At 72.8% G+C, this 227,361-nt stretch carries 199 protein-coding genes and 2 pseudogenes (1 of these 201 only partly in view); 116 read left to right on the top strand and 85 right to left on the bottom strand.

What is annotated here, in order from left to right; all coding sequences use genetic code 11:
* Positions 1-98: 98 nt before the first annotated feature.
* Entirely contained in the window at positions 99-248 is a 150-nt protein-coding gene (locus tag ACFFXY_RS21645) for a hypothetical protein (RefSeq protein ID WP_382355592.1), read from the bottom strand.
* Between the two features lie 101 nt (positions 249-349).
* Here ACFFXY_RS21645 and ACFFXY_RS21650 point away from each other — a divergent pair, with 101 nt between their 5' ends.
* Complete coding sequence (locus tag ACFFXY_RS21650) at positions 350-874, top strand: carboxymuconolactone decarboxylase family protein (protein ID WP_382355595.1); 525 nt, start codon at positions 350-352, stop codon at positions 872-874.
* Positions 875-999: 125 nt separating this feature from the next.
* A complete protein-coding gene (locus ACFFXY_RS21655) occupies positions 1,000-2,445 on the top strand; it encodes a sugar porter family MFS transporter (protein ID WP_382355598.1) in 1,446 nt (481 codons plus the stop codon).
* Between the two features lie 71 nt (positions 2,446-2,516).
* Here ACFFXY_RS21655 and ACFFXY_RS21660 read toward each other — a convergent pair whose 3' ends face one another.
* The 7 genes from ACFFXY_RS21660 to ACFFXY_RS21690 all read right to left on the bottom strand — a co-directional run bounded on the left by ACFFXY_RS21660 (position 2,517) and on the right by ACFFXY_RS21690 (position 12,474).
* Positions 2,517-5,063, bottom strand: a complete 2,547-nt coding sequence (locus ACFFXY_RS21660) for an ABC transporter permease (RefSeq protein WP_382355601.1) — start codon at positions 5,061-5,063, stop codon at positions 2,517-2,519.
* Positions 5,064-5,067: 4 nt separating this feature from the next.
* Positions 5,068-5,853, bottom strand: a complete 786-nt coding sequence (locus ACFFXY_RS21665) for an ABC transporter ATP-binding protein (protein WP_382356698.1) — start codon at positions 5,851-5,853, stop codon at positions 5,068-5,070.
* A gap of 214 nt (positions 5,854-6,067) precedes the next feature.
* A complete protein-coding gene (locus tag ACFFXY_RS21670; RefSeq protein WP_382355604.1) occupies positions 6,068-8,605 on the bottom strand; it encodes an ABC transporter permease in 2,538 nt (845 codons plus the stop codon).
* Positions 8,606-8,607: 2 nt separating this feature from the next.
* Entirely contained in the window at positions 8,608-9,384 is a 777-nt protein-coding gene (locus ACFFXY_RS21675; RefSeq protein ID WP_382355607.1) for an ABC transporter ATP-binding protein, read from the bottom strand.
* Between the two features lie 284 nt (positions 9,385-9,668).
* Positions 9,669-10,346: a response regulator gene (locus ACFFXY_RS21680; RefSeq protein WP_359955083.1), complete on the bottom strand. Its 678-nt coding sequence runs from the start codon at positions 10,344-10,346 to the stop codon at positions 9,669-9,671.
* Complete coding sequence (locus ACFFXY_RS21685) at positions 10,343-11,578, bottom strand: sensor histidine kinase (RefSeq protein WP_382355611.1); 1,236 nt, start codon at positions 11,576-11,578, stop codon at positions 10,343-10,345. Before ACFFXY_RS21685 ends, ACFFXY_RS21680 begins: the two co-directional genes overlap by 4 nt.
* Before the next feature lie 65 nt (positions 11,579-11,643).
* Complete coding sequence (locus ACFFXY_RS21690) at positions 11,644-12,474, bottom strand: RecB family exonuclease (RefSeq protein ID WP_382355614.1); 831 nt, start codon at positions 12,472-12,474, stop codon at positions 11,644-11,646.
* 77 nt (positions 12,475-12,551) lie between these two features.
* On the opposite strand from ACFFXY_RS21690, the gene ACFFXY_RS21695 reads away from it, so the two are divergent.
* The 3 genes from ACFFXY_RS21695 to ACFFXY_RS21705 all read left to right on the top strand — a co-directional run bounded on the left by ACFFXY_RS21695 (position 12,552) and on the right by ACFFXY_RS21705 (position 15,418).
* Positions 12,552-13,295, top strand: coding sequence for a class I SAM-dependent methyltransferase (locus tag ACFFXY_RS21695; RefSeq protein WP_382355617.1), 744 nt, complete (start codon positions 12,552-12,554; stop codon positions 13,293-13,295).
* 63 nt (positions 13,296-13,358) lie between these two features.
* On the top strand, positions 13,359-14,462 hold the full coding sequence (locus ACFFXY_RS21700; RefSeq protein WP_382355620.1) for a M50 family metallopeptidase: 1,104 nt from the start codon (positions 13,359-13,361) through the stop codon (positions 14,460-14,462).
* A gap of 38 nt (positions 14,463-14,500) precedes the next feature.
* Complete coding sequence (locus tag ACFFXY_RS21705) at positions 14,501-15,418, top strand: tRNA (adenine-N1)-methyltransferase (RefSeq protein WP_382355622.1); 918 nt, start codon at positions 14,501-14,503, stop codon at positions 15,416-15,418.
* Positions 15,419-15,516: 98 nt separating this feature from the next.
* Here ACFFXY_RS21705 and ACFFXY_RS21710 read toward each other — a convergent pair whose 3' ends face one another.
* Complete coding sequence (locus tag ACFFXY_RS21710) at positions 15,517-15,804, bottom strand: ferredoxin (RefSeq protein WP_382355624.1); 288 nt, start codon at positions 15,802-15,804, stop codon at positions 15,517-15,519.
* Positions 15,805-15,920: 116 nt separating this feature from the next.
* On the opposite strand from ACFFXY_RS21710, the gene arc reads away from it, so the two are divergent.
* The 7 genes from arc (at position 15,921) to ACFFXY_RS21745 (ending at position 23,329) form a co-directional block, all read left to right on the top strand.
* Positions 15,921-17,702: a proteasome ATPase gene (gene arc, locus ACFFXY_RS21715; protein WP_382355627.1), complete on the top strand. Its 1,782-nt coding sequence runs from the start codon at positions 15,921-15,923 to the stop codon at positions 17,700-17,702.
* Positions 17,703-17,937: 235 nt separating this feature from the next.
* Positions 17,938-19,443 (top strand): depupylase/deamidase Dop, encoded by a 1,506-nt coding sequence (dop, locus tag ACFFXY_RS21720; RefSeq protein WP_382355630.1) that lies wholly within the window; start codon positions 17,938-17,940, stop codon positions 19,441-19,443.
* 111 nt (positions 19,444-19,554) lie between these two features.
* Positions 19,555-19,770 (top strand): ubiquitin-like protein Pup, encoded by a 216-nt coding sequence (locus tag ACFFXY_RS21725; protein WP_091028433.1) that lies wholly within the window; start codon positions 19,555-19,557, stop codon positions 19,768-19,770.
* Positions 19,771-19,929: 159 nt separating this feature from the next.
* Positions 19,930-20,724, top strand: coding sequence for a proteasome subunit beta (prcB, locus tag ACFFXY_RS21730; RefSeq protein ID WP_382355634.1), 795 nt, complete (start codon positions 19,930-19,932; stop codon positions 20,722-20,724).
* Between the two features lie 15 nt (positions 20,725-20,739).
* Positions 20,740-21,543 carry a proteasome subunit alpha gene (prcA, locus tag ACFFXY_RS21735; RefSeq protein WP_382355637.1) on the top strand — a complete coding sequence of 268 codons (804 nt, stop codon included), beginning with the start codon at positions 20,740-20,742 and terminating at the stop codon, positions 21,541-21,543.
* 172 nt (positions 21,544-21,715) lie between these two features.
* Complete coding sequence (gene pafA / locus ACFFXY_RS21740) at positions 21,716-23,074, top strand: Pup--protein ligase (RefSeq protein WP_359955050.1); 1,359 nt, start codon at positions 21,716-21,718, stop codon at positions 23,072-23,074.
* 9 nt (positions 23,075-23,083) lie between these two features.
* On the top strand, positions 23,084-23,329 hold the full coding sequence (locus ACFFXY_RS21745) for a hypothetical protein (protein WP_382356744.1): 246 nt from the start codon (positions 23,084-23,086) through the stop codon (positions 23,327-23,329).
* Between the two features lie 171 nt (positions 23,330-23,500).
* Here the strand turns inward: ACFFXY_RS21745 and ACFFXY_RS21750 are convergent, their stop codons facing one another.
* Positions 23,501-24,592 (bottom strand): DUF3866 family protein, encoded by a 1,092-nt coding sequence (locus ACFFXY_RS21750; RefSeq protein ID WP_382355640.1) that lies wholly within the window; start codon positions 24,590-24,592, stop codon positions 23,501-23,503.
* 107 nt (positions 24,593-24,699) lie between these two features.
* Here ACFFXY_RS21750 and ACFFXY_RS21755 point away from each other — a divergent pair, with 107 nt between their 5' ends.
* From ACFFXY_RS21755 to tatC, 5 genes are all read left to right on the top strand, one after another.
* Positions 24,700-25,677 (top strand): helix-turn-helix transcriptional regulator, encoded by a 978-nt coding sequence (locus tag ACFFXY_RS21755; protein ID WP_382355642.1) that lies wholly within the window; start codon positions 24,700-24,702, stop codon positions 25,675-25,677.
* Positions 25,677-26,612 (top strand): helix-turn-helix transcriptional regulator, encoded by a 936-nt coding sequence (locus tag ACFFXY_RS21760; RefSeq protein ID WP_382355645.1) that lies wholly within the window; start codon positions 25,677-25,679, stop codon positions 26,610-26,612. The genes ACFFXY_RS21755 and ACFFXY_RS21760 overlap by 1 nt, the downstream gene beginning before the upstream one ends.
* 30 nt (positions 26,613-26,642) lie before the next feature.
* Positions 26,643-26,852, top strand: coding sequence for a hypothetical protein (locus ACFFXY_RS21765; protein ID WP_382355647.1), 210 nt, complete (start codon positions 26,643-26,645; stop codon positions 26,850-26,852).
* Positions 26,853-27,080: 228 nt separating this feature from the next.
* Positions 27,081-27,359, top strand: coding sequence for a Sec-independent protein translocase subunit TatA (tatA, locus tag ACFFXY_RS21770; protein ID WP_344486720.1), 279 nt, complete (start codon positions 27,081-27,083; stop codon positions 27,357-27,359).
* A gap of 22 nt (positions 27,360-27,381) precedes the next feature.
* On the top strand, positions 27,382-28,359 hold the full coding sequence (tatC, locus tag ACFFXY_RS21775; RefSeq protein ID WP_382355651.1) for a twin-arginine translocase subunit TatC: 978 nt from the start codon (positions 27,382-27,384) through the stop codon (positions 28,357-28,359).
* 83 nt (positions 28,360-28,442) lie between these two features.
* On the opposite strand, the gene ACFFXY_RS21780 is transcribed toward tatC, so the two are convergent.
* A complete protein-coding gene (locus ACFFXY_RS21780) occupies positions 28,443-29,282 on the bottom strand; it encodes an HAD family hydrolase (RefSeq protein WP_382355654.1) in 840 nt (279 codons plus the stop codon).
* Here ACFFXY_RS21780 and ACFFXY_RS21785 point away from each other — a divergent pair.
* Positions 29,281-32,007 (top strand): DEAD/DEAH box helicase, encoded by a 2,727-nt coding sequence (locus tag ACFFXY_RS21785; RefSeq protein WP_382355656.1) that lies wholly within the window; start codon positions 29,281-29,283, stop codon positions 32,005-32,007. The genes ACFFXY_RS21780 and ACFFXY_RS21785 overlap by 2 nt on opposite strands.
* Positions 32,008-32,266: 259 nt before the next feature.
* Here the strand turns inward: ACFFXY_RS21785 and ACFFXY_RS21790 are convergent, their stop codons facing one another.
* Positions 32,267-33,172, bottom strand: coding sequence for a 5'-3' exonuclease (locus ACFFXY_RS21790; RefSeq protein WP_382355659.1), 906 nt, complete (start codon positions 33,170-33,172; stop codon positions 32,267-32,269).
* 185 nt (positions 33,173-33,357) lie between these two features.
* On the opposite strand from ACFFXY_RS21790, the gene ACFFXY_RS21795 reads away from it, so the two are divergent.
* The 7 genes from ACFFXY_RS21795 to ACFFXY_RS21825 all read left to right on the top strand — a co-directional run bounded on the left by ACFFXY_RS21795 (position 33,358) and on the right by ACFFXY_RS21825 (position 40,810).
* Entirely contained in the window at positions 33,358-34,143 is a 786-nt protein-coding gene (locus ACFFXY_RS21795; RefSeq protein WP_359955018.1) for a transporter substrate-binding domain-containing protein, read from the top strand.
* On the top strand, positions 34,143-34,967 hold the full coding sequence (locus tag ACFFXY_RS21800; RefSeq protein ID WP_382355662.1) for an amino acid ABC transporter permease: 825 nt from the start codon (positions 34,143-34,145) through the stop codon (positions 34,965-34,967). The genes ACFFXY_RS21795 and ACFFXY_RS21800 overlap by 1 nt, the downstream gene beginning before the upstream one ends.
* Positions 34,964-35,710 (top strand): amino acid ABC transporter ATP-binding protein, encoded by a 747-nt coding sequence (locus ACFFXY_RS21805; RefSeq protein WP_382355665.1) that lies wholly within the window; start codon positions 34,964-34,966, stop codon positions 35,708-35,710. The genes ACFFXY_RS21800 and ACFFXY_RS21805 overlap by 4 nt, the downstream gene beginning before the upstream one ends.
* Positions 35,711-35,723: 13 nt before the next feature.
* Positions 35,724-37,283 carry an amidohydrolase gene (locus ACFFXY_RS21810; RefSeq protein ID WP_382355668.1) on the top strand — a complete coding sequence of 520 codons (1,560 nt, stop codon included), beginning with the start codon at positions 35,724-35,726 and terminating at the stop codon, positions 37,281-37,283.
* A 540-nt stretch (positions 37,284-37,823) separates the two neighbouring features.
* A complete protein-coding gene (gene lnt / locus ACFFXY_RS21815) occupies positions 37,824-39,482 on the top strand; it encodes an apolipoprotein N-acyltransferase (RefSeq protein ID WP_382356700.1) in 1,659 nt (552 codons plus the stop codon).
* A 12-nt stretch (positions 39,483-39,494) separates the two neighbouring features.
* Positions 39,495-40,286: a polyprenol monophosphomannose synthase gene (locus ACFFXY_RS21820; RefSeq protein ID WP_382355671.1), complete on the top strand. Its 792-nt coding sequence runs from the start codon at positions 39,495-39,497 to the stop codon at positions 40,284-40,286.
* Positions 40,283-40,810 (top strand): FxsA family protein, encoded by a 528-nt coding sequence (locus ACFFXY_RS21825; RefSeq protein WP_382355674.1) that lies wholly within the window; start codon positions 40,283-40,285, stop codon positions 40,808-40,810. Before ACFFXY_RS21820 ends, ACFFXY_RS21825 begins: the two co-directional genes overlap by 4 nt.
* A gap of 11 nt (positions 40,811-40,821) precedes the next feature.
* Here ACFFXY_RS21825 and ACFFXY_RS21830 read toward each other — a convergent pair whose 3' ends face one another.
* Positions 40,822-41,163, bottom strand: coding sequence for an RNA polymerase-binding protein RbpA (locus ACFFXY_RS21830; protein ID WP_091028371.1), 342 nt, complete (start codon positions 41,161-41,163; stop codon positions 40,822-40,824).
* A 400-nt stretch (positions 41,164-41,563) separates the two neighbouring features.
* Here ACFFXY_RS21830 and ACFFXY_RS21835 point away from each other — a divergent pair, with 400 nt between their 5' ends.
* Positions 41,564-42,928 carry an Hsp70 family protein gene (locus ACFFXY_RS21835; protein WP_382355677.1) on the top strand — a complete coding sequence of 455 codons (1,365 nt, stop codon included), beginning with the start codon at positions 41,564-41,566 and terminating at the stop codon, positions 42,926-42,928.
* On the opposite strand, the gene ACFFXY_RS21840 is transcribed toward ACFFXY_RS21835, so the two are convergent.
* Genes ACFFXY_RS21840 through ACFFXY_RS21850 form a run of 3 tightly spaced genes read right to left on the bottom strand, consistent with a single transcriptional unit; the run spans position 42,894 to position 45,103 of the window.
* Positions 42,894-44,072 carry an aminotransferase class I/II-fold pyridoxal phosphate-dependent enzyme gene (locus tag ACFFXY_RS21840; RefSeq protein WP_382355680.1) on the bottom strand — a complete coding sequence of 393 codons (1,179 nt, stop codon included), beginning with the start codon at positions 44,070-44,072 and terminating at the stop codon, positions 42,894-42,896. The genes ACFFXY_RS21835 and ACFFXY_RS21840 overlap by 35 nt on opposite strands.
* 36 nt (positions 44,073-44,108) lie before the next feature.
* The gene (locus ACFFXY_RS21845; protein WP_382355683.1) at positions 44,109-44,711 is read right to left on the bottom strand and encodes a YdeI/OmpD-associated family protein; all 603 of its coding nucleotides are present in this window, start codon (positions 44,709-44,711) and stop codon (positions 44,109-44,111) included.
* The gene (locus ACFFXY_RS21850) at positions 44,708-45,103 is read right to left on the bottom strand and encodes a VOC family protein (protein ID WP_382355686.1); all 396 of its coding nucleotides are present in this window, start codon (positions 45,101-45,103) and stop codon (positions 44,708-44,710) included. Before ACFFXY_RS21850 ends, ACFFXY_RS21845 begins: the two co-directional genes overlap by 4 nt.
* A gap of 83 nt (positions 45,104-45,186) precedes the next feature.
* On the opposite strand from ACFFXY_RS21850, the gene ACFFXY_RS21855 reads away from it, so the two are divergent.
* Positions 45,187-46,131, top strand: a complete 945-nt coding sequence (locus tag ACFFXY_RS21855) for a helix-turn-helix transcriptional regulator (protein ID WP_382355689.1) — start codon at positions 45,187-45,189, stop codon at positions 46,129-46,131.
* 207 nt (positions 46,132-46,338) lie between these two features.
* On the opposite strand, the gene ACFFXY_RS21860 is transcribed toward ACFFXY_RS21855, so the two are convergent.
* Positions 46,339-46,836, bottom strand: coding sequence for a MarR family winged helix-turn-helix transcriptional regulator (locus ACFFXY_RS21860; RefSeq protein ID WP_382355692.1), 498 nt, complete (start codon positions 46,834-46,836; stop codon positions 46,339-46,341).
* 31 nt (positions 46,837-46,867) lie between these two features.
* Here ACFFXY_RS21860 and ACFFXY_RS21865 point away from each other — a divergent pair, with 31 nt between their 5' ends.
* The gene (locus tag ACFFXY_RS21865; RefSeq protein ID WP_382355694.1) at positions 46,868-48,130 is read left to right on the top strand and encodes an MFS transporter; all 1,263 of its coding nucleotides are present in this window, start codon (positions 46,868-46,870) and stop codon (positions 48,128-48,130) included.
* A gap of 47 nt (positions 48,131-48,177) precedes the next feature.
* On the top strand, positions 48,178-50,604 hold the full coding sequence (locus ACFFXY_RS21870; RefSeq protein ID WP_382355697.1) for a S8 family serine peptidase: 2,427 nt from the start codon (positions 48,178-48,180) through the stop codon (positions 50,602-50,604).
* Here ACFFXY_RS21870 and ACFFXY_RS21875 read toward each other — a convergent pair.
* A complete protein-coding gene (locus ACFFXY_RS21875) occupies positions 50,591-50,920 on the bottom strand; it encodes a hypothetical protein (protein ID WP_382355700.1) in 330 nt (109 codons plus the stop codon). The genes ACFFXY_RS21870 and ACFFXY_RS21875 overlap by 14 nt on opposite strands.
* Positions 50,921-51,036: 116 nt before the next feature.
* On the opposite strand from ACFFXY_RS21875, the gene ACFFXY_RS21880 reads away from it, so the two are divergent.
* Positions 51,037-51,903, top strand: a complete 867-nt coding sequence (locus ACFFXY_RS21880; protein WP_382355703.1) for a serine hydrolase — start codon at positions 51,037-51,039, stop codon at positions 51,901-51,903.
* On the opposite strand, the gene ACFFXY_RS21885 is transcribed toward ACFFXY_RS21880, so the two are convergent.
* Positions 51,897-52,196: a LysR family transcriptional regulator gene (locus tag ACFFXY_RS21885; RefSeq protein ID WP_382356702.1), complete on the bottom strand. Its 300-nt coding sequence runs from the start codon at positions 52,194-52,196 to the stop codon at positions 51,897-51,899. The two genes, ACFFXY_RS21880 and ACFFXY_RS21885, sit on opposite strands and share 7 nt — an antisense overlap.
* 91 nt (positions 52,197-52,287) lie before the next feature.
* Between ACFFXY_RS21885 and ACFFXY_RS21890 the strand changes: the two genes are divergently transcribed.
* Both ACFFXY_RS21890 and ACFFXY_RS21895 read left to right on the top strand, forming a co-directional pair.
* On the top strand, positions 52,288-53,232 hold the full coding sequence (locus tag ACFFXY_RS21890; RefSeq protein WP_382355706.1) for an MBL fold metallo-hydrolase: 945 nt from the start codon (positions 52,288-52,290) through the stop codon (positions 53,230-53,232).
* Positions 53,222-54,055, top strand: coding sequence for an MBL fold metallo-hydrolase (locus tag ACFFXY_RS21895; RefSeq protein ID WP_382355709.1), 834 nt, complete (start codon positions 53,222-53,224; stop codon positions 54,053-54,055). The genes ACFFXY_RS21890 and ACFFXY_RS21895 overlap by 11 nt, the downstream gene beginning before the upstream one ends.
* On the opposite strand, the gene ACFFXY_RS21900 is transcribed toward ACFFXY_RS21895, so the two are convergent.
* A complete protein-coding gene (locus ACFFXY_RS21900) occupies positions 54,052-55,245 on the bottom strand; it encodes a sensor histidine kinase (RefSeq protein ID WP_382355712.1) in 1,194 nt (397 codons plus the stop codon). The genes ACFFXY_RS21895 and ACFFXY_RS21900 overlap by 4 nt on opposite strands.
* 471 nt (positions 55,246-55,716) lie before the next feature.
* Between ACFFXY_RS21900 and ACFFXY_RS21905 the strand changes: the two genes are divergently transcribed.
* Positions 55,717-63,384, top strand: coding sequence for a SpvB/TcaC N-terminal domain-containing protein (locus tag ACFFXY_RS21905; RefSeq protein WP_382355714.1), 7,668 nt, complete (start codon positions 55,717-55,719; stop codon positions 63,382-63,384).
* A gap of 78 nt (positions 63,385-63,462) precedes the next feature.
* Positions 63,463-73,038 carry a Tc toxin subunit A-related protein gene (locus ACFFXY_RS21910; protein WP_382355717.1) on the top strand — a complete coding sequence of 3,192 codons (9,576 nt, stop codon included), beginning with the start codon at positions 63,463-63,465 and terminating at the stop codon, positions 73,036-73,038.
* A 282-nt stretch (positions 73,039-73,320) separates the two neighbouring features.
* Here ACFFXY_RS21910 and ACFFXY_RS21915 read toward each other — a convergent pair whose 3' ends face one another.
* Complete coding sequence (locus tag ACFFXY_RS21915) at positions 73,321-73,599, bottom strand: cellulose binding domain-containing protein (RefSeq protein ID WP_382356704.1); 279 nt, start codon at positions 73,597-73,599, stop codon at positions 73,321-73,323.
* An 84-nt stretch (positions 73,600-73,683) separates the two neighbouring features.
* Positions 73,684-74,628 (bottom strand): annotated as a pseudogene (locus ACFFXY_RS21920) (glycoside hydrolase family 62 protein); the annotation flags it as partial.
* A 331-nt stretch (positions 74,629-74,959) separates the two neighbouring features.
* Here ACFFXY_RS21920 and ACFFXY_RS21925 point away from each other — a divergent pair.
* On the top strand, positions 74,960-75,499 hold the full coding sequence (locus ACFFXY_RS21925) for a DinB family protein (protein WP_382355720.1): 540 nt from the start codon (positions 74,960-74,962) through the stop codon (positions 75,497-75,499).
* Between the two features lie 59 nt (positions 75,500-75,558).
* On the opposite strand, the gene ACFFXY_RS21930 is transcribed toward ACFFXY_RS21925, so the two are convergent.
* Positions 75,559-76,635, bottom strand: coding sequence for a winged helix DNA-binding domain-containing protein (locus tag ACFFXY_RS21930; RefSeq protein WP_382355723.1), 1,077 nt, complete (start codon positions 76,633-76,635; stop codon positions 75,559-75,561).
* A gap of 124 nt (positions 76,636-76,759) precedes the next feature.
* On the opposite strand from ACFFXY_RS21930, the gene ACFFXY_RS21935 reads away from it, so the two are divergent.
* Entirely contained in the window at positions 76,760-77,191 is a 432-nt protein-coding gene (locus ACFFXY_RS21935; RefSeq protein ID WP_382355726.1) for a DoxX family protein, read from the top strand.
* A gap of 112 nt (positions 77,192-77,303) precedes the next feature.
* On the opposite strand, the gene ACFFXY_RS21940 is transcribed toward ACFFXY_RS21935, so the two are convergent.
* On the bottom strand, positions 77,304-78,662 hold the full coding sequence (locus ACFFXY_RS21940) for an HtaA domain-containing protein (RefSeq protein ID WP_382355729.1): 1,359 nt from the start codon (positions 78,660-78,662) through the stop codon (positions 77,304-77,306).
* 3 nt (positions 78,663-78,665) lie between these two features.
* Positions 78,666-80,021: an HtaA domain-containing protein gene (locus ACFFXY_RS21945; protein WP_382355732.1), complete on the bottom strand. Its 1,356-nt coding sequence runs from the start codon at positions 80,019-80,021 to the stop codon at positions 78,666-78,668.
* Between the two features lie 139 nt (positions 80,022-80,160).
* Here ACFFXY_RS21945 and ACFFXY_RS21950 point away from each other — a divergent pair, with 139 nt between their 5' ends.
* The 5 genes from ACFFXY_RS21950 to leuE all read left to right on the top strand — a co-directional run bounded on the left by ACFFXY_RS21950 (position 80,161) and on the right by leuE (position 84,953).
* Complete coding sequence (locus tag ACFFXY_RS21950) at positions 80,161-81,168, top strand: heme/hemin ABC transporter substrate-binding protein (protein WP_382355735.1); 1,008 nt, start codon at positions 80,161-80,163, stop codon at positions 81,166-81,168.
* Positions 81,165-82,247 (top strand): FecCD family ABC transporter permease, encoded by a 1,083-nt coding sequence (locus ACFFXY_RS21955; protein ID WP_382355738.1) that lies wholly within the window; start codon positions 81,165-81,167, stop codon positions 82,245-82,247. The genes ACFFXY_RS21950 and ACFFXY_RS21955 overlap by 4 nt, the downstream gene beginning before the upstream one ends.
* On the top strand, positions 82,247-83,080 hold the full coding sequence (locus ACFFXY_RS21960) for a heme ABC transporter ATP-binding protein (protein WP_382355741.1): 834 nt from the start codon (positions 82,247-82,249) through the stop codon (positions 83,078-83,080). Before ACFFXY_RS21955 ends, ACFFXY_RS21960 begins: the two co-directional genes overlap by 1 nt.
* A gap of 9 nt (positions 83,081-83,089) precedes the next feature.
* The gene (locus tag ACFFXY_RS21965) at positions 83,090-84,148 is read left to right on the top strand and encodes an AI-2E family transporter (protein WP_382355744.1); all 1,059 of its coding nucleotides are present in this window, start codon (positions 83,090-83,092) and stop codon (positions 84,146-84,148) included.
* 154 nt (positions 84,149-84,302) lie between these two features.
* Positions 84,303-84,953, top strand: a complete 651-nt coding sequence (leuE, locus tag ACFFXY_RS21970) for a leucine efflux protein LeuE (protein WP_382355747.1) — start codon at positions 84,303-84,305, stop codon at positions 84,951-84,953.
* On the opposite strand, the gene ACFFXY_RS21975 is transcribed toward leuE, so the two are convergent.
* Positions 84,950-85,609: a TetR/AcrR family transcriptional regulator gene (locus ACFFXY_RS21975; RefSeq protein WP_382355750.1), complete on the bottom strand. Its 660-nt coding sequence runs from the start codon at positions 85,607-85,609 to the stop codon at positions 84,950-84,952. The genes leuE and ACFFXY_RS21975 overlap by 4 nt on opposite strands.
* Positions 85,610-85,730: 121 nt before the next feature.
* Between ACFFXY_RS21975 and ACFFXY_RS21980 the strand changes: the two genes are divergently transcribed.
* Positions 85,731-86,102, top strand: coding sequence for a DoxX family protein (locus tag ACFFXY_RS21980; RefSeq protein WP_382355753.1), 372 nt, complete (start codon positions 85,731-85,733; stop codon positions 86,100-86,102).
* Here the strand turns inward: ACFFXY_RS21980 and ACFFXY_RS21985 are convergent.
* From ACFFXY_RS21985 to ACFFXY_RS21995, 3 genes are all read right to left on the bottom strand, one after another.
* On the bottom strand, positions 86,099-87,235 hold the full coding sequence (locus tag ACFFXY_RS21985; RefSeq protein ID WP_382355756.1) for a glycoside hydrolase family 53 protein: 1,137 nt from the start codon (positions 87,233-87,235) through the stop codon (positions 86,099-86,101). The genes ACFFXY_RS21980 and ACFFXY_RS21985 overlap by 4 nt on opposite strands.
* Before the next feature lie 90 nt (positions 87,236-87,325).
* Positions 87,326-88,435: a glycoside hydrolase family 53 protein gene (locus ACFFXY_RS21990; RefSeq protein ID WP_382355758.1), complete on the bottom strand. Its 1,110-nt coding sequence runs from the start codon at positions 88,433-88,435 to the stop codon at positions 87,326-87,328.
* Positions 88,436-88,501: 66 nt separating this feature from the next.
* Positions 88,502-90,505 carry a beta-galactosidase gene (locus ACFFXY_RS21995; RefSeq protein ID WP_382355761.1) on the bottom strand — a complete coding sequence of 668 codons (2,004 nt, stop codon included), beginning with the start codon at positions 90,503-90,505 and terminating at the stop codon, positions 88,502-88,504.
* A gap of 274 nt (positions 90,506-90,779) precedes the next feature.
* On the opposite strand from ACFFXY_RS21995, the gene ACFFXY_RS22000 reads away from it, so the two are divergent.
* The 6 genes from ACFFXY_RS22000 (at position 90,780) to ACFFXY_RS22025 (ending at position 97,482) form a co-directional block, all read left to right on the top strand.
* Positions 90,780-92,135 carry an extracellular solute-binding protein gene (locus ACFFXY_RS22000; RefSeq protein ID WP_382355764.1) on the top strand — a complete coding sequence of 452 codons (1,356 nt, stop codon included), beginning with the start codon at positions 90,780-90,782 and terminating at the stop codon, positions 92,133-92,135.
* Positions 92,136-92,149: 14 nt separating this feature from the next.
* Positions 92,150-93,514, top strand: a complete 1,365-nt coding sequence (locus tag ACFFXY_RS22005) for a carbohydrate ABC transporter permease (RefSeq protein WP_382355767.1) — start codon at positions 92,150-92,152, stop codon at positions 93,512-93,514.
* A 4-nt stretch (positions 93,515-93,518) separates the two neighbouring features.
* Complete coding sequence (locus tag ACFFXY_RS22010) at positions 93,519-94,388, top strand: sugar ABC transporter permease (RefSeq protein WP_382355770.1); 870 nt, start codon at positions 93,519-93,521, stop codon at positions 94,386-94,388.
* A 3-nt stretch (positions 94,389-94,391) separates the two neighbouring features.
* Positions 94,392-95,522: a glycoside hydrolase family 53 protein gene (locus ACFFXY_RS22015; protein WP_382355773.1), complete on the top strand. Its 1,131-nt coding sequence runs from the start codon at positions 94,392-94,394 to the stop codon at positions 95,520-95,522.
* A 107-nt stretch (positions 95,523-95,629) separates the two neighbouring features.
* Positions 95,630-96,643, top strand: coding sequence for a LacI family DNA-binding transcriptional regulator (locus ACFFXY_RS22020; protein ID WP_382356706.1), 1,014 nt, complete (start codon positions 95,630-95,632; stop codon positions 96,641-96,643).
* Between the two features lie 221 nt (positions 96,644-96,864).
* Positions 96,865-97,482, top strand: a complete 618-nt coding sequence (locus tag ACFFXY_RS22025; protein ID WP_382355776.1) for a hypothetical protein — start codon at positions 96,865-96,867, stop codon at positions 97,480-97,482.
* 7 nt (positions 97,483-97,489) lie between these two features.
* Here ACFFXY_RS22025 and ACFFXY_RS22030 read toward each other — a convergent pair whose 3' ends face one another.
* Together ACFFXY_RS22030 and ACFFXY_RS22035 are read right to left on the bottom strand one after the other, a co-directional pair.
* Positions 97,490-97,999 (bottom strand): mycothiol transferase, encoded by a 510-nt coding sequence (locus ACFFXY_RS22030; protein ID WP_382355779.1) that lies wholly within the window; start codon positions 97,997-97,999, stop codon positions 97,490-97,492.
* A 47-nt stretch (positions 98,000-98,046) separates the two neighbouring features.
* Positions 98,047-98,991 (bottom strand): SDR family NAD(P)-dependent oxidoreductase, encoded by a 945-nt coding sequence (locus tag ACFFXY_RS22035; RefSeq protein ID WP_382355782.1) that lies wholly within the window; start codon positions 98,989-98,991, stop codon positions 98,047-98,049.
* An 87-nt stretch (positions 98,992-99,078) separates the two neighbouring features.
* Between ACFFXY_RS22035 and ACFFXY_RS22040 the strand changes: the two genes are divergently transcribed.
* Entirely contained in the window at positions 99,079-99,936 is an 858-nt protein-coding gene (locus ACFFXY_RS22040) for an SHOCT domain-containing protein (RefSeq protein WP_382355785.1), read from the top strand.
* 47 nt (positions 99,937-99,983) lie between these two features.
* Here the strand turns inward: ACFFXY_RS22040 and ACFFXY_RS22045 are convergent, their stop codons facing one another.
* From ACFFXY_RS22045 to macS, 6 genes are all read right to left on the bottom strand, one after another.
* Positions 99,984-100,448, bottom strand: a complete 465-nt coding sequence (locus tag ACFFXY_RS22045; protein ID WP_382355788.1) for a hypothetical protein — start codon at positions 100,446-100,448, stop codon at positions 99,984-99,986.
* Between the two features lie 138 nt (positions 100,449-100,586).
* Complete coding sequence (locus ACFFXY_RS22050; RefSeq protein ID WP_382355791.1) at positions 100,587-101,180, bottom strand: 3'-5' exonuclease; 594 nt, start codon at positions 101,178-101,180, stop codon at positions 100,587-100,589.
* 39 nt (positions 101,181-101,219) lie between these two features.
* Positions 101,220-102,029, bottom strand: a complete 810-nt coding sequence (locus ACFFXY_RS22055) for a DUF6999 family protein (protein ID WP_382355794.1) — start codon at positions 102,027-102,029, stop codon at positions 101,220-101,222.
* Positions 102,022-103,869 carry a 3-oxoacyl-[acyl-carrier-protein] synthase III C-terminal domain-containing protein gene (locus ACFFXY_RS22060; protein WP_382355797.1) on the bottom strand — a complete coding sequence of 616 codons (1,848 nt, stop codon included), beginning with the start codon at positions 103,867-103,869 and terminating at the stop codon, positions 102,022-102,024. The genes ACFFXY_RS22055 and ACFFXY_RS22060 overlap by 8 nt, the downstream gene beginning before the upstream one ends.
* 71 nt (positions 103,870-103,940) lie before the next feature.
* Positions 103,941-104,579 (bottom strand): response regulator, encoded by a 639-nt coding sequence (locus ACFFXY_RS22065; protein ID WP_382355800.1) that lies wholly within the window; start codon positions 104,577-104,579, stop codon positions 103,941-103,943.
* Entirely contained in the window at positions 104,554-105,681 is a 1,128-nt protein-coding gene (macS, locus tag ACFFXY_RS22070; protein ID WP_382355803.1) for a MacS family sensor histidine kinase, read from the bottom strand. Before macS ends, ACFFXY_RS22065 begins: the two co-directional genes overlap by 26 nt.
* 80 nt (positions 105,682-105,761) lie before the next feature.
* Between macS and ACFFXY_RS22075 the strand changes: the two genes are divergently transcribed.
* Positions 105,762-108,281, top strand: coding sequence for an Hsp70 family protein (locus ACFFXY_RS22075; RefSeq protein WP_382355806.1), 2,520 nt, complete (start codon positions 105,762-105,764; stop codon positions 108,279-108,281).
* 45 nt (positions 108,282-108,326) lie between these two features.
* Here the strand turns inward: ACFFXY_RS22075 and ACFFXY_RS22080 are convergent, their stop codons facing one another.
* Positions 108,327-109,970, bottom strand: coding sequence for a glycoside hydrolase family 13 protein (locus ACFFXY_RS22080; RefSeq protein ID WP_382355810.1), 1,644 nt, complete (start codon positions 109,968-109,970; stop codon positions 108,327-108,329).
* 131 nt (positions 109,971-110,101) lie between these two features.
* On the opposite strand from ACFFXY_RS22080, the gene ACFFXY_RS22085 reads away from it, so the two are divergent.
* Positions 110,102-111,325, top strand: coding sequence for an ROK family protein (locus ACFFXY_RS22085; RefSeq protein ID WP_382355813.1), 1,224 nt, complete (start codon positions 110,102-110,104; stop codon positions 111,323-111,325).
* Here the strand turns inward: ACFFXY_RS22085 and ACFFXY_RS22090 are convergent.
* Together ACFFXY_RS22090 and ACFFXY_RS22095 are read right to left on the bottom strand one after the other, a co-directional pair.
* Positions 111,322-112,458, bottom strand: coding sequence for a sulfotransferase family protein (locus ACFFXY_RS22090; protein WP_382355816.1), 1,137 nt, complete (start codon positions 112,456-112,458; stop codon positions 111,322-111,324). The two genes, ACFFXY_RS22085 and ACFFXY_RS22090, sit on opposite strands and share 4 nt — an antisense overlap.
* Positions 112,459-112,606: 148 nt before the next feature.
* Positions 112,607-113,533 carry a DUF4349 domain-containing protein gene (locus ACFFXY_RS22095; RefSeq protein ID WP_382355819.1) on the bottom strand — a complete coding sequence of 309 codons (927 nt, stop codon included), beginning with the start codon at positions 113,531-113,533 and terminating at the stop codon, positions 112,607-112,609.
* Positions 113,534-113,738: 205 nt separating this feature from the next.
* Between ACFFXY_RS22095 and def the strand changes: the two genes are divergently transcribed.
* From def to ACFFXY_RS22115, 4 genes are all read left to right on the top strand, one after another.
* Positions 113,739-114,287, top strand: coding sequence for a peptide deformylase (def, locus tag ACFFXY_RS22100; RefSeq protein WP_382355822.1), 549 nt, complete (start codon positions 113,739-113,741; stop codon positions 114,285-114,287).
* Between the two features lie 32 nt (positions 114,288-114,319).
* Positions 114,320-114,937 (top strand): methyltransferase domain-containing protein, encoded by a 618-nt coding sequence (locus tag ACFFXY_RS22105; protein WP_382355825.1) that lies wholly within the window; start codon positions 114,320-114,322, stop codon positions 114,935-114,937.
* A 105-nt stretch (positions 114,938-115,042) separates the two neighbouring features.
* Positions 115,043-115,579 carry a tetratricopeptide repeat protein gene (locus tag ACFFXY_RS22110; RefSeq protein WP_382355828.1) on the top strand — a complete coding sequence of 179 codons (537 nt, stop codon included), beginning with the start codon at positions 115,043-115,045 and terminating at the stop codon, positions 115,577-115,579.
* 30 nt (positions 115,580-115,609) lie between these two features.
* A complete protein-coding gene (locus ACFFXY_RS22115; RefSeq protein WP_382355831.1) occupies positions 115,610-116,776 on the top strand; it encodes an NUDIX hydrolase in 1,167 nt (388 codons plus the stop codon).
* 16 nt (positions 116,777-116,792) lie between these two features.
* Here ACFFXY_RS22115 and ACFFXY_RS22120 read toward each other — a convergent pair whose 3' ends face one another.
* The 3 genes from ACFFXY_RS22120 to ACFFXY_RS22130 form a co-directional block, all read right to left on the bottom strand.
* Positions 116,793-117,356, bottom strand: a complete 564-nt coding sequence (locus ACFFXY_RS22120; RefSeq protein WP_382355834.1) for a hypothetical protein — start codon at positions 117,354-117,356, stop codon at positions 116,793-116,795.
* Between the two features lie 206 nt (positions 117,357-117,562).
* Complete coding sequence (locus ACFFXY_RS22125) at positions 117,563-118,351, bottom strand: oxidoreductase (protein WP_382355837.1); 789 nt, start codon at positions 118,349-118,351, stop codon at positions 117,563-117,565.
* An 87-nt stretch (positions 118,352-118,438) separates the two neighbouring features.
* The gene (locus ACFFXY_RS22130; protein ID WP_382355840.1) at positions 118,439-119,014 is read right to left on the bottom strand and encodes a TetR/AcrR family transcriptional regulator; all 576 of its coding nucleotides are present in this window, start codon (positions 119,012-119,014) and stop codon (positions 118,439-118,441) included.
* Positions 119,015-119,183: 169 nt separating this feature from the next.
* On the opposite strand from ACFFXY_RS22130, the gene ACFFXY_RS22135 reads away from it, so the two are divergent.
* The 5 genes from ACFFXY_RS22135 (at position 119,184) to ACFFXY_RS22155 (ending at position 123,655) form a co-directional block, all read left to right on the top strand.
* Positions 119,184-120,002 carry an HAD family hydrolase gene (locus ACFFXY_RS22135; RefSeq protein WP_382355843.1) on the top strand — a complete coding sequence of 273 codons (819 nt, stop codon included), beginning with the start codon at positions 119,184-119,186 and terminating at the stop codon, positions 120,000-120,002.
* 155 nt (positions 120,003-120,157) lie between these two features.
* Positions 120,158-121,492: a M14 family zinc carboxypeptidase gene (locus ACFFXY_RS22140; protein ID WP_382355846.1), complete on the top strand. Its 1,335-nt coding sequence runs from the start codon at positions 120,158-120,160 to the stop codon at positions 121,490-121,492.
* 116 nt (positions 121,493-121,608) lie between these two features.
* Complete coding sequence (locus ACFFXY_RS22145; RefSeq protein WP_382355849.1) at positions 121,609-121,842, top strand: DUF1049 domain-containing protein; 234 nt, start codon at positions 121,609-121,611, stop codon at positions 121,840-121,842.
* A gap of 129 nt (positions 121,843-121,971) precedes the next feature.
* Positions 121,972-122,646: an SDR family oxidoreductase gene (locus ACFFXY_RS22150; protein ID WP_382355852.1), complete on the top strand. Its 675-nt coding sequence runs from the start codon at positions 121,972-121,974 to the stop codon at positions 122,644-122,646.
* A gap of 94 nt (positions 122,647-122,740) precedes the next feature.
* Positions 122,741-123,655 carry an aminoglycoside phosphotransferase family protein gene (locus ACFFXY_RS22155; protein ID WP_382355855.1) on the top strand — a complete coding sequence of 305 codons (915 nt, stop codon included), beginning with the start codon at positions 122,741-122,743 and terminating at the stop codon, positions 123,653-123,655.
* Between the two features lie 137 nt (positions 123,656-123,792).
* Here ACFFXY_RS22155 and ACFFXY_RS22160 read toward each other — a convergent pair whose 3' ends face one another.
* The gene (locus ACFFXY_RS22160; RefSeq protein WP_382355858.1) at positions 123,793-124,041 is read right to left on the bottom strand and encodes an SCO4848 family membrane protein; all 249 of its coding nucleotides are present in this window, start codon (positions 124,039-124,041) and stop codon (positions 123,793-123,795) included.
* A gap of 230 nt (positions 124,042-124,271) precedes the next feature.
* On the opposite strand from ACFFXY_RS22160, the gene ACFFXY_RS22165 reads away from it, so the two are divergent.
* Positions 124,272-124,571: a hypothetical protein gene (locus tag ACFFXY_RS22165; RefSeq protein WP_382355861.1), complete on the top strand. Its 300-nt coding sequence runs from the start codon at positions 124,272-124,274 to the stop codon at positions 124,569-124,571.
* A gap of 15 nt (positions 124,572-124,586) precedes the next feature.
* On the opposite strand, the gene ACFFXY_RS22170 is transcribed toward ACFFXY_RS22165, so the two are convergent.
* Positions 124,587-125,030, bottom strand: coding sequence for a MarR family winged helix-turn-helix transcriptional regulator (locus ACFFXY_RS22170; protein WP_382355864.1), 444 nt, complete (start codon positions 125,028-125,030; stop codon positions 124,587-124,589).
* 178 nt (positions 125,031-125,208) lie between these two features.
* Between ACFFXY_RS22170 and ACFFXY_RS22175 the strand changes: the two genes are divergently transcribed.
* The 5 genes from ACFFXY_RS22175 (at position 125,209) to ACFFXY_RS22195 (ending at position 130,699) form a co-directional block, all read left to right on the top strand.
* The gene (locus ACFFXY_RS22175; protein WP_382355867.1) at positions 125,209-126,084 is read left to right on the top strand and encodes an NAD(P)-dependent oxidoreductase; all 876 of its coding nucleotides are present in this window, start codon (positions 125,209-125,211) and stop codon (positions 126,082-126,084) included.
* 30 nt (positions 126,085-126,114) lie between these two features.
* Entirely contained in the window at positions 126,115-126,810 is a 696-nt protein-coding gene (locus tag ACFFXY_RS22180) for a type 1 glutamine amidotransferase domain-containing protein (RefSeq protein ID WP_382355870.1), read from the top strand.
* A 67-nt stretch (positions 126,811-126,877) separates the two neighbouring features.
* On the top strand, positions 126,878-127,957 hold the full coding sequence (locus ACFFXY_RS22185) for an NADH:flavin oxidoreductase/NADH oxidase (RefSeq protein WP_382355872.1): 1,080 nt from the start codon (positions 126,878-126,880) through the stop codon (positions 127,955-127,957).
* Between the two features lie 226 nt (positions 127,958-128,183).
* Entirely contained in the window at positions 128,184-130,046 is a 1,863-nt protein-coding gene (locus tag ACFFXY_RS22190) for a glycoside hydrolase family 15 protein (protein WP_382355875.1), read from the top strand.
* Entirely contained in the window at positions 130,043-130,699 is a 657-nt protein-coding gene (locus ACFFXY_RS22195; RefSeq protein ID WP_382355878.1) for an HAD family hydrolase, read from the top strand. Before ACFFXY_RS22190 ends, ACFFXY_RS22195 begins: the two co-directional genes overlap by 4 nt.
* Positions 130,700-130,833: 134 nt before the next feature.
* Here ACFFXY_RS22195 and ACFFXY_RS22200 read toward each other — a convergent pair whose 3' ends face one another.
* Positions 130,834-131,556 (bottom strand): TioE family transcriptional regulator, encoded by a 723-nt coding sequence (locus tag ACFFXY_RS22200; RefSeq protein WP_382355881.1) that lies wholly within the window; start codon positions 131,554-131,556, stop codon positions 130,834-130,836.
* 80 nt (positions 131,557-131,636) lie between these two features.
* On the opposite strand from ACFFXY_RS22200, the gene ACFFXY_RS22205 reads away from it, so the two are divergent.
* Together ACFFXY_RS22205 and ACFFXY_RS22210 are read left to right on the top strand one after the other, a co-directional pair.
* Positions 131,637-132,545 (top strand): erythromycin esterase family protein, encoded by a 909-nt coding sequence (locus ACFFXY_RS22205; protein ID WP_382355884.1) that lies wholly within the window; start codon positions 131,637-131,639, stop codon positions 132,543-132,545.
* A gap of 86 nt (positions 132,546-132,631) precedes the next feature.
* Complete coding sequence (locus ACFFXY_RS22210; RefSeq protein WP_382355887.1) at positions 132,632-134,656, top strand: hypothetical protein; 2,025 nt, start codon at positions 132,632-132,634, stop codon at positions 134,654-134,656.
* 52 nt (positions 134,657-134,708) lie between these two features.
* Here the strand turns inward: ACFFXY_RS22210 and ACFFXY_RS22215 are convergent, their stop codons facing one another.
* Complete coding sequence (locus ACFFXY_RS22215) at positions 134,709-136,775, bottom strand: MDR family MFS transporter (RefSeq protein WP_382355890.1); 2,067 nt, start codon at positions 136,773-136,775, stop codon at positions 134,709-134,711.
* Positions 136,776-136,872: 97 nt separating this feature from the next.
* Here ACFFXY_RS22215 and ACFFXY_RS22220 point away from each other — a divergent pair, with 97 nt between their 5' ends.
* Positions 136,873-138,459, top strand: coding sequence for a cation:proton antiporter (locus ACFFXY_RS22220; RefSeq protein WP_382355893.1), 1,587 nt, complete (start codon positions 136,873-136,875; stop codon positions 138,457-138,459).
* Between the two features lie 92 nt (positions 138,460-138,551).
* The gene (locus ACFFXY_RS22225; RefSeq protein WP_382355896.1) at positions 138,552-139,277 is read left to right on the top strand and encodes a hypothetical protein; all 726 of its coding nucleotides are present in this window, start codon (positions 138,552-138,554) and stop codon (positions 139,275-139,277) included.
* 57 nt (positions 139,278-139,334) lie between these two features.
* Here the strand turns inward: ACFFXY_RS22225 and ACFFXY_RS22230 are convergent, their stop codons facing one another.
* Positions 139,335-140,507 carry a PP2C family protein-serine/threonine phosphatase gene (locus ACFFXY_RS22230; protein ID WP_382355898.1) on the bottom strand — a complete coding sequence of 391 codons (1,173 nt, stop codon included), beginning with the start codon at positions 140,505-140,507 and terminating at the stop codon, positions 139,335-139,337.
* Positions 140,508-140,607: 100 nt separating this feature from the next.
* A complete protein-coding gene (locus ACFFXY_RS22235; RefSeq protein WP_106365980.1) occupies positions 140,608-141,111 on the bottom strand; it encodes a DUF1269 domain-containing protein in 504 nt (167 codons plus the stop codon).
* Positions 141,112-141,371: 260 nt separating this feature from the next.
* On the opposite strand from ACFFXY_RS22235, the gene ACFFXY_RS22240 reads away from it, so the two are divergent.
* From ACFFXY_RS22240 to ACFFXY_RS22255, 4 genes are all read left to right on the top strand, one after another.
* Complete coding sequence (locus ACFFXY_RS22240; RefSeq protein ID WP_382355901.1) at positions 141,372-142,325, top strand: sulfite exporter TauE/SafE family protein; 954 nt, start codon at positions 141,372-141,374, stop codon at positions 142,323-142,325.
* A 144-nt stretch (positions 142,326-142,469) separates the two neighbouring features.
* Positions 142,470-144,446 (top strand): hypothetical protein, encoded by a 1,977-nt coding sequence (locus ACFFXY_RS22245; protein WP_382355904.1) that lies wholly within the window; start codon positions 142,470-142,472, stop codon positions 144,444-144,446.
* 62 nt (positions 144,447-144,508) lie between these two features.
* The gene (locus ACFFXY_RS22250; RefSeq protein ID WP_360058211.1) at positions 144,509-144,697 is read left to right on the top strand and encodes a hypothetical protein; all 189 of its coding nucleotides are present in this window, start codon (positions 144,509-144,511) and stop codon (positions 144,695-144,697) included.
* Positions 144,698-144,699: 2 nt separating this feature from the next.
* A complete protein-coding gene (locus ACFFXY_RS22255; protein ID WP_382355907.1) occupies positions 144,700-145,338 on the top strand; it encodes a class I SAM-dependent methyltransferase in 639 nt (212 codons plus the stop codon).
* A gap of 56 nt (positions 145,339-145,394) precedes the next feature.
* Here ACFFXY_RS22255 and ACFFXY_RS22260 read toward each other — a convergent pair whose 3' ends face one another.
* Positions 145,395-146,270, bottom strand: coding sequence for a hypothetical protein (locus ACFFXY_RS22260; protein ID WP_382355910.1), 876 nt, complete (start codon positions 146,268-146,270; stop codon positions 145,395-145,397).
* Between the two features lie 56 nt (positions 146,271-146,326).
* Complete coding sequence (locus tag ACFFXY_RS22265) at positions 146,327-146,833, bottom strand: O-acetyl-ADP-ribose deacetylase (protein ID WP_382355913.1); 507 nt, start codon at positions 146,831-146,833, stop codon at positions 146,327-146,329.
* Between the two features lie 69 nt (positions 146,834-146,902).
* On the opposite strand from ACFFXY_RS22265, the gene pfkB reads away from it, so the two are divergent.
* Genes pfkB through ACFFXY_RS22280 form a run of 3 tightly spaced genes read left to right on the top strand, consistent with a single transcriptional unit; the run spans position 146,903 to position 149,036 of the window.
* Positions 146,903-147,877, top strand: a complete 975-nt coding sequence (gene pfkB / locus ACFFXY_RS22270; RefSeq protein ID WP_382355921.1) for a 1-phosphofructokinase — start codon at positions 146,903-146,905, stop codon at positions 147,875-147,877.
* A gap of 13 nt (positions 147,878-147,890) precedes the next feature.
* Positions 147,891-148,757, top strand: coding sequence for a GNAT family N-acetyltransferase (locus ACFFXY_RS22275; protein ID WP_382355924.1), 867 nt, complete (start codon positions 147,891-147,893; stop codon positions 148,755-148,757).
* 33 nt (positions 148,758-148,790) lie between these two features.
* Entirely contained in the window at positions 148,791-149,036 is a 246-nt protein-coding gene (locus ACFFXY_RS22280; protein ID WP_382355927.1) for a ribosomal protein L7/L12, read from the top strand.
* Between the two features lie 6 nt (positions 149,037-149,042).
* Here the strand turns inward: ACFFXY_RS22280 and ACFFXY_RS22285 are convergent, their stop codons facing one another.
* Entirely contained in the window at positions 149,043-150,020 is a 978-nt protein-coding gene (locus ACFFXY_RS22285) for an aldo/keto reductase (RefSeq protein ID WP_382355930.1), read from the bottom strand.
* A 61-nt stretch (positions 150,021-150,081) separates the two neighbouring features.
* Here ACFFXY_RS22285 and ACFFXY_RS22290 point away from each other — a divergent pair, with 61 nt between their 5' ends.
* From ACFFXY_RS22290 to ACFFXY_RS22310, 5 genes are all read left to right on the top strand, one after another.
* Entirely contained in the window at positions 150,082-151,287 is a 1,206-nt protein-coding gene (locus tag ACFFXY_RS22290; RefSeq protein WP_382355933.1) for an ROK family transcriptional regulator, read from the top strand.
* Positions 151,288-151,502: 215 nt separating this feature from the next.
* Complete coding sequence (locus tag ACFFXY_RS22295; protein WP_382355935.1) at positions 151,503-152,801, top strand: ABC transporter substrate-binding protein; 1,299 nt, start codon at positions 151,503-151,505, stop codon at positions 152,799-152,801.
* Positions 152,802-152,812: 11 nt separating this feature from the next.
* Entirely contained in the window at positions 152,813-153,784 is a 972-nt protein-coding gene (locus ACFFXY_RS22300) for a carbohydrate ABC transporter permease (protein ID WP_382355938.1), read from the top strand.
* Between the two features lie 2 nt (positions 153,785-153,786).
* Positions 153,787-154,662, top strand: a complete 876-nt coding sequence (locus tag ACFFXY_RS22305) for a carbohydrate ABC transporter permease (RefSeq protein ID WP_382355941.1) — start codon at positions 153,787-153,789, stop codon at positions 154,660-154,662.
* Between the two features lie 69 nt (positions 154,663-154,731).
* The gene (locus tag ACFFXY_RS22310; protein ID WP_382355944.1) at positions 154,732-155,247 is read left to right on the top strand and encodes an adenine phosphoribosyltransferase; all 516 of its coding nucleotides are present in this window, start codon (positions 154,732-154,734) and stop codon (positions 155,245-155,247) included.
* On the opposite strand, the gene ACFFXY_RS22315 is transcribed toward ACFFXY_RS22310, so the two are convergent.
* Both ACFFXY_RS22315 and ACFFXY_RS22320 read right to left on the bottom strand, forming a co-directional pair.
* On the bottom strand, positions 155,244-155,843 hold the full coding sequence (locus tag ACFFXY_RS22315; protein WP_382355947.1) for a bifunctional 4-hydroxy-2-oxoglutarate aldolase/2-dehydro-3-deoxy-phosphogluconate aldolase: 600 nt from the start codon (positions 155,841-155,843) through the stop codon (positions 155,244-155,246). The two genes, ACFFXY_RS22310 and ACFFXY_RS22315, sit on opposite strands and share 4 nt — an antisense overlap.
* Positions 155,840-156,754 carry a sugar kinase gene (locus ACFFXY_RS22320; RefSeq protein WP_382355950.1) on the bottom strand — a complete coding sequence of 305 codons (915 nt, stop codon included), beginning with the start codon at positions 156,752-156,754 and terminating at the stop codon, positions 155,840-155,842. The genes ACFFXY_RS22315 and ACFFXY_RS22320 overlap by 4 nt, the downstream gene beginning before the upstream one ends.
* Before the next feature lie 124 nt (positions 156,755-156,878).
* On the opposite strand from ACFFXY_RS22320, the gene ACFFXY_RS22325 reads away from it, so the two are divergent.
* From ACFFXY_RS22325 to ACFFXY_RS22335, 3 genes are all read left to right on the top strand, one after another.
* The gene (locus ACFFXY_RS22325) at positions 156,879-157,277 is read left to right on the top strand and encodes a hypothetical protein (RefSeq protein WP_382355953.1); all 399 of its coding nucleotides are present in this window, start codon (positions 156,879-156,881) and stop codon (positions 157,275-157,277) included.
* A gap of 348 nt (positions 157,278-157,625) precedes the next feature.
* Positions 157,626-159,530, top strand: coding sequence for a DEAD/DEAH box helicase (locus ACFFXY_RS22330; RefSeq protein WP_382355956.1), 1,905 nt, complete (start codon positions 157,626-157,628; stop codon positions 159,528-159,530).
* Positions 159,527-160,102, top strand: coding sequence for an SWIM zinc finger family protein (locus tag ACFFXY_RS22335; RefSeq protein WP_382355959.1), 576 nt, complete (start codon positions 159,527-159,529; stop codon positions 160,100-160,102). Before ACFFXY_RS22330 ends, ACFFXY_RS22335 begins: the two co-directional genes overlap by 4 nt.
* A gap of 69 nt (positions 160,103-160,171) precedes the next feature.
* Here ACFFXY_RS22335 and ACFFXY_RS22340 read toward each other — a convergent pair whose 3' ends face one another.
* Positions 160,172-160,822: an HAD-IA family hydrolase gene (locus ACFFXY_RS22340; RefSeq protein WP_382355962.1), complete on the bottom strand. Its 651-nt coding sequence runs from the start codon at positions 160,820-160,822 to the stop codon at positions 160,172-160,174.
* A 143-nt stretch (positions 160,823-160,965) separates the two neighbouring features.
* Here ACFFXY_RS22340 and ACFFXY_RS22345 point away from each other — a divergent pair, with 143 nt between their 5' ends.
* Complete coding sequence (locus tag ACFFXY_RS22345) at positions 160,966-161,505, top strand: GNAT family N-acetyltransferase (RefSeq protein WP_382355965.1); 540 nt, start codon at positions 160,966-160,968, stop codon at positions 161,503-161,505.
* On the top strand, positions 161,502-162,269 hold the full coding sequence (locus ACFFXY_RS22350) for a class I SAM-dependent methyltransferase (protein ID WP_382355968.1): 768 nt from the start codon (positions 161,502-161,504) through the stop codon (positions 162,267-162,269). The genes ACFFXY_RS22345 and ACFFXY_RS22350 overlap by 4 nt, the downstream gene beginning before the upstream one ends.
* Before the next feature lies 1 nt (position 162,270).
* On the opposite strand, the gene ACFFXY_RS22355 is transcribed toward ACFFXY_RS22350, so the two are convergent.
* From ACFFXY_RS22355 to ACFFXY_RS22375, 5 genes are all read right to left on the bottom strand, one after another.
* On the bottom strand, positions 162,271-162,942 hold the full coding sequence (locus ACFFXY_RS22355) for a response regulator (RefSeq protein ID WP_382355971.1): 672 nt from the start codon (positions 162,940-162,942) through the stop codon (positions 162,271-162,273).
* Complete coding sequence (locus ACFFXY_RS22360) at positions 162,939-164,141, bottom strand: sensor histidine kinase (RefSeq protein WP_382355974.1); 1,203 nt, start codon at positions 164,139-164,141, stop codon at positions 162,939-162,941. Before ACFFXY_RS22360 ends, ACFFXY_RS22355 begins: the two co-directional genes overlap by 4 nt.
* A 10-nt stretch (positions 164,142-164,151) precedes the next feature.
* Entirely contained in the window at positions 164,152-164,970 is an 819-nt protein-coding gene (locus ACFFXY_RS22365) for an ABC transporter permease (protein ID WP_382355977.1), read from the bottom strand.
* The gene (locus ACFFXY_RS22370; protein ID WP_382355980.1) at positions 164,970-165,887 is read right to left on the bottom strand and encodes an ABC transporter ATP-binding protein; all 918 of its coding nucleotides are present in this window, start codon (positions 165,885-165,887) and stop codon (positions 164,970-164,972) included. Before ACFFXY_RS22370 ends, ACFFXY_RS22365 begins: the two co-directional genes overlap by 1 nt.
* Positions 165,888-166,036: 149 nt before the next feature.
* Positions 166,037-167,632 (bottom strand): bifunctional 3'-5' exonuclease/DNA polymerase, encoded by a 1,596-nt coding sequence (locus ACFFXY_RS22375; protein ID WP_382355983.1) that lies wholly within the window; start codon positions 167,630-167,632, stop codon positions 166,037-166,039.
* Between the two features lie 89 nt (positions 167,633-167,721).
* On the opposite strand from ACFFXY_RS22375, the gene ACFFXY_RS22380 reads away from it, so the two are divergent.
* Positions 167,722-167,865, top strand: a complete 144-nt coding sequence (locus ACFFXY_RS22380) for a GPGG-motif small membrane protein (RefSeq protein ID WP_382355986.1) — start codon at positions 167,722-167,724, stop codon at positions 167,863-167,865.
* A gap of 14 nt (positions 167,866-167,879) precedes the next feature.
* Here ACFFXY_RS22380 and ACFFXY_RS22385 read toward each other — a convergent pair whose 3' ends face one another.
* From ACFFXY_RS22385 to ACFFXY_RS22410, 6 genes are all read right to left on the bottom strand, one after another.
* A complete protein-coding gene (locus tag ACFFXY_RS22385) occupies positions 167,880-168,911 on the bottom strand; it encodes a LacI family DNA-binding transcriptional regulator (RefSeq protein ID WP_382355989.1) in 1,032 nt (343 codons plus the stop codon).
* A 21-nt stretch (positions 168,912-168,932) separates the two neighbouring features.
* Entirely contained in the window at positions 168,933-169,871 is a 939-nt protein-coding gene (locus tag ACFFXY_RS22390; protein ID WP_382355992.1) for a carbohydrate ABC transporter permease, read from the bottom strand.
* Positions 169,868-170,821, bottom strand: coding sequence for a carbohydrate ABC transporter permease (locus tag ACFFXY_RS22395; RefSeq protein ID WP_382355995.1), 954 nt, complete (start codon positions 170,819-170,821; stop codon positions 169,868-169,870). Before ACFFXY_RS22395 ends, ACFFXY_RS22390 begins: the two co-directional genes overlap by 4 nt.
* Before the next feature lie 64 nt (positions 170,822-170,885).
* Positions 170,886-172,145 carry an ABC transporter substrate-binding protein gene (locus tag ACFFXY_RS22400; RefSeq protein WP_382355998.1) on the bottom strand — a complete coding sequence of 420 codons (1,260 nt, stop codon included), beginning with the start codon at positions 172,143-172,145 and terminating at the stop codon, positions 170,886-170,888.
* A gap of 73 nt (positions 172,146-172,218) precedes the next feature.
* Positions 172,219-173,634: a carbohydrate-binding protein gene (locus tag ACFFXY_RS22405; protein ID WP_382356000.1), complete on the bottom strand. Its 1,416-nt coding sequence runs from the start codon at positions 173,632-173,634 to the stop codon at positions 172,219-172,221.
* A gap of 212 nt (positions 173,635-173,846) precedes the next feature.
* Complete coding sequence (locus ACFFXY_RS22410; protein ID WP_382356002.1) at positions 173,847-174,302, bottom strand: hypothetical protein; 456 nt, start codon at positions 174,300-174,302, stop codon at positions 173,847-173,849.
* A 104-nt stretch (positions 174,303-174,406) separates the two neighbouring features.
* Between ACFFXY_RS22410 and ACFFXY_RS22415 the strand changes: the two genes are divergently transcribed.
* The gene (locus ACFFXY_RS22415) at positions 174,407-175,132 is read left to right on the top strand and encodes a M50 family metallopeptidase (RefSeq protein WP_382356004.1); all 726 of its coding nucleotides are present in this window, start codon (positions 174,407-174,409) and stop codon (positions 175,130-175,132) included.
* On the opposite strand, the gene hrpB is transcribed toward ACFFXY_RS22415, so the two are convergent.
* From hrpB to msrB, 3 genes are all read right to left on the bottom strand, one after another.
* The gene (gene hrpB / locus ACFFXY_RS22420) at positions 175,129-177,600 is read right to left on the bottom strand and encodes an ATP-dependent helicase HrpB (RefSeq protein ID WP_382356006.1); all 2,472 of its coding nucleotides are present in this window, start codon (positions 177,598-177,600) and stop codon (positions 175,129-175,131) included. The genes ACFFXY_RS22415 and hrpB overlap by 4 nt on opposite strands.
* 184 nt (positions 177,601-177,784) lie before the next feature.
* The gene (locus ACFFXY_RS22425; protein WP_382356008.1) at positions 177,785-179,344 is read right to left on the bottom strand and encodes a serine/threonine-protein kinase; all 1,560 of its coding nucleotides are present in this window, start codon (positions 179,342-179,344) and stop codon (positions 177,785-177,787) included.
* A gap of 133 nt (positions 179,345-179,477) precedes the next feature.
* Positions 179,478-179,882: a peptide-methionine (R)-S-oxide reductase MsrB gene (gene msrB, locus ACFFXY_RS22430; protein ID WP_382356010.1), complete on the bottom strand. Its 405-nt coding sequence runs from the start codon at positions 179,880-179,882 to the stop codon at positions 179,478-179,480.
* A gap of 101 nt (positions 179,883-179,983) precedes the next feature.
* On the opposite strand from msrB, the gene ACFFXY_RS22435 reads away from it, so the two are divergent.
* The 4 genes from ACFFXY_RS22435 to ACFFXY_RS22450 all read left to right on the top strand — a co-directional run bounded on the left by ACFFXY_RS22435 (position 179,984) and on the right by ACFFXY_RS22450 (position 184,896).
* Positions 179,984-181,012, top strand: a complete 1,029-nt coding sequence (locus tag ACFFXY_RS22435; protein ID WP_382356012.1) for a lactonase family protein — start codon at positions 179,984-179,986, stop codon at positions 181,010-181,012.
* Between the two features lie 71 nt (positions 181,013-181,083).
* On the top strand, positions 181,084-181,701 hold the full coding sequence (locus ACFFXY_RS22440) for an acyl-CoA-like ligand-binding transcription factor (RefSeq protein WP_382356014.1): 618 nt from the start codon (positions 181,084-181,086) through the stop codon (positions 181,699-181,701).
* Positions 181,702-181,879: 178 nt separating this feature from the next.
* Positions 181,880-184,120 carry an MMPL family transporter gene (locus ACFFXY_RS22445; RefSeq protein ID WP_382356016.1) on the top strand — a complete coding sequence of 747 codons (2,241 nt, stop codon included), beginning with the start codon at positions 181,880-181,882 and terminating at the stop codon, positions 184,118-184,120.
* Positions 184,121-184,191: 71 nt separating this feature from the next.
* Positions 184,192-184,896, top strand: coding sequence for a DedA family protein (locus tag ACFFXY_RS22450; RefSeq protein WP_382356018.1), 705 nt, complete (start codon positions 184,192-184,194; stop codon positions 184,894-184,896).
* A gap of 46 nt (positions 184,897-184,942) precedes the next feature.
* Here the strand turns inward: ACFFXY_RS22450 and ACFFXY_RS22455 are convergent, their stop codons facing one another.
* On the bottom strand, positions 184,943-185,962 hold the full coding sequence (locus ACFFXY_RS22455; protein ID WP_382356020.1) for a pirin family protein: 1,020 nt from the start codon (positions 185,960-185,962) through the stop codon (positions 184,943-184,945).
* 69 nt (positions 185,963-186,031) lie between these two features.
* Here ACFFXY_RS22455 and ACFFXY_RS22460 point away from each other — a divergent pair, with 69 nt between their 5' ends.
* Positions 186,032-186,520 carry a MarR family winged helix-turn-helix transcriptional regulator gene (locus ACFFXY_RS22460; RefSeq protein ID WP_382356022.1) on the top strand — a complete coding sequence of 163 codons (489 nt, stop codon included), beginning with the start codon at positions 186,032-186,034 and terminating at the stop codon, positions 186,518-186,520.
* 45 nt (positions 186,521-186,565) lie between these two features.
* Positions 186,566-188,257, top strand: coding sequence for a DUF2264 domain-containing protein (locus ACFFXY_RS22465; protein ID WP_382356024.1), 1,692 nt, complete (start codon positions 186,566-186,568; stop codon positions 188,255-188,257).
* On the opposite strand, the gene ACFFXY_RS22470 is transcribed toward ACFFXY_RS22465, so the two are convergent.
* Both ACFFXY_RS22470 and ACFFXY_RS22475 read right to left on the bottom strand, forming a co-directional pair.
* Complete coding sequence (locus ACFFXY_RS22470; protein WP_382356026.1) at positions 188,239-189,459, bottom strand: ROK family transcriptional regulator; 1,221 nt, start codon at positions 189,457-189,459, stop codon at positions 188,239-188,241. The two genes, ACFFXY_RS22465 and ACFFXY_RS22470, sit on opposite strands and share 19 nt — an antisense overlap.
* A 39-nt stretch (positions 189,460-189,498) precedes the next feature.
* Complete coding sequence (locus ACFFXY_RS22475) at positions 189,499-190,707, bottom strand: ROK family transcriptional regulator (RefSeq protein WP_382356028.1); 1,209 nt, start codon at positions 190,705-190,707, stop codon at positions 189,499-189,501.
* A gap of 170 nt (positions 190,708-190,877) precedes the next feature.
* On the opposite strand from ACFFXY_RS22475, the gene ACFFXY_RS22480 reads away from it, so the two are divergent.
* From ACFFXY_RS22480 to ACFFXY_RS22520, 9 genes are all read left to right on the top strand, one after another.
* Positions 190,878-192,554 carry an ABC transporter substrate-binding protein gene (locus ACFFXY_RS22480; protein WP_382356030.1) on the top strand — a complete coding sequence of 559 codons (1,677 nt, stop codon included), beginning with the start codon at positions 190,878-190,880 and terminating at the stop codon, positions 192,552-192,554.
* A gap of 34 nt (positions 192,555-192,588) precedes the next feature.
* Positions 192,589-193,578, top strand: a complete 990-nt coding sequence (locus tag ACFFXY_RS22485) for an ABC transporter permease (protein ID WP_382356032.1) — start codon at positions 192,589-192,591, stop codon at positions 193,576-193,578.
* 12 nt (positions 193,579-193,590) lie between these two features.
* A complete protein-coding gene (locus ACFFXY_RS22490) occupies positions 193,591-194,598 on the top strand; it encodes an ABC transporter permease (protein ID WP_382356034.1) in 1,008 nt (335 codons plus the stop codon).
* Positions 194,595-195,470: an ABC transporter ATP-binding protein gene (locus tag ACFFXY_RS22495; protein WP_382356036.1), complete on the top strand. Its 876-nt coding sequence runs from the start codon at positions 194,595-194,597 to the stop codon at positions 195,468-195,470. The genes ACFFXY_RS22490 and ACFFXY_RS22495 overlap by 4 nt, the downstream gene beginning before the upstream one ends.
* Entirely contained in the window at positions 195,467-196,378 is a 912-nt protein-coding gene (locus ACFFXY_RS22500) for an ABC transporter ATP-binding protein (protein WP_382356038.1), read from the top strand. The genes ACFFXY_RS22495 and ACFFXY_RS22500 overlap by 4 nt, the downstream gene beginning before the upstream one ends.
* A gap of 60 nt (positions 196,379-196,438) precedes the next feature.
* Positions 196,439-198,967: a glycoside hydrolase family 2 protein gene (locus ACFFXY_RS22505; protein WP_382356040.1), complete on the top strand. Its 2,529-nt coding sequence runs from the start codon at positions 196,439-196,441 to the stop codon at positions 198,965-198,967.
* 57 nt (positions 198,968-199,024) lie between these two features.
* A complete protein-coding gene (locus ACFFXY_RS22510) occupies positions 199,025-201,115 on the top strand; it encodes a glycoside hydrolase family 36 protein (protein ID WP_382356042.1) in 2,091 nt (696 codons plus the stop codon).
* 114 nt (positions 201,116-201,229) lie between these two features.
* On the top strand, positions 201,230-202,126 hold the full coding sequence (gene sigJ / locus ACFFXY_RS22515; protein ID WP_382356044.1) for an RNA polymerase sigma factor SigJ: 897 nt from the start codon (positions 201,230-201,232) through the stop codon (positions 202,124-202,126).
* A 12-nt stretch (positions 202,127-202,138) separates the two neighbouring features.
* Positions 202,139-202,492 (top strand): DoxX family protein, encoded by a 354-nt coding sequence (locus ACFFXY_RS22520; protein WP_382356046.1) that lies wholly within the window; start codon positions 202,139-202,141, stop codon positions 202,490-202,492.
* On the opposite strand, the gene ACFFXY_RS22525 is transcribed toward ACFFXY_RS22520, so the two are convergent.
* Positions 202,489-203,238 (bottom strand): TetR/AcrR family transcriptional regulator C-terminal domain-containing protein, encoded by a 750-nt coding sequence (locus tag ACFFXY_RS22525; RefSeq protein WP_382356048.1) that lies wholly within the window; start codon positions 203,236-203,238, stop codon positions 202,489-202,491. The genes ACFFXY_RS22520 and ACFFXY_RS22525 overlap by 4 nt on opposite strands.
* A gap of 81 nt (positions 203,239-203,319) precedes the next feature.
* Between ACFFXY_RS22525 and ACFFXY_RS22530 the strand changes: the two genes are divergently transcribed.
* Complete coding sequence (locus ACFFXY_RS22530) at positions 203,320-204,006, top strand: SRPBCC family protein (RefSeq protein WP_382356050.1); 687 nt, start codon at positions 203,320-203,322, stop codon at positions 204,004-204,006.
* On the opposite strand, the gene ACFFXY_RS22535 is transcribed toward ACFFXY_RS22530, so the two are convergent.
* Positions 204,003-204,569, bottom strand: a complete 567-nt coding sequence (locus ACFFXY_RS22535) for a TetR/AcrR family transcriptional regulator (protein WP_382356052.1) — start codon at positions 204,567-204,569, stop codon at positions 204,003-204,005. The genes ACFFXY_RS22530 and ACFFXY_RS22535 overlap by 4 nt on opposite strands.
* Positions 204,570-204,669: 100 nt before the next feature.
* On the opposite strand from ACFFXY_RS22535, the gene ACFFXY_RS22540 reads away from it, so the two are divergent.
* Positions 204,670-205,860 (top strand): MFS transporter, encoded by a 1,191-nt coding sequence (locus ACFFXY_RS22540; RefSeq protein ID WP_382356054.1) that lies wholly within the window; start codon positions 204,670-204,672, stop codon positions 205,858-205,860.
* 12 nt (positions 205,861-205,872) lie between these two features.
* On the opposite strand, the gene ACFFXY_RS22545 is transcribed toward ACFFXY_RS22540, so the two are convergent.
* From ACFFXY_RS22545 to ACFFXY_RS22565, 5 genes and pseudogenes are all read right to left on the bottom strand, one after another.
* Complete coding sequence (locus tag ACFFXY_RS22545; protein ID WP_382356056.1) at positions 205,873-207,375, bottom strand: molybdopterin-dependent oxidoreductase; 1,503 nt, start codon at positions 207,373-207,375, stop codon at positions 205,873-205,875.
* 56 nt (positions 207,376-207,431) lie between these two features.
* Positions 207,432-208,556 (bottom strand): trans-sulfuration enzyme family protein, encoded by a 1,125-nt coding sequence (locus tag ACFFXY_RS22550; RefSeq protein ID WP_382356058.1) that lies wholly within the window; start codon positions 208,554-208,556, stop codon positions 207,432-207,434.
* A 47-nt stretch (positions 208,557-208,603) separates the two neighbouring features.
* Positions 208,604-209,383, bottom strand: a complete 780-nt coding sequence (locus ACFFXY_RS22555; protein ID WP_382356060.1) for an MTAP family purine nucleoside phosphorylase — start codon at positions 209,381-209,383, stop codon at positions 208,604-208,606.
* Entirely contained in the window at positions 209,380-209,997 is a 618-nt protein-coding gene (locus tag ACFFXY_RS22560) for a glycosyltransferase family 2 protein (protein WP_382356708.1), read from the bottom strand. Before ACFFXY_RS22560 ends, ACFFXY_RS22555 begins: the two co-directional genes overlap by 4 nt.
* A 297-nt stretch (positions 209,998-210,294) precedes the next feature.
* Positions 210,295-210,741 (bottom strand): annotated as a pseudogene (locus ACFFXY_RS22565) (TIGR04282 family arsenosugar biosynthesis glycosyltransferase); the annotation flags it as partial.
* 114 nt (positions 210,742-210,855) lie between these two features.
* On the opposite strand from ACFFXY_RS22565, the gene ACFFXY_RS22570 reads away from it, so the two are divergent.
* From ACFFXY_RS22570 to ACFFXY_RS22590, 5 genes are all read left to right on the top strand, one after another.
* Positions 210,856-211,545, top strand: coding sequence for a response regulator (locus ACFFXY_RS22570; RefSeq protein WP_382356062.1), 690 nt, complete (start codon positions 210,856-210,858; stop codon positions 211,543-211,545).
* Entirely contained in the window at positions 211,545-212,780 is a 1,236-nt protein-coding gene (locus tag ACFFXY_RS22575) for a sensor histidine kinase (RefSeq protein ID WP_382356064.1), read from the top strand. Before ACFFXY_RS22570 ends, ACFFXY_RS22575 begins: the two co-directional genes overlap by 1 nt.
* Positions 212,777-214,054, top strand: coding sequence for a hypothetical protein (locus ACFFXY_RS22580; RefSeq protein ID WP_382356066.1), 1,278 nt, complete (start codon positions 212,777-212,779; stop codon positions 214,052-214,054). The genes ACFFXY_RS22575 and ACFFXY_RS22580 overlap by 4 nt, the downstream gene beginning before the upstream one ends.
* Before the next feature lie 19 nt (positions 214,055-214,073).
* Complete coding sequence (locus ACFFXY_RS22585; RefSeq protein WP_382356068.1) at positions 214,074-215,105, top strand: SDR family NAD(P)-dependent oxidoreductase; 1,032 nt, start codon at positions 214,074-214,076, stop codon at positions 215,103-215,105.
* 171 nt (positions 215,106-215,276) lie between these two features.
* Positions 215,277-217,250 (top strand): substrate-binding domain-containing protein, encoded by a 1,974-nt coding sequence (locus ACFFXY_RS22590; protein ID WP_382356070.1) that lies wholly within the window; start codon positions 215,277-215,279, stop codon positions 217,248-217,250.
* Positions 217,251-217,265: 15 nt separating this feature from the next.
* Here ACFFXY_RS22590 and ACFFXY_RS22595 read toward each other — a convergent pair whose 3' ends face one another.
* From ACFFXY_RS22595 to ACFFXY_RS22610, 4 genes are read right to left on the bottom strand one after another with little or no spacing between them, the layout of a single operon-like run.
* Positions 217,266-218,324: a hypothetical protein gene (locus ACFFXY_RS22595; protein WP_382356072.1), complete on the bottom strand. Its 1,059-nt coding sequence runs from the start codon at positions 218,322-218,324 to the stop codon at positions 217,266-217,268.
* A 10-nt stretch (positions 218,325-218,334) separates the two neighbouring features.
* On the bottom strand, positions 218,335-219,174 hold the full coding sequence (locus ACFFXY_RS22600) for a class I SAM-dependent methyltransferase (RefSeq protein ID WP_382356074.1): 840 nt from the start codon (positions 219,172-219,174) through the stop codon (positions 218,335-218,337).
* Between the two features lie 48 nt (positions 219,175-219,222).
* Positions 219,223-220,977, bottom strand: a complete 1,755-nt coding sequence (locus ACFFXY_RS22605; protein WP_382356076.1) for a hypothetical protein — start codon at positions 220,975-220,977, stop codon at positions 219,223-219,225.
* Positions 220,974-221,933 carry an alpha/beta fold hydrolase gene (locus tag ACFFXY_RS22610; RefSeq protein ID WP_382356078.1) on the bottom strand — a complete coding sequence of 320 codons (960 nt, stop codon included), beginning with the start codon at positions 221,931-221,933 and terminating at the stop codon, positions 220,974-220,976. Before ACFFXY_RS22610 ends, ACFFXY_RS22605 begins: the two co-directional genes overlap by 4 nt.
* 86 nt (positions 221,934-222,019) lie before the next feature.
* On the opposite strand from ACFFXY_RS22610, the gene ACFFXY_RS22615 reads away from it, so the two are divergent.
* Complete coding sequence (locus tag ACFFXY_RS22615) at positions 222,020-222,688, top strand: TetR/AcrR family transcriptional regulator (protein ID WP_382356080.1); 669 nt, start codon at positions 222,020-222,022, stop codon at positions 222,686-222,688.
* Here ACFFXY_RS22615 and ACFFXY_RS22620 read toward each other — a convergent pair.
* Positions 222,671-223,570: a helix-turn-helix transcriptional regulator gene (locus ACFFXY_RS22620; RefSeq protein WP_382356082.1), complete on the bottom strand. Its 900-nt coding sequence runs from the start codon at positions 223,568-223,570 to the stop codon at positions 222,671-222,673. The genes ACFFXY_RS22615 and ACFFXY_RS22620 overlap by 18 nt on opposite strands.
* A 151-nt stretch (positions 223,571-223,721) precedes the next feature.
* Between ACFFXY_RS22620 and ACFFXY_RS22625 the strand changes: the two genes are divergently transcribed.
* Both ACFFXY_RS22625 and ACFFXY_RS22630 read left to right on the top strand, forming a co-directional pair.
* Positions 223,722-224,738 (top strand): zinc-dependent alcohol dehydrogenase family protein, encoded by a 1,017-nt coding sequence (locus ACFFXY_RS22625; protein WP_382356084.1) that lies wholly within the window; start codon positions 223,722-223,724, stop codon positions 224,736-224,738.
* Between the two features lie 43 nt (positions 224,739-224,781).
* Positions 224,782-225,768 carry an aldo/keto reductase gene (locus ACFFXY_RS22630; protein ID WP_382356086.1) on the top strand — a complete coding sequence of 329 codons (987 nt, stop codon included), beginning with the start codon at positions 224,782-224,784 and terminating at the stop codon, positions 225,766-225,768.
* 1 nt (position 225,769) lies between these two features.
* Here the strand turns inward: ACFFXY_RS22630 and ACFFXY_RS22635 are convergent, their stop codons facing one another.
* Positions 225,770-226,348 (bottom strand): dihydrofolate reductase family protein, encoded by a 579-nt coding sequence (locus tag ACFFXY_RS22635; RefSeq protein WP_382356088.1) that lies wholly within the window; start codon positions 226,346-226,348, stop codon positions 225,770-225,772.
* A gap of 297 nt (positions 226,349-226,645) precedes the next feature.
* Here ACFFXY_RS22635 and ACFFXY_RS22640 point away from each other — a divergent pair, with 297 nt between their 5' ends.
* Both ACFFXY_RS22640 and ACFFXY_RS22645 read left to right on the top strand, forming a co-directional pair.
* Positions 226,646-227,050 carry a hypothetical protein gene (locus ACFFXY_RS22640; RefSeq protein ID WP_382356090.1) on the top strand — a complete coding sequence of 135 codons (405 nt, stop codon included), beginning with the start codon at positions 226,646-226,648 and terminating at the stop codon, positions 227,048-227,050.
* A gap of 131 nt (positions 227,051-227,181) precedes the next feature.
* A protein-coding gene (locus tag ACFFXY_RS22645) for a ClpP family protease (protein ID WP_359951715.1) crosses the window boundary here: on the top strand, positions 227,182-227,361 show its 5' portion. The gene runs 450 nt beyond the window's last position; the window shows 180 of its 630 coding nt (coding positions 1-180); the start codon lies at positions 227,182-227,184; the stop codon falls past the right edge of the window.

Raw genomic sequence — 227,361 nt, forward strand, 5'->3', positions numbered from 1 at the left:
ATGGTACTGCACTCGAGAGGGTGTGGGAGAGCAGGACACCGCCAAACATGAACATACAGGGAAGGCCCCCACCACACGGTGGGGGCCTTTTCGCATGCCTACGAAGAAGTCGAGAGCGCGTCCCTGACTCTGGCTACTCCGACGCCGATCCCGAAGATCGCGCCGGTCACCAGGAATGTCAGTAGCGACACTGTCACGAGCGCGATCGCGATTCCGATAGCACCGACGACACTGAAGAATGTGCTCACGTGGCCTCCTCCGTTGCAGGCTCTGGGTGTTGCCCTACAGGTATTGTCCCACATCGATAAATCGATCATGGTGGGCATCACAAGTTAGATAGGTCACAGTAGTGGACTCTGGTTCAATCTCGCGTCTTCCCGTTACTCCGCTACCGTCCTCGGCGTCGCGGCGGCTGGCCGCGGTCGGGCGGGACCCGATCAATCTGCACCGGGCCCTCGCCCATGCGCCGGCGCTGCTGGCGCCGGTGCTGGACCTCATCCATGCGCTGCGGTTCGACGCGACGGTGTCGCGGTCGCTGCGGGAGCTGATGATCTGCCGGATCGGACAGCTGGAAGGGTCGGAGTACGAGCTCGCGCACCATCTTCCGATGGCGGAGGAGTCCGGATTGGACGCGGAGCAGGTCGCCTCGATCGCCGAGTGGCAGCGGGCCGGGTGCTTCAGCGAGCCGCAGCGGGCGGTGCTCGGGTACGCCGAGCACCTCGGGGCCGGGGCCGAGCGGGACGACGAGGCGCTCGACAAGTGCTTCGGGCCCGTGGAGCAGACGGAGCTGACCGTCACCGGTGCCACGTACATCGCTCTGGCGCGGATGCTGCGGGCCCTTGACGTGCGGATCGATGAGCCGCTGCTGCGCTGATCGGGGTTGATCCACTTCCGCCTGGGTAGATCTGTGGATTCCGGCAATTCGTGATCTTCAAGGCAATAGCGGCTTAGGATTCGGACACGTGTGGTATCGGTTCAAGTCGCCTACGGGAGTGAGTGATGACGACAGACAATGACGGTCTGCTGCGCGGCGAATCCGAGGTGGCGCCCACCGGGTCGGCGCTGTTCGTGTCGATCGCGGCCGCATTGGGCGGGTTCCTGTTCGGGTACGACACGGCCGTGATCAACGGGACCACCGGCGCCCTGGAGAAGCAGTGGGGGATCGGCTCGGTCGAGACCGGCATCGTGGTCTCCTCGGCGCTGCTCGGCTGCGCCGTCGGCGCGTGGTTCGCGGGCACACTGGCGAACAAGATCGGCCGGCCCAAGGTCATGATGATCGCGGCGGTCGTCTTCTTCATCACCTCGCTGGGCAGCGCGTTGGCGACGGGCCCGGTCGACCTCACGATCTGGCGTATCGTCGGCGGCTTCGCGATCGGTGCGGCGAGCGTCATCGCCCCCGCCTACATCGCGGAGATCTCGCCAGCGCACCTGCGCGGGCGGCTGGGTTCGTTGCAGCAGTTCGCGATCGTGCTCGGCATCTTCGGCGCCCTGATCGTCAACTACGGCATCCAGGCCTCGGCGGGCGGCGCGAGCGGCGAGGTGCCGTGGGGCGGCACCGCGTGGCGGTGGATGTTCGCCGCGGCCGCGATCCCGGCGTTCGTGTACTTCATGTTCTCGCTGAACATCCCCGAGTCGCCGCGCTACCTGGTGGCGAAGCAGCAGCTCGACAAGGCGCGCAAGGTCCTGCTGAAGTACGTAGGCGGGAACGTCGACCACAAGATCATCGAGATCCAGGGGACGCTTGACAGCGACCACCCGCCGCGCATCTCCGACGTGCGGGGCTCGCGCCTCGGCCTCATGCCGATCGTGTGGGTGGGCATCCTGCTGTCGATGTTCCAGCAGTTCGTGGGCATCAACGTCATCTTCTACTACTCGACGTCGCTGTGGCAGTCCGTCGGGTTCAGCGAGAGCGACGCGTTCTTGACCTCGGTCATCAACTCCGTCGTGAACATCGCCGGTACGATCCTCGCGATCTACCTCGTCGACCGGATCGGCCGCAAGAAGCTGCTGCTCATGGGTTCCGCGCTCATGTTCATCGCACTCGGCACGATGGCCGTCATCTTCGCGTCGTCCCCCGTGGACGCCGACAACAACCCGGTCCTCAGCGACGCGGCTGGCGTCACCGCGCTCATCGCGGCGAACGTGTTCGTGTTCGGGTTCGCGTTCACCTGGGGCCCGGTCGTGTGGGTGCTGCTCGGGGAGATGTTCCCCAACCGCATCCGCGCCTCCGCGCTCGGCGTGGCCGCCGCCGCGCAGTGGATCTCCAACTGGCTCATCACCGTCACGTTCCCGGAGCTGGCCCAGACCGGCCTGTTCCTGGCGTACGGCCTGTACGCGCTGTTCGCGCTGATCTCCTTCATCTTCGTGTGGAAGATGGTCCGCGAGACGAAGGGCATCGAGCTGGAGGACATGGAGGACCTGGAGCGCCACGGTCTCCCGACCTGACCGAAGCAAGAGTGAAGCGGGGCGTCCGAAAGGGCGCCCCGCTTCTGTTTCCCCCGCTGCTGAGGGAAGTCCTACTCGTAGGAGATCGCGCCGAGGATGTCGACCTTGGAGGCCCGCACCGCCGGGGCGATGGCCGCGAGGAGTCCGACGAGGACGGCCGCGGCGAGGTAGGCGGCGATGAGCGCGGTCGGGACCGCGAAGGACTCGACGCCGCTGGAGACGAGCGCCTGCTGGACGACCCAGCCGAGGAGCAGGCCCGTGCCGATGCCCAGGAGCGCGCCGAACAGGGCGATCGTGACGCTCTCGACGGTGACCATGCGGGTGGTCTGCCCGCGGGTCATGCCGATCGCGCGGAGCATCCCGAGCTCCCTGGTGCGTTCGAGGACCGACAGGACCAGCGTGTTGATCACCCCGATGACCGCGACGACCATCGCCAGCGCCAGGAGCAGCTGGATCGCGATGATGGCGTAGTCGAAGAACACCGTGACCTGCGCGAGGTACTCCTCGTGGTTCTGGACGCTGACCGCCGGCTCGTCGGCGAGGACGTGCTCCACGCCGGAGGCGACCTCCTCGACGTCGGCGCCGTCGGCCACGTCGACCAGGGCCGTCGTGGGCTTGGGCGTGTAGAACTCGGCGGTGTAGGCCGGGTCGACGTACCAGCCGTCGGTGTCCTCGTTGTCGGCGAGGATGCCCACGATGGTGAACTCGCGGGCTTCGGTGCCGCGGCTGAACGTCATCGAGACGGTGTCGCCGATGCCGACGCCGAGCTGGTTCGCGGACCACTCGTTGACGGCCGTCTCGCCCTCCTCCAGGCCCGCGAGGGAGCCTTCGAGGACCTCGCCGCCGAACAGGTCGAGGCCGCCTTCGAGATCGGTGGTGGCGTTGACGTACTGCTCGGTGCCGTCGATCTGCGAGATGTCGTAGTACAGCTCGACGGCGGCCGCGACGCCGTCGACGGCGCGGATTTCGTCCATGACGGCCGGGTCGAACGTGGCGGGGACGGACGAGGTGACGGGCCCGGTGATGAACAGCTCGGCCTTGATCGTGGACTCGAACCGTTCGGCGAGGCTCTCCTTGACGCTGGTGAGGAGCGTCGCGGTGGCGGTCACGAGGGTCACGCCGATCATGAGCGCGGCCGCGGTGACGGCGGTGCGGCGCGGGTTGCGGGAGGCGTTGAGGCGCCCGAGGCGTCCGGCGAAGGACCAGGCCCAGACGGCGCCCAGGAGCGCGACGACGGGCTTCGACAGCCATGCCGTCAGGAGCGCGACGCCGACGAACACGACCCCGGCGCCGACGGCGGCGGCCATGAGGTTGGTCCGGTCGCCGTCGAAGGTCTCGGTGAGCCCCAGGACGATCCCGGCGGCGCCGATGAGGGTGACCACGAGGCCGGTGACGGTGACGCCGGTGATCGGCCGGTCGGCTTTGACCGCTTCGCGCATGGCCTCGACGGGCGGGGTCTTGGAGGCCCGCACGGCCGGGACGAGCGCGGAGAGGACGGTGACGCCGAGGCCGACGGCGACGGCCGCGACCGGGGCGGTCCAGGGGATCGCGACGCTGGTGGACGCGGTGTCGAGGAAGCCGTTGGCGACCACTGAGGTGAGGCCCGCGCCTGCGGCGACGCCGATGCCGGCGCCGACGATCGCGGCGGCCGTCCCGAGCAGGCCCGCTTCGGCGATGACGGAGCGGACGATCTGGCCGCGGCCCGCGCCGATGGCGCGCATCATTGCGATCTCCTTGAGGCGGCCCGCGATCACGATGGAGAAGGTGTTCGCGATGAGGAACACCGACACGAACACGGCGATGAGGCCGAAGCCGAGCAGGAAGTAGCCGATGAGACCGGTGACCTCGGCGCTCTCGGCGTTCAGGTCGTCCACGTACGCCTGGCGGCTGATGGCCTCGGACTCGGCGCCGACGGCCGGTTCGAGGGCCTTGAGCAGGGCATTGGCGTCCACGCCGTCGGCCGCGGTCACGGCGACGGCCGTGTAGACGTCCTCGCCGCCGAAGACCAGGCGCTGGGCCTCGGCCGTGGTGAACGCGAGTTCCGTTGCGCCCGAGAGGGAGTCGCGGCCACCGGAGTAGCCGTAGACGCCGACGATCTCGTACGGGGTCTCGTCGGTGGACAGGGAGTACGCGGTGACGGTGTCGCCGAGGCCGAGCCCCGAGTCGGCGACGAACTGGGCGGACACGGCGGTCTCGCCGTCGGCCTCGGGGGCGCGGCCCTCGCGCATCTCGCGCTCGACGGACTCGTCGCCCCAGTTGACGGCCATGGTCGGCGCGAAGCCGCCGACGATCTTGCCGTCGTCGCCGAGGGCGTTGACCATCCACGTGACGGTGGTGGAGACGTCGGCGACGTCGCCGTTGGCCTCGATCGCGGCGAGGGTCTCGGCGGAGACGCCGTCGCGGACGAGCCGGTCGCCGCGGTTCTCGGGCTCGACGGGCTGCACGAGCACGTCTGCGCCGGTGTAGGCGTCGCCGCTGAGGTCGTCCACCGTGGCGCGGATGGACGCGGTGAGGACCAGCGCGGCGGCGATGAACGCCGCGCCGAGGACGACGGCGAGGCTGGTGAGGATCAGGCGGGCCTTGCGGGCCGCCATGCCCTTCAGGGTTGCGCGGAGCATGTGCTTAGCGGGCCTCTCCGGCGAGCGGGACGCGGTTCTCGAAGCCGCGCATGGTGTCGATGACGGCGTCGGCGGTCGGCCGATGGAGGTCCTCCACGATCTGGCCATCCGCGAGGAACACGACGCGGTCGGCGTGCGCGGCGGCGCTCGGGTCGTGGGTGACCATGACGATGGTCTGCCCGAAGTCGTCCACGGACCGGCGCAGGAACCGCAGGACCTCGCCGCTGGAGCGGGTGTCGAGGTTCCCGGTCGGCTCGTCGGCGAAGACCACCTCGGGGCGGGTCGCGAGGGCGCGGGCGCAGGCGACGCGCTGCTGCTGGCCGCCGGAGAGCTCGGTGGGCTTGTGGGTGAGGCGGTCGGTGAGGTCGAGGGTCCGGATGATGCGGGCGATCCACTCCGGGTCGGCCTTGGCGCCGGCGATCGAGGCGGGCAGGAGGATGTTCTCCTCGGCCGTCAGGGTCGGGAGCAGGTTGAACTGCTGGAAGATGAAGCCGATCTTGTCGCGGCGGAGCCTGGTGAGCGCCTTGTCGTTCAGGCCCGTGATCGCGGTCTCACCGATGTGGACGGTGCCGCGGTCGGTGGTGTCGAGGCCCGCGAGGCAGTGCATGAGCGTGGACTTGCCCGAGCCCGACGGGCCCATGATGGCGGTGAACGCGCCGGAGGCGAACTGGACCGAGACGTCGCGCAGGGCCACGACCTGGGCCTCGCCGGAGCCGTAGGCGCGCCACAGATTGCTCGCGGTGACGGCGGACCTGGTCCTGGTGAGCTGCGGGGCGGGGGGATTCGCGATTGGCACGGGAGCGCCTTTCTGATCGGGTGACTGTCCTTTCCAGGCTATGGAGGCGCGCGGAATCCCGCTTCGGCCCGCGGGCCAGAGCTGTGCTCCTCCGCAGGTCGGAGCGGCGGGCGCGGCCTCCGTCTTTCGGCCGAGGCGCCCCAGGGGAAACGGGAGGGGCGGCGCCATCCGGCGCCGCCCCTCTCCTGGTTTCCTTTGGGATGAAGTCTTACTCGTACGCGATGGCGTTGAGCACGTTCAGCTTCGCCGCGCGGGCGGCCGGGGCGATCGCGGCGAGCAGGCCCACCGCGACGGCCGCGACGAGGTACGCGACGATGAGGTCCCACGGGAGCGCGAAGCTCGTCAGGCCCTCCTCTTCGAGCGCCTGCTGGACCGTCCAGCCCAGGCCGATGCCGACGGCGATGCCCAGCACCGCGCCGAACAGGCAGATGATGACCGACTCGACGGTGATCATGCGCCTCGCCTGGCCGCGGGTCATGCCGATCGCGCGCAGGAGCCCCAGCTCCCTGGTGCGTTCGAGGACCGACAGGACCAGGGTGTTCACCACGCCGATGATCGCGATGATGATCGCCAGCGCGAGCAGGATCTGCACGGAGTTGAGCAGGACGTCGAGCTGCGAGGTCTGCTGCTCCACGAAGTCGGCGTTGTTGGTGACGCTCACTTCCGGCTCGTCGGCGAGGATGTCGTCCACGTCGTCCTGGACGGCGTCGATGTCGGCGCCGTCGGCGACCTGGATGTACGCCTGCATCGGCTTGGGCACGGTGAAGTGCTCGATCTGCGCGGGCGCGACCCACCAGCCGTCGGTGAGCAGGTCGTCTTCGAGGATCGCGGTCACCTTGAGCTGCACGGCGGTGCCGTCGGCGAAGGTCACCGGGACGGTGTCGCCGAGTCCCACGCCCTGGTCTTCGGCGGCGGACTCGTTGACGACGAGGCCGTCGTCGGGGAGGTCCGCGACCGAGCCCTCGGCGACGGTCCCGGAGAAGATCTCCAGGCTCGTGGCGAGGTCCTCGCTGGCGAGGAGGGCGGCCTGGTCGCCGTCGACCTGGGCGCCGAAGAACTCGCCGTAGACGTCGCCGACGGCGGACACGTCCGGGAGCGCCTTGATCTCCGCGAGCGTCTCGGGCGCGAACGTGGGGATGTTGGCCCCCTGCTGGCCCATGACGATCAGATCGGAGTCGAGGTTCTGCTCGGTCAGCTCCGCGGTCGTCTCCTTGAAACTGGAGACGATCGTGGCGATGCCGGTGACCAGCGCGACGGCGATCATGAGCGCCGAGGCGGTGATCGCGGTGCGGCGCGGGTTGCGCCCGGCGTTGAGCTTGCCGAGGCGGCCCGAGAACGACCACGACATGACCGCGCCGAGGAGTGCCACGAGCGGGCGCGACAGGATCGGCGTCAGCAGCGTGATGCCGACGAACGCGATGCCCACGCCGGTGAGGAACCCGGGCAGGCCCAGGTCGCCGAGGTTGTCGGTGAGCCCGAGCGCGACCAGGACGCCGCCGACGAGGGTGACCGCCAGGCCCGCGATGGTGATGCCGCGCAGCGGCTTCGGCGGGTTGACCGCCTCGCGCATGGCGGCGACCGGCGGGACGCCGGAGGCCTTGACGGCGGGGATGATCGCGGACAGGACGGTGACGCCGATGCCGACCGCGAGCGCCCACAGGGACGTCGCGGGGACCTGGAGCGCCACCGGCAGGCCGCCCATCGCCGAGGAGCTGACGAGCTGGGACAGGCCCCAGCCGAGCAGCACGCCGAGGCCGAGGCCGGCGATGGAGGCGATGACGCCGATGACGGCGGCTTCGGCGAGGACCGAGCCGACGACCTGGTTGCGTGCGGCGCCGATGGCCCGCAGGAGTGCGAGTTCGCGCTGGCGCTGGGCCACGATGATCGTGAAGGTGTTGATGATGAGGAACACCGATACGAACACGGCGACGAGGCCGAAGCCGAGGAAGATGTAGCCCATGATGTCGGCGACGGCCGCGAAGCCCTCGGCGGCCTCGTCGGAGGCCTCCTCGCCGGTCTGGACGCGGTAGTCGGCGCCGATCGCGTCGGCGATGTCGCCGGTGGAGGCGTCGCCGTCGACGTAGATCGTCATGTAGGCGTTCTCGCCCTGGGTGAGCAGGCGCTGGGCCTCGGCGGTGGTGAAGCCCATCTGGGTCTCGCCCGCGAGGGAGTCGCGGCCGCCGGGGAGGCCGAAGACGCCGACGATCTCGTAGTCGGCGCGGTCGGCCGAGTAGGAGTAGGCGGTGACGGTGTCGCCGACGGAGAGCCCGGCGTCGGCCACGAACTGGGCGGAGACGATGACCTCGCCGTCGGCCTGGGGGCCGCGGCCGTCGCGGATCTCGTTGTAGCCGTCGCCTTCGGCGCCGTCGTCGTTCCAGTTGAAGCCGATGGTCGGGGCGAAGGCGCCGACGAGCTTCCCGTTGTCGCCGATGGCGTTGACCTGGCCGGAGACGTCGCCGTCGGCCGAGTCGACGCCGTCGACGCCGCGCACGGTGTCGAGGACGTCGGCGGGGATGAGGGTCGCCGAGGGGGTGTTGCCCTGGGCGGCGGCGGGGTCCTCCGCGGAGGTGACGACCGCGTCGACGCCGGTGAAGGCGTCGGCGATGACCCCGGAGACGGACTTCTCCATGGTCGCGGTGAGGACCATCGCCGCGGCCACGAACATGGTGCCGAGGACGACGGCGAGGCTGGTGAGGACCAGGCGGGCCTTGCGGCTCGCCATGCCCTTGAGGGTGGCGCGGAGCATGGTCAGGCGGTCGCTTCCTGGGCGGCGGCGACGAGTTCCTCGAAGTGCTTCATCTTGTCGATGACCTTGTCGGCGGTCGGGTCGGCCATGTCCTCGACGATCTGGCCGTCCGCGAGGAAGACCACGCGGTCGGCGTAGGCGGCGGCGCCGGGGTCGTGGGTGACCATGACGATGGTCTGCCCGAAGTCGTCGACGCTGGTGCGCAGGAACCGCAGGACCTCCGCGCCGGAGCGGGTGTCGAGGTTCCCGGTGGGCTCGTCGGCGAACACGACCTCGGGCCGCGAGGCCAGCGCGCGGGCGCAGGCGACGCGCTGCTGCTGGCCGCCCGACAGCTCGGTGGGCTTGTGCGAGAGGCGGTCGGTGAGGTCGAGGGTGTGGATGATCCGCTTGATCCAGTCGGGGTCGGCCTTGGCGCCCGCGATGGCGGCGGGGAGCGTGATGTTCTCCTCCGCGGTGAGCGTGGGCAGCAGGTTGAACTGCTGGAAGATGAAGCCGATCTTGTCGCGGCGGAGCTTCGTGAGGGCCTTGTCGCTGAGGCCGGTGACGGGGGTGTCGCCGATGTGGACGGTGCCGCGGTCGGTGGTGTCGAGTCCGGCGAGGCAGTGCATGAGGGTGGACTTGCCGGACCCGGAGGGGCCCATGATGGCGGTGAACGCGCCGGAGGCGAACTGCACGGAGACGTCGCGGAGGGCGACGACCTGGGCTTCGCCCGTGCCGTAGGCCTTCCAGACGCCTTCGGCCGATACGGCGGTGGTCTTGACGGGGGATGCGGTGGACACGACGCTCTCGCTTTCGGGTGAAGAAGTCGGGTTCCGAGGGATTCGGTGTGCTGGTTTCCTTCGCTCCGCGGGGCGCCGCCCCGGGAAGCCGTGGTGTTCGTGATGCGAACCGGTGACGTCGAAGCGCCGGTTTGTGACATCATACATGATGTCACTCGGCATCGCGGTCCCGTGATCACCTTCGACGATAGGCGGCCCCGGGACCGCCCGCATCCGCTTCGAGAACGGTCTTCGCCTACGCCCGCAGGCGGAGAGGGCGGCACCGGGGGAGGAGGCGGACCAGGTCAGTCGCCCGTGCCGGGCTTGACGAGGCCGGTCTCGTAGGCGAGGACCACGGCCTGGACGCGGTCGCGGACGCCGAGCTTGGTGAGCAGGTGGCCGACGTGCGTCTTGACGGTGGTCTCGCCGACGGTGAGGGAGTCGGCGATCTCGGCGTTGGTGAGGCCCTTCGCCAGGAGCATGAGGACCTCCTTCTCGCGGGCGGTGAGCGAGCCGAGGATCTTGGGGGAGCGGTCGTCGTCGGCGCCGCGGTGCTGCGCGAAGCGCCCCAGCAGCGTCGAGAGGATGTGCGGGGCGACGACGGCGCCGCCGCGGTGGACGGTGCGGATGGCCTCGACCAGGTCGGCGGCGGGCGCGTCCTTGGTGAGGAACCCGGCGGCCCCGGCGCGCAGCGCGCCCACGACGTACTCGTCGAGGTCGAACGTGGTGAGCACCAGGACCCGCGTCGCCAGGTTCGCCTGCACGATGTCGGCGGTCGCGGCGACGCCGTCGCGGCGGGGCATGCGGATGTCCATGAGGACCACGTCCGGCACCAGCCTGCGGGTGAGCTCGAACGCCTCGACGCCGTCGCCGGCCTCCCCGACGATGTCGATGTCGGTCTCGGCGCCGAGCACCATCTTGAAGCCGGCGCGCAGCAGTTGCTGGTCGTCGGCCAGGAGGAGGCGGATCGGCCGGTCGCTCATGTGGTCACTCCCTGGAGGTGGGCGTTCTTGGGGAAGCGGGCCTCGACGAGGTACCCGCCGCCGGGCCTGGGCCCGACCTCAAGCGTGCCGCCGTACAGCGTGGCGCGCTCGCGCATCCCGATCAGGCCGTGGCCGCCGGAGAACCCGGAGGCGGCGGGCGCCCCGGTCCCGGAGTCGCCCACGGAGATCCGGAACTCCTGGTCGCCGTAGTCGACGACGACGCCGGCCCTGGCGTGCGGCCCGGCGTGCTTGATCGTGTTCGTCAGGGCCTCCTGCGCGATCCGGTAGACCGCCAGGCTCACGCCCGTCGGCAGCGGGTACTCCTCGCCGCGGACGGTGTAGCGCACCGGCAGGCCGGCGTCCTTGGTCTGCGCCACCAGCGCCCGCAGCGAGTCCACTGTAGGCTGCGGTTCGAGGTCGGCGGGGTCGCTCTCCTCATGGCCGTTGCGCAGGACGGTGAGGATGTCGCGCATCTCGCGCAGCGCGGTGCGCGCGGTCTGGTTCACCGTCGTCAGCGCCTCCTCGGCCGCGTCGGGGTCGGTGCGCAGGACCCGCTTGGCGCCCTCCGACATCACGCCGATGACCGAGATGTGGTGCGCGACGACGTCGTGCAGCTCGCGGGCGATGCGCCGCTGCTCGTCGGCGACGGCCTGGGCCGCGAGGGCCTCCTGCCGCTCCTCGGCGAACCGGGCCCGGTCCGACAGCTCCTCGACCTTCTCGCGCCGGTTGCGCACGACCCACCCGATCCAGAACACCGTCGCGGCCATGACCAGGTTGACCATGACGAGGATGGACGCGGTGACGTGGTCGATCTCGGCGCCCACGCCCGTGTAGATGACCGCCGCCACCGGGAGCCAGATCGCGGCCGACGCGAGCAGGGCCGTCTTCGCGGGCCGCCAGGCGGCCGCGGTGTACGTGAGCACGAAGAACCCGATGCCGCTGTCGGCGCCCATGACCTGCACGGGCTCCCAGAACACCGCGGCGACCATGACGGCGATGCCGAGGGCCACGCCGGTCCACAGGGCCCGGCGCCGCAGCGCGATGACCGTGAACGGCGCCAGGATGAGCAGCGACCGCGGCCATTCGAGCTCGAACTCGGGGGAGAGCTGCGCCGTCGCGGCGAAGAACCCCGTGTAACCGAGCCCGAGGACCGCCGCGAGCAGGCAGTCGGCCACGAAGGGCCGCTCGTGGAGCCAGTAGCGGAAGCGGTGGAAGGCGGAGGCGGCGTGCACGCTCTATACCGTATCCCCCGGTCACTCCCGTTTCATCGAACGTGGGAATGATTCGCGGGTCCGCCTCAGGGAGGAGGCATCTCCAGTCCTGGAAGGACGGTGGTCAGCGGGTACGCCGGGGGCTCCCCGCCGAACTCCGGGCACAGCTTCTGGTGCGCGCACCAGCCGCACAGCTTCGACTTCTGCGGCCGGAACAGGCCCGTGGCGATCGCCTCCCGCATCGAGGCCCACAGGGCCTTCAGGGTGCGCTCGAACTGCTCCAGCTCCCGCTCGGTCGGCGAGTAGTCGAGCATCTGGCCGTCGCCGAGGTACATCAGCCGCAGCAGCGTCGGCACCTTCCCGCGGGTGCGCCACCACACCAGCGCGTAGAACTTCATCTGGAACAGCGCCTTGTCGGCGAACCGGTCCGGCGGGCGCTTCCCCGTCTTGTAGTCCACCAGGCGCACCAGCCCCGCCGGGTTCACGTCGGCCCGGTCGATGAACCCCTTGAGCTGCGTGCCGTCGTCGAGCGTGGTCGTCACCAGGCACTCCGTGCGGTGCGGCTGGAGGCGCTGGGGGTCCTCCATCGCGAAGTACGTCTCGACCAGGCCCCGCACGCCGCGCAGCCAGTCCGTCTCGTCGCCGAGGTCGTCGAACAGCTCCGAGTACTCCTGGGACGCGTTCAGCCGCGTCCACTCCGGCTCGATGAGCGCCAGCGCCTCCTGAGGGGTGCGCCGGCCCGCCTCCAGCTCGTAGAGGCGCTCCAGCACCGCGTGCACGAGCGTGCCCTGCACCTGCGCCCGCGAGGACGGCTCGGGGAGGCGGTCCACCGCCCGGAACCGGTACAGCAGCGGGCACTGCTTGAAATCCCCGGCGCGCGAAGGGGACAGCTGGGTCGGTCGGGTGGCGTTCGACATCCCTTGAGCATAGGTCGGGGGGCCGACACGCCTTCAGCCCGCTGGACTTTTTAACATAACGCACGTACGGTTTAGGTATGACGAACCAGCAGCAAGCGCGGTCCTTCGGCCAGGCCGCCGACCTCTACGACGCCGCCCGCCCCCAGTACCCCGCCGAGGCCCTCGCCTGGCTCGCCGGGGACGCCCCCGCCGACGTCCTCGACGTCGGCGCCGGGACCGGGCTCCTCACCCGCGGCCTCATCGCCCTCGGCCACCGCGTCACCGCCGTCGACCCCGACGAGCAGATGCTCGCCAAGCTCACCGCCGCCACCACCGGGCTCGTCGCCGCCCACACCGGCGCCGCCGAGGCCCTCCCGCTCCCCGACGACAGCGCCGACGTCGTCACCGCCGGGCAGGCCTTCCACTGGTTCGACCGCCCCAAGGCCCTCCCCGAACTGCGCCGCGTCCTGCGCCCCGAAGGCGTCCTCGCCCCGATCTGGAACCTCCGCGACGAGTCCATCGACTGGGTCGAGCGCCTCACCGAGATCGTCGGCTCCTCCAAAGGCGAGCAGATGGCCACCCGCGCCGCCGAGCCCGGCTACTTCGGCCCCGACTTCGGCGAGCCCGAAGTGCGCGTCTTCCGCCACGAGAAGCCCCTCGACCGCGACGCCCTCGTGCGGCTCGTCCAGTCGCGCTCCTACTACCTCACCGCCGACGACGCCCGGCGGCGCGAGCTCGTCGCGGCCGTCGAGGACCTCGCCGCCACCCACCCCGACCTCGCCGGACGCGAGACCTTCGCGATGCCCTACCGGACCCACGCCTTCCGCGTCAGGCCCGCCTGAGCGCACCGCCGTCCGCCCAACCGCGCCCGGACCCCACGGTTCGGGCGCGTAGCATTGCCGCCGATGTCGACCAACGTCCTGGCCTTCCGCCGCTCCGGTTTCACGCTCGTCCGCGTCAAGGGCATCCCCGTCACGCTCGGGTACACCTGGCTGATCCTCGCCGCGATGGTCGTCGCCGTGTACGCGCCGATCGTCCAGCGCTCGGTCCCCGGCATCGGCGCGGGCGCCTCGCTCGCCGTCGCGGCCCTGTTCGCGCTGACCCTGCTCCTGTCGGTGTTCCTGCACGAGCTCGGGCACGCCCTGGTGAGCCTGCGCGCCGGGATCGGCGTGCGCCAGATCAACCTCGACGCCCTCGGCGGCTTCACCGAGATGGACCGCGAGGCCCCCAGGCCCGCGACGGCCGCCGCCATCGCGCTGGCGGGCCCGGCGGTCTCCCTGCTGCTCGGCCTCGTCGGGCTCGGGGGCGTCGCCGTCATCGACGTGGGGACGCTCGGCTGGCAGCTCAGCTTCCAGGTGTGCGTCGCCAACCTCCTCGTCGCCGCCTACAACCTGCTCCCGGGCCTGCCCCTGGACGGCGGCAAGGCCCTCCAGGCGGGCATCTGGGCCGCCACCGGCGACCGGTGGAGCGGCTACCGGGTCGCCGGGTGGGCCGGGCGCGTCGTCGCCGTCGGCACCGTCGGCGCGGGCCTGTGGCTGTTCTCCAACCGCATGTTCTCCTGGATCGGCCTGATCCTGCTGCTCATGGTCGCGTTCGAGCTGTGGCGCGGCGCGACCGGCGCGATCCGCGCCGCCCGCATGGGCCCGCGCGTCAAGGCCCTCGACGCGTCCCTGCTGGCCCGCCCGGTCGTCGTCGTGAGCGCCTCGGCGACCCTCGGCGAGGCGCTGGCCGCGGCGGGGGACAAGGAGGTCGTGGCCGTGGACGGGCGTCCGGTGGGCGTGCTCGACCGCGCCAGCGCCGAGGCCGTCCCGCCCGACCAGGTCGCCGCGATGCCCCTGGACGGGCTCCTGCGCTCGGCGCGGCAGATCCCCGGGCTCGGCGCGGACCTGACCGGCCAGGCGCTGGTGGACGCGATCGGCAAGAGCGGCGCGGACCGGTTCTTCGTGGTCGATGAGGGGCGCCTGACAGGGCTGCTCTACACCGCCGACGTGGTCAAAGCCCTCCGTTAAGATGCTTCGGACCTGAACCGAAGGAGACACGAGGCAAAGTGGCATCTGACCTGCTGGCGCCGGGCGACCGCGTCCAACTGACCGACGCGAAGAACCGGAAGGCCACGATCACCCTCGCCGAGGGCGGCGCCTTCCACACCCACCGGGGCAGGCTGTTCCACGACGACCTCATCGGCAGGCCCGACGGCGTCACCGTCACCACCGAGGGCGGCACCGCCTACCTGGCGCTGCGCCCGCTGCTGCCGGACTACGGCCTGTCGATGCGCCGCGGCGCCCAGGTCATCTACCCCAAGGACATCGCGCAGATCCTCACGTTCGGCGACATCTACCCGGGCGCGCGCGTGGTCGAGGCCGGCGCGGGCTCCGGGGCGCTCACGAACTGGCTGCTGCGGGCCGTGGGCCCGACCGGGCGGGTGTTCTCGTGGGAGCTGCGCGAGGACTTCGCGAAGATCGCGCAGGAGAACGTCGCGGGCTACTACGGCGAGCTGCCCGAGCAGTGGACGCTGACGGTGGGGGACGTGGCCGGGGCCGAGCTCGACGAGCCGGTCGACCGGGTCGTGCTCGACATGCTCTCCCCGTGGGAGGTTCTGGACACTGTAGAGCGAATCCTGCGGCCCGGCGGTGTCTTCATCGGATACGTCGCGACGACCACGCAGATGTCGGAACTGGTCGAGGCCCTGCGCGAGCGCAAGACCTTCACCGAGCCCGAGGCGTGGGAGTCGATGATCCGCGGCTGGCACCTGGAGGGCCTGGCGGTCCGCCCGGACCACCGGATGATCGCCCACACCGCGTTCCTCATCACCGCGCGCAAACTCGCGCCCGGGACGGTCGCCCCGGCGCGGAAGCTGAAGCCCTCGAAGGGCCAGCAGGCGCTGCGGGAGCGGAACGCGCGGATCGCCGCGGAGGCCGGGGCGCAGGGCGACGCGGACGCCGCCGAAGAGGTCACGGAATCGTAACAATCCGCGATTTTCGAGAGTCGGATTCACGACTTCCCAAGTGCTGAAACAAGATAGCGCGGCTCCGCATTCGCGGGGCCGCGCTTGCGTCGCCGGTCCTAGTCGTCCGCGCCGGGTCCGGCGACGGGCTCCTTGCTCGCGCGGTCGCGGACGTAGATGCACTCGCCGGGGCAGTCGTGAGCGGCGTTCACAATGTCCAGTCGCAGCCGCTCGGGCACGCTGACTTGCGAACCCGCCGTAGTCAACAGCTCGCCCTGAGTATCCTTCACGTACGCGAGACCGTCGATGTCGAACTCGAACACGTCGGGGGCGTACTGCACGCAGAGCCCGTCCCCGGTGCACGCGTCCTGGTCGATCGAGACTTCGAGTTCACGTTCCACAGCCATGGCCCCCACATTAAATCGCATCGAGAATGTAGCGCAATGTCGGTGGCGAGCCTTACTATTGGCCTCCCCAGCCAGCTACGGTTGGAGTAGCAACACTCTCCTGGGAGGTGTGACCCGTGGCACGAAGCAACGATGACCGTCGACAGAACCTGGGCCAGGGCTCAGAGCACGACGAACTGTCAGGACAGGTCGAAGAGCTCCAGGAAGAACTGGCCGCGGCGCGGCGCCGTCTCACCGAAACGCCCCGACACATGCACATCCTGGAGGAGCGGCTCGCCGCCGCCCAATCCCAGATCGACCGCCTGTCGGAGCAGAACGAGCGGCTCGTGTCGACCTTGAAAGAGGCCCGCGAGCAGATCGTCTCACTGAAAGAGGAGATCGACCGGCTCGCTCAGCCGCCGTCGGGGTACGGCGTGTTCCTGGGCGCGCGCGAAGACGGCACCGTAGACGTCTTCACCTCCGGTCGCAAGTTCCGGGTGTCGCTCGCCCCCTCGATCGACCCCGAGGAGCTGGAGCGCGGCCAGGAGGTCCTGCTCAACGACGCCATGAACGTGGTCGAGGTCCTCGACTACGAGCGCATCGGCGAAGTGGTCACGCTCAAGGAGCTCATCGAGGTCCCCGGCGGCGGCCCGCCCGACCGGGCCCTCGTCACCAGCCACGCCGACGAGGAGCGGGTCGTGCTGCTCTCCGACGCGCTCATCAACGGGCCGCTGCGCGCCGGCGACTCCGTCATGATCGAGCCGCGCGCGGGCTACGCGTACGAGCGCATCCAGAAGAGCGAGGTCGAGGAGCTCGTCCTCGAAGAGGTCCCCGACGTCGACTACTACGACATCGGCGGCCTCGACGGGCAGATCGAGATGATCCGCGACGCCGTGGAGCTCCCGTTCCTGCACGCCGACCTCTTCCGCGAGCACGAGCTGCGCCCGCCGAAGGGCATCCTGCTCTACGGCCCTCCCGGCTGCGGCAAGACGCTCATCGCCAAGGCCGTCGCCAACTCGCTGGCCAAGAAGGTCGCCGAGATGCGCGGGGAGGAGGCCTCCGGGCGCTCCTACTTCCTCAACATCAAGGGCCCCGAGCTGCTGAACAAGTACGTCGGCGAGACCGAGCGGCACATCCGCCTGGTCTTCCAGCGGGCCCGTGAGAAGGCCAGCGAGGGCATGCCGGTCATCGTGTTCTTCGACGAGATGGACTCGATCTTCCGCACCCGCGGCTCGGGCGTGTCCTCCGACGTGGAGAACACGATCGTCCCGCAGCTGCTCTCGGAGATCGACGGCGTCGAGGGCCTGGAGAACGTCATCGTCATCGGCGCCTCCAACCGCGAGGACATGATCGACCCGGCGATCCTGCGGCCCGGCCGCCTGGACGTCAAGATCAAGATCGAGCGGCCCGACGCCGAGTCCGCGAAGGACATCTTCTCGAAGTACATCACCACGTCCCTGCCGCTGCACGACGACGACCTGCGCGAGCACGACAAGGACCGTGACGCCACCGTCACCTCGATGATCCAGGCGGTCGTCGAGCGCATGTACTCCGAGGTCGACGAGAACCGCTTCCTCGAAGTGACCTACGCCGACGGCGACAAGGAGGTCCTGTACTTCAAGGACTTCAACTCCGGCGCCATGATCGAGAACATCGTGGCCCGCGCCAAGAAGATGGCCATCAAGGACTTCCTGACCAACCAGTCCAGGGGCATCCGCCTCACGCACCTCATCGACTCCACAGTCGACGAGTTCCGCGAGAACGAGGACCTGCCCAACACCACCAACCCGGACGACTGGGCCCGCATCTCCGGCAAGAAGGGCGAGCGGATCGTCTACATCCGCACGCTCGTCTCCGGCAAGGGCGCGGACTCCGGCCGCAGCATCGACACCGTGTCGAACACCGGTCAGTACCTGTAGCGAAGCGGAAGGTACCGGCCAGCGCAGCCTCTAGGCAGCAGATCAGCGGGATTGGTCGGCGGATTCGTCCGCCGACCGATCCCTCCTGCGTTCGGCGTGTCGCGCGCCCGCATCCGGGTAACCGCCGCCCATGAAGCCGCAGCCATTGAACAACATGCGCATCGAGTCCGCGGAAATCCAGTCGACCGCACTCCGAGGGGGCGCGAAGGGCCCCGGACGGACTAGGCTCGAAGGCATGACCGTTCGCCGTATCATGGGCACCGAGATCGAATACGGGATCTCCGTGCCGGGCCAGCCGGGGGCCAACCCGATGGTGACCTCCTCGCAGATCGTCAACGCCTACGCCGCCCGCCCCGAACTGTCCAAGGGCGGACGGGCCAGGTGGGACTACGAGGAGGAGACCCCTCTGCGCGACGCCCGCGGCTTCACGTACACCGGGGCCCTCTACGACCCCGCCGAGAACCTCGCCGACGAGGACTCCGGGCTCGCCAACGTCATCCTCACCAACGGCGCCCGCCTCTACGTCGACCACGCGCACCCCGAGTACTCCACGCCCGAGGTCACCAACCCCCGCGAGATCGTCCTGTTCGACAAGGCCGGCGAGATGACCATGGCCGAGGCCGCCCTCCGGGCCGCCCACACGCCCGGCATCGGCCCGATCAACCTGTACAAGAACAACACCGACAACAAGGGCGCCTCCTACGGCGCGCACGAGAACTACCTCATGTCGCGCCAGACCCCCTTCGCCGACATCGTCGCCCACTTCACGCCGTTCCTGGTCACCCGCCAGGTCTACGCGGGCGCCGGGCGCATCGGCATCGGCCAGGACGCCTCCGAGCACCGCTACCAGATCTCCCAGCGCGCCGACTTCTTCGAGGTCGAGGTGGGCCTGGAGACGACCCTGAAGCGCCCCATCATCAACACCCGCGACGAGCCGCACGCCGACGCCGAGCGGTACCGCCGCCTCCACGTCATCATCGGCGACGCCAACCTCGCCGAGCACTCCACGTTCCTCAAGGTCGGCACCGCCTCGATCGTCCTCGCCATGATCGAGTCCGGCGCCTTCGACGGCTCCCTCGGCATCGCCGAGCCCGTCGCCGAGCTCCGCGCGGTCTCCCACGACCCCACGCTCAAGCACAAGATCGAGCTGCGCAACGGCAAGCGGCTCACCGCGGTCGAACTCCAGATGTCCATCCTGGAGCAGGCCGAGGCCTACTGCGGCGCCGACGCCGACCCCGATACCCGCGAGGTCCTCGACCTGTGGGCGCACGTCCTCGACGCGCTGGCCCGCGACCCCATGGAGCTGGCCGACATGCTCGACTGGCCCGCCAAGCTCTCCCTGCTCGACCGCTACCGCGAGCGCGAGAACCTCGACTGGGGCGCCGCGAAGCTCCAAGCCATCGACCTCCAGTACCACGACGTGCGCCCCGAGAAGGGCCTCTACCACCGGCTCGTCGCCCGCGGCAAGATGAAGCGCCTGCTCACCGACACCGAGATCATCAACGCGATGACCGAGCCGCCGGCCGACACCCGCGCGTTCTTCCGCGGCCGGTGCCTCTCGCGCTACCCCTCTGAGGTCGTCGCGGCCTCGTGGGACTCCGTCATCTTCGACGTCGGCGCCGACTCGCTCGTGCGAGTGCCCATGATGGAGCCCGAGAAGGGCACCAAAGCCCATGTGGGAGAGCTGTTCGAGCGCTGCGAGGCCGCGAAGGACCTCCTCGACGTCATCACCGCCGATTAGCCGACACCGCTCCGCCGCGGGAATATTACAGAGCGGTACAGCGTCGTATCTGGCGTGCTGTCGTACTCTCGCGGTACGGTTTATGCACCGTCGAGGTAGAAGGGAACAGCTATGGCAGCGAAGGACTCCGGCGGGCAGTCGCAGTCGCAGCGGTCACGGCAGGAAGCAGACGCCGAGACCACCGAGGCCGCTGTTGACCCCGAGATCGCCGAACGCCACGAAGCGATCACCGAAGAAGTCGACGACCTGCTCGACGAGATCGACGAGGTCCTGGAGACCAACTCCGAGGAGTTCGTGCGCTCGTTCGTGCAGAAGGGCGGCCAGTAGCCGCACCTGCGGGCGACAGGGCCTGGTGTGACGCACAGGCGCACCGGGACCCTGGCACCGTTCAGTCGCAGTCTCGGCCGAGCGTCGAAAAGAATAGAGAATCAGGGAGGTCATGTCGTGACAGGTCAAGGATTCCCAGGCAAACTGCCCAACGCGTATATGACGGCTGGAACCTCCTCCTTCTCGGAGTTCCTCATGCAGACGGCGCCGGAGATGCTGCCGGGGCGCAGGCCCCTGCCTCCCGGCGACTTCGCCGAGATGAGCGCCCACGCGACGACGATCGTGGCGCTCAAGACCGCCGAAGGCGTCGTCATGGCCGGCGACCGGCGGGCCACGTCCGGCAACTACATCGCCAGCCGCGACATCGAGAAGGTCTTCCCCGCGGACGGCTACTCGCTCATCGGCATGGCCGGCACCGCCGGGCTCGGCATCGAGCTCATCAAGCTCTACCAGGTCGAACTCGAACACTACGAGAAGCTCGAAGGCGCACCGCTCACCTTGAACGGCAAGGCGAACCGCCTCGCCTCCATGCTGCGCGGCAACCTCGCCATGGCCATGCAGGGCCTCGCCGTCGTCCCCCTCTTCGCAGGGTTCGACAACGACGCGCCCTCCGTCGCCGAGGCCGGGAAGATCTACAGCTTCGACGTCGTCGGCGGCGTCTACGCCGAACGCGACTACGACTCGATCGGCTCCGGCTCGATCTTCGCCAAGGGCTCGCTGAAGAAGCGCTTCCGGCGCGGCCTCAGCACCGACGACGCCGTCAAGGCCGCCGTCGAAGCGCTCTTCGACGCTGCGGACGACGACTCCGCCACGGGCGGACCCGACCCGATCCGCGACCTCTACCCCGTGGTCATGTCCGCGACCGCCGAGGGCTCCAAGCGCATCGACGACGCCGTCGTGGCCGACCTCGCCCGCGACGTCATCGCGGCCCGCACCGAGAACCCCTACGGATAAGGAGAGGAGCCTGCCATGGCCATGCAGTTCTACACCAGTCCCGAGCAGATCATGCGGGACCGGGCCGAGTTCGCCCGCAAGAACATCTCCCGCGGCCGCAACGTCGTGGTCCTCTCGTGCGCCGACGGGGTCCTCCTGGTCGCCGAGAACGTCTCCTCGGCGCTCCACAAGGTCTACGAGCTGTACGACCGCATCGGCTTCGCCGCCGTCGGCAAGTACAACGAGTTCGAGAACCTCCGCACCGCCGGGGTGAGGATGGCCGACCTGCGCGGCTACTCCTACGACCGGCGCGACGTCACCGCCGCCAGCCTCGCCAAGGCCTACGCGCAGACGCTCGGCGCGATCTTCTCGGAGCAGACCAAGCCCTTCGAGGTCGAGATCTGCGTCGCCGGCGTCGGGGCCGCCCCCGAGGCCGACGAGCTCTACCGGCTCACCTTCGACGGCTCGATCAACGACGAGCCCGGCTACCTCGCCATGGGCGGCGCCGCCGAGCAGCTCGTCGAGGTCCTCTCCGAAGGCCACGACGCGGACGCCCCGCTCGCCGACGCGTTCGCGCTGGCCCTGCGGGCGCTCTCCTCGGACGGCGGCAACGGCACCCGCCGCGAGCTGACCACCGACGTCCTCGAAGTGGCCGTCCTCGAACGCGCCCGCCCCGGCCGCGCCTTCCGGCGCATCGAGGGCCTCGCCCTCGACGCGCTCATGCCGCGCGCCGACGACGAGCCAGCTGAAGTGGACCCCGACGACGTCATCGGGGACGACGACCCGGACGCCGAACCCGACACGCCCGACAAGGGCGAGAGGCCCCAGCCGAGCGAATAGCAACGGCCCGAGCCGCATTCACGGAAAACGAAACTCCCGCACGCAAGTGGACGGTCGCGGGGGCGCCAGCGCCCCCGCGACCCCGCCAACACCGTCAACACGCCCGTCGCGGAGCGAAACCGTTCGACCGCGAGGGGTGTTCTCCTCATAAGAATCGGGGTAGGGTTTCGACATGGACAGGCGCATTTTCGGACTGGAGACCGAATACGGGGTCACTTGCACCTTCAGGGGACAGCGCCGCCTGTCTCCGGACGAAGTGGCCCGATACCTCTTCAGGCGGGTGGTCTCCTGGGGCCGCTCCTCCAACGTGTTCCTCCGCAACGGCGCCCGCCTCTACCTCGACGTGGGCTCCCACCCCGAGTACGCCACCCCCGAGTGCGACTCCGTCGAGGACCTGGTCAAGCACGACCGGGCCGGCGAGCGCATCCTCGAAGGGCTGATGATCGACGCGGAGAAGCGCCTCCACGACGAGGGCATCGCCGGGGACATCTACCTGTTCAAGAACAACACCGACTCCGCCGGGAACTCCTACGGCTGCCACGAGAACTACCTCGTCAGCCGCCACGGCGAGTTCGGGCGCCTCGCCGAGGTCCTCATCCCGTTCCTCGTCACCCGCCAGCTCATCTGCGGCGCGGGCAAGGTCCTCCAGACCCCGCGCGGCGCGCGCTTCTGCCTGTCGCAGCGCGCCGAGCACATCTGGGAGGGCGTCTCCTCCGCGACCACCCGCTCGCGCCCCATCATCAACACCCGCGACGAGCCGCACGCCGACGCCGAGCGGTACCGCCGCCTCCACGTCATCGTCGGCGACTCGAACATCAACGAGATCACCACGCTCCTCAAGATCGGCTCCGCCGACCTGGTGCTGCGGATGATCGAGACCGGCGTGACGATGCGCGACCTCACCCTGGAGAACCCGATCCGGGCCATCCGCGAGATCAGCCACGACACCACCGGGAAGCGCCTGGTGCGCCTGGCGAGCGGCCGCGAGGCGTCCGCACTGGACATCCAGCGCGAATACCTTGAGAAGGCCATGGACTTCGTCGACCAGCGCGGCGCCGACGCGACGACCAAGCGCGTCATCGAGCTGTGGGGCCGCGTCCTCCAGGCCGTGGAGGACGGCAACCTCGACACGATCTCGCGCGAGATCGACTGGGTCGCCAAGTACAAGCTCATCGAGCGGTACCGCGAGAAGCGCGGCCTGCCGCTGTCGAGCCCGCGCGTCGCCCAGCTCGACCTCGCGTACCACGACATCCGGCGCGGGCGCGGCCTGCACCACCTGATGGAGAAGCGCGGCGAGGCCGAGCGGATCACGCAGGACGTCGAGGTGTTCGAGGCCAAGGAGGTGCCGCCGCAGACCACGCGCGCGCGCCTGCGCGGCGAGTTCATCCGCAAGGCGCAGGAGAAGCGCCGCGACTTCACCGTCGACTGGGTCCACCTCAAGCTCAACGACCAGGCGCAGCGCACGGTCCTGTGCAAGGACCCGTTCCGCTCGCGGGACGAGCGCGTGGACAAGCTCATCGCCAGCATGTGAGCATGGGGCATGTCCTCCGAGACCCCTGAGACCGAGACGGCCGCCGAGCGGCGGCCCGACGAGCGCGAGCAGGCCGGCCGGTCCGGCCTGCTCTCCTCGCTCGACCCGATGGCCGCCTACGAGCGGCGCACCACCCGCATCCGCGAGGAGATCGCCCGCAACCGCCGCGGCGAGTACACGGTCCCGACCTGGGTCCTGTCGCTCGCGCTGGCCGGGGTTCTCGGCATCTGGATCCTCGTGCTGTTCGTGCTCTAGCGGGGCACGCCGAGTGCCGAAGCGGCGCTGGGAAAGGGCCCCCGGTTTCAACGGTAGCCGGGGGTTCCTGAAGCGGAGCTGAAGACGAAGTGCGGGCACGCCGCATCGGCGGCGGGTGTCAGCGCCCCCCGGCTACGAAGATAGTCCGGGGTTGCTGAAGGGGAGCTGAAGTCAGTCGCGGCGCTTGGCGAGTTGGGCCGCGTGGCGGCCCGCGGCGGCTTCGGCCACGAAGTAGACGCGGTCCTTGTCGAGGCCGCGGCCCATTGTGGAGAGCTTGACCGGGAGGGCCTCCATGGCCTCGACGAGGCCGGAGCAGTCGATCTCGATCTGGCGGTGGCGCTCGGGGAGGGTGGCGAGCTGGGCGCGGATCTTCGGTTCGAGGTCCGCGGGGAGCTCGTCGGGGACCGGGACGTCGGCCGCGGCCAGAGCGACCCGCCCGTACGCGGTCATCGAGTGGTGCGAGACGCCGCGGTGGCGCTCGCGGGCGTCGCCCTCCGAGATCCGCAGGGACGCGACCGGGCGCCCGCCGAGGACCGCCGCCGCGTTCACCGCCTCGCCCGCCGCGGTGCCCGAGAAGCCCCAGACCGTGCCCGTGCCGAGGTTCCCCGGCCCCTGGGCGACGATCGCGATGTCGGCGCCGCCGACCACGCGGGCCGCGATGAGCGCGTTGTGGATGTTCGTGGCCTCAAGGTCGCCGCCGAAGCACTGGCCCGCGGTGACGACCGTGCAGATCCGGTCCGAGAGCTGGTCGAGCTGGCGCGAGAACCACGCCGGGAGCGCCCCGCCGTCGGTCATCACGTACGCGACCTTCGCACCGGGCGCGGTCGCGTGGACGCCCGCGAGGACCGGCGCGAGCGCCGAGTGCAGGTCCGCGACGACCACCGGCATGCCGCCGAGGTCGTCGCACGCCTCCACGGCGGCGCGGTGCGGCGAGTCGTCCTCGTCCACGGCCAGGCGCATCGCCTGCATGGGCGTGTAGCGGGCCTTGACGATGTGCCCGGGGACGTCCACGTCCGCGGGGAGCCGCTCGGGGACGGCGATGACCAGCGCGTACCCGCCGGTGCCGAGGCCCTTGGCGATGGCGTTGCAGTTGAGCAGGACCCGGTCGCCGACCTCGGGGACGCCGACGAGGCCGTCGTAGGCCAGGCCCCGGCACGAGAACGCGTCCTCGCCCTCGCGGGCCTCGACGTCGACCTCCAGCTCGGTGCAGCCGCGCCAGCCGCCGCGCACGCCGGTGACGGTCCCGTATCGCCATCTGATCACGCCCGGACACTATCAAAGGAGGCGCGGAGCCCAAGGGCCCGTGCGCGGCCGCCCCGCGGGGCCGGGCGTGATGGCGGCGCGGACGGGCGCTGGCATAGGCTGGGCGGGTGTCCAACGATCGCACTGAACGACTGGTGAACCTGGTGCTCTGCCTGCTGTCCTCGCGACGCTTCCAGACCGCCGGCAGGATCGCCCGGACCGTGCCCGGATACGAGCACGACTCCGAGGACAAGAAGGCGCACGAGGCGTTCCAGCGCAAGTTCGAGCGCGACAAGGCCGAGCTGCGCCGCATCGGCATCCCCCTCCAGTCCGGCAACGACTTCCTCGCCGACGGCGAGCCCGGCTACCGGATCGCGCGCTCGGACTTCGAGCTGCCGCAGATCGAGTTCACCGACGCCGAGGCCGCCGCCGTCGCGGCCGCCGCGCGCCTGTGGCAGCAGCCCGAGCTCCAGTCCGGGAGCGCCGAGGCCCTCCTGAAGCTCCGCGCGGCCGGGATCGACGTCGAGTCGCACGCCGCGACCGCCACCGTCAAGTCCCTGCCCGGCGCCGAGGCGGCGCTGTCGCCGTTCTTCGAGGCCATCGCCGTGCGCCGCGCCGTCGTCTTCGACTACCTGGGCTCGCGCGACGAGTCCGCGCAGCAGCGCCGCATCCAGCCCTGGGGCTGCGCGGCCTGGCGCGGGCGCTGGTACGTCGCCGGGCTCGACCTCGACCGGGACGCCCAGCGGTGCTTCCGGCTCTCGCGCATCAGCGGGAAGGTCCGGCTCACCGGCCCCGAGGGCGCGTACGCGATCCCCGAGGACGTCGACGTGCTCGCGTTCGCCTCCGAGTCCGAGGCCCGGCTCATGCCGGTCCGCGCCACCGTCATGGTCCGGCCCAAGCGCGCCTGGGGCGTGCGCCGCCGCGCCGACCAGATCGGCCCGCGCACCGCCGAGGGCGACCAGGTGTGCTTCTCGTACACCGAGACCGCGCCGACCGCCGCGTGGCTGGCGTCGTTCGGCCCCGACGTGCTCGTGGTCGACCCGCCAGAACTGGTCAAGGAGACCGTCGCGTGCCTCCAGTCGCTCGCGGCCGAGGAGGAGAACTGATGGTGACCAACCGCCTGGCCCGGCTGCTCAACCTCGTCCCGTACCTGGTCGCGCGCCCCGAAGGGGTGCCGATGTCCGAGATCGCCGCCGACTTCGGCGTGGACGTCGAGCAGGTCCAGGCCGACCTGACGATGCTGTGGATGTGCGGCCTGCCCGGCTACGGGCCCGGCGACCTCATCGACATCGCGTTCGACGCCGACGCCGTCCGGGTCCTGTTCGCGGCCGGGATGGACCGGCCCGTGCGCCTCGCCGCCCACGAGGCCCTCGCCCTGTCGGTGGCCCTGCGGGTCCTCGCCGACACACCCGGCGTGGGCGACCGCGCCGCCATCGCCTCCGCGCTCGACAAGCTCGCCGCCGCCGCGGGGGAGGCGCCCGCCGACGTCACCGTCCGCGACACCGTCACCGACCCGACCGCCGAGAAGTACGCCGCGCTCGTCGCCTCCGGGCACGCCGCGCGCATCACCTACTACTCCGCGCACCGCGACACCACCTCCGAACGCGTCGTCGACCCGATCGAGATCGTCGTCGCCGAAGGCCACGCCTACCTGCGGGCCTGGTGCCGCACCGCGGGGGAGATCCGGCAGTTCCGCATCGACCGGATCGACGCGTGCACCGAGCTCGACGAGCCCTCCGAGCCGCTGCGCCTGACCAACCAGCCCGCGCCCACCGCGTTCCTCGCCTCCGAGCTGCCGCGCATCGAACTGCTGCTCGGGGCCGGTGCGAAAGGCGTCTCCGACACCTACCCGTGCGACGAGGTCGCCGGGGAGCCCGACGGGCGCCGCCGCGTCGTCATGCGCGTGCGCGACCTCGACTGGGCCCGCCGCTTCGTCCTCGGCCTCGGCGGCGAGGCGGAAGTGGTCGCCCCCGCCGAACTGCGCGACGCGGTCCGCCAGACCGCGGCCTCCGCGCTGGCCCGCTACGCCCCGGCCGCCTGAGCCGGGCCCGCGTCGGCTTAGAATGTCCCGATGATCTGGGCGATATCGGTCGTGCTGGCACTCGCCGGACTCGTGCTCCTCGCCGTCGCGGCGTGGCGCCTCCTCGGCGGGCTGAACGAACTCAAATCCGGCCTCGGCCGCGTCCAAGAACGCGCGGGCCAGGTACAGGACCTGCAAGAACGTTTGAACGAGACCATGGCGGAAGTGCAGCGCACCACTGCCGCGCTGCCCGAGAAATGACACGGCCCGGTCGCACTCGCCACATTCTGATAAAGATCGGCGATCCCGAAGGCTCCAGTGTTGACGGAAGTGTCAAACGTCGGTCATGCTTGTCCGGCTCGACGATGTCGTAGCCGCGCCTACCAACGGTGACCACGGGGTGAACCCGGTCTCAGGCTCCGTGGCGGCAGCCTCCACCGAGGCATACGATGGTAAACGTCACCGACATATATCCGGAGGGACCGAACAATGGGTGCACTGAAGCCCTGGCACATCATCATTCTCGTCGTTGTCATCCTGCTGGTGTTCGGCTCCCGGAAGCTCCCGGACATGGCCCGCGGTCTGGGTCGCTCCATGCGCATCCTCAAGTCCGAGACCGAGGCCATGAAGAAGGACGGGAACAACCCGGACGAGGACGGCGACACCCGCGCCGAGCCCAAGCACACGCGCGAGCCGCTGGAGCCGCCGCAGCCGGTCAACGAGACCGTGATCGACGGCGAGTCGGTCGACCGCAAGCAGACGCGCTAGCCCGGGAACGGCCGTTACGAACATGACGGACGACCCGCCGCGGCGCAGAGGCAAACGCCAGACCAAGTTCCAGCGCGCCGCCGACGGCTCCATGACCCTCATGGAGCACCTGATGGACCTGCGGTCGCGCCTGATGATCGCGGTCCTGGTCATCCTGGTCGGCACTGCGCTGGGCCTGATCTTCTCGAAGCACGCCATCGAGTTCCTCGCCCAGCCGTACTGCAACACCTCGGGCGCGAACGTCGAGTCCGGCGAGGAAGTGCTCTGCAACTTCACGCTGAACTCGCCGGTCTCCCACATCGCCCTGTACCTGAAGGTGTCGCTGTACATGGGCCTCGTGGCGACCTCCCCGATCTGGCTCTACCAGCTCTGGGCGTTCATCGCCCCCGGCCTGCACCGCAACGAGCGCCGGTACGCGTACACCTTCATCGGGGTCGCGGCGCCGCTGTTCCTCGGCGGCGCGCTCCTCGCCTACTTCGTGGTCAGCCACGGCATCCAGTTCATCATGGTGCTCCAAGAGGGCACCGGGTTCACGATCGCGCTGAACCTAGAGGAGTACATCAACTTCTACCTCACGGTGATGGTGGTCTTCGGGGTCGGATTCGAGTTCCCGCTGATCCTGTTGATGCTCAACGTGATGGGCCTGGTCTCGGCGAAGCGGATGCGCGGTTGGTGGCGCATCGTGGTCGTGGTGAGCTTCATCTTCACCGCGATCTTCACGCCCACGCCCGACCCGTTCGGCATGACCGCGCTGGCGATCTGCATGCTCTTCCTCTACGGGATCGCCCTGTTCGTCGCGCACCTCAACGACAAGCGCAAGGGCGTCACCGACGACGAGGAGCTCGACGACGACGAGGCCGGCGACATCGGCTCCTCCGACGGCGTCGACGCGGCCACTTCCATCCGCGCGGGCGGTCTGGACGACGAGGACTACCCGGCCGACAACGAGCGCCGCAACCGGTTCGGCCGGCGCGTCGACGGCTACGACGACATCACCTGAGTCCGGTTGGGACGCAGGTAGAACGAGCGTAGAGAAGGGCCCCGGGGGAATCCCCGGGGCCCTTCCGTCGTTCTTGAGGGCCCCTAGCAGCCGGCGCGCACGAGGCGCAGCACCGCGTCGAGGCCGACCGCGCGGCCCGCCTCGGCGTGCGGCAGCAGGTAGCAGCGCGCCCCGACCCGGGCCGCGCCCGCGTCCGCCATCGTGTCGCCGACCATGAGCACCCGGCCCGGCTCGACGTCCAGCGCGTGGCACGCGGAGTAGAAGATCTTCTCGTCCGGCTTGCAGTAGCCGACCTCGTAGGACAGCACCCACGCGTCGATGAACCGGTCGATGCCGAGGCGGCGCAGGATCGGGCGCGCGTCGAAGCCGATGTTGGACACCAGCGCGATCGGGTACCCCTGGGCCTTGAGCGACACCAGGGTCGCGAACGTGTCGGCGAACGCCACCCACCCCTCGGGGGAGGCGAGTCGGTCGTAGAGGGCCTCCGCGAGGCCGTCGAACACGCCGTGGGCCTGCGCCGCGAGCGCCGTGAACGCCTCGCGGTGGGCGTCCTCGTCGAGGTCCCGCTCCGCCCACGCCTCGGCGAAGTGCGGCCGCACCCGCGGCTCCATGCCCGAACCGAGCCAGCCCTGCGCGCCGATGGCGTCGGCCAGCGCCGTCACCGCGAGCGGTGAGAGCTGCTTCCCGCAGGCGTCCGCGGCCAGCGCGACCGACCTGGTCAGGGGTTCGAGCTGCGCCAAGGTGCCGTGGAAGTCGAACAGGACCGCGTCGACCCCTCCGCGTCCCGCATCGTCGTCTCCTGGTGAGGAATCACGGTGCACATCCGGGACGATACCCGGCCGTGTAGGCGTCGTCACAGCCGGGTGGACTGGGCGCGTTACCGGGATGCTCTTGTCGGGGCGGCAGACTAGTGTTGAGGCCATGGTTAACGCCGACGTGCCTTACGCCGACGACCGCTCCCCGGCCGAACGCCACGCTGCTGCTCAAGCACGTCGGCAGTGGCCCCAGCTGGCGGCATTCGCGGGGGACTACTCCTTTGAACTCGACGACTTCCAGGTCGAGGCGTGCCGCGTCCTCGAAGCGGGGCACGGCGTCCTCGTCTGCGCCCCCACCGGCGCCGGGAAGACCGTCGTGGGGGAGTTCGCGGTCCACCTCGCGCTCGCCGAGGGCGCGAAGTGCTTCTACACGACCCCGATCAAGGCGCTGTCGAACCAGAAGTTCAACGACCTCGTCGACGCGCACGGCGCCGAGAACGTCGGGCTGCTGACCGGCGACACGGTCGTCAACGGCGAGGCCCCGATCGTGGTCATGACGACCGAGGTCCTGCGCAACATGATCTACGCGGGCTCGGCGACGCTCCAGGGGCTGCGGTACGTGGTCATGGACGAGGTCCACTACCTCGCCGACCGGTTCCGCGGCGCCGTGTGGGAGGAGATCATCATCGAACTCCCGCAGGAGGTTCGGGTCGTCTCGCTGTCGGCGACGGTCTCCAACGCGGAGGAGTTCGGCGACTGGCTCAAGAGCGTCCGCGGCTCCACCGAGGTCGTGGTCTCCGAGACCCGGCCGGTCCCGCTGTGGCAGCATATGATGATCGGCGGCGCGCTGCTCGACCTGTTCGAGCCCGGCGCCGACTACGTCTCCAAGGAGCTGCTGAAGAAGGACGCGCGGATGCGCGAGCGCGGCGAGCAGCGCGGCGGCGGGCGCCGCCGCGGACGGCCCCATGTGGACCGCGGCCGCGTCGTGTCCCGGCTCGACCAGGCGGCGCTGCTGCCCGCGATCTACTTCATCTTCTCGCGGGCGGGCTGCGACGCGGCCGTCGACGAGTGCGTGCGCGCCGGGCTGCGGCTCACCGACGGGGGCGAGCGCGACGAGATCGTCGACTACGCCACCGCCTCGGTCGCCCACATCGACCCCGCCGACCTCGACGCGGTCGGCTTCGACCGGTGGCTCGCGGGCCTCGCGGCCGGGATCGCCGCCCACCACGCCGGGCTGCTGCCGGTGTTCAAAGAGGTCGTGGAGAAGCTGTTCGAGCGCGGCCTGCTCAAGGCCGTGTTCGCCACCGAGACGCTCGCGCTGGGCATCAACATGCCCGCCCGGTCGGTGGTCCTGGAGCGGCTCATCAAGTACGACGGCTCCGACCACGTGATGCTCACGCCGGGCCAGTACACGCAGCTCACCGGACGCGCCGGGCGCCGCGGCATCGACGTCGAGGGGCACGCGGTCACCGTGTGGGCCGAGGACGTACGGCCCAAGGAGCTCGCGGGCCTCGCGTCCAAACGCACCTATCCGCTGAACTCCTCGTTCGCGCCCTCGTACAACATGGCCGTGAACCTCATCGGCGCGGCCGGAGTCGAACGCGCGCAAGAGGTCCTCGCGTCCTCGTTCGCGCAGTTCCAATCGGACGCCGAGGCCGTCCACATCGCCGAGCAGGCCCGCTCGCTCGGGCGCCGCGCCGCCGAGGCCGCGAAGGGCGCCGAGTGCCACAAGGGCGACTTCCTCGCGTACTACGAACTGACGCACGAGCTCTCGCAGGCCGAGCGCGCGAACCAGAAGCGCCGCAAGGGCGCCCTGCGCGACGAGGCCCGCACCCGCCTGGAGGAGCTGCGCGCCGGCGACGTCGTGTGGATCTCGCGCGGCAAGCGCGTCGGGTGGGCGGTGTTCCTGCGGCCCACCGGCGGCTCGCGCCACCACGACCCGCGGTGGGCGGTGCTCACCGGTGACGGGTGGGCCGGGACGCTGGAGACGTCCGCGTTCGACGGCGGCCTGGAGGTCGTCACGAAGCTCCGCGTCGACAAGCGCTTCGACCGGCGCGACCCGCGGTCCCGCAACGACCTCGCGGCGAGCCTGCGTGAGGCCACAAGGGACCGTTCGCGGCCGACGCGTCGCGGCGGGGCCGCCGAGACCCCCGAGATCGCGCGCCTGCGCGAGGAGGTCAAGGACCACCCGTGCCGCACCTGCCCCGACGCCGGGCAGCACACCGTGCACGCGTCCCGCTGGTCGCGGCTCAAGCGCGAGGAGGAGGCGCTGCGGCGCCGCTCCGAGCGGCGCGAGCACTCGCTGGCGCGGCAGTTCACCGCCGTGCGCGAGGTGCTCACGGAGTTCGGGTACCTCGAAGGCGAGACCGTCACGGATTCGGGGCGGCTGCTGCGGAACCTGTTCGTGGAGACCGACCTGCTCGTGGCGCAGTGCCTGCGCGACGGGATCTGGGAGGGGCTCCAGCCCGCGGCGCTGGCCGCGGTCGCCTCGACGGTGATCTACGAGTCGCGGTTCGAGGAGGACGAGTTCTTCGTGGCCGTGCCGGGGCAGATCACCGAGCACGTGGCGAAGACCGTGCGCCGCTGGGAGGCGATCCGCCGCACCGAGAACCAGCGCGGCCTGTCGCTGATCTCGCGGCCGCAGCTGGGTCTGGCGTGGCCGATCTACCGGTGGACCAGCGGCGAGGAGCTGTCGAAGGCGCTTGCCGCCGCGGACGGCCCGTGGCCGATGCCCGGCGGCGACTTCGTCCGCTGGGCCCGCCGCACCGCCGACCTCCTGCACCAGATGGGCACCGCCGCGCGGTTCATCGGCACGGAGTCCTCGAACAAGCTCGCCGACGCGGCCTTCGACGCGGTCGACGCGATCCGCCGCGGCGTGGTCGCCGACGTCTAAGACGACGGAGAGGCGAGCCCTGCTCGCGTTCGGTGTCGCCCCCGCTTGCAAGCGTGCCTGCGGGGGCCGACATTTTCTTGGCCGCTGTGGGACCTGGTGGGTGGATGCGAGTCGGGCTCGGGTTCGGTGTCGCCCCCGCTTTCAAATGTGCCTGGTGGGGGCGACATTTTGGGGTGAGCGGAGGTGTGAGCAGGGGTTTCGGCGGCGGGCAGGCGGGAGCGTGGTCGGGTTGTCGGGTGGGCAGGCGGGTGGTGGGTGCTCAGGCTTCGGTTTGGGTGATCGCCTCTTGGAAGCGGGTGAGGGCTGAGGTGACGTTCCATTCGGTTGCCAGGGCTTCGACGGCGGCGGGGTCGTTCGGGGCCGTTGGGAGGGCGGCGTCGATGACCGGGACGTCCACGTCGGGGACCACAGAGGAGACCTTCACCGCGCGGTCGAGGTAGTCGGCGGATTCGGTGACGGACTTGCGCTGGCGGTCGGGGAGGTCGGAGGCGGGGTCGGCTGCTGCGGCGCGGATGCCGGAGATGCCGCCGTAGGTGTTGACGAGGGAGACGGCGGTCTTGGCGCCGATGCCTTTCACCCCCGGGAGGCCGTCGGAGGGGTCGCCGCGGAGGACGGCGAAGTCGACGTAGTGGCTGGGGGCGACGCCGAACTTGGTGGCGACCGCCTCGCCGTCGAAGAGCTCGGCCTTGGAGATGCCCTTGGCGAGGTAGACGACGTGGCGGGAGCGGTCGTCGTCGACGAGTTGGAAGAGGTCGCGGTCGCCGGTGACGACCAGGACCGGTTCGGCGGTGCGGGCGGCGAGGGTGGCGATGACGTCGTCGGCCTCGTAGTCGGGGTGGGCGGCGGTGGCGACGCCCAGGGCCGGGAGGAGGGCTTCGATCGCGGCGACCTGGTCGTCGAGGCCCTCGGGGGTGTCCTCGGCGCCGTCGGCGGTCGCGCGGGCGGCCTTGTATCCCGGGAGCTGCTCCAGGCGCCAGTCGGGGCGCCAGTTGCCTTCGAGGCAGCAGACCATGCCGGTGGGGGAGAAGCGGCGGGTCAGGACCGCGAGGCCGTCGAAGAAGCCGCGCACCGCTCCCGAGCGGCGCCCGTCGGGGGCCTTGATGGAGGAGGGGAGCCCGTAATAGGCGCGGTACCAGAGGGACGCGGCGTCGATGAGCATCAGCATCGGACCACTCTCTCACGGCGGGACGACAGCGCACGCCGATCTCTCGGGGCGGTACGGCCCCGTGTGGCGGCGGGGATCGGGCCGTCCGTACTGCGAAACCTGCCACATTGCGGACCAGGTGGCACGAGTATGGGTGCATCCGACCGGAATGATCGGCGAATCCGCAAACGCATAGGAGCCTTCAGGTGAACACGCACACCCGCCGCGCCGCGGCAGCCCTGGCCCTGATCGGGACCGGGCTCGCCGCAGCCGCATGCTCGTCCGGATCGGACGACGACTCCACGCTCACCGTCTGCACGAACGTGCCCTTCGTGCCCTTCGAGTACCAGGAGGACGGCGAGTACGTCGGGTTCGACATGGACCTCATGAACATGCTCGCCGACCGCCTCGACCAGACCGTCGAGGTCGTGGAGATCAGCTTCGACTCGATCAGCTCCGGCGAGGCCCTCAACGCCGGGACCTGCGACATCGCCGCCGCCGGGCTCTCGATCACCGAGGAGCGGCAGGCCGCCATGGGCATGTCCCAGGCCTACTACCGGGCCGACCAGGCGCTCGTGGTCCCCGACGGGTCCGCCGTCGCGACCCTCGACGACCTCTCCGGCGTCCAGGTCGCCGTGCAGTCCGGGTCCACCGGCGAGGCGTACGCGAACGACAACGCCGAGCAGTACGGATACGAGGTCGTGGCCTTCGAGTCCATGGGCGACATCGCCTCTGCGCTCTCGGCCGGGACCGTCGGCGCCTCCATCGCCGACCTCGCCACCTGGCAGCAGATGATCGAGACCGCCTCCGGGCTCACGCTCGTCCAGACCATCGAGACCGCCGAGCACTACGGGTTCGCCGTCCAGAAGGACGACACCGAGCTGCTCGACGAGGTCAACGCCATGCTCGACGCCGCCTTCGAGGACGGCACCTACGCCGAGCTGTACGAGAAGTGGATCGGCGAGCCCTACACCGGGGACCTCGACCAGTAGTGGACGCCGCCACCACCGACGCCGCGCCCGCCCGGAGCCGCATGACGGCCCGGCAGCGGCGCCGCCTCGCGCGCGGCGTCCAGTACGCCGTCATCGTCGCCGTCGTGGCGGTGCTCGCCGCCGTCGCCGACTGGGGCCGCATCGCCGACTCGTTCTTCCAGCTCGACATCGCCGCGGACATGTTCCCCGACGTGTGGACCTCGTTCTGGAACACGATCCTGTACACGGTCCTCGCGTTCGCGTTCGGCATGGTCGTCGGCGTGCCCGTCGCGCTCATGCGCGTCTCCGAGTTCGCGCCCTACCGCTGGGCGGCGACCGTGTACGTCGAGGTCTTCCGCGGCCTGCCCGCGCTCCTCGTGCTGTTCCTCGTCGGCTTCGGCGTCCCCCAGGCGTTCCCGGGCATCCAGTACCCCGGCGGCGTCTACGGGCAGGTCGCCATCGGCCTGGGCCTCACCTCCTCCGCGTACATCGCCGAGTCGGTGCGCGCCGGCATCCAGGCCGTCCCCAAGGGGCAGGTCGAGGCCGCGAGGTCCCTCGGGATGAGCCGCACCCGCACCATGGTCACCGTCGTGCTCCCGCAGGCGCTGCGGATCGTCGTGCCGCCCTTGACGAACGAGCTCGTGATGCTCACCAAGGACTCCTCGCTCGTGTTCGTCCTCGGCGTCACCACCGCCACCATGGAGCTCTCGAAGTTCGCCCGCAACGAGCTCACCGACACCGCGAACGCCACCCCGCTGCTCGTCGGCGGCCTGCTGTACCTGCTGCTGACGATCCCGCTGGGCCTGCTGGCACGGCGCCTTGAGAACCGGGAGGACCACCGGTGAACGCGCCCATCGTCCGGATCGAAGGACTCCACAAGCGCTTCGGCGACAACGAGGTCCTGCGCGGCATCGACCTGGAGATCGCCGAAGGCGAGGTCGTGTGCCTCATCGGGCCCTCCGGGTCCGGGAAGTCCACACTGCTGCGCTGCGTCAACCTCCTGGAAGAGCCCACGGAAGGGACCATCACCGCGGCCGGTCACGACATGACCGGCCCCGACGCGGACCTCGACCTCGCCCGCCGCGACATCGGCATGGTGTTCCAGCAGTTCAACCTGTTCAGCCACATGACGATCCTCGACAACCTCGTCGTGCCCCAGCGGCGCGTCTGCAAGACCCCCAAGGCCGAGGCGGTCGAGACGGCGCGGCGCCTGCTCGCCGAGGTCGGCATCGAAGGCAAGGAGAAGGCCAAACCCGGGCAGCTCTCGGGCGGGCAGCAGCAGCGCGTCGCCATCGCCCGCGCGCTGGCCGTCAAGCCCCGGCTCATGCTCTTCGACGAGCCGACCAGCGCCCTGGACCCCGAGATCGTCGGCGAGGTCCTCGCCGTCATGAAGGGGCTCGCGGCCGAGGGCATGACGATGCTCGTGGTCACCCACGAGATGGGCTTCGCGCGCGAGGTCGCCGACCGGGTCCTGTTCCTCGACGGCGGCGTCATCGTCGAGCAGGGGCCGCCCGCGGAGGTCCTCGCGAACCCGAAGACCGAGCGGGCGCGCAGCTTCCTCCACCGCGTCCTCCACCCGGCCGACTGACATCATTGGAGGCATGAGCCTCCTCGACAGCACCGAGCGAACCTCGGCACGCACACTGTGGCGCGGCGGGCGGGTCCTGAGCCCGACCCACCCGGCCGCGACCGCACTGCTCACCGACGGCGACAGGATCGCCTGGATCGGCGACGAGACGGATGCGCCCGCCGCCGACCAGACGGTCGATCTCGAAGGGGGCCTGGCGGCCCCGGCGTTCGTGGACTCGCACGTCCACCTCACCGGCACCGGGGCCTCCCTCATCGGCCTCCACCTCGCCGGGCTGCCCTCGGCCGCCGTCGTCCTCGAACGCGTCGACAGCTTCGCCGCGAGCCTCCCCGCGGACGGGATCGTCCTCGCCCACGGCTGGGACGAGACCGCCTGGGACGACCCCGCGCCGCTCACCTCCGAGGCCCTCGGCAACGCCGCGGGAGGCCGCCTCGCGTACCTGTCGCGCACCTGCGGGCACACCGGCGTCGCCGCGCCCCGGCTGCTCGCCGAGCACCCCGAGCTCGCCGCCCTCGACGGCTACGACCCCTCCGGGCTCCTCACCCGCGCCGCCCACCGCGCCGCCCGCGCCACGCTCAACGCCGCCGTCCCGCTCGCCCAGCGCCTCGCCGTCGCCCAGGCGGGGCTCTCCCACGCCGCCGGCCTCGGCATCGCCGCCGTCGCCGAGATGGCCATCCCCAACGACGCCGACCCGCTCACCGAGGCCGAGTTCTCCGGCCTCGTGGACCTGGGCCGCGAGCCCGGCAACCCCGCCGTCTACGGCTGGTGGGGCGAGCTGCGGGCCTCCGAGAAGGCCCGCGACCTCGGCGCCCACGGCTCCGGCGGCGACCTGTCCGCCGACGGCTCGCTCGGGGCGCGGACCGCGTTCCTGCGCACCCCCTACGCCGACGAGGACACGCTCGGGGCGGAGTACCTCACCGCCGCCGACGTCGCCGCCCACCTGCGCGACGCCCACCGCGTCGGGCTCTCCGCGGCGTTCCACGCGATCGGGGACGGCGCGGTCGCCAACGTCCTCGACGGCCTCGACGCCGTCGAGCGCGAACTCGGGCTCGACGCGATCCGGCACGCCCGCCACCGCATCGAGCACGCCGAGCTCCTCGACGCCCAGCTCATCGCCCGGATGGTCCACCACGGCGTCCACGCCTCCGTGCAGCCCGCGTTCGACGCCGCCTGGGGCGGCCCCGGCGGCATGTACGCGGCCCGGATCGGGCGCGACCGGGCGCTGGCGGCGAACCCGCTGTCGCGGCTCGCCGGGGTCGGCGTGCCGCTGGCGTTCGGGTCGGACTCGCCGGTGACCGCACTGGACCCGTGGGGCGGCGTGAGGGCCGCCGTGCGGCACTGGAACCCGGTGTCGCGGCTCCCGATGGCCGCGGCGTTCGCGGCGGCCACCAGGGGCGGCTGGAGGGCCCTGGGGATCGACGACTCCGGGTCGCTCGTCCCGAACACCCGAGCGAATTTCACAGTGTGGGACCTCACCGGGGCGGGCCTCCCCGACTTGAGTGATCCCGGCGCCCCCGACCCGAAGTGCAACCTCACGGTCGCCCGAGGATCGGTCGTGTACACGCGTGCCTGACCTGGCCCTGCGCCCGCGGCGGCGCTGACGCGAGAAAAATTGCTGGACCAAAATTCCGACCCGGTCGACGCCCTCGGCGCTGTTTGGCTTACGGTGGTCTGGTCCTCGGCGGAAGACCTGAAACGGTGGCCCGCCGAACGTCGGGGGCGACTCGACTTGCTTTGCTCCCACGCAGACTGGACAAGGTGACAGCGCGGCCGCACTGTCACCGGCGGCCAGGTCCAGATCGCGGGGGTCGGCGGAGGAAGGCGGGCCGGTCGCCGGTGGTGGACCCGCAGCGGATGCAGGTGATCCCTAGACAACAGCTCGTAGTCGCTCATCCAGACGGGTGCGAGTTGGTCCGAAGATCACCAGTGAACGCGGCAGGGGACACCGGCCGTACAGGGACTGGGAGAAACCCGTGCGAGGGGCGTAGCCGGACACAGCTACGCCCCTTTGCCGTGTCCGCAGTACGCTAGAGCCCCACCGGGCCGCGAATTCTTCTCGCGCCGGTCGCATCCCAGGCCAGCGCACGAGCGAGGAGCGCCCTTCTTGAGCACCGTGATCGACGACGACCGCGACGCCCCTCCCTCCGAGGACGCCCCCGCGCCGCAGCCAGTCAAGGCCCGCCGCGGCCTCCTCCTGGTCGACTCGCCGCTCGGGCGCCGCCTGAGCCTCCCCGCCGCGCTCATCCTCGCCGTCGCCTCCGGCCTCCTCGCCGTCCTCGCGTTCCCGCCCTACGGCGCGTGGCCGCTCGCGGCCGTGTCCGTCGCCGGGTTCGGCGCGGCCGTCCACCGCAGGCGCCTGCGCGGCGGCCTCGGCATCGGCTTCGTGTACGGCATGGCGTTCTTCATGCCGCTCCTGGCCTGGTCCTCGACGCAGGTCGGCCAGTGGCCCTGGCTGTTCCTCTCCGCGCTCGAAGCGCTCGGCACCGGCATCCTCGGGGCCGCTCTCGCCGTCTGCTCGCGCCTGATCGACCGCCACCGCTGGACCTGGGCCCCGCTCACCGGCGTCGCCTGGGTCGCGCAGGAGGCCCTGCGCGACCGCCAGCCCTTCGGCGGGTTCCCGTGGGCCCGCCTCGCCTTCAGCCAGGCCGACGCGCCCACCTCCGCCGTCGCGTGGCTCGGCGGCGCGCCGCTCCTCAGCTTCGTCGTGGCCCTCACCGGCGGGTTCCTCCTCGCCGCCGGTTACGCGCTCGTGACGCGCCGCCTCGGCGGGCTCCGCAAGGCCGCCGCCTTCACCGCCGCGGCCGCGGTCGCCACGATCGCGCCGCTCGCGCTCCCGATCGGGTCCACCGCGCCCGCGGGGGACACCGTCAACGTCGCCGTCGTCCAGGGCAACGTCCCGCGCCTGGGCCTGGGCTTCAACGAGCAGCGCCGCGCCGTCCTCGACAACCACGTGCAGGCCACGCTCGACCTCGCCGACGCCGTCAACGAGGGCCGCGCCGAACGCCCCGACCTCGTCGTGTGGCCCGAGAACGCCTCCGACATCGACCCGATCGAGAACCAGGACGCGTACGACGAGATCAGCTTCGCCGCGGCCGCCATCGGCGCGCCGATCGTCCTCGGCGGCATCGTCCACAACGACGACGGCACCGTCTCCAACATGAGCATCGTGTGGGACCCCGAGGACGGGCCCGTCCACATGTACTCCAAGCGCCACCCGGTGCCCTTCGCCGAGTACGTGCCCTACAAGGACTTCTTCTCCACCGTCGCCGGGTGGATCGACCCGCGCATGTCCGAGGGCCTCGACAGCGTCGCCGGATTCGAGGCGGGCGAGAGCGACGGCGTGATCCCCGTGGCGGGCACCGACATCACCGGGCTCATCTGCTTCGAGATCGCCTTCGACGCCGAGACCCGCGACTCCGTCCTCAATGGAGCGCAGCTCATGGTCGTGCAGACCAACAACGCGACCTTCGACACCAAGGAGGCGCAGCAGCAGCTCGCGATGGTCCAGATCCGGTCCGTCGAGCACGGCCGCGACGGCCTCATGGCCTCCACCGTGGGCGTCTCCGCGTTCACCGACCACACCGGAGCGGTCGCGCAGGCGACCGAGTTCAACACCGCCGCCGTCATCCAATCGGACCTAACGCTCTCGGACGCCTCGACGCCCGCCACCGCAGTGGGTATCCTGCCTGAAGCGGTCCTCACCGGAGCGGCACTGGTGGCACTGGCCTGCGCAATCGCCATGAACGTCCGGCACCGCCGCAGCCAGACCTAGAAAGCCGACGCCATGTCCCAGAACCCGGACCGGAACATCCCCGGCAGCGATGCCGGTCCGGCCGTCGTCGCGATCCCCACGTACAACGAGCGCGACAACATCGAGACCGCCGTCCGGGCCGCCCTCGACGGCTGCCCCGGCATCGACGTGCTCGTCGTGGACGACTCATCGCCCGACGGGACCGGCGACCTCGCCGACGCTATCAGCGCGCGCGAGGACCGCGTCCACGTCCTCCACCGGGCCGAGAAGCAGGGCCTCGGCGCCGCCTACCTCGCCGCGTTCGCGTGGGCCGCCGAGCGCGGCTACCGCGTCGTCGTCGAGATGGACGCCGACGGCTCCCACGACCCCGCCGACCTCCCGCGCCTCCTCGACGCCATCGGCGCGGGCGCCGAACTCGCGATCGGCTCCCGGTACATCCCCGGCGGCTCCGTCGAGAACTGGGCGCTCCACCGGCTCGCGCTGTCGCGCTGCGCCGGGATCTACACGCGCGCGATGCTCGGGCTGCGCGTCCGGGACGTCACCGCCGGGTACCGCGCCTACCGCCTCGACGCGCTCCAGAAGCTCGAACTCGACACCGTCAACTCCGTGGGGTACTGCTTCCAGATCGACCTCACCTGGCGGGCCGTCAAAGCCGGTTTCACCATCAGCGAAATCCCGATCGTGTTCACCGAGCGCCGCGCCGGGGCCTCGAAGATGAACGGCGCCATCACGATCGAGGCCCTGTGGAACGTCACCGTGTGGGGGTTCGCCCACCGCGCACGGCAACTGCGGCGCGTCTTCTCGCGTGGCAGAATCGAGGAGTGACGCACCAGCAGCCGCCGCAGGCACCCAAACGGGCCCCGTTCGCCGTCCGGCTCGCGCTGGCGGTGTGGATCGTCGCCGAGGCCGCCGCCTTCTTCGGGCTCGCGTACCTCATCGGCTTCGGGTACACGCTGCTGATCTTCATCGGCACGAGCTTCCTGGGGATCGCGCTCGTCCAGTACGTCGGCGCGAAGTCCTTCCGGGCCGCTCGCGACTACCTCAACTCCGGCGGCGACCCGTCCCGCGAGCTCCCCAACGGGTACGCGCTCGCGGGCGCGTTCTGCCTGATCATCCCCGGGTTCGTGACCGACCTGATCGGGCTCCTGCTGCTGCTCCCGCCGACCCGGTTCCTGTTCCGGGGCCTGGGGCGCTGGATCGCGGCCCGCACGCCCGTGATGCGCTTCGGCGGCGGCGACGTCATCGACGGGGAAGTGATCGACGAGCGCGACTACACCGACACGCCCTTCCCCGACGACGAGCCCCGCAGGTACGACAACGGACCCCGGTCGATCGACCAGGGTCCGTGAGTCTCGCTCAGCTAGCGCTCGCCTCGGCGCGCGCGCATCTCCTGGAGGCGCTCGTCGAGGATCTCTTCGAGCTCCTCCATCGAACGGCGCTCCAGCAGCATGTCCCAGTGGGTGCGCGGCGGCTTGACCTTCTTCGTCTCCGGCTCCTCGCCGTCCACGAGCTTGGCCGTGGTCCCGTCGAGCCGGCACTCCCACGTGAGCGGGATCTCCGCCTCGACCGCGAAGGGCACCTCGAAGCGGTGGCCCTGCGGGCAGACGTAATCGCGGGTCTGGCGGGGGGCCAGCTCCGTGTTGCGGTCCGATTCGTAGCTGACGGCGCCGAGACGGGAGCCTCTCAGCATTCTGTCGCCCATGTTCCCCTGCACTTCCTTTGAGCACTTGCCCTGACCCTCGCAGCCGGGCCGGTCGGCCCCCGCTGCTGTGCGCGCCCCCTCGGATCACGCCGAATCGGGGGGCCATCGCTTCGTACAACGCCGGGACCTGGCCGGATCCTTCCCGGCACCGCCGTCCGGAGACGCAGCCGTTCCGGCGCGGACCCCCAAGTGTGGCCCGGCGTCGACGCGGCCGCCACGGACGTCCCCTTGAAGTGTGACACAACACGGGCCCCGATCCGCGCGGGCGAGCACGTGAGATGCCGCTCGCACCCGGGGAGAATGCGGTGCGAACGGTGCGTGAGCGACTGGTGAACGCCGAACGGGTCGCATCCGTCGTGGACGCGCACAGTAAGGTGTGCACCAGACAAGGAGTTCTCACATGCACGTGCTTGGAATCGACTTCGGAACCTCGAACACCGTCGCCGTGCTCCGCTCGGCCGACGGACGCGTACGCCCACTGCTGTTCGACGGTGCCCCGATCCTGCCCTCGTCGGTCTACTACAACTCCGACGGCAGGATGCTCGTCGGACGCGACGCCGAGCGCAACGCCCGCATGGACCCCGCGCGGTTCGAGCCCAACCCGAAGCGCCGCATCGACGACGGCTCGCTGTTCCTGGGCACCTCCGAGATCCCGGTGCCGCAGGTCTTCGCGTACGTGCTCCAGCAGGTGGCCCTGGAGGCCCAGCGCCAGGCCGGACAGATGCCCGGCCAGGTCCGGCTCACCCACCCCGCCCGCTGGGGCGAGCGCCGCCGCTCGATCCTCATGGACGCCGCGCGGCTCGCCGGACTCCCCGCGCCCCAGCTCATCCCCGAGCCGGTCGCCGCGGCCTCCTACTTCACGTCGGTGCTCGGCACCGCCGTCCCGCCCGGGCGCTCGCTCGCGATCTACGACCTCGGCGGCGGCACGTTCGACGCCACGGTGGTGCGCCGCACCCAGACCGGCTTCGAGGTCCTCGCCGAAGAGGGCGTCGGCGACGTCGGCGGCCTCGACTTCGACCACGGCATCGTCGAGCACCTCGGCAAGACCTACGGCGCCTCCCACCAGAGCGACTGGAACCGCCTCCTCACCCCCGCCGACGACCGCGACCGCCGCTACCGCCGGATGCTCTACGAGGACGTGCGCGGCGCCAAGGAGACGCTCTCGCGGACCGCGAGCGCCGACATCCACCTGCCCGCCCTCGAAGTGGACGCGCACCTGACGCGCGCCGAGTTCGAGGACATCGCCCGCCCGCCGCTGGAGCGGACCGTGGACTGCCTCCAGCGGGCCATCAGCTCCGCGCGGATGAACCCCGCCGACCTCGTCGGGATCTTCCTCGTCGGCGGCTCCTCGCGCATCCCGATGATCTCCCAGCTCATCCACTCGAAGCTGGGCGTGCCGCCGCAGACGTTCGAGCAGCCCGAGACCGTCGTGGTCGAAGGCGCCGTGCGCGCCGCGTCAGGCCCGGCCCCGACCGAGCAGCAGCCGATCCGCCCGACCTCCGGCGGGCCCGTCTCGCCCGCCGGGCACATGTCGGCCCCGCGCCCGCCCATGCAGGCGCCGTCGATGCAGCCGCCGCAGGTCCAGGCCCCGCAGCAGATGCTGCCGCCGCAGACGAACTACCAGCCCGCGCCGCAGCCGCAGCCGGTCTACCAGCAGCAGCCCGCGAAGCGCCCGCTGACGCAGGAGCCGGCCGTCCTCGTGACCGGCGCGGCCGTCGTCATCCTGTTCGTCATCTTCTTCGTGATCCTGTCGACGATCCTGTAGCCAGGCCCTTCCGCAGCCGCTCCAGGCCCTCCTCCAGGACGGCCCGGGGCTTGCAGAAGGTGAAGCGGACCTCCGGGCGCGGCCCGGGGTCCGCGTAGAACACCTGGGTCGGGACCGCCACGACCCCGCACCGCTCGGGCAGCTCCAGGCAGAACGCCATGCCGTCCGCGTACCCGAGCGGCGCGGCGCTCGTCGTCACGAAGTACGTGCCCTGCGGGCGGTGCACCGCGAACCCGAGGTCCGCCAGGCCCGCCGCGAGGAGGTCCCGGCGCTCCGCGTAGTCCGCGACGTACGCCTCGTAGAACTCCGGGCCCGACGCGAGCGCCGCCGCGATCCCGTACTGGAACGGCGTGCCCGAGGCGAACGTCAGGTACTGCTTGACGCCCTTGAGGCGCGCGACGAGGTCCGCGGGGCCGGTGGCCCACCCGATCTTCCAGCCCGTCACCGAGAACGTCTTCCCGGCCGACCCGATGCTCACCGTCCGCTCCCACATGCCCGGCAGCGACGCGAACGGCACGTGCGCGAGACCGTCGAACACCAGGTGCTCGTACACCTCGTCGGTGACCACGAGCAGGTCCCGATCCGCGGCGACGCGCGCGACCGCCTCCAGCTCGGCCCGGTCGAGGACCGTCCCGGTCGGGTTGTGCGGCGAGTTCAGCAGCAGCACCCGCGTCCGGTCCGTCACGACCTCCCCGAGCCGCACCAGGTCCGGCCGGAAGTCGGGGGCCTCCAGGCGCCACGGCACGATGGTGCCGCCCGCCAGCTCCACCGACGCCTTGTAGGAGTCGTAGAACGGCTCCATCGCCACGACCTCGTCGCCGGGCCGCACGAGCGCGAGCATCGCCGCCGCGATCGCCTCCGTGGCCCCCGCGGTCACCACGACCCCCTCGTCCACGTCCGGGTCCAGCCCGTACCAGTGCCGCTGGTGCGCCGCGACCGCCTCCCGCAGCTCCGGAATCCCCGCGAGCGGCGGGTACTGGTTGCGGCCCTCCCGCATCGCGGCGACCGCCGCCTCGATCACGCGGGCGGGGCCCGACTCGTCGGGGAAGCCCTGCCCGAGGTTCACGGCGCCGTACTGCTGCGCCAGCGCGGACATGACAGTGAAGATCGTGGTCTGGGGTACGGCCGGGCCCGTGCGGTCCATGAGCGCCTCCTTAGCGGACCCGGCCATCATTCCCGTTCAGCCCTTCGGGTTCCGACCCGCCCCCGGGGACTCCGCCCCCAACGACGCCGCCCCCAACGACCCCGCTCTCAACGACGCCGCGATGCGCGCCGCGACGCGCTCCCGCGCGGCCTGCGTGCGGGCCTGGAGCAGCGGCAGCATGAGCGCGTACCGCTCGCTGCGGGGGAGCGCGCCGAGCGCGGCCGCGGCCCGCTCGTCGAGCGCCGCGGTCAGCTCGGGCGGGACCTCGGCCGTGGACTGCGGCTCGTAGGCCGCCGCCCACCGGCCGTCGGCCTTCGCCTCGGCGACACGCGCCAGGCCCGCCGGGCGCATCCGCCCCGCGGCCGTGAGGACCTCGATCTTGGCGCGGTTGACCTGCGACCACGCGCTGGCGGGGCGGCGCGGGGAGTACCGCTGGAGGAACGAGTCGCCGTCGAGGGCCTTGCGCTGCCCGTCGATCCACCCGAAGCACAGGGCCGCGTCGAGGGCCTCCTCGATGCGGACGAGCGCGAGCGCGGTGCGGCGCTTGCCGATCCGCAGCCACGCCTCCGTCCCGGTCGCGTGGTGCGCTTCGAGCCACGCCTCCCAGGAGGCGCGGTCGGCGAACTCCAGGGGCGTCACTTCGCGGTCCCGGCGAGCACGTCGAGGTAGTGCCGGTTGAACATGACGCCGAGGACGTTCCCGAACGGGTCCGCGAAGGACGCCGTCTCGAAGCCCTCCCCGCGGACCTTCCGCGGCTCGTACTCCTTCGCGCCCAAGGCCGTGAGCCGCGCGACGGCGGCGTCCAGGTCGTCCACGTGCCAGTACGCGATCGAGCCGCCGGGGCGCGGCTCGTGGGGCGCCCAGGCGCCCGCGACGATCCCCAGCTCCTGGCTGTGGTCGCCGATGCGGAACTCGGCGTACCCGCCCGGGACCTCGAAGTACGGCTCGACGCCCAGCAGCTCGGCGTACCACGCCTTCGCGGCGTCGAGGTCGTCGGCGAAATAGGTGATGGTGGCGAATCCCCGCAGCATGTCGGCTCCTTCGTTGTCGTTGCACCCCACGTTAGGGGCCATTGCGGAAGATTCGCTTCCGCAATGCGTGGAAGAATGCGGGGATGCTGGAGACCTCCGCGCGCCTGCTGCGCCTCCTCGCCCTCCTCCAGGCCCGCCGCGACCGGACCGGGCCCGAACTCGCCGAGCGGCTCGGCGTGAGCACCCGGACCGTGCGCGCCGACGTCGACAGGCTGCGCCGGCTCGGCTACCGGGTCGACGCCACGACCGGGAGCGCGGGCGGGTACCGGCTCGAAGCGGGGAGCGCGATGCCGCCGCTGCTGCTGGACGACGAGGAGGCCGTGGCCGTCGCGGTGGGGCTGCGCGCGGCCGCGTCGGGCTCGGTCGCGGGGATCGAGGAGACCTCGCTGCGGGCCCTCGCCAAGCTGGAGCAGACGATGCCCTCGCGGCTGCGGCGGCGCATCGACGTGCTGCGGTCGGCCACGGTGTCCGCGGCGGCGGCGGGCCCGGCCGTGGACGCGGCGGTGCTGACCGCGGTCGCCGAGGCCGCGCACCGGCGCGAGCAGCTGCGGTTCGACTACCTCGACCGGTCGGGCGAGGAGACGCGCCGCCGGGCCGAGCCGCACCGGCTCGTCTACACCGGGCGGCGCTGGTACCTGCTCGCCTGGGACGTCGACCGGTCCGACTGGCGCACGTTCCGCGCCGACCGCATCCGGCCGCGGACGCCGAACGGCCCCCGGTTCGCGCCCAGGGAGCCGCCGGAGGACGCCGTGGCGCACGTGCTCCGGGGGCTCGGGCGGACCGCCTGGCGCCACCCGGCCCGCATCCGCCTCCACGTGCCCGCCGAGGCCGCGGCGGACCGCCTGCCGCCCGGCAGCGGGCTGATCGAGCCCGCCGGGGCGGGGGAGTGCCTGTGGGAGACCGGCGCCGACTCGCTGCGGGACCTCGCGCTGTTCGCGGCCTCGCTCGACCTGCCGTTCACCGTCGAGGAACCGGCGGCGCTGCGCGAGGAGCTGCGGGCGCTGGCCGAGCGGCTGCTGCGCGCCTGACGGCACGGCGTCTCGCGCGGCGCGAGCGCCGGGACCGGTGTCGGCGAGCTCGGCCGCCGGGCTCGCTCGCCCGCGAGGCGGGAATCCCTGTGGCGCAGAGTATCGGGATCAGGATCGACGCGCTCGGCGCCCGGCTCGCTCTGCCCGCGTCGGGGCCCGGGCCCGCGTGCTCGGCGTCCGCCGACCGTGTGCGGCGGGAACCCCCCGCTACTCGGCGGACGCGGCGAGCTTCGCGAGGAGGCCCGCGAGGGTCTTCCGCTCGGCGGCGGTGAGCGGTTCCAGGAGCCGCGCCTGGTTCGCGAGGTGGACGCCCATGAGGCGGTCCGTGAGGTCCTTCCCCTTGCGCGTCAGGGAGATCTGGCGTCCGCGCGCGTCCTCGTCGGCCACCGACCGGGCCACGAGGCCCTTGGCTTCGAGCCGGTCGACGCGCTTGGTGATCGCGCCGGTCGTGACGAGCACGGTGCGCGAGAGGTCGCCCGCCGAGAGCGCGAACGGCTCGCCGGAGCGGCGCAGGGCCGCGAGGACGTCGAAGTCGCCGTTGCCGAGCCCGGCCTCCGCGAAGGGCGGGCGCAGCTCCCGGTCGAACCCGTCGGCGAGGCGGAACAGGCGGCCCACCACGAGCATCGGGGAGGCGTCCAGGTCGGGGCGCTGGCGGCGCCACTGGCCGACCATGTCGGCGACGGCGTCGGTCTTCTCGTTCGGCATGGCTTGCATTCTACCTTCCAAGGAAGATAAAATGTCTTCCATGGAAGACAACTCCTCGACCGCGCGCCGCCGCTTCATCGCCGCGAGCTTCACCGACGCCCTCGGCCAAGGGGTCTACGTGCCCCTGACCATGCTGTTCGTCCACGCCCTCACCGGACTCACCCTCACCGCCATCGGCACCGGCCTCACCCTCGCCGGGCTCGGCGCGCTCGCCTCCATGCCCGTCGTCGGCACCCTCATCGACCGCTTCGGCGGCAAGCGCGTCTACACCGCCGCGCTCGCCCTGCGCGCCATCGGCTTCGCGCTCTACCCCCTCGCGCACTCCTACCCCGCGTTCCTCGCCGTCGCGCTCGTCGTGGCCGTCGCCATGTGGGCCGCCCCGCCCAGCCAGCAGTCCCTCATCGGCGACATGGCCGAAGGCTCGATGCGCGACCGGCTCCTCGCCTGGGACCGCAGCCTGCGCAACGGCGGCATGGGGTTCGGCGCCCTCGCCGCCGCCGGGATGCTCGCCCTCGACGGCAGCACCGGCTTCTACGCCGCCGCCGCGCTCCTCGCCCTCGCCTGCGCCGCCGCCGCGGCCACCGTCGCCACGATTCCCGTCCGCCGCCGGACCGCCCACCGCCGCAACGCTCCCGAGACCCGAGGCGGCTACCGGGAAGTCCTCGCCGACCGGCCCTACCTCGCCCTCACCGCCGCGAACTTCCTCATCGGCTTCGGCTACACCGCGCAGGCCATCGCCCTGCCCGTGTTCCTCACCCGCGACGTGGGCCTTCCCGGCGCGCTCGCGGGCGGCGTGTTCGCCGTGAACACCGCGCTCGTCGCCGTCCTCGGCGTCCCCGTCGCCCGCGCCATGGCCCGGGCCCGCCGCGCCCGCGGCGCCGCGCTCGGCACCGCCGTCTTCGCGGCCTCCTTCGCGGCCTTCGCGCTCCTGCCCGCCCTCGGCGGCGGCCTCGTCGCCGTCCTCATCGTCGCGATCGTCTACACCGCAGGCGAACTCATCCACTCCGCGCCCGCCCAGAGCCTCTCCGTGCAGGCCGCCCGCGACCACATCAGGGGCCGCTACCTCTCGGTCTACCAGCTGTCCTGGTCGCTGTGCCGCACCGTCGCGCCCGTCGTCCTCGGGCTCCTCCTCGACGCCGGGACGTGGCAGCTGTGGACGGTCCTCGCCGCCGCCGTCCTCGCGGGCGGGCTCCTCCTGCTGCGCACCGAGCGCTCCCTCCCCGCGCACGTGAACACCGCATTCAGCCGTTCGGCGGATACGCAGCGCACCCACGCCGTCACCGCTTCCGCGTAGCCTGAGAGGACGGCCACCCGGCGCTCCCCTCCCGGAAGAAGGCACCGATGTCGAAGCTCCTCGTCACCCTGCGCACCCCCGGCGACCTCGACGCGGTGCGCGACACCGGGGTCGAAGTCCTCGCCGAATACCCCGACACCCTCCTCGTGGCGACCACCGCGGGCCAGGCCCGCGCCCTCGCCGACCGCGGCGTCGAGACCGCGCCGCTCCCCGAGCAGCCCGTCCAGACCGCGGGCGCCTCCTTCGCATTCGCCGCCGCGCTCACCGCGCAGGAGACCGCCGCGATCGAACCCGAGCCCGGCCGCACCGCCTACTGGCTCGTCAAGCTCATCGGCCCGCCCACCGCCGAGTGGCTCGGCGAACTCGCCGACGCGGGCGCCGAGATCCACGGCAGCCTCTCCGGGTTCACCCTCCTCGTCGGCGCGCTCCCCGAACGCGTGCAAGGACTCCGCGACCTCCCGCGGGTCGAGGAGGTCACCCCCTACCGGCCCGCCATGAAGGTCTCCCCGAAGCTCCACCCCCGGCCCCGCCGCGACCTCGACGCCGCCTACCTCGCCGCCGTCGACCCCGACGCGTTCACCGACGACGCCCTCCAGATGGTCGAGGTCTCCCTCTTCCCCGGCGAGGACGCCGACGCGCTCGTGCGCCGCATCCGCGAGTCCGGCGGCACCGTCCTCACCGTCCTGCCCTCCTCCGTCGTCGCCAGCCTGCCCCGCCCCGTCATCGCCGACCTCGCCGACCTCCAAGGCGTGCAGGCGATCGTCCCCTACGCGTTCTCCCAGACCAGCAACGACCGCGCCACCGCCGTCATGGGCGTCCCCGCCGTCGCCGACGCCATCGGGCTCACCGGCGCCGGGCAGATCGTCGCCGTCGCCGACTCCGGGCTCGACAACGGCGACCCCGAGACCCTCCACCCCGACGTGCGCGGCCGCGTCGCCGGGATCACCTCCTGGCCCGTCCGCGCGGTCCTCGCCCCCTTCACCAACGACCCGCCCTCCCACGACGACGGCCCCGCCGACATCGAGTCCGGCCACGGCACCCACGTCACCGGCTCCGTCCTCGGCAACGGCGAGGCCGCCCGCCTCGCCGGCGCCGGACCCGTCCCCGCCGGGACCGCCCCCGAAGCGCACGTCTTCTTCCAGGCCATCAACCAGTCCATCCGGTGGAAGTCCCGCGCCGAACTCGCCGCCGCCGGACTCCAGCCCTTCACCTTCCCCTGGCCCCCGCCGCCCTCCGGCCTCTACGGCATCCCCGGCGACATCGCCGAGCTCTTCGCCGAGGCCTACGCCGCGGGCGCCCGCGTCCACACCAACTCCTGGGGCGCGCCCCTCGCCGGGGAGTACAGCCAGAACGCCCGCTCCGTGGACGCCTTCACCTGGGAGCACCCCGACATGCTCGTCCTCTTCGCCGCCGGGAACGACGGCGAGGACACCGACTCGGACGGCCAGGTCGACCGCGACTCCATGGGCTCGCCCGGCACCGCCAAGAACTGCCTCACCGTGGGCGCCAGCGAGAACGACCGCCCCTCCGGGTCCGAGCCCCCGCCCGGCCTCGACCGCAACTGGAGCGACTGGTCCAGCTACCCCAAGCTCGGCGCGGCCGGGCACGTCTCCGACAACACCGAGGGCATGGCCGCGTTCTCCTCCCGCGGCCCCACCGACGACCTCCGCATCAAACCCGACGTCGTCGCCCCCGGCACCAACGTCCTCTCCATCCTCTCCTCGGTCTACGACGGCGACGGCGAACCCCTCTGGGGCCGCCTCCCCGAAGGCCACCCGCTGCGCGACAAGTACTGCTGGAGCGGCGGCACCAGCATGGCCACCCCGCTCGTCGCCGGGGCCGCCGCGCTCGTGCGCCAGCGCCTCGCCGACGCCGGGCACGTCGAGGACGGCCGCCGCCCCTCCGGCGCGCTCCTCAAGGCCCTCCTCGTCAACGGCGCCGTCCCCATCGCGGGCCAGTACCCCGGCGAGATCCCAGCCGGGCCCAACCCCGTGTCCGGGTTCGGCCGCGTCGACCTGGGCGGCGCCGTCGGCGGCCGAGTGGCCTTCGCCGACGCGCCCGCGCACGCCGTCGCCACCGGCGAGATCCGGTCCTTCCGCGTCACCGCCGCCGACCCCGGCACGGCGCTCAAGGCCACCCTGGTGTGGACCGACGCGCCCTCGCTCGAAGGGCTCGGCGGCCTCGTCAACGAGCTGTACCTCCAGGTCGAGACCCCCTCGGGGGAGGTCCGCAACTGGGACGCGGGCCCGGTCACCCGCGTCACCAACAACGTCCAGCAGGTCACCGTCGCGGCCCCCGAACCCGGGGTCTACACGATCCGCGTGCGCGGCGTCTCCGTCACCAGCCGCGCGCCAGGCGCGGGCCCGACCGCGGACCTGCGGCAGGACTTCGCGCTGGCGGTCGCGAACGCGGCGCCGGAGGCGGGGGACGGCGGGGCGCTGTGGGCGATGGACCCGGCCGCTACGGCCGTGTGACGTCCCGGCGGGCCATCGGGGCCCGGAACAGGATCTCGACGTAGACGATCCGCTCGTCGAGCACGTCCAGGGCGAGCATCCCCTCGTCGGGGTCGAGCAGCACGTTCCGGTGCCCGGGCCCGTACGGCTCGCCGGGCGGGTGCGGCGCGGTCCTGACGCTCTGGCAGTGGGACTCCCCGCACCCGCACTCGGCGACGATCCGCAGGTCGCGGGCGAGGATCGCGAGGTTGCGCTCGCCCTGGCCCTCCAGGAGCCGCTCCAGCTCCGCGACGAGGCCGGGGTACACCTCGCGCATCAGCGGTCCCTCGTCGTCCATGAGGCCGATTCTAGGACCGGACGCGAGCGCTTATCGGACCAGCGGTCCGTGCCGGGCCCGCGGCCCGGCCCTTTCGCACCCGGCGGGTACCGTGGTCGCTCGACCGAAGGGGGCGAATGGTGCAGGCGCTGATCGACGGGTTCTTCGCGCCGCTCGGGGCGAGCGCCAAGGCGCACATCCGCGACCTACGCGACGGCCGCGGCATCGGCGTGCGTGAGGACGAGCCGGTGGTCCTGGTGTCCATGGTGAAGCTGTTCATCGCGTGGGAGTTCCGCCGCCAGGTCGAGGAGGGCCTGGTCGACCCGGCCGCGCCGGTCCGCACCACCGCCGCCGACCGCCTCGGCGGCACCGGGACCGCCGGGTTCCGGTACGACTCGCAGATCAGCGCGTGGGACCTCGCCGCGCTCATGATGGAGGTCTCCGACAACTCCGCGGCCGACCTCGTCACCGCCCGCATCGGCGCCGCGAGCCTGCGGAGCCTCCCGGCCCGCCTGGGGCTCAAGGGGACCCGCTTGATCGGCCCGCCGCGCACGATCCTGGAGGACGTGGCCCGCGACCTCGACGTCTCCGACCTCCAGGCCCTCGCGCACGTCCTCAGCGCCGGGGCCGTCACCACCGCCGAGCTGCGCGCCACGAGCGCCTGGGACCCCGCCCGCACCAACGTCTCCACCTGCGCCGACCTCACCGCGTTCATGCGGCACGTGTGGAACGGGCCCGAGCCGATCGCCGCCGACCTGCGCACCTGGACGGGCCGCCAGCTCACCGGCGGTCGCCTCTCGCGCCTGGCCCCCAGCGAGGTCCAGGTCTTCGGCCGCTCCGGGTCGCTGCCCGGGTGGCTGGGCGAGGTCGCCGTGTGGGAGTGGCCCGACGGGCGCCGCCACGCCATCGCCGTCGCCGCGCAGCCCACCGAGCGGAACTTCCGCGAAGTGGAGCTCGCGATGAGCCGCGCCGCCCTCGCCCTGACCGAGGCGATGGGTCAGTAGAGCGCGCTCCACGGCCGCGGCGGGTCCGCCGGGTCGGTCCCGGCCGCGCGCGTGACCAGGGACCGCATCCGCTGGTGCTGGCGCAGCAGCGCCGGGGCCTCGCGCATGAGGACGTCCCCGGCGGCCGTCAGCGCCACCTGCCCGCCGCGGCGGTCGAACAGCTCCGCGCCGAGCTCCTTCTCCAGCCGCCTGATCCGCTGGCTCAGCGGCGGCTGCTCCATGCCGAGGCGCTCGGCGGCCCGCCCGAAGTGACGTTCTTCACCGACCGCCAGGAAGCACTCCAGATGCCGCATGATGTCCACGGAGCCACGATATCAACGCGCGTATCGGGTCATACGCGCGTTGATATTGGACGGACGGGACGATCCGGGCTTGACTGTCGCGATGACCGAGAAACGAGACCGGACCCCGGCGATCCAGCGCCGGAACCTCCTGAAGGGCACGGGCGTCGCCGCCGTGGCGGCCGCGGCCGCCGGGGGCGGCGTGGCCGCGGCCCAGACCGACACCGCGGGGGTGCGCCTGCGCTGGCTCGGCACGAACGCGTGGGAGTTCGCCACCGAGACCGCGACGGTGCTCATCGACCCGTGGGTGAGCCGCTTCCCGACCGGGGCCTACACCAGCGGCGGCGCCGACCCGGAGACGAGGATCGAGGTCCACGAGGACGTGATCGACGAGCACCTGCCGAAGGCCGACACGATCCTGGTGACCCACGGGCACTGGGACCACATCGCCGACGTGCCCTACCTCGCCGGGCGGACCGGCGCGACGGTCCTCGGCACCGAGACGCACCTGAACCTCATGCGCGCCATGGGCGCGCCGGACGGCCAGCTCTCGCAGGTGGTCGGCGGGGAGCTGTACCAGTTCGAGGGCTACACCGTCGAGGTGTTCCGCTCCTCGCACTCCACCTCCGGGGAGCACAAGCGCATCCTGTTCGGCGGCACGAGGCCCGGCGAGGTGCCCAAGCGCCCCAAGAAGATCAAGGACCTCATCGAGGGCGGCAGCCTCACCTACCTGATCGACTTCGGCGGCGTCTCCTTCTTCAACATGGGGTCGGCGAGCTTCCACCACCACGAGATCGAGGGCGTGCGCCCCACCGTGCTGTTCCTCCAGCCCGGCGGCGGCCACACCCCCGACTTCGTGGAGCGCGCCCTCGCCTCGACCGGCTTCCCGCCGTACGTGGTCGCCTCCCACTGGGACGACTTCGACCAGCCCCTCACCGAGCCCGCCGTCAAGGGCGGCGACTGGGAGGCCCTGCGCGACCGCGTGGCCGCCGCGAGCCCCGACACCGAGTTCCTGCTCCTCGACCACCTGGAGAGCCATGACTTCTGAGGTCACCGTCCGCTGGCTGGGCACCAACGCCTGGGAGCTGACCGGCAACGGCACCACGGTCCTGATCGACCCGTACGTCTCGCGCACCTACACGGGCGCGACGGTCCCGGGGGCCTTCGACCCGGACACGCCGATCACCGTGGACGAGAGCGCCGTGGACGAGCACATCGGCGCCGCCGACTCGATCCTCATCACCCACGCGCACTTCGACCACATCGCCGACGTCCCGTACGTCGCCGAGCGGACCGGGGCCACCGTCCTCGGCACCGAGACGCACCTGAACCTGCTGCGCGCCATGGGAACCCCCGACGAGCAGCTCTCGCAGGTCGGCGGCGGGGAACTGTATCAGTTCGAGGGGTACACCGTCGAGGTGTTCCGCTCCTCGCACGGGGTCTCCGGCAAGCACAAGACGCTGCTGTTCCCCGGCACCCGCCCGGGGCCGGTCCCGGCGCGGCCCGAGGCCATCAAGGACCTCGTGGAGGGCGGCAGCCTCGCGTACCTCGTGACGTTCGGGGAGACCTCGCTGTTCTTCAACGGCCTCCCGTCGTTCCACGAGCGCGAGGTCGCCGGGGTGCGGCCGACGGTCCTGTTCATGCAGGGCCCCAACCCGGCCTACCCGGACTACGTGGAGCGGATGCTCGCGGCCACCGGGCGCCCGCCGTACATCGTGCCGACCCACTGGGACGACTACGAAGCGCCCCTGAAGGAGCCGGCCGTGGACCTGTTCGGCGCGGCGGCCCTCGGCGAGCTCGTGGCCGCGGCCAGCCCCGAGTCGGAATGGGTCCTGCTCGACCACCTGGAGTCGCACACCTTCGGCGCCTAGCGGCGGCGGACCCTCCTGCGGGCCCGCGGCGCCTGGCGCGGCCGGGGGACCACGGGCCGCGGGAGGGTCCCCCTGACGGTCCACTCGCCGTTGTCGAGGGCGTGCTCCACGGAGCCGCCGGCCTCGTCGAACCGCTTGGCGAGCATCGACAGCCCGTTCCCGGGCGCGGCGGCCTCGGCCGCGCCGTCGTTCACGACGGTGACGGTGACCTGCGCGTCGACCTCCACGATCGAGACGTTCGCGGCGGTCGGCTCGGCGTGGCGGATGAGGTTCGTGGTCGCCTCGCGCACCAGCAGGCCCAGGAGCCTTTCGGTGTCCTCGTCGAGGTCCGGCGACGCGTCGGGCACCGTCGCCTGCACGCCCGCGGACTTGAGAATCCTCGCGGCCGAGTCGATCTCGTCGGTCAGCGCGGTCTTGCGGTAGCCGCCCACGACGGCCCGCATGTCGCGCAGGGCCTCGCGCGCCAGCTCCTCGACCGCGTGGACCTCGGCGTCGGCCAGCTCCGGGTCGATCTCCCGGTACCGCTGCGCCACCTGGGTCTTGAGCATGATCGCCTGGAGGTGCCCGCCCTGGACGTCGTGCAGCTCGGCCGCGAACCGCAGCCGCTCCTCGGCGATGGCGAGGTCGGCGGCGAGGCCCCGGGCCCGCTCCAGCTCCTGCGCGACCCGGTAGTGCCACAGCTGGCACACGATGCCGATCGCGATCGACGGCACCAGGATCACCGTGGTGAGCATCGCCCCGGGGTCCATGACGCCCAGACCCATCGCGAAACCCGAGAGCGCGCCCGCGGCGGCCGTCCCGAGCAGGAGCGCGAGCGAGCGGCGGCCGGGACGCGACCACAGGAGCGCGCCCTCGGCGGCGAGGAGCCCCGCCGGGGCGCCCCACGCGGGGCCGATCTCGCCCGCCCCGGCCTCGACGGCCGCGCCCGCGAGCAGGAGCGCCAGCGACGCGGCCCAGAGCAGGCGGCGGCGCAGCGGGCCCTGGCCGTGCCAGTGCAGCGCGAGCCCGGCGGTGCACAGCGCGACCGACCCGACCGCCGCGCCGGCGGCGAGGGGGCGCACGCCGCCGTCGGCGTTGGCGAGGAACAGCGCGGCCAGCGCCAGTGCCAGCGGGCCGGAGCCGATCACCGTGAAGAACGTGTAGGAGCGCAGGCGGCGCAGGTCGCGCGCGGGGGCCGGTTCGGGGGTCACCCCGAGATTCAACCACCCCGCGCCGCGGCTCGCGGTGGCGGACGCCGCGGCACCGGGCGATGCGGTTGCCGAACGCTTTGCGGTATTCGTTCCATCCGTTATCGAGCAATGCGAGCGAACAGCCCGGGCGGGCGGACCGCGGCGGTTCCGGACGGCGACCGTTTGCCGCATTCGCTGCGGGACCCTGCCGCACCCGATGGTCCGATAGCATCTACTGAGCAGGCTGACCTGCCGTGAGCACCAGCGGCGTTCCTGTCTTCAATAGTCCACATTATTCAATCTCGGGACTCATTGAACCCATTCGGCACTGCTATTGCAAAGTCGCGGATTCTACCACTCAAGCAGTGCGAAAACAGTCCTCGAATTGGTCCGTACGGTCAATTGTGCGGCGGGTTCCATCGCATTACGCTCCGTTATCAGGCGCCCTTCGAGTGCCTTTCAACCGCCTTTCCCAGCAAAGGGGCCGCGATCGTGGACGCCTACCCCGAGCACCCGATGCAGCGGCCGGCCCGGCCCGCCCCGGGCGGCCCCGACGCCGCCCCCGGCGCCCCCGAGCTGCCCGCAGTCGGCAATCCGCCCGGGCGACTCGGCGAGACGTTCCAGACCAACCCCGCCACCGGCTCGGCCTCGATGTCGTTCCCGCTGCCCTTCAGCGCCGGCCGCGGCGCCCCCTCCCTCGCGGTCGCCTACGACTCCTCCGGAGGACCCGGCCTCTTCGGCTACGGCTGGGACCTCCCCGTCCCGCGCATCAGCCGCCGCACCGACCGCGGCGTGCCCCGCTACCGCGACGCCGAGGACTCCGACGTGTTCCTCGCCGCCGGCGCCGAGGACCTCGTCCCCGACACCGCGCCCGCCGCCGTCCGCACCGTCGCCGGGACCGAGTACCGCGTCCAGCGCTACCGGCCCCGCATCGACGACGGGCTCACCCGCATCGAGCGCTGGAGCGCCGTCGCCGACCGCGCCGACGTCAAGTGGCGCACCCTCTCCGGCGACAACCAGACCTCCTGGTTCGGGGAGGGGCCCGAGAGCCGGATCGCCGACCCCGCCGACCCGGCCCGGATCTTCGCCTGGCTCCTCAGCTTCGGCCACGACGACAAGGGCAACGCCGTCGCCTACGAGTACGCCCCCGAGGACTCCGCGGGCGTCCCCCGCTCCGCCGCCGAATCCGGCCGCACCGAGCAGTCCCGCACGGCCGGAAGGCACCTCAAGCGCGTCCGCTACGGCAACGCCACCCCCTACCTCCCCGTCCTCGACCCCGACGCGCCCCCGACACCCCGCCCCGGGCAGTGGCTGTTCACCCTCGTCGTCGACTACGGCGACCACGATCCCGAGACCCCCGCCCTCGAACCCGACCGGCCCTGGCCCGCCCGCCCCGACCCCTACGGCACCTGCCGCCCCGGGTTCGAGATCCGCTGCCACCGCCGCGGCGAGCGCGCCCTCATGTTCCACGACCTCCCCGAGCTCGGGGACACCCCCACGCTCGTCGCCTCCGTCGACTTCACCTACGACACCGCCCCCCACGCCGGGGACTCCCTCCTCACCGCCGTCCACTCCACCGGCTACGTCCGCTCCGGCGACGGCTACGACCGCGCCCACACCCCGCCCACCACCATGCGGTACACGCCCGCCGTCCTCGACCCCGAAGTGCGCGACGTCCGCGCCGAGCACCTGCCCTCCGGCCTCGACCTGGTCGACTACACCTGGGTCGACCTCGACGGCGACGGCGTCGCCGGGGTCCTCGCCTCCCGCGCGGGCGCCTGGTACTACCTGCGCAACCACACCCCCCTCGAACCCGAAGGGCCCGTGCGCTTCACGACCGCCCAGCACGTGGACCCCCGCCCCGAGACCGGCCGCCTCAACGTCGGCACCGACCTCCTCCTCGACGCCGACGGCTCCGGCAGGCCCGACTTCGTGCGCCTCGACGGACCCGTCACCGGCATCGCCGTCCGCGAGGAGGACGGCCGCTGGCGCGCCGCCGCGCCCCTCCGGCAGCGCCCCGCGATCGACGCGTTCGGCGCCGCCGTCCGCGTCGCCGACATGACCGGCGACGGCCTCCCCGACCTCGTCCTCACCGACCCCGCCGGCGCCCGCTGGTGCGAAGGGCTCGGCCTCGCCGGATTCGGTCCGCCCCAGCCGATCGAACCCGGCGCCGAACCCTTCCGGCCCTCCCTCGTCGAGACCTCCGAGCACGTCGCCGTCCAGCTCGCCGACATGACCGGCGACGGCCTCCCCGACCTCGTGCGCATCGCCAACGGCGCCGTCTCCTACCGCCCCAACCTCGGCCGCGGACGCTTCGGGCCCGCCGTCACCATGGACGACGCCCCCCGGTTCGACAGCCCCGACCGCTTCGACCCCCGCCGCGTCCTCCTCGGCGACACCGACGGCAACGGCCGCACCGACCTCGTCTATCTCGCCGCCGACGCCGCCCGGATCTACGCCAACCGCTCCGGCGACTCCTGGGCCCCCGCCCGCGACCTCCCCGGCGCCCCCGCCGCCGACAACCGCCGCACGGCCGCCGTCGTCGACCTCCGCGGCACCGGCACCGGCTGTCTCGTCTGGTCCACCGCCCTGCCTCACGGCACCGCCGCCGCCATGCGCTACATCGACCTCGCCGCCGCCGGGCGCCCCCACCTCCTCGCCGGGTACGAGAACGGCTTCGGCGGCGAGACCACCGTCGAGTACCTGCCCTCCACGCACTTCGCGCTGGCCGACGAGCAGGCCGGACGCCCCTGGCCCTCGCGCCTGCCGTTCCCCGTCTCGTGCGCGCACCGCGTCACCACCGCCGACCACGTGCGCGAGACCGCGTTCACCTCGACCACCAGCTACCACGACGGCTACTTCGACCCCGTCGAGCGCGAGTTCCGCGGCTTCGGCCGCGTCGAGGCCCTCGACACCGAGGTGTACGAGACCGGCGGCGCCGGGACCGGCCTCGACCAGCCGCCGGTGCTCACCCGCACCTGGTTCCACACCGGTGCCGCCGCCGCGGCCGGACGGCGAATGCTCCACACCCGCCGCGACCAGTACTGGGAGAACACCGTCCTCCCCGAACCGCCGCTGCCCGAACCGCGGCTGCCGCAGGCGCTCGGCGACGACGAGTACCGCGAGGCGTGCCGCGCCCTCAAGGGCGTCGTGCTGCGCACCGAGGTGTACGGGCTCGACGGCGCCCCCGAGGCGGCCGACCCGTACTCGGTCAGCGAGTCCGGCTACGACGTGGCCCTGCGCCAGCCCAAGGGGCCGCGCCGCCACGCGGTCTTCCAGCTCCTGCCCACCGAGGCCGTCACGTACGCGTACGACCGGAACCCCGGCGACCCCCGCGTCTCGCACTCCCTCGCCCTCGAACTCGACGACCTCGGACTGCCGGTCCGCTCCGCCGCGATCGCCTACCGCCGCGTGATCGTCGATCCCGCACTGCCGCAGGAGGTCCGGGACGCCCAAGCCCGCACCCGCGCCGGGTACAGCGAGGCCGACTACACCGCCGACGTGGACGAACCGGACGCCCGCCGCCTGCGCCAGGTCTGCGAGGCCCGCTCCTTCGAGCTCGCCGGGCTCCCGGACGGGCGGCTCACCGCCGCCGACGTGGACGCCCTCATCGCCGCCGCCGCGCACGTCCCGTACGAGCAGGTCGGCGACGACGGGGCAGTGGACGCCGCCGGACCCGCCCTGCGGCTGCTGTCGCGCGCCCAGGCGTTCTTCCGCTCCGACGACCTCGCCGGGCCGCTCCCGCACGGCGTCCACGGCCGCCTCGGCATCGGCCACCGCAGCCGCGGCCTCGTCCTCACCGACGGCCTCGTGGCCGCCCACTACGACGGCACCGTGACCGCCGCCGAGCTCACCGCCGCCGGGTACGAGCACTTCGACGAGGGCTGGTGGGCCACCGGGCCGACCGAGGTCTACGCCCCCGACGCCCCCGACCGCTTCTACCTGCCGACCGGCTCCACCGACCCCGCGGGCGTCACCGCCATGATCGAGCGCGACCCCCGCGACCTCATGGTGGTGCGCGCGATCGACGCCGCCGGGCGCGAGATCCGCGTCGAACCCGACTACCGCGTCCTGCGTCCCCGCCTCGTCACCGACGCGGCCGGGAACCGCGCCGAGGCCGTCTACGACGCCCTCGGCGCGACCGTCGCCACCGCGGTCCTCGGCCGCCCCGGCGACACCGACGCCGACACGGTCGACGACCCGACGACCACGATGGACTACGACCTGTTCTCGTGGATCGAGGAGCGGCGGCCCATCAGCGTGCGCAGCCGCCGCCGCGAGCGCCACGCCGACCCCGGCACGCCCTGGCAGGAGACCCGCACCTACTTCGACGGCGCGGGCGGGACGGTCATGACCAAGGGCCGGGTCGCCCCCGGGCCCGCGCTCCAGTACGACCCGGACACCGGCACCGCGACCGAGGTCCACGCCGACCCGCGCTGGGTCGGCAATGGCCGCACCGTGGTCAACAACAAGGGCCTGCCGGTCAAGCAGTACGAGCCGTACTTCTCCACCACCGCCGACTTCGAATCCGAGGCCGCGCTGGTCGAGACCGGCGTGACCTCGATACCGCGGTACGACCCGCTCGGGCGCGTCGTGCGCACCGATCGCCCCGACGGCACGTTCACGCGCACTGCGACCACCCCGTGGTCCACGGTGTCCTACGACGCCGACGACACCGTCCTCGACTCCGCGTGGTTCGCCGAGCGCGGCAGCCCCGACCCGGCCGGGCCCGAGCCCGCCGACCCGCAGCAGCGCGCCGCCTGGATCGCCGCCCAGCACGCCGACACGCCCGCGACCACCCACTCCGACCCGTCCGGGCGCACCGTCCACACCGTCGCCGACAACGGCCCCGCGGGCCTGCGCACCAGCCGGGCCGCCGCCGACGCCACCGGCGGGTTCACCCGCGAGTACGACCACCGCGGGCGCCTCGTGGGGGCCGCCGTCGCCAATCTCACCGGCGGCGCCGTCGCCGGCGAGTCCGCCGAGCGGGGGCGCCGCTGGCACCTCGCCGACGTCGTGGGCCGCCTCGTGCGCGCCTGGGACGAGCACGGCCGCACTCTCCGCGTCACCTACGACGGCCTCCACCGGCCCGTCACCACCCGCCTCACCGACCCGGACCGGCCCGAGACGGTGCTCAGCCGCGTCGTCTACGGCGACGCCCACCCCGAGGCCGCCGAACGGAACCTGGTGGGCCGCATGCACATCGTCTTCGACGGCGCCGGGGCGGTGGTCTTCGACCGCTACGACCGCCACGGCAACCCGCTCCGGGTGCTGCGCCGCTTCACCGCCGACCCCGAGACCGAGCCCGACTGGTCCGCGCTCGACGGGATCGAGGACCCCGCCGCCGTCATGGCCGCCGCCGCGCCGCTGCTCGAACCGCTCGCCGACCAGGTCGAGACCGGCGGCGCGTTCGACGCCCTCGGCCGCGCCACCACCGCCACCCTCGCCGACGGCACCGTCGTCACCCCCGCCTACGACGAGGCCAACCGGCTCGCCCGCCTCGACGCGCAGATCGGCGGCGCCGGTCCGGTCAGGACCCTCATGGCCGGGCAGGAGTACGACGCGCTCGGGCGCCGCGCCACCGCCCGCTACGGCAACGGCCTCACCACCGCCTACACCTACGACCCCTTGAGCCGCAGGGTCACCGAGATCCGCACCGCCGCCGACGGCGCCGCGGACGCGGTCCAGCACCTCCACTACGTCTACGAGGCCGCCGGGCGGCTCGTCGAGGCCGACGACACCGCGCAGCAGTCGCTGTTCTTCGCGGGCGCCTTCGTGCCCGCCGCGATGCGCTTCCGCCACGACGCCCTCGGCCAGCTCGTGCACGCCACCGGCCGCGAGCACGCCGGCACGGACGCGAACGCGCCCACCGGCCCCGGCGACGCGGTCGGCGTCCCGCTGCCCCACCCCAACGACACCGCAGCGGTGCGCCGCTACGAGCAGGTGTACGACTACGACGACCTCGGCAACCTCCTGTCCCTGCGCCACATCGCGAACGGCGGCGGCTGGACCCGCCGCTACCGGTACGCGCACGAGGGCGACCCCGCCGACCGGCGCAACCGGCTCACCGCCACCAGCGCGCCCGGCGACGCTCCCGACGGGCCCTACAGCCACCAGTACACCTACGACGCCTACGGGAACCTCGCCACCGCGCCGCACCTGGCCGCGCTCGCATGGGACTGGAACGACCGCCTCCGCGAGGCCGACCTCGGCGGCGGCGGGACCGCGTACTACTGCCACACCGGCGGTGGCTCCCGCGCCCGCAAGGTGATCCAGCGCCAGGGCGGCCTGCGCACCGAGCGGCGCCACCTCGGCGCCGTCGAGGTCTACCGGGAGTGGATGAACGGCGTCCTGCGCCTGGAGCGCCGCACGATCCAGTTCACCGACGACGCCGGGCGCTTCGCCCGCGCCGACGTCCTCGTGACCGACACCGCCGGGACCGACGGCGCCCCGCTCGGCGAACCGGTCTTCCGGTACCAGTACGGCAACCACGTCGGTTCGGCCACGGTGGAGACCGGCGAGGACGGCGCCGTCGTCTCCTACGAGGAGTACCACCCGTACGGCTCCACCGCCTACCGCTCCGCGAGACCCGGTGAGCACCACAGCCTCAAGCGCTACCGCTTCCACGGCAAGGAGCGCGACGAGGAGACCGGCCTCTACGACTACGGCTCGCGCATGTACGCGCCGTGGCTCGGCCGGTGGACCGGCGCCGACCCCGCCGGCACCGAGGCGGGCCCGAACCTGTACGCCTACTGCGGGAACGACCCCGTCGGCAGGATCGACCCGAAGGGCACCCAGGACACCCCGGCCGACGACACCGCCCCCGGGAAGGTCCACATCCCCATCCCCGGAGGCGACCCGCAGATCTGGTCCAACCCCAACGCCGACCCCGCCGACGTGCTGCGCGAGGCCCAGCGGATCCTGCCGTACCTGCACACCCTCCCGACCTGGGAGGACGGCTCGTGGTTCTTCAACGAGCCGTACCGCGACCCCGGAGAGTCCACTGAGGACGATATGGAGATCACCGTGCACGCCGACGGCAGCGGCGACGCGGCCGACGGCGGCGCGGACGCGGGCCCGGGCCCCGACGCGGGAGCGGGCGCGGACGGCACCGGGTCCGGCGACGCGGGCACCGGCGCCGACGCGGGAGGCGGGACCGGCGCCGAGACCGGCGACGGCGGCGAGACCGGGGAGGGCGCGGGCGCACCCGCCGGGCCCGGAGTCGGCGCCGCCGGGCGCGAGGCGTTCCGCGCCGGGCCGCCCGGCGAGACCCTGGAGGTGCCCAACAACTTCGACGACGCCAAGATCAACGCCTACCGCCAGCGCATCCAAGGCGACCGCGGCGTGGGCCTGCGCTCGGCCGACCCCGCGCACACCGGCCGCGGCTCGGCCCGCACCTCCGACATCCGCGCCGCCAACGAGGGCCTGATGGACGCGTTCGACGCCGCCAACGGGGGCCTGCGCTCGCCCGCGAACCCCGTCGACCACATGGTCGAGCTCCAGCACGTCGTCCGCCAGCCCGGCGAGTTCGTGCGCCCGGTCGACCACCGCTACTGGCCCCGGGGCATCAACAGCTCCCAAGGGTCCAGCGCCATGCACGCCGACCGCCGCGCCCGCGCCGCCGGAGCCGTCGAGGACGTCCCCTCCGGCGGGGTCGCCCGCACCGCCGACATGGGCCACTGGAGCAACAGCACCCGCCTGCGCACCGGCCTGCGCTGGGGCGGCAACGCGCTCATGCTCGCCGGGCCCGCCGTCACCGTCTGGGGCGCCTCGTCCATCGAGAACCGCGCGGTCCGCTACGGCGCGTACGGCGCCGCCGGGGTCGAATTCGTCGCCGGGGCCACGTATGTGGGCGCGCGCACCGCGCTCGGCGTGCGGGGACTCCACTCCGCGAACCTCGCCCGGACCGCCGGGATCGCCCGAGGGGCGGCCGGCGTCGCCGGCGGCGTCGCCCAGGCCCTCATCTCCGGCTACCTGGCCTACGAGGACTACCAGCGCGGCGACTGGACCTCGTTCGCGTTCAACGCGGCCGCCGCAGTCGGCGGCGTCGCGCTCGTCATCGGCTGCATCATCGGCTCGCCCGTCCTCATCGGGATCGGGATCGTCACCGGGATCGCGGCCGGGCTCTACGGCCTGTACCGGATGTTCACCGACGACTGACCCGAACCCTCCTGACCACAGCGCACTCACCCCAGTTGCGAGATCCACGGGACCGCCGCAGCACAGAGAGGACCCGACATGACCCAGCCGAAGCGGCACTTCAGCCCCGAGGCGATCCGCAAGCTCACGCTGCCGGTCGAGACGGCCGCGGCCCCGCCGGGCGCGGACCCCGACCGCACGATGGCGATCCAGCTCCCCGGGTTCGTCGAGGAGCCCACCGGCGGCGACGTGGCCGCCCTCCAGGCGTCCCTGACGCGCCTGCGGCACGAGATCGACCCCGAGGAGCTCGCCGAGTCCCGCCTCGGACCGTCCACGAGGGACGCCGTGCGGCGGCTCCAGGCCGCCGCGGGGCTCATCCGCACCGGCGTGGTCACCCCCGAGACCGCCGGGCAGATCAAACGCGAACTGGAGCACCGGTACTTCACCGACGCGCCCCACCGCGCCGCGAAGATCCAGGCGCTCCTGACCGCCCTGGGCCACCGCATCGACGACGCCGAGCTGTCCTCCCGCAAGGTGGGGACCTCCACGGCCGCCGCGATCCAGCAGTTCCGCCAGCGCACCAAGTCCCGCGGCGTCTCCTGGTGGCTCGACGAGGCCCTGGTGGAGCGCCTGCGCGCCGAGGCCCTCGCCGCCCGGCTCGGCTCGCGCACCCAGTTCGGCAAGGCCCAGCGGACCCTCGTGCGCGCCTTGACGGTCGCGAAGCTCGACGTCACCGTCGGCGCCGACGAACTGCGCGCCCGCCAGGCCGGGCCCGGCACGCAGGCCGCCCTGCGCGCGTTCCAGGCCAAGTACCGCCTCCCCGCCTCCGGGCGCTTCGACCTCGCCACCATGGACAAGCTCGACGCCGTCGCCGCGTCCAAGCCCGCGCCCGTCAAGACCCTCAAGGTCAAGTCCGCGCTCGGCCTGTCCCCGCTCAAGCGCGGCGCGAAGCTCAACATGCGCGGCGGCCACGTCGCCGCCGCCCAGAAGGCCCTCGCCCACTTCGGGTACGCCGTGCCGATGAGCGAGCACGGCGAGGCCCGCTACGGCAAGGCCACCCGCGAGGCCGTCCTCGCGTTCCAGGCCGCCAAGCGCCTCCCGCAGACCGGCGCGCTCGACGGGCCCACCGTCAAGGCCCTCAACCGCGACGTCCTCGCCGCGCTCCCCGCCTCGGAGCAGCCCCTCGCGCACTACCGGCTCCGCGGCTCCGTGCGCGACGACCGGTGGCGGCCCGTCAAGGGCGCGAAGGTCCGCCTCGCGTTCCGGTCCCTCGCGGGCGAGGGCCAGACCATCGGCACCCGCGTCACCGGCGAGACCGGCTTCTACGACCTGCCGTACGACCCGCCGCGCGACCCCAACACCAAGGAGGTCGCCAAGCCCCTCCACCTCGTCGTCACCTTCACCGGCCCCGACAACGCCCCGCTCGGCTCGCGGATCCTGTTCAACCCCACGCCCATCCAGTGGACCAACCAGACCGCCGGAGACCGCCCCTACCGCGGCCCCTCGCTCTACGAGACCCAGCGGGCCGCCCTCGACGCCGTCCTCGGCGGCCTCGGCGTCACCGACCTCGTGGAGGACGGGGAGCGCAACGACGTCACCGTCGCGGCCCTCGAATCCGGGCTCACCCAGTACGAGGTCATGCGCCTCGTCCTCGCCGTGCGCGCCGCCAAGCACGTCGGCGACAGCGCCCTCGGCGCCGCCGTCTACTTCGGCTTCATCAGCCAGGGCCTGCCCGCCACCCTCCCCGAAGAACTCCTCGCCGCCACCGACGAGTGGACCCGCATCGACGAGCTCACCGCCGCCACCGCCGCCGCGATCCTCCTCCTCGGCCCCGAGAAGCAGGCCGAGGCGTTCGCGCGCGCCGCCGACGACAACCTCGTCCCCATCGCGCTCGTCCGCGACGAGGAGGCCGTGCTCGCCGCGCTCAACGCCCGGTCCGTCACCGCCGTCCTCGACGCCCCCGCCGTCGGCGGCGACGCGTCCCTGCGCAGCCTCCTCGACTCCTCCGCGCTCGCGCCCGCCCACTACGACGGCGTCGCCGCGATGCTCCTCGCCCACGGCGAGACCAGCGAGGCGTTCTGGACCGACCTCACTGGTGCCGCGGGCGACCTCGGCGGCCCCGACGTCGTCGCCGACGTGGCCGCGGCCGTCGAGACCGCCGCCATCGCCGACGGCTTCGCGCCCGTCGCCGCGCTCCTCAAGGCCCGCATCGACGACCCCGGCGTCCCGGACCTCACCACCACCCGCCAGCTCGCGCGCCTCTCCACCGCCGAATGGGACGCCGTCGTCGCCGACGCCGGGCACCCCGCCGGCGAAGGCGCGGAAACATACGCCCGCAAGCTCGAAGCGACCGCCGCCGCCCACTACCCGACCACCGCGCTCATCGCCGAGCTCGGCCGCACCGACGGCCACGGCCTGGCCCTGGTCGACCAGGCCGCCGCGTTCATCGACGCCCACCCCGACCTCGAACTCAAGGCCACCGGCCTCGACGCCTACGCCAGGTCCGCCGAGATCGACCTCGACCCCGACCTGCGCTCGGAGATGCGCGTCCAGCAGCGCGCCGTGCGCCTCGCCCCCGACCACAAGACCGGCGCCGCGCTTCTGGCCGAGCACCTCCACTCCGCGGGCCAGATCGCCTCCCTCGACCGCGCCGAACTCGCCGCGAAACTCAAGGGCCACGGCGTGGACGACCTCGCCGTCGCGCACGTCCACTCCGCCGCCCAGATCGCCTACGCCCACGTCCTCGGACAGGTCGCCGCGTTCCGCTCCGACCACGCCCCCGGCCAGGCCCAGGCCCTCGGCCCCCAGCAGATCACCCTCGCCGACGCCACCGGCGTCCTCGGCGACGTCCCCGACCTCGCCCTCCTCTTCGGCGGCCTCGACTACTGCGACTGCGGGCACTGCGAATCCGTGTACGGCCCCGCCGCCTACCTCGCCGACCTCCTCCGGTTCCTCTCCACCCGGCCCGCCAAGGCCACCGGGCCCGCCACCGTCCTCTCCGTCCTCCAGGCCCGCCGCCCCGACATCGACGACCTGCTCCTCAACTGCCCCAACACCGACACCGCCCTGCCCTACATCGACCTCGTCAACGAGCTCCTCGAACGCGCCGCCGCCCCCGGCGCCGCCCAGCCCCAGACCACCCGCACCGCCGCCGAACTGCGCGCCGTCCCCGAACACCTCCACGCCCCCGCCTACGAGGCCGTCAAAGCCGCCCGCTTCCCCGTCCGCGGCGCCTTCAACGCCTGGCAGGAGGAGGCCCGCGTCATCCTCGCCCACCTCGGCGTCCCCCGCCACGAGCTCATGCGCCTCCTCGGCCCCGGCACCCCCGACGCGCTCGCCTCCGCCGCCGCCGAGTACTTCGGACTCTCCACCCTCGACGCCTCCCTCGTCACCGTCCCCGCCCCGACCCAGCCCGACCAGGACGACGTCTGGGGCCTCGACACCGGCGACGCCGCCGTCGGCGTCCTCCCGTTCCTCCACCACGCCGGCCTCGCCTACGCCGAACTCCTCGACCTCCTCGACACCACCTGGGTCCACGGCGCCGGGACGATCACACTCGAACGCCCCGACGGCACCTGCGACCTCGAACTCCAGACCCTCTCCGGCCTCGGACCCGCCCGCTACGACCGCGTCCACCGCTTCATCCGCCTGTGGCGCCACACCAAGTGGACCCCCAAGCAGCTCGACCGGCTCCTGCGCGCCCCCGGCATCGGCGGCGGCGCCCTCGACGCCGCCGCCCTGCGCCGCCTCGCCGCGTTCGCCGAACTCGCCAAGCGCCTGCGCCTGCCCTTCGAGGCCGCCATCACCCTCTACGCCCCGCTCAGCACCGAGCCCGGCCCCGACGGCGCCCGCTCCCCGTACGCCGACCTCTTCGCCAACCCCAACCTCCTCGACCCGCCCGACCCCGCGTTCGACCTGCCGCTCACCGGCACCGAGCCCATGGCCGACCACCGGCCCGCCCTCGCCGCCGCCTGGCGCGTCGGCGAAGCCGACCTCGACCTCCTCCTCGCCCGCACCGGCCCGAACCTCACCGTCGCCGACCTCACCGTCCCGCTGCGCCACACCGTCGCCGCCGAGGCCCTGCGCCTGCCCGTCGCCGAGTACCTCGCGCTCATCGACCTCGCCGCCGCCGAACTGCCCGACCCCTACGCGGGCCCGGACGCGACCCTCGCGCTGGCCGACCGCCACGCCGAGGCCAAAGCCGCGGGCCTGACGGTGTCCGAACTGGACTGGCTCCTGAACGACCGGCCCGACGCGCCGTACGGCCAGCGCGCCGAGGCGATCACCGAGCAGCTCGACGCGCTGCGCGAGAGCCTGCGCACCACGCCCGCCGAGGAGGTGAACGGCCAGATCGCCGCCACCGTCGCGGCGACGTTCTCCCTCCCCGACGGCCAGGCCGTGACCCTCCTCGACCTGCTGCGCCCCGGCCTGTGGGACGTGTTCGCGAACCCGGCCCTCATGGCCCAGAACGAGGACGGCGAGTACACGCACCCGCTCACCGAGACCGAGTTCCCGGACCTCTTCCACACCTGGCGCCTGCTCCACAAGGCCGCGTACCTGGTGCGGCGCATGCGGATCGACGCCACGGACCTGCCGTGGCTGATGGACCGCGCCGCGGCCTCGGGGTGGCTCCACCCCGGCGCGGTCCCGGCCGGGCCCGCCGACCCGCCCGCGTCCCTCCAGGAGTGGCGGCGGCTCGCCGCGTGGCTGGTGCTGCGGCACCGGTACCCGCGGCCCGAGGAGTCGGGCTGGCCGGAGGTCTTCGACGCCGCCGCCGCGGGCGACCCCGTCGCCGACGTGCGCGCCGCCGTCGAGGCCCTGACCGGCTGGCACGCCGCCGACCTCGCCGAGCTCGACGGGGACGACCCCGCGTTCTACGCCGACGTGGACGCGCTCACCCGCGTGCGCGTCGCCGCCGAGGCCCTGCGCCGCCTGGCCGTCCCCGCCGCCGACGCCCTGCGCTGGGTCGACCGCGACGACGACACCGGCGGGGCGCAGCGCCTCGCCGCCGAGCACCTGCGCCAGACCATGAAGTCCAAGTACGACACGGGCGCGTGGCTCGCGCTCATGCCCGAGCTCCAGGACCCGCTGCGCGAGGCCCGCCGCGACGCGCTCACCGCGTACCTGGTCGAGCACTCGCTGCGGACCACCGCCCCGACGATCACCGCGGAGGGCCGCGAGTGGGCGAACCCGCGGCACTGGAAGGACACCGCGGACCTCCAGCGCTGGTTCCTCCTCGACACGGAGATGACCTCCGTGCAGCTCACGTCCCGCCTGAAGCAGGCGATCAGCTCCGTGCAGCTGTTCGCGCAGCGGTGCCTGCTCAACCTCGAACTGCCGCTGGTGCGGATCACGGCCGCGCAGACCGCGGACACGACGTCCCTGGACTCGTGGAGCCAGTGGGAGTGGATGAGCGGCTACCGGCTCTGGGAGGCGAACCGGAAGGTCTTCCTGTACCCGGAGAACTGGATCGAGGCGGAGCTGCGCGACGACAAGACCCCGTTCTTCAAGGAGCTGGAGGACCGCCTCTCCCAAGGGGAGCTGACCGACGCGAACGCCGAGGCCGCCTACCGCGACTACCTCCGCAAGCTCGTGGAGGTCGCGCACATGCAGACCCTGGGGATCTACCACCAGCAGACCGCCTCGGGGAACCGCCTGCACGTGGTCGCCCGCTCCGCGTCGCAGCCGAGCCACTGCTACTACCGCTCGCTCGACCTGGCCTACAACGAGTGGACCGGCTGGGAGCGCATCGACGTGGACATCGCCTCCGACCAGGTGGTGCCCGTGGTCTACCGCGACCGGCTCCACCTGTTCTGGCTCCAGTTCGAGGAGAAGACCCAGCAGCCCAAGCGCCAGCCCCCGGCCCAGATCACCGACTCCCCGAACCCGACCGCCGACCCCGCCGGGACCCTGGAGATCGAGCTCGCCTGGTCCGAGCGGACCCCCGACGGGTGGACGGCGCGGCGCACCAGCGGCGAGAAGCTCATCCACCCGTGGCCGCGCCCGCGCTCCTCCTACACGCTGAAGCCGCGGCACCGCTCGAACCAGCTGTGGCTCGACGTGTACATCTCCTCCTCGATCGAGTTCAACAACGGCCGCTTCTACGACGAGTTCACCGACTCGCACGAGCGCCTCACCCGCCGCCAGTACTCCTCGCTCCACTGGCCCTGGCACTCCTCGTCGTACGTGTTCACCGGCGAGGTCCTGGACCTGAAGATGAAGCCCATGTACGGCAACTACACGCGGCGCTCGGACGGGACGCTGTTCACCGCGGACTCGCTGTGGCACGTGCAGACCAACTTCGGCGAGAAGGGCCGCGGCATCACCGCCCTGACCTCCGCGGAGCGGTCCCCGAAGCTCCGCAAGCCCGCCACGATGCGGTTCGCGAACGGGCGCCTGGCCGCGCTCGGGTCCGCAGTGGACGTCATGGTCGGCTTCGAGGACACCCGCAAGCTCCTGTCCTCGGCCCGCCAGCCCGCGGAGCTGGTGCTCGCGCCGCACGCGCGCCAGTTCAACGACGACCCGGCGTCCCCGATGGTCTTCCAGGACCGCGAGCGCGCCTACTGGGTCAGGCGCACCCAGGTCGTCACCACCGTCCCCATGCAGTTCAACGGGGTCGCCGGACCCTTCTGGATCCACGTGCCCGTCGTGACGCTCGGGCACCGCTGGTACCCGTTCTGGCACCCGCACGCCTCCGACTTCCTCGCGGCCCTGGACACCAAGGGCGTCGAGGGGCTGGTGACGCGCCCGCAGCAGAGCATCGCGCCGAGCGCGCAGACCCAGTTCGCGTACGGACCCCAGCCGGGCAACGCGGTCGACCCGACCGCCCAAGGGGGCGTGGACTTCACCCGCGGCGGCGCGTACTCGGCGTACAACTGGGAGCTGTTCTTCCACGCGCCCATGCTCATCGCCGCGAAGCTCACCGCCGAGCAGCGGTTCGAGGAGGCGATGCGCTGGTACCACCGGATCTTCGACCCCACGAGCACCGACGGCGACGAGGCGCCCCAGCGGTACTGGGTCACCAAGCCGTTCTTCGACAACACCAGCGAGGACTACCGCCAGCAGCGCATCGAGTCGATCCTCGGCGACATCGGGGACCACCTGGACGAGCTGCGCGCCTGGAAGAACCACCCGTTCTCGCCGCACACCGTGGCCCGGTACCGGCCGGTCGCCTACCAGAAGGCGATCGTCATGAAGTACCTCGACAACCTCATCGGCTGGGCCGACCAGCAGTTCCGGCGCGACACGCTCGAATCGATCAACCAGGCCGTGCTCCTGTACACCCTCGCCGCCGAGATCCTGGGCCGGCGCCCCGAGTCCGTGCCCCCGCCCGAGCGCGCCGACAAGTCCTACGCGCAGCTCACCGCCGAAGGCGCCCTCGACCCGTTCGGGAACCAGGACGTGGCCGCGGTCCTCGAAGGCTTCGCGCCGCCCCTGGACCTCGGCTTCGAGCCCGACGAGGGCGGCGGCGACCCGCTGCCGCACCTGGAGGTCAAGTACTTCGGCATCCCCGTGAACGACAAGCTCCTCGGCTACTGGGACACCGTCGCCGACCGGCTGTTCAAGGTCCGCCACGGCCTCAACATCGAGGGCGTCTTCCGGCAGCTCCCGCTGTTCGAGCCGCCCCTGGACCCGGGGATGCTCGTCAAGGCCGCCGCCGCGGGCGCCGACCTCTCCAGCGTCCTCGGCCTGTTCACCGCCGTCGACACCCGCTACCGGTTCCGGGTGCTCGCCGCCCGCGCCGCCGAGCTCCTCGCGGAGCTGCGGGCCCTGGGGGACAAGCTCCTTCGCGTCCTGGAGACCCGCGACGCCGAGGAGCTGGCGCTCCTGCGCGCCACCCAGGAGGCCGCGCTCAACCGCGCCATCCAGGCCGTGCGCGACCTCCAGATGGACGAGGCCACCGCCGACAAGGCCGCGCTCGAAGCCGGTCGCGCCGCCATCGACGCGCGGATCGCCTACCACGGCTCGGTGCCGCGCATGAACGGCGAGGAGATCGCCGCCGTCGTCATGCAGAGCCTCGGCCTGGCCGGGAACGCCGTGGCCGCCGTCATGTCCGGCATGGCGGGCGGGGCGAGCCTCATCCCCGACTTCAGCATCGGCATCGCCGGGTTCGGCGGCTCCCCGAACGTGAGCATGTCGATCGGCGGCTCCAACATCTCCGGGTTCCTGTCGAACACGGGCGCGATGATCGGCGGCTTCGCCGGGATGCTCATGGCCGGCGCCGGAATGGCCGAGACGCAGGGCCGCTACACCCGCGACTTCGACGAGCACCAGTTCAGCCGCGACGTCGCCGCCGCCGACCTCGCCCAGCTGGAGGCCCAGCTCGCCGCCGCCGCGATCCGCGAGCAGATCGCCACCGCCGAGGCGAACAACCAGCTCCAGGCCACCGCCGACGCCGAAGCGGTCGAGGAGTACCTGCGCTCCAAGTACACCGACAAGGAGCTGTACGACTGGATGCTCGGGAAGATCGCCACGGTCTACTTCCAGGCCTACCAGATCGCGTTCGACACCGCGATGCTCGCGCAGCAGTCCTACCAGTTCGAACTCGCCGAACCGGACGCCTCGTTCATCCAGTTCGGGTACTGGGACTCCCTGCGCAAGGGCCTCCTCGCCCCCGAGCGGCTCACCAACGACCTGCGCCGCATGGAGTCCTCCTACATGGAGAAGCACCTGCGGGACCTCGAACTCACCAAGCACGTCTCGCTCGCGCAGGTCGACCCGCTCGCGCTCCTCGCGCTCAAGCTCACCGGCCAGGCCGCGGTCCTCCTGCCCGAGTGGCTGTTCGACCTCGACTACCCCGGCCACTACCGCCGCCGCCTCAAGTCCGTCGCCCTGTCCGTCCCGTGCGTCGTCGGCCCCTACACGTCGGTGAACTGCACGCTCGCGGTCACCAACAACGGCGTGCGCCTGGACGACTCGGTCGCGGGCGGCTACGGCGACCCGCTCGCCGGGGGCGACCCGCGGTTCTGGAAGAGCCCCGTGCCCACCACCGCGATCGCCACCAGCCACGCCGTCAACGACCGCGGCATGTTCGAGCTGCGCTTCGACGACGAGCGGTTCCTGCCCTTCGAGGGCGCCGGCGCCGTCAGCGAGTGGACCCTCTCGCTCCCCAAGGCCAACAACCAGTTCGACCTGGGGTCCATCACCGACGTGGTGCTCCACCTCGACTACACCGCCCGCGCGGGCGGACCGGGCCTCGCCGCGCTGGCCGCCGCCAACATCGACGACGTGCTGCCGACCTCCGGCGCGGCCCTGTTCGCCCTGGAGGAGCAGTTCGGCACCGCCTGGCACCGGATGCTCCACCCCGAGGACGGCGAGGACCAGGAGCTCGTCTTCACCCTCGCGCCCGAGCACCTGCCGTACTGGGCCCGCGTGCGGGCCGCCACCGAACCGGTGAAGGTCAGCGCCGCCGACCTCGTCCTCGACACCGTCCACACCGATGCGTTCACCGTCAAGTGGCGCCTGCCCGGACAGCCCTCCTCAAGCGAGGTCCCCGGCGCGAACGACCCCGCCTTCGGCGGCGCCCCGCACTCGGCCGTCGCCCCCGTGCCGGCCCCGCCGATGCTGGGGGAGTGGCGCATGGGACTCAAGCGCGCGAGTGCCGTGCAATACGACTCGCTGCTTCCCGAAGACGTCCGCCGCGCCTACCTGTTGGTCCAATTCGACATCGGCTGAACAGCCGATTTACGTAAAGCACGGCCCGGACGCCTTGACCGAGAAGGCGTCCGGGCCTTACACTTGAGAGGTCTCGGTGATACTTAAAGTTAGTGTATGGTGTGGACAAATAGTCTGTGGAAAGAAAAAGCGTTAGCATAAGAAGGTCGTCGTTTCATTTTTAAGGCTTTCGTCGTTTCGGTTCGTTGCGGTGGGGCCTTTTTTCTTGCCCTGAAACAGCTTCCGGTGCCCGCTCCCCAGATCCGGGGGAGCGGGCACCGGCTCGTCAAGCGGCCCTGATGATCACGCGGTGGAGCACGTCACCTGCGGCGCCGACGTCGCCCCGTTCGCTATGAACCCGAACGCCTCCCGCGACTGCCCCGCCGCGACCGCGCCGTTCCAGCTCACATTGGCCGCCGTCACCGCCGACCCCGTCTGCGACCACGTCGCGTTCCATGCCGAGGAGATCGTCTGCGACCCCGGCCAGGTCCACGTCAGCCGCCACGAGCCGATCGCCGCCGACCCCGCGGTCACCGTGACCTTCCCCTGCCAGCCGCCGTTCCAGCTCCCCACCGTGGACACCGCCGCGGTGCAGGCGCTCCCGGTCGGCGGCGGCGTCGTGGTCGGCGGGTCCGTCGTCTCCTCGCCGCCCCCGCAGCCGGGGTCGGCGTTCGTCTGCGTCAGGAGCCCGAGCCGCCACGGCAGGCTGTTGTAGTCGCCGCCCGCGCTCGGATCGACGCCCTGGAACAGGTACCGCATGTTGCACGGGCTGATCTCCAGCTTCTGGTTCGCGCCCGCGCGCAGCATCTCCCCGTGGCTGATGTCCTTCGTCCACGTCCCTCCCGGGAACGTCACGTTGGACGCCCCGAGGAACGGGTTCGCGTTCGTGTCCGCCAGCGGCGTCCACGGCCCCGCGATGCTCGACGACGTCCACGACCTGAAGTACCGGCCCGGACTCCCGATCGCCTCCACCAGGAGCAGGTACTGGTTCGAGCCCTGCACCTTGTACACGTTGCTGGCCTCCCACAGCGCGTACTTGTTGGAGTCCTGCATGGCGATCACCGGCTCGCTCATCCCGTTCGGGAAGTTCGCCACCGAGGTCTGCGACCGGTACAGGTGCCCGTTGTCGTCCGAGGAGAACAGGTGGCAGTTCGCGTCGTCGCAGGTGACCCACATGTCCACCCAGTAGCCGCTGCCGATGTTGTCCCGGATGATCTGCGGCATCCCCGAGTAGAAGTGCCGCGGCGCCGACCAGCCCGCCGGGTTCGCGATGTTCGCGTTCGTCGAGAACGCCGCGTTCCCGTCCTGGTACACCAGGTACCAGAGCCCTTGCGGCTCATAGAAGAACACCTGCGGTGCGGCCCGGTACCCGGCGCCGATCCCGGACTGGTCCAGGTAGTAGTGGGTCGCCGACGCCGCCTGCGACCAGTCGGTGAAGCTGAAGTAGACCATGTTGTACCCGGCCGAGCTCGCGATGCTCGCGAACACGTGCCACTTCCCGCCCGAGTACACCACCGACGGGTCCTTCAGGCCCGCGATCGACGGGTGGGACGCGTCGGGCTTCGGGCCCGCCAGCACCCCGCTGGAGCTCCACGTGTAGCTCGTCGGGAGCGCTTCGGCCTGCACCGGGTCGGCCGAGTCGTCCGTCGACTGCGCGCTGGCGCTCAGCGCGGCGGCCGCCATCGTGGCGGCCAGGGCGGCCGCCAGCAGCGCGGCGCGCACTGCCTTCAGCCTCGTTCTCACTGGGATTGCCATTGCCTCGCCTCTCTCGATGCGGCGCGGGCCGGAAGTTTCGATCGCTTCCGGAATGCACCCGGCCGCAGGGACAGGTTATCGATAAACATCGAGGCATGTAAATAGCTTGAACTCGCATGACGCGCTCCGTAACTTCCGGAAACCGATTGCGGCGCAATCGCGCGCCGGCGTCCGCTACAGTCCGGGAATGACGATCATCGACGACCGCGGCCGGCCCGAGCCCCCCGCCGCCGGGGACGAGGCCGCGACCCTCATCGGCTTCCTCGACTTCCAGCGCGCCACCTTCGAGTGGAAGACCCGCGGCCTCGACGCCGCGGGCTTCTACACCTCCCTGCCGCCCTCCAAGATGACCTTGGGCGGCATGATGAAGCACCTCGCGCTCGTCGAGTCGAGCTGGTTCTCCCGCAGCCTGTTCGGCCGCCCCGTCGGCGAGCCGTGGGACGCCGTCGACTGGAAGGCCGACCGCGACTGGGAGTGGCACTCGGCGGCGCAGGACACCCCCGACGAGCTGCGGGCCCTGTGGGCGGCGAGCGTCGAGCGCGCCCGCGCCCTCACCGCCGAGGCCCTCGCGGACGGCGGCCTCGACCGGCTCGCGCACGGCGCGTGGGAGGACGGCCGCAAGCCCTCGCTCCGCTGGATCCTGGTCCACATGATCGAGGAGTACGCGCGGCACAACGGCCACGCCGACCTCCTCCGCGAGTCCATCGACGGAGCGACCGGCGAATAGACCGGACCCGCGCGGTCCCCGCCCCGTTCGTGGACGATCTGACGGCCGAGCGCCGACCCTCAGTCGGCGTACTCCACGGCCGTGAGCGCGGTGCCGCGGAAGGCCGCGAGCCGCTCGGCCTCGGCCCCGACCGCCTTGCGGTCCAGGCGCTTCTCCCACGGTTCGAGGAGCACCGTGAACTTCTTCCCGGACTTGCGGGGCCGCCACAGCCCCGCGATCCGGCCCCCGGCGAGGACGGCGCCGGGGCGGCCGAGCACCGGCCACAGGGCCTTCGCCTTGGCGGGGTCCTCGACCAGGAGCTTCCGGTCCCGCGACTGGAGCAGCAGGTCGTAGGGGCCGACGAGCCGCACGGCCTCCGCGTCGGCCTCCCGCAGCGCCGCCTCGTCCCCGGCGAGGACCCACCGCCGCTCGCCCGCCACGTCGATCTCGACCGCGTCCTCGGGCCAGTGGGCCTTGACCTCCTTGACGGGGGAGTCGAGGTACTCGGCGACCTCCTTCACCGTGGCGGGCCCGCACAGGTGCAGGTAGGCGCGGACCGGGTCGAGCCGCTCGGGGACCGCGTGCGGCACCTCGAACCCCTTGACGGGCTTGAGGACCGGCGGCGAGGTGTGCGCCTCCAGTTCGAGCCCGGCGCGGACCGCGGCGAGGCGGAACGGCATCTCGTACAGGTGCACCGCATCGCAGGACCGGCAGAACCGCTGGTACGGCTCCGGCAGCGCCTCGTGGAGCCGGGTCGACATCTCGCCCTTGACCATCGGCGCGGTGACGATGCGCTTCATCTCGGCCGCGACGGTGTCGAGCGCTTCGAGCGCCGGGATGCCCGCGGCCTTGAGCGGCTTGGAGGCGTCGAAGATCCGCTTGGCCGCGTCGGCGTCCGACCACGGGGCCGTCGCGGCGGCGACCGCGCCCATGTCCGACCGCCGGTACGCGTGGGGCGCGCCGCGCAGCGTCCACAGCCAGACCAGGTCCGCCTCCTCGACCTCGGCGCCCCGGACCGCCAGCGCCCACATCGCCCCGTCAGGTCCGGTCTCCTGGACTCCGAGGTCGAGGACCGCGGTGTCGGCGAGCGAGCCGCGCTCGCGGTCGAGCTGCTGGACGTGCGTGCGGTACCTCAGGACCTGGCGGCTGTCGATCATGCCCCCACCGTATCCGCGGGCCCCGACACCCGCGCCGGAAAACCTCCCGGCCGCCGATGAATCCGCGGGCTCCCCCTCGTCTTTACCTTCGAGAGCCCGATACTCCCGGAAGGTACGAGACACTATGAGCACCAACGACATTGCCACCGCGAAGACCACCGACGCCGAGCGCCCCGCCAAGGGCCTGCACGTGACCCTGTGGGTCCTCCAGGTGCTCCTGGGCGTGTTCATGATCGCCGCCTCCGGCGCCCCGAAGCTGTTCGGCGTCGAGTCCGCGGCCGAAGGCTTCGACACCATCGGCTGGGGCGACTGGTTCATGTACGCCATCGGCGCCCTGGAGGTCGCCGGAGGCGTGGGCCTGCTGATCCCGCGCGTCTCCGGTCTGGCCGCGACCGGCCTGGGCCTGCTCATGATCGGCGCCGCGATCTTCAACGCCACGATCCTGGACTTCCCGGTCTACACCCCGCTGATCCTGCTGGTCCTGTTCGCGTTCATCGCCTGGGGCCGCCGCTACCAGACCCGCCGCTTCCTCACCCGCGGCTTCAAAGCCCTCTGAAGCGACCCGAAAGGGCCGGTAGCGACGCTACCGGCCCTTCGCCGTGCCTGCGGATCATGCGGGAGGGGCCGCCCGGTTGCAGGCGAGGCGGCCCCTCCTCTGGAGTGGAGTCCTACGCCTGGAGCGCGCGGCGGCGCGCCAGGACCATGACGGCGACGCCGCCCGCGAGGAGCGCGCCGGCCGCGGCGACGAACAGCGCCAGCGGGGAGCCGGTCACCGGGAGCTTGGGCGAGCCCGCGCCTCCGGCGCTCGTCGAGGTCTCCTCGCCGCCCGTGCCGCCGCCGGGTGCCCCGGTCGGCTCGCAGGTCGTGTCGGGGGCGTCGGCGATCTGGACGGTGAAGCTCACCGGGTCGAGCGCGGTGCCCTCGGTGTAGAAGCCGCCGAAGAAGTCCACGCCGCCCGCCGCGACCGTGGCCGCTGCGCCGTCCACGGTCACGGCCCCGTCGGCGATGGCGAGCTCCCCGACGGCGACGTCGGCGATCTGCGCGGCGCCGGAGAACACGGCGAGCCCGCCGTCGACGCTCTTGACGCTCAGGTCGGCCAGGTCCAGGTCGAGTTCGCCTTCATGGCCGTAGAAGTTGACGCCGCCCGCGAAGGACGCGTCGAGGTGGCAGGTCTCAGCGGCGAAGGTGCCCGCGGCCTCGGGGAAGCGGTACGTGCCGTCGGCGTTCTCGGTCGCCGGTTCGGCGACGGTGATCTCGCCGTTCGCGATCGGGCCGGTCACGTAGGACCGGAACGACTCCTTGACGCCCCAGTCGGCGTCGCCGCCGGTCACGTCGTAGACGGTCCCGCCGGGCGCCTCGCTGCTCGGCGACTCGGAGGACGGGCCCTCGGAGGACGGCTCCTCCTCCGAAGGGCCGGAGGTCATGTCGGTCTTGACGGCGATGGTGATCGGGTCGAGCGCAGTGCCCTCGGTGTAGAACCCGGCGAACGCCTCCGCGCCGTCCGCGGTGAGCACCACGGGCGCGTCGGTGAGCGTGCTGTACCCGTCCACCCAGGTCCAGGAGCCGACGGTGAAGTCCGCGAAGTGCACGTCCTCGAACACCTCGCCGCTGGAGGTGACGTCGGCGTAGATCGCGCCGGTGTACGACTGGGTGTCGCTGACGGTCTCGATGTTCTCGATGAGGAGGTCGAGCTGCCCGTGGTGGCCGGTGAAGCGGACGCCGCCGGGCGCGGTGGTCTCGGTGGCCTGGTTCGGCAGGTCGGAGACGCCGGTGACGGGCGCGAACGTGAACGTCCCGTCGTCGTTGACCGTCGCGCCGTCCACGGCCTCGATCGCGCCGCCCGCGATGGGGCCGGTCACGTAGTTGCGGAAGGACTCCTTGACGCCCCAGACGACCGAGCCGTCCACGATGGGGTACTCGGCGAGTTCCTGGGCCTGGGCGGGGATCGCGGCGAGGCCGAGGGCGGCTCCGGCGCCCAGACTGATCGCGGCGAAGGCCGCGAGGCGCTTGCGGGTGGGGGCTCTCATGGGCTATCTCTCCTTGTCGTCGTCCGGGCCCTCGGGCCCGTCCTGGGTGGGGTCGGGGGTGTCCCCGGCGGGCGGGGCCGCGGGGGAGTCCTGTGCGGTCCGCTTGCGGCGCTGGAGGACCGCGAGGGTCACGGCTCCTGCGCCGAGCAGCACGGCGATGGCGGCGGGGACGATCCACACGAGCGGGCCCGTGCCAGACGAAGCCGCATCGGCGTCTGCGGTCGCGGGCGCACTGGTCGCGGGTTCGACGGGGTCGGACCCGAGGTCGGGGAGCGCGGGCAGCACCGCGCCGGCGGTGAGCGGCACGGCGACGAGCAGCGGGTCCATCGGGTCGCCCGCCTGGTAGAACCCGCCGAAGACGGGCACGGCGGCCTCGGTCAGCGCGGTGGGCACGTCCTGGGCGAGGAGCACCCCGTCGGCCTCGGCGAGTTCGGCCTCGAAGGACACGAGGTCCACGCGGGCCCCGTCCACTTCGGCCGACAGCACGCCCTTCCCGTCGGTCGCGGCGATCACCGGGTCGGTGAGCGCGAGGTCGACGTCCGTGCCGGTGAACGCCACGGTCCCTTGGAACGCCAGCGTGTAGTCGGCGGCCGTGGCGGTCCCGGCGCCCTCGGCGAAGCGGAACACCGCGCCGCCGTCGGCCGCGCCGTCGGCGACGGTCCAACCGCCCTCGGCGATGTCGCCGGACACGTACTCGCGCCACGAAGCGCGCACGCCCCAGTCGACGACCGCGCCGGTGACGGCGTCCCCGGTCTCGGCCGCGCCGGCGCTCTCGCTCGGCGCCTCGGTCTCCTCGGGCTCGACTGCGACGTCCGCGCTGAACGACACGGGGTCGAGTTCCTGCCCGGCCTCGTAGTATCCGGCGAACGCGCTGGCGCCGTTGGCAGTCAGGGTCGCGGCGGCGTCGCTCACCGCGACCGTGCCGCCGTCCGCTCGCAGGGACGCGCCGCTGAGGCTCGCCATGTCGGTGCGGGCGCCGTTGACGTACACGTAGAGCGTCCCGGAGCTCCCGGAGTACTCCACGGACGGGTTCGCGAAGGTCAGGTCCAGTTCCCCGTCGTGGCCCCAGAAGTAGACCCAGCCCTGGTAGTCGACCACGGCCGTGCCGTCCTCGTAGGAGCCCGCCGCCGAGTGGAACCGGTAGGCGCCGTCGGCGGCGGACGCGCCGTCGCCGGTCTGGACCTCGCCCTGGGCGATGGGCCCGGTGATGTAGGAGCGGAACGACTCCTTGACGCCCCAGTCGAGCCGCCCGCCGGAGAGCTCGTCGGCGTGCGCCGGTGCGGCCCAGAGGAGGAGCGCCGCGGCCATGGCGCAGGCCGCGGTCAGCGCTCCCGTCAGGCGGCGGGTGGCGTGGGGCATGGGGGGACCTCCGTCTTCACATTCAACGAAGGCAAGGCTAACCTAACTAATGCCGCCAGAGCAAAGGGGGTGCTAACAATTATTAGCGAAGCCTAACCTATGCTCGACCGGCCGCCCGCCGACAGAACTGGAGAACGCCGTGCGCCCAGACCCCCGCCGGACCGTCCGAGCGACCGCCGTCGGCGCCGCGCTCCTCCTCGCCCTCTCCGCTTGCGGCGCAAGTGAATCCGAGGCGGACACCGCCGTGGACGCCGCCGTGGACCGCGTCGATCCGATCGCCGCGGACGCCGAGCCGGCGCTCCCGGCCACCGTCACCGACGCGACCGGGGCGACCCTCACCATCGAGGCCGCCGACGCGATCGTGCCGCTCTCCGGGTCGCTCTCGGAGATCGTCTTCACGCTCGGCCTCGGCGACCGCGTCGTCGCCCGCGACATCACCGCGACCTTCGAGCAGGCCGCGGACCTCCCCGTCGTCAGCCACGGCCACGACGTCTCCGCCGAAGGCGTCCTCTCCCTCCAACCGGACCTCGTGCTCGCCGAGACCAGCTCCGGGCCGCAGACCGCGCTCGACCAGATCGCCGCCGCCGGGGTCCCGATCGTCGTGTTCGACCCCGCCGACGGCATCGACGCCGCCGCCGAGCGCATCACCGCCGTCGCCGAAGCCCTCGGCGTCCCCGACCTCGGCGCGCGGCTCGTGGAGCGCACCGAGGCGGGCATCGCCGCCGCGACCGAGGGCCTGGACCTCGCGGACCCGCCGCGCGTGGCCTTCCTCTACCTGCGCGGCTCCGCGTCCGTCTACATGATCGGCGCCCGCGACTCCGGCGCGACCTCCCTCATCGAGGCCGCGGGCGGCATCGACGCGGGCGCCGAGGCCCTCGAAGGGGACTTCCTCGAACTCACCCCCGAAGCCCTCGCGGCCGCCGCCCCCGACGTGATCCTGGTGATGGACAAGGGACTCGACTCCGTCGGCGGCGTCGCCGGACTCCTGGAGATCCCCGGCGTCGCCCAGACCCCCGCAGGGGAGGACGAGCGCATCGCGCACCTGCCCGACGGCATCATGCTCAACTACGGGCCGCGCACGGGTGACGTCGTCGCCGACCTCGCCGCCCAACTGCACGGCGCTCCCAACGACGGCGACACCGAATGACCGTCACCGCCGCCGAACCCGAGACGGCCGCGCCCGCCGCCCCGGCCCGCCGCCGGACCGTCCCCGCCCTCCTCGGCCTCGGCCTCACCGCGGCCCTCGCGCTCGGCGTCCTCGTCTCCGCCTCCAGCGGCGCGTTCCCGATCCCCTTGGACGACATCGTCTCCTCCATCGGCCACCGGCTCGGACTCGGCGGCTCGCCCGTCGAGGGCACGGGGGAGTCGGTGCTGTGGCACATCCGCTTCTCGCGCGTGGTCCTCGGCGTCCTCGTCGGCGCGAGCCTCGCGTGCGCAGGGGCCCTCATGCAGGGCATGTTCGGCAACCCCCTCGCCGAACCCGGCGTCATCGGCGTCTCCTCCGGCGCGGCCGTCGGCGCGGTGTGCGCCATCGCCTTCGGGTTCACGTTCGCCGGGAACTGGACGATCTCCCTGTGCGCCTTCGCGGCCGGGCTCGTCACCGTCGCCGCCGTGTACGCCCTGTCCCGCTCGGGCGGACGCACCGAGGTCGTCACGCTCGTCCTCACCGGCGTCGCCGTCAACGGCCTCGCCGGGGCCCTCATCGGCGTGTTCATCTTCTACGCCGACAACGACGAGATCACCGCGATCACCTTCTGGCAGATGGGCAGCCTGTCCCAGGCCACCTGGCCGAAGATCCTCGCCGTCCTCCCGCTCGCCGCGATCGGCCTCGCCCTCGCCCCGGCCTACGGCCGCCGCCTCGACCTCCTCGCCCTCGGCGAGCGCCCCGCCCGCCACCTCGGCGTGGACGTCGAACGGCTCCGCCTGCACCTCATCGTCATCGTCGCGCTCCTCACCGGCGCGGCCGTCGCCGTCTCCGGCGTCATCGGCTTCATCGGACTCGTCGTGCCGCACCTCGTGCGCATGGTCGCCGGGCCCGGCCACCGCGCCCTCCTGCCGCTGTCCGCGATCGGCGGCGCGGCCGTCGTCGTCTGGGCCGACCTCGCCACCCGCACCCTCGCCGCCCCCGCCGAGATCCCCCTCGGCATCCTCACCGCCCTCGTCGGCAGCCCCTTCTTCTTCTGGCTGCTGCGACGCACCCGACGCCGCCAAGGAGGCTGGGCCTGATGCGACCGCCGCGCCTCCGACCCCGCCGCCGCACCACCGGTCCCGGCGCCGTCCCCGACCGCCCCGCCGCCGCCGAAGACCTCCGAATCAGCCTGGGCGGCAAGGAGATCCTCCGCGGCGTGGACCTCGACGTCAACGCCGGGGAAGTCCTCAGCCTCATCGGCCCCAACGGCGCCGGGAAGTCCACGCTCCTCGCCGCCCTCTCCGGCGACCTCGCCCCCGCCTCCGGCCGCGCCCTCCTGTGGGACCGCCCCACCGGCGAGTGGAGCCCCCTCGACACCGCCCGCCGCCGCGCCGTCCTCCCGCAGGCCCACCGCGTCTCGTTCCCCTTCACCGTCCGCGAGGTCGTCGAGATGGGCCGCGCCCCCTGGGCCGGGACCGACCGCGCCGACCACGACGACGCCCGCGTCGCCGAGGCCCTCGACCGCACCGAGACCGCGCCGTTCGCCCAGCGCCCCTTCACGTCCCTGTCCGGCGGCGAGCAGGCCCGCGTCATGCTCGCCCGCGTCCTCGCCCAGGACGCCGGACTCGTCCTCCTCGACGAGCCCACCGCCGCCCTCGACCTGCGCCACCAGGAGCTCGTGGGCCGCCGCTGCCGCGAACTCGCCGCAGAAGGCCGCGCCGTCGTCATCGTCCTCCACGACCTCGACCTCGCCGCCGCCTACGCCGACCGCACCGCCCTCCTCTCCGAAGGACGCGTCGCCGCCTGCGGGAAGCCCGCCGACGTCTACACCGCCGACCGCCTCGGCGAGGTCTACCGCCAACCGGTCACAGTAGATCGCGACCCCGACACCGGTGCACCGAGAGTGACGCCGGTCCGCGGAATCTGCTAGACATCTCCCATGGCTGACAAACCCGGACTGCCGCTGCGCAGAAGTCTCTCCCAGAGCCCCCCGCTCACCGCGGGCGTCCTCCTCGGACTCGGCCTCGCCGTGGCCTACGCCCTGGTCTGGTCGATCCAGGAGCTGAGCACGGTCATCACGGCCCTGGTCGTGGCGGCGTTCCTCGCGGTCGGCCTCGAACGCATCATCTCCACCATGACCCGCCGCCGCGTCCCGCGCTGGCTCGCCATGACCATCCTGTTCCTCGGCGTGTTCCTCGTCTTCTGCGGCGGCATCGCCGCGATCATCCCCGCGCTCGTGCGCGAGACCACGCAGTTCGTCGAGAACGTCCCCGACTACTACGACGCCGTCATGAGCAGCAAGCTCGCCGAGCGGTTCGGCGGCGAGGCGGGCCTGGCCGAGCGCGCCCAGGACGTGCTCACCGCCTCCAACATCTCCAAGGCCCTCGGCGGCGTCGCGGGCGGCGCGGCCTCCGCGGCCAACGGCCTGGTCTGGACCGTCACCACGATCCTGCTCACCGTCTTCATCCTCGCGTCCTACACGCAGCTGCGCCAGGGCTCCCTGCGCCTGGTCGCCGCCTCCAAGCGCGAGCAGACCGGCCGCATCCTCGACGGCATCCTCAAGCAGGTCGGCGCCTACCTCATCGGCGCGCTCGCCATCGGCCTGTTCGCGGGCGTCTCGTCGTGGATCTTCATGGCGATCGTCGGCATCCCCTACGGCGCGCTGCTGGCGCTCCTGGTGGCACTGCTCGACCTCATCCCGCAGATCGGCGCGACCATCGGCGCGGTCGTCGTCACGCTCGTGGCCCTCGCGGTCTCCCCGATGACGGCCGTCGCCTCCGCGATCTTCTTCATCGCCTACCAGCAGCTGGAGAACTGGGTCATCTACCCGACGGTGATGCGCAGCGCCGTGAAGGTCTCGAACCTCGCGGCGATCGTCGCGGTCCTGGTGGGCGGCACGCTCTTCGGCGTCATCGGCATCGTCCTGTCGGTCCCGATCTACGCCGCGATCCGCCTCATCGGCAAGGAGCTCGTGATCCCGCGCCTCGACAACTCCTGACGCGAAGGGGCCGGAGGCGCATACCCGCACGCGCCCCCGGCCCCGATCGCCACAGCATAGGGCCCCGCCCCGACAGCGCGCTACGCTGGGACCGTTCAGCCGCGCGAGCGCGCGGCCGTTTCGATGCGTCCCCCGCGTTGAGAGGAAGCCCCCCGTGCTCGGCACCGTCGACCTGTGGACCTATGTCGCCGCCTCGGCCCTCATCATCCTGCTGCCCGGGCCCAACTCCCTGTACGTGCTGTCCGTGGCCTCCCGCCGCGGCCGCCGCGACGGGTTCAAGGCCGCGGCCGCGGTGTTCTGCGGCGACTCGGTCCTCATGGTCGCCACCGCCGCCGGGCTCGCCTCGGTCTTCGCGACCTCGACCGTGGTCTACAACGCGGTCCGCTGGGCGGGCGTCGCCTACCTCGCGTACCTCGCGTTCGGGCTCATCCGCGGCGGCGTCAAGTCCTGGCGCGCGGCCCGCCGCGGCGACGCGGTCGAGGACGCCCCCGCCCCCGCGTTCGCCGCCACCGAGCGGCCCTTCACGCGCGCGCTCGTGGCCAGCCTCCTCAACCCGAAGGCCATCCTGTTCTTCGTCTCGTTCTTCGTGCAGTTCGTCGACCCGAACTACGCCTACCCGGTCCTCAGCTACGGCGTCCTGTACGTCATCATCCAGGCGTTCTCGATGATGTACCTGACGGCGCTCATCCTCGCCGGGAACGGCCTCGCCCAGACCTTCCGGCGCCGCCGCCGCCTCGCCGCGGCCGGGAACGGCCTCGTCGGCGCCGTCATGATCGGCTTCGCCGCCAAGCTCGCCACCGGTTAGCAGCCGCCGCCGCGGCGGCCCCGCACCATCCCGCGCAGCAGCCGCTTCGGCGCGGGCGCCTCCGGCAGCGGCTCCTTCGCGTCGACCGCGAACGCCCGCAGCATCTGCCCCACCAGCCGCCGCGACGCCTCGCCCGCCGCGTCGGTGGCCGCCGCGAGCACGCCCGCGTTCGCCATCAGCAGGATCAGGAGATCCTCCGGCGCGAAGTCCTCACGCAGCCCCCCTTCGGCCTTGGCCCGGCCGATCAGGTCCGAGAACGCCGCGAACGCCTCCTGCCGCGCCCGCTCCAGGCTCCGCGCGCCAGCGAAGTTCATCGTCAGCACCTCCGCGAACCCGCGGTTGTCCGCCTGGAGCCCGCACACCGTCTCCACGTACTCGCGGAACCCGTCCCACGCCGACTCCCGCTCCCCGGCCGCCACCGCCGCGGCCCGGTTGCGCTCCATGGCGTCCTCGAAGACCGCCGCGATCAGCTCCGACCGGGTCGGGAACCGCCGGAACAGCGTCGCGATCCCCACCCCGGCGGCCCGCGCGATCGACGCCATCGAGGCGCTCAGGCCCTCCCGCTCGTACACCCGCCGCGCCGCCTCGATGATGCGGTCGCGGTTCTGCTCCGCGTCGCAGCGGAGGCGGCGGGGGCGCTTGCGGTCGGCTTCCATCCCGCAATGGTAACCAAGTGGAATGCCCTATCCGGTTGCGTTGTTACACTCAGCGCCTACAACCGGATAGGCCGCTCCGCTTGGGAGCGGCCCCCGTCGATACCTTTGGGAGAACGCCCACATGAACGTCCTGCTCTGGATCCTGCAAGGCCTGCTCGCGCTGGCCTTCCTCGCCGCCGGCGTGATGAAGACGACCCAGCCGAAGGAGAAGCTCGCCCCGAACATGCCGTGGGTGAACGACTTCTCGGCCGGCACGGTCAAGTTCGTCGGCGTCACCGAGGCCCTCGGCGCGCTCGGCCTGATCCTGCCCGCCGTCACCGGCATCGCGGTCGTCCTGACCCCGATCGCCGCGACCGGCCTCGCCCTCATCATGGTCCTCGCCGCGGTCTACCACGTCCGCAAGGGCGAGTACTCCTCCCTCGGCGTCAACGCCGCCTTCTTCCTCATCGCCGCAGTGATCGCCTGGGGCCGCTTCGGCCCCTGGCCGCTCTAGAGCCGCCCGAGGGTCCGCAGGGCCGGGAGGGGTCTTCCGGTGAAGTCGAAGAGGGCCTGGTTCTCCCAGCCGTTGCCGCTGGCGGGGTCGGCCGGGTCCCAGCCGGCGCCCGGGACGCCCGTCCAGGTCGGCTCCCAGTAGACGACGCCCCTGCCGAGGCCGTCGGGCACGTTCCTGACGACCTCGGCGACGGCCTCCAGCCAGTGGACCTGGCTCTCGGGGCTCGCCGGGTACCCGGCCACGGGCTCGGCGTCGGCGATGATGTTCGCGAAGCCGTCGGAGTCCTCGGTGGTGAACGGGTACGCGGTCTCGACCACGTAGAGCGGCTTGCCGTAGCGGCCCGCGAGGTCGTTCAGGTTCGCCTCCAGGCCCGAGAGCGGCCCGTGCCAGTACGGGTAGTACGAGGCGCCGATCGCGTCGAACGGCACGCCGTTCGCCACGGCGTTGTCGAAGAACCACGTGAACGCGCCGTTGTCCCCGCCCTCCGCCAAGTGCAGCACGGCCTTCGCGTGCGGCGCGGTGTCGTGGACGGCGTCGCACCCGGCGGCCAGCAGCGCCGCCATCTGCTCCAGCTGGTCCCACCGGCCGTCGGGCCACAGGAGCCCGCCGTTGGTCTCGTTGCCGACCTGCACGAGCGTCGGCTTCACCCCGGCCCGCCGGAGCGCGCCGAGCACGTCGGCGGTGTGCTCGTACACCGCGGTCTTCAGGTCCGCGAACGGCAGGTCCGCCCAGGCGGCGGGCTTGTGCTGCTTGCCCGGGTCGGCCCAGGCGTCGGAGTAGTGGAAGTCCACCATGAGGTCCATCCCGGCGCGCTCGGCGCGCTTGCCGAGCTCGACCACGTGCTCCTTGTCGTTGTACCCGTCGGCCGGGTCCACCCAGACCTTCGCGCGCAGCGTGTTCACGCCGCTGTCGGCGAGGATCTTCACGGCGTCGCCGGTGCGGCCGTTCGCCTTGCGGTACACGGCGCCGTAGTCCTCGTTCTTGAGCAGGCCGGAGACGTCGGCGCCGCGCACGAACCTTCCGGCGCTCGGCCCGCCCCGGTCGACGGCTTCGGCCAGCGCCGGGACGGCCGCGGCTGCGGCGACGGCGAAGACGCCGGCGCCCGCGGCGGTGAGTGCGGTTCTGCGTTTCATTGCAAGGGGTCGCTTTCTGTTGCGGGGGTTCGGGGGCCGGCCGCGCGGAGTGCGCCGCGCGACCGGCCCCGACCAGGGGGTGGAGATGGTCTAGAGGGTCCCGAGGGTCTTCAGCGCGGGAGTGGCCTTCCACGCGTAGTCGAACAGCGCCTGGTTCTCCCAGCCGTTGCCGCTCGACGGGTCCGCCGGGTCCCAGCCGTTGCCCTTGACGGCGGTCCAGGTGGCCTCCCACCAGAACACGCCCGCGCCGCGGCCGTTCGGGACGGCCTTGACGACGTTGGCGATCGCCTTGAGCATGTTCGACTGTCCGGTGGTGCTGGCCGGGTACCCGGACACCGGGGTGGACGAGGAGACGATGTTCGCGAACCCGTCCGCGTCGGCGGCGGTGAACGGGTAGGCGGTCTCCACGACGTACACGGGCTTCGCGTACCGCGAGGCCACGTCGTTCAGGTTGGACTGGAGTCCCGAGAGGGAGCCGTGCCAGTACGGGTAGTAGGACGCGCCGATGGCGTCCCACCGCACGCCGCGGCTCTGCATGGCGTCGAAGAACCACCGGAACAGCGAGTTGTTGCCGCCCTCGGCGAGGTGCAGCATCACCTTCGCGCCGGGGGCCTTGGCGTACACGGCGTTCGCGCCCGAGACGAGGAGCTGCGCCAACTGGTCGAGCTGGTCGTAGCGGCCCTCGGGCCACAGCATCCCGCCGTTGAGCTCGTTGCCGACCTGCACCATCTGCGGGGTCGCCCCCGCGGCGGCGAGGGCGCCGAGGACGTCGGCGGTGTGGTCGTAGACGGCGGTCCGCAGCTGCGCGAACGTGTAGTTGCGCCAGGCCGCGGGCTTGGTCTGCTGGCCGGGGTCGGCCCAGGAGTCGGAGTAGTGGAAGTCGACGAGCACGTTGAGCCCGGCGGCCCTGGCGCGCTTGGCGAGGGCGACGACGCGCGCCTTGTTGTTGTAGCCGTCGGCGGGGTTGACCCACACCTTCAGCCGGATCCAGTTGACGCCGCTCTTCTGGAGGATCCAGATCGCGTCCTCCTTCCAGCCGTCGGGCCACATGTAGGAGCCGCCGAGCGCCTCCGACTTGGCGAGGCTGGAGATGTCGGCGCCGCGGGCGAACGCGGTCTGCGCGGAGGCCGCGGTGCCGCTGCCGAGGACAGCGAGTGCCGGGGCGGCCACTGCGGCCGTGAGGGCGGTTCTTCTCTTCATTGAGACACACTCCCTGAGGGTGATTTCGTTGCGGCGGCCCCGCGGGGGTGCGAAGCCGCCGGGGGCTTAGGCGTCGGCGAGGACCACGACCGCTCCGGCGCGGACCGGGACACGGCCGTCGTACGCGGTGCCGTCGAGCGCGTCCACGCCCGTCCCCGGCACCTGGACGTCCTGCCCGGTGTGGTTGATGAGGAAGCGGTGGACGCCGCGGCGGACCACCTCGACGCCGTCGGGGACGCCTTGCGGGCGTTCGACTCCGGCGGCGTCCATGGCGTTCGCCAGCAGCTCGTCCAGGCCCGTGCCCTCGTCGAGCGCGGTCGCGGCGTACCACGCGGTACCGCGCCCGAGGTCGTGCCGCGTCAGCGCCGGGCGGCCCGCGTCGGGCCCGGTCGCGAAGCGCGCCACGGCCTCCGCGCCGTCGAGGCGCACGTGCTCGGACCAGATGCGGCCCGCCGCACCACCGCCGAGGCCGGCGCCGGAAGCACTGCCGAGACCGGCGCCGGAAGGAGAGTCGAGATCCAGCGACTCGCCCTCGTGCAGCGGGTGGAACTCCTCGATCCACAGGCCGAGGGTCTCCCGCAGCGCGCCGGGGTGGGGGCCGGGGTGGACGGTGTCGTGCTCGTCCACGATCCCCGAGAAGTACGAGACGACCAGGTGGCCGCCGTTCTCCACGTACCCGCGCAGGTTCTTCGAGGCCGCGTCGGTGAGCACGTAGGACGACGGCGCGACGACGAGGCGGTACCCCGACAGGTCCGCCTCCGGGTGCGCGAAGTCCACCGTGACGTGCTGGCGCCACAGGGCCGCGTAGTACGCCTCGACGCGCTCGCGGTACTTCAGGTCCACCGAGGGGCGCCATTCGAGTTCGAGGGCCCACCAGGACTCCCAGTCCCACAGGACCGCCACGTCGGCGGCCACGTCGGAGCCGACCACACTAGACAGTCGCTTGAGGTCGTTCCCGAGCGCGGCGACGTCGCGCCACACCTGGGTGTCGGTGCCGCCGTGGGGGAGCATCGCGGAGTGGAACTTCTCGGCCCCGGCCCGGGAGGCCCGCCACTGGAAGAACATGAGCCCGTCGGCGCCGCGCGCCACGTGCGCGAGGGAGTTGCGGCGCAGCTCGCCGGGGGTCTTGGCGATGTTGCGCGGCTGCCAGTTCACCGCCGACGTGGAGTGCTCCATGACCATCCACGGGCCGCCCGCCACGGCCCGGGTGAGGTCGGCGCTCATCGACAGCTCGATCTGGTGGTCGGCGCGCTCGGCGATGAGGTAGTGGTTGTTCGAGACGACGTCCACAGTGCCCGCCCAGCGGCGGTAGTCCATGCCCTCGCAGTTGGGGATCATGAAGTTCGTGGTCGCGGGGGCCTGGGAGTGGCGCGCGATGACCTCGCGCTGCATCCGGTAGTTGCGCACGTGCTCGTCATTGGAGAACCGCTTCCAGTCCAATTGCAGCGCCGGGTTCACGCCCGGCGGCGCGGCGGCGGGGGCCTCGACCTGGTCGAAGGACCGGTACACCAGGCCCCAGAACGCGGTGCCCCACGCGTCGTTCAGGCGGTCCACGTCCCCGTACTTCTCGGCCAGCCACCGCTGGAACGCCGCGGTGGACGCCTCGCAGTAGCACTCCACATTGGCCCAGCCGTACTCGTTGTGGATGTGCCACAACTGGACCGAGGGGTGGTCGCCGTACCGCTCCGCGATCTTGCCCACGATGGAGACGCACGCCTCGGTGTACGCGGGGGCCGAGGGGCACACGCCGTGTCGCGAGCCCCCGGCGAGGGTCCGGCCGTCGGCGTCGACGAGGCGGATCTCGGGGTGCGCCTTGCGGAGCCACGCGGGCGGCGAGGAGGTCGGAGTCCCCATGTCGACCCCGATCCCGCCCTCGTGCAGCAGCTCCACGATCGCGTCGAGGCCGCTCCAGTCGTACTCGCCCGGGGCGGGTTCGATGATGCCCCAGTTGAAGACGCCGAGGCTGACGAGGTTGACGCCCGCCTCGCGCATGAGGCGCACGTCCTCGGGCCAGATCTCCTCCGGCCACTGCTCGGGGTTGTAGTCGCCGCCGAAGCGAATGTCCTGCACTGCGGTCTCCTGTGAGGTTCCTTGCACAAATGCCTGTGAACGTGCACAGTACTCCACGCCAAGAGACCGTGCAACCTGTGATCCGGTCGGCCTTCGTTTCGGAATTGTGATCGATTCATGAAGTACGTTTCACGTGAAACGGATATAAGCGGACATAGATCTGTTGCTAACTGCGACCTGAGTCGCTAGATTCGTGTAAACGTTCACAGTCCGGTGGCGCGCTCTCTCAGCCCAGCGGGCACTGGACTCCCTCTCACCGAGACAAGGACTTGACATGCGCAGCAACGGTGCTCACGCGGGACTCTCGATGAACCGCCGCCGCCTCCTCGCCGCGGGCGGCGGCGTCGCCGCGGCCGGGACCCTCGCGGCCTGCGGCTCCCCCGAGGACGAGCCGGAGGAGAACGGCGGCCTCGAATGGGACGGGGACGCCCGGCAGTACGTCATCGAGGAGGACATCGCCTCCGGCAAGGTCCCGCTCAAGCTCTGGTTCGAGAACGAGGACCTCGCCAAGGCCCAGATCGACGCGTTCAAGGCGGCCTTCAAGGACGTCTACCCCGACATCCAGTTCGAGTACGAGCTCGTCGCCCAGAACGACGCCGTCGGCGAGATGTCCCTCGCGGGCGAGGCCGGCAACGGCGGCGACGTCTTCATGAGCTTCTACGACCAGATCGCCCGCGCGATCCAGGAGGGCACCGCCGCGCCCCTCGGCGAGTACGAGGCCGTCCTCAAGGAGCGCCTGGCCGAGACCTTCACCAGCGCCGTCTCCGGCGACGACGGCCAGATGTACGCCGTGCCCGTCACCACCGAGTCCATCGCGCTCATGTACAACAAGACGCTCCTGTCCGAGCTCACCGGCTCCGACCAGCCGCCCGCCACCTGGGAGGACGTCAAGTCGATCGCCGCGGGCTACAACGACTCCGCCGCCAACACCTGGACCATCCGCTGGGTCCCCGGCGAGATCTACTACTCCTACTCGGTGCTCTCCTCCATGGGCTGGCAGGCGTACCCGGGCGGCGACGTCGCCGAGCCCGGCTTCGACGACCCGGCGCTCGTGGAGGCCCTCGACTACTACAAGGGCCTGCGCGAGGTCTGGAACGTGCCCTCCGCCGACGCCACCCCCGAGACCGTCGAGGCCGAGTTCGCCGCCGGGAACACGCCGCTCATCATCACCGGCCCGTGGGCGTTCTCCGCGTTCGACGCCGGGGCCGCCGAGAACGGCTTCGAGTACGGCGTCACCACCATCCCCGCCGCGCCCTCCGGCGACCCGGCCTCCTCCTTCGCGGGCATGCACGTCATCGCCGTGTCCGCGTACACGAAGTACCCGGCCGCCGCGCGCGTCTTCGCGAACTTCCTCGCCTCCGACGCCGGCGCCGCCGCGCTCTACGCCACCACCGGCCAGATCCCGGCCCTCAACGCCGACCTGCTCGCGAACATCGCCGGGCTCTCCGAGGACCCGCACGTCGCCGGGATCGTCGCCCAGTCCACCCAGGCCGACCTGTTCCCGCAGCTCCCCGAGTACTTCTGGTCCACCGCCAACGAGATGACCGTCGCCGTCTGGGACGACCTCACGTCCTCCGCCGACGCCGCCGCCGCGGCCGTCGCCGGGTACGACGAACTCGCCGGGCTCTAGGGACGCGCGCGCAGATGAGTACCGCTCAAGGGCTCCCCGCACCGGTGCCGGGCGCCGCCTCGGCCCTGGTGTGGGGCGCCGGACAGCTCATGAACCGGCAGGCGGGCAAGGCCGCCTTCTTCTTCGCCTTCTTCGCCGCCCTGATCGGCTGGGAGACGGGGACCGGCAACTACTACGCCGGGATGGACTTCACGCCGCGCGGCAACGGCGGGTTCTTCATCAAGGGCCTGTGGGGCCTGTTCACGCTCGGCACCCAGCCGCGCCAGATGACCGTCACCGGCCTCACCGACGGCGACAACTCGATCGTCCTCATGGCCAACGGCCTCATCGCGCTCCTCACCCTCGCGCTCCTGGCGATCGTGTGGGTCTGGAGCGTCCGCGACGCCCACGCCTACCGCCGCCGCCTCAACGAGGGCGGCGACCGCGAGACCTCCCTCGCCTACTTCAAGCGCATTTGGGAGGGCGCCTTCGCGTACATCGTCCTGTCGCCCGGCGCGGTCCTCATCGTGTTCATGTCGGTCCTGCCGGTGCTCTTCGGCATCCTCGTCGCCTTCACCGACTACAACCGGGACAACCTGCCGCCCAAGAACCTCGTCAACTGGGTCGGCTTCGACAACTTCGCGACGATCTTCGCCGTCCCCTCCTGGACCGCCACGTTCCTCGGCGTCCTCGGCTGGACCGTCGTGTGGGCCGTCGTCGCCACCGCGACCACCTACGCCGCCGGGTTCCTCCAGGCCGTGCTCCTCGCCAGCAGGAAGGTCAGGTTCCCGCGGGTGTGGCGCTCGGTGTTCCTGCTGCCGTGGGCCGTCCCCGGCATCGTCTCGGCCCTGGTGTTCCGCTCGATGTTCAACGGCCAGTTCGGGCCGATCAGCCAGTGGCTCGTGGACGTCGGCCTCACCGACGAGCGCGTCTACTGGTTCACCGACCCCTCCCACCCCAACCTCGCCCGCGCCGTCGCGCTCCTGGTGAACCTGTGGCTCGGCTTCCCGTTCTTCATGGCCCTCGTCGGCGGCGTGCTCACCAACATCCCCGACAGCTACTACGAGGCCGCCCGCATGGACGGCGCCGGACCGCTCCAGCAGCTGCGCCACATCACCTTCCCGGTCGTGCACCGCACGGTCGCGCCGCTGCTCATCCTCGCGTTCGTCTCCAACTTCAACAACTTCGGCGTCATCTACTTCCTCACCCAGGGCGGCCCCGACAACGCCGACTACCGGTTCGCCGGGAGCACCGACCTGCTCATCACCTGGCTGTTCAACCTCACCCTGGACAACCGGCTCTACAACATCGGCGCGGTCATGAGCATGCTCATCTTCGTCATCGTCGGCACCATCTCGGTGTGGAACCTCAACCGCTCCAAGGCGATCCGGGAGCTCTGATCACATGACCGCCGAAACCGCGCCCGCCCGCAGGCGCCGCACCGCGCCCCGCGGCGAGAAGACCGCGACCCTCTTCCTCCACCTGGAGCTCCTGGTCGTCGCGACCATCGTGATCTTCCCGCTCCTGTGGATCGTCGGCGCCTCCTTCAGCCCCGGGACCGGCCTGGCCAACGCCAGCCCCGTCCCCGCCGACGCCACCCTCGACCACTACGTCAGCCTCTTCACCGAGACCGACTACGGCCGCTGGTACCTCAACTCCCTGTACGTCGCCGTCCTCAACACGATCGGCTCGGTCGTCCTGTCGGCCCTGTGCGGCTACGTCTTCTCCCGCATCCGCTTCCGGGGCCGCAAAGTCGGGCTCCTGGGCATCCTCATTCTCCAGATGTTCCCGACCTTCCTCACCGCCATCGCGGTGTACATGCTGTTCCTCAACTTCGGGCTGCTCGACTCCCTCACCGGCCTCGCCCTGGTGAGCATCGCCGCCGCCCTCCCGTACAACACGTGGCTCATGAAGGGCTACACCGACAACCTGCCCGCGAGCCTCGACGAGGCCGCCGCGATCGACGGCGCCAGCCGGTGGACCATCTTCGTCAAGATCGTCCTCCCGCTCATGCGGCCCATGCTCACCTTCGTGGCGATCACGCAGTTCACCGTGCCGTGGATGGACTTCATCCTCCCGCGCCTGCTGCTCCAGAGCCCCGAGAAGCAGACCGTCGCGCTCGGCCTGTTCGCCATGATCGAGGACGTCTACCAGAACGCGTTCACGACCTTCGCCGCCGGAGCCGTCATCCTCGCCGTCCCGATCACCGTCCTCTACATCGTCCTCCAGCGCTACCTGGTGACCGGCGCGTCCGCCGGCGCCGAGAAGGGATAACAGATGCCGCCCATCCGGGGTGCCGACGTGTCCATGACCGCCGAGATCGAAGGGCTCGGCGCGGTCTTCCGCGCCGACGGCGTCCGCCGCGACCTCTTCGACCTCCTCGCGGACAGCGGCGTCGACTGGATCCGCCTGCGCCTGTGGGTGGACCCGTACGACGAGTCCGGCGAGCCGTACATGGGCGGCACCAACGACCTGGAGACCACGATCGCGCTGGCCCGCCGCGCCGAGGCCGCGGGCCAGCGCCTCCTCCTCGACCTGCACTACTCCGACTTCTGGACCGACCCGAAGAAGCAGTCCGCACCGAAGGCCTGGCGCGGCCTCAAGGGCCCCGACCTCGAAGCGCGCGTGCACGACTGGACCGCGGAGGTCCTGGCCTCGATGGCCGACGGGGGCGTCGTCCCCGACATGATGCAGGTCGGCAACGAGATCACCAACGGGATGCTCTGGCCCGAGGGCAGGACCCCGACATTCGACTGGTCGTCCCGGCAGTGGGCCGACGGCGACGCCGCCGAGGACGCCGCCGCCTACGACCGCCTCGCCGGGCTCCTTCGCGCCGGGACGAGCGCGGTCCGCGAGGCGGGCAACGCGGAGGTCTGCGTCCACCTCGACTTCGGCGGCGCGAACACCCTGTACCGCCGCTGGTTCGACGAGCTCACCGCGCGCGGCCTCGACTTCGACGTCATCGGCCTGTCCTATTACCCGTACTGGCACTCCACCATGAAGGACCTGGGCGAGAACCTGAACGACATCGCCGTCCGCTACGGCCGCGACGTCCTGGTGGTGGAGACCGCGTACGCCTGGACCGGCGACCACCCCGAGGGCCACGACCAGGTCTTCAGCTCCGAGCTCGCCGAAGGCTGCGGCTACGAGGTGTCCCCGGAGGGCCAGTCGGCGTTCCTGCGCGACCTGTACGCCACTGTGGACGCCGTCCCGGAGGGACGCGGCCGCGGGATCGTCTACTGGGAGCCGGCGTGGCTCCCGGTGGCGGGCACCGCCTGGGCCTCGCGGGCCGGGATGGAGTACGGCGACGACGTCGTGGACGAGGCCGGCAACTCCTGGGCCAACCAGGCCCTCTTCGACTTCGACGGCAACGCGCTGCCGTCGCTGCGGGCGCTCGGCGGCGCCTGAACCCCCCGCCGACGGCGAGGCCGCCACCCCCCTTGGGCGGCCTCCCCGCTCCTCCGCCCCCGCCCGGTCGCCGGGCGGGGACATAATGACCGAGACACAAGGGAGAGCTGAGCAACTTGGCAGCACGGAAACGACCGACGATCCACGACGTCGCCGCGGCCGCGGGGGTCTCGCGGGGGACGGTCTCGCGGGTCCTCAACGGCAAGTCCAACGTCTCGCTCTCGGCCGAGACCGCGGTGCGCCGTGCGGTCGCCGAGACCGGGTACGTCGTCAACCGCGCGGCGCGCAGCCTCGTGACCAGCCGGACCGGCTCGATCGTGATGGTCCTGTCGGAGCCGCAGGAGCGCCTGTTCGAGGACCCGAACTTCTCGGTCCTCATGCGGGTGGCCACGAACCAGCTCGCCGAGCGGGACATGTCGCTGGTGCTCATGATCGCCGGGGACGACCGGGGCCGCGACCGCGTCGCCCGGTACCTGCGCGGCGGCCACGCCGACGGGGCCCTGCTCGTGTCGACGCACGCGGGGGACCCGCTGCTCGACGAGATCGAGCGCTCCGGCATCCCGGCCGTGGCCTGCGGCGCGGTCCTGGGCCGCGAGTCGGTGATCCCGTACGCGGCCGCCGACGACCGCGGCGGCGCCCGCGCCATGACCGAGTACCTGGTGTCCTTGGGCCGCCGCAAGATCGGCATGATCACCGGCCCGCTCGACACGCCCGGCGGCGCGCTGCGCCTCGAAGGCTTCACGGGGGTCCTGGGCCGCAAGGCCGCCAAGCAGCTCGTCGTCCACGGCGACTACACGCAGGCCGCCGGGGAGGCCGCGATGCGCCGCCTGCTCGCCGCGGTCCCCGACATCGACGCCGTGTTCGTGGCCTCCGACCTCATGGCCGCCGGGGCGCTCCAGGCGCTCCACGAGGCGGGCCGCCGCGTCCCCGAGGACGTCGCCGTCGGCGGCTTCGACGACTCGGTGATCGCCTCCGCGACCCGCCCGGCCCTGACCACGGTCCGCCACCCCCTCGCCCGCGTCGCCGAGGAGACCGTGCGCCTCCTCATCGAACTGCTCGACGAGCACGAGGTCGAACCGGTGGTCCTCCCGACCGAACTGGTCGTCCGCGACTCCGCCTGAGCGCCCGACTGACCCGGCCCGGGCCGCCCACGCCCGGCCCGGGGGCGCCCACGGGCCCGGCCCGGGGCACCCACGGGCCCGGCCCGGACCGTCGCACCCCCGCGCCACACTCGAAGCCGGGGGGCGCTCCGTATCGAGGATCGCTCACCTTCGCGGCCCGAGCCTCGGCCCCGCCGTGTCGCACGGCCCGTCCTGCGTCTTCTTCGGCTACAACGGACCCCATGCAGCACTGGAACCTGACGGCCGCGCTCGCCTGCGGCCTGGCCGCGGCGGTCCTCACCGGGGCGGCCGCGCACGCGGGCCCGATCGCGGTCACCGTGGAGCGCACCGCCGAAGCCGACGTCGTGCGCGAAGGCGAGACCGTCGAGTACGCGATCACCGTCGCCAACACCGGCGAGGAGTCCTACGAGGGCCTGCGCGTCTCGCACCTGCTCCCGGCCGGGTTCACGCTCGCCGCGGCCGAGCCCGCCACCGACGAGGGCAGCGCCTTCCCCGAGGGCGGCGCGGCGTGGCGGATCTCCCTCGGCCCCGGCGAGACCGTCGAGCTCGGCGACACCGTGGAGGCCGGGACGGGGGAGCAGCTCCAGGAGGGGCGCCTGGTCGCCGTGGAGCGGCGGGACCTCGGGCCGGGCGAGGGGACCGGGTTCACGACCACGGTCTGCGTCGCCACGGCCGACGAGGTCCACATGCTCGACTGCGACAGCGACCGGGCCGCGCTCGTCGCGCCCGTCGAGAGCGCCGCGCACTGGTGGCTGTGGGCCGCGGCGGCGGTCGCCGCCGGGGTGGCCGCGGTCGGGCTGTGGGTCCTGCTCACCCGCTCCCGCGGCGCCCGCCCCTGACCGCGCCTCAGCCGTGCTCGATCAGGCCGCGCACGTAGGCGGCCTGGCCGCCGTGCTGCTGGTTGTCGTCGATGACGCTGACCAGCCGCACCCCGAGCGTCACGTGCGGCGTCCAGCGGGTGTCCACGACCCGGTCGAGGTCGGCCGCGCTCAGCGCCGCCACGTACTCCAGGGTGTTCGCGTGGACCGCCTCGTAGTAGCCGAGGAGGTCCTTCCCCGACACCCCGGCGACCTTCGCGACCTGCTCGGGGGTGTGCCCGTACCCGGTGTCGCCGGGCGGCAGGTCGAGGCCGAACCGCTCCTCCCAGCCGCCCGCGGTCCAGGCCTGCTCGCGGTCGGCCACTTCGGACACGTGGTCGTCCTGGACGCGCGCGATGTGCCACACCAGCCACGCGATCGAGTTCGCCCCCGGGCCCGGCCGGGCCTCCAGGTCCTCCTGCGACAGGCCGTCGAGGACCCCCGCGACCTCGCCCTGGACGCGGCCGAACGCGTCGGCCAGCAGTTCGCCGATCTCCATGCGGACTCCCTTCCCTCCGCATGGAAACCTACCGCGCCCCGCGGGCGTCAGCGCCCGAAGCCGTCGACGCCCGTCAGCGCCGCCGACAGCGACCACAGCCGCTCGGCCTGGCCGGGGTCCACCGCGTACTCGGCGACGCCGCCCTCGCCGACCTCCGCGACGTCGCAGTCCTGGAGGTACACGCCGCCCTTCCCTTCGAGCTGCGGCGAGAACGCCGCCCACGTCTGCGTGGCCGCGCCCTGCTCGGTGCTCTTGAACCGGGTGTCCGCGACCGGGCTGCCGTCCTCGTGGATCCAGCCCATCCGCACCTGCTCCTCGTGCGGGACGTGCCGCTGGAGCGGGGTGAGGATGCCGCCGGGGTGCAGCGCGAACGCCCTGACGCCGCGCTCCTGCGCCAGCCGGTCGAGGTGGACCGCGAACAGCACGTTGGCGGTCTTCGACTGCCCGTACGCCTCCCAGCGGTCGTAGCCGTCCTCGAACTGCGGGTCGTCCCAGCGGATGGCCGACCTGCGGTGCGCGCCCGAGGACACCGCGACCACGCGCGCGCCCTCACCGATGAGCGGCGCGAGCCGGTTCACCAGCGCGAAGTGCCCGAGGTGGTTCGTCGCGAACTGGAGCTCCCAACCGGGGCCCACGCGGGTCTCGGGGCAGGCCATGACCCCGGCGCTGTCGATGACCGCGTCGAAGGGCCGCCCGGCCGCGAGGGCCCGGTCCGCGAACGCCGCGACGCTCGCGAGGTCGGCGAGGTCGAGCTCGTCCGTCGAGACGCCCGCGATCCCGTCGAGCGCCTCCGCCGCGGTCTTCGGCCGCCGGGCCGGGACGAGGACTTCCGCGCCCGCGGCCGCGAGCGCCTTCGTGGTCTCCAGGCCGATCCCGGAGTACCCGCCGGTCACGAGGACGTGCTTCCCGGTCAGGTCGATGCCGTCGAGGACCTCGGCCGCGGTGGTGGTCGCGCCGAATCCGGAGTGGATGCTCTGCTGCGGTGTGCTCATGGAACGAGCGTAGAACCTAGAGCGCGCTCTAGGTCAATCCCCGGCGTCGCGCCGCGCCCTCCGGCGGCCCCGGTCCATACTTGGGACGTGCCCTCTTCCCCTCCGCCCGACGCCCGGTCCCGCGCCGCCCGCCGGGTCGCGGCCCTGCTCCCCGTCTCCCTCGTGCTCGCGGCCGCCGCCTGGTGGTTCATCAAGGAAGGCACCCGCGTCGGCCACCTCATCGCCTGGTCCTGCTGGGGCGGCGAGTGCTCCACCGACGACGCCCGCGCCGTGCTCCCGATCGTGGGGATCTTCCTCAACATCGGCCTCCTCGTCGCGCTGACCGCGTTGGCGAGGGCCGTCGGGTTCGGCATCGCCGTCATGGTCGGGCCGCTCGCCGCGCTGCGCGGCTGGAGCGAGGCCGTGGCCGAAGGCACCACCACCCCCGCCGCGATCGGCGTCGAGCAGCGGATCGTCGCCGCGGCCGCGGCCCTGGGCGCGCTGGTGGCCCTCCTGGGCCTGTTCTCGGAGCTGAAGACCACCGGCTACGGGCCCCTCCTCCTCGGCGCGAAGCGCGTCCCCGCGACCCTCGCCGACTACGGCCCCGCCGAAGGCGACTACGGCCGCATCGCCGCCAAGGACGCCGCCGCCCTCGGATTCGGCACCGCGCACCTCGTCTTCACCCACAACGGCCGCTACCACCGCGTCAAGGTCCGCGCCCGCGAGCAGTGGGTGGGCACCCCGGTGTACGCGGTCTTCCGAGAGACCCGCCCCGAGCGCGCCGGCGTCGGACTGCCGTGGACCAGGAGCTACCCGGCCCCGGAGCGGCCCGAGCCCGCCGCGGAGGCCCCCGGCCCCGGCGGATCGATCGTCTCCGAACTGGAGCGACTCACCGCCCTGCGCTCCCAGGGCCACCTCACGCAGGAGGAGTTCGAGGCGGCCAAGCGCCGCCTCCTCGGGGACTGAGACGGCGGCGGCGCCGAAGCGCCGCCGCCGCAGGGTTTCCGGTCCGCCTAGAGCGAGCCCTTCCAGTCCGTGCGGGACTGGACCGGCTCGGGGATGTTCGCGGCCAGCGCGAGGACGCACCCGGACGCCAGGAGCAGCAGCCCGACCGCGGCGACGACCTCGCCCGCGCCGTGCGCGCTCGCGGCCAGGTCCTCGCTGATGCGCAGGTCGCCGCCGTAGAGCACCATCGCCCCGGTGAACCCGCCGAAGGCCCAGGCCATGCGGGTCTCGTGGGTCCGCCACGCGAAGAACAGCGCGCACCACAGCACCAGGAGCGGGATCAGGGCCACCGAGAGCCCGTAGGTGCGGGTGTCGCCGTCGCCGTCGACGAGGCCCGAGAGCCCCCAGAAGTTCACCGTCCCTCCTCCCGCATCGGCCCACGGGAGGAACATCGAGCCTGCGACGAGCATGGAACCGCCGAGGGCGGCCAGGCCGCCGGCGCGGGAGTACGGGGTCGAGGGAGTGCGCTCCATCATCCACCTCCGGTTGCGATTCGCTTGGTCCCTCAAGCGCACCACCGCAATTGACCTGCGTCAACGGCCTTGACGGGTTCTTGACACCGAAGGGGTGAAGGCGTCCAGACCGCCAGAACCCACTGAAATCGACCAGGGTCAATACTTGCGGCAGCCGTCGTATCCACTGCTGTGAATACGGCCCCACTGGACGCGCGCCGCGTCGAGCAGCCCGTCCAGGGAGTCCACGGCGTGTTCGCGCTGCTCGGCCAGGAGCACGTTCGCCGCCGCCCGCGCGTCGGCCTCGGCCCGGTGGTGGTCGCCGAACGCGATCCCGGCCGCCCGCGCCACCCGCGGCAGCGTGTACGAGTCGAGCTCCCACGTCCGGCGGGCGATGACGAGCGTGCACGCGTACCGCACCGAGGGCGCCTCGATCCCGACCGCCGCGTTCGCGCCGCGGATCACCGAGGTGTCGAACGCGGCGTTGTGCGCGACGAGCGGCGCGTCCCCGATGAGGTCCCGCAGCTGCGACCACGCCTGCCGCCACGTGGGCGCGCCGAACACGTCGCGCTGCCGGATGCCGTGGATCTGCGTGTTCCGGAACTCGAACCGGTCGTGCCCGGCGGGCGGGCGGATCAGCGTCGCGTACGAGTCGGCCTCCTTGCCGTTCTCGACGCGCACCGCGGCCACGGAGCAGGCGCTGGCGCGGCTGCCGTTCGCCGTCTCGAAGTCGATCGCCACCCAGGCGTCCAAAGGCGTGCCCCCTCTGCTTGCGCCGCTGACGGTAGCAGCTCAGGCGCGCATCGAGAGCCGCCGCAGGTGCTCGTGCGCGTACTCGCAGATCACGGCGTGCCGGTACACCGCGTGCGGCACGTCCGCATTGGAGTCCACGCGCACCGACAGGTCGCCCGAGCACCAGCGCAGGAACGCCGGGTCGCCGGTGATCTCGGAGAGGATCGCCAGGATCGAGTCGTCGAAGCGCATGGAGTGGACGGCGCGGCGGTACTCGTCGGGGGTCAGGCACGCGGCGAACGGCAAGTTCATGAGGCACAGGGCCGTCTGGATGTCCAGGCGCATGAACCGGAACCGGTCCGGCTCGGGGTCGAGCTCGGGGACGTCGAGCCCGGAGTAGTCGGGGCCGGCGTCGTACACGAGCGGCCCGATCCCGGCGAGCACCACGTACACGTTGACGTCGTGCTCGATGACGGCGTTGTCCCCGAGCCCGGCGAGCGTGGTGGGCCGCAGGGATACCGGCTCGATGTCGTTGCGGCAGTTGCGGACGATGAAGTTGAGCAGGTTCGTCTCGATCACGAAGTGCCTGATGAGCAGCTCCACGGCCTGCGGGGACACGAAGCGGCGCAGGAACCAGATGCAGAGCCGGTCCATGAGCCGGTGCGCGGTCCAGCGCACCGGGGTGAGCCGCTTGAGCACCAGGATGACCAGGGCCAGGACCCGCGAGAGGGGCCGGGCGACCGGGTACAGCCACGTGCGGGTCCAGCGCCGCTGGTCCTCGGCGATCTTGCGGGCCGTCTCGGGGTCGAGGACCAGCGACGGGTCGCCCACGATCGCGTCCCACAGGGGCGGGCCCGCGAGGTCAGACATTGTCCAGCTCTTCGAGTTGCAGCGCGTACAGGCGCGCGACGGCCTTCGCGGTGGAGACGATCGCGTCCGCGGCGGCGTCGTCCACGCGCGGGGACGCGAGGATCGCCTGGAGCTTCGCGAAGTGGTCGTCGTCGGCCTCCCCGTGGTAGGCCAGGAAGCTCACCTGGTCGTCGCGCAGGCCCAGCTGCTCCTTGAACCGCGCGGCCCACCCGGCGGCCTTGCCGGTGCCGAGCCCCTCGATGATGAACATCGCGCCGAGCAGCCCGACCGGGTCCGGCTCGCTCGCCTTGCAGAACATGTACGCCGACAGCGCCTCCGAACCGATGTTCTTGCGCCCGTTGCGGATCGCCTCGATCGAGCCGCCGCACGCGGCGTAGTCCCGCTCGATCATCATGAAGTCGCGGTGCTCCTCCTGCGCGTGCCCGATGGCGGCGCTGCGCAGGTCGAAGTAGTCGACGGAGAAGTTCGAGGCGGCCCGGGAGATCCAGCGGGCCCCGTCGGCGACCTGCTGGCGCAGGTTGAACAGCAGCCGCAGGTAGTCGTCCAAGGTGGACTCGCCGTCGGCGAGGCGGCGCATGACCGGGACGTCGTCGAGGCGCTCCTCGAAGTCCTGCCAGACCGCGTCGAGGCGCGCGAACACGCTCCCCTCGGACGCGACCACCGGCTCGCGGACCGGGATCGCGGCCCGCTCCGGGACGGTCGCCCGCTCCGGCACCTGCACCGCCTGCGGCGCTTCGGGTCCCACGCACGTCAGGTGCGCGAACCCGAACGAGAACCGGCCCGACTCGGGCACCGCGAGGAGCACGGTCTGCCCCGGCTCGAACCGCCCCTCCCGCCAGCACTCCTCCAGGGCGATGAAGATCGAGGCCGCCCCGGTGTTCCCGCGCGTCTCCAGGTTCGAGAACCACCGTCCGGTGTCGATCTGCGCCCCGGTGGCCGCGAGCTGGTCGAAGACGATGTCCCGGAACGCGTTCGTCGAATAGTGGCACAGCACGTGGTCGAGCCGCTTGAGGTCGATGAGGCCGCGCTGCGCGAGCGACGCGAACTCCTTCAGTCCCGCTTCGGCGAGCGCCCCGAGCATCGAGGTGTCCTGGCGCAGCAGCATCATCCCGGCCTGCTCGGCCGCGGCGGCGCTGCCCATGTCCTGCCAGGTCCGCCCGGGCGCGGGGGAGGAGCCGTCGGTCCCGGCCCGCATGCACACCGCGTGCTCGTGGGCGAGCGAGACCGTCCGCACCCAGTCCACGCGCAGCGAGGGCCGGTCCGGGCGCGGGCGCGCCTCCACCAGCACCGAGCCGGCGCCGTCGGAGAGCATCCACCGCAGGAAGTGCGCGTCGGTGTCGTTGCCGCCGTTGAACCTCGACGCCCGCAGCCACCGGGACGCCAGCTCGCTGCCGACCACGGCCGCCCGCTCGCGGTCCCCGAGCCGCACCTTCGCGACGGCCGCGTCCAGGGCCGCGATCCCCGAGGCGCACACCCCGGCCGCCGACAGGAGCTGCATCGGGCCGCCGCCGAGGCGCCCGTGGACCATCGACGCGAACCCGGGCACCAGCAGGTCCCCCTGGGTGGTCGCGGTGGCGAGCATGTCGAGGTCCTCGGCGATGTACCCGCGGTCGCCGAGCATGGACCGGAGCGCGTTCGCGGCGAGCTCCTCGTTCAGCTCGGTGGTGCGCCCCCGCTCGTCGAGGGCGTAGTGGCGCTTGGCGATCCCGTTCGCGGCGAGGATGCGGCGGCGGAGCCGGTCCCCGCGCTCGTCCACGCCCCCGAGGCGCGCGGCGATCTCGTCGTTCCCGACAGGGTCCCCGGGGAGGTACGCCCCGGCGGCGGTGATGAAGGCGTTCATGCCTTCATTGAGCCCCATCCGGGGCGCCTCGCGCATCCGCCGGATCGCTCATTTCGCGGGGGCGAAAGTACTCAGTCCCCGTCGATGCCCTGCTCGATCGCGTACCGCACGAGCTGCGCCCGGTTGTGGAGCTGGAGCTTCGCGAGGATGTGCTGCACGTGGTTCTGCACCGTCCGCGGCGACAGCGTCAGACGCGACGCGATCTCCTTGTACCCCAGGCCCTTCGCCACGAGCCGCAGGACCTCCGTCTCGCGCTCGGACAGGCGCGGGCGCTCGTCGGGCTCGGGCGTGTTCGCCAGCCGCCGGTACTCGCCGAGGACCAGGCCCGCCAGGCCCGGGGTGAACACCGCGTCCCCGGCCGCGACCCGCTCCACCGCCTCCGCCAGCTCCGCGGGGGACGCCGACTTCACCAGGTACCCGCGCGCCCCGGCCTTGATCGCCTCCAGCACGTCCGCGGACTCCCCGCTCGCCGAGAGCACCAGCACCGCCGTCGGGCAGTCCTCGCCGAGCCCCTGGAGCACCGCGACCCCCGACAGGCCCGGGAGCTGCAGGTCCAGGATCGCCACGTCCGGGCGCAGCGACCGGATGCCCTCCAGGGCCGCCCGGCCCTCCCCGAACGCGGCGAGCACCCGGTGCCCGGCCCCCTCCAGGTCCCTGGCGATGGCCTCCCTCCAGATCGGATGGTCATCGACCACGACGAGCGTCGCCACCGGCACCTCCCGCGATCCTCGGCACGCGCATCTCCACTTCCGTCCCCTCCCCGGGCGCCGAGACCACGGCGGTCGTCCCGCCCAGCTCCCTGATCCTGCCCTCGATCGACTGCGCCACACCGAGGCGGCCCTCCGCGGCCGCCGCCGCGAGCCGCCCCGGCTCCATTCCCGGGCCGTCGTCCCTGACGGTGACCTGCACGGCCTCCCCGTCGTCCTCCACCAGCAGCCACACCCGCGTCGCCGCCGGGCAGTGCTCGCGCACGTTGTCCACCGCGCTCGCCACCGCCGCCGCGAACTGCCGGGCCGTCTCGGCGGGCAGCAGCACCGGCGTCGCCGGGGCCGCCACGGTCACCGCCGCGCCCTCGTGCCGCCCCACCATCCCGCGCAGGTCCCGCTGGCCTCCAAGGGGATCGCGGTACGACTCGGAGCGGATGAGCGCCCGCAGCGCGCCCTCCTGGGCCCCGGCGAGCCGCCCCAGCTCCGCGGCCTCGCCGCCGAGCTCGGCCCCGCGGCGCTGCACCAGCGCCAGCACCTGGAGGACCGAGTCGTGGATGTCCCGCGCGAGGCGCTCGCGCTCGCGCACCGTCGCGCTCCGCTCCGCGGCCTCGCGCATCCGCTGCTCCGCGACGACCCCGAGGCGCACCAGGTGCCCGGCCGCGAACCCGGTGAGCACCAGCAGCACCGTCTCGTTCACGGTGCTGGAGTGGACGCCGCCGCGGAACGCCATGCCCGCCGCGGCCACCACCGCGCCCGCGACGGCCCCCGACCGCCGCCCCCACGCCGCCGCCCACGCCAGGACCGCCCCGGCCATCCACGGCCCCACCGACACCGGCACCTCGTCGGTCGCCAGCGCCCACGAGGACGCCGCCACGGCCGACACCGTCACCGCCAGGTCCGTGTACAGGGCCTTCGGCTCGTACCCGCGCCGCCGGTACCACTCGGTCGCCGCCCACGTCCAGCCCAGCAGGACCACCACGAGCAGCGCCGCCCACACCGGGCGCACCAGCGAGTCGAACGCGAGGCCGCCCAGCAGCACCGGGTAGCCGAGCGCGACGAACCGGAACACCGTGTTCGCGCGCCGCAGCTGCGTCTGAATACCCACTGAGGAATTCTCGCAGCCGCCCGCCACCGGGCCCGGTTCCCGTCCCCCGCGCCGTTGACCGCGGAAACTACAGTGGCCTCATGTCCTTCTCCAGCCCACGGCCCGCCGCGATCGGCATCGACTTCGGCACCTCCCACACGGTCGCGACCATCCGGCGCGCGGACGGGCGGGTCCACCAGCAGTTGTTCGACGGCTCGCCGCAACTGCCCTCAGCGGTGTTCATGAACGACGAGGGCGGACCGGTCGTCGGCGCCGACGCCGTCCACTCCGGACGCCGCCGCCCCGAGCGCTTCGAGCCCAACCCCAAGCGCCGCATCGACGACGAGTCGATCCTCCTCGGCGAGACCGAGATCCCCGTGACCAGCGTCATCGCCGCCGTCCTCTCCCGCGTCGCCCGCGAGTGCGAGCAGACCCTCGGCTCCCTCGGCCCGGTCACCGTCACCGTCCCCGCCGCCTGGGGCCCGACCCGCCGCCACGTCGTCGCCGACGCCGCCGCCGCGGCGGGCCTGGGCCAGGTGGACCTCGTCGCCGAACCCGTCGCCGCCGCCTCCTACTTCATGGAGACCCTCAGCGTCGACGTGCGCCCCGGCAACGGCGTCGTCGTCTACGACCTCGGCGGCGGCACCTTCGACGCCACCGTCCTGCGCCGCGGCCCCAGCGGCTTCGAGGTCCTCGCCGTCGACGGCGCCCCGGACCTCGGCGGCCTCGACTTCGACCAGGCCCTCGCCGAGCACCTCGCCGCCACCGTCCAGCCCGAGGACGAGCGCTGGGCCCGCCTCACCGGTCCGAGTGAATCCGCCGACCTGCGCCACCGCGCCGCGTTCATGGACGAGGTGCGCCAGGCGAAGGAGCGCCTCTCCCGCTCGGCGACCACCGACCTGACCATCCCGCTCCTGGACGTCGACACGCACCTGACCCGCGGCCAGCTCGAAGAGGTCTGCGCGCCCCTGGTCATGCGCACCATCCGCGTCACCCAAGGGGTCATCCGCGAATCGGGCCTCGCGAAGGACCAGATCACCGCCCTGTTCCTCGTCGGCGCCGCCTCCCGCATGCCCCTGGTCGCCACCAAGCTCCACCGCGAGCTCGGCATCGCCCCCGCCGCCATCGAGCAGCCCGAGCTCGCCGTCTCCGAAGGCGGCCTCGCCGCCCACCAGACCGTCTCCTCCCCGGTCAGCGTCCCCAGCCCCGCCCTGCCCCCGCAGACCGCCGCACCGCAGTCCGCCGTCCCGCAGCCCACCCCGGTCCTCCCGCCGCAGGACACCAACCAGACGCTGCCCCTGATGCACCCCTCGGCGCCCCAGCCGACCCCGCAGGCCGTGCTCCACCCCAGCCCGGTCACCCAGCCCGCCATGGCCGCGCCGCAGGGGCCCCCGCCCGGCTCCCCGCCCCTCCAGTACCCCCAGGGCCCCGCCTACCCCGCGCCGCAGCCTGAACCGGCCGCGCCGTGGATCAAGTCCAAGCAGGGCCTGTCGGTCGTCGGCGCGGCCGCCGCCGTCGTGGTCCTCGCGCTGGCCGTCCTCATCGGCCTGAAGTACCTGCGCCAGGACGACACCGGCGACCTCGCGGGCGGCGCGGACCCACAGACCGAGGAGTCCAGCGCCGGCGACCAGAACGCGTCCTCCAGCAACGGCGAGAACCAGGAGAACGCCGAAGCCTCCGACGGCCTCGTCCCGATCGCCGACGCCGTGACCGGCGACCTCGTCGGGGAGTTCCCGCAGGCCCACGTCGGCGCGGTCACCGCCGTCGAGACCGGCACCGTGGACAACGCGCCCGTGGCGATCACCGCCGGGGACGACTACATCGTCCGCGTCTGGGACCTGGAGTCCGGCGAGAAGGAGGGCGAGTTCCGCGGCCACTCTGACACCCTGGACGTGCTCACTGCCTTCGACTACGAGGGCCGGACCCTGGTCTTCTCGCGCGACTACGGGACCGAGGCCGTCTGGTACGCCGACGACCCGGAGCACCCGCTCGCCACCCGCGACGCGGGCTACAGCACCGTCTACTGGGCCGGCGTGTGGGACGGCGTGCCCGCCTACATGACCGACTACGAAGTGGTGCAGCTCGTCAACGGCCAGAAGATCGCCGACGTGTCCACCGAGTACGCCGACTTCACGCAGGTCGAGGACGTGGACGGGTACCTCCGCCAGGTCGGCGTCTCCGAGAACCGGGTCTTCGTCAACGACCTCGCCACCGGCGAGTCCACCACCGGCACCTTCGACCAGCTCGGCTACGACGTCACCGCGTTCGCCGCGGGCGGCGCCGCCGGGAAGGCCCTCGGCCTCACCGTCACCGCCAACGGCTCCGTCCAGGGCTGGCACCTCGCCGCCGCCGAGCCGTACGGCACGGCCGCGATGGAGCTGTCCCAGGCCGTCACGCGCGCCTGGATCGTGGAGCTCCAGAGCGAGGCCACCGCGCTCCTCCAAGGCGACCAGGGCCTGAGCCTGTACGACATGGAGGACGGCACCCAGATCGGGGAGCTGTTCGCCGCGCACTCCGGCGAGGACCTCGTCCAGGACACCGCCGTCATCGAGGTGACCGGCCACCCCGTCGCGGTCACCGGCTCCGCGGGCGGCGACGTCGAGGTCTGGTCCCTCGAATAGCGCGAAGGGCGCGGCGGGTCCCCGCCGCGCCCTTCCCCTTGCTCCCTAAGGCTTCTTGAGCCACACGGTCGTCTCGCCGGGCAGCTCGCCCTCGCCGAGCGGCCCGCTGGCGAGCAGCACATCGCCCTCGGGCAGCGCCACCGGCGCCGTCCCGAAGTTCGCCACGGCCTCCCAGCCGTTCGCGCGCCGCACGTGCAGCACCTCGGCCCCGCTCGGCACCCACGCGAGCGTCTCGTCGGCCTGCAACTCGCGCCGCAGGCCCAGCGCGGAGCGGTACAGCGACAGCGTCGAGCCCGCGTCGCCGTCCTCGGCCTCCACCGACACCTTCCCGAACCAGTCCGGCTGCGGCAGGTGCGCAGGGCCCGGACCGAACCCGAACGACGGGCCCTCCACGGTCCACGGGATCGGCACGCGGCAGCCGTCGCGGCCCACGTCCACCCCCGGGCTGCGCGCGAACGTCGGGTCCTGCCGCGCCTCGTCCGGGATCGTCGCGACCTCGCCCAGGCCCAGCTCCTCGCCCTGGTACAGGTACGCCGAGCCCGGCAGCGCCAGCATGAGCAGCGTCGCGGCCCGCGCCCGGCGCAGGCCCCGCGCGGTGTCCAGCTCCGGCTCGGTCCCGCGCGAGAGCAGCCACGCCCGGTTGTACTTGCGCGGCTGGTCCCCGTTGGGCGGCAGGCCGTACCGGGTCGCGTGGCGCACCACGTCGTGGTTGGAGAACACCCACGTCGTGGAGGAGCCCGAGGCCGCGGCCTGCTCCAGGTTCTCGGTGATGATCGCCTTGAACGCCGCGGCGTCGAAGTCCGCTTCGAGCAGGTCGAAGTTGAACGCCTGGCCCAGCCCGGCGGCGCTGGCGTAGCGGGCGCGGCGCCACGGCGGGTTCACCCACGCCTCGGCGACGGCGATGCGCGGCGGGTCGTACTCGTCGAACACCGCGCGCCAGCCGGTGTAGATCTCGTGGACCTCGTCGCGGTCCCACAGCGGGTGCGTGCCGGTGGCCTTGTCGATCGCGTCGAGCTGCGCCTGCGACGGCAGGTCCGCGGGGAGGTCCTTGGCGAGGGCGTGCGCGACGTCCACGCGGAAGCCGTCCACGCCCCGGTCGGACCAGAAGCGCAGCGTCTTGAGGAAGTCCTCGCGCACTTCCTCGTTGCGCCAGTTGAAGTCCGGCTGCTCGGGCGCGAACAGGTGGAGGTACCACTGGCCGTCGCCCACGGCCGTCCACGCGGGGCCGCCGAACGCCGAGACCCAGTCCGGGGCGGGCGACAGCTCGCCGTGCTCGCCGAGCCCGTCGCGGAAGACGTACCGGTCGCGCTCGGGGGAGCCCTTCGGGGCGGCCAGCGCGGCCTGGAACCACTCGTGGCGGTTCGAGGAGTGGTTGGGGACGATGTCCACGATGAGCTTGATGCCCGCGCCGTGGAGCGCGGCGACCATCGCGTCGAAGTCGTCGAGGGTGCCCAGGCGCGGGTCGACGTTCCGGTAGTCGTCCACGTCGTAGCCGCCGTCGGCGAGCGCCGACGGGTAGAACGGGCTGAGCCACACCGCGTCCACGCCGAGCCGCGCGAGGTAGTCCACGCGGGAGGCGATGCCGGGCAGGTCGCCGAGGCCGTCGCCGTTCGCGTCCGCGAAGCTGCGCGGGTAGATCTGGTACACGGTGGCCTGGCGCCACCAGTCGGCGCCGTTCTGAGCAGCCATCTTGGGTGCCTTTCGGTGGTGGTGGGCCGCGCCTGGCGCGCGGGCCGGAATGATCTCGTGATTAAATCTAATACCAAAATCAAATCACTCACGCCATACTGGGGCAGCGAAGGCGAGGTGTCAAGAGGCAGATGTCGATCAGTGCGACCGAGTCCGAGGACCGGACCCACCCGCAGCGGCGCGCGAACGCCGCGGCGGTCCTGGACCGCGCGTGGGACGCCGCGGCGTTCACCGCCAGCGACGTCATCGCCGCCACCGGCCTGACCCGCTCGACGGTGATCGCCCTGTGCGACGAGCTGGTGGCCCGCGGCTGGCTCGCGGAGCTGCCCAACGCCCGCGCCGCCGGGGGCGAGTACCGCAAGGGCCGCCCCGCCCGCCGCTACGAGCTGCGCGCCGACGCCGGGGTGGTCCTCGGCGTGGACGCCGGCCAGCACTGCATCACCGCCACCGTCGCCGACCTGCGCGGGCGCGAGCTCGCCCGCGCCCACCGCGCCGCGGACCCCGACGGCGCCGACCCCGCCGCGCGCCTCGCCGTCGCCGACGCGACGATCATCGCGGCCCTCGACCGCGCGGGCGCCCTCCCCGAGGCTGTCCTCTGCATCGCCGTGGGCGTCCCCGCCCCCACCGACCTCGACGGCGCCTCGCCCGAAGGCGAGCGGCGCTTCTGGGCCCGCATGAACCCCGGCTACGCCGCCCACTTCCGCGGGCGCGGCTGGCGCACCGAGGTCGAGAACGACGCGAACCTGGCCGCGCTCGCCGAAGGGGCCCTCGGCGCGGGCGCGGGCGCCTCCTCGTACATCGCGCTCGTCTCCGGCGAGCGCTTCGGCGCCGGATACGTCGTGGACGGTCACCTCGTGCGCGGGCGCTCCGGCGCCGCCGGGGAACTGCGCCTGCTCACCCTCGTCGAGGGGGTCGGCTCGACCCACGGCATTGGGAACCTGCTGCGCCGCTGGGCGCTCGAAGTGCGCGCCGCGGGCGCCGCCGACCCCGCGAGCGCGATCATGACGGCCCCCGCCGAGGCCCTCGGCGCCGAACTCGTCCTCGCCGCCGCCGCGGCCGGGGACCCGGCCGCGCTCGGCCTCGCCGAGCGGATGGCCGAGCGGCTCGCGCGCATCTGCGCGGTCCTTGGCGGCCTGCTCGACGTCGAGCGGATCGTGCTCGCGGGCGCGGTCGCCGCGTCCCTCGACCCGGTCCTCAAGCGCGCGGCCGAGCGCCTCGGCGAGCTGACCCACCCGCCCGGCCCCGAACTCGTGGCCTCCACGCTCGGCGGCGGGGTGGTCAGCCTCGGCGCGGTCGCCCGCGCCCTGGAGGTCGTCAGGGCCGACGCCCTCGACCTGGAGCCGTTGCGGCCCTAACGGATCGAGGCGACCAGCTTCGTGTAGTCGCCGAACGCCGCGTCCACCATGTCGGGGTCGAGCCCGTACCTGGCGAGCGAGTACTCGTGGTTGCGGCGCATCCCCGGACGCGCGAGCACGTCGTCGAGGTTCCCCTGCTCCTTGAAGCTCCATTGCAGGCCCAGGCGCTCGAAGATGCGGGGGAGCTGTCCGTGCGGGTCGGCCGTGAGCTGGTGGTACGACACGTCGACCATCCGCTCCTTCGGGATGTCCAGGCGCGACATGCGGCCCTGCTCGACCATCCACGACAGCGAGGACAGCCACTCCCGGCCGATCTCCTCGGTGTCGTAGCGGCGGTTGCACAGCGCCGTCCCGGTCTCCACCAGCGAGCACCACGACCCCATGACGGTCTGCGGGTCCCGGTGCGTCCACAGGATGTGCGCGTCGGGGAAGACCTTGAGGAGCGCGCCCAGGTTGTACAGGTGGAAGGGGGACTTGAGGACCCAGCGGCGGGTCCGGTCGCCGGTCTGGAGCACCTGGAGGAACTCCTTGAGGTACTGGTAGTCCGGCACGAAGTCGCGCTGCTCCAGCCACTCCCGGTACCCCTTCAGCTTGAAGCGGGTGCCCCACTGGAGGCCGTGGGGGAGCGCGAGCACGCACTCCTCGGGGGTCTCGGCGGTGCTGGGGTGGATGGTCTCCCAGATCGGGGTGATGACGTTGACCGCCGCGGAGACCCGGCGGGCCTTCTTCAGGCGCTGCTCGCGCAGCTTCGGGTCGACGTCGAACCGGTCGGCGTGGTGGAACTCCCACATCATCGGCGCCCGGTTGCCCTCGGGCGCGGCGATCACCTTGTGCGCCAGCGTGGTCGCCGTCCGCGGCAGGCCCACCACGACGATCGGGCGGTCGATGGGCTGGTGGGCGATCTCGGGGTGCTCGGCGTGGAGGCGCTTGATCCGCAGCCGGTTCTCCATGCGCATCTGGAGCTCCGAGACCGTCGCGGTCCAGCCCAGGAAGGAGATGTCGCGGACCTTCGCGAAGCGGCGCATCAGGTCCCGGTAGTCGTCCACGAACGCGCGGTCGATGTCGGCGCTCACGCCCGCCGCGGCCTCGGCCTTCGCCAGCGCCTGCTCGAACGCCCCGTCCGGGTTCCGCACCGCCTTCCGCAGCGCTGGGGACATCACGGCGTTCAGGGGCTTGACCCAACCGGCGACACGACGCATAGGGGGTACGTCCTCTCAGGGCGATGGAACGAACGCGAGCCAGTCTCTCACGACCGGCTCGCGGGGACGTTTCGGGCGCGTCTCAGACCCGTACGCGGGACGCCGGCGCGTCGGCCGGCGGCGCGGCCGGGGACGCCTGCGCCGCCGCCCTGCGCCGCTTCGCCCACCACCGCAGCGGCACCAGGACCACCGCGAACCCGAGCGCGACCAGCGGCAGGAACGGCAGGACCACGCCGATCACCACCGACAGCCCCAGCGCCAGCGCCAGCGCGCCCTTGGACCCCGCGACCAGGCCGTCCCAGAACGAGTCCGGCCCGGTGTAGCCCGGGTCGGAGCGGTGCTCCCGCGGCGCGGTGACCGTGAAGTCGATGGTGGACAGGGCGACCCGCTCCTCCAGGTCCGCGAGCTGCTGCTGGAGCGAGGCGAGCTCGCCCTCCCGCGTGGCCAGCTCGGACTCCAGGTCCAGGATCGCCGTCACCGACTCGGCGTCGGCCAGCAGCTCCCGCACCCGCTCGACGCTGGCGCTCTTGGTCGCGATGTACGACTCCAGGTCCACCACCGCCTCGGTCACGTCCTCGGTGGTCACCGACCGGCCCGTCTCCCGCTCCGCGAGCGCGGTGAGCCCGTCCATGGCCTCCTGGAAGTGCTCCGAGGGGATGCGCAACGTCAGCCGCGCGCTCCCCACCACCCCGTCGCCGACCACGGTGAGGTCCCGCTCGTCGGCCGTCACGTACCCGCCGAACGACTCCGCGAGGTCCCACACCTCCTCGGCCACCCGGTCCGGGTCGGGGTCCGCGACGTCGAGCGCCGACTCGTACACCACGGCCCGCTGACCGGCGCTGACCTGCGGATCGGCGATGCCGGCGCCGTCCGTGCCGCCGTCCGCCGCGTCGCCGCCGCCCTCGACCTCGCCCTGGTCCGCGGCCTCCGGCTCGGCCGCGTTCGACCCGCCGTCCGGTTCGCCCGCATCGGCGCAGCCGAAGAGGAGCAGCGCCGCCGCGGCGGCCACAATGGATATCCTGAATGCACGCATGTGAAGCCTCGCAAGGGGGTAGGAGGGGTGGCGGCCAGGATCCCGCCGCCATGACCAACGATCCTCGCCGTGCGTCACGGTCCGGGAACGAACCGCTATCGGTCGGGAGGGATCCGACATCGCTCCGGATACTGTTGCCATAGACTTGCAATAAGCACTGCGATCGAACCGAGGAGCACCATTGACCGCCAGCGACCCGACCACCGGACCGAACCCGGGCGACACCGGCACGCCCCGGCCGATCGTCCACTACGGCGACCCGGTGCTCCACCGCGCGTGCAGGCCCGTCGAAGCGTTCGACGACGCGCTGGCGTCCCTCGTCGAGGACATGTTCGCGAGCATGTACGCCGCCAACGGCGTCGGCCTGGCCGCCAACCAGATCGGCGTGGACGCCCGCGTCTTCGTCCTCGACTGCGAGGACGCCGACGGCGAGCGCACCGTCGCCGCGGTCGTCAACCCCGTGCTCATCCTGCCCCCGCCCCCGCGCGACCTCATGCTCGGCGACGAGGGCTGCCTCTCGGTCCCCGGCCCCTTCACCGACACCCCCCGCTCCTCCACCGCGGCCGTCGAGGGCTTCGACCCGGCCGGCAGGCCCCTCCGCATCGACGGCACCGGCACCCTCGCCCGCTGCCTCCAGCACGAGTCCGACCACCTCGACGGCACCGTCTACGTCGACCGCCTCCCCGCCAAGACCAGGAAGCGCCTCCTCGCCGAGGCGGGCCTGCGCTGAGACCGTCAGACCCCTCGGGCACCATCGGTCCCATGCGATACGAGGAAGTGAAGGCCGACCTGCGCGCGGCCTACGACGCCGTGGCCGACGACCGCGCGGCCATGGACGACACCCCCTGGAAGCGCGCCGAGCGCGGGCGCTTCGCCGCCCTCCTGCGCGAGGCCGGGGCCGCGACCCTCCTGGAGATCGGCGCGGGCCACGGCGTCAGCGGCCGGGCCTTCGCCGACGAGGGCCTCGCGGTCACCTGCACCGACCTCTCGCCCGCGCTGGTCGCCCACTGCCGCGCCAAGGGCCTCGACGCCCGCGTCATGGACTTCGCGCGCCTCGACTTCCCCGACGGCGCCTTCGACGCGGTCTTCGGTATGAACTGCCTGCTCCACGTCCCCAAGGCCGACCTGCCCGGCGTCCTCGACGGCGTCGCCCGCGTCCTCGCCCCCGGCGGCCTGTTCTACTGGGGACAGTACGGCGGGCGCGACTCCGAAGGCGTGTGGGACGGCGACGCGTACGAGCCGAAGCGGTACTTCTCGTTCTTCACCGACGAGGCCGTCGAGCGGCTCGCGAAGGCCCACTTCACCCTCGTGGAGGCCGCCTACCTGCCGATCGACCGCGGCATCGACCGGTACCAGGGACTCGTCCTCCGCAAGCGCTGAGCCGCAACGGCACCCGAACGGGCCTGGGCAAGGGCGCCGATCCGGTTCTATCCTCGGCTCAGGCCGCGCAGGCGCGGCGCCAGGGACCGGAAGGGGGAATGCGCATTGTCAGCAGAGCAGCACCAGATCGCCGAACTCGTCGCGACCGGCAAGGACGGCCGCATGTACGCGACCGAGCCGGAGAAGCTCCGGCGGCTCGTCCACTTCGAGCTCGCCAGGGAGCCGCGGCTGCCGCAGCCGGAGCTGCGGCTCGCCGGGGTCGGCCTCGTCGCCCTCGGGGACTACGCGGCCGCCCAGCGGGTGCTCGCCGCCGCCGTCGAGCGCGCCGAGACCCCGAACCAGGAGGTCGCCGCGCTCGTCAACCTCGGCGACGCCCACCGCTACCCCGGCGCGCTCGACGCCGCCGAGCCGGTCTACCGCCGCGCCATCGAGCTCGCGCGCACCCGGTGCCCCGAACTCGTGCACTTCACGCTCCAGCACTACGGCAAGCACCTCATCGACGCCCGCCGCGCGCACCTCGCCGTGGACGTCCTCACCGAGGTCCTCCAGATCCGCGAGCGGCTCGGCGACCCCGCGCTGATCGCCTCGACACAGGACGCGCTGAGCCTCGCCCGCGCGGCCGTGGGGCAGCGTACGATCTGACCGCGCCGCGAACCGATGCGAAGGAGCACCATGCCCGCCGACACCGCAGACGCGAACCTGAAGGCCGCCAACGGCCTCGCCCGGCTCTCCGGCATCCTCCGCGCCGAGGCCGCGAACGGCCTGTTCTGGGGCGCCGGACCCGACGAGGAGGCCCGGCTGCGGCGCCTGCGCGAACTCGCCGCCGCGCTCCTCGCGCAGATCGACCACCGCCCGTACGAGGCGGTCCTCGCCGTCTACGAGGCCGACACGGGCCTGCGGACCCCCATGCCCGGCACCGAGCTGCGCATCGACTGCGCCGACGGCACGCGCCTGGTGCGCCGCCGCCGCCTCAGCCGCACCTCCGGGACGCTCGGCCAGCGCCTGGAGACCGTCGCCGCGGCCCTGCGCACCCGCGCCCCCGCCGAGCCGGTCGCCATCGCGGACACCGACCTCGCGGGCCTGCCGTGCCCGCACACGTTCCTGCTCGTCTACGAGATGGAGACCCACCTCGACGCGGCCGCCGCGGCCGCGCTCCTCGAACCGACCGAGCCCGACCTCGAAGGGGACGTGCCGAGCCTGAACCCCTCGGCCTCCGCGCAGGAGCCCGAGCACGGCCCGCTCGCGGTCGGCCCGGTCGTGAGACAGCTCCTCGACGCGGTCGCCGCGCTCGCCAAGGAGTCGCTGGCCGAGACCGCGAACTTCTACGAGCGCGAACGGCAGCAGCGCGTGCTGTCGCTGTGCGAGGCGGCCGTCGCGGCCGACGTGGACTACCCGCGCATCGACTGCGGCGAGCTGGCCGCCGACTGCGTCTCCACCGGCGCCGACGCCGCGGTCTTCGACGAGGCGGGGCGCCTGCTCGTCATCCGGCGCACCGACACCGGCCAGTGGGCCATGCCCGGCGGGGCCGCCGAGGTCGGCGAGCCGGTGGGCCTGGCCGCGGTCCGCGAGGCGTTCGAGGAGACCGGGCTCGACGTGGAGCTGACGGGCCTGTCGTGGGCGTTCGACAAGCGGGACACCAAACTCGGCGACGACCGGATGCCGATGATCATGAGCTTCACCGCGAGCGCCCTCGACCCGGAGCAGCCGCTGCGCCTCGCCGAGCTCGAAGCCTCGGAGGCCCGCTGGATCACCCGCGAGGAGGCCGGAGCCATGGACCTGTTCCGGGGCCATGAACTCCGCATCCCCGCGGTGTTCGCCCGCCACCGCGGCGAGCGCTGAAGTCCGCCGGAGCGGCCTACCAGAGCCAGGTCGCGCACGACTCCTGGACCGCGAGCTGGGCTTCGGCCTCCTCTGCGGACTCGGCCTCGGTCGAGTAGAACCAGTTGAGGTCGTCCAGGCACGCGCGCATGGACTCCGCGTCCGCGGCCTGCACTTCGAGTTCGCCGACCTGCGTCTCGGCGGCCTCCAGGTCCTCCTGGAGCTGCGCGATCTCGGCCTCGCGGTCGTCGAGCTGCGCGGTCACGTCGTCGAGGTCGCCGCCGGTGCGCAGCCACAGCGCCAGCGACAGGGCCGCGCCCGCGAACCCGATCACGGCGATGACGGCCAGGACCGGCACCATCGGGGACCGCCGCTGCGGCGGCGGCCCGGCCATGGGCACGGGCTGCGTGAGCGGCTGCGGCCCACCGGGCTGCATGCCCGGCTGCATCGGCTGGGTCGGCACGTACCCGGTCGGCGCGGGCTGGCCGACGGGGGAGTAGGCCGGAGGGGCGCTCTGCGGCTGCGAGTACCCGGGCGGGGCGCTCTGCGGCTGCTGGGACTCGTCGCCGAAGCTGTAGTGCGGGGGCGGGTTGTACGTCATGACGGGCTCCTTCGACGGGTGTGTGCCGTCCACCGTAGGACGGGGGTGCGAACCGGGACGGCCGCCGGTGGTCCGACGACCGCGCGTGTGCCGCGGTTGCACCCGTGATGCAACCGTGACACGACGGTCCGACAGTCCCTTTCTCGCACACCAGCCGCAGGACCCCTCCCGGGGGCGGGCGCGGCCGTGACCGCGCCCGCACTCCGCTACGCGGCCTTGAGGGTCCCGCCGTCGATCACGTGGTCGGCGCCGTGGATGTTCGCGGCCCGGTCCGAGAGCAGGAACGCCACCAGGTCGGCGACCTCCTCGGGCTCGCCGATGCGGCCCGACGCGATGCCGAACTGCGACGGGATGCCCGCCAGCAGGTCCGCGTGCGCGACCCCGAACGCCTCGGCGACCTTGCCGCCGAACCGCTCCTCGTCGCGCCACAGCGGCGAGCCGATGACCCCGGGGGACACCGTGTTCACCCGCACGCCCAGCGGCGCGACCTCCTCGCTGAGGCGCTTGGAGAACATCGTCAGCGCGGACTTCGCCTCGGCGTACCCGACCGGCGCGCCCGAGGGCACGCGCGCGTTCACCGACGAGACGTTCACGATCGCCCCGCGCCGCCCGATGATCCCCGGCAGCGCCGCGCGCGTGGTGCGCACCGCGCTGAACAGGTTGAGCGCGAACACCTCCGCCCACTGCTCGTCGGGGATGTCGAGGAAGCCGCCGATGACCATCCGGTCGGCGTCGCCGCCGCCGACGTTGTTGACCAGGAAGTCGATCCCGCCGACCGCCCGCTCGGCCTCGTCCACGATCCGCTCGGCCCCCTCGCGGGACGACAGGTCCGCGGCCACGGTGGCCGCGGCGGTCTTCTCCAGTTCGGGGGTGACGGTGCGGGCCGCGCCGACGACGCGGACGCCTTCCGCCGCAAGCGCTTCGGCGATCGCAAGGCCGATGCCCCGGCTCGCCCCGGTGACGAGCGCGGTCTTGCCGTTGAGTCCCAGTTCCATGGTGGTGCCTTTCGATGGTCATATTCTTGAACTTCAGGTCAAGAATCAGGGTGGGAAAAACGCCCTCTCGCGAGGGCGCGGTCCGGGCTAGAAGCCCGCCAGGGCGGACTCGATGATCCCGTGCAGCACGGGGCCGTCGTGGGTCCGGGCCATGACGCGCAGCCCGACGATCGTGTTCATGACGAGCAGCGCCTGCGAGCGCGCGTCCACCTCCGGCGCGACGTCGCCGTCGCGCTGGCCCCGCTCCAGCCGCCATGTCAGCAGCTCGATGGTGCGGTCGGTCATGCGCCGCACGGCCTCGGTGGCCTCGGGGTCGCGGCCGCCCAGCTCCAGCGCGGTGTTCGCCGCGAGGCAGCCGCGCCGCACCGGGGCGTCCAGGTCGGTGTCGACCAGGAACTCCAGGTAGGCCCGGATGCGCTCCTTGGCGGTCCCCGGCTCGTCCAGGTACGCCTCGGTCAGCTCCGAGCCGCCGCGGCCGTAGAGGTCGAGCGCCTTCCCGAACAGCTCGCGCTTGGACCCGAACGCGTGGTACAGGCTGCCCTTGCCCACGCCGGTGGCCTCGGCGAGGTCGGCGGGGGAGGTCCCCGCGTACCCGCTCGTCCAGAACGCCTCCATCGCCTGCGCGACGACCGCGTCCGGTTGGAATTCCTTCGGCCTGCCCATGCCGAGAAGCCTAACCCGTTCTTGACCCAAGGGTCAACAATATGGTGCCCGCGATCACCATGAATCTGCGACCGCTTGGGCCCGAACGGGTTCCGACCCGCTGAACGCCGCGTGTCGGCTCCCTGACGCGCCGGTTGCCGCGTTTGCCACGCCGGGCGATACTAGAGCGGTGCCCAGACCCCTCGCCATCGCCTCCGATCTGGACGGCACGCTGCTCGCCCCCGGCGGCGTCCTCTCCGAGCGGACCCGCGACGCCCTCGCGGCCGCCCGCGCCGAAGGCCTCGCCGTCGTCGCCGTCACCGCCCGCACCCCCTACGGCGTCGACGTGCTCACCGACCTCCTGCCCCTCCTCGACGGCGCGATCTGCGCCAACGGCGCCATCGACTACGCGCCCGCGACCGGCCGCATCCGCGTCCTGCGGTCGATCCGCCTCGGCGCCGCCCGCCGCGTCGCCGCCGCCGTCGCCGAGCGCCTTCCCGACGCCGTCTTCGCCGTCGAGACCGGCACCGGCATCATCGGCGAGGAGGCGTACCGCCCGCTCGTGGGCTCCACGAACTGGGACTTCGCCGCCACCGTGGACGCGGTCTTCAAGCGCGCCAAGCGGGCCGTGAAGCTCAAGGTCTACTGCGCCGAGCGCACCGGCGAGGAGATGGCCGCCGCCGTCGCCACCGCCGACCTCGGCGGCCTGTCGATGTGCCACTGGGGCGACTTCGGGATGCTCGACTTCAACGCCCGCGGCGCCGACAAGGCTTTCGGCCTCGCCTCCTGGTGCAAGGAGCGCCGCATCGGCCCCGACGAGGTGGTCGCCTTCGGCGACATGCCGAACGACGTGCCCATGCTCGCCTGGGCCGGGCGCTCCTACGCGATGGGCGACGCCCACCCCGAGGCCGTCGAGGCCGCCACCGACCGCACCGCCACCAGCGCCCAGGACGGCGTCGCACAGGTCATCGAAGCCCTCCTCGCAGGTGACACCGCCGCCGCGGCGTAAGCGCCCGGCCCAAAACCCAACGTCCACAACCGAATCCATTGTGTCCGAAATTGTCGGAAGTATCGGGACTTGTCGGTCAATTGTATGATTAGACTCCCTTTGGCCTCCCCTTCGGCGCGGCGTCACGATCGCCGGGCCGAGAAAGGAACGGACACATGCACATGAAGCGAAGGCTCGCCGCGGCCGGCGTCGCCCTGGGGGTCGCCGCGGCGGCCACCGGCGCCGCCGCCTACACCGCGCAGGCCGAACCCTCCGGTCCGTCCGCCTCCACCGAACCCGTCACCTGGACCGTCGACGGCCTCACCGCCGCCGACGTCGCCGAGCTCGAAACCCTCGGCTTCGACATCGCCGCCGAGCACGGCGGCGAAGCCCAGATCATCGGCGACGAGACCGTCGCCGACGACCTCCGCGCCCTCGGCCACGAGCCGGAGTTCTTCGACACCGTCTACAAGGAGCTCGGCGCCGCCGCCCAGCAGGACGGCACCTACTACGGCGGCTACCGCACCGTCGACGCCATCGAGTCCCACCTCCAGGACGTGGCCGACGCCAACCCGTCGCTCACCCGCCTCCACGACATCGGCGACTCCTGGCTCAAGACCCAGAACGACGGCGGCCACGATGTCTACGCCATCTGCGTCACCGCCATCGCCGACGGCGACTGCGAGCAGGACCCCGACTCCGCGAAGCCCCGCTTCTCCCTGATCGCCCAGATCCACGCCCGCGAGATCGCCACCGGCGAGATCGCCCTCCGCTGGATCGACAAGCTCGTCGAGGGCTACGGCACCGACGCCGAGGTCACCGACCTCCTCGACACCACCGAAGTGTGGGTCGTGCCCGTCGTCAACCCCGACGGCGTCGACGTCGTCTCCTCCGGCGGCGACGACCCGGTCCTCCAGCGCAAGAACGTCAACGACTCCGCGGGCAACTGCGGCTCCAGCGCCGGCATCGACCTCAACCGCAACTCCTCGTTCGAGTGGGGCGGCGACTCGTCCAACCCGTGCGCCGAGACCTACCAGGGCGCCTCCGGCGCCTCCGAACCCGAGACGCGGGCCGTCGAGGACTGGCTCCGCGCCCTCCACCCCGACCAGCGCGGCACGGGCCAGGACGACCCGGCCCCCGACGACGCCCGCGACGTGTTCCTGACGCTCCACTCCTACGGCGAGTACATCATCGTCCCGTGGGGCTTCACCTCCGACGCCGCGCCCAACGACGCGGCCCTGCGCGCCCTCGGCGCCGACATGGCCGAGTCCAACGGCTACTTCGTCGGCACCAACGACGACACCGTCGGATACAGCACCAGCGGCACCACCGACGACTTCGCCTACGGCGAACTCGGCGTCGCCGCGTTCACCTTCGAGGTCGGCCCCGACTTCGGGAACTGCGGCGGGTTCTTCCCCGCGTTCTCGTGCGTCGAGGACACCCTCTGGCCCGAGAACGAGGGCGCCCTCATGACCGCGGCCCAGGCCGCGGCCGCGCCCTACGCCGGCTAGACGCGCGTCCCGGCGGGCCCGGCCCGCCGGGACGCCCCGATTTCCCCGAACCGCCGCCCCGCCCCGCGGACCCGCCCATACTGACCGGAACACGGGCGCGAGGCGAGGAGCGGGCGATGGCCGACACAGGTGAAGCCAAGAGCGGCAGGGGCCTGCGCCGCCTCATCACGGCCGTCGTCATCATCGCGCTGGCCGTCTGGTTCATCCTCGCGAACACCGAGACCGTCGGCGTCAAGCTCTGGCTCGTCCGCGTCGAGACCCCCATGTGGATCATGTTCACCGTCATCTTCATCGCGGGCTGGGCCGTCGGCGCCCTCCTGCGCCGCCGCTCCGCGAAGAAGAACGCCTGACCTGCCCGATCGCCTCCAGCGCCCGCCGGTATGCAGCGTCCCTTCGGGAGTGGAGCGGACGACGGCAGCGCGGGGATGCGGGCGGCGCAACTGCTGCGGGCGGGTGCGGGGCGGGTTAGGGTGGGGCGTATGCATGTCGTCATCGCCGGAGGGCACGGGCAGATCGCGCTGCTCCTCACCGAGATCCTGGCCGCAGAAGGACATTCCGTCACGGGGCTGATCCGCAAGCCCGAACAGGCGGAGGACATCGCGGCGATCGGCGGGCGGCCGATCGTCATCGACCTCGAACAGGCCGACGCCGAGCACCTGGCGGGGCTGCTCGCGTCCGAGACCGACGGGTCCGTGGACGCGGTGGTGTTCGCGGCGGGGGCCGGGCCCGGGAGCGGGGCCGCGCGGAAGGAGAGCGTGGACCGGGCCGCGTCGGTGCTGCTGGCGGACGCCGCGGTGGCCGCCGGGGTGCGGCGGTTCCTCCAGATCTCCACCATGGGCGCGGGGACGACGCCCGATCCGGCCCGCGACGAGGTGTGGGCCGCCTACATCGAGGCGAAGACCGCCGCCGAGGAGGACCTCAAGGCGCGCGACCTGGAGTGGGTCATCGTGCGGCCCGGGGCGCTCACGAACGACGCGCCCACCGGGGCGGTACTGCTCGCCGACCCGCCCGCGGGGCGCGGGGAGGTCACGCGCGCGGACGTGGCCGCGGTGCTCGCGGAGCTCCTGCGGACCCCCGCGGTGACGCGGCGGGTGCTCGAACTCAGGGGCGGGGAGGACGCCGTGCCGGACGCCGTGTCCGCCTTCGCGTCCTGACACCGTCCGCAGTGGTCTGATTTCCCGCAGCAAACGCATATGCGGATTGCGTCGGCGAATCCGAGTGCTCGATACTGTACCGATGCGATTTGGTGTGGTTCCTTCCTCTGTCCGCCGCGACGTCCTCAACTGGCACGGCGAGTCGGGCCGCGCATGGCTCGACGACCTCCCCAGGACGGTCTGGAGCCTCAAGCGCACATGGTCCCTCCGGATGGACGGGCCGCCCTACGACGGCGGATCGCACTCCTACGTGGTCCCGGTGCGCCGCGAGGACGACTCCCCGGCCGTCCTCAAAGTCATCTACCGCGACGACGAGAACATCGGCGAACCGACTGCGCTGCACCGGTACCAGGGCGACGGGGCCGTCGAGCTGTTCGACTTCGACCCGGAGACCGGCGCGATGCTCATGGAGCGGGCCGTCCCCGGCAACCGCCTCAAGTCGACCCGCTTCTTCGGCCACAAGACGCCCGCCGCCGCCTGGCGCCGCATCGGGATCGCGACCGGCCTGTACCGGCGGCTCTGGCGCCCTTACGAACCCGTCGAGGGCTACCCGGAGCTGCCCGCGGCCACCGGGATGCTCGACGGCTGGCGCGCGGCCTACGGGGAGCCGACCGCCGAGGAGCGCCGCCGCCTCGGCGACGAGCGCCTGCGCGAGGCCGTGGCCCGCTGCGAGGACTTGGCCGACGCGCCCGAGACCGGCATCGGCAACCGCGACACGCACCTGACGAACATCGTGTCCGCCGAACGCGAGTCGTGGCTCGTCATCGACCCCAAGCCCTACCTCGCCGAGCGCGCCTTCGACGGCGGGTACTTCCTGTTCACGCAGGAGATGTACGGCCCGCACAGCGGCCGGGAGCTGCTCCGCGCGGTCGCCGACGGCCTCGGGGCCGACGCCGAGCGCGTCAAGGCCTGGGCGCTGCTGCGCTTCGCCGACTTCATCGCCCACGACGCCGACGAGCGCGAACTCGACGCCGCGTCGAAGGCGATGCGGGAGCTGGAGGACGCCTGAGCGGGGCCGCCGGGCTCCGCTCCCGGCGGTCCGCCACCGGAATCAAGCGCTTTCCGGCCCGAAAGGGTGAAAAAGATCCGGGTCGGATTTCCGACTCCGGGCCGAGTCGCGGATGAGTCGACCGGTCCCTTCAGGACTTATTTGGAGGCCGCGCGGCGGGCCGCCAGGAGTCCCCGCAGACCGATCGCGCCGATCGCGACGCCGAGTCCGAAGGACGTCACCGCGAGCGCCAAGTGGACCCAGAAATAGCCCGTCGGATCACCCGCGGCGTCGAAGGCGAGGCCGCTGACGTCCTTGAACAGATTCTTTACGAAGGTCGACCATACGATCAGCGACCACACGCCGAACGCGAGGAGGAACACGGAGACACCGCGACTGAGCTTCATCCGCCCAGTATCGGGGCCCCGCGGCCGCCCGGACATTCCGGGCGCGCCGCACCGGTCGCCCGTCACGTCCGGGCCCGATCGGGCCCCTTGCCGCCGACCGTCGCGCCGGGTCCGCCTACTATCCTGGGCATTGGAGACCCGGTGTCACTCTGTGCGGCAGTTGCGTGCATACCGTGGTCTGCGATGATGGAGACCGGATTGTCATCAATGCATGGAATGGCGGGCCCGGAATGAGCGGACCTGAGCACCCGATGCCCAGCGGGTATCCCGATCCCGAGACCGTGGGCTGGCTCCGCACTGAGGAGATCGAGTTCCTCGAACTCCACATCAGAATGACGATCACCCCCGGCGAGCGCATCGTGCAGCTGTGGGAGCTCGACGGCGGCCGCCCGGTCTCGTGGATCGGCAACGTCTTCCGCATCGACTCCGAGCCGCCCGGGCTCTACCTCAACCACAAGCACGAGAAGGGCCTCAGCCGCCCCCAGCGCGACGCCCTCGCCCGCATCGCCGCCAAGTTCTGGAAGTCCTGACTTCGCGATCGGCGGTCAGCCGAGCCGCTCCAGCGCCTCCACGAGCGGCTTGAAGTCCGGGTTCCCGCGGGCCTCGTCGAGCGCCTCGCGCAGCGCCGCGTCGTGGGTCGGCGCCGCCGCGGCCAGGAGCGCGCGGCCCTCGGCCGTGACGTCGGTGTAGATCCCGCGCCGGTCGTCCTTGCAGATGGTGCGGGCGAGGAGCCCGCGGTCCTCCATGCGCGTCACCAGGCGCGTGGTCGCGCTCTGGCTCAGCACGATCGCGTCGGCGACCTGCCGCATCTGGAGGTGCCTGCCCTCGGCCTGCCGGTCGAGGACGGTGAGCAGCGAGAGCTCGCGCACGCTCAGGCCGTGGTCGGCTTCGAGCCGCCGCCCGATGCGGTCGGCGATGCGCTCGTGCAGGACCGACAGGGCGCACCAGTGCTGCGCGAGTGCGGTCATGGTCTCCGGGGCAGCGGTCACGGTGCTCCTCCCTCGGGGTCGGGGTCGGTCGACCCATCCTAGCGTACGGCGGTATCCCCGGCGCGGCGAATACCATCGCTTGCAATAGCCCGCGTCTGCAAGTATCGTTGGCGGCGGAACGGGGCACCCGCGGCCCCGGAGTTCGGCAGACTCGACGCCGCGAACCGAAGGAGAACCGATGAGCGAACCGCTCCACATCGCCGTGCTCGGCACCGGCATCATGGGGGCCGCCATGGCCCGCAACCTCGCCCGCGCCGGGCACCGCGTGACCGCGTGGAACCGCAGCGGCGACAAGGCCGCGCCCCTCGCCGCCGACGGGATCGCCGTCGCGGGCACGCCCGCCGAAGCCGTCGCGGACGCCGACGCGATCCTCACCATGCTCTACGACGGCCCCGCCGTCCAGGAGGTCGTGGCACAGGCCGCGCCCGCCCTGCGGCCCGGCGTCCGCTGGATCCAGTCCACCACCGCGGGCCTCGACGGCGCCGCCGCGCTCGCGGCCCTCGCCGCTGAGCACGGCCTCGTGTACTTCGACGCCCCCGTCCTCGGCACCAGGGCCCCCGCCGAGGCCGGGCAGCTCACCGTCCTCGCCGCCGGGCCCGCCGACGACCCGGTCGCGAACGCCGTCTTCGACGCCGTCGGCGCCAAGACCGTGTGGACCGGCCCCGACGGCGCGGACGCCAGCGCCTCCCGCCTCAAGCTCGTCGCCAACAGCTGGGTCCTCGTCCTCACCCACGGCATCGGCGAGGTCCTCGCCCTCGCCAAGGGCCTCGGCGTCGACCCCCAGGGCTTCTACGACCTCATCCAGGGCGGCCCGCTCGACGCCGGGTACGCCCACGCCAAGGGCGCGCTCATCCTCGACGGCAGCACCGACCAGGCCAGCTTCGGCCTCGACACCGCCCTCAAGGACACCCGCCTCATCATCGCCGCCGCCGAAGCGGGCGGCGTCCGCCTCGACCTCGCCGAGGCCGGGGCCGAGCGCTTCCGCCGCGCCTCCGCGCAGGGCCACGGCGACGAGGACATGGCCGCGACCTACTTCGCGAGCTTCGACGAGTAACCGCACCAGGCACCAAAAGGGGGAACCACCATGGCGAAGATCCTGTTCATCATGACCGGCGCGAACGAGTGGACGCTGAACGACGGCACGAAGCACACCACCGGCTACTGGGCCGAAGAGGCCGTCGTCCCGCTCCAGGCGTTCAAGGACGCCGGGCACGCCGTCACCGTCGCCACGCCCGGCGGCGTCGTCCCGCCCGCCGACCCGGTCAGCCTCGACCCCGCACTCGCCGGAGGCGACGAGGCCCCCGCCCGCTTCCGCGAGGCCGTCGCCGCCGCGCCCGAGTTCGCCGCGCCCCTCGACCTCGCCGCGATCGACCTCACCGGCTTCGACGCCCTCTACGTCCCCGGCGGCCACGGCCCCATGGAGGACCTCTCCGGCGACCCGCACGCCGGGGCGCTCCTGGCCGACGCCCTCGCCTCCGGCAAGCCCGTCGGCCTCGTCTGCCACGGCCTCGCCGCGCTCCTGCCCGCCGCCGGACCCGACGGCGTCAACCCGTTCGCCGCCCACCGCATCACCGGGTTCACCGACCGCGAGGAGCACCTCGGCGCCTTCGGCGACAAGGCCCCGTGGCTCCTCCAGACCCGCCTCGAAGCCGCGGGCTTCAACTTCCAGGCCGGCGAGCCGTTCGCCCCCCACGTCGAGGTCGACCGGACCGTCGTCACCGGCCAGAACCCGCAGTCGTCCCGCGCCGCGGCCGACGAGCTGCTGAAACTCATCGGATAGACGTACCCTTGGGGCCGCCCGCACCGGCGGCCCCGCCCCCCGGACCGCCACTCACCTTGAAGGAACCATGACCAGCAACCTGTTCACGCCGCTCCACATCCGTGGGACCGAGTTCCCCAACCGCGCCTGGATGGCCCCGATGTGCCAGTACAGCGCCGACACGAGCGGCCCGGCCACCGGAGCGCCCAACGACTGGCACGTCCAGCACTACGGCTCCCGCGCCGTCGGCGGCACCGGGCTCATCCTCGTCGAGGCCACCGCCGTCACCGCCGAGGGCCGCATCAGCATCGGCGACCTCGGCATCTGGAACGACGACCAGGTAAGCGCCCACCGCCGCCTCACCGACCTCATGCGCGCCCACGGCACCGTCCCCGGCATCCAGCTCGCCCACGCCGGACGCAAGGCCACCTCCGACCTGGAGTTCAACGGCGGCCGCGCCCTCGCCGCCGACGAAGGCGGCTGGACCCCCGTCGCCCCCAGCGCCGTCGCCTTCAGCGAGTCCCGGCCCGTCCCGCACGCCCTCACCCGCGACGAGGTCGAGGGGATCGTGGACGCGTTCGCCGCCGCCGCGCAGCGCGCCCTCGACGCCGGGTACGAGGTCGTCGAGATCCACGGCGCCCACGGCTACCTCCTCCACGAGTTCCTCTCGCCCGTCTCCAACCGCCGCGACGACGAGTACGGCGGGTCCTTCGAGAACCGCACCCGCCTGCCCGTGCGGATCGCCGACGCCGTCCGCGCCGTCGTCGGCGAGGCCGTCCCCGTGTTCTTCCGCGTCTCCGCCACCGACTGGATCGAGCCCGAGGGCTGGACCGCCGACGAGACCGTCCGCCTCGCCGCCGTCCTCCGCGAGCACGGCATCGACCTCCTCGACGTCTCCAGCGGCGGCTCCGTCCCCCGCGCCGACATCCCGTCGAGCCCCGGCTACCAGGTCCCGTTCGCCGCCCGCGTGCGCCGCGAGACCGGCCTGCCGACCGGCGCGGTCGGCCTCATCACCGAAGCCCGCCAAGCGGAGAAGATCCTCGCCGACGGCGAGGCCGACGCCGTCTTCATCGGCCGCGAGATGCTCCGCGAGCCCTACTGGGCCCGCCGCGCCGCCGCCGAACTCGGCGACGAGGCCTACAAGCCCGCCCAGTACGGCCGCTCCTGACGCCGCCCCGGCTCCCGGCCCCGCGCCGGGAGCCGGATCAGTCCCCATGGGACGGTCCACCTGCGGCGCTCCTCAATCGACCGAAACGGTGCACTTCCGGCAACCCGCCCGTCCCGCACCCGCACCGGCCGGTGCGGAAACAGGACCGCCCGTCGCGCATCGAGGACCGCCCCACGTCGCACCCCGAACCGGAGTACGCTCCCGCCCAGGCGGAGAGGAGCGCACCATGACGGACCCGCGACCCGAGGGCGGACGCCCCATCGAGGACTACGCCCTCATCTCCGACCGCCACACCGGCGCCCTCGTCGGGACCGACGGCTCCATCGACTGGCTCTGCCGCCCCCGCTTCGACAGCCCCGCCGTCCTCGGCCGCCTCCTCGACCCCGACGCCGGCCACTGGTCCATCACCCCCGCCGCCCCCTACCGCACCGAACGCGCCTACGCCGGCGAGACGTTCGTCCTGCGCACCACCTTCACCACCGACACCGGGACCGCCGTCCTCACCGACGCGCTGGCGCTCGGGCCCGCCACCGAGGCCGGGCGCATCCGCCTCGCCGCCCGTGCGCCCATCGCCACCCTCCGCGTCATCGAATGCACCGCAGGCGAACTCGACGCGGACTTCGCGTTCCGGCCTCGCCCCGAGTACGGGCTCGTCAACCCGATCTTCACCCGCGTCCCCGGCGGCGTCCTCGCCACCGGCGGCCCCGCCCGCTTCGTCCTCACCAGCCCCGTCGACCTCGACTTCAGCGACGCCGGGGCCACCACCCGCCTCCACCTCACCGCGGGGGACCGGCTCCACTTCTGCGTCCAGACCGCCGACCTCGCGCAGGACCCGCCGCCCGCGTGGACCCCCGAGGCCGTCGCCGCCGCCATGGACGAGACGCTCATCGGCTGGCAGGACTGGCACGACGCCCACCCCGACTGGGACGGGCCCCTCGCGCCCCTCGTCAAACGCTCCGTCCTCGTCCTCGAAGCGCTCCGCTACCAGCCCACCGGCGCGATCGTCGCCGCCCCCACCACCTCCCTGCCCGAAGCCGTGGGCGCGGGCCGCAACTGGGACTACCGCTACTCGTGGGTGCGCGACGCCAGCTTCACCGTGCAGGCCCTCGCCGAGGCCGGATGCCACGGCGAGGCCGTCGAGTTCTTCGAGTTCATGACCCGCGCCGCCGCCCGCTACCAGCCCGAGCAGCCCCTCCAGATCATGTTCGGCATCGGCGGCGAGCACGACCTCTCCGAACGCGAACTCGGCCACCTCGCGGGCTGGCGCGGCTCCAGGCCCGTGCGCGTCGGCAACGCCGCGTGGCTCCAGCCGCAACTGGACGTCTACGGCGAACTCCTCGACGCCGCATGGCATCTGCGCGGCCACCTCCAAGGGCTCGACGAGCCCGCCCGGCGGTTCCTCACCGGCATCGCCGACGCCGCCGCCGACCAGTGGGAGCAGCCCGACCAGGGCATCTGGGAGTCCCGCGGCGAACCGCGCCACTACGTCTACTCCAAACTCATGTGCTGGACCGCCCTCGACCGGGCCGTGAAGTTCGCCGACCGGCTCGACGCCGCCGACCGCGCCCGCGACTGGGCCGCCGAGCGCGACCGCGTGCGCGAGGCCATCGAGACGCGCGGCTGGAACCCCCGCGTCGGCGCGTTCTGCGCGGCCTTCGGCGACGACGACCTCGACGCCTCCGTCCTCGCCATGCCCGCCTCCGGGTTCCTCCCCGGCGACGACGAGCGCCTGCGATCCACCGTGGACGTCGTCGACGCGCGGCTGCGCGACGCCCGGGGCCTCCTGCGCCGCTACGAGACCGGGACCGACGGCCTCGACGGCGCCGAAGGCTCCTTCGTCATGTGCACGTTCTGGCTCGCCCAGGCCCTCGCCCTCACCGGCCGCCCCGACCGCGCCGAGGCCGCGTTCGCGCTGGCCGCGGACTGCGCGAACGACCTCGGCCTGCTCTCCGAGGAGGTCGACACGGCCACCGGATCGATGCTCGGGAACTTCCCGCAGGCGTTCAGCCACATCGGGCTCATCAACGCCGCCATCGCGATCCGCGACGCTCGACGCGCCGGTCCGGGGCGGTTACCCTCGGTGCCGTGACGCTCTTGATGATCGACCTCGACAACACCCTCATCGACCGCGACGCGGGCTTCCGCACCGGGCTGACCGCGCTCCTGGCCGCGCACGGCCACGCCGCCGACCACGCCGAGTGGATCATGCCGATCGACGACCGCGGCTACGCGCCCCGCCCGGTCGTCGCGAGGGCCATGCGCGACCGCCTCGACTTCGACCTCACCGAGGACGAGCTCATCGACGCCCTCTACCGCGGCTCGCGCGACAACGCCCGGCTCGCGCCCGCGACCGCCGACGCGATCGCGCGCGCCCGCGCCGCGGGCCACCGCGTCGTCATCGTCACCAACGGGCCCGTCGAGGGCCAGTTCGGGAAGATCCGCAACGCCGGGCTCGACGAGCTCGTGGACGCGTGGACCATCAGCGGGGCCGTGGGCGCCGACAAGCCCGAGGCCGCGCCGTTCCGCGCCGCGGCGGCCGCGGTGGACGGCTCGCTCGCCGACGCGTGGATGATCGGCGACCGCGGCGACGCCGACATCCTCGGCGCCCACCGCCTCGGCGTCCCCAGCGTCTGGCTCCGCCTCGGCCGCGAGTGGACCATTGCGGACTACCGGCCCACGCACACCGCCGACTCCGTCGCGGAGGCCATCGACCACGCCGCGAACGCCCCGCGAGTGTCGTGAACCCGTCTCAGCCGCATCGCGAAAGCCCCTCAAGGGGCCCGCTGCGCCCGTTAGCGTCGGCATGGACGGCCCACCGATGCACCGGCGGTGACCGTGCAGCGGCCGCGGGCCCTACGCCTGCGGCCGCTTGGCGTTCACCGCAGTTCGAGGTACGCGCTGAGCCGCGCGGCCGCATCCAGCATCGCCAGCCCCCGCCGCGTCAGCCGCCCCCGCCAGTCCTCCAGGGACTCCGCGAGGGCCGCGGTGCCGCCCGCGGTCCGCACCTGCCGTACCACCGACGCGATGTGCTCCAGCGGGTACCCGCCGCGCCGCAGCAGGTGCGCCAGCTCGGCGTCGCGCACGTCGTCCCACTCGAACCGCCGGTACCCGGTGACGCGGTCGCGCGCGGGGGAGAGGATGCCGGCCCGCTCCCAGTTCCGCAGCGTCGCGGGCGTGACCCGCAGCCGGTACCCCAGCTCGCCGACCGTGAACGGCGCGAACCGCTCCGGGGCCTCGGGCTCGGCCAGCCGCGCCACCGAGGCCGTGACCGCGTCGAGCGTGGCCCGGTCGCGCAGGAGCTGCTCGTGCCCGCGGTCGATCACCATGAGCACCTCGTCGATACGGCCACTGTGGACGGCGTGCATGGCCTCCCCGGCGACCGCGTGCCCGTACGCGCGCACCAGCGCCAGGAACGCGCGCAGCGCCGCCGCGTGGACCCCGGTGTAGACCCGGTAGCCGCTGCGGGTGCGCTCGGCGGGCGGCAGGAACCCGTCGCGCTCGTAGTTGCGCACGGCCTGGGCCGTCAGACCGTGCTCGCGCGCCAGGTCGGAGGGGCGCAGCCTGAGGGAGTCCAGCTCGGAGCGGGGTCGTTCCACCACGGTTTGAGACTCTACCCCACCGTCGCGAGTTCAGAGCCGGTCAAAGTCTCAACCCTTCTTTCAACGATACGTTTCAAGGCATGCAGACCGACCAGACCACCGCAGCCCACGACGTCATCGGCCTCGGCGAGCGCGCCCACGGCGACTCGCCGCACGCGGAGGCCCGCGCCGACCGCGTCCTGGGCCTCGTCGCGCAGGGTGCCCGCTCGATCGTGCTCGAGTCCGACCGGGTCGCGGCCTTCGCCGTGGACGACTACGTCCAGGGCCGCACCGCCTCCCTCGACACCGCCTTGAGCGAGGGGTTCACGCACGGGTTCGGCGCGTTCGCCGTCAACCGCCGCCTCGTCTCCCGCCTCCGCGAGTGGAACGAGGACCGGGCCCCCGGCGACCGGGTCGCGTTCCACGGCATGGATGCGCCCCTCGAATTCACCGCCGCCAGCCCCCGCGCGTACCTCGAACACGTGCGCGACTACCTCGGCCTCGACCTCGACATCGCCGCGCTCACCGGCCCCGACGAGACCTGGAGCAGCACGGAGGCCGTCACCGACCCGGCCGCCTCGCCCGGCGGCACGCCCGCGGCGCAGCGGCTCCGCGCCGTCGCCGACGACCTGCACGCCGCCCTCTACACCGGTGCGCCCGCACTGATCGCCGCCACCTCGCCCGAGGCGTGGCACCGCGCGAGGGTCAACGCCGCCACCGCGGCCGGGCTCCTGCGCTACCACCGCCAGGCCGCCGAGCCGCTCCCCGAAGCGGAGCGCTGGAGCCGCCTCTCGGGCGTGCGCGACGCCCTCATGGCCGGGAACCTCCTCGACGTGCGGGCCCTCGAAGCCGACCGCGGCCCCACCGTCGTCCTCGCCCACAACATCCACCTGCAGACCACCGAGAGCCGCATGGAGATGGCGGGCATGAACCTCACCTGGGCCGGGACCGGCGCCATCATCGCGGCCCTCCTCGGCCCCAAGTACCTGTTCGTCCCCGACGAGGACTGATTCGGGCCGCGGCTGCGTTCCCCGTCCGCGTCGGCGCCGCCGCCGTCGGTGCGGCGCGGCGCGCACCGGAGGATAGGGTTTGCCACGTGGAACTGCACGTTGCGAAGTCCGGATCCGACACCGCCGCCGGAACCGCGGAGGACCCCCTGCTCGGCATCGGCGCGGCCGCGGCCCTGGCGCGGCCCGGCGACACCGTCGTCGTGCACGAAGGCGTGTACCGCGAGTGGGTCAACCCGCCCCGCGGCGGCACGGCCGACGCGCCCATCACGTACCGGGCCGCCGTCGGCGCGGACGGCCTGTTCGAGTCGGTCGTGATCTCCGGCGCCGAGCCGGTCGCCGACTGGCGGCCCTGGCCCGGCGCCGCGGACGTCTGGACCGCGACGGTGCCGAACACGCTGTTCGGGGAGCACAACCCCTACACCGAGCGCATCGGCGGGGACTGGTTCTTCGACCGCGTCAACACCTGGCACACCGGCGAGGTGTACCTCGACGGCAAGTCCATGTACGAGTCGCCGACCCTCGCGGGCGTCGAACGCCCCGAGGCCACCGCGGACTCCTTCGACCCGGCGGGCTCCCTGCTGACCTGGCACTGCGAGGCGGGCGAGGACACCACGACGATCTGGGCGAACTTCGGCGGCGCCGACCCGGCCGCGCACGAGATCGAGATCAACGCCCGCAAATTCGTCTTCTGGCCCGCTGCAACGGGAATCGACCACATCATCGTGCGCGGCTTCACGTTGACCAAGGCCGCGACCCAGTGGGCGCCGCCCACCGCGCTGCAAGAAGGGCTCATCGGCCCGCACTGGTCCAAGGGGTGGGTGATCGAGGACAACACGATCACCGACTCGAAGAACGTCGGCGTCTCCCTCGGCAAGGAGGCGAGCACCGGCCAGAACGAGTGGACCGCGGGAACCAGGGGCGACAAGGGCGGCACGCAGCGCGAACGCGAAGTGATCCAGCGCGCGCTCGCCCTGCGCGGACCCGCCGCGGGCGAGCCGCACCCGTGGCACCGGGACCACGTCGGCTCCCACACGGTGCGCCGCAACACGATCCGCGACTGCGAGCAGGCCGGTGTCGTCGGACACCTGGGCGCGGCGTTCTCGACTGTCGCCGACAACCACATCTCCCGCATCCACGTCAAGCGGCAGTGGCACGGCGCCGAAGTGGCCGGCATCAAACTGCACGCCGCCATCGACACCGTCATCAGCGGGAACACCGTCCACCACACGCACCGGGCCCTGTGGCTCGACTGGCAGGCCCAAGGGACGCTCGTGCGGCGCAACGTCTGCTACGCCTCCACCGCCGAGGACTTCATGGTCGAGGTCTGCCACGGACCGTACCTCGTGGACTCCAACGCGTTCCTCTCGCCGTGGGCGGTCAAGGACATGTCCACCGGCGGCGCCTACGTGCACAACTACTTCGCGGGCCGCATCGCGAACTGCACCGAGCACCAGCGGTACACCCCGTACCACCTGCCGCACTCCACGGCCGTCCACGGCGTCGCCAACATCCTCGGCGGCGACGACCGGTTCTACAACAACCTCTTCGTCGGCGACGGCGCCGCGGCCGAAGCCGCCGAACCTGGTTCTGAGCCCGTGCTCGCGAGCTTCTGGAACGGCGCGATCGACATCGACGGCGTGCCCGGCCAGGCGGCCTTCACCCCGACCCCGGTGGGCACCTCGCAGTACGACGCGTACCCGACGCCGCAGGAGTACCCGCACGAGGACGGCAGCCCGCTGGCCGGGCCGCGCCTGCCGGTGCGGGCCGAGGGCAACCTGTACGCGGAGGGGGCCGAGCCGTTCCGCGCCGAACCCGAGCCCCGCGTCGTCGGCGCCGCGCCGGTGCGCATCGAGGTCCACGACGCCGAGGCGGGCGCGATCCGCGTCGAGGCGTCCGGGGCCCTCGACCCCGTCGCCCCGGTGACGACCGCGCGCCTCGGCATCAGCTACCAGGCCGAGACGGGCTACACCGACCCCGACGGGTCCGATCTGGACTTCGGCACGGACCTCGCCGGCGCCCCGCGCGGCGAGGCCGTTCCCGGCCCGTTCGCGGCGCCGTCCCCCGGCACCCGGATCGTCCCCGCGCCGGGCCCGGCCCGCCGGCCTTCCTGACCTCGCCCCCCGGCATCGGCCCGCCGCGCCCGTTCACGGCCGCGGAGCGGCCCTAGGCGCCCGCGTCGGCCTTCGCCTGGCGGTCGTCGGCCTCCTGGAACGACTCCTGCTCGGCGATGTCCCGCGCCAGGTGTGCGACGGACCGGTTGAAGACCTCGCGGTCCTGCGGGTCGCGCAGGTTCCAGTCGTCCAGGTGCCGGTCGAGCCAGCGCTTCCAGGCGGCCACGAACAGCTCGAACTCGGCGCGGCCGCGCGGCGTCAGGCTCAGGCGCCCCGCGTCCACGGCGAGGAACCCGTCCCGCACGGCCTGCACGAACACCGGTTGCAGCACCTGCGGCGGGAGCCGGTGGGCCGCGGCGATCTTCGGGAGCGTCGCCTCGAACCCGGCGGTCTGGCGCATGTAGACCTGCCGCAGGGCCCAGGACCCGGCCCGGTCGAGCGCGCTCGCCCCGGACGCGGACTCGTACACCTCGGTGTAGACGGTGCGCCGCTCCCGGCGCATCACGTCGGCGACCATGCGGGCGAGCCGCTCCTCCGACGGGGACGGGTCGGGGGCGGCGAAGCCCTCGCCCATGTCGACCGCGCGGCCCCGGGCCGCGTCGTGCAGCGGCCGCTCCTGGAGGAACCACGCCACGAGGAACCCGAGGACCGCCACCGGGACGGTCCAGAAGAACACGAAGTTGATCGAGTCGGCGTACGCCTGCACGACCGGCGCGATGACGTTGTCGGGAAGCTCGTGCAGCGCACCGGGACTGGCCGCCGCGGCCGGGTCGATCCCCGACTCGGCGTACGCGGTCCCCAGCAGCGGCGTCAGGTGGTTGGAGAACATCGTCCCGAAGATCGCGGTGCCGAACGTGGAGCCGACGGTCCGGAAGAACGTCACGCCCGAGGTCGCGGCGCCCATCTGCGCGTACGGGACGGTGTTCTGCACGGCGATCGTGAGCACCTGCATCGCCAGGCCCAGGCCCAGGCCGAGGACCAGCATGTACGCCGACTCCAGCCAGATGCTCGTGCCCGGGCCCATCGTGGACATCAGGTACAGGCCCACGGCCATGAACGCGGTGCCGAGGATCGGGAAGACCTTGTACCGCCCCGTGCGGCTGACGAACGCGCCCGAGAGGATCGAGGTCGTCAGCATCCCCGCGACCATCGGCAGCGTCCGGTACCCCGAGACCGTGGCCGAGACGCCGTCCACGTACTGGAGGTACGTCGGCAGGAACGTCATCGCGCCGAGCATCGCGAACCCGACGATGAAGCTGAGGATCGAGCACACCGTGAACACCGGGTTCCCGAACAGCCACATGGGGAGGATCGGCTCGGCGGCCCGCCGCTCCACGAACACGAACACCGTGAGCGCGACGACGGCGCCCGCGAACATCCCGATGATCGTCGCCGAGCCCCACGCGTACTCGTCCCCGCCCCACTCCAGCGCCAGGATGAGCAGCGACGTGCCGATCGCGACGAAGATGAGCCCCCAGTAGTCGATGATCGGCTTCACCGCCGACCGCACCCGCGGCACCGTGGCCGCGGCCATCGCGATCATGACCACCGCGATCGGCACGTTCACGTAGAAGCACCACCGCCACGACAGGTGGTCGGTGAACAGCCCGCCGAGGGTCGGCCCGAGCACTGTGGTCACGCCGAACACCGCGCCCATCGCGCCCTGGTACTTCCCCCGCTCGCGCAAGGGGATCACGTCGGCGATGAGCGCCATGGCGGTGACCATGAGTCCGCCGGCGCCCAGGCCCTGCACGGCGCGGGCGACGATGAGGAACACCATGTCGTCGCTGAACCCGGCGAGCGCCGAGCCGCCGACGAACACGACCGCGCTGATCTGGAAGATCACCTTGCGCCCGAACATGTCGCCGAACTTGCCGACCACCGCGGACGCGATCGCCTCCGCCAGCAGGTACGACGTGACGACCCACGCCATGTGCCCCGCGCCGCCCAGGTCCGCGACGATCGTCGGCAGCGCCGTCGAGACGATGGTCTGGTCCAGCGCCGCCATGAGCATGCCGAGCAGGATCGTGGTGAACACGAGGTTCCTGCGGGACTTGCTCAGGACCGGCGGCGCGGGCTCCGCCGCGGCGGGCCGCTCGGCGGTGTCGACAGTGCTCATAGGGCGAACGATAGCGGCAAATCATCCCATAAATGCCGGATCGGCGGCCGTCCCCGCGGCCTAAGATCGCTCCAGGCACAACCGAACCGGAGGCCGGATGGAACTGGTGGCGATCCTGTTCGCCCTCACCGTGGGCGGGCTGCTGCTGACCGCCGCCGCCGAGTGGATGCGCGTCCCCGCGCCCGTCCTCATCTGCCTCTACGGGCTCGCCCTCGGCCTCGTCCCCGGCATGCCCGCGCTGCAGCTCGACCCCGAGCACCTCCTCCCGGTGCTCCTGCCGCCCCTGCTGTGGGCCGCGGCCCGCAAGTACTCGTGGCGCCACTTCGCCGCGAACTGGCGGCCCATCGTCTTCCTCGCGGTGGTCCTCGTCTTCGTCACCGCCGCCGCGGTCGCCCTCGTGGCCGCCGCGATCAGCCCCGTCCTGCCGGTCGCCGCCGCGATCGTCCTCGGCGCGATCTGCGCCCCGCCCGACGCCGCCGCCGTCAGCGCCATCGCCGACCGCCTCGGCCTGCCCCGCCGCCTCGTCACCATCCTCGAAGGCGAGGGCCTGTTCAACGACGTCACCGCCCTGACCCTCTACAACGTCGCCGTCCTCGGCGTCGTCACCGGCTCGGTCTCCGCGGCCTGGTCCGCGGGCCTGTTCGCCTACTCCGCGGTCGCCGCCGTCGCGGTCGGCATCGGCGTCGGCTGGGTCCTCGTCAAGCTCGGGTCCCTCGTGGACGACAGCCGCGTCGTCACCGCCCTCGGCCTCACCGGCCCCTACATCGCCTACCTCCTCGCCGACGGCGTCAAGGCCTCCGGCGTCCTCGCCGTCATCTGCGCCGCGTTCTACCTCGTGGCCCGCTCCAACGACCCCGACGACTTCGAGGGCCGCCTCGTGCAGGGCTCGGTGTGGGAGGTCCTGGAGACCGCCCTGAACGCCCTCACGTTCGCGATCGTCGGCATGGAGCTGGTCGACATCATCCAGGCCGTCGGCGACGGCGTCGACGAGCTCCTGTGGAAGGCCCTCGCCGTCGCGGGCGCCGTCATCGCCGTCCGGGCCCTGTGGCTCGGCCTCGCGATCGTCCTGGGCCGCATGGGCGTCGGCTGGAAGCAGCTGGGGGAGCACCCGCGCCTCGCCGTCGTCACCGCCTGGGCCGGGATGCGCGGCGTCGTCACGATCGTGACCGCGCTGGCCCTCCCCGAGACCACCGCCGACGGCGCCCCGTTCCCCGGCCGCGAGCAGATCCAGTTCCTCGCCGTGGTCGTCGTCATCGCGACGCTCCTGGCCCAGGGCCTCACCCTGCCCGGCCTCATCGCGTTCCTCGGCGTCAAGGCCGACACCGACAAGGAGACCGAGGCCGTGCGCGACATCATGGTCGAGGCCGGGAAGGCCGCCACCCGGCGGCTGCGCGAACTGCGCGCCGAAGGCGAAGTGGACGACGAGGTCGCCGCCCGCATGGAGCAGTGGTACGACCGCCGCGCCGAGAAGATCGCCTCCCTCGTCGAGGACCGCGAGGACCCCGAGACCGAACGGCTCGTGGAGCGCTTCGACGCCATGCAGCGCATCGAGGGCGAGATGATTTCCGCGTCCACGGCCCGGCTCCTCCAGATGCGGGCCTCGCCCGGCCACGACCCCGCCCTCATCGACCGGGTCCTCGCCGCCCTCGACCACCGCGCCGTCGGCCGCAACCGGGGCGCGTGATCCCAGGGCGTATCCGGAGAATCCGGACACGCCCCAGCCCGCCGGTATGTCGCTGCCGGGCCCGGCGCCCGTCCGCCCGTACGGTGGCGCTTGTGGAGAGACGAGACGCGAGCGCGGGCCGCCGCGCGGCGGCCGCGGCGATCGGGGCCGCGGCCCTCGCGCTGGCCCTGACCGGGTGCGGCGCCGGCCAGCACGCCGAGACCAGCAAGATGCAGACGGCCATTTCCGGGGTGGACGCGGACGCGGGGTACGTGGCCCTGCGCGACGTCCAGATCGACTTCGGCGACGCCGGGAACTACCGCGAGGGCGGCCAGGCGCCGCTGCGGGTCTGGATGGCCAACAAGGGCCAGGAGACCGTGACCCTCGTGGCCGTCACGAGCCCCGTCGCCGAGGCCGTCACCCTCGCGACCGAGGTCGTCGCGGTCGAGGAGAGCCCTGCCGAAGAGAGCCCGTCCGAGGAGAGCCCCTCCGCCGAGGAGAGCCCGTCCGCGGAGGCGACCACGCCCGGCGAGGACGCCGGCGCGTCCCCGAGCGAGGACGCCTCGCCCGGCGCCGAGGAGACCGTCGCGGAGCTGGTCGGCGAGCGCGAGTTCGCGGTCGAGCTGGCGCCCTCCGACTACGCGCGCCTGGCCCCGTCCACCGGCTCGTTCCTCCTCCTCGAAGGCTTGAAGGAGGACGTCACCATGGGCACCCGCGTCGAGGTCGCGTTCACATTCTCGAACGGCGAGACCGTCGTGCTCGACGTCCCGATGGGCATCCCCGACGTCCCGGGGGAGCGCACCTACTTCGGCGACCCGCACGAGCCCGCCGCCGAATAGGCCGCGGCCCCAGCGCCTTCGACGGCGGTCCCGCACCCGCGGGGCCGCCGTCGCCGTTCACCGCGCCTGCGAGCCCGGCAGCTGCATGATGAGGACCGTGAGGTCGTCGGTGCGCACGTACCCGCCGCCCTGGAAGTCCGCCTTGAGCTTGCGGTGCAGCCGGTCGGGGTCGCGGATGCCGGAGGCGATGTGCGCGTTGAGCATCGAGATGAGCGGGAACGTCTGCCCGTCGGCGTTGCGGCCCTCGATGAACCCGTCGGTGAACGCCACGATCACGTCCCCGGGCATGAGCGCCGCCTCCCGGACCACCGTGCGCTGCAACCCGAAGTCCGTCAGCCCCAGCGGCGGCATCGGCCGCGCCGCGATCGGCTCGGCCGTGCCCCGCACCAGCAGCGGCGCCGGATGACCGCACAGCACCACCCGGATCGTGTCCCGCCGCGGCGTGATCTCGATGAGCACCGCCGTCGCGAACGACTGCTCCCACTCGTCGAGCCCCCGGTTGTGCAGCCGCACCCGCCGCTCCATGCGTGCGGTCAGCGTCGCCAGGTCCGGGTCGTCGAGCGCCCGCTCCCGGAACGTCCCCAGCAGCGCCTCCGTCAGGTGGACCGTGTTCAGGCCGTGCCCCTGGACGTCGCCCACGACCGCCCTGATCCCCGCGTCCGTCTCCTGCACGTCGTAGAAGTCCCCGCCGACCAGGCCCGGACTGCCGTCGTGCGTCCGGTACGCCACCCCGACCTTCACCCCGCCGATCACCGGCGGCAGGTCCGGGAGGATCGCGCCCTGCACCGTCTCGGCCACCAGCGTCATGTCCAGCAGCCGCACCACGATCCGGTTCCGCGCCCACGCCAGGACCGTGCACAGCACCCCGACGGCGATGATCGGCGGCAGGTCGCTCCAGGCGGACTGCGGATAGGGGAGGACCCCGAGGGCCTCGCCGCCGCAGCTGACGATCGCCACCACCGCGAGCGTGGCCGCGGCGGTCGCGATCGGCCCGTTCACCAGCGCGGTGAACGCGGGCAGGAACACGAGCGCGTAGTCCGCGAACGGCGCCATGGCCGGGACCACGAACGCCAGCGGCATCGTCGCGCCCAGGAGGATGAGCGGCAACAGCCGCATGAAGACCGCCGTGACCGGGTGGCCCGAGTAGATCCGGTCCCACACCGTGTCGGGCGCGACGTAGGACCGCATGTAGCCCTGCATGTCCGCCCCCTCCGTCGGCCCCCTGCGCATGCCGAGAGCCTAGTCAGAACCGGGCCTTGAGGAGTTCTCAACAGGGAAAACGGACGGCGGGCGGCGCTGGGAGCCGCCGCCCGCCGCTCGGTCGATCATGTCAGGCGCGCTGCGCCTGGACCGCGTCGATGGTCTCGCGCAGCCGCTCCTCCTCCTCGGCGGAGAGGTTCGTCTGGAGCAGCTTGCCCTGGTACTGGCCGCCGAGCTCCTGCACGACCTTGTCCTCGGTCGCCGAGACGACCAGGAGGACCAGCGCGGCCGTCCCCGGCGCCAGCTCGGTCCCGAGCTGCTTCATGAACGAGTCGTCCACGCCGATGTCGGTGAGCGCGCCGCCCGCGGCCCCCGCGGCCGCGCCGACCGCCATCCCGAGCAGGGGGGCGAAGAACAGCAGGCCGATGAGGCCGCCCCACAGCGCCCCGCCCGCGGCGGAGACGCCGACCAGGGACGTCGACTGGTGCAGCTTGACCTTGCCGTCCTCGCGGCGCTCGACCACGACCGCGTCGGCGAGCTTGATGAGCTCGCGCTTCTGCATGTCGGCGAGCTTGCCGAGGACCGTCTGAGCGGTGGGGACGTCCGGGTAGGCCACGGCGATGAGTTGGCTCATGGGCGCCTTCCTTCCTGCGTTGCGCCGCCGGCGGCGGCGTCTCGGCCCGATTCTGGCCCCCGCGGGGTCCCGTGTCCGGCGATCGCACGGAAATCCCGGCGCAAGGGCCCCGCCCGTCCACCCGCGCCGCGCCGGTCCCACGATCCGCCGCGCCTTCCCGCGGACCGGGACCGGCGGTTGACGTTCACCCGCAACCTGTCTATATTTCCCATAGATTTGGTAGAGATATTTGCCCGGTTACCGTCTCGGAAGGCAACCCCGTGAAAACCCTCGTCCTCCTTGGGATCGTCGGCCTGGTGGCCCAGCTCGTCGACGGCAGCCTCGGCATGGCCTACGGCGTCACCTCGACCACCCTGCTCCTCGCGATCGGCACCAACCCCGCCGCCGCCTCGGCCACCGTCCACCTCGCGGAGATCGGCACCACCCTCGCCTCCGGCGCCTCCCACTGGCGCTTCGGCAACGTCGACTGGAAGGTCGTCCTCAAGATCGGCATCCCCGGTGCCGTCGGCGCCTTCGCGGGCGCCACCTTCCTGTCCTGGCTCTCCACCGAGCTCGCCGCCCCGGTCATGTCGATCATCCTGCTCGGCCTCGGCCTCTACCTGCTCATCCGCTTCACCCTCCGCGGCCTCGACGGCCGCAACCTCGGCAAGCCCCTGCGCAAGCGGTTCCTCACCCCGCTCGGCCTCGTCGGCGGCTTCCTCGACGCCACCGGCGGCGGGGGCTGGGGCCCGGTCGGCACGCCCGCGCTCCTCGCCAGCGGCCGCATCGAGCCCCGCAAGGTCATCGGCTCGATCGACACCTCCGAGTTCCTCGTCGCGCTGGCCGCCTCGCTGGGCTTCCTGTTCGCGCTCGGCAGCCAGGGCATCGACTTCGCGTGGGTCGGCGTGCTCCTGCTCGGCGGGCTCATCGCCGCGCCGATCGCGGCGTGGCTGGTGCGGCACATCCCGCCGCGCGTCCTCGGCTCGGCCGTCGGCGGCGTCATCATCCTCACCAACGTCCGCACGCTCCTGCGCTCGGACTGGATCGCCGCCTCGAACACCGTCCAGATCATCGCCTACATCGCCATCGCCGTGGTGTGGATCGCCGCAGTCTGGTACTCGGTGCGCCGCCACCTCGCCGAGCGCGACGTGGGCGGGCCGGTCCTCGACAAGGCCAACAACCCGGCTGCCGAGTCGGAGGCGCGGCCCGACGAGCCGGCCGCCGAGACCGCCTGAGCCGCGTCACCGCAGACAGCGTCGAGCCGTGCGGGCCCGCTTCCTCCGGGAGGCGGGCCCGTCCCGCTTTCCGCCCCGGACTGTCCCTATCGGATTTGGGGGACGACGGGAGGACCGCGCTCCAGTAGCATGTTCCCTCAGCACGTGGCCGCCGAGGGACCGCTGGAGGCGACAGTGACGCTGTTCTACCAGGCAGTACTCCGCGACGGCGGGCAACGGCTCGGCCCCCGGCTGCGGCGCGCGTTCGCCGCGTGGGCGCGCGTCGAGGACGACGGCTCCCCGCTGCTGGAGCACTCCCGCGGCCGCACCCGCGCCACCCTGGCCGACACCGAGGTCTGCGGCCGGTACGCGCTCGACGTGCCCACCGGTGCCGGGCGCCTGCGCACCACCGCGACCTGGGCCGCCGGGCGACGACCCGAGAAGAGCTGGGTCCTCGTCACCGTCGAAGGCGACCTGTCGCCCACGGCCGAACCGGTCCGCGCCCCCGGCTTCATGCCCGCGTTCCTCGCGACGGGCCGGGCCACCGACGGGGCCGTCCCCGTCGAGGCGGGCGCGCACCTCGTCGGCCCCGAGGAGGTCAAGGACCTGACCGGGCGGCTCGCGAACCGCTCCCGGGCCGTGCCGCTCATCGTCCTCACCGTGGACCGCACCGACCCGGCCGTGGCCGCCGCCTGCGCCGACCACCTCGCGGAGGCGCTCGCGGGCGTCGCGTCCGTGGTGCGCCTCTACGACGCGAAGACCCAGGACGAGCTGAACGCCTGGCTCGGCCCGGACCTGAGCGTCTTCGGCGGCGGCCTGCGCACCTACCTGCCGGGCGTGCGGCCCGGCGAGGAGTCGTACGCGATGCGCCACCAGCCGCGCGGGGGCAACGCCATCCGCGAGCACGGCACCCGCGCGCTCGGCGTGGTCGTCACCGGGGTCGTGGAGCTGTCGGCGCACCGCCAGGTCCCCGCCGACGTCCGCCAGGCGGAGCCGCGGGTCGCCCGCGTCCTCTCCGGCGCGCTCGACCCCGCCGACCTGCACGCGGCTCCGCCGAGCCCGGCCGCCATCGCCGTCCCGCGCCCGCCGAAGATCCCCAAGCAGGCCGCGCCGCAGGACCCGGTGCCGGAGCCGGAAGCGGTGGAGCCGGAAGCGGCCCCCGAACCGCCCGCGCCCGAGCCGGAACCCGCATTCGAGGAGCCGACCGCGCCGGTCGCGGCCGAACCGGCGGCCCCCGGCCTCCCCGCTCCCGACCTCCCGGCCCTCCCCGAGGACGGCCGCCTCGCGGGCGCCATCGCCGCGCGCCTCGCCGACCACCTCGACGACGCCGTCCTCGAAGCGCTCGTGGACATGGCCCGCGGCGGCGACTCCGAGACCACCGCGCTCATCAGGACCATGTCCGCGCACCTCCAGGCCCTCACCCGCGCCGTCGAGACCACCGGCCTCCTCGGCCGCCGCGGGCGCGGCGACGAGCTCGAACGGCTGCGCCGCGAGTACGGCCAGCTGGAGATGGACTACGTCGAACTCCAAGAGCAGGAACGCAAGGCCCAGGACCGCATCCGCTGGCTCGAAGGGCGCCTCGCCGAGCACGCCGACCCCGTCTACGGCGTCCAGGACGAGGACCCAGAGGGCCCCTGGAACGCCGAGTGCCTCATGGACGTCGTGCAGCGCGCCCGCGGGCAGCTGCGCCGCCTCGACCTGCCCGACACGCTCGACACCGAGGTCTCGCGCCTCGACGTCACCTACCCGCGCCAGCGCCGCCGCTGGGCCGCCCGCGCCTGGGACGCACTGCGCGCCCTCGACGCCTACGCCGCGGCCCGCGCCGAGGACCGCTTCACCGGCGGCTTCTACGACTGGTGCTCGCGCCCGCTGCCCGGCGGACCGCACATCATCCCGACCATGGTGTCCATGAAGGAGTCCACCTCCGTGGCCGGGAACCCGAAGTTCTACAAGGCCCGGGTCTTCCGCGTCCCCGCCGAACTGGACCCCTCGGGCCGGGTCTACATGCCCGCCCACGTCAAGCTCCAGCCGGTCGGCTCGCCCGCGCCGCGCATGCACTTCCTCGACGACGCGGGCGGTGCCACCGGGAAGGTGTGGATCGGGTACCTCGGCGACCACCTGCCCAACACGCGCACCAACTAGGGCGGCGACCCCGCCCGCGGCGGCGACCCCGTAGGCTCGGGGAGAACCCGGGAGGAGCGCCGATGGACTTCATGAGCCGCAACGCGCGGTGGATCGCCCTGACGGCGGTGCTCGTCGTCATGGCCCCGTTCCTCGCTTGGGGCCTCAACGCCCTGTTCGCGGTGGACACCTTCCTCGTGGCCGTGATCCTGCTCGTCGCCATCGTGGTGGCCGTCGTCCTCCTGGCCCGGTCGCAGAACGACGAGGAGTAGACATGGCACGAAGGAGCCACCGCCTCTTCGCCCGCTGGTACCCCAAGGCCGCCGCGTCCATCGAGGACCGCGGCCTCGGCGAGCAGCGGGCGCGGCTCCTGGCAGGACTGGACGGACGCGTGCTGGAGGTCGGCTGCGGCCACGGCGCGAACTTCACGCACTATCCCGAGGCCGTGACCGACCTGGTCGCGGTCGAACCCGAGGAGTCCATGCGGGACCTCGCCGTCGCCCGCGCCGAGGAGCTGGGCCGCAAGGCCGTCGTCCTCGACGGGCAGGCGGAGCAGCTCTCGTTCGAGAACGACTCCTTCGACGCGGTCGTCGCGACGCTGGTGCTGTGCTCGGTCGAGGACCAGGGCCGGGCGCTCGCGGAGATCCACCGCGTCCTCAAGCCCGGCGGGCGCCTCGTGCTCCTTGAGCACGTCGGCTCCGCGAACCGCAACATCCGCGCGCTCGAATACCTCTTCGACGTCGCGCTCTGGTCGCACGTGTTCGGCGGCTGCCACACCTCCCGCGACACCGGCGCGAACCTCGCCGCCGCCGGGTTCGACACGGCGGGCCTCACCCCCGAGAAGCTCCCGTTCCTGCCCTACCCCCTCAAAGTCAGCCCCCACCTCGCGGGCGAGGCCCGCAAACCCGCGTAAGACTCCGGCCGGACGGCCCCGCCCCCGAGACGGGGCCGTCCGCGTGCCCGACGGGCTCAATCGATCCGGCCGTACGCCTTCAGGGTCTCCAGCCGCGCGAGCGTCAGGTACCCGCCCCACTCGTGGACCACCACGGGCGTCCACATCGCGAAGTTCGGGGCCCAGCCGCCGTCCTCGCCCTGGTCCTCCACGATCCGGTCGAGGTGGACGCCGATCTCCTCGTCGCTGAACAGGCGCCGCCCCAGCGAGTCCGGCCGCGGGGCGAGGTCCACGGGGGAGTGGACGTGGCCCGGCGCGTCCGGGTCCAGGGCCGCGCTGGTGCGCAGCGGCTCCCGCAGCCGCGCGAACTCCGCTTCGGCGCGCTCCCGGTCGGGGACGCGTTCGAGGAAGCCCAGGACGCACATGGCGTCGTAGGCCTCGACCTCGCCGACCGCCGCGATCGCGCCCCAGCAGTACTCGGTCGCCGGTCCGAGCCACGGGTGGTCCACGCCGAACGCGTGGAGGAGCCCGGCGACCGGCGCGGTCGGGTTGAGCGCGGCCGGGGGCTCCTCGCCCTGCGGCTGCCACCAGGGCCCGCGCGGGTCGCCGAGGACGCTCGGGAGCACCCACGGCACCCCGCCGTCCGCAGTGGAGTGCGCCGCGAGCCAGTCGCAGGCGCGCAGGAGCAGCGGCTCCTCGGCCGCGGCGATCCCTTCGAGCATCCCGAGGGCGATCTCCACGCCCTGCGGCTGCCCGGCCGAGCCGCGCAGGTCCGGCTCGATCGCGTGGCCGAAGCCCCCGTCGAGGTTCTGGTAGGCGGCGACGGCGTTGCGCACCAGCTCGCCCGGCGCGCCGCCGAACGCGTGCGCGAACCGGAGCCGGTCGACGAGTCTGGCGTGCAGTTCCATGTACCGTTCGGCGGCGGCGAACGCGTCCTTGCCGAGCGTCTTCATGCGGTCCCCTTCGGTCGGTGCGGCGGGGGTCCGACCGTACCGGCGGGGTACGACACTCAGCCCAGCGCCCGCTCGAATGCCGCGTAGACCTCGTCGTTGAACAGGACGAACCGGACGTCGTCCACTTCGGTGGGCGTCTCCCGGACCGTCGCGACCGCGATCTGGGCGGCCGACGCCGCGGGCCACCGGTACACGCCCGCCGAGACCGCCGGGAACGCGATCGACGCGGCCCCCAGCTCGTCGGCGACCCGCAGCGACTCCCGGTAGCACGAGGCGAGGAGCGCGCTCCGGTCCTCGTCGGGGGAGTGGACCGGGCCGACCGTGTGGATCACCCAGCGCGCGTGGAGCCTCCCGGCGGTCGTCGCGACGGCCTGCCCGGTCGGCAGGCCCCGCCCGTACCGCGACGCCCGCAGGTCCCGGCACGCCTCCAGGATCGCGGGCCCGCCCGCCCGGTGGATCGCCCCGTCCACCCCGCCGCCGCCCAGCAGGGACGAGTTCGCGGCGTTGACGATCGCGTCGGCGTGCTGGAGCGTGATGTCGCCTTTGAGGATCGAGATGCCCATGCCCGTATTCAAGCACCGATCGGCACTCGGCTGGCGGTAGCGTTGCACCGAAGCGAATCGGAGGTCCGCATGATCGTCACGGTCACCGCCAACCCCAGCCTCGACCGCACGATCGCGGTCGACCGGCTCCTGCGCGGCGAGATCCACCGGGCCACCGGCGACCGCGTGGACCCGGGAGGCAAGGGCGTCAACGTCTCCCGCGCGCTCGTCGCCAACGGCCACCGCACCTGCGCGGTCCTCACCACCGGCGGCCACGCCGGGGCCGAACTCCTCGACCTCCTCGACGAGGCCGGCGTCCCCATCGAGGAGGTGCCCGTCTCCCAGGCGATCCGCTCCAACCTCGCCATCGCCGAGGCCGACGGGACCGTCACCAAGCTCAACGAGACCGGCCCCGCCCTGCGGCCCACCGAGATCGAAGAACTCCTCGTCGCCGCCATCACGCCCACACTGGAGCGCTCCGCGTCCTGGATCGCCGGGTGCGGGAGCCTGCCGCCCGGCGTGGACGCCGACTTCTACGCCGTGCTCGTCGAGCGCACCCGCGACGCGGGGGCCCTCGCCGCCGTCGACACCTCCGGCCCGGCCCTCGCCGCGAGCCTCCGCGCCCGCCCCGACCTCGTCAAACCCAACCGCGAGGAGCTCGCCGAAGCCTCCGGGAGGGCCGTCGGCACCCTCGGCGACGCCATCGAGGCCGCGCAGGCCCTGCGCGCCGCGGGCGCCGCCGCGGTCCTCGCCAGCCTCGGCCCCGACGGCGCGATCCTCGTGGACGGCACCGGGGTCCACCACGCGCACGTCCCGCACCCGCGGCCCCTCGTCAGCGCCGTGGGCGCCGGGGACGCCACCCTCGCGGGCTTCCTCGCCAGCGGCGGCTCCGGGCCCGAGGCGCTCGCCGCCGCCGTCGCCTGGGGCACCGCCACCGTCGCCCTCCCCGGCAGCGTCATGCCCGGCCCCGCCGACATCGACACCGCGGCCGTCGCCCTCACCGCCGACCCCGACCTGCAACGCCCGCTTCGGTTAAACCAGTGGCGCGTGCGCCCCCTGGGGTGATGGGATCACCCGCATGACCGTATCCGTACGACTCGACACCCCCGACGATCCCGCAGCCGTCCTCGACGCGCTCCGCGACTGGCAGCGCGACGGCGACCCCGTCCAGCTGCACCCCGGCGACATCGGCTGGTACCACCGCTTCGGCGCGGCCGAGACCGCCGCCGCCCTGCGCACCTGGAGCCGCGGCGGCACGATCCTCGCCGTCGGCTTCCTCGACGGACCCGGCCTCGTGCGCCTCGCCACCGACCCCGCGGCCCGCCGCGATGAGGAGCTCACCGCGCGCATCGCCGACGACTTCGCCGACCCCGACCGCGGCGTCCTCGCCGCGGGCGAAGCCGACGTCGAGGCCCCCGCCGACTCGCTCCTGCGCGACCTCCTCCCCGCCCGCGGCTGGACCCTCGGCGAGGCCTGGACCCCGCTCCACCGCGACCTCGCCGAACCCGTCGAGGACCCCGGCGTCACCGTGGAGACCGTCGGCCCCGACACCGCCGAGGCCTACGCCGCCATCGTCCGCGCCTCCTTCCAGGGCTCCACGTTCAGCGCCGAGCGCTGGCGAGAGCTCGCGGCCGGACCCGCCTACGCCGACGCCCGGAGCCTCCTCGCCGTCGAGGACGGCGCCCCGGTGGCCGCGATCACCGTGTGGACCGCGGGGCCCGGGAAGCCGGGCCTCATCGAGCCGCTCGGCGTCGACCCCGCCCACCGCGGCAAGGGCCTCGGGAAGGCCGTCACGATCGCCGCCGCCGCGGCCCTGCGCGACCTCGGCGCCTCCGGCGTCGACGTCGTCACCCCCTCGGACCTCCCCGGCGCCGTCCCCACCTACAAGGCCGCGGGCTTCACCCCCGGCCCCGAGCGCCGCGACCTCCACCGCCCGGCCGGGTGACACAATGTGCGCCCTGAGGAAGGAGCACACCGCATGGCGCAACCCCGCGACTACATCACGATGCAGGCCCTGGCCCGCATCGAGTACAAGCTCGACCTGATCATGGCCAACCTGGGCATCGCCCAGGCCGCGCCGCCCGAGGAGCCCTGGCTCGCCGAGGTCCGCTCCGAGATCCGCTCGGGCCGCAAGATCCAGGCGATCAAGGTGTACCGCGAGCACACCGGCCTGGGCCTCAAGGAGGCCAAGGACGCGGTGGAGCGCATGGAGAAGGGCTACTGACGCCGCCTACCAGCGGTGGTGGACCTGCGGCCTGACCAGGTCGTCGTACACGGCGCGGACCTCCGCGTGGAGGTCCGCGCCCAGGGGGGCGAACGAGGCCGCGGCCGCGTTCGCGCCCGCCTGCTCCGCGTTGCGGGCCCCGGGGATCACCACGGAGACGCCGGGCTGGTCGAGGATCCAGCGCAGGGCGAACTGCGCCATGGTCATCCCCTCGGGCACGAGCGGCCGGAGCCGCTCGACCGCTTCGAGGCCCGTCGCGTAGTCGACGCCCGCGAAGGTCTCGCCGACGTCGAACGCGTCGCCGCGGCGGTTGTAGTTGCGGTGGTCGTCGGCCGCGAACTCGGTCCGGTCCGTGTACTTGCCGGACAGGAGCCCCGACGCGAGCGGGACGCGCGCGACGATCCCCACGCCCGCGTCGGCGGCGGCCGGGAGGACGCGTTCGAGGGGCTTCTGCCGGAACGGGTTCAGGATGATCTGCACCGTCGCCACCCCCGGCCTCGCGATGGCCGCGAGGGCCTCCTCGCAGGTCTCGACGCTGACCCCGTAGTGCCGGATGCGGCCCTCGGCGACCATCGCGTCGAGGGCGGCGAACACCGCGTCGTCGCCGTAGACGCTCGCGGGCGGGCAGTGGAGCTGGACCAGGTCCAGCGAGTCCATGCCGAGGCGCTCGCGCGAGTCGTCGTTCCAGGCCAGGAAGTTCGCCTCGCTGTAGTTCCCGTGGACCTGCTCGGCGCGGCGGCCCATCTTCGTCGCGACGAAGACCCCCGGGTGCGCCTTGCGGAACGCGCCCACGAACCGCTCCGAGCGGCCGTCGCCGTACACGTCGGCCGTGTCGTAGAAGGTCACGCCCGCCGCGGCGGCGGCCTCCAGGGCCGCGGTCGCGTCGTCCTCGCTGACCGCGCTCCAGTCGGCGCCGATCTGCCACGCGCCGAAGCCCACGACCCCGACGCTCGCGCCGGTCCTGCCCAGAATCCGAGCTTCCAAAGTGACGGCCCCCTTCAACTAACCCATTTACAAAGTGGCGCACCCGCCGTAGCATTCAGCCATGAAGTCCACCTCGCGCGATATCCGCCTGCGCAACTGCTTCGCAGTGCTGCGGCACCTCATCGCGGACGCCCCGACCTCCCGCCAGATCCTCGCCCGCGAGACCGACCTCTCGGTGGCGACGGTGTCGAACCTGGTCACCGACCTGATCGAGCTGGGCGTCGTCGTGGAGGTGGGACGCGAGGACTCCGGCGGCGGGCGCCCCCGGGCGCTCCTGGCCCCGAACGCGGGCGGCGGCGTCATGATCGGCGTCGACGTCGCCGAGACGTACGTGCAGCTCGAAGTCTACGACCTGGCACTGACCGTGGTGGACCGGGTCGAGGAGCGCATGGAGCCCAGTGAGAACAGCCCCGACCAGGTCATCGGCCACATCGCCTCCGCCATGGACCAGGTCCGCTCCCGCCTCGGCGACCGCGCGATCCTCGGCGTCGGCGTCAGCCTCCCCGGGCAGGTCGACGTCACCTGGGGCGTCTCCGGGTTCGCGCCCAACTGGAACTGGCACGACGTGCCCTTCCGGCGCCTCCTCACCGAGCGCCTCGAACTCGACGTCCCGGTCTACCTGGACAATCCCCTGAAGACGATCACCGTCGGCGAGCTCTGGTTCGGCGACGGGCGCGGCGTCGACCGCCTCGCCGTGCTCATCCTCGGCACCGGCGTGGGCGCCGGGCTCGCCTTCGGCGGGCAGCTCTACCGCGGCGCCACCAACTCCGCGGGGGAGTGGGGCCACACCACCATCAACCCCGGCGGCCCGCAGTGCCGCTGCGGCGCGAAAGGCTGCATCGAGGCGTACGTGGGCGCGCCCGCGATCCTCGCGCAGTGGGCCCAGTTCGACGGCCGCGCCGCCGCGGGCTCCCAGACCGAGGCCATGGCCGCGCTCGCCGCCGCCTGGGAGGCCGGAGAGCCCTCCGCGGTGCGCACCGTCGAGACCGTCGCCGAGTCCCTCGCCGCCGGGGTCGCGAACCTGCTCAACCTCGTCAACCCCGACCTCGTCGTCCTCGACGGCTGGGTCACCTGGGCCCTGGGGGACGCGCTCGTCCCCGAGTTCGAGCGCCGCCTCGCCGCCCACGCCATGGAGGCCCCGCTCAAGGCCGCCCGCCTGAAGCGGAACACCCAGGAGCGCAACATGGTCGCCCTCGGCGCGGCCGCACTCGCCCTGGAGGGCCACCTGAACCGGCTCAACACCGTGGGCTCGCGCAGCCGCCGCTGACCGGACCCCCTGGCACCGCACAAAAACCGAGCGCTTCCAACGGAAGCGCGCACGAATCGTTACCACGAGGCTTGTTTCAACCCATTGACAAAGTGAGTGACCCTCGCAACACTGAGAGACGAATCGACGGATGTCGAATCTCCGCTGCGGCGTCGACCATGACCCGGAGTCGCGCGGGAGCCCTTCCGACCTCTCAACGTAGCGAGGAGCTAGAAATGGCCTTCAGCACTGACCGTTCGTCCAAGCAGGCGCTTGCCGGCCTGGCGTTCAACCGTCGCCGCATGCTCGCGCTCGGCGGCCTCGCCGCCGGGGCGGGCGCGCTCGGCGCGTGCGGCTCCAACACCGGCCGCGGCGGCTCCGGCGACGGCGTGAACCTCTACCAGTGGTACCACCAGTACGGCGAGGCGGGCACCCAGCAGGCCGCCGAGAAGTACGCCGCCGCATACGAAGACGCCACCGTCACCATCAACTGGGTCCCCGGCGACTACGACACCGCCCTCTCCTCCGGGCTCCTCGCCGACAAGCCCGGCGACTACCCCGACGTCTTCGAGAGCCACCTCAACCGCTCCATGGTGGACTCAGGGCAGATCGTGCCACTCGACGACATCTTCGAGGGCGTCCTCGACGACTTCACCGAGATCGACGTCAAGCGCAACTCGATCGACGGCAAGGTCTACGGCATCCAGATGATCGACGACCCGCAGTTCCTGTACTACCGGCCGTCCCTCTTCGCCGACGCCGGGATCACCGAGCCGACCACCTTCGACGACCTCATGTCCGCCGCCGCCGAACTCACCACCGGCGACGTCAAGGGCCTCTTCCTCGGCAACGACGACTCCGCGACGAAGCTGTTCCAGCCCATCGTCTTCTCCGCCGGGCAGACCCTCCTCACCGACGACCACCGGATCGGCTTCGACAAGGACACCGTCGTCGCCGGAGCCCTCCAGGTGAAGGCCCTCCACGAGTCCAGCTCGCTCCTCATCGGCGCCCCCACCGAGGCCTGGGACCCGTCCTCGATCATCCAGGGCCTGTGCGCGATCCAGTGGTGCGGCCTGTGGGCCCTCCCGCAGATCATCGACACCTACGGCGACGACATCGCCGTCATGCCCTTCCCCGGCTTCGGCGGCGGCGCGCAGACGGTCTACAACGGCGGCTGGTCCACGTTCGTCAACGCCAAGTCCGAGCACGTCGACGAGGCCAAGGCCTTCGCCAAGTGGCTGTGGATCGACAACGAGGAGTACATCCAGGACTGGTGCCTCTCCTACGGCTTCCACATCCCGCCGCGCAAGTCCATGGCGGCCAACGCCGACGCCCTCGCCGAGGGCCCCGCCGCCACCGCCGTCCAGATCTCCCAGGACTTCGGCTGGGGCGACGACCCCAACTGGACGCCCACCATGGAGACCGCCGTGGACGACATGATGACCCACATCGTGCTCGAAGGCGCCGACCCCTCGGCCGAGTTCGACACCGCCGCCCAGACCATCCAGACCGAGCTCGACTCGATCTTCGGCTGACCGGGGGCACCGTGGCCGTCTCGACCGAGACCGCCGCGCCCGGGGCGGCGGGCACCGGGGGCCGAGCGCCCCGGTCCCGCCGCCGCCCGGGCGGCTGGCGGACCGCACTCACCTTCTGGTACTTCGTGGGGCCCTTCTTCATCGGGCTCCTCGTCTTCACCTACATCCCCGTCGTGTGGAGCGCGTACCTGTCGTTCTTCGACGCGCGCAACACCGTGACACCCCTGCCCGAGGACTTCGTGGGCCTCGGCAACTACGCCCGGATGCTCCAGGACGCGGCGTTCACCGACAGCCTCGTCACGTTCACCGTGTTCGCGGCCTTCATCGTCCCGCTCACGTTCGCGTGCTCGCTCGCGCTCGCCCTGCTGCTCAACCGGGTCCGGCTCATGCGGGCGTTCTTCCGGTCGGTGTTCTTCCTGCCGTTCGCGTGCTCCTACGTGGTCGCCTCGCTGGTGTGGAAGATGTCGATCTTCAACGGCGTGCGCTACGGCATGGCGAACTCGGTCCTGGACCTGTTCGGCATCGAGGACGTGCCGTGGCTGTTCGACCCGAGCCCGCCCTGGTACTGGCTGGTCATCGTGACGCTGCGCCTGTGGATCCAGTGCGGCTTCTACATGATCCTGTTCATCGCCGCGCTCCAGCAGATCCCCGAGCACCTCTACGAGGCCGCCTACGTGGACGGCGCCAAGCCCGGCCGCCAGACCTTCTGGCACATCACGCTCCCGCAGCTGCGGGCCACCTCCGTGGCGGTCCTCATGCTCATCCTCATCGCCGCCTACCAGGCGTTCGACGAGTTCTACAACCTCATCGGGAACCAGGCCTACGCCAGACCCCCCTTGATGTACCTGTACACGACCGCGCTCGGCACCCAGCAGGACCTGGGCCGCGGCTCCGCGGGGGCGCTGATCCTGGCGCTCATCATCGCGATCGTGACGGTCCTCCAGGGCAGGTTCCTCGGATTCGGCAACGCGGAGGAGAAGTAGCAATGGCATCGACCCCGCTGCGCGCCAAGCCCGTCGGCTACCGGCCCGGCATCGGCTCGAAGGGCGCGAACCTCGCGGTCCTCGTCGTCCTCGCCGTGCTCGCGGTCCTGTTCCTCATCCCGTTCTACCTGATCCTGCGCAACGCCTTCGCCACCGACCAGGAGATCACCGCCCCCGGCTGGATGTGGTTCTCCTCCGACCCCGCCTGGGACAACCTCTCGCGGCTGTTCGACGACCCGTCGGTGCCGATGGCCCGGTCGCTCCTGAACTCCGCGATCGTCGCCGTCCTCACCACGGCCGGCACCCTGTTCCTGTGCACCACCGCCGGGTACGGGCTCGCGCGCATCCCGTGGCGGCACGCGAACAAGGTGTTCTACACCGTCCTGGCCACCCTCATGATCCCCGGCGCGATCACGTTCGTGCCCAGCTTCGTGATGGTCTCCAGCCTCGGCTGGCTCTCGGACTACCGGGGCCTGATCATCCCCGGCCTGTTCTCGGGCTTCGCGGCGTTCCTGTGCCGCCAGTACTTCCTGGGCTTCCCCCGGGAGCTGGAGGAGGCCGCCCGCGTGGACGGCCTGAGCCACTGGGGCGCGTTCTGGCGCATCGTGATCCCGAACTCGGGGAGCTTCCTCGCGGCGATCGCGGTCATCACGTTCGTGGGCGCGTGGAACGCGTTCCTGTGGCCGCTGGTCATCGGCCGGTCCCCGGACTCGTGGACCGTGCAGGTCGCCCTCTCCACGTTCCTGACGGCGCAGACGGTGAGCCTCTCGCAGCTCTTCGCCGCCGCGCTCGTGGCGATCCTGCCGCTGGTGTTCGTGTTCCTGTTCCTCCAGCGCTTCCTGGTCCAGGGCGTGGCCCAGACCGGCCTCAAGGGCTGAGGTCCGGGGCCCGGCCCGGATTCCGGCCGGGCCCCGAAGTTCGCCAGGTCACCCGCTAGTCTTGCCGTCGTGGACCTGACCGAATACGTGCCCGTCGTCCCCGACTTCCCCGAACCCGGGGTCGGCTTCCGCGACATCACGCCGCTGCTCGCCGCCCCCGACGCGTTCCGCGCCTCGATCGACCGCCTCCAGGAGGCGTGCGGGCCGTACCCGTACGACGCGATCGCCGCGTTCGACGCCCGCGGGTTCCTCTGGGCCGCGCCGCTCGCCGACCGCACCGGCACGCCGCTGCTGCCGATCCGCAAGGCCGGCAAGCTGCCCCGCCGCGCCGCCGTGGAGACCTACCGCGGCGAGTACGCGGAGGTCCGCGTCGAACTCCACGCCGACGCCGTGCGCGAGGGCGACCGGGTCCTGCTGGTGGACGACGTCATCGCCACCGGCGAGTCCATGGCCGCGGGGGTCCGCCTCGTCGAGGGCCTCGGCGGCACCGTCGCCGCCTGCGCCGCCCTCCTGGAGATCGGCGCCCTCAACGGCCGCGACCGCCTCACCGGCTACCCGGTGGTCTCCCTCCTCGGCAAGCTCTAGGCCAGCAGCTTCTCGATGTTCGCCGGGTCGGCCAGCGCCGACCCCATGCCGATGACCGAGGCCCCGGCCTGGCGGTACGCCTCGACCTCGTCGGGGCCGACGCCGCCGGTGGCCACGTACTTGACCTCGGGGAACGGCCCGGCCATCGCCTTGAACCAGTCCTTGCCCAGCGAGGACGCGGGGAAGACCTTCACCCACGTGCAGCCCAGCTCCCGCGCGAGGCCGACCTCGCTGGCGGTCGCCACGCCCGGCAGGTGCGGCAGGCCCGCGGCGTGCGAGGCCTCCAGCACCGCCGGGTTCAGGCCCGGCGCGATCGTGTAGGCCGCGCCCGCGGCGGCGGCGCGCTCGACGTGCCCGGCCGAGACGACGGTCCCGGCGCCCACGAGGTGCCCGCGCGGCGCGGCGGCCTTCACCGCCGCGGCGAGCGCCTCCTCCTGGCCGGGCCGCCCGATCGGGACCTCCACGAGGTCGATCCCGGCGTCCCAGAGCCGCTCGGAGAGCGCCACGGTCTCGTCGGCGGGCAGGCCGCGCCAGATCGCCATGACGCGCTGGTCGGCGAAGAGGCGGTCGAAGAAGGCGCCTTGGTCAACGGTCACTGGTCCTCCAGGAGGGCTCGAACGGTCTCGGGGGAAGGCGGGGGCGCGAGGTCCCCGACGGTCTGGAGGGCCCCGGCGGCGAGCCGGTGGCCCAGGCGCATGGACGCGGCGACGGACGCGTCCTGCAAGCGGCCGTAGAGGAACCCGGCGGCGAACGCGTCGCCCGCGCCGACCGGCTCGACCACGTCCACGGGCTCGGCGGCCGTGTAGTGCCGCTCCTCGCCGTCGAACGCGGTGACGCCGTTCCCGCCGTCCTTGACGACGAGGACCGCGGCGTCCGGGACGCGGTCGCGCACGTCCTCGGGGGTCTTGACGCCCCACAGGACCTGGGCCTCGTCGAGGCCGACGAACGCGATGTCGGCGGCGTCGGCGAGGCGCGCGAGCACCGGCCCGGCCTCCTCGACCGGCCACAGGGCCGGGCGGTAGTTGACGTCGAAGCTCACGACCGCGGGGGCGAGGGCCCGCCGCACGAGCAGTTCCTCCACCAGGGCCGCGCAGGACTCCGACAGGGCCGGGGTGATCCCGGACAGGTGCAGGATCTTCGGCGGCTCCAGGCCGTCGAGGTGGCCGGGGCCCATGGTCGAGGCCGCGGAGCCGCGCCGGTAGTAGTGGACGACGGTGCCCTCGGGGCCGGGGTCCTTGAAGTAGACGCCGGTGGGCCGCGCGGGGTCGGTGCCGATCCCGGCGCAGTCGACGCCCGCCTCCTCAAGGACGTCCTTGATGCGCAGGCCGAACGGGTCGTCGCCGACCTTGCCGTGCCAGGCGGCGTGCGCGCCGAGGCGGGCGAGCGCGACGGCGACGTTCGACTCGGCCCCGGCGACGCCGGCGTGGAGTTCGACCGCCGTGCGCAGGGGTCCGGCGGTCGCGGGCGCGAAGACGCACATCGACTCGCCGAGGCACAGGACGTCCAAGGGGGCTCCCTTCAGGGGTCGGGGGACGGGCCCAGCCTACCGACCGGAAAACGCATTCACAAAACCGCCGGGCGCTCCGTCCCGCGTAGACTGGACCGACGGCTCTCTCGCGATGGGGGCGAACATGATCGACGTGCGCCTGGTCAAGGTCTTCGCGTGGACCATCGGGGTCCTGCTGGTCCTGTGGATGCTCGCGGAGTGCGCCGGCGGCGCCGACGGGACCGACACCGACGGGGACCTCCAGCGCGACGCGGACCGGTACGCCGCGGACTGCGGCCGCACCTGGCAGGCCCTCGACGCCGCCGGGGGCGCCGCGGGCGGGGACGTGGAGTCGGTGGTGGACGAGATGGAGGCCCTCGGCAACGAGATCGAGGACCCGGACCTCAAGGCGCTCACCGCGGTCTACGTCGAGCGGGTCCAGGACCTCGCCGCGACCGCGGCCCCCGAGGACCTCGAAGGGGCGATCGCGCAGTACCAGGACTCCGCGGCGTTCGACCTGGCGCTGCGGTGCCCGCTGTCGTGAGTCCGCCATGCGGGTCCGGTATTGACAGTGTTGGAATTTACCGCTAACTTCTACACGTTTGCACATCCTTCTGTCCGAAGGATGCCCACTCGACCTCAATGTGGAGGGACGCGGCGCCGCGCTCGCGCGGTCCGCACGGCGGCCCTCCCGCGGACTTTGCTCTGGGGTTGACGGGGCGGGGCCGACCGGTGCCGAAGCCGACGCGTGAGACCGCGGCGGCGGTGGCGGGCGGACCCGCCCCGTTCCGCTAAGAACCGTGCAAATCACCTCATAACGGTTCGCGCGTTTGGGTTCGGGCCCGTGCTTGTGGCAAAATGGCACGTCTGCCTTCCCACCGTAGGAGCCTCGTTGCCACCCAGCGAACTGCACGCCACCTTCCTGCCCGACCACGCCTCCCCGGCCGACGGGCGGCTCCTGTTCTTCGGGGGCGGGCGTCCGGAGGCCGCGGTGGCCGAGCTCGGACTGCCCCCGGGCGACCCGGTCGAGGCGGAGCTGTACCTCGGCGGCGAGCTGGTGGACGTCGAGGGCGTCGCGATGCCGGTCCGCCCGGTCCTGCCCGCGCTCACCCGCATCGCCTCCCGGCCCGACATCACCGAGTCCGTGGCGATCTGGGCCCGGATCGCCAACGCGGTGGACGACGACAAGTTCGACGACCTCGACCGCATCGCCGGGGAGCTCCCCGCCGAGGGCCACTCCGCGCCGCACTCCGAGGGCCACGTGTGGACCGCGAAGGCCCTGGTGGGCGCCTTCGTGGAGTCCTACACCGAGCTGCTGCGCTCGGACTCGGGCCTGAACCTGCGGCTCATCACCGCCCAGCACGCCGACCCCGGCGAGGTCCGCGTCAACGCCGACCTGCGCAAGTACCAGGCCCACGGCATCGCCTGGCTCGAAGCCGCCGCCGACGGCGGCACCGGCGTCATCCTCGCCGACGACATGGGCCTGGGCAAGACCCTCCAGTCGATCGGGCTGCTCGTGCGCCGCGCCGGGCTCGCACCGCACCTGGTAGTCTGCCCGACGTCCCTGGTCGGCAACTGGCAGCGCGAGATCGCGCGCTTCGCGCCGCAGCTGTCGGTGCACCTGCACCACGGCCCGGCCCGCACGAAGTCCCCGGCGCCGTTCACCGAGACCGACGTGGTCGTCACCTCGTACTCGATCGCCCTGCGCGACATCAAACTGCTGCGCTCCATCGGCTGGGACACCATCGTCATCGACGAGGCCCAGGCCATCAAGAACCACCGCTCGCGCACCGCCGGGGCCGTCCGCGACCTCACCGGCCGCGTGCGCATCGCCCTGACCGGCACGCCCGTGGAGAACCACCTCGCCGAGCTGTGGTCGATCTCCGAGTTCGTCAACCCCGGGCTCCTCGGCATCCAGGCCGACTTCAAGCGCCGCTTCGCCGACCCCATCGAGATCGGCCGCGACCCCGTGGCCGCCGCGACGCTCCGCGCCCGCATCGACCCGGTCGTGCTGCGCCGCATGAAAGAGGACGTCGCCGCCGACCTGCCCCCGAAGATCGAGTCCGTCGTGGCCTGCACGATGACCGACGAGCAGGCGGGCCTGTACCGCGAGGCCATCCGCGAGGCGTTCGACGAGGGCCTGGGCGACGGCATCACCCGCCGCGGCCGCGTCCTCAAGCTCCTCACCCGCCTCAAGCAGATCTGCAACCACCCCGCGCAGTACGTGGGCGTCGGGGACGGGCACCTCGCCGAGCGCTCCGGGAAGCTCGACCGCGTCACCGAGATGCTCACCGAGGTCGTCGAAGAAGGCGACAAGACCCTCATCTTCACCCAGTACCGGCAGATGGGGGAGCTGCTCTCGCGCCACCTGGAGGCCGAGCTCGGCGTCGCCGCCCCGTTCCTCCACGGCGGCCTCGACCAGCCCGCCCGCGACAAGCTCGTGGACGAGTTCCAGACCGTCGAGGGCCCCGCGATCCTCCTCGTCTCGCTGCGCGCGGGCGGCACCGGCCTCAACCTCACCGGCGCCTCGCACGTCGTCCACTACGACCGCTGGTGGAACCCCGCGGTCGAGGACCAGGCCACCGACCGGGCCCACCGCATCGGGCAGACCCAGACCGTGCACGTCCACAAGCTGGTGACCGCCGGGTCCCTCGAAGAGCGCGTGGACGAGCTGCTCGCCCGCAAGCGGGCCATCGCCGAAGCGGTGGTCGGCTCCGGCGAGGACTGGCTGGGCGAACTCGACGACTCCCAGCTGCGCAAACTCATCGAACTCGACGACCAGGGAGGCCACCTGTGAGCGACCCGTACGGCCGGACCTGGTGGGGCCGCAAGTGGTGGCGGGCCCTGGAGACCATCGGCCTGAACTACCCCGACCAGCGCATCGTCAAGGGCCGCGCCATCGCCGGGCGCGGCTCGGTCACCGGCCTCTCGATCGAGCCGGGCCTGGTCTCCGGCACCGTCGCCGACGGCGCGGGCCTCTACGAGGCCGAGATCGCCATCCCCGTGTACAGCAAGTCCGCGTGGACCGCGGGCCTGTCGGCCCTGTCGCTGTCGCCCTCGTGCGTCGCCGGGCTCCTCGCCGGGCGGCTGCCCAAGCGCATCGACGACGTGCTCGCCGAGACCGGGATGCGCCTGCTGCCCAAGAAGTTCGTCACCGAGGACCACAACCGCATCACCACCTCCTGCGGGTGCGCCGACTCCCGCGAGGTCTGCGCCCACATCATGGCCCTCGCCCTCGTCAGCGCCGCCCGCATGGACGACGACCCGTGGCTGGTCCTCCTTGTCCGCGGCGGCCCCACCCGCGACCTCGCCGGACGCCTGCGCGCCGCCCGCCTCGCCAGCATGCAGGCCGCCCAGCCCGTCGCCTGAGCCGAAACGAGGGCCGCCCGCCGCGTTCGCGGCGGGCGGCCCTCTCCGTTCAGCGCCCCGGCGGCCGGATCAGGGGAGGCGGACTTCCAGGACCGGTCCGTTCTGGGCGACCGCGACGCCGGTCAGGTCCGCGACGCGCGGCAGCCCGGCGGCGGCCTCCCCGCGGTAGCCGCCCACGACCACCGCGGCGGCACCGGCCTCCGTCGCCGACGTGAGGCCCGCCGGGGCGTCCTCGAACGCCACCGCGTCGGCCGCGTCGGCGCCCAGCGCCCGGGCCGCGAGCATGTACGGCTGCGGGTGCGGCTTGCCCTTGGTCACGTCGTCGGCCGCGATGAGGATCTTCGGCAGGGGGATGCCCACGGCCGCGAGGCGGCGCAGCGTCAGCGCGCGCGTCGCCGAGGTGACCACGGCCCAGCGGGCCGGGTCGAGCGACCCCAGGAGCGCGGCCGCGCCGGGAATCTCGCTGATCCCGTCCGTGCGGTCGATCTCCTCGGCCTCGATCCGGTCGGTCTCGGCCACCACGTCCACGCCGTGCGGCGCGAACTCCGCGACCACCTCGATCGTGGGCCGCCCGTGCGCCACCGCGAGGATCGCCGACGCCTCCAGGCCGTGCCGCCCGGCGAACCGCCCCCACGCCCGCTCCACCGACGCCGTCGAGTCGACCAGCGTCCCGTCCATGTCGAACAGCAGCACCGAAGCCGCCAGCACCGAACCGCCCATGACGTACCTCCCTAGAACCGACCCGCAACGGTACCAACGGAAGATGACGACCGCGCTACATTCCGCGCGCCGCACCGCGAACTCGGCGTGCGGCCCCGGGAATGCGGTTGCGGCCCCAGGACCGGTCCTTTAGCGTCGAAACCGTGCCAGAACTCATCGACCCGACCGTGCGCCTCGCCCCCTCGTTCACCGCCGCCCTCCACGAGTTCATCGCCGAGGGCGGCGGGACCGGCGACTCCGGGACCGACACGATCATCCGCAACTACCTGCGCCCCGGCGACGAATGGGCCGCCGAGTACGTCGCCGACGTCCTCGCCTGGCGCACCACCGCCCCGCCCGGCTTCGTCCCCTTCACCACCCTCTGGTGGGCCGAGGGCGACACCTACCTCGGGCGCATCGCGATCCGGCACACCCTCAACGCCCACCTCATGGAGGTCGGCGGCCACATCGGCTACGACGTGCGCCCCTCCGCGCGCCGCAGGGGCCACGCCACCGCCATGCTCGCCGCCGCCCTCCCCGTCGCCGCCGCCCTCGGCATCGACCGCGCCCTCATCACCTGCGACGCCGACAACACCGCCTCCCGCAAGGTGATCGAGAAGAACGGCGGGGTACTCGACGACCGCCGCGGCGACAAACTCCGCTTCTGGACGCCCACCGCCGCCGACCGAGACGAGGAGCCATGAGGATCGAACGCGTCGACTACGACCGGACCCAGCACGCCGGATACGCCCGGGGCCGCAGGCTCCTGCCCTCCAGCCGCCGCGCCTGGACGCGCGCGTTCCGGTCCCTCGCCGGGGACCGCCGCATCAGCCGCGTCGCCGACGTCGGCTCCGGCACCGGCCGGTTCACGCCCGCGCTGGCCGAGGAGTTCGGGGCCGCCACGGTCGGCGTCGAACCCTCGGAGCGGATGCGGGAGGTCGCCCACGCCCAGTCCGCGCACCCGCTCGTCACGTACGTCCCCGGCAGCGCCGCCGACCTGCCCCTGGACGACGGGTCCGCCGACCTCGCGCTCATGTTCCTGGTCTGGCACCACGTGCCCGACCGGCCCGCGGCCGCCCGCGAACTGGCCCGCGTCCTCGCGCCCGGAGCGCGCCTGCTCATCGCGACCACGCTCGCCGACCGCCTCAAGGACCTGCTGCTCTACCGGTACTTCCCGCGCACCAGGGACATCGACGCCGAAGTGTTCCCCACCCTCGCCGACACCGAGGCGGTCTTCCGCGACGCCGGGTTCGCGCCCGCCGGGCTCGTGGAGGTCCGCCACCGCTCGGCCGACAGCCTCGCCGAGTACACCGAGCGCCAGCGCCTGCGCGCCCTCTCGGTCTACGAGCACCTCACCGAGGCCGAGTACCGGGACGGCCTGGCCGCGATGGCCGCCGACGCCGCCGCCGAGACCGACCCGCGGCCGGTCGAGGCCGACTGCGACCTGCTCGCGTTCACGCGGACGTGACTCAGCGCCCGTCGGGGGCGACCAGGCCCGTGTTGTAGGCGAAGATGACCGCCTGCACCCGGTCGCGGGCGCCGATCTTCGCGAGGATGCGCCCCACGTGCGTCTTCACCGTCGACTCGGCCAGGTGGAACCGCCCGGCGATCTCGGTGTTGTTCCAGCCCTTGCCGATCGCCGTCAGCACCTCCCGCTCGCGCTCGGTGAGGACGTCGAGCTGCGCGCTCATGTTCGCCTCCTCCTCGCCCTCGACGGGGAACTGGTCGGCGAACCGGTCGAGCAGCCGCCGCGTGAGCTTCGGGGCCACGACCGCGTCGCCCGCGGCCACCACCCGGATGCCCGTGAGCAGCTCCTCGGGCTGCGCGTCCTTCACGAGGAACCCGCTCGCGCCCGCGCGCAGCGCCGCGTACGCGTACTCGTCCAGGTCGAACGTGGTCAGCACCAGGACCCGGCTGCGCCCGCCCGCGGCGATGATCCGCCGGGTCGCCTCGATGCCGTCCACCCCGGGCATGCGCACGTCCATGAGGACCACGTCAGGGCTCAGCTCGGTGGCCCGGCGCACCGCGTCGGCGCCGTTCTCGGCCTCGCCGAGCACCACCAGGTCCGGCTGGCTCTCCACGAGCATCCGGAACCCCATGCGCTGCAAGGGGTGGTCATCAACGATGAGCAGCGAGGTCACCGGCGTTCCCTTCCGTCGACGGGCATCCACAGCGCGACCCGCCAGCCGCCGCCGGCCTCGGGCCCGGCCACCATTGTGCCGCCGAACGCCGCCGCCCGCTCCGCCAGCCCCGCCAGCCCCCGCGACGTGCCCGCCTCGTCCACCCGGTTCCCGGTGTTCGACACCGTCACCGCCAGCCCCGACTCCCGGTACTCCAGCGACACCTCGGCCCGCCGCGGGCCCTTCGCGTGCTTGAGGACGTTCGTCAGCGACTCCTGGACCGTGCGGTACACCGCGAGCTGCTGGTTCTCCGAGAGGTCCCAGTGCTCCCCGGAGGACCGCAGCACCACCGGCAGGCCCGCCTCCCGGACCCGCTCCACCAGTGCGTCGACGTCGGCCAGGCCCGGCTGCGGCGCGAGCTCCACCTCCTGCGGGTCCTCGGCCTTGAGCACCGACAGCACCCGCCGCAGCTCCCCGAGCGCCTCCCGGCTGGTCCGCCCGATGACCTCCAGGGCCTCCTTCGCCTTCTCCGGCGAGGCGGTCGCCGCGTACGCGCCGCCGTCGGCGAGCGCGTTGATGACCGCCAGGTTGTGCCCGATGATGTCGTGCATCTCCCGCGCGATCCGGTTCCGCTCGTCCGAGACCGCCTCGCGGGTCGCCTGGTCGCGCTGCGTGCTCTGGAAGTCCCGCCGGGTGCGCACCAGCATGCCGATCGCCACGATGAACGCGAAGTACAGCGTCCCCGACACGGTGAACGCGACGATCCCCGTCGGCGGCCGGTTCACCAGCCAGTCGACCAGCGACGGCAGGCCCGTCACCGCCGCGGCCCACCACAGCATCCTCAGGGGCCGCCGCAGCACCACGTTGTACAGCGCCACGGTGAACGCCAGGCCCCCCGCGATGCTCACGAAGCCCTCGCCGCTCGCGGTGATCCCCAGCGGGATCGTGATCGCCATCGGCACGACCTGGCTCGCCAGCACCGTGAGCGGGTACTTGCGCCGCCAGATCGTGGGGACCAGGAACAGGAACGTCGCGACCGTCTGCGCCCACGGGTGCGCGAACTCCATCTGCCCGACCGCGGCGGCGATCGCGCCGATGCACCCGAAGAAGGAGTACAGGAAGATCGGGAACAGATCCCAAAGCAGCGGGTGCCTGGAGTCGAACTCCGACACCCGCTGCCACAGCCCGCGCTTGCGGGGGAGGTTCACGGCCTGCGCCACGAGGTAATCGTCACACGTCCCGGCGCTTGAGCAGCACGCCCGCCAGCCCGTAGGCCACGACCAGCCAGACGCCCATCCACAGCCACGACTCGCCCAGGCCCAGCGCCTGCCCCGAGGTGTCCACCAGGACCAGCGTGTTCGGCACGTTGCCCGGCGCGTACGGGACCACGTCGGCGACCCAGTCCCACGGCAGGATCGTCGCCAGCTGCGGCAGGATCATGATGACGCCGATGTAGAACGCGATCGACCCGGCCGAGTTCCGCAGGATCGACCCGAGCGCGATCGCCAGCAGCGCCAGGTACACGATCATCGCCACGTACCCGAACAGCGCCCGGGACACGCCCTCGTCGCCCAGCGACACCGACAGCGCGGGGTCGTCGAGCAGCGCCTGCGACAGGAAGAACGTCAGGAACACCATGGCGGCGAACAGGACCGCCACCACCGCGCCGTACACGGCGGCCTTCGCGCCGAGCACCCCGAGGCGCTTGGGCGCGGCCGACATCGTCGACCGGATCGACCCGGTCGAGTACTCGCCGGTCACCGTGAGGATGCCCAGCACGGCGATGAACACCGAGCTCAGCGAGACGCCCGCCATCGCGAAGCTCAGCGCCGTGTCCGAGCCCGACAGGCCCTGGTCCGACGGGACGCTCGCGGAGATCAGGGCCCCCAGGCCCGCCGCGAACACGACCGCGCACAGGAGCACGATCCACGTCGAGCGCAGCGACCACAGCTTCGTCCACTCCGAGCGCAGCAGCCCCGCGCCCGTCAGGCGGTAGCCGCCCTTCGGCACGTACGCGGCCGGTCGTTCGGTCATTGCGGCGGCGGTCATCAGTTCGCCCCTTCCACGGTCTGTCGGTACTCCACCGAATCGGCGGTCAACTGCATGAACGCGTCCTCCAGGGAGCCGCGGTCGGTCCGCAGCTCGTGCAGGACCAGGCCGTGCGCGGCGGCCGTCTGGCCCACCACCGCGGCCTCGGTCCCGGAGACCTCCAGGACGCCCCGCTCGGGGCTGGCGATGGAGATGCCCGGCCCCGCGAGGTGCTCGGCGAGGCGCGCCGCGTCGGGCGAGACGACCCGCACGCGGGCCTTCCCGCTGCCGTTCACGAAGTCGTCCACCGTCGTGTCGGCCAGGAGCTTCCCCTGCCCGATGACGATGAGGTGCTCGGCGGTCTGCGCCAGCTCGCTCATCAGGTGCGAGGACAGGAACACCGTGCGGCCCTCGGACGCGAGGCCCTTGAGCAGCAGGCGGATCCACTTCACGCCGTCGGGGTCGAGGCCGTTCACCGGCTCGTCCAGGATCAGCACCGCCGGGTCGCCCAGCAGCGCGACCGCGATGCCCAGGCGCTGGCCCATGCCCAGGCTGAAGCCGCCCACGCGCTTCCCGGCCACCTCGTGCAGGCCGACGAGGTCGATGACCTCGTGGACGCGCTTGGCGGGGATGCCGTGGGTGCGGGCGAGCGCCAGCAGGTGCTTGTACGCGCTGCGCCCGGCGTGCACCGACTTCGCCTCAAGGAGCGCGCCGACCTCGGTCAGCGGCGACTTGAACTGCGAGTAGTGCTGGCCGTTGACGCGGGCGAGCCCGCTGGTCGGGGCGTCCAGGCCGACGATGGCGCGCATCGTGGTGGACTTCCCGGCGCCGTTCGGCCCCAGGAACCCCGTGACGACGCCGGGCTTGACGGCGAACGTCAGATCGTCCACGGCCGTCTTCTTGCCGTAGCGCTTCGTCAAGTGCTCGATCTCGATCATGCCCCGAAATCTACGGCCCGCGCGGGGCGCGTTCATCGGTTTCGGGATCGATATTCAGGGACGCGAGTGGTACCCGGGTACTACGACTCCAGGAGAAGAAAGCGTCCTCCCGCCTCCTCCTCGACGCCGGTCCCGCACCCCGCGCGCCCTCACTTCGCCTCCGCGTAGCTGTCCACGACCTTGGGCCGCAGCGGAATCCGCACCGGCATGTCGCCGAACAGGGTCCGCGTCGCCGCCGCCGCGCACCGCTCGATCGCGGTCGACACCGCCTCGGCGTGCTCCTGCGGGCAGTGGACCATCACCTCGTCGTGCAGGAAGAACACCAGCTCGCCCAGGCCCTGCTCGTGCAGCTCCCGGCGCAGGAGCGCCAGCAGCACCAGCGCCCACTCCGCGGCCGTGCCCTGCACGATGAAGTTGCGCGTGAACCGGCCCCGCGACGCCGACGACTTCGTGCCGTCCTCGGAGTTGAGCTGGCGCCACCACCGCTCCGAGGGCGCCGGGACCGTCCGCCCCAGCCAGGTGCGCACCAGCCCGCCCTTCTCGCCCGTGCGCGCCGCTGACTCGACCCGCTCGAACGCGGCCGGAAACCGGTCCCGCATGAGCTGCACGAGCTGGCGCGCGTCGCCCGCCGTCCCGCCGTACATCGCCGAGATCAGCGCGATCTTGGCCTTCCCGCGCTCGCCGCCGAGCCGCGGCGCCAGTTCCGTGTACAGGTCGTCGGCGGCCGTGGCCGCGATCATCGCCCGGTCGCCGCTGATCGCCGCCAGCAGGCGCGGCTCCAGCTGCGCCGCGTCGGCCGCGACGAGCTTCCAGCCGGGGTCGGCGCGGATCGCCTCCCGCACCGAGTGGGGCAGTTGCAGCGCCCCGCCCCCGTCGGTGCCCCACCTGCCGGTGTCGGCGCCGCCGACGATGTACACCGGCTGGAACCGGCTCGCCGCCCTCCCCGTCTCCCGGTCGACCACGTCGTGGACCCACGCGTCGGCCCAGTTCCACCCGAACGCGCCCCACACGCGCGCGTGCTCGCGGTACACCTTCAGCGCCTCGACCGCCGGGTGGTCCACCGAGTGGAGCTCCCACGCGTGCGTGGTCTTCACGTCCACGCCCGCGGCGTGGAACGCCGCGAGCACCTGCTTCGTCGAGTCCGGGTTCAACTGGTGCCCGAACGCCTCGGTGACCTTGTCGGCGAGCGCCTGGAGCTTCCGGGGCCGCAGCCCCTTGGACGGACGCGGGCCCAGCAGGTCCCGCAGCAGCCGGTCGTGGACGCCCCGGTCGAACGGCACGCCCGTGCGGCTCATCTCCGCGGCCACCAGCGCCCCCGCCGACTCGGCGGCCAGCAGCGCGCCCAGGCCCGGGATCGCGGCGTTCGCGGTGCGCCGCCGCTGGTCCAGCCACGCCGCCTGGAGCCGCGTCAGCTCCGCGGGGCCGTCGACCGGCTCGGGTTCGCGCTCGAACAGCGTCCCCGCGTCAGGGTCGGAGGCGACCACGTACGCGGGCGGGTCGTGCGCCTCCACCCGGGAGAGGATGCGCTCGGCCAGCCGCAGGTCGCGGGCCCGGTCGAGCCGCGCCCCGGCCTCCAGCAGCGGCGGGTAGTCGCGCGCGAGGTCGGCGGCCACCCACCGCGGCGGCGCCTCGGCCTCGGCCGCGCGCACGGCCGCGGCGAGGTCCGGATGGTACGCGGGAGCCCCGCCGGGCAGGGCCATCGTCCAGCCCTCGCCGGCCCTCCCGGGCACCAGTGCGACCTCCACGCCCCAAGTGGACCACGTGCCACCGACAACCGCCGGAAAGCGCCGTCCGCACCGGACATATTCACCGCGCCGGTGGGTATCCGGACCGCATGGCACTCATACTCTGGATCCTCGCGGTCCTCATCGTCATCTACGGCATCACGATGATCTTCCGGGGCCGCGTGCTCCTGGGCATCATCGTCATCATCCTCGGGCTCCTGGTGGGGCCCGGCGGCGTCAGCATCTTCACCTAGCCCTCAAGACCGGTTCACGCGGACTCGCGGACCACCAGCTCCGTCGGCAGGATCGTCATCGGCTCCACGTCGTGGCCCTCCAGGACCCGCAGCATGGTCCGCGCCATGGTCCGCCCGATCTCCGCGATCGGCTGGCGCACCGTCGTCAGCGGCGGGTCCGAGTACGTGGCCAGGGCGATGTCGTCGAAGCCGACGACGGCGACATCGTCCGGCACCCGCCGCCCGGCCTCGCGCAGCGCCTGGAGCGCCCCGTGCGCCATGAGGTCCGAGGCCACGAACACCGCGTCGAGGTCCGGCTCGTCCGCGAGGAGCTGGCGCATCGCGGCCTGCCCGGACTCGGCGGTGAAGTCGCCGACGGCGACGATCGCCCGCCGGTCCGCGTCCGCGAGCGCCGCCCGGTACCCGTCGAGGCGGGCCCGGCCCGCGACCATGTCAAGGGGCCCGGCGATCGTCGCGATCCGCCTGCGCCCCTGCGCGATCAGGTAGTCCACGGCCGCCCGGACCCCACCGAGGTGGTCGACGTCGATGCACGGCGCGTCCAGCTGCGGCAGCCCGTTGCACACCACCGGCACGCCGCGGCGCATCATCAGCTCCGGCAGCAGGTCCGCGTCGTGGAGCGAGGCGAACATGACCCCGTCGACGTGCCCGCCGACCGCGTACCGCTCGGCCCGCTGGCGGGCCTCGGCGGACCCGGTCGTCATGAGCACCAGGAGCTTCCCGGCCGCGTCGAGCTCGGTGGCGACGCCGCGGATGACGCCGGGGAAGAACTGGTCGTCGGAGAACACGCGGTGCGGGGACTCGGGGAGGATGAGCGCCACCGAGTCCGTCCGGTGGGTCACCAGCGACCGGGCGGCGGCGTGGGGCACGTACCCCAGCTCGTCGGCGGCGGCCTCCACGGCCCGCCGCAGGTCCTCGTTCACCGAGGTCTGGCCGTTGACGACGCGTGAGACGGTCGCCCGCGACACGCCCGCCCGCTCGGCGACCTCCTCCAGTGTCGGCCGCCCCTGGCGGGGCCCCCGCACCGGCCCCGCATCCGCACGCACCATCGCGTCCGCCTCCGTCTCGTGTCAGCCTTTGACCGCGCCCTGCATGATCCCGCTGATCATGTACTTGCCCAAGAGCGCGAACACCGCCAGCAGAGGAAGCGTAGCCAGCATCGTCCCGGTCAGCACGAGCGACTGGTCGGTGACGTACCCGCCCGAGAGCGTCGAGAGCGCCACCTGGACGGTCTGGTTCTCGGGGCTGGAGAGCACGATGAGGGGCCAGAAGTAGTCGTTCCACGCGGTCAGGAACGTGAGGACCCCGAGGACGACGGCCGCGGGCCGGGCCGCGGGCATGACGATCTGCCAGAAGATCCGGAACGTCGAGGCCCCGTCGATGCGCGCCGACTCGATGAGCTCGCCCGGCAGCGACCCGCGCAGGTACTGCGTCATGAAGAACACCCCGAACGCGTTCACCAGGCCCGGTGCGATGACCGCCCACAGCGTGTCCGTCCACTCCAGCTCGACCATGAGCATGAACAGCGGGATGACGCCGAGCTGCACCGGGACCATCATGGTCGCCACGACGGCTACCAGGAGCACCTTGGCGCCCTTGAACTCCAGCTTCGCGAACGCGAAGCCCGCGAGCGTGGAGAAGAACACCACCGACGCGGTGACGCTGCCGCTGACCAGGACCGAGTTGAGCAGCGCCGTCCCGAACGGGACGGTGTCGAACACGCGCTGCACGTTCTCGACGAGGTTCGCGCCCGGCAGCACCGGGGGCGGGACCGTCGCCAGCGCCGAGTTGTCCCGGGAGGCGACCACGAAGCTGTAGTACAGCGGGAACCCGGAGAAGAACAGGACGGCGACGAGCGTCAGGTAGGCGAGGCGCCCGGGCTGCTCGCGCAGGGCGCGCAGGCGGGCCCGGGCCCGGCGGCCGGGTCGGCCCGGCAAGGCAGTGCGGCCCGGCCGCCGGGAGTCCTCGGGGGGCGCGGCGAGCGTGTCGGTGAGGTCGGCGGCGGTCACGAGGCGCTCCTGATGCGGCGGATGAACAGGTAGTTGACGAGGGCGACGAGCACGATCACGGCGAACATCGTCCAGGCCACGGCCGAGGCGTACCCGAACTCGAAGCCGCGGTTGAAGCCGTGCTCGTAGAGGTAGAGCGTGAGGGTCTGGAACTGGCGGGAGGCGCCGCCGGTGACGCCGTTCTGGCCGCCGCCGCCGAACAGCTGCGGCTCGGCGAAGATCTGGAGCCCGTAGATGGTCGAGACGATCACGGTGAACACGATGGTGGGCCGGATCATCGGGACGGTGACGTGGAACAGCTGCTGGAGCCGGGAGGCCCCGTCGAGGTGCGCGGCCTCGTAGACCTCGCGTGGGACGGCCTGCATGGCGGCGAGGTAGATGAGCGCGTTGTACCCGGTCCACTTCCACGCCACCATGACCGCGATCGCGACGTGCGAGGACGCGGTCCCGGCCTGCCAGTCGACGCGGCCGGCGCCGAGGGAGTCGAGGACCCAGTTGATGAGCCCGAAGTCGCGGCCGAACAGCTGGCTGAAGATGACGGCGACGGCGACCACGGACGCGACGTTCGGCAGGAGCATCCCCATGCGCCAGAACGTCTGGGCGCGCAGCCGCATGGTGAGCACGTGCGCGAGCAGGAGCGCGGCGAGCAGCTGCGGGACGGTGGCGAGCGCGAGGATCGAGAGGGTGTTGCCGAGGGCGTTCCAGAAGTACGGGTCGGTCAGGAGCGTCTCGTAGTTCCCGAAGCCCACGAACACGTGCTCGTCCGACAGGAGGCTCCACTCGTGGGTGGACACCCACGCGGTGAACGCGAGCGGGAACAGGCCGAACGCGGCGAACAGCACGAAGAACGGGGCGATGTACAGGTACGGGGAGGCTTTGAGGTCGAGGCGGTAGCGCAGCAGGCCCGCGGGGCCCCTGCGCGTGCCCGGCCCCTTGGCGGCGATGGTCATCGGGTCGCTTTCCAGTCGGGGGAGGAGCGGGCGGCGGGCCGGGGGCCCGCCGCCCTTCCGGGGGCTAGAACGATTCGAGGTCCGACAGGACCTGGCTCCACGCGTCCTCCGGCGTCTGGCTGCCGTCCTCGATGCGGCCGAGGCCCTGGCCGATCGTGGCGAGCACGTCGCCCTGGAGTGGGCCCTGGTACTGCGGCTGCACGGCCGTGGCGGCGGCGGTGAAGATCTCGCCGACGGGCGCGTCGTTGAAGTACGGCTTGCTCAGCCCGGTCAGCGCCGGGTCCTCGTACAGCGAGGGCGTGGACGGGAAGTTCCCGGTCGCCTCGAACACCTTGAGCTGCTGCTCGGGGGCGGTGAGCCACTCGATGAACGCGTACGCCTCCTCGGGGTGCTCGCCCTGCTCGGGCAGCACCAGGTGCGAGCCGCCCATGTTCCCGGCGCCGCCGGGCACGGTCGCGATGTCCCACAGGCCGGCCGCGTCGGGCGCGTTGGTCTCGATGTAGGAGGTCATCCACGCGGGGCAGATGATCGTGGCGAACGTGCCCTCGTTGAACCCGGCGTTCCACTCCGGGGTCCACGCGGTGAGCCGGTTCGACATGCCCGCCCCGATGGCCTCGACGGTGAGGTCCCACGCGTCGCCGATCGCCGGGTTGGACTCGACGATGAGGTTGTCCTCGCGGTCGTACACGCCCTCGTCGGCCTGCTCGACCATGGCGCGGAACATGTTCCCGGAGGACTCGAACCAGTACCCGCCGGTGTCGGCGGTGTACTGCTCGCCCAGGGCCACGTAGTCCTGCCAGGACTCGGCCCACAGCGCGGAGACCTCGTCGCGCTCGACGGGGAGCCCGGCGGCCTCGAACAGGTCGCGGCGGTAGCACATCGCCATGCCGCCGACGTCGGTGCCGAGCCCGATGAGGGACTCGCCGTCGGAGGAGAGGGCCTGCTGCCACTTCCAGTCGAGCCACTGGCCTTCGAGCTCGTCGGCGCCGAGGTCGAGGAGGTTGTGGAAGCGGTCGGGCTGGGCGGTGTACTGCGAGATGTAGCCGACCTCGACGGCCTCGATGTCGGCCGCCCCCGAACCGGTCGCGAGGTGCGTCGTCAGGTTCGTGTGGTGGTCGGCGAACTCGGCGATGCGCTCCTCGAACTCGATCTCGGGGTGGAGCTTCGAGTACTCCTCGTAGAGGGGGCCGAAGCCGAAGTCGCCGAACAGGCCCACGCTCAGGGTGATCTTGCCGTCGTCGTCCCCGCCCGAGCAGGCGGCGAGGCCCGCCGCGGTCACGAGGGCCGCCACGACGCTGATGGCGCGGGTCGGTCTGGATGTCATCACTGGTGCTCCGTTGTCGTTGTCGGATGAGGGGTGCGCGGGCGGACGGGCGCCCGCCCGCGCGGGAGGCGCCTCAGCGCCGGAAGTGGAACTGGTCCAAGGACACGAAGTCCTGGGACTGGCCGGAGGTGAAGGTCAGGTACACGTCGTGCGTGCCGGTCACGGCGCTCACGTTGCCGGGGACGTCCCGCCAGGAGGTCCACCCGCCGGTGTTCGCGACGGCGAACGACCCGATCGGGGCGGCCGTGCGCGAGTCGATCCGCACCTCCACGAGGCCGCTGACCCCGCCCGCGGCCCCGGAGGCGACGCGGGCGACGAAGTCGAGCGGGCTGGAGGACCCGAAGACCACGTCGTCGTAGCGGACCCAGTCTCCGTTGCCGAGCGGGCCGATCGCGCCGCCCGAGACCGGCAGGCTCGCGGAGGACCCGTCGAAGGAGGTCGCCTCGACCGAGGCGTAGGCGTCGCGGGTCCCGCCGCCCCCGCCGGGGGTGGTGGTCGGCTCGCCCGTGGGCTCGCCGGAGCCGCCCGCGGTGTAGACGCGCACGTAGTCCACGAGCATCGAGGCGCCCGGCTGCGTTGCGGCCGTGGGCGTCGCGAACCCGGCGACCCCGTCGGGGAAGGCCCCGCCCATCGCCAGGTTGAGCAGCACGAAGTACCCGGCGTGGCTGGTCATCTGGGTCCACGTGTCCGCGGGGAGCGCGCTCTCGTTGACGGTGTGGAACAGCTGGCCGTCGGCGTACCAGCGCAGCTGGCCCGAGGCGCCCGAGTCGTCCCACTCGAACCGGTAGGTGTGGAAGCCGTTGTGGCAGGAGCCGCCGCACTGGGTGGTCGCGCCGAGGCCGTTGAACTCGTTGCAGGGGCCGCCGGGGGCGACGCCGCAGTGGAGCACGCCGTGCGCATTGGCCTGCCCGTTGACGTTCTCCATGATGTCGTACTCGCCGATGCCCGGCCAGTTCCAGTAGTTGCCGCGGAACGGCGAGCCCAGGGCCCAGAACGCGGGCCAGTACCCGAGGGCCGCGTCGCCGCTGACCTGGGGGAGCTGGAGGCGGCCCTCGATGGCGAGGGTCCCGCCGGCGGGGGCCTTGAAGTCGGAGCGCACGGTCTCGATGCGCGCGGAGGTCCACGCGCCCGCGCCGTCGCGCAGGGCCGTGATCTTGAGGTTGCCGCTGCCGTCCATGGAGACGTTCGCGGGGTTGTTCGTGTGGGCGGCGATCTCGCCGGTGCCCCAGTTCGCGGGGCCGCCGGGGTAGGCGTGGCCGAGGTCGAACTGCCAGTTCTGGGTCGAGGGCAGCTGGCCCGCCGAGCCGTTGAACTCGTCGGACCACACCAGGTCCCAGGTCTGGGCGGCGCCGATGTCGCTCTCGGCGTTGGCGTTCGCGATGGCGAGGCCGACGCTCGCGATGAGCGCGACGCCGGCGGTGACGGCTGCGACGGCGCGGGCGAGGCGCCGCCGGGATCTCGTGGGTACGTGGGTCTGAACGTCTGCCATGGAGGCTCCTTTGCCGGTTGAGAGATCGCTCTCTGCGACCAGTCCCCAGTTGGGGCCGGTTTTCAGAGAGCGCTCTCTCGCTTGGTCCAGAGCCTCATTGGTACCCGACGGGATAGGGACATGTCAATGGGCCGTGGCCGAAACGTTATCCGGATCGGCCCCGCGCGCCCATGTAAGCCCTTGCAGGGCAGGAGGTTACCGTTCAACCCGCTTCAGCGGGCCCCGTCCTCGCCCTCGGCCTGCGGGGGACGCCCCGCCTCCTCGGCCCGGCGCCGCAGCTCGCCCATGCGCGCCTGCCGCTCCACCCGCAGCCGGTCGAGCCGCTCGGCCCGCTCGATGCGCTCCTCCGGCGACTCGGTCCCGGTGAGCATCCGCTTCTCCAGCCACTCCACGTGCTCGGCGTGCGCGGCCGCGTTGATCGCCCGCACGTCCTGGTAGGCCCCCCGCAGCGACTCCATCCGCTTGAGCGCGTCGTGGCACTGCGCCACCAGGATCTCGATGTCGGCGTGCTCGGCGTCGTCGGCGTCCTCGCGCCGGGCCTCCAGCCAGGCGATCCCCTCGCGCAGCCGCTCGCGCGCCTTCAGGTTGTGCATCGCCAGCTCCTCCACGAGCCGGTCCGCGGTCTCCAGGAACCCCAGGTGCGGGTCGAAGCGGTCGTCGGTGCCCATGGGGCCGTCCTTCCACGAGGAGGTGCCTCTGCCTCCTCTACCATATGCCCGCCGCTAGGATCATCCTTCACCGCGCGTCCGTTTCACCCCGAAGACGAGGTCCTGTGGCACCGTTCGAGTCCGTCATCGACACCCTCACGCAGATCCAGACCGCACCCCCGGTCTGGGTCGCCGTCGCGTGCCTCGCGGCCGCCGCGGCCGCCGTCCTCTACGCGCCCGTCTGGCGCTGGAGCCGCGGCCTGGTCACCATCGCCCACGAGGGCGGGCACGCGCTCATGGCGGTCCTCATGCGACGGCGCCTCACCGGCATCCGCCTCCACGCCGACACCTCCGGCCTCACCTTCTCGCGCGGGCGGCCCACCGGCTTCGGCGCGGCCATGACCCTCGTCGCCGGGTACACCGCCCCCGCCCTCCTCGGCCTCGGCGCGGCGGCCCTCGTCGGCGCGGGCCGGATCGTGCTGCTGCTGTGGATCACCCTGGTGCTCCTGGCGGTCATGCTCGTGTTCATCCGCAACTGGTACGGCGCGCTGGCGCTCATCGTCGTGGGCGCGGGCGTGTTCGCCGCGACCTGGTACGGGAACGCGATCGTGCAGACCGTCGCCGCCTACGCGGGCGTGTGGCTGCTCCTGCTCGGCGCGGTCAAGCCCGTCCTCGAACTCGGCGGGCGACGCCGCGGCGGCCGCGGCTCGGGCCAGTCGGACGCCGACCAGCTCGCGGGCATCACCCCGTTCCCGGCCGCGTTCTGGATCTTCCTGTTCGCCCTCGCCACCATCGCCGCCGCCCTCTGGGGCACCTGGATGCTCCTCCCGATCACCGAATGGCTCGCTTAGGCCCCGCGCAGGCGACGGTTCGTCCAGGCGGTCGGTTCGGCGTCTGCGGGGTCCTCGGGCCACGGGTGCTTCGGGTACCGTCCGCGCATCTCGCCCCGGACCTGCGCGTACGGGCCCTGCCAGAACGACGCCAGGTCGGCGGTGACCGCGAGGGGCCGCCCGGCCGGGTCGAGCAGGTGCGCCCGTACCTGGACGCCCGCGATCCGCGGGATCTCCTTGGCGCCGAAGAACAGCTGGAGCTTCATCTTCAGGACCGGGGTGCCGCTCGTGTAGTCCACGGCCGCCTCCGAGCCGTTGCCCAGGCGCAGCCGCACCGGCGCGGTCCGGTCGAGGTCCTCCGACCACGGCACGAGGTTCCGCAGCGCCGCCGCGGTGTCGATCCGCTCCAGGTCGCGTCGGCGGCGGGCCCGGTCCCACCACGGTTCGAGCCAGTCGGTCCCCGCCAGCAGCGCCGCGTCGGACACGTCCGGCCACGGCTCGCCGATCTCCCTGCGGCAGAACGCCATCCGCTCGCGCATTCGCCGCGCCCCCTCGGACCAGCCGAGCAGGTCCAGGCCCTCCCGCCGGAGCCCGTCGAGCAGCGCGGCGCGCACCAGCGCCGGGTCGGGGTCCGCGAGCCGGTCCGAGGCGTCCTCGATGGCGCCGACCATCCTCACCGACCGCGCGGCCACGTCCCGCCGCTCGGCGTCCCACTCGACCCTCTCCACGGTCTCCTCGCCGACGATCTCGCGCGCCAGGCCCCCGTCGATCGGGACGGCCGCGCGGATCACCGCGGCCGCGCGCCCGGGGGAGCGGTCGGCGTCGGCGATGGCGAGCCACTCGCTGCCGGAGAGCGCCGACCCCTCGGCGGCGACGGCCCCGGTGCCCCCGGCGGTGAGCCACTGGCCGCCGCTGCGCTTGGCGACCCGCTCGGGGAACGCCAGGGCGACGACGGTGGCCGCCGCCTCGTCGTCCGATGCGTGCCGGTCGACGTTCGGGACGGCGCGGGCGAGGCGCTTGACCTCCTGCTCCCACTGCCGGTCGCGTGCACTGCGGAGCTGCCGCCACTGCGCGAGGAGGTCGTCCCCCTTGCCCCGCTTGTCGAGTCCGAGGAGCGCGGCCACCTCGGCGGCCTTCGCGGACCCGACGCGCGCCGCCCCGTCCACGAGCGCCCGCGCGAGCCGCGGGTGCAGCCCGGCCCTGGCGAGGACCCGCCCGCGGTCGGTCGCCGCACCGTCCGCGTCGATGGCCCCCAAGGCGATCAGCGTCGCTTCGGCGGCCTCGATCGCGCCCGCCGGGGGCCGCCCGGGGAGCGCCAGGTCGTCCACGGCGGTGCCCCAGCACGCGGCCTGGAGGCGGAACGCGGTGAGGTCCGCGGCGGCCACGTCGGGCACGGGCTGGGCGGCGCGGCGCAGGTGCTCGGCCTCGCTCCAGGCCCGCCACACCGCGCCCGGCCCCTCGCGCCGGGCGCGGCCCGCGCGCTGGTCGGCCGCGGCGCGCGAGGCCGGGGCCGTGGTCAGTCCGGGGAGGCCGCGGGCGTGGTCCACGACCGGGCGGCGCACCAGCCCGGCGTCTACGACGATCCGCACCCCCGGCACCGTCAGGCTCGACTCGGCGATGTCGGTGGCGAGCACGACCCGGCGGCGCTCGCCGGTGCGCATGGCCCGGTCCTGCTCCGCGGGCGGCACCGATCCGTGCAGTTGATGTATATCGGCGTCGAGGTGTCCGAGTCGCTCCGCGACCCGGCGGATCTCGGCGGCGCCGGGGAGGAACACCAGCGCGTCGCCGTCGTCGGCGTCGAGCGCCCGGTCCACGAGGTGCGCGACGTGGGCGAGGAACCGCGGGTCCACCCGCATCCCGTCCGGCGGCTTGAGCCGCTCGCGCGGGGGCTCCCAGTGCATCGCGACCGGATGGCGCATCGGCTCGGAGGCCACGGCGGGCGCGGGCCCGGCGTCCCCGGCGAGCAGCCCGGTCCACAGCTCGACGTCGGCGGTCGCGGAGGCGGCGACGAGGCCCAGGTCGGGGCGCAGCACCTGGCGCGACTCGATGAGGAACGCGCACGCGGTGTCGGTCTCCAGGTGCCGCTCATGGCACTCGTCGAGCACCACGAGGTCGGTGCCCGGCAGCTCGGGGTCGGCGAGGAGCCGGTTGAGCAGCACCCCCGTCGTCACGACCTCGACCCTGGTGGCGGCCGACCGCTTCGCCTCGCCGCGGATCTGGAACCCGACGCGCTCGCCGGTCCGCTCCCCGAGGATGGAGGCCATCCGCGCGGCGGCGGCCCGGGTCGCGAGCCGCCGCGGCTCGGCCACCAGGACCCGCCGCTGCGGCCCGTCGCCGATCAGCCCCGCCAGCGCCAGCGGCGCGAGCGTGGTCTTCCCCGTCCCGGGCGGCGCGGCGAGCACCGCGGTCCCGGTGCGCGCCACGGCGTCGAGCAGCGCGGGCAGCGACGCCCGGATGGGCAGGTCGGGCAGGACGGGCGGATGCGGCATGCGGACCATTGTCGCCGAGGGCCCGCGAGGCCGCGCCGGGGCTGGAATGTGAACGGAGGTTCTCGGGCAAATCGGGCGCGCGGAGCCGCCCCCGGCTCAACAGTGCCAGGCGGGTGCGACAGGGGGCTGCGGCGGTGGCGTCAAGGGGTGTCCGGCGGTCGCGTTCGGCCGCCGGACACCGTGGTCAGCCCAGGTCGCCGTCGGGGCAGGAGGCGTCGTTCGCGACGTAGCCGAACACGATCGGGGTGTCGCGGCTGATGTCGCCGCCGCTCTCGGGCTCCTGGTAGAGGATCTCGCAGGTCTCGTGCTCGGCGTTCTCGGGAGCGGTGGGCTCGGCGGAGACGTCGGTGAAGCCGTCGCTGGCGAGCTGGTCGAGGGCGTCGTTGACGTTGTCGCCGGTGAAGTCGTCGAGGTCGGCGAGGTCCTCCTCCTCGGAGGTCCGCTCCTCGGTCGTCTGCTCCTCCTCCTGGCCCTGGTCCTCCTCGTCGCCGCCGGAGTCCTCGTTCTCCTCCTCCTCGGGCGCCGACTCGGTGGTCTCCTCGGCCGCCGCGGAGGTCGTGGGGTCCTCGGCCGCGCCCGTCGGGTCGTCCTCGTCGTCCTTCCAAGGGGCCCAGATGAGGAAGGCGATGAGGATCACGGCGAGGCCCGCGGCGACGATGAGGATCGGGCCGGTCGGGTTGCGGCGGGCCTGCTCCATGTCGCGCGGGGGCGGCAGGGGCCGTTCGGGGGCGCCGCCGGTGCGGTACTGGCCGGTGCCCGCGCCGGGGCCGTAGTCGTCCTGGAACGACTGCTGCTGCATGGGGCTGGTGTGCGCGGCGACCACGCCCGCGCCCATCGCCGCGCCCGCGGCCGGGCTCATGACCCGGGTGGACTGCGGCGATTGCGGCGGCGGGGGAGTGGCGAGGATCGCGGTGGTCCCGCCGCCCATGCCGCCGGCGCGGCACACGCGGGCGAGCTCGGCCGCGGAGGCGAAGCGCTGGCGCGGGTCCTTCGCGAGGCACCGCATGACGATGTTCGCGACCGGGGCCGGGACGTCGGGGGGCAGCGGCGCGGGCGTGCCGGTCAGGTGCCCGGCGATCGCGGCGGTCGGCTCGTTCCCGGCGTACGGGGGGCGTCCGGCGAGGGCCTCGTAGGCGACGATGCCGAGCGAGTAGAGGTCGGTCGCGCCGGTGAGCTGGGAGCCCTGGAGCTGCTCGGGGGAGGCGTACGCGAGGGTGCCCATGACGGTGCCGGTCTCGGTGAGCCCCGCCCCGCCCTTGGCGGCGGCGATGCCGAAGTCGACGATCTTGACCGAGCCGTCGGTGTCGACCAGGAGGTTCCCGGGCTTGATGTCGCGGTGGATGATGTGGGCCTGGTGCGCGACGTCGAGGGCCTCGGCCGCGGAGGCCATGATCTTCAGGGTCTCGTTGGGGGACAGGCGCCTGCGCTCGCGCAGGACGTTGTCGAGGGCCTTCCCGCGGACCAGTTCCATGACCAGGTACGAGACGAGCCCCTCGGGGGCGTGCTCCTCGCCGTAGTCGTAGAGCGCGACGATCCCGGGCGACTGGAGCTGCGCGACGGCCTGCGCCTCCTGGTGGAAGCGGGCCCGGAACCGGTCGTTGCCCGACAGTCCGGAGTGGAGCAGCTTGACGGCGACGACGCGGTTGAGCCGGGTGTCGGTGCCGCGCCACACCTCGCCCATGCCGCCCGCTGCGAGGCGTTGCTCAAGGCGGTAACGGCCAGCGATCAGGTTCCCGGGTTCCACCCTCGGCCTCTTTCGTTCATCGGGAGCAGGGCACGAAGGTGAGCTTAGCCGTGCGCCGCCTCCCCGCCCGCACGCGGCCGGGCGCGCGTGAACGGGCGGTGGATCCCGTTGGGGCCGAAGCGGAACCGGCCTCCTAGGCCTGGTCCTCCGCGGGCTCCAGGGTCAGGCTGATCGAGTTGATGCAGAACCGGGCGTCGTCGGGGTTGTCCCAGCCCTCGCCGTAGAACACGTGCCCCAGGTGGGAGTCGCAGTTCGCGCAGCGCACCTCGGTGCGGCGCATCCCCAGGGTGTTGTCTTCCAGGAGCTTCACCTTGTCGCCCGCGAGCGGGGTCCAGAACGAGGGCCACCCGCACCGGGAGTCGAACTTCGTGTCGGAGGCGAACAGCTCGGACCCGCAGGCCCGGCACCGGTACACGCCGCGGCGCTTCTCGTCCACGTACTCGCCGGTCCACGGCGCCTCGGTGCCGCCCTGGCGCAGCACCTTGTACTCCTCGCGCGTCAGCTTCTCGCGCCACTGCGCGTCGTCCTCACGTCCCATGCGACCCAGTCTAGGCCGCGAAACGCGCACCGGCCCGGGACGCGCGACACCGGGAGGCCGAGCCCGCGCCGCCGCGCGGCGGGGCCGCTAGGATCGGGCCCATGCGGTACCTCCTTGGCGACTACACCACTGAAGGCGGCCCGGGCCTGGTCGCGGCCGGGCCCGACGGGCTCGGCGAGCCGGCGATGGTGGTGAACCCCTCGTGGGTCCACGTCGGCCCCGAAGCGGTCTACACCCTGACCGAGACCGAGCCCGGCTTCGCCGGGGCCTGGCGCATCGGCGACGACTTCGCGCTCGACCGCGCGGGCCAGGGCCGCTCCACCGGCGGCAACAACCCCTGCCACGCCACCGTCGACCCGTCGGGGCGCTGGCTCCTGGTCGCGAACTACGGCGCCGGGGACGGCTCGGGCGCCTCGGTCGCGGTCCTGCCGATCGGCGAGGACGGCACGCTCGGCGAGGCCGCCGACGAGTTCCGCCTCTCCGGCACCGGCCCGCACCCCGACCGCCAGTCCGGTCCGCACGCGCACCAGGTGGTGTGCCACGACGGCCGCGTCCTCGTGGTCGACCTGGGCTCGGACCGCGTCCACGCGCTCGACCTCGCCGAGGACGGGAAGCTCACGCCCGCGGCGACCTCCCAGCTGGAGCCGGGCTTCGGCCCGCGGCATCTCGCGTTCGTCGGCGACCGGGCCGTCATCGCCGGGGAGCTCGCGAACGCGTTCGCCGTCGGCTCCTGGGACTCGCGCTCGGCGACGTTCTCCTTCGGGCCGGCCGTGCCGCTCCCCTCGGGCGAGGCCGTCGACTACGCGGCCATGCCGGACATCGGCCTCGACGAGGACGCCCCCGAGGCGCTCCCCGCGGCCGTCGTCCCCGACCCCGAGCGCGGGCTCGTCTACATCACCGTGCGCGGGCCCGACCAGCTCGCGGTCGTGGACCCGGCGGCGAGCGCGCTGGTGCGCTCGGTCCCGGTCGGCGGGGCCTGGCCGAGAGACGCGGTCCTCACCGCGGACGGGACGCTGCTGGTCGCGTGCCAGCACAGCGGTACCGTCACGCGCGTGGACCCGACCGGCGAACGCGCCTCGGTGACCGAGTGGTCCGTGCCCGGCGTCACTTGCGTGGCCCCCCTCTCCTGAAACCTGCGTGCTCTGCAAAATTTCACGATGGGAATCTTGTAAACACCGACCACGGCGGTTAGGGTTACCCCATGACCGCTCCGACCGGGCTCCGCGAACGCAAGAAGGCCGCCACCAAGGCGGCCCTCTCCGCGGCGACCTTCCGCCTCGCGATCGCGAAGGACGGCATCGGGAACGTCACGGCCGAGGAGATCGCCGCGGACGCGGGCGTCTCCACGCGCACCTTCCACAACTACTTCCCCTCCAAGGAAGCCGCGCTCCTCTACGACTTCCACGAGACCACGAACGCGCTCCTGGCCGACCTGCGCGAGCGCGTCGCGACCCAGCCGGTCTGGGACGCGATCCGCGACTCGGCCATCGCGATGCACTTCGACGAGAAGTTCGACATCGAGATGATGCGCTGCCGCGAGCAGCTCATCCACTCCTCGCCCTCGCTCATCAAGGAGCAGTCGGGCCAGTTCCTGGCCCTGTTCAAGGAGGCCATCGGCATCGTCGCCGACGCCACCGGCACCTCCGTGGACGACCTGTACCCCCGCCTCGTGCTCGGCAGCGCGCTGGTCTGCATCAAGACCACCACCGAGCACTGGCTGGCCGACCCCGAGGGCCGAACCCTCGCCGAGGCCATCGCCGAGGGCTTCGCCGTCCTCGAACGCGGCATCACCCTGCCGCCCGCCGCTCCCGGGACCTGACACCGCCCGCGGACCCCTGACACAACTGAAGCAACGGCAACACCAGGAAACCCAGGGCCGACGACGCCGTCGGCGAACACCACCCGACCGGTCCCGCCGACACACACCCGAGCGGCTGCGCCGCCAGACAGCGCAGCCTTCGGCGGGACCGGCCAATCATCCGATTGGAGCACCCACCGTGGCCACCTTCCTCTACCGTCTCGGCAGAGGGTCCTATCGACTGCGATGGCTCGTCCTCGCCGTCTGGGTCCTCGTCGTCGGCGGCGTCGGCGCCGCAGCCGCCACCCTCCAGCAGGAGACGAACCCCGAGTTCGTGCTCCCCGGCACCGAGTCGCAGGAGGCCTTCGACCTCCTCGAAGAGCGCTTCCCCGAGATGGACGCCGACGGCGGCTCCGCGCAGATCGTCATCCAGTCCGAGGACGGCCAGGCCCTCACCGCGGAGGCGAACGCGGCGGCCATCGCCGACCTCGCCGCCGTCATGGAGGACTCACCGCAGGTCGCGGCCGTGACCAGCCCGCTCGCCACCGGCCCCGACGGCACGCCGATCGGCATGCTGTCGGCCGAGGACCAGACCATCGGCGTCATGCAGGTGACCTACGCCGAGCCCTCGATGGAGCTCGACGAGGACACCATCGCCTACCTTGAGGACGCCGTCGCGGACGCCGAGGACCAGGGCATCCGCGTGGAAGTGGGCGGCGACGTCCTCCAGGCGATGCCCGAGACCAGTGCCACCGAGCTCATCGGCATCGGCGTGGCCCTCATCGTCCTGGTCGTCACGTTCGGCGCGCTCCTGGCCGCCGGGCTCCCGATCATCACCGCGGTCCTGGGCGTCATGCTCACCACCGCGGGCATCCTCGCCGCGACCTCGTTCATGAACGTCAGCGAGTCCACCGGCACGCTCGCGTCCATGATCGGCCTGGCCGTGGGCATCGACTACGCGCTGTTCATCCTCTCGCGCTACCGGGGCGAACTCGCCAAGGACGGCCGCGTCGAGGACAAGCGGGCCCGCGCCGAGGCCATGGGCCGCGCCGTCGGCACCGCCGGCTCGGCCGTGTTCTTCGCGGGCCTGACCGTGATCATCGCGCTGCTGGGCCTGTCGGTCGTGAACATCCCGTTCCTGACCGAGATGGCCGTGGCCGCCGCGGTCACCGTCCTCATCGCCGTGGTCATCGCCGTGACCCTGCTGCCCGCGTTCGCCGGGTTCGCCGGGAAGCGGATCTTCACCAAGCGCCAGCGCCGCCGCATCGCCGAGGGCACGCACGGCACGAAACCCAACGGCGGCAAGCGCTGGGCCGGGTTCATCACCCGCCACCCGATCCTGGTGGCCCTGGTCGGCATCGTCGGCCTCGGCGCGCTCGCCTACCCGGCGACCGACCTGGAGCTGGGCCTGCCCGACGCGGGCTCCTCCTCCGAGGACACCACGCAGCGCCAGGCGTACGACCTCATCAGCGACGGCTTCGGCGCGGGCTTCAACGGCCAGCTCATGATCGTGGGCGACCTCCACGACGGGGTCGACGCGAACACCGCCGCGGCCGACGTCACGGCGGAGCTCAATGACATCGACGGCATCGCGATGGTCGGCCAGGCCGTGCCGAACGCGGACGGCGACACGCTCCTGGTGACCGTGATCCCCGAGACCGCGCCCGCCGACGAGGCCACGAACCAGCTCGTCCACGACATCCGCGGGGTCCTCGCGCAGGACGCCGACGCGGACTGGTCGGTGACCGGCGCGACCGCGCTGAACATCGACATCTCCGACAACCTCAACGACGCGCTGCTGCCGTACATGCTCATCGTGGTCGGCCTGGCCGCGCTGATCCTGCTGCTGGTGTTCCGCTCGCTGCTGGTGCCGGTCCTGGCGACGCTCGGGTTCATGCTCAGCGTGTTCGCGGCCCTGGGCGCGCTCGTCGCGGTCTTCCAGTGGGGCTGGGGCGCGGAGCTGTTCAACGTGGACCAGCCGGGCCCGATCATGTCGATGATGCCGATCCTGATGATCGGCCTCGTGTTCGGCCTGGCGATGGACTATCAGATCTTCCTGGTGACCCGCGTCCGCGAGGCCTACGTCCACGGGGCCGACCCGAAGCAGGCCATCGTCGAGGGCTACGGGCACTCCTCGCGGGTGGTCGTGGCGGCGGCGCTCATCATGATCTCGGTGTTCGCGGCGTTCATCTTCAGTGCCGAGTCGCTCATCGCCTCGATGGGCTTCGCGCTGGCCGCGGCCGTCGTGTTCGACGCGTTCGTGGTCCGCATGGCGATCATCCCGGCGGTCATGGCCCTGGTGGGCCGGGGCGCGTGGTGGCTGCCGAAGTGGCTGGACCGCATCCTGCCGAACGTGGACGTCGAGGGCGAGCGGCTCCAGAAGCGCCTCGCCGAGGACGCGCCCGAGGACGAGCGCGAGCTCGTCGGAGCGACCAAGTAGCCGAAGCCCGAAGGGGACTCGGGCCGACCCCCGGCCCGGGTCCCCGCGGGTGTCGGTGAACGGGGGACCCCATGACGGTCTTCTTCTTGGCGCTGCTGATCCTCGTCGGCATGATCACCGCGGACTTCTTCGTCCCGATGCTCCCGAGCGCGACCCTGGTGACGGCCGCGGCGGGGCTCGTGTTCGGGAACCCGTGGCTGATAGCCGTGCTCCTGGTGGGCGCGGCCTCCTCGTCGTGGTTCGGCGAGTTCATGGGCTACAAGGTGTTCCGCGCGGTGCGGGCCGGGCTGCGGCGGCGTCCGCCCCGGTTCGTGGCGCGCCTGGCCGAGCGGTCGGTGATGGGAGCGGTGCTGAAGCTGGAGAGGCTCCTCCAGGGCAGCGTCGCGAAGCATCCCTACCGGACCACGGTGATCGCGCGCTTCCTGCCCGCGGGCCGCACGACGCTCGCGTGGATCGCGGCGGGCGCGGGCCGGGCCCCGTACGGGCGCATGGCCCTGCTCGGCGGGGTCCTGTGGGCGGTCTACACCGTGAGCCTGGGCCTGCTCATCGCGTGGATCGCCGGGCCGGGCCTCCAGTCGCTGCTGGGGTCGGTCCTCACCGTGCTCGCGGTCGGCCTCATCCTCGGCTGGGTCGCCAAGCACTGGCAGCGGACCCACGCGGGGGAGGCCGAACCCGAAGCGCCGCTTGCCATCGAGGCGGCACCGGCCGGGCCTTCCGCGTCCGAGCTGCGCACCGAGGCCGAGCCGGAGGAGTGCCCTCCCGCGAAGGCCGCGTGAACGAGACGCGGGCCCGTCCTCTCGGACGGGCCCGCGTCGCCATTGCCTACAACTGCTCGCAGCCGCCCGGAACCCAGGGGTCCTCGGGGTCGGGCGCGAACTCGCGGCCCTGGCGCCCGGCCGGGATCTGGCCCATGCGCCCGGCCTGGAAGTCCTCGACGGCCTCCATGATCTCGGAGCGGGTGTTCATGACGAACGGCCCGTACCGCGCGACCGGCTCGCCGATCGGCTCCCCGCCGAGCAGCAGCACCTCCATCGCCCCGGTCGAGTAGTGCTGCTCGGGCCCGGCGCCGACGGTGATGTAGTCCCCGCCCGCGGCGAACCGCGCGAGCTGCGACTCCTTGAGCGGGCGCTTCTCGTCGCCCGCGTAGCCGTCGCCGTGCATCGCGAACGCCATCGCCGAGTACGGGTGCTGCCACGGGATGCGCACCTCCGCGCCCGGCGAGAGCGAGGCGTGGACGAGCGTGATCGGCGTGTACGTGCTCCCCGGTCCCGCGTGGCCCGCGACGGTCCCGGCGATGATCCGCACCAGCGCCCCGCCGTCGGTGGACGACACGAGCGTCAGCCCGGCGCCGCGGATGTCCTGGTAGTTCGGCGGGTTCCACTTGGCGCGCTTGGGAAGGTTCACCCACAGCTGCACGCCGTCGAACACCCCTCCGGTCATGACCAGCTTCTCCGAGGGCAGCTCGTCGTGCAGCAGGCCCGAACCCGCCGTCATCCACTGGGTGTCGCCGCCCCTGATCACGCCGCCCCCGCCGTGGGAGTCGGTGTGCACGAACGTGCCGTCCATGAGGTACGTGACGGTCTCGAAGCCGCGGTGCGGGTGCCACGGGGCGCCCTTGGCCTCGTGCGGCTCGTACGCCGCGGTCATGTGGTCGAGGAGGAGGAACGGGTCGCCGCCGTCGGTGAGGCTCGGCGTCGGGAACGGCCGCCGCACCGGGAAGCCGCCGCCTTCGAGCGTGCGCACGGAGTCCACGACCTTCGCCACGGCGCGCGGACGCGACTCCAGCGCGGGCGCGTCGAGACGCGGCAGCGCGAGGATGTCGGGCACGGTCACTGCGGGCATGATGTCCTCCTCAGAACGTTGGTCGGCCAACAATATCATTGGCCGACCAACTATTGATACGCTGGGCCCATGGAACCCACCCGCACCACCGCCGGGACGCCCGGCGCCGACGTGTGCGACGACGAGCAGCGCGTCGGCCGGATCGGCCACGCCCTCTTCCGCGTCTCCCGCGCCCACCGCGCCGCCGCGGGCCGCCTCCTGCGCGAGATCGGCCTCTACCCCGGCCAGGAGGTCATGCTCGGCCGCCTCGCCGACCACGGCGACACCCGCCAGTCCCGCCTCGTCCTCGACCTCGGCACCGACCCCTCCACCGTCACCAAGATGCTCCAGCGCCTCGAACGCCAGGGCCTGGTCGAACGCCGCCCCGACCCCCTCGACCGCCGCGTCTCGGTCGTCGCCATCACCGCCAAGGGCCGCGACCTCCTCGACCGCATCGAGGACTCCTGGAGGCGCCTCGACGAGATCACCTGCGCCGGATTCGACGACGCCGACCGCGAGCGGCTCGCCGCCCTCCTCGCCCGCCTGGAGCGCAACCTCGCCGCCTGCCAGGAGGACTGACACCGGGGTTGCACCCCCGCCCCCGCGTTGATAGCGTCTGCCAGCGTGACTTCACCGCAGCGCACGTTCGGGCCCCTGGACCAGACCCACGCCGGATGGGGCGCCGCGGCGCTGGCCATAAGCAGGCCCGCCGTCGAACTGGCCGCGCAAGGCCCGGGCGCGATGCCCGTCACCATGTCGAACCACTCCCACCGCGAGAACTGGTTCGAGCTCCTCACCCGCCCCCTCTGGGGCCTCGCCGCCGCCAAGGACCACGTCCCCGACTCGGTCTGGGAGCCCCTCGCCGGGACCCTCGCCCGCGCCCTGGACGACGAGGACGACTGGTACATCGGCGACGCCGCCCGCGGCGGCCAGCGCATCGTGGAGGCCGCCTCCGTCGGCTGGGGCCTCGCCACCGCCCCCGAGAAGCTCTGGGAACCCCTGGACCCCAAAGCGAAGGACAAGGTCGCCGCCTGGCTCTCCCGCGCCTACACCGCCGAGGTCGCCGACACCAACTGGCACTACTTCCCCGTCTTCGCCGGGCACGGCCTCAAGCGCATCGGCGTCGAGCACGACCGGGCCGTCGCCGCCGCCCACCTGGAGCGCATGGGGGAGATGCTGCTGGGCGACTCCGTCTTCGAGGACGGCCCCGGCGGCCGCGTCGACTACTACAACCCCTTCGCGTTCCACACCTACGCGCTCCTGCACTTCAAGCTCTCCGGCGACGACCGGTACGTCGCCAATGCCGCGGCCTTCGCCAAGCGCTTCGGGTCCTGGTTCGCCGCCGACGGCGCCGCCGTCCCCTACGGCCGCAGCCTCGGCTACCGCTTCGCGCAGTCGTCCCTGTGGGGCGCGCTGGCCGCCGCCGACGTGGAGGCCGTCCCGTGGTCCGAGGCCGCCGGGCACGCCCGCCGCAACCTCGACTGGTGGTGGCGCCGCCCGATGCTCGACCCCGCGGGCCGCCTCACGGTCGGCTACTCCTACCCGAACGACTCGGTCGTGGAGCAGTACCTCACCGCGGGGTCCCCGTGGTGGGCGACGAAGGCGTTCATCGGGCTCCTCGCCGGGCCCGCGCACCCGTTCTGGACCGCCGACGAGGCGGTCCCGGGGCCGGTGGTCGAGCCGCACAAGGCCGCCCGCGCCGTCCACGTGCGCGACCGCGCCGGGCACGTCACGCGCCTGAACGGCCAGGCCTGGCACCCGTGGGCCCGGGGCGGCCAGGCCGCGTACGGGAAGTTCGCGTACTCCTCGCTCGCCGCGTTCTCCCACGCCACGGCCGGTCCCGGCCTCGAAGCGGCCGTGCCGGACGGGGCCCTGCACCTCTCGGAGGACGGGCGCCACTGGCGGGGCCGCGAGGACTCCGACGAGGGGACCATCGACGAGAACGGCGTGCTCACGATCGAGTGGCAGCCGTGGGAAGACGTGTCGATCACGACCTCCCTCGAAGCGGCCGTGGACGGCTGGCACGCCCGCGTCCACGTCGTGGACACCGGGCGGCTCCTGTACACCGGCGAGGGCGGCTGGTGCGTGCCCAAGGCCGGGCACGTGGCGCAGGTCGGCGAGGCGAAGGCGCTCGTCACCAGCCAGGGCCTGCGCTCGGAGATCATCGACTCCGGCACCGGCCGCGAGGCCGACCTCATCGAGCCGATGCCCGGCACGCACCTGTACTGGCCCGCGACGGTCCTGCCGGTGCTGCGCGGCGTCCTCGAACCGGGGAAGTACGTGCTGAAGTCCCTGATCTACCTCGGCACGGAGTGAGCGGTCCGCAGCTGCGGGTTCGGTGACTCCAGGAGGTTGCGCAGGACCACCGCGGCGCCGCCGAGCGCCGCGGCCTGCGCGACGTCCGCGGCCAGCTCGACCTCGACGGTGTGGACGTGGCGCATGAACACCGACCGGTTGAGCAACTCCTCCAGGACGTCGCGGTACGCCTGCCCGGACTCGGCGAACGCCTGCCCGGCGAGGACCACCCGGCCCACGTCGAACATGTTCACCAGGGTCACGGTGGCGACGGCGAGGCGCTGCGCGGAGTCGGCGATGAGCGCGGCGGCCGCGGGGTCGCCCTCGCGGGCGGCGCGGCCGACGCGGTTGAAGTCGGTGACCGTGTCGGCGCCCAGGCCGAGCCGGGCCGCGAGGTCCGGGTCCTCCATGGCCCGCTCCACGACCGGGCGCGGCCCGGCCACGGGGTCGAGGCAGCCGCGGTTGCCGCACGGGCAGTCCTCGCCGAGCGCGTCGACCGAGATGTGGCCCAGCTCGACGCCGTTGGAGGTCACGCCCCGGTAGGGGTGCCCGTCGAGGATGACGCCGCCGCCGATGCCGCCGGACATGAACACGACCGCGAAGCTCGACCCGGAGCCGCCGAGGGTCTGCACGCCCAGGCCCGCGGCGGTCGCGTCGTTCTCCAGGGCCACCGGGAGCCCGGTCGCGGCCGCGAGGGTCTCGGCGAGGGGGTACCCGGTCCACTCGGGCGTCGGGTGCGGGGTGATGACCACGCCCGCCTCGCGGTCCTGCGGCCCGTAGGTCGCCAGGCCGATGCCCAGGACCTTGTCGCGCGGGACCGCGGCGTCCTCCAGCATCGCCTGCACGTGGGCGGCCAGCTCGGCCACGACCTCCGCCAGCGGTCGCTTCCCGGAGCCGGGCATGTCGCGGCGGACCACGACCCTTCCGGCCAGGTCGACCACGACGCCCACGGCCGCGAACTGGTCGAGCTGCACGCCGACCATGTAGCACGCGTCGTCCCGGACGCCGATGAGCCGTCTCGGGGTGCCGCGGTTGGCGGGGACGGTGCCGACCTCGTGGACCAGGCCCAGGGCGGTGAGTTTGCGGACCGCGTGGGTCATGGTCGCCGGCGTCATGCCCGTGGCCTCGGCCAGCTCCACGCGGCTGGCGGCCCCGCGCTCGCGGATGATGTCGAGCACGACCGCCAGCGTGGGCAGGCGGGTGTCGGCGCCGAACGAGCGCAATGCGGGCTCCTTACTCGGGGTGCACGGGCGGGTTTCACCTTACTGGACACGCTCGTCCGGTGACCGGGCGAAATCGGCGGGGCGGGGCGCGCCCTGCATGGCCCGCAGGACGTGGAGCGCGCCCCCGAGCGCCGCGGCCGACCCGGTGTCGGCGGACACGAGGACCTTGGGCCGGCTGAGCGCGCGGCTGAGCGCGAGCCGCTCCAGCTCGGCGGCGACCCGGTCGCGGTACAGGCTCCCGGCCACCGTGAACGCGGGCCCGGCGAGGACGACGGTGTCGAGGTCGAACAGGTTCACCAGCGTCACGGCGGCCTGCCCGATCCACCGCGCGGACCGCTCCAGCATCGCGGCGGCGTCGGCGTCGCCCGCGCGCCAGGCGCGGGCGATGCGGTCGAAGTCCGCGAGCGCGCCGTCCCGCGCCCCGGTGAGTCCGAACCGGGCGGCGAGCGCGGGGTCGCCGAGGGCCCGCGCGACGACGGCCTGCGGGGCGGCCTCGGCCTGCGCGCAGCCCGCGCCGCCGCACACGCACGGCGTGGCGCCGCCCGCGAGGGCCACGTGCCCGATCTCGACGGCGTTGGAGGCCCGGCCGCGGTAGACCTCGCCGTCGACGATGACGCCGCCGCCGATCCCCGAGGCCATGTAGACCAGGCCGAACGTGTCGGTGCGCGGGGCCCCGGCCCACAGCTCGCCGACCGCGGCGGCGGTGGCGTCGTTCTCCAGCAGCACCGGCAGGCCCAGCCGCTCGGCGAGCGTCGCGGCGAGCGGGTACTCCAGCCAGTCGGGGCCGGGCTGGGCGGTGAGGAGCACGCCCCGGTCGAGGTCCTGCGGTCCGTGGGTCACCAGGCCCGCGCCGAGGACGCGGCCGCGGGGCACCTCGGCCCGCTCCAGCAGCGCGCCGACGTGGGCGGCGAGGGATTCGACCGTGGCGTCGGGGCCGCGCCCGCCGGTCCCGGGGAGGTTCGCGGTGGCGATGCGGCCCCCGGCGAAGTCGAGGACCTCGATCGTGGTGGTGGTCCGGTCGACCTGGACGCCCACGGCGTGCCAGGCGTCGGCGACGAGCCGCAGCAGCCGCCGGGGCTGGCCGCGGCCGGGCTGCGGGTCGCGCCCGGACTCGCGCACGAGCCCGTCGGCGATGAGCGGCCGCACGGTGTTGGTGATGGTCGCGGCGGTCAGCCCGGTCCGCTCGGCGAGCTCGACGCGGCTCAGGGTGCCCTCGGTCCGCAGGAGGTCGAGCACGCGTCGGGCCACGCCCGCACGGGTTCCGCCCCGGTGGCGCATCGGCGGCCTCCTTCGGAAGTTCATCGGATCTTATTCTTGACACCTTAAATTTAACAGGTTAATAATTGGCCGGACGCCCAAGCGGGCGCGACCCCCTCCAGTTCCGCGGGCGACGGCGCCCCGGACCCGAAAGGACGACGATGTCACCCAAGAACGGACTGCGGCGCCGCGCCGCGGCCGCCCTCGCGGGCGCGGCCGTGCTCGGCCTCGCGCTCACCGCCTGCTCGGGAGGCTCCGGCAGCTCCTCCTCCACCGACACCCTCGTGGTCTACACCGGACAGGCCGGCGACTACCAGATCAACTTCAACCCCTTCTCGCCCACCAAGATCGGCGGCATGGGGACGATCTACGAATCCCTCTTCTTCTTCAACAAGGCCCAGGTCCAGGACCCGGTCCCGCTGCTGGGCACCGAGGAGGCGTGGAACGAGGACGGCACCGTCCTGTCCGTGACCCTCCGCGACGGCGTGACGTGGAGCGACGGCGAGGCGTTCACCGCCGACGACGTGGTCTTCACCTTCGACCTGCTCAAGGCCACCCCGGCGATCAACGGCGGCGGCTACGACGGCACGGCCGCGGCCGTCGACGACACCCACGTCACCCTCACCTTCGCGACGCCGATGTTCACCAAGGCCCCCGACCTGCTGAGCACCCCGATCGTCCCCGAGCACCTGTGGGCCGACGTCGACCCGACCGCCGACGTCGTGGAGGAGCCCGTCGGCACCGGCGCGTTCACCCTCCAGGAGTTCAAGCCGCAGGCGTACACGCTCGCGGCCAACCCCGACTACTGGGGCGGCGAGCCGGAGGTCAAGGAGATCCGATACCTGTCGCTCTCGGGCAACCAGGCCGGGGCCGACGCCATCGCCGCGGGCACCATCGACTGGCAGACCGGGCCGATCCCCGACATCCAGAACACGCACGAGAACTTCCCGAACTACGACGCGTACACGCAGTGGCAGAACCAGATGGTCCTGGGCGCCTGCTCCAACCCCGACCTCGGATGCGAAGGCCCGCAGACCGACCCGGCCGTGCGCAAGGCCCTGTACTACGCGCTCGACCGCGACCAGCTCAACTCGCTGGCGTTCATGGACACCGCAGGCGAGGTCTCGCCGGTGTTCACCCTGACCCCGAGCCAGGACCAGTTCGTCTCCGCCGCGATCGAAGAGAAGACCGCGCCGCAGACCGCGCAGGCCGACACCGCCTCCCAGACGCTCGAAGCGGCCGGGTGGGCGAAGGGCTCGGACGGCATCTACGAGAAGGACGGCGAGCGCCTCTCGCTCACCGTCGAGGTCGTGACCGGCTGGACCGACTACATCACCGCCGTCGACACCATGGCCTCGCAGGCCAAGGAGGCCGGCATCGAGCTGACCGCCGCCCAGTCCTCCTGGAACGAGTGGACCGACCAGCGCCTCAAGGGCGAGTTCCAGCTCGCGATCGACTCGCTGTGGCAGGGCCCCACGGCCGACCCGTACTACCTGTACAACTACTTCTTCGTCTCCACCGCGACCACCCAGGTCGGGGAGTCGGCGGGCAACAACTACGCGCGCTTCAGCGACCCGGACGTGGACGCCGCCCTCGACGCGCTCTCGGCGCTGCCGCTCGACGACACGGCCGCCCGCCAGCCGTACTTCGACACCATCCAGGCCGCGATCTGGGACGACATGCCGTACATCCCGATCATGACCGGCGGCACCACGAGCGTGTGGAACACCGCCGAGTTCACCGGCTGGCCCTCGGACGAGGACCTCTACGCGTTCCCGGCGGTCTGGTCCGCCTGGGACTGCGCCGAGATCTTCAAGCACCTCAAGCCGAAGGGCTAGAGGGCGTTCGCCCCCGAGGAGGAGCCGAGACACAGTGAACTACTTCCTGCGCAAACTGAGCTTCTACGCCGTGGCCCTGTGGGCGGCGCTGACGCTGAACTTCGCCATCCCGCGGCTGCTGCCGGGCAACCCCGTCGACATCCTGCTGGCCAAGCTCCAGCAGCGCGGCGAGACGGTCACCCCGGAGACCCGCAAGGCCTACGCGCTCCTCCTCGGGGGCGACAGCGACGATCCGCTGTGGATCCAGTACTGGGACTACCTGAAGAACCTCGCCCACGGCGACCTGGGCGTCTCGGTCAGCTACTACCCGGCCAAGGTCAGCGACGTGATCCTCACGTCGCTGCCCTGGACGGTGGTGCTGGTCGGGATCGCCACGGTCCTCGCGGCGGTCCTCGGGGTCCTGCTCGGCGCGGTCGTCGGGTGGAAGCCCGGCACGTGGCTGGACTCGCTCGTCCCGTCCACGACGCTCCTGGCGGCCGTCCCGTACTTCTGGCTGGCGCTCATCCTCGCCTACCTCCTGGCCCGCGTCCTGGGCTGGTTCCCGCTCCAGGGCGGGTACGACGTGGTCCTCACGCCCGGCTGGAACGGCGAGTTCATCGGCTCGGCCATCCAGTACGGGTTCCTGCCCGCGCTCACGATCGTGCTCGCCTCGATCGGCGGCTGGGTCCTGGGCATGCGCAACATGATGGTCTCGACGCTCTCGGAGGACTACATCCTCACCGCCGAGGCCAAGGGCCTGTCGCCGCGGAAGATCCTGCGCTCCTACGCCTCCCGCAACGCCGTGCTCCCCTCGGTGGCCGGGTTCGCGATCTCCCTCGGGTTCGTCGTCTCCGGCTCGGTCATCACCGAGCAGGTGTTCTCCTACCCCGGGATCGGCGGGCGCCTGCTGGGCGCGGTCACCAACAACGACTACGCGCTCATGCAGGGCGTGTTCCTGTTCATCACCCTCGCCGTCCTGGGCGCGAACCTCCTGGTCGACCTCCTCTACGGCATCATCGACCCCCGCACCCGGGCGCGGACCTAAGGAGCGGCGACCATGACGAACCTCAAGCCCGCCAACACGACCCCCGTCGCGGACGCCGACGCCGCGGCCCCCGCCGCCGGGCCCGCCCGCTCCGGCTGGCGCTCCCTCCTGCCGACCATGACCCCCTGGCTCGCGATCGGCCTCGTCCTCGTCGCCGGGATCGGCCTGTTCGGCCTCCTCGGGCCGCTCTTCGTGGGCGACCCGCAGCAGATCCGCGACCAGGGCCTGACCCCGCCGTCCGCGGAGTTCTGGCTCGGCACCACCCAGACCGGGCAGGACGTGCTCGCGCAGCTCGCCTACGCGACCCGCGGCTCCCTCCAGATCGGCCTGCTCGTGGGCGTCCTCGCCACCGTGCTCTCGGCGTTCTTCGGGATCTACGGCGCCTACCGCGGCAAGTTCCTCGACGACGCGTTCTCCCTGTTCACCAACGTGTTCCTGGTGATCCCGGGCCTGCCGCTGGTCATCGTCATCTCCGGGTTCGTGCCCCGCGAGAGCCGCGGACTGTGGACGATCGCGATCGTCCTGGCCGTCACCGGCTGGGCCGCCTCCGCGCGCGTCCTCCACGCCCAGACCCTCTCGGTGCGCCAGCGGGACTACGTGGCCGCCTCCCAGGTCTCGGGCGAGCGCCCGTGGCGGGTCATCGTGGTGGAGATCCTCCCGAACCTGCTGCCGGTCATCGCCTCGCAGTTCGTGTTCGCCGTCATCGCCGCGATCCTCGGCGAGGCCGGGCTCTCCTACATCGGCCTGGGCGCCTCCAACTCCGCGACGCTCGGCACGATGCTCTTCTACGCCCAGAACGGGTTCGCGCTCTCGCTGGGCGCCTGGTGGTGGTTCGTGCCGCCGGGCCTGATGATCGCCCTGTTCGGCATGGGCCTGTCGCTCGTCAACTTCTCCATCGACGAGGTCATCAACCCCAAGCTGAAGAACCTGCGCCAGCACCGCCGCCGCGCCCGCCGGGCCCTGCGCCTCGAACGCGAGCTGGCCCGCCGCACCCCTGCCCCCGAGGAGACCGACCGATGACCACCGCACCTCCCGTCCTCACCGTCGAGGACCTCACGGTCGTGTATGAAGTGGACGAGCCGGTGACCGCCGTGCGCGGCGCCGGCCTCACCCTCCACCGCGGCGAGATCCTCGGTCTCGCCGGCGAATCCGGCTGCGGCAAGACCACGCTCGCCTACGCCGTCAACCGCCTCCACCGGCCCCCGGCCCGCATCGCCTCGGGCCGCATCACCTTCCACGACCGCTCCGGCGAGGACGTCGACATCCTCGCCCTCGACGACCGCGAGCTGCGCGCGTTCCGCTGGGACCGGCTCTCCATGGTCTTCCAGGGCGCGATGAACGCCCTCAACCCGGTCGGCACCGTCCGCGCCCAGCTCGCCGACACCCTCCGCGCGCACCGCCCCAAGATGGGCCGCAAGGAGATCCGCGACCGCTCCGAGGACGTGCTGCGCCGCGTCGGCGTCGACCCCCGCCGCCTCGGCTCCTACCCGCACGAGCTGTCCGGCGGCATGCGGCAGCGCGTCATGATCGCCATGGCCATGCTCCTGGAGCCCCAGATCATGATCATGGACGAGCCGACCACCGCGCTCGACGTGGTCGTGCAGCGCGACATCCTCCGCGAGATCGTGCGCCTGCGGGACGAACTCGACTTCGCCGTCGTCTTCATCACCCACGACCTGCCGCTGCTGCTGGAGATCAGCGACCGCATCGCCGTGATGCTCGAAGGCGAGATCGTCGAACTCGACACCGCCGCGTCGCTCTACCGCGACGCGAAGCACCCCTACACGCGGAAGCTCCTGGGCTCCTTCCCGAGCCTCTCGGGCGACCGCGGCGCCTTCATCCGCACGGGCGTGGACGAGACCGAGGCCGAAGCGACCGAGGAGCGAGCATGACCAGCGTGCACGTCACCGACCTGGTGAAGGACTACACCATCCGCAATGGCCTCAGGCGCACCCGCCTGCGCGCCGTCGACCACGTCAGCCTCGACCTCGCCCCCGGGCGCACCGTCGCCCTCGTCGGCGAGTCCGGGTCCGGCAAGTCCACGATCGCGAAGATCCTCACCCGCATGGAGACCCCCACCTCCGGGGGCGTCGAGGTCGTCCGCGACGACGGCAGCTCAGTCGAGCGGGCCGCCTACCGGCGCGAGGTCCAGATGGTCTTCCAGGACCCCTTCGCCTCCCTCAACCCGTTCCACTCCATCGAGCACCACATCGCCAGGCCTCTGCGCATCCACGGCCGCACCGCCGCGGGCGAGGAGACCCGGCGGCGCGTGCTGGAGATGCTCGAACGCGTCAACCTCACCCCCGCGGCGAACATCGCCCCGCGGCGCCCCCACGAGCTCTCGGGCGGGCAGCGCCAGCGCGTCGCCATCGCCCGCGCGCTCGCCCCCGGCGCGAAAGTCCTCATCGCCGACGAGCCGGTGTCCATGCTGGACGTGTCGATCCGCCTCGGCGTGCTCAACCTCCTGGGCCGCCTCCAGCGCGAGGACGACCTCGCGGTCCTGTACATCACCCACGACCTCGCCACGGCCCGCCACTTCTCCGACGAGATCACCGTGCTCTACCGCGGCCGCGTCGTCGAGCGCGGCCCGGCCGACGCGGTCATCCTCGACCCGCACCACGACTACACGAAGCTCCTCGCCGCCGCCGCGCCCGACCCCGAGCGCCCCGGCCGCGTCACCGCAGACGCTCCGGTCGACCGCGACGCGATCGACAACAGCGCCTGCTACGACCACTTCGCGGGGGAGTGGCGGGAGGCCGGAGTCCCCGCCGCCCGAGCGAAGACCGTCGCCCGCACCTGACGCCCGCGCGGGACCGGCGCTCCCGCGAGAGACCGCACCACCACGACCATGAGGACCCATATGACCTTCCTTCCCGCGACGTTCCGTCCGCTCCACGAGGGCTGGACCCTGACCGCCGCAGCGCTCCCCGCGGACGCCGAAGCGGACGCCGCCGCGCTGGCCGCCGGCGTCCCGGCCGCCGTCCCGGGCGAGGCGCACCTGGACCTGCGCCGCGCCGGGCTCATCGCCGACCCCTTCGACGGCGACAACGAGGCCGCGCAGCAGTGGATCGGCGACACGTCCTGGCGGTACGAGACGGTGTTCTCCTGGACCGACGACGGCGCGGACCGCCACGACCTCGTCGCGCTCGGCCTCGACACCGTCGCCGCCGTGTCGCTCAACGGGACCGAGGTGGGCCGCACGCAGAACCAGTTCCGGTCCTACCGCTGGGACGTGCGCGGCCTCCTGCGCGAAGGGGCGAACACCCTCGCCGTGGTCTTCGCCGCCCCGGTGCCCGAGGCCGCCGCGCGCGCCGAGCGCGACGGGGCCCTGCCGCACACCAACCACCACGCGTACAACCAGCTTCGGAAGATGGCCTGCTCCTTCGGGTGGGACTGGGGCGTGGACGTGGCGGGCGCCGGGATCTGGAAGCCGATCGGCCTCGACTCGTGGTCGGGGACCCGCGTCGCGGGCGTGCGGCCCCTCGTGGACGTGGTCGAGAACGCCGAAGGCGGCCACGACGGGGTCCTGCGCGTCCACGTGGACGTCGAACGCGCCCGAGGCGACGGCGACGTGGACGTGCTCGCGGTCCTCACCGACCCCGACGGCTCCCCCCTCGAAGCCGCGGCCGCCGTCCCCGCCGGGTCCGCCTCGGCCGTCATCGAACTGCACGTCCCGGACGTGCGCCGCTGGTGGCCCGTCGGCCACGGCGAACAGCCGCTCTACCGCGTGGACGTGGCCGCGGGCCAAGGGGAGTGGCGGGGCCGCGTCGGCTTCCGCACCGTCGCCCTCGACACCGCCCCCGACGCCGCCGGGGCCCCGTTCGACCTCGTCGTCAACGGCGAGCGCGTCCTCGTGCGCGGCGCCAACTGGATCCCCGACCACGCGTTCCTCACCGAGATCGACCGCGACCGGTACGCCCGCCGCGTGGCCGACGCGCTCGACGCGAACATCAACCTCCTGCGCGTGTGGGGCGGCGGTGTCTACGAGTCCGACGACCTCTACGACCTCGCCGACGAGCACGGCCTCCTCATGTGGCAGGACTTCCTGTTCGCCTGCGCCGCCTACAGCGAGGACGACCCGCTGCGCTCCGAAGTGGAGGCCGAGGTCCGCGAGAACGTCGCGCGGTTGAGCCCGCACCCGTCCCTCGTCCTGTGGAACGGCAACAACGAGAACACGTGGGGCTCGGTCGACTGGTCCTGGGCGCACCGCCTCGGCGGCCGCGGCTGGGGCGACGCCTACTACACGGAGCTGCTCCCCGCGATCCTGTCCGAACTGGACCCGACCCGGCCGTACTCGCCCGCGAGCCCGTACTCCTTCGGCGACTACCGCCACCCCAACGACGAGCGCTACGGCTCCATGCACATCTGGGACGTGTGGAACCGCGTCGACTACACCGAGTACGCCGACTACCTGCCGCGCTTCGTCTCCGAGTTCGGCTTCCAGGCCCCGCCCGCCTGGTCGACCCTCGCCGCGGTCGTCCACGACGAGCCCATGGACCCCTTCGGCCGCGAGATGCTCGTCCACCAGAAGGCCCACCAGGGGAACGCGAAGCTCCAACGCGGCTGGCAGGGCCACCTGCCCGACCCGGAGTCCATCGAGGACTGGCACTGGACCACGCAGCTCAACCAGGCCCACGCGATCCGCTTCGGCGTCGAGCACTTCCGGTCCCTCACCCCCCACAACACCGGCACGATCCTGTGGCAGCTCAACGACAACTGGCCCGTGGTCTCCTGGGCCGCGGTCGACTTCAACGGACACCGCAAGCCGCTGTGGCACGCCCTGCGCGACATGTACGCCCCGCGCCTGGCCACGCTCCAGCCGCGCCCGTCCGAACGCGCGCGCGCCGAGGCGTGGGAGGGCCTGCCGCCCGAGCGCGACGCGCTGGCACTCGTCCTGGTCAACGACACCGGCGAGGACTACACGGGCGCGTTCGCGCTCGTCCGCGAGTCCTTCGATGGGACCGTGCTCGCCGAGGCCGCCGTGGAGGCGACGGTGCCCGCGCGCGGCGCCGAGACCGTGTTCGTGCCCGCCGAGGTCGCCGCGTTCGGCGACCCGAAGGCCGAGGCCGTGGTCGCCGTCTGCGACGACGGCGCGTTCGCCCCTGCGTTCCACTACGGCGCCGAAGTCGTGGACCAGCGACTCGACCCGCGCCCGCTGCGCGTCGAAGCCGTTGCGGCCGAAGGACACGTGGACCTGCGCATCACCGCGGCCTCCCTCGCGCGTGACGTGTGCTGCAACGCCGACACCGTCGATCCGCTCGCGAAGGCCGACCGCGGCATGATCACCCTGCGCGCCGGGGAGACCGCGGTCATCCGCGTCCAGACCCCCGCCGGAGGCGACCCCGACGCGTTCGCCGCCGCCCTGCGCTGCGCCAACGACCTGCTCTAGCACCGACGATCCGCCGCCCGGCCCGCGAGGCCGGGCGGCGCCGCGAGGAGACACGCCATGCGATGGTCCACCGGAGACTTCGACCTCGACTTCGCCACCGGCGCCGACGCACCGGTCACCCTCACCGCGTTCACGCCCGCCGGGACCCCGCCGCGCCCGGCCCCGGCCACCCCGCCGCTCGTCGAAATCCAGGCCCTCGGCCACGGCCGCTTCCCCGGCAGCCACCGCTACACCTGCACCACCGTCGGCGCGCGCCTGCGCTACACCGGCCACGACCTCGCCGACGGGACCCTGCGCCTCCACCAGCTCGACCCCGTCACCGGCCTCCACGCCACCAGCGTCTTCGCGCCCTCCCAAGGCGCCGTGCGCACCTGGACCGTCCTGCGCGCCGGAGACCGGCCCGTCACCGTCCAGGCCGTGACCTCCCTCGTCCTCGGCACCTTCCTCAACGCGGACACCACCGTGGACGACCTCGACGTCCTGTGGGGCGACAGCGACTGGGTCGCCGAGTCCCGCTGGCACCGCGCCCCGCTCCGCGAGGCGGGCCTGCCCGCCATGGACCCCGCCGTCCACCACCACATGAACCGCGCCCGCATGGCCGTCACCACCCGCAGCTCCTGGTCCACCGGCGAGCGCCTCCCGACCGGCCTCGTCGCGGGCGCGGGCGCCGCGCTGGCCTTCCAGATCGAGCACAACGGCGCCTGGCACTGGGAACTCGGCGAGGACCGCGCCGGCGCGTCCCTCGCGCTCCTGGGCCCCACCGACGCCGAGCACCAGTGGAGCGCCACCCTCGCCCCCGGCGACGCGTTCACCTCCGTGCCCGCCGCGTTCACCCTCGCGCACGACCCCGACGACCCGGTGAGCGCCGCCCTCGCGAACCTCACCGCCCACCGCCGCGCCCTCACCGCCGCCAGCGGCACCGCCCGGCTCGACGGCCCCCTCCCGGTGGTCTTCAACGACTACATGAACACCCTCATGGGCGACCCCACCGCCGCCAAGATCCTCCCGCTCGCCGAGGCCGCCGCCAAAGCCGGCGCCGACCACTACTGCATCGACGCCGGCTGGTACGACGATGACGACGGCGGCTGGTGGGACGCCGTGGGGGAGTGGGAGGAGAGCCGCTCGCGCTTCCCCGACGGCCTCGGCGCCGTCCTCGGCCGCATCCGCGAACTCGGCCTCGTCCCCGGGATCTGGCTCGAACCCGAAGTGGTCGGCGTCCGCTCCAAAACCGCCGACGCCCTCCCCGACGACGCGTTCTTCCAGCGCGGCGGCCACCGCGTCGTCGAGCACGGCCGCCACCAGCTCGACCTGCGCCACCCCGCCGCCCGCGCCCACCTCGACGCCGTCGTGGACCGCCTGGCGGGCATGGGGATCGGCTACTTCAAGCTCGACTACAACATCATGCCCGGACCCGGCACCGACACCGGCGGCCTCGCCCCCGGCGCAGGGCTCCTGGAGCACTGCCGCGCCTACCTCGACTGGCTCGACGCCGTCCTCGCCCGCCACCCCGGGCTCCTCGTCGAGAACTGCGCCTCCGGCGGCATGCGGGCCGACTACGCGACCCTCTCCCGCCTCCACCTCCAGTCCACCTCGGACCAGCAGGACCCGCTCCTGTACCCCGCCATCGCCGCCGCCACGCCCGCCTCGATCCTCCCCGAGCAGGCCGGGCACTGGGGCTACGCGCAGCCCGAGATGAGCACCGAGGAGTCCGCGTTCACCCTCGTCGCCGGGCTCACCGGCCGCCTGTACCTCAGCGGCCACCTCGCCCGCATGGGCGAGGAGCAGCTCGCGCTCGTCGCCACCGCCGTCGCCGCGCACCGCGACCTCCTGCCGCACACCGCGTCGGCCGTCCCCTCCTGGCCCCTCGGCCTCGACCACCGCGGCCCCTGGCAGGCGTTCGCCCTCCACACCGATGCCGCGACCGTGGTCACCGTGTGGCGCCTGCCCGGCGCCCCCGAGACCCTCGAACTCGCCCTGCCCTCCCTGCGCGGCCAGCACGTCACGTGCGACCAGGTCTTCCCCGCCCCCGGCACGCCCGGCACCGGCGCATGGAGCACCGCCTGGAACGCCGCCGACGGCGCGCTGCGCATCGCCACGGACGTCCCCGCCCCCACCGCGCGCGTCCTGCGCCTGACCAGGAGCGCCTAGGATGCTGATGGCCGAGGCTGCGGCCTCGGTCACAATCCGCGCCCGGATGTCACAGAACCGGGGCCCATTCGGCTCTCAGATCGGCAACACCACCCGCCGACCGAGGAGGCCCCCGTGGACCCCGGCACCGAACCGGACACCGCGACCGCGGTGTTCACCGACCACCGCGAACTGCTGTTCGGCATCGTCTACGCGATGCTCGGCACCGTCGCCGACACCGAGGACGTGCTCCAGGAGACCTGGCTCTCCTGGGAGGCCCGCTCCCACGGCGCGCCGATCGACCACCCCCGCGCCTACCTCGCGCGCGTCGCGATCAACGCCGCGCTGGCCCGCCAGGACGCCGTGCGCCGCCGCCGCGAGACCTACGTCGGGCCGTGGCTGCCCGAACCGGTGCCCACCGGGCCGGACCGCACCGCCGACGACACTGCCGACCGCGCCGTCCACGTCGAGTCGGTGTCCATGGCGCTCATGGTGGTCCTGGAGTCGCTGACGCCCGCCGAACGCGCCGTGTTCGTGCTCGCCGACGTCTTCGGCTACGGCCTCGGCGAGATCGCCGCGATGCTCGGGCGCACCCCGGCCGCGGTCCGCCAGACCGCGCACCGCGCCCGCGGCCACGTCCAGGCCCGCCGCCCCAAGTACCGGATCGACCCGGCCGTCCACCGGCAGGTCACCGAGCGGTTCATGGCCGCCGTCTCCGGCGGCGACCTCGACGCGCTCATCAATCTCATGGCCCCCGACGTGGTCCTCACCTGCGACGGCGGCGGCCTCGCCCCCGCGGCCGGGCCGCGGCCCATGCACGGGCCCGAGCGCATCGCCGAGTTCCTCGCCGGCCGCTTCCTGCGCCGCGGCGAAGGGCTCTCGGTCGGCTTCCAGCCCGTCAACGGCTCCCCGTCGGCCCTCATGGTCCGCGACGGCGCGGTCGTCGGCGTCCTCATGCTCGACCTGCACGGCGAGACCGTCACCGGCGTCTACGCCGTCACCAACCCCGAGAAGCTCACCCGCCTCCACTGAACGGAGCCACCCATGTCCACGCTCTACACCATCCTGCTGCTCGTCGGCGGCCTCGCCAACCTCGGGTCCGGCATCGGCGCCGCCGTCCGCCTCAAGGTCATCCTGCCGCTCATGGACGGCGCGCACGTCCCGCAGTCCATGCTCGTCTTCCCCATCGGCGTCCTCAAGATCGCGGGCGGCCTCGGCCTGCTCGCCGGGCTCGCCTACCCGCCGCTCGCCCTCGCCTCCGCCGCGGGCCTCATCCTGTTCTGGGCCTGCGCGGTCCACACCCACATCCTCGCGAACTTCTGGCCCAAGGAGACCGTCGGGACGTTCTCGTTCCTCGGCCTCGCCATCGCCACGCTCGCACTCGGCCTGGCGCTCTAGCCCTTCCGGCCCTTCCGCGCGACGAGGTCGCCGATCCCGACGAGGAGCCGTTCGAGCCCGAACTCGAACGAGGAGTCGTGGTCGGCGTCCCCGTCGCGTTTGGCCTCGGCCGCGACCCGGTGCGCGGTCGGGAACCGCTCGGGGTCCAGCACCAGGTGCAGGAACGGCTCGTGCGCCCGCCAGAACCGCTCCTCGGTGCGCCCCGCCCGCTCGTCGCTCTCGGCCTGCCGCTGGAACCGGGCCGCGCCCGAGACGAAGCTCGTCAGCGACATCACCGCGGCGTTCATCTCCGCGGCGCTCAGCCCCGTCCCCTCCAGCGCCGCCAGGTCCCGGTCGTACTTCGCGGCCACGTTGGGCCCGAACGCGGGCCGCGCCGCGGGCAGCTCCAGCAGCCACGGGTGCCGCAGGTACCGGTCCCGGTCCCGCCGCGCGACGGCCGCGCACCGCTCCCGCCAGTCGCCTTCCCCCGCAGGCGCCTGGGCCGCGTCGGCGAACACGTGGTCGAGCATGAGCGCGTACAGCTCCCGCTTCCCCGGCACGTGCGTGTACAGCGACATCGTGCCCGCCCCGAGCCGCTCGGCGACGCTGCGCATCGTCACCGCCCCGATCCCCTCGGCGTCCGCGATCGCCACCGCCGCCTCGGCGATCGCGCCCACGGTCAGGCCGCTCCCGCGGCTCGGGCGCTCGGCCGTGCGCCACAGCAGCGGCAGCACGGCGGCGGGGTCGGGCCATCGTTGCGAGTTCACGCGCCGATCCTAACGCCTTGCCGTACCCGGTACGCCTGCCGTATGTTGTACGGTACTACGTACGACAACGGAAGGAACCCCATGTCCGCCATTCGATTCCTGCGCTGGAGCCCCGACGCCCGCCCCTCGGTCCTCACCCTCGAACCCGGCCCCGCCCCCCGCCTCACCGATGCCCCCGCCCCCGACGGCCTCGTCGACCTCGGCGCCGCCGGGATCGCGGTCCTCGACGGCGGCGCCCTCGACGACCCGACCGACTGGCTCGCCTCCGGCGCGGCCCCGCTCGGCGCGGTCCTCTACACCGGGCCCGGCCCGGGCGACCTCCTCGCCGCCGTCAGTGAAGGCCGCACCGACGACCTCGCCCCCACCCAGGCCGCGGGGGAGGTCCACGTCGACGCGGCCCCTGACGCCGTCTGGTCGGTCCTCGCCGACGTCGAGCGCTGGCCCGAGGTCCGCGGCGACGTCCGCGACGTCGCCGCGGACGGCCCCGCCGCCCCCGGCGCGACCTTCACCTGGAGCGCCGGGCCCAACCGCGTCACCTCCACGTTCGGCGCCGTCGAGCCCGGGCGGCTCCTCACCTACGTGAGCACCAGCGCGGGGGCCCACTTCACCCACGTCTACCGCACCGAGCCCGCCGACGGCGGCACCCGCCTGTCCTGCAAGGAGACCCTCGCGGGCCCGGTCGTGGCCGCGCTGCTCCCCAGCGCGGCCCTCCAGGCCGGCGTGGACACCTGGCTCGCGGGCGTCAAGGCCGCCGCCGAGTCCCGCTAGGCCGGGTCGAGGGCGCCGACGATCGCCCGGACCGTGGCGGCCACGAGGTCGCGGTCCAGCGGGGCGCGTTCGAGGACGCGGTGGATCGGCCACCCCTCGATGAGCACGTCGAGCGCGGCGCACACGTGCGTGGGGAAGTGCAGCTTCAGGCTCTCGCGGCTGCGCAGGAGCCACGTCCGGAGGATCTCCATGGCCTCCGGGCGGTGGTTCGCGTAGGCGTACATCTCGAAGATGAGGGTCATCTCGCGGGAGGTCCCGTACTCGGGGCCGCAGATGAGCTGCACGACCGCGGCCTCGGCCTCGGCCCGGGTCGCGGCCCCCTCCAGGGTCGCCCGGTAGTGGGCCGACATGGTGTCGGCGAGGCGCGCGAACGCCTGCGCGAGCAGGTCGTCCATGCCCGCGAAGTAGTACGTGAGCGACCCGAGCGGCACCCCGGCGCGGGCCGCGATCCGCCGGTGGGTCGTCCCGTGGACGCCCGAGGCGGCGACGACGTCGAGCACGGCGTCGAGGATCCGCTCCCTGCGCCCGGGGTCGTTGGGGACCTCGCGCCGTGTTCCGCCCATGTGACCAATCTGCCACAGCCGGGGACGCGGCCCGGCCGCCCCGCCCCCGCAAGTGTGTACGGTTGTACAGACTCGTCCTCGTCCCCGAGAAGGCTCCCCCGTGACCGCTTCCGTCCGCACCCGCAGGAACGCCCTGTCCGGCCTGTTCTTCCTGCCCGGCATCACCATCTCCTCGTGGGTCACCCGCACCCCCGACGTGCGCGACCTCGTCGGCGCCTCCACTGCGCAGATGGGCCTCATCCTCTTCGGCCTCTCCATCGGCTCCATGACCGGCATCCTCAGCTCCGGGTTCTTCGTGTCCCGCTGGGGCACGCGCCCGGTGATGATCGCCGGGACCCTCGCCATGGCCGCCGCGTCCGGGGTCATCGGCACCGGCGCCCACTTCGGCTCCGGCCTCGTCGTCGCGATCGGCCTGGGCCTCTTCGGATGCGGCATGGGCGGCGCCGAGGTCGCCTTCAACATCGAAGGCGCCGAGGTCGAACGCCTCCTCGGCCGCTCCGCGATGCCCCTCATGCACGGCTTCTTCAGCCTCGGCACGGTCGTCGGCGCCACCGCGGGCATGGTCCTCACCGCCGTCGCCTTCCCCGTGGTCGCGCACCTGTGGATCGCCGCCGCGCTCGTCGTCGCCGGGCTCGCCGTCGCGATCCGCCCCGTGCCCTCCGGCGTCGGCCGCGTCGTTCGCGCCGTCGCCGCCGAGCGCGCGCCGCGCCCCGCGGTGTGGAAGGACGTGCGGCTGCTGCTCATCGGCGGCGTCATCCTCGCCCTCGCCATGGCCGAGGGCACCGCCAACGACTGGCTCCCGCTCCTCATGGTCGACGGCCACGGCTTCGACGCCGCCCTCGGCTCCGCCGTCTTCGCGATCTTCGCCGCCGCCATGACGGTCGGCCGGTTCATCGGCGGCCGCTTCGTGGACCGCTACGGCCGCGTCGCGGTCCTCGCCGCCTCCGCCGTCGTCAGCGCCGCGGGCATGGCCCTCGTCGTGTTCGTGGACAACCAGGCCATTGCGGCCGCCGCCGCGATCCTGTGGGGCCTGGGCGCCTCCCTCGGCTTCCCCGTCGCGATCTCCGCGGCCGGGGACTCCGGCGAGCACACCGCCGCCCGCGTCGGCCTGGCCGCGACCATCGGGTACGTCGCGTTCCTCGTCGGACCGCCCGTCCTGGGCTTCCTCGGCGAGCACTACGGCCTGCGCTCGGCCCTCATCGCCGTCCTCGTCCTGGTCCTCGCGGCCGCGTTCATCACCCCGGCCGCCCGCCGGACCGAGGCCGGCGAGCCGGTCGCGACCCGCACCTGAGACGCAGGGCCGTCAGCCGACCGTGACGTCCACGGTGTGCAGGCCGGTGGCGCCGTCGGGGATGACCCCCTGCACGGCGCTGGTCTGGACCTCGCCGTCGCCGTCGGTGGCCCTGACGGTGAGCGTGTGGTCGCCCGCGGGCGCGTCCCACTCGTAGCGCCACTGGCGCCACGTGTCGCCGGTGGCGACGTCGGACAGCTCGCACGGCAGCCACTCGCCGCCGTCGATTCGCAGGTCCACGGCGCTGATGCCGCGGTGCTGGGCCCACGCGACCCCGGCGACGGCCACGGTGCCCGTCCCCGCCCTGCTCCTGGGGGTGTCGATGCGCGACTGGGTCTTGATCGGGCGCGGCTCGGACCAGCCGCGGGTGATCCAGTACGCGTCGTAGCTGTCGAACGTGGACAGTTCGAGTTCGGTGAGCCACTTGGTGGCAGAGACGTACCCGTACAGGCCGGGGATGACCAGCCTTGCGGGCCAGCCGTGGTCGAGGGGGAGGGGCTGCCCGTTCATGCCGACGGCGACCATCGCGTCGCGCCCGTCGAACACGAGCTGCGTCGGCGACCCGGCGGTCCACCCGTCGGTCGAGCGCGAGACGAGCTGGTCGGCGGCGGGGTCGGGCCCAGCCTCGGCGAGCAGGTCGGCGAGGGACACGCCGAGCCAGCGCGCGTTGCCGACGAGGTCCCCGCCGACGGGGTTGGAGACGCACGCCAGGGTGATGTCCCGTTCGATGAGCTCGCGGCCCAGCAGGTCGTCGAAGGTGAACGTCAGCTCCTTGTCGACCATGCCGTGGACGCGCAGGGTCCAGGTGTCCACGTCGACCTGCGGGACGGTGATCGCGGTGTCGATCCGGTAGAAGTCCCCGTTCGGCACCCGGTACGGCGAGAGGCCGTCCACTTTGAAGTCGGCGACCGGCCCCGGCTCGACGGCGGGCGCGTCCGCCTCCGGCAGCTTGAGCGCGTCCCGCTGCGCCTCGACCCCGGCGGGCCCGGACCGCCCGGCCCACCACGAGCCCGCGAACCCGGCCGCGGCGACCCCGCCGAGCACCATGAGGAACCCGCGCCTCCCGGACTCCTCGCCCTGGGACCTGCCGCCCCACAACTGGAGTCCGGTGATCGCGACGGCCCCGGCGAGCAGCGAGGGCACGACGGCCTCGGCGCCGAGTCCGGGCCTGGTGAACGCGGCGGCCGCGCCGACGAGCGCGAGCACGGCGACGGCGGCCCGCGCGGGCCACGGGCGCGTGCGCCACAGCAGCCCGACGCCCGCGCCGACGACGGACACGCCGATGAACAGGCCGAGGATGAGCAGCGGCTTGTCGAGGGTGCCGACGAGTTCGATGAACCAGTGCGACACTTCGAGCGGCACGACGCCGATCACCGCGTCCGACAGCGCCGACAGCGGCGCCGAGCGCGGCTCGTAGAACGCGGCGGCGAGATGCCCGAGCGCGAGTCCCGCGACGGTGGCGAGCAGACCGGCGGCGGCCCAGGAGCGCGGCGATGCGTGTTGCGTGGTGTTCACCCCTCCATCTTGAACCGCCCCGGGCCCGAATGCCTCGCGGTACTGCTTACGTTCCGCTAAACAAGCGCGGGGGACTGCGCGAGCGCCTGCGCGAAGTCCGCCACGAGGTCGTCGGCGCCCTCGATGCCCGCGGAGAAGCGCACGGCCTCGCCGGACATGTCGCCCGCCGCCGCACCGAGGTCCAGGCGGGTCACCAGCGACTCGACGCCGCCGAGGCTCGGCGCGGCGTACGGCAGCCGCAGGGCCTTCACGATCGCCTCGGCCGCGCTCGCGCCGCCGTGCGGGCGGAACGCGAGGACCGACCCGAACCCGTCGAGCAGCCCGGCCGCGCGCCGGTGGTCGGGGTGCCCGGGCAGGCCCGGGTAGCGGACGGCGGCGACCGCGTCGTGGCCGTCGAGGAGTTCGGCGACGGCCTGCGCGTTCTCGTTCTGGCGCCGCACGCGCAGCGCGAGGGTCTTGAGGCCGCGCGCGAGCAGGAACGCGGCGTGCGGGTCGAGGCTCGCGCCGTAGGAGCCGAGCACGGCGGCGACGCGCGCGATCCGCTCGCGCGAGCCGGTCACCGCGCCCGCGGTGAGGTCGGAGTGGCCGTTGAGCGCCTTGGTCGCCGAGTGGCACACCAGGTCGAAGCCGACCGAGTGCGGCCGGAACACCACCGGGGTCGCCAGCGTGTTGTCGATGAGGGACGTCAGGGCGTGCGCGCGGGCGAAGCGGGCGGCACCGGCGAGGTCGCCGACGGCGGTGAGCGGGTTGGTGATCGTCTCGGTGAGGAACGCCTTCGTGTTCGGGCGCAGGGCTTCGCGCCACGCCCCGGGGTCGCCGGGGTTGACCAGGTCCCAGGTCCAGCCGAGGCGGGCGGCGTGCTCGGTGAGGAACCGGTGCGTGCCGCCGTAGAACTCGCCCGCGGCGATGAGGTGGTCCCCGGCGGCGAGGACGCTGTGGAGCGCGGTCGTGATGGCGCCCATGCCCGAGGCGGTCGCGACGGCCGCCTCCGCGCCTTCGAGGGCGGCGAGCCTGCGGTGCAGGTGCCGCTGCGTCGGGTTCGTGCCGAGCCTGGAGTAGGGGGCCTCCCCCCGGTCGGTCTCGAAGACCGTGCCCTGGAAGAGCGGGAAGACCACCGAGCCGCCCGCGGCGGGCCGCGGTTCGCCGCCGTGGACGGCCAGGGTCTCGAACGTGTCGGTCATGCCGCTGAGGCTACGGCCGCGGCCGCGTCGAACGCCACGGATTGTCCTTACGTTTCGCTTACGTCCGCCAGCGCCGGGATCGCCGCGCCGATGAGCTCGCGGACCTTGTGGAGGTTCGCCTCGAACACGGCGAAGACCGCGTCCTGGCTGACCGGTTCGACGTCCGGGTCCTCGTCGAGTCCGGCGTCGTAGTCGGTGACCAGGGCGATGCCGACGAACGGGAGGCCCGCCTCCATCGCCAGCGGCGCCTCGGGGCACTGGGTCATGTTCACGACGTGCCAGCCGGACTCGCGGTGCCAGCGCGACTCGGCGCGGCTGGAGAAGCGCGGGCCGTTGACGACGACGACCGTGCCGCCGTCGTGCGCGGTCGCCCCGACCTCGGCGGCGGCGTCGAGGACGATGCGGCGCAGCCGCGGGTCGTACGGCTCGGCGAACGGGATGTGCACGGGCCCGTCGGCGAACTCGTCGTGGAAGGTGGACTCGCGGCCCCAGGTGCGGTCCACGACCTGGTCGCAGACGACGAAGTCGCCGGGGCGGATCTCGGGCCGCAGCGACCCGGCGGCGAAGGGGGACACGAGGGCCCGCACGCCGAGCTGCCGCATGGCGTCCACGTTGGCCCGGTAGTTGACCTTGTGGGGCGGGAGGCGGTGCCCGGTGCCGTGGCGGGGCAGGAACGCGACGCGCGCCCCCGACATCTCGGCGATCGCGACCGGGGCCGAGGGCGGCCCCCACTCGGTCGTGATGTCGAAGGACTCGGCTTGCGCCGCAAGGGTGTAGAACCCGGAACCGCCGAAGACGCCGATGTCGGCGCGGGGTCGGTCGCTCATGTGCCGCTCCTGTCCGCTCGCGCGGCGGCCCTGGCCCGTGCCAGTTGCGCCCGCATGTCCTTGACGGCGCGGAGGGTCCCGCCGACCGTGCCGGTGACCTTGCTGCGCCCGACCCTGGGCCGGTAGGGGACCGGCAGCTCCGCGATCCGCCAGCCGTCGGCCCCGGCCCGCAGGACCATCTCCAGGGGCCAGCCCGAGCGCCGGTCGGCGGTGCCGAGCGCCAGGAGCGCGTCGCGGCGGGCCGCGCGCATCGGCCCGATGTCGGTGACGCGGGCCCCGCAGGTCCGCCGGACCTGCCGCGCGAGGTACCGGTTGGCGAGGCGCCCGTGCAGGGGCATCGCGCCCGCGCCCGCTTTCCTTGCGCCCAAGGCGAGGTCGGCCTCCCCGGCGAGGACCGGCGCGCACACCGCGGGCAGGTCCGCGGGGTCCAGGGACGCGTCGCAGTCCATGAACGCCACGACCGGCGCGGTGGCCGCCTTCAGCCCGGCGAAGCACGCGGCGCCGAAGCCGCGGCGCGGCTCGGCCACCACGCGCGCGCCGAGCGCCGCCGCCACCGCCCAGGACCCGTCGGTGGAGCCGTTGTCGACCACGATCGGCCGGTACCCCTCCGGCATCCGCCCCAGCACCCACGGGATCGCGTCCCGCTCGTCCAGGACCGGCAGGACCACGTCGACCACGACTGCAGCCGTGGCCTTTCCCTCTGCCGCCGTGTCGGCCCCGGCTTCGGTGTCGCCCGCGCCAAACAGCTCCCGCACCCGCGCGGCGGTGCGGGTCCGCGGCGCGAGGGCCGCGAGGGCGCGGGCGTCCCCGGCGTCGTCGAGGTCCCGCAGCACCGGCAGATCGGCGACCTCCAGGCCCAGCGCCTCCAACTGCTTGCGCTGGAGCCGGCCCGTGTCGCCGGTGCTCATCGGCACGTCGGCGAACGCCTCGGGGTGCGGCCGGGCCAGGCCCAGCGCCCACCACCCGCCGTCCTCGGCGAGGCCCAGCGCCGCGTCCGCGCCCCCGGTGACGACGGCCAGCGCCGCGTCCAGCAGCTCAGGCGTCACCTGCGGCGTGTCCATGCCGATCTGGAGCCCCGGCCCGCCCGCGCGCGCCCACGCCGCCGCGAGCCGCTCATTGAACGTCCCCTCGACCTGCGCGAACACCTCGAACCCCGGCGGGAGCCACGGCCCGGGATCGCCGTCGAGCGCCAGCAGCAGCCGGTCGGCCCCGCACCGCGCGACCGCCGCCAGCGTGTCGGCGAGCGCGGCCTCCGCGACCGCCGCGGCCCCCTCGGGGCGCAACGGCGGCGTGAGCCGGGTCTTGGACCGGCCCGGGACCGGGGCTTTCGCCATGACGAGGAGATGGGTCCGCTGCATCTGGCCGATGCTAGCGGCGCACGGGCCCGCCCAGGCCCGCTCGATCCTTACGGTTCGCGAAAGTCTCGGCAGGTCGCATGACGGACGGGCGCGCGATCGGGCATCGTTGCACCCATGACCTCCCGAGCCGACCCGCGCGTCCTGGTCGTCGACGACGACCCCGCCCTCGCGGAGGTCGTCGCCCGCTACCTGCGCCGCGACGGCTTCGACGTCGACTACGCCGCCGACGGCGCCACCGGCCTCGACCGCGCCCTGGCGACCCTCCCCGACCTGGTCGTCCTCGACCTCATGATGCCGGGCCTCGACGGCTTCGAGGTGTGCCGGCGCCTGCGCGAGGCCACCGCGATCCCCGTGGTCATGCTGACCGCCCGCGGCGAGGAGACCGACCGGATCACCGGCCTCGACCTCGGCGCCGACGACTACGTGACCAAGCCGTTCTCCCCGGGCGAGCTCGCCGCCCGCGTCCGCGCCGTCCTGCGCCGCGCCGCACCCCAGGCCCCGGCCCCCGCGGTCCTCACCGGCGGCGGCGTCGCGGTCGACACCGTCGCCCACCGCGCCACCCGCGGCTCCGCCGTGCTCGACCTCACCGCGAAGGAGTACGACCTGCTCGTGTGCTTCCTGTCCAACCCCGGGCGGGCCTTCCGCCGTGAGGAACTCCTCGAAACGGTGTGGGGCTGGAGCATCGGCGACACCTCCACCGTCACCGTGCACGTGCGGCGACTGCGCGAGAAGATCGAGGACGACGCCTCCGCGCCCCGCCACCTGACCACGGTCCGCGGCGTCGGCTACCGGTGGGAGTCCTGATGCGCCGCCTCGCGAACCGCCGGGCGGGTTCGCTGCTCATCCTCGCGGTGGCCCTCGCCGCCGCCACCGCGCTCGCCGTCGCCTTCGACTTCCCGCCGCGCGACATCGCCGTCCTCGTCGCCACCGCCGCGGTCGCCTCGGCGCTCGCCGGCGTCGTCGGCGGCCTGGTCCTGCGCCGCCTGCGCGGCCGCGGCGCCCGCGTCCAGACCATGACCGTGGCCCTCTCCTCGGTCCTGGTCGCCGCCACCGGCGTCGTCACCGCCGCGCTCGCGATGTTCATCTCCTACCACGACCTGGTGCTGCTGTTCGTGGTCCTCATCGTCGCCTCCGGCGTCGCGTTCGGCGCCGCCTGGCAGCTCGGCGACGACATCGGCGCCGGTGCCGAGCAGGTCGGCGCGTACGCCCGCACCATGGTCGACCGCGACGGCCGCATCGGCGCCGAAGGCGTCCCCGCGGTCACCGGCCCCGGCGAACTCGCAACGCTCGCAGGGGAACTCGCCGACGTCTCGCGGCGCCTGGAGGAGTCCCAGCGGCGCGAGAGGGCCCTCGAATCCTCACGGCGCGAACTCATCGCCTGGGTCTCCCACGACCTGCGCGCCCCGCTCGCGACCATCCGCGCCATGGCCGAGGCCCTCGACGACGGCGTGGTGGACGACGACGCGGCCGTCAAGCGCTACCACGCCCAGATCCGCACCGACGCCGAACGGCTCTCCGCGCTCGTGGACGACCTGTTCGAGCTCTCCCGCATCAACTCCGGGTCGCTGCGGCTCGGACGCGAGCAGGTGGACCTGCGCGACGCCGTCGCCGACACCCTCGCCGGGGCCAGCGCCGCCGCCGACCTCAAGGGCGTCACCGTCGTCGAGCGCCTCACCGCCCTCCCCGACGCCGAGGTCTCGGCCCGCGAATGCTGCCGCGCCCTCCACAACCTCTTCGACAACGCCATCCGCCACACCCCCGCCGGGGGCACGATCCTCATCGAGGCGCAGGCCGCGCCCGGGGCCGCGATCCTGTCCATCCAGGACGAATGCGGCGGCATCCCCGACGCCGACCTGCCCCGCGTGTTCGACATCGCGTTCCGCGGCGACGAGGCCCGCCGCCGCGACGAGCGCGGCGGCGGCCTGGGCCTGGCGATCAGCCGCGGCCTCATCGAAGCCCACGCGGGCACCGTCACCGTCGCCAACACCGCGGGCGGCTGCCGCTTCACCGTGCGGCTCCCCGCCGAGGCCCGCCGGTGACGGCCAAGGCCCGCACCGCCGCCGTCCTCACCGGCTGGGCCCTGCTCCTGGCCCTCGCCTGGGTCCTCGGGCAGGTCAAACTCGCCGTCACCGAAGGCCGCCACCAGCTCGGCGCGATGCCCCTGTTCGGCTCCTGGGAACCCCACCTCGACGCGACCCTCCTCGCCCCGATCCTTGTGGGCGCCTTCCTCATCGCGTTCCTCCCGGCCGCCGCGGCCCGCTGGCGCTGGCGGTGGGCCGCCGCCGCGACCGCCCTCGCCGCCGTCGCCTTCAGCCTCGCCCTCACCGTCGCCCACTCCCACCCCCGCACCTGGACCGACCTCGACCACCACTACGCGGGCAACGTCCACCTCGTGGACGACGCGGGCGGACCCGCCGCGTTCCTCGCCCACTACACGCGGCTCCAGCTCGACGGCGTCTACCCGATCCACTTCCAGTCCCACCCGCCCGGGCTCGTCATGTTCTTCTGGGGCGCCGACCGGATCGGCCTCTCCGGCCTCGTCTTCCAGAACACGGTGATCCAGCTCGGCGTCGCCGCCGCGGTTCTCGCCGCGCTGGCGATCGGCCGCGACGTCGCGGGGGAGCGCCTCGCCCGCCGCGCCGCCCCGTTCCTCGTCATCGCCCCGGCCGCCTACTGGCACAACACCGCCGACCTGGTCTTCGCGGGCGTCACCCTGTCCGCCGTCGCCTGCCTGGTCCTCGCCACGAACCGCACCGGCGCCCGCGCCGCCGCCCTCACCGCGGCCGGAGGCCTGCTCGCCGGGGCCGCGCTCATGCTGTCGTTCTCGGCCGCGCTGCTGGCGGTCCCGGTGCTGATCGTTGCGCTGCGCCGCCGCCGCTGGGGCGTGCTCCTCGGCGGCGGCGCGCTCGCGGCCGCCGTGGTCCTGACCCCGCTGGCCTGGGGGTACTGGTGGCTCGACGGCCTCCAGGCGACGCGCGTGTGCTACTACGCGGGCGTGGCCGCGATCCGCGGGTACTGGTACTTCCTGCTCGCGAACCTCGCGGTGCTCGCGCTGGCGCTCGGCCCGGCGACCGCGGTGGCGCTCTCGCGGCTGCGGGACCGGCGCATGTGGATCGTCGTCGGCTCGTGCCTCGCGGCCGTCGCCCTCGCCGACCTGTCGGGGATGTCCTCGGCCGAGACCGAGCGGATCTGGCAGCCGTTCATGCCCCTCGTGCTCCTCGCCGGGTGCGCCCTCCCGCGCCCCCGGATCTGGCTGGCGGTCCAACTCGGGGTCGCCGTCGTCCTCGCCGCCGCACTGCGCGTGCAGTGGTGAACCGCAGAAAGGCGAACGAATGCGCGTACTGGTCACCGGCGGCGCCGGGTTCATCGGCGGAGCGGTCTGCCGCCTCCTCGCCGCCCGCGGCGACGACGTGGTCGTCCTCGACTCCCTTGCGGCCCACAAGGAGGCACCGGACTACCTGCCCGACTCGGCGGAGCTGATCGTCGGCGACCTCGCCGACGAGGACGCGGTGCGCCGCGCGGTCGAGGGCGCGGACGCGGTCTGCCACCAGGCCGCCCGCGTCGGCCTCGGCGTCGACTTCGACGACGTGACCGCCTACGTCGCCGACAACGACGGCGGCACCGCGAACCTCCTGCGGGCCCTGTGGCGGCGCTCCTTCATCGGGCGGCTCGTCGTCGCCTCCTCCATGGTCGTCTACGGCGAGGGCCGCTACCGCTGCCCCGCGCACGGCGACGTCCGCGCCGCCCCCCGCAACGCCGCCGACCTCGACGCGGGCCGCTTCGAGCCCCGCTGCCCCGCCTGCTCTGCGGCCCTCGCGTGGGCCCCGGTCACCGAGGACGCCCCGCTCGACCCCCGGAACGTCTACGCCGCCACCAAGGTCCACACCGAGCACCTGTCCGCCCTGTACGGCCGCGAGGCCGGCGCGCCCGTGTGCGCCCTGCGCTACCACAACGTCTACGGCCCCCACATGCCCCGCGACACCCCCTACGCGGGCGTCGCCAGCATCTTCCGCAGCGCCCTCGAATCCGGCCGGGCCCCGCGCGTCTTCGAGGACGGCGCCCAGACCCGCGACTTCGTCCACGTCGACGACGTCGCCCGCGCCAACCTCGCCGCCCTCGACTCCGACTGGACCGGCGCGGCGAACATCGCCTCCGGCGAGCCGCACACCATCGCCGACATGGCCGCGGCCCTCACCGCCGGCTTCCCCGGCGCCCCGGCCCCCGCCGTCACCGGCGAATTCCGCCTCGGCGACGTCCGCCACATCGTCGCCGCCCCCGACCTCGCCGCCACCCGCCTCGCCTTCCGCGCCGAAATCGGCTTCGAGGAGGGAATGGCAGCCTTCGCCCACGCTCCGCTCCGCTGACGCCTGGCGCGCGCACGGCCGTGACCCGTTGCTACCGTTCGGTGTCGCGATCGCGAACCGTGCGCGCCGGTCCGGCCGAGGTGGGACCGATGTGGGACGGAACGATGGCCGACGCCCCGTAGCGTGTCGCGTTCACGTGTCCCGAACCCGAACCCGATTGGACGGTCGCCCATGGAGCCACTGCGTGAAGGCGATCCGGCCCGGATCGGCCCGTACCGGCTGATCGCGCGGCTCGGCGCGGGCGCGATGGGGCAGGTGTACCTCGGCGAGGACCCGAACGGCCGCAAGGCCGCCGTCAAGCTCCTCAACCCCGAGCTCGCCGACAGCCCGGAGTACCGCGAGCGGTTCGCGCGCGAGTTCGAGGCCGCGCGCCGCGTCGCGGGGGACCGCACCGGGCAGGTTGTGGACGCCGACCCGGAGGCCGAGCGGCCCTGGCTCGCCACCGCGTACGTTCCCGGCCCCACGCTCCGCGAGTTCGTCGTCCGCGAAGGCCCCCTGGACGAGGCCCGCAGTGCCGCACTCGGAGCGGGCCTCGCCGAGGGCCTGACCGCGATCCACGGCTGCGGGCTCGTCCACCGCGACCTCAAGCCGAGCAACGTGGTCCTGGCCGGGGACGGGCCCCGCATCATCGACTTCGGCATCGCGCGCGCCGTCGACGCCAGCACCCTGACCGGCACCGGCACGGTCCTGGGCACGTACGGGTTCATGTCGCCCGAGCAGATCACCGCGGACACCGCGGGGCCCGCGAGCGACGTGTTCGCCCTCGGCTGCGTCCTCGCCTTCGCCGCGACCGGCCGCGGCCCGTTCGACGCCTCGACCGTCCCGGCGGTCATCCACCGCGTCATCAGCGAACCCCCGCGCCTCGACGGAGTCCCGCCCGGCCTGCGCGAGGTCATCGACGCGTGCCTGGCCAAGGCCCCCGAGTCCCGCCCGGGCACCGAGGAGGTCCGCTCCCGGCTCGCCGGCCTCGCCGCGGAGGCCCCGACCCGCGTCGACCCGAACGCGGGCCCCGGGTTCGCGCCGGGACGCGCCGGGCAGGGCCTGTCCACGGACGAGACCGTCCTCGCCGCACCGGGCCCGCAGCCGCGACCGCGACGGCGCGCGCTCCTCGTCGGCGGTGCCGCGGCGCTCGCGGCCGCCGCCGTCCCGCTCTGGCTGCTGCTCGACCGCGAGGACACGCCGTCGGGCGGCGGCTCCGGCCCGGGCGCGAAGCGGATCGGCGTCTCGCTGCCCCGGGGCGAGGAACCGCGCTGGAACTTCGACGGCGAGCAGCTCACCGCCCGGTTCGAGGACGCGGGGCACGACGTCGACCTCATGTTCGCGGACGGTGTCGCCGAATCCCAGGCCGCCCACCTCGACGGCATGATCGCCGACGGAGTCGACGCGCTGGTCGTCGGCCTGATCGACGCCGCCGCGGCGGCGGACGTCCTCGGCCGCGCCCGGGACGCGGGCATCCTCGTCGTCGCCTACGACCGGGCCGTCGGCGACGAGCCCGCCGCCGACTACTTCGTCGGGTCGGACCTGTCCAAGGTCGGCGTCTTGCAAGGCGAGTACCTCGTCGCGGCCCTCGGCCTGGACGACGGGGCCGGACCGTTCAACCTGGAGCTGTTCGCGGGCAACGCCCTCGACCCGACAGCGCGGCTCTTCTTCGACGGCGCCTGGGACGTCCTCCGCCCCCACGTCGAGGCCGGGCGCCTCGTCGTGCCCTCCGGAGCGACGTCCTTCGACGACGTCGCCACCGACTACTGGGACCCCGCGATCGCCGGGAACCGCATGGCCGAAGTCCTGGAGGCGCACTATCCGGCCGGGTCCCGGCTCGACGCCGTGCTCTCGCCCTTCGACGGCATCACCGCCGCCCTCATCGACGCGATCGAGACCCACGGCCTCGCCATGCCCCTGGTCGTCGGCTACGACCCGAACGCCGACTCGCTCCCGTACCTCGCCGACGGCCGCCAGGCCATGACGGTCTTCACCGACCCCCGCACCCTGGCCGAGGCCACCGCGGACCTGGTCGCGACCGTCCTCGACGACGGCACGCCCGAGACCGACGGCACCGGCGCCGTCCCGACCGTCCTCGTCGACCCGGTGACCGTCGACGCCGAGAACAGCCGGGAACTGCTCGTCGACTCCGGCTACCTCGACTGACGACCGGGCCGCGCGCTAGCGCGCGGCCTGCTGCGGCGCCGCCGCCTCGCGGAAGACCAGGACCAGTTCCGCGGGCGGCGTCCAGCGCCGCACCCCGGTGGTGAACATGAGCCCGAACGCGATGCACGCCAGCGCGAACCCCAGCCCGAACGACAGCGCCACCGCCATCCCGGCCTGCATCTCGACGCCGCCGACGCCGAACGTCCCGGTCGCCAGGAGGAGTCCCGGCACGATCGCGCCGCCGCTGCCGATGCCCACCAGGCTGAGCCACACCAGGGTGAACACGCGCGCCCAGAACCGGCCCCGGTTGAGCCCCACCGACGACGTCAGCGCCAGCGCCGCCAGTGCCGCGGTCGCGCCGACCGCCCACATGCCCGTGACGGCCCAGCCCAGCGGGACCAGCGCCACCGCCCAGAACACGACCTGCGCCCACGCGAGCGACCGCGGCCGCTCGACCGTCCGCTGAGGACTCCGGTACACGGCGCTGAGCGCCATGCCGGGCCCCGGCGCGCCCTCCATCCGGGCCCGGCCGCGCTGCGCGCGGTGCATGAGCATCCACTCGCGCACCGGCTTCGAGCACAGCAGCAGGATGAGCACCAGGTAGAGCGCGCCGACGACCGCCGCGAACGGCACGACGCCCGGGGCCATCCGGACCAGGGACATGCCCGCCATCGTCGTGCCGATCGCCAGCACCAGCCCGATGACGGCGCTGGTGAGCGCCCAGACCCAGGCCCAGCGCTTGCCGCGGCCGATCTGCATCGGCGTGACGAGCGACTGGACCGTCGCGTACAGGGCGTACGCGAGGCCCGCGAGGCTGAGCGGGTGGAAGTCGCGGGTCATCACGACCGCGGTCAGCAGGTCCACGACGGCGGTCACCGCCGCGAAGACCCACAGCAGCGTCTGCACCCACGCGACGTTGCGGGGCTTGCGCATCGTGAACGCCATCTGCGGGACCGCGCCCGGCACGGGCGCGACCGGTCCGTACGCGCCGCCCGGCCCGGCGGGGACGGGCACGGCGCCGTACCTGAGCTGCATCCAGTCGACCGGGGGCGGGAGGAGCTGCTGCTGCGGCAAGGCTTCCCTCTCAAGGGTGTCGGGGGTGATTCGACCGCCTTGAGGGTACTTCGCCCGCCCCGCCGCCCGCGCCCGCCCGCGGTCGTAACCCGTTGCGGCCGAGCGGTGTCGCCACGGTGATGAGCGAGCCCGAAGCGGCCGGGTCGAAGGCGGCCCCGGTGAACGACCCGAAGCGCTCCTCGACCGCGAGGCCCGCCGCCTTCAGAAGCCGGTCGAGGTGCTCGGGGGCGGGGAACCGCAGGCCGCAGCTGGCTTTCAGCGGTTCGTCCCAATAGGAGGCGCTGAAGTACGCGTCGAGCCGGACCACGCCCTCGCCGTCGGGCTCGCCCGCCTCTTGCACGACGCTCATCGGCTCCCCGAGCGGATCGGTGAACCGGTACGGCTCGGCGCTCGTCCAGGTCCGCCACGCCTTCACCGCCGGGTTGCGGGTGTCGAAGACGAACCTGCCGCCGTCGGTGAGGGCCCGGCGCACCGCGGTCAGCGACGCGACCGTCTCAGCGTCGTCCAGCAGGCACTGGAACGCGTTGCCGCTCATGATCGCCAGGTCGAACTCCGCATCCCATGCGGCCGCCGAAGCGGGCGCGCGCACCCATTCCGCGGCGTCGGACTCCTGCGCCTGCCCGAGCATCGCCGGGTCGGGGTCGAGCCCGACCCGCCGCCCGGCATGGCCCTCCGCGCGGGCGCGGCGCAGGATCGTCCCCGTGCCGCACCCGACGTCGAGTACGCTTTCGGCGGCCATGACCAGGTCGAGGTAGAACTGGTCGCTCGGGCCCCACTCGCTGAGGTGGTCGTAGAGCAGCGCGTCGAGGGTCTCCCCGTCGAGCGCGGGCGGGTCGTAGGCGATCGTCACCGGGCCAGTCTGCGCGAGCATCGGCCCGGCGGCAATCGCATTAGGGCGCTAAGGCGGCCAGGGGAAGCCGAGCGCCTCGGCGTATTCCCTTGAGCCGCCCGAGAGCCGGGCCGTCGACTTCGGATCGGTGGTGCGCAGGTCCGCGATGATCCGGTCCACGACCGCCATCACGGCGCCGTCGTCGACCTCGGGCACGTACGGCACGTCGCGGGCCGCCGAGAACTGCACATAGGCATCGTTCCCCGAGGGCCGTTTCGGGTAGTAGAACGAGTACTGCATCTCGGACCTATCCGGTGACCATGAACCGGTCCAAGCCAGTTCGCACTCCCAGCGCGACATCAGCTCCGACTCGGCCCCGATCCGCTCCCGCAGAAGCCGCGCAGCGCGTCGCGCGGGCCATTCCCAATCGAAATCGGCTGCGGCCCTGACGACCTCGGCGTCGTACTGGTCTGCGTCGAAGGTGAGCCGGGTCGTCGGTGGGTCTTTCAATACGGTGTCGCGGACTTCCCACTCCACCAGGCCGCCACGGCGACTGATCACCGCCCGGAATGCCCCACAGCACTCTTCGACGCAGCCCGTGTCGCCGATCTTCACGTCGCGCGGCTCCGCGAGCGCCTCCAGGCCGCGCCCGTCGTGCAGGACCGTTTCCGGCCTGCCCGAGTGGCCGCGCTGGAAGTGCGCCTCCACGAGCGGCACGCCGTCGAGCAGCAGGTGCGTCCGCGCCTGGGTGGCAATGCTGGGCCTCGGCACACTTACCCGCACCGCCAACCCCCGAGGCAGCGGCGGATCGCTGTGCGCCGCCCGGTTGAGCCGCATACGCAACCAGACCAGGTCAGGGTCCTCCGGCGTGGCGGCCAGTGCGGCATCGACCGAAGCCGACGCCTCCGGCGACGCCAGCAGCGCCTGGAATCCCGCTGTGGTCATCTCCCGCTCCCCGGGCGCGAACCCGAGCAGCGCACAACGGCCGTACCGCACCTCGTCCCACAGTTGGGCCGCGAGCGCAAGCGCCTCCGGCTCGGCCTCCAGCGCCCCCGGCCGGGCCGCGTCGCGCAGGATGCGGGCGAACCGCCGGTCGCCTTGGAGCCCTTCGGGTCTGCTGTCGAGCGCGCTGAACATCTGCACCAGGTCGGCGGACTGCTTCACCGGCAGAGCATAGAGCAGCTCGCTGAATTCGCGCTCCGGCAAATCCCAGATCGCCTGAACCGCGCCCAAGCGGCGGTACACCGGAGTCCGCTCTGCCGCCCAAGCCAGATGCGGCCCGGCCCGCCCGATGCGCCCAAGAGCCTTGATCGCGGTCCCTTCGATTCTCCGGCCCAGCGGAATGAAGATCCGGATGCGCTCGCTGTCCCCGTCGCGGGGAGCGAGCGAAAGCAGGTTCAGGCCGATGCAGATCTCAGCGAGACTCGTGCCGGTATCGAGCAGGTGCTCGGCAGCGGCCCGGATCGCACCGGGGGCCATCGCGAACTCCGCGGCCCCCATATTGGAGGCGAAGCCGGACGGCTCGACGTTCCTCCTGACATGCCTGCCGAATTCGAGCAGTCCCTCCGGTGTCGGATCGACAGCGTGGATCGACTCGATGAGTTCGGCTCGTGCTGCCGCGGACTCGGCTTCGTGCCGTTGCGCCCGCTCTTTCAGCGTGCCGGTCGATGGGGGCCGTGACCTGTGGTCAGGAGCGATCGAGGTGCGGATCTGGCGGAGTGCCGCATCAGGGAGCGGTCCGTCGGGGTGGTGATCGAGCAGCGCCCGCAGGCGGCTCTGGATGGGCTCGGGGTCGAGCGCATTGCGCTCGCCGGTCGCCGTCATCGGATGGTGGGGCTCGTTTCGTTGTATCCCATAGCCGCAGAGTATAACGACGCGTGCAACCGGGCGTCGTCTGCATTCTTCCGGACCTCCTCCGCGTAGGCGTCGTACATGGGGCCGGGGATGTCGTGGCCGACGCCAGGGGTCAGTACGAGGCGGGCGTGTGGGATCGCCGCGGCGAGGTCTCTCGCCGCGCTGGTGCGCAGGAGCTGGTCGCTGTCGCCGTGGAGGACCACGGTCGGCACGCGGAGCGCGCCGAGTGCGGGTCCGGACCAGTGGGCGCCGAGTTGGCGGCCCATCGAGTTCGGGTCGCGGACCGGGCTCCCGGTGTCCTTCTCGACGCGGGAGCGCGCCTCGGCCTCGTCGAACGGGAATCCCGGGGAGGCGAGGGCCCGGGAGACGGCCAGGCTCAGTGCGAGGTCGCCGTCCGGGGTGTCGGGGAACTTGAGCCGGGCCATCTTGGCGACGAACCCGAAGTGGATGTAGCGCAGGAGCTTCAGACTTCCCGCATCGGAGGACACGCTCGCCGACAATGCGAGGCTGCGGACCCGGCCGGGGTGGCGCAGCGCGATCCGCTGGGCCCGCAGGCCGCCGTTGGAGTGCCCGAACAGGTGCGCGCTGTCCCAGCCGAGGGCGTCGAGGACCGCGGCGGCGTCGTCGGCGACGTCCTCGCCCGTGTAGGCCGGGACCTCCTTGCGGAACAGCGCGGTGACCGGCCTCGCCTTCGCGGCCGGGAAGTGCGCGGACTGGCCCGAGTCGCGGTTGTCGAAGGCCGCCACGTGGAAGCCGCGGTCGATGAAGGCCCGCACCAGGCCCTCGGGCCACCAGAACCTGGTGACCGCCGAGCCCATCACGAGCAGGAGCGGCTCGCCGCCCGCCCCGCCGAGGTCCTCGTAGGCGATCCGGACCCCGCCGTTGTCGGCGTATCCGGTAGGGGCGGGGGACTGGGACTGGTTCATGGCTCCTCCTGGAATTCGGAGTTCGCGAACGGTGTTCCCGAAGTCTAGCGTTCGGGTACAGTGTTCGCAAACGACGAAGGAGTGATGTGGCCGACTACGACGAGCCGATCTGGCTCCGCCCCGAACGGGCCGCCACCGGCCGCCCCGCCGTGCGCAGCCGCCCGGAGATCACCGCCGCCGCGCTGGCGGTCGCCGACCGGGGCGGGCTCGACGCGGTCTCGATGCGCAACGTCGCCGAGGAGCTGGGCACCGGCGCGGCCTCGCTGTACCGCTACGTCTCCGGGCGCGACGACCTGCTCGACCTCATGGTCGACGCCACCGCCGCCGGGATCGAGCTGCCCCAGCCCACCGGGGACCTCGTCGAGGACCTGGTGGCCGTGGGGGAAGGCCTGCACGGGGTGATGGCCCGGCACGAGTGGCTGCCCGAGCTGGTGCTCACCCGCCCCTCGCTCGGCCCCAACGGGGTCGCCGTCCTCGACCACGTGCTGGGGCTGCTCGCCGACCGGCCCGGCGACGGCCGCGCCAAACTGGAGGTCTACGCGCTGATGAACGCCGTCGTCGCCACGTTCGCGATGAACGAGCGCGCCGCCGGGAACCGGGCGCGCCACGCCGCCGCGTACCTCGGGCACGTCGCGGCGTCGGGGGAGCACCCGCGGATCGCGGAGCTGCTCGGCGACCTGGCCGGGCCGCCCGAATCGGCCGAGGAGCGGCGGACCGCCGCGCTCGCCAAGCTCCTGTCAGGGCTGGTCGCCTAAGGAGGTCTGCTTCTTCGCCTGCGGCGCTTCGTACTCGGCGCCGCTCCAGCTCGCGAGCAGTTGCAGCCGCTCGAAGGACGGCGAGGCGGGCTCGGCGGTGTAGACCAGCAGGACCAGGCCCGGCTCGGCGGTGAACTCGAACTCCTCGTAGAACATGTCGAGGTCGCCCGCGACGGGGTGGCACACGTGCTTGCGGCCGCTGCCGTGGATGCGCACGTTCCTCGCCGCCCAGCGGGTCCGGAACTCCTCCGAGCGGGTGGACAGTTCCCCGATGAGGTCCTGGAGGCCCTTGTCGTACGGGTCGCGGCCCGCCTCGGCGCGGAGCATCGCGACGTTGATGTCCGCGGCGGTCGTCCAGTCGGGGTAGAACCGCTGGGAGCGTTCGGTGTCGAGGTAGCAGAACCGCGCGAGGTTCGGCGGGTGCTCGGCGCTCGCGTAGAGGTCGTCGTAGAAGGCCCGCCCGAGCCGGTTGGCCGCGACGATGTCGAGCCGCCCGTTGCGGACGATCGCCGGGGAGCCGATGGTGTCGAGCAGCTGGACCAGGCTCTGCCGCGGCGTCCAGTTCTTCGCGGCGCGCCGCCGCGGCCGCACCTGCGGGCTGCGCCCGGCGGCCTTCGCGAGGTCGAACAGGTACGTCCGCTCGGCCTCGTCGAGCCGCAGCGCCCGCGCGAGCGAGTCCAGGACCGTGTCGGAGGCGCCCGCGAGGCCGCCGCGTTCGAGGCGCGCGTAGTACTCGACGCTCACGTTCGCCAGCACGGCCACCTCGGCGCGCCGCAGACCGGGCACGCGCCGGTTCGACCCGGCCGGCAGGCCCGCCTGCTCGGGCGTGAGCTTCGCGCGCCGCGAGGTCAGGAACTCGCGCACTTCGTCCCGGTAGTCCACGGGCACGACGCTACGCCGCCCCGCGCCCCCGAGAGGTGCCCTCCCGGTACACCCCTCAAGAGTGCGTTCCACCGGGCGGGCGGGCGCGCTTTCATCGATGATGTGCGGGGCGGCCCCGGCCGCCCCGATCCGAAACCGAGGGAGATCGACCATGTACGGCACCGTCATCCACGCGCCCGGCGACGTCCGCTTCGAGGAGCGCCCCGACGCCGCGCTCACCGCGCCCACCGACGCCGTGATCCGCCTGGCCGCGACCTGCGTCTGCGGCTCCGACCTGTGGCCCTACCGCGGCATCGAGCCGGTCGGCGAGCCGCACCCGATGGGCCACGAGTACGTCGGCGTCGTCGAGCAGATCGGCGCGGACGTTCGGAACGTGAAAGTGGGCGACTTCGTCGTCGGCTCCTTCGCGACCTCCGACAACACTTGCGAGATCTGCCGGGCCGGGTACCAGTCCCACTGCGTGCACCGCGAGTTCATGGGCACCGCCCAGGCCGAGCTGACGCGCGTCCCCAACGCCGACGGCACGCTCGTCGCCACCCCCGGGACGCCCGACGCGGACCTCATCCCGCACCTGCTGGCCGCCTCCGACGTGCTCGGCACCGGCTGGTTCGCCGCCGACGCCGCCCAGGCCGGGCCCGGGAAGACCGTGGCCGTCGTGGGCGACGGCGCGGTCGGGCTCCTCGGCGTCCTCTCGGCGAAGCAGATGGGCGCCGAGCGGATCATCGCGATGTCCCGCCACGCCGACCGGCAGAAGCTCGCCATCGAGTTCGGCGCCACCGACATCGTCACCGAGCGCGGTGAGGAGGGCGTCGACCGCGTCAAGGAGCTCACCGGCGGCCTCGGCGCCCACTCGACCATCGAAGCCGTGGGCACGCAGGAGTCGATGATGCAGGCGATCCACTCGACCCGCGCGGGCGGGCACGTCGGCTACGTGGGCGTCGCCCACGGCGTCGCCCTCCCCGGCGGCGAGCTGTTCTTCTCCGGCGTCCACCTCCACGGCGGCCCCGCCCCCGTGCGCCGCTACCTGCCCGACCTCATCGACCTGATCTGGCGCCGCGAGATCGAGCCGGGCAAGGTCTTCGACCTGACCCTGCCCCTCGCCGACGTCGCCGAGGCGTACAAGGCCATGGACGAGCGGCGTGCGATCAAGGTCCTCCTCCAGCCGTGACCATCCGCTTGAAACCGAACGACCGCAACGGAAAGGAACGACGATGCAGGAGCGAGTACTCGGCGACGGGCTGACGGTCTCGGCGATCGGCCTGGGCTGCATGGGGATGAGCCAGAGCTACGGTCCCTCGGGGACCAGAGAGGACCACATTGCGCTCATCCGCAGTGCGGTCGACCAGGGCGTGACCTTCTTCGACACCGCCGAGGTCTACGGCCCCTACGTGAACGAGGAACTCGTGGGCGAGGCCCTGGCGCCGCTGCGCGACCGGGTCGTCATCGCCACCAAGTTCGGGTTCGACGTCAACCCCGAAGGCGGCTGGCACGGCACCGACTCGCGGCCCGAGCACGTCCGCGAAGCCGTCGAGGGCTCGCTGCGGCGCCTCGGCACCGACCGGATCGACCTCTACTACCAGCACCGCGTCGACCCCGACGTGCCCATCGAGGACGTCGCCGGCGCGGTGAAGGACCTCATCGCCGAAGGCAAGGTCCTCCACTTCGGGCTCTCGGAGGCGTCGGCGGCGACGATCCGCCGCGCCCACGCCGTGCATCCCGTCGCCGCACTCCAGAACGAGTACTCCCTGTGGTGGCGCCGCCCCGAGGACGCGATCCTGCCGGTCCTCGACGAGCTCGGCATCGGTCTCGTGCCGTACAGCCCGCTCGGCAAGGGCTTCCTCACCGGCGCCATCGACGCGGGCACCACGTTCACCGAAGGGGACGTCCGCAACACCATCCCGCGTTTTGAAGCCGAAGCGCGCGAAGCGAACCGGGCCCTCGTGGACCTCCTCGCCGGGATCGCCGCCGCCAAGGGCGCGACCACCGCGCAGATCGCCCTCGCCTGGCTCCTCGCGCAGCGCGAGTCCCTCGTCCCGATCCCTGGCACCCGCAGGCCCGAGCGCCTCGCCGAGAACCTCGGCGCCGCCGCGGTCGACCTGACGGCCGACGACCTGGGCGCGATCGAACAGGCCGCGTCCCAGGTCCGCATCCGCGGCGGGCGCTACTCCGAGGCGATGGAGAAGATGACCGACCTCTGATTCAGCGGTGCAGGGCGGGCCGGTAGACGAGCTCCTGGGTGCGGCCGTCGAAGGTGCGGGCCTCGGCGAGGTCGAGGTCGAAGTCCTCGGCGCCCGCGAAGACCGGGAAAGTGCCGGTCCGCGCGCTGACGACGGGGAAGACCGTCACCTGGACCCGGTCGACCAGGCCCGCTGCCATCAGGGCGCGGTTCATCGCGAGGCTGCCGTGCGAGCGCAGCGGCACCGCCGACTCCTCCTTGAGGAGGGCGACGACGTCGAGGGCGTCGCCGACCGCCAGGGTCGCGTCCGGCCAGTCCAGCGGTCCTTCCAGCGTGGACGACACCACGGTCGTCGGCAGGCTCCGCATCCGGGCGTTCACCGGGTCCAGGTCGGCCTCCGGAATCGGGCCCAGCAGTTTCGTGAACATGCGGAAGGTGTTCGCGCCGAGCACCATCCGCTGGTCCTCGGCGAGGACCGCGCGGCGCTGTTCGAGGAACTCGGGGCCGTGCTTGCCCCAGTAGCCGCCCCAGTCGGCGCCGGGGCCGAACGAGCCGAAGCCGTCGAGGGTGGTGAAGACGTCCCAGGTGTAGAGGGCGGCCATGGTGTGCTCCCGGTGCGGTTGATGTCGTGTCGCCTGTAGAGACGAGGCTCGGCGGCCGGACTCATCGGGAGGGCGGGCCGGCCGTTCGCTGGTGGACGTTCGACCGGCCCGCTTGCAAGAAGAACGCACCGGGATGTCTTCCATGACGGACAACGGGTGAAAAATCCTGATCGGCTGACAGGCGGTCCGCCGAGGGCCCGGGCGGTGTCAGGCTCGCGTCAGCGGTCCGTCAGGGCGGCCCCCGATAGTTGCTCCATCAACGGGAAACGCCCGGTGAGAGCAACAAGGAGCACGAACATGAGCGTCAACCTGACCGCCCAGGACAAGACCGTCATCCGCACCGCCGCCTACGGTGCCGTCACCCTCCTCTCGTACGCCGGGATCGCCGGATCGGCCCACCGGGTCGCCACCGACGGGGCCCTCGCGTTCGCCTCCGCCACCGGCGAGGTCGGGCATGTGCTCGCCTCCAAGAAGGGCGACTTCAAGCTCAAGGCCAAGTCGGCGGCGTCCCTCGCCGACCAGGTGCTGCCCGCGCTGGCCGAGTCGGTGGGCATCCTCAAGGCGCAGGACCCGGCGGAGGCGGAGAACTTCCGCACCGTCGTGGGCGTCGCGGTCGAGGCCGCCAACCGCGCCCACAAGGGCGCGCCGAGCCCCGTCATGGCCGAGATGACCCGCAAGATCCTCGCCGCCGTCAACGCCTAGCCGCACCCCCGAACCGAACCGCCGCGCCGCGGGAGCCTCTCGGGCTCCCGCGGCGGTCGCGCTGCTCAGAGCGGATCTGCTCAGGGCGGATCTCGTTGCGGGGGAGGAGCCCGAGTGGGAATGGTTGGGGCATGAGCGAAGACAACAGGCCGCAGCAGTTCTCCGAGCGGGTCAGGCGCGAGCTGTACCAGCAGCGCGTGCTCGTGCTCGACGGGGTGCTCGACGACGACAACGGGACGCTGCTGGCGACGCAGATGCTGTCGCTGGCCATCGACGACCCGAACAGCGATATATCGCTGTGGATACATTCG

It is taken from the genome of Glycomyces mayteni (assembly GCF_042428885.1).
GTDB lineage: Bacteria > Actinomycetota > Actinomycetes > Mycobacteriales > Micromonosporaceae > Glycomyces > Glycomyces mayteni.

Bases quoted from the DNA above. Each gene is read 5' to 3' on its own strand.
- ACFFXY_RS21655 (WP_382355598.1), top strand. From the start codon at position 1,000: ATGACGACAGACAATGACGGTCTGCTGCGCGGCGAATCCGAGGTGGCG.
- ACFFXY_RS21660 (WP_382355601.1), bottom strand. From the start codon at position 5,063: ATGCTCCGCGCAACCCTGAAGGGCATGGCGGCCCGCAAGGCCCGCCTG.
- ACFFXY_RS21670 (WP_382355604.1), bottom strand. From the start codon at position 8,605: ATGCTCCGCGCCACCCTCAAGGGCATGGCGAGCCGCAAGGCCCGCCTG.
- ACFFXY_RS21680 (WP_359955083.1), bottom strand. From the start codon at position 10,346: ATGAGCGACCGGCCGATCCGCCTCCTCCTGGCCGACGACCAGCAACTG.
- ACFFXY_RS21690 (WP_382355614.1), bottom strand. From the start codon at position 12,474: ATGTCGAACGCCACCCGACCGACCCAGCTGTCCCCTTCGCGCGCCGGG.
- ACFFXY_RS21695 (WP_382355617.1), top strand. From the start codon at position 12,552: ATGACGAACCAGCAGCAAGCGCGGTCCTTCGGCCAGGCCGCCGACCTC.
- ACFFXY_RS21700 (WP_382355620.1), top strand. From the start codon at position 13,359: ATGTCGACCAACGTCCTGGCCTTCCGCCGCTCCGGTTTCACGCTCGTC.
- ACFFXY_RS21710 (WP_382355624.1), bottom strand. From the start codon at position 15,804: ATGGCTGTGGAACGTGAACTCGAAGTCTCGATCGACCAGGACGCGTGC.
- dop (WP_382355630.1), top strand. From the start codon at position 17,938: ATGACCGTTCGCCGTATCATGGGCACCGAGATCGAATACGGGATCTCC.
- ACFFXY_RS21725 (WP_091028433.1), top strand. From the start codon at position 19,555: ATGGCAGCGAAGGACTCCGGCGGGCAGTCGCAGTCGCAGCGGTCACGG.
- prcB (WP_382355634.1), top strand. From the start codon at position 19,930: ATGACGGCTGGAACCTCCTCCTTCTCGGAGTTCCTCATGCAGACGGCG.
- prcA (WP_382355637.1), top strand. From the start codon at position 20,740: ATGGCCATGCAGTTCTACACCAGTCCCGAGCAGATCATGCGGGACCGG.
- pafA (WP_359955050.1), top strand. From the start codon at position 21,716: ATGGACAGGCGCATTTTCGGACTGGAGACCGAATACGGGGTCACTTGC.
- ACFFXY_RS21745 (WP_382356744.1), top strand. From the start codon at position 23,084: ATGTCCTCCGAGACCCCTGAGACCGAGACGGCCGCCGAGCGGCGGCCC.
- ACFFXY_RS21760 (WP_382355645.1), top strand. From the start codon at position 25,677: ATGGTGACCAACCGCCTGGCCCGGCTGCTCAACCTCGTCCCGTACCTG.
- ACFFXY_RS21765 (WP_382355647.1), top strand. From the start codon at position 26,643: ATGATCTGGGCGATATCGGTCGTGCTGGCACTCGCCGGACTCGTGCTC.
- tatA (WP_344486720.1), top strand. From the start codon at position 27,081: ATGGGTGCACTGAAGCCCTGGCACATCATCATTCTCGTCGTTGTCATC.
- tatC (WP_382355651.1), top strand. From the start codon at position 27,382: ATGACGGACGACCCGCCGCGGCGCAGAGGCAAACGCCAGACCAAGTTC.
- ACFFXY_RS21785 (WP_382355656.1), top strand. From the start codon at position 29,281: ATGGTTAACGCCGACGTGCCTTACGCCGACGACCGCTCCCCGGCCGAA.
- ACFFXY_RS21780 (WP_382355654.1), bottom strand. From the start codon at position 29,282: ATGGCCTCAACACTAGTCTGCCGCCCCGACAAGAGCATCCCGGTAACG.
- ACFFXY_RS21790 (WP_382355659.1), bottom strand. From the start codon at position 33,172: ATGCTGATGCTCATCGACGCCGCGTCCCTCTGGTACCGCGCCTATTAC.
- ACFFXY_RS21810 (WP_382355668.1), top strand. From the start codon at position 35,724: ATGAGCCTCCTCGACAGCACCGAGCGAACCTCGGCACGCACACTGTGG.
- ACFFXY_RS21820 (WP_382355671.1), top strand. From the start codon at position 39,495: ATGTCCCAGAACCCGGACCGGAACATCCCCGGCAGCGATGCCGGTCCG.
- ACFFXY_RS21830 (WP_091028371.1), bottom strand. From the start codon at position 41,163: ATGGGCGACAGAATGCTGAGAGGCTCCCGTCTCGGCGCCGTCAGCTAC.
- ACFFXY_RS21835 (WP_382355677.1), top strand. From the start codon at position 41,564: ATGCACGTGCTTGGAATCGACTTCGGAACCTCGAACACCGTCGCCGTG.
- ACFFXY_RS21840 (WP_382355680.1), bottom strand. From the start codon at position 44,072: ATGGACCGCACGGGCCCGGCCGTACCCCAGACCACGATCTTCACTGTC.
- ACFFXY_RS21850 (WP_382355686.1), bottom strand. From the start codon at position 45,103: ATGCTGCGGGGATTCGCCACCATCACCTATTTCGCCGACGACCTCGAC.
- ACFFXY_RS21855 (WP_382355689.1), top strand. From the start codon at position 45,187: ATGCTGGAGACCTCCGCGCGCCTGCTGCGCCTCCTCGCCCTCCTCCAG.
- ACFFXY_RS21860 (WP_382355692.1), bottom strand. From the start codon at position 46,836: ATGCCGAACGAGAAGACCGACGCCGTCGCCGACATGGTCGGCCAGTGG.
- ACFFXY_RS21865 (WP_382355694.1), top strand. From the start codon at position 46,868: ATGTCTTCCATGGAAGACAACTCCTCGACCGCGCGCCGCCGCTTCATC.
- ACFFXY_RS21870 (WP_382355697.1), top strand. From the start codon at position 48,178: ATGTCGAAGCTCCTCGTCACCCTGCGCACCCCCGGCGACCTCGACGCG.
- ACFFXY_RS21875 (WP_382355700.1), bottom strand. From the start codon at position 50,920: ATGGACGACGAGGGACCGCTGATGCGCGAGGTGTACCCCGGCCTCGTC.
- ACFFXY_RS21880 (WP_382355703.1), top strand. From the start codon at position 51,037: ATGGTGCAGGCGCTGATCGACGGGTTCTTCGCGCCGCTCGGGGCGAGC.
- ACFFXY_RS21885 (WP_382356702.1), bottom strand. From the start codon at position 52,196: ATGCGGCATCTGGAGTGCTTCCTGGCGGTCGGTGAAGAACGTCACTTC.
- ACFFXY_RS21890 (WP_382355706.1), top strand. From the start codon at position 52,288: ATGACCGAGAAACGAGACCGGACCCCGGCGATCCAGCGCCGGAACCTC.
- ACFFXY_RS21895 (WP_382355709.1), top strand. From the start codon at position 53,222: ATGACTTCTGAGGTCACCGTCCGCTGGCTGGGCACCAACGCCTGGGAG.
- ACFFXY_RS21910 (WP_382355717.1), top strand. From the start codon at position 63,463: ATGACCCAGCCGAAGCGGCACTTCAGCCCCGAGGCGATCCGCAAGCTC.
- ACFFXY_RS21925 (WP_382355720.1), top strand. From the start codon at position 74,960: ATGACGATCATCGACGACCGCGGCCGGCCCGAGCCCCCCGCCGCCGGG.
- ACFFXY_RS21930 (WP_382355723.1), bottom strand. From the start codon at position 76,635: ATGATCGACAGCCGCCAGGTCCTGAGGTACCGCACGCACGTCCAGCAG.
- ACFFXY_RS21935 (WP_382355726.1), top strand. From the start codon at position 76,760: ATGAGCACCAACGACATTGCCACCGCGAAGACCACCGACGCCGAGCGC.
- ACFFXY_RS21940 (WP_382355729.1), bottom strand. From the start codon at position 78,662: ATGAGAGCCCCCACCCGCAAGCGCCTCGCGGCCTTCGCCGCGATCAGT.
- ACFFXY_RS21945 (WP_382355732.1), bottom strand. From the start codon at position 80,021: ATGCCCCACGCCACCCGCCGCCTGACGGGAGCGCTGACCGCGGCCTGC.
- ACFFXY_RS21955 (WP_382355738.1), top strand. From the start codon at position 81,165: ATGACCGTCACCGCCGCCGAACCCGAGACGGCCGCGCCCGCCGCCCCG.
- ACFFXY_RS21960 (WP_382355741.1), top strand. From the start codon at position 82,247: ATGCGACCGCCGCGCCTCCGACCCCGCCGCCGCACCACCGGTCCCGGC.
- ACFFXY_RS21965 (WP_382355744.1), top strand. From the start codon at position 83,090: ATGGCTGACAAACCCGGACTGCCGCTGCGCAGAAGTCTCTCCCAGAGC.
- ACFFXY_RS21975 (WP_382355750.1), bottom strand. From the start codon at position 85,609: ATGGAAGCCGACCGCAAGCGCCCCCGCCGCCTCCGCTGCGACGCGGAG.
- ACFFXY_RS21980 (WP_382355753.1), top strand. From the start codon at position 85,731: ATGAACGTCCTGCTCTGGATCCTGCAAGGCCTGCTCGCGCTGGCCTTC.
- ACFFXY_RS21985 (WP_382355756.1), bottom strand. From the start codon at position 87,235: ATGAAACGCAGAACCGCACTCACCGCCGCGGGCGCCGGCGTCTTCGCC.
- ACFFXY_RS21990 (WP_382355758.1), bottom strand. From the start codon at position 88,435: ATGAAGAGAAGAACCGCCCTCACGGCCGCAGTGGCCGCCCCGGCACTC.
- ACFFXY_RS22000 (WP_382355764.1), top strand. From the start codon at position 90,780: ATGCGCAGCAACGGTGCTCACGCGGGACTCTCGATGAACCGCCGCCGC.
- ACFFXY_RS22005 (WP_382355767.1), top strand. From the start codon at position 92,150: ATGAGTACCGCTCAAGGGCTCCCCGCACCGGTGCCGGGCGCCGCCTCG.
- ACFFXY_RS22010 (WP_382355770.1), top strand. From the start codon at position 93,519: ATGACCGCCGAAACCGCGCCCGCCCGCAGGCGCCGCACCGCGCCCCGC.
- ACFFXY_RS22015 (WP_382355773.1), top strand. From the start codon at position 94,392: ATGCCGCCCATCCGGGGTGCCGACGTGTCCATGACCGCCGAGATCGAA.
- ACFFXY_RS22025 (WP_382355776.1), top strand. From the start codon at position 96,865: ATGCAGCACTGGAACCTGACGGCCGCGCTCGCCTGCGGCCTGGCCGCG.
- ACFFXY_RS22030 (WP_382355779.1), bottom strand. From the start codon at position 97,999: ATGGAGATCGGCGAACTGCTGGCCGACGCGTTCGGCCGCGTCCAGGGC.
- ACFFXY_RS22035 (WP_382355782.1), bottom strand. From the start codon at position 98,991: ATGAGCACACCGCAGCAGAGCATCCACTCCGGATTCGGCGCGACCACC.
- ACFFXY_RS22045 (WP_382355788.1), bottom strand. From the start codon at position 100,448: ATGGAGCGCACTCCCTCGACCCCGTACTCCCGCGCCGGCGGCCTGGCC.
- ACFFXY_RS22055 (WP_382355794.1), bottom strand. From the start codon at position 102,029: ATGTCTGACCTCGCGGGCCCGCCCCTGTGGGACGCGATCGTGGGCGAC.
- ACFFXY_RS22060 (WP_382355797.1), bottom strand. From the start codon at position 103,869: ATGAACGCCTTCATCACCGCCGCCGGGGCGTACCTCCCCGGGGACCCT.
- ACFFXY_RS22075 (WP_382355806.1), top strand. From the start codon at position 105,762: ATGTCCTTCTCCAGCCCACGGCCCGCCGCGATCGGCATCGACTTCGGC.
- ACFFXY_RS22080 (WP_382355810.1), bottom strand. From the start codon at position 109,970: ATGGCTGCTCAGAACGGCGCCGACTGGTGGCGCCAGGCCACCGTGTAC.
- ACFFXY_RS22085 (WP_382355813.1), top strand. From the start codon at position 110,102: ATGTCGATCAGTGCGACCGAGTCCGAGGACCGGACCCACCCGCAGCGG.
- ACFFXY_RS22105 (WP_382355825.1), top strand. From the start codon at position 114,320: ATGCGATACGAGGAAGTGAAGGCCGACCTGCGCGCGGCCTACGACGCC.
- ACFFXY_RS22115 (WP_382355831.1), top strand. From the start codon at position 115,610: ATGCCCGCCGACACCGCAGACGCGAACCTGAAGGCCGCCAACGGCCTC.
- ACFFXY_RS22120 (WP_382355834.1), bottom strand. From the start codon at position 117,356: ATGACGTACAACCCGCCCCCGCACTACAGCTTCGGCGACGAGTCCCAG.
- ACFFXY_RS22125 (WP_382355837.1), bottom strand. From the start codon at position 118,351: ATGGAACTGGGACTCAACGGCAAGACCGCGCTCGTCACCGGGGCGAGC.
- ACFFXY_RS22130 (WP_382355840.1), bottom strand. From the start codon at position 119,014: ATGGGCAGGCCGAAGGAATTCCAACCGGACGCGGTCGTCGCGCAGGCG.
- ACFFXY_RS22140 (WP_382355846.1), top strand. From the start codon at position 120,158: ATGCACATGAAGCGAAGGCTCGCCGCGGCCGGCGTCGCCCTGGGGGTC.
- ACFFXY_RS22145 (WP_382355849.1), top strand. From the start codon at position 121,609: ATGGCCGACACAGGTGAAGCCAAGAGCGGCAGGGGCCTGCGCCGCCTC.
- ACFFXY_RS22150 (WP_382355852.1), top strand. From the start codon at position 121,972: ATGCATGTCGTCATCGCCGGAGGGCACGGGCAGATCGCGCTGCTCCTC.
- ACFFXY_RS22160 (WP_382355858.1), bottom strand. From the start codon at position 124,041: ATGAAGCTCAGTCGCGGTGTCTCCGTGTTCCTCCTCGCGTTCGGCGTG.
- ACFFXY_RS22165 (WP_382355861.1), top strand. From the start codon at position 124,272: ATGAGCGGACCTGAGCACCCGATGCCCAGCGGGTATCCCGATCCCGAG.
- ACFFXY_RS22175 (WP_382355867.1), top strand. From the start codon at position 125,209: ATGAGCGAACCGCTCCACATCGCCGTGCTCGGCACCGGCATCATGGGG.
- ACFFXY_RS22180 (WP_382355870.1), top strand. From the start codon at position 126,115: ATGGCGAAGATCCTGTTCATCATGACCGGCGCGAACGAGTGGACGCTG.
- ACFFXY_RS22185 (WP_382355872.1), top strand. From the start codon at position 126,878: ATGACCAGCAACCTGTTCACGCCGCTCCACATCCGTGGGACCGAGTTC.
- ACFFXY_RS22190 (WP_382355875.1), top strand. From the start codon at position 128,184: ATGACGGACCCGCGACCCGAGGGCGGACGCCCCATCGAGGACTACGCC.
- ACFFXY_RS22205 (WP_382355884.1), top strand. From the start codon at position 131,637: ATGCAGACCGACCAGACCACCGCAGCCCACGACGTCATCGGCCTCGGC.
- ACFFXY_RS22215 (WP_382355890.1), bottom strand. From the start codon at position 136,775: ATGAGCACTGTCGACACCGCCGAGCGGCCCGCCGCGGCGGAGCCCGCG.
- ACFFXY_RS22220 (WP_382355893.1), top strand. From the start codon at position 136,873: ATGGAACTGGTGGCGATCCTGTTCGCCCTCACCGTGGGCGGGCTGCTG.
- ACFFXY_RS22230 (WP_382355898.1), bottom strand. From the start codon at position 140,507: ATGCGCAGGGGGCCGACGGAGGGGGCGGACATGCAGGGCTACATGCGG.
- ACFFXY_RS22235 (WP_106365980.1), bottom strand. From the start codon at position 141,111: ATGAGCCAACTCATCGCCGTGGCCTACCCGGACGTCCCCACCGCTCAG.
- ACFFXY_RS22250 (WP_360058211.1), top strand. From the start codon at position 144,509: ATGGACTTCATGAGCCGCAACGCGCGGTGGATCGCCCTGACGGCGGTG.
- ACFFXY_RS22255 (WP_382355907.1), top strand. From the start codon at position 144,700: ATGGCACGAAGGAGCCACCGCCTCTTCGCCCGCTGGTACCCCAAGGCC.
- ACFFXY_RS22260 (WP_382355910.1), bottom strand. From the start codon at position 146,270: ATGAAGACGCTCGGCAAGGACGCGTTCGCCGCCGCCGAACGGTACATG.
- ACFFXY_RS22265 (WP_382355913.1), bottom strand. From the start codon at position 146,833: ATGGGCATCTCGATCCTCAAAGGCGACATCACGCTCCAGCACGCCGAC.
- pfkB (WP_382355921.1), top strand. From the start codon at position 146,903: ATGATCGTCACGGTCACCGCCAACCCCAGCCTCGACCGCACGATCGCG.
- ACFFXY_RS22275 (WP_382355924.1), top strand. From the start codon at position 147,891: ATGACCGTATCCGTACGACTCGACACCCCCGACGATCCCGCAGCCGTC.
- ACFFXY_RS22280 (WP_382355927.1), top strand. From the start codon at position 148,791: ATGGCGCAACCCCGCGACTACATCACGATGCAGGCCCTGGCCCGCATC.
- ACFFXY_RS22290 (WP_382355933.1), top strand. From the start codon at position 150,082: ATGAAGTCCACCTCGCGCGATATCCGCCTGCGCAACTGCTTCGCAGTG.
- ACFFXY_RS22295 (WP_382355935.1), top strand. From the start codon at position 151,503: ATGGCCTTCAGCACTGACCGTTCGTCCAAGCAGGCGCTTGCCGGCCTG.
- ACFFXY_RS22305 (WP_382355941.1), top strand. From the start codon at position 153,787: ATGGCATCGACCCCGCTGCGCGCCAAGCCCGTCGGCTACCGGCCCGGC.
- ACFFXY_RS22325 (WP_382355953.1), top strand. From the start codon at position 156,879: ATGATCGACGTGCGCCTGGTCAAGGTCTTCGCGTGGACCATCGGGGTC.
- ACFFXY_RS22340 (WP_382355962.1), bottom strand. From the start codon at position 160,822: ATGGGCGGTTCGGTGCTGGCGGCTTCGGTGCTGCTGTTCGACATGGAC.
- ACFFXY_RS22350 (WP_382355968.1), top strand. From the start codon at position 161,502: ATGAGGATCGAACGCGTCGACTACGACCGGACCCAGCACGCCGGATAC.
- ACFFXY_RS22365 (WP_382355977.1), bottom strand. From the start codon at position 164,970: ATGACCGCCGCCGCAATGACCGAACGACCGGCCGCGTACGTGCCGAAG.
- ACFFXY_RS22370 (WP_382355980.1), bottom strand. From the start codon at position 165,887: ATGATCGAGATCGAGCACTTGACGAAGCGCTACGGCAAGAAGACGGCC.
- ACFFXY_RS22380 (WP_382355986.1), top strand. From the start codon at position 167,722: ATGGCACTCATACTCTGGATCCTCGCGGTCCTCATCGTCATCTACGGC.
- ACFFXY_RS22385 (WP_382355989.1), bottom strand. From the start codon at position 168,911: ATGGTGCGTGCGGATGCGGGGCCGGTGCGGGGGCCCCGCCAGGGGCGG.
- ACFFXY_RS22395 (WP_382355995.1), bottom strand. From the start codon at position 170,821: ATGACCATCGCCGCCAAGGGGCCGGGCACGCGCAGGGGCCCCGCGGGC.
- ACFFXY_RS22400 (WP_382355998.1), bottom strand. From the start codon at position 172,145: ATGACATCCAGACCGACCCGCGCCATCAGCGTCGTGGCGGCCCTCGTG.
- ACFFXY_RS22405 (WP_382356000.1), bottom strand. From the start codon at position 173,634: ATGGCAGACGTTCAGACCCACGTACCCACGAGATCCCGGCGGCGCCTC.
- ACFFXY_RS22410 (WP_382356002.1), bottom strand. From the start codon at position 174,302: ATGGGCACCGACGACCGCTTCGACCCGCACCTGGGGTTCCTGGAGACC.
- hrpB (WP_382356006.1), bottom strand. From the start codon at position 177,600: ATGCCGCATCCGCCCGTCCTGCCCGACCTGCCCATCCGGGCGTCGCTG.
- msrB (WP_382356010.1), bottom strand. From the start codon at position 179,882: ATGGGACGTGAGGACGACGCGCAGTGGCGCGAGAAGCTGACGCGCGAG.
- ACFFXY_RS22435 (WP_382356012.1), top strand. From the start codon at position 179,984: ATGCGGTACCTCCTTGGCGACTACACCACTGAAGGCGGCCCGGGCCTG.
- ACFFXY_RS22440 (WP_382356014.1), top strand. From the start codon at position 181,084: ATGACCGCTCCGACCGGGCTCCGCGAACGCAAGAAGGCCGCCACCAAG.
- ACFFXY_RS22450 (WP_382356018.1), top strand. From the start codon at position 184,192: ATGACGGTCTTCTTCTTGGCGCTGCTGATCCTCGTCGGCATGATCACC.
- ACFFXY_RS22455 (WP_382356020.1), bottom strand. From the start codon at position 185,962: ATGCCCGCAGTGACCGTGCCCGACATCCTCGCGCTGCCGCGTCTCGAC.
- ACFFXY_RS22460 (WP_382356022.1), top strand. From the start codon at position 186,032: ATGGAACCCACCCGCACCACCGCCGGGACGCCCGGCGCCGACGTGTGC.
- ACFFXY_RS22480 (WP_382356030.1), top strand. From the start codon at position 190,878: ATGTCACCCAAGAACGGACTGCGGCGCCGCGCCGCGGCCGCCCTCGCG.
- ACFFXY_RS22490 (WP_382356034.1), top strand. From the start codon at position 193,591: ATGACGAACCTCAAGCCCGCCAACACGACCCCCGTCGCGGACGCCGAC.
- ACFFXY_RS22495 (WP_382356036.1), top strand. From the start codon at position 194,595: ATGACCACCGCACCTCCCGTCCTCACCGTCGAGGACCTCACGGTCGTG.
- ACFFXY_RS22500 (WP_382356038.1), top strand. From the start codon at position 195,467: ATGACCAGCGTGCACGTCACCGACCTGGTGAAGGACTACACCATCCGC.
- ACFFXY_RS22505 (WP_382356040.1), top strand. From the start codon at position 196,439: ATGACCTTCCTTCCCGCGACGTTCCGTCCGCTCCACGAGGGCTGGACC.
- ACFFXY_RS22510 (WP_382356042.1), top strand. From the start codon at position 199,025: ATGCGATGGTCCACCGGAGACTTCGACCTCGACTTCGCCACCGGCGCC.
- ACFFXY_RS22520 (WP_382356046.1), top strand. From the start codon at position 202,139: ATGTCCACGCTCTACACCATCCTGCTGCTCGTCGGCGGCCTCGCCAAC.
- ACFFXY_RS22530 (WP_382356050.1), top strand. From the start codon at position 203,320: ATGTCCGCCATTCGATTCCTGCGCTGGAGCCCCGACGCCCGCCCCTCG.
- ACFFXY_RS22535 (WP_382356052.1), bottom strand. From the start codon at position 204,569: ATGGGCGGAACACGGCGCGAGGTCCCCAACGACCCCGGGCGCAGGGAG.
- ACFFXY_RS22550 (WP_382356058.1), bottom strand. From the start codon at position 208,556: ATGACCGACACGTTCGAGACCCTGGCCGTCCACGGCGGCGAACCGCGG.
- ACFFXY_RS22555 (WP_382356060.1), bottom strand. From the start codon at position 209,383: ATGAGCGACCGACCCCGCGCCGACATCGGCGTCTTCGGCGGTTCCGGG.
- ACFFXY_RS22560 (WP_382356708.1), bottom strand. From the start codon at position 209,997: ATGCCGGAGGGGTACCGGCCGATCGTGGTCGACAACGGCTCCACCGAC.
- ACFFXY_RS22570 (WP_382356062.1), top strand. From the start codon at position 210,856: ATGACCTCCCGAGCCGACCCGCGCGTCCTGGTCGTCGACGACGACCCC.
- ACFFXY_RS22575 (WP_382356064.1), top strand. From the start codon at position 211,545: ATGCGCCGCCTCGCGAACCGCCGGGCGGGTTCGCTGCTCATCCTCGCG.
- ACFFXY_RS22585 (WP_382356068.1), top strand. From the start codon at position 214,074: ATGCGCGTACTGGTCACCGGCGGCGCCGGGTTCATCGGCGGAGCGGTC.
- ACFFXY_RS22590 (WP_382356070.1), top strand. From the start codon at position 215,277: ATGGAGCCACTGCGTGAAGGCGATCCGGCCCGGATCGGCCCGTACCGG.
- ACFFXY_RS22605 (WP_382356076.1), bottom strand. From the start codon at position 220,977: ATGACGGCGACCGGCGAGCGCAATGCGCTCGACCCCGAGCCCATCCAG.
- ACFFXY_RS22610 (WP_382356078.1), bottom strand. From the start codon at position 221,933: ATGAACCAGTCCCAGTCCCCCGCCCCTACCGGATACGCCGACAACGGC.
- ACFFXY_RS22625 (WP_382356084.1), top strand. From the start codon at position 223,722: ATGTACGGCACCGTCATCCACGCGCCCGGCGACGTCCGCTTCGAGGAG.
- ACFFXY_RS22630 (WP_382356086.1), top strand. From the start codon at position 224,782: ATGCAGGAGCGAGTACTCGGCGACGGGCTGACGGTCTCGGCGATCGGC.
- ACFFXY_RS22635 (WP_382356088.1), bottom strand. From the start codon at position 226,348: ATGGCCGCCCTCTACACCTGGGACGTCTTCACCACCCTCGACGGCTTC.
- ACFFXY_RS22640 (WP_382356090.1), top strand. From the start codon at position 226,646: ATGAGCGTCAACCTGACCGCCCAGGACAAGACCGTCATCCGCACCGCC.